The 177,210-nt window shown below is 63.7% G+C and carries 169 protein-coding genes, 4 tRNA genes and 1 pseudogene; 79 read left to right on the top strand and 95 right to left on the bottom strand.

Going from position 1 to position 177,210, the window contains the following annotated elements; all coding sequences use genetic code 11:
* The coding region (locus ATO9_RS15430; RefSeq protein WP_156127885.1) for a tyrosine-type recombinase/integrase at positions 1 to 1,066 on the top strand (1,066 nt) is incomplete at its 5' end.
* 8 nt (positions 1,067 to 1,074) lie between these two features.
* On the opposite strand, the gene ATO9_RS15425 is transcribed toward ATO9_RS15430, so the two are convergent.
* Positions 1,075 to 1,158 (bottom strand) — tRNA-Leu (locus tag ATO9_RS15425).
* Between the two features lie 272 nt (positions 1,159 to 1,430).
* Between ATO9_RS15425 and ATO9_RS15420 the strand changes: the two genes are divergently transcribed.
* On the top strand, positions 1,431 to 1,919 hold the full coding sequence (locus ATO9_RS15420; RefSeq protein ID WP_052418354.1) for a Hint domain-containing protein: 489 nt from the start codon (positions 1,431 to 1,433) through the stop codon (positions 1,917 to 1,919).
* 77 nt (positions 1,920 to 1,996) lie between these two features.
* On the opposite strand, the gene ATO9_RS24740 is transcribed toward ATO9_RS15420, so the two are convergent.
* Together ATO9_RS24740 and ATO9_RS24735 are read right to left on the bottom strand one after the other, a co-directional pair.
* Positions 1,997 to 2,857: an NAD(P)H-hydrate dehydratase gene (locus tag ATO9_RS24740; protein ID WP_081979602.1), complete on the bottom strand. Its 861-nt coding sequence runs from the start codon at positions 2,855 to 2,857 to the stop codon at positions 1,997 to 1,999.
* Complete coding sequence (locus tag ATO9_RS24735; protein ID WP_052418353.1) at positions 2,854 to 3,546, bottom strand: NAD(P)H-hydrate epimerase; 693 nt, start codon at positions 3,544 to 3,546, stop codon at positions 2,854 to 2,856. The genes ATO9_RS24740 and ATO9_RS24735 overlap by 4 nt, the downstream gene beginning before the upstream one ends.
* 161 nt (positions 3,547 to 3,707) lie before the next feature.
* Here ATO9_RS24735 and ATO9_RS15405 point away from each other — a divergent pair, with 161 nt between their 5' ends.
* The 3 genes from ATO9_RS15405 to ATO9_RS15395 all read left to right on the top strand — a co-directional run bounded on the left by ATO9_RS15405 (position 3,708) and on the right by ATO9_RS15395 (position 6,643).
* Entirely contained in the window at positions 3,708 to 4,046 is a 339-nt protein-coding gene (locus ATO9_RS15405; protein ID WP_043751032.1) for a P-II family nitrogen regulator, read from the top strand.
* 31 nt (positions 4,047 to 4,077) lie between these two features.
* Positions 4,078 to 5,484: a type I glutamate--ammonia ligase gene (gene glnA / locus ATO9_RS15400; RefSeq protein WP_043751029.1), complete on the top strand. Its 1,407-nt coding sequence runs from the start codon at positions 4,078 to 4,080 to the stop codon at positions 5,482 to 5,484.
* A gap of 349 nt (positions 5,485 to 5,833) precedes the next feature.
* Positions 5,834 to 6,643 carry a hypothetical protein gene (locus ATO9_RS15395; RefSeq protein ID WP_043751027.1) on the top strand — a complete coding sequence of 270 codons (810 nt, stop codon included), beginning with the start codon at positions 5,834 to 5,836 and terminating at the stop codon, positions 6,641 to 6,643.
* 2 nt (positions 6,644 to 6,645) lie between these two features.
* On the opposite strand, the gene ATO9_RS15390 is transcribed toward ATO9_RS15395, so the two are convergent.
* Positions 6,646 to 7,422, bottom strand: a complete 777-nt coding sequence (locus ATO9_RS15390; RefSeq protein ID WP_238318784.1) for a heme-dependent oxidative N-demethylase family protein — start codon at positions 7,420 to 7,422, stop codon at positions 6,646 to 6,648.
* Between the two features lie 110 nt (positions 7,423 to 7,532).
* Here ATO9_RS15390 and ATO9_RS15385 point away from each other — a divergent pair, with 110 nt between their 5' ends.
* A complete protein-coding gene (locus ATO9_RS15385) occupies positions 7,533 to 8,750 on the top strand; it encodes a bifunctional alpha/beta hydrolase/OsmC family protein (RefSeq protein WP_043751024.1) in 1,218 nt (405 codons plus the stop codon).
* Here ATO9_RS15385 and ATO9_RS15380 read toward each other — a convergent pair.
* On the bottom strand, positions 8,747 to 9,949 hold the full coding sequence (locus ATO9_RS15380) for a DUF2254 domain-containing protein (RefSeq protein WP_043751021.1): 1,203 nt from the start codon (positions 9,947 to 9,949) through the stop codon (positions 8,747 to 8,749). The genes ATO9_RS15385 and ATO9_RS15380 overlap by 4 nt on opposite strands.
* 185 nt (positions 9,950 to 10,134) lie before the next feature.
* Between ATO9_RS15380 and ATO9_RS15375 the strand changes: the two genes are divergently transcribed.
* On the top strand, positions 10,135 to 12,543 hold the full coding sequence (locus ATO9_RS15375; RefSeq protein ID WP_043751016.1) for a GcvT family protein: 2,409 nt from the start codon (positions 10,135 to 10,137) through the stop codon (positions 12,541 to 12,543).
* Positions 12,544 to 12,552: 9 nt separating this feature from the next.
* Positions 12,553 to 13,140 carry a nucleotidyltransferase family protein gene (locus tag ATO9_RS15370; RefSeq protein ID WP_043751013.1) on the top strand — a complete coding sequence of 196 codons (588 nt, stop codon included), beginning with the start codon at positions 12,553 to 12,555 and terminating at the stop codon, positions 13,138 to 13,140.
* 4 nt (positions 13,141 to 13,144) lie between these two features.
* Here the strand turns inward: ATO9_RS15370 and ATO9_RS15365 are convergent, their stop codons facing one another.
* From ATO9_RS15365 to ATO9_RS15355, 3 genes are all read right to left on the bottom strand, one after another.
* Positions 13,145 to 13,414: a DksA/TraR family C4-type zinc finger protein gene (locus ATO9_RS15365; protein ID WP_043751009.1), complete on the bottom strand. Its 270-nt coding sequence runs from the start codon at positions 13,412 to 13,414 to the stop codon at positions 13,145 to 13,147.
* Between the two features lie 333 nt (positions 13,415 to 13,747).
* On the bottom strand, positions 13,748 to 19,729 hold the full coding sequence (locus ATO9_RS23550; RefSeq protein ID WP_052418352.1) for an Ig-like domain-containing protein: 5,982 nt from the start codon (positions 19,727 to 19,729) through the stop codon (positions 13,748 to 13,750).
* Between the two features lie 787 nt (positions 19,730 to 20,516).
* Positions 20,517 to 20,600: transfer RNA gene (locus ATO9_RS15355), tRNA-Leu, on the bottom strand.
* A 141-nt stretch (positions 20,601 to 20,741) separates the two neighbouring features.
* On the opposite strand from ATO9_RS15355, the gene ATO9_RS15350 reads away from it, so the two are divergent.
* The 7 genes from ATO9_RS15350 to ATO9_RS15320 all read left to right on the top strand — a co-directional run bounded on the left by ATO9_RS15350 (position 20,742) and on the right by ATO9_RS15320 (position 28,586).
* Positions 20,742 to 21,320, top strand: coding sequence for a YqaA family protein (locus tag ATO9_RS15350; RefSeq protein ID WP_043751005.1), 579 nt, complete (start codon positions 20,742 to 20,744; stop codon positions 21,318 to 21,320).
* Complete coding sequence (locus ATO9_RS15345; protein ID WP_043751002.1) at positions 21,317 to 21,775, top strand: disulfide bond formation protein B; 459 nt, start codon at positions 21,317 to 21,319, stop codon at positions 21,773 to 21,775. The genes ATO9_RS15350 and ATO9_RS15345 overlap by 4 nt, the downstream gene beginning before the upstream one ends.
* 301 nt (positions 21,776 to 22,076) lie before the next feature.
* Positions 22,077 to 23,267, top strand: a complete 1,191-nt coding sequence (locus ATO9_RS15340; protein WP_043750999.1) for an acyl-CoA dehydrogenase family protein — start codon at positions 22,077 to 22,079, stop codon at positions 23,265 to 23,267.
* Positions 23,268 to 23,277: 10 nt separating this feature from the next.
* Entirely contained in the window at positions 23,278 to 24,402 is a 1,125-nt protein-coding gene (locus ATO9_RS15335; protein ID WP_043750994.1) for an acyl-CoA dehydrogenase family protein, read from the top strand.
* 3 nt (positions 24,403 to 24,405) lie between these two features.
* Entirely contained in the window at positions 24,406 to 25,266 is an 861-nt protein-coding gene (locus ATO9_RS15330; protein ID WP_043750991.1) for a MaoC/PaaZ C-terminal domain-containing protein, read from the top strand.
* Between the two features lie 18 nt (positions 25,267 to 25,284).
* Positions 25,285 to 26,142, top strand: coding sequence for an SDR family NAD(P)-dependent oxidoreductase (locus tag ATO9_RS15325; RefSeq protein WP_043750988.1), 858 nt, complete (start codon positions 25,285 to 25,287; stop codon positions 26,140 to 26,142).
* A gap of 5 nt (positions 26,143 to 26,147) precedes the next feature.
* Positions 26,148 to 28,586, top strand: a complete 2,439-nt coding sequence (locus tag ATO9_RS15320) for a CaiB/BaiF CoA transferase family protein (RefSeq protein WP_052418351.1) — start codon at positions 26,148 to 26,150, stop codon at positions 28,584 to 28,586.
* Here ATO9_RS15320 and ATO9_RS15315 read toward each other — a convergent pair.
* The 18 genes from ATO9_RS15315 to ATO9_RS15230 form a co-directional block, all read right to left on the bottom strand.
* On the bottom strand, positions 28,583 to 29,602 hold the full coding sequence (locus ATO9_RS15315; protein ID WP_043750985.1) for a LacI family DNA-binding transcriptional regulator: 1,020 nt from the start codon (positions 29,600 to 29,602) through the stop codon (positions 28,583 to 28,585). The genes ATO9_RS15320 and ATO9_RS15315 overlap by 4 nt on opposite strands.
* 62 nt (positions 29,603 to 29,664) lie before the next feature.
* Positions 29,665 to 31,071, bottom strand: coding sequence for a CoA transferase (locus ATO9_RS15310; RefSeq protein ID WP_162183076.1), 1,407 nt, complete (start codon positions 31,069 to 31,071; stop codon positions 29,665 to 29,667).
* Between the two features lie 134 nt (positions 31,072 to 31,205).
* Positions 31,206 to 31,295: transfer RNA gene (locus tag ATO9_RS15305), tRNA-Ser, on the bottom strand.
* Positions 31,296 to 31,470: 175 nt separating this feature from the next.
* Positions 31,471 to 32,121, bottom strand: coding sequence for a DUF1236 domain-containing protein (locus ATO9_RS15300; RefSeq protein WP_043750979.1), 651 nt, complete (start codon positions 32,119 to 32,121; stop codon positions 31,471 to 31,473).
* Between the two features lie 166 nt (positions 32,122 to 32,287).
* Positions 32,288 to 33,124, bottom strand: coding sequence for an endonuclease/exonuclease/phosphatase family protein (locus ATO9_RS15295; protein ID WP_043750977.1), 837 nt, complete (start codon positions 33,122 to 33,124; stop codon positions 32,288 to 32,290).
* A gap of 81 nt (positions 33,125 to 33,205) precedes the next feature.
* Complete coding sequence (locus tag ATO9_RS15290) at positions 33,206 to 33,925, bottom strand: alanyl-tRNA editing protein (RefSeq protein ID WP_043750973.1); 720 nt, start codon at positions 33,923 to 33,925, stop codon at positions 33,206 to 33,208.
* A complete protein-coding gene (locus tag ATO9_RS15285; protein WP_043750971.1) occupies positions 33,922 to 36,360 on the bottom strand; it encodes a DUF3772 domain-containing protein in 2,439 nt (812 codons plus the stop codon). The genes ATO9_RS15290 and ATO9_RS15285 overlap by 4 nt, the downstream gene beginning before the upstream one ends.
* Positions 36,357 to 37,388 (bottom strand): cysteine synthase A, encoded by a 1,032-nt coding sequence (locus ATO9_RS15280; RefSeq protein ID WP_043750968.1) that lies wholly within the window; start codon positions 37,386 to 37,388, stop codon positions 36,357 to 36,359. Before ATO9_RS15280 ends, ATO9_RS15285 begins: the two co-directional genes overlap by 4 nt.
* A gap of 55 nt (positions 37,389 to 37,443) precedes the next feature.
* A complete protein-coding gene (locus ATO9_RS15275; RefSeq protein WP_081979601.1) occupies positions 37,444 to 38,580 on the bottom strand; it encodes an NUDIX domain-containing protein in 1,137 nt (378 codons plus the stop codon).
* Positions 38,546 to 38,995 carry a TrgA family protein gene (locus ATO9_RS15270; protein WP_043750962.1) on the bottom strand — a complete coding sequence of 150 codons (450 nt, stop codon included), beginning with the start codon at positions 38,993 to 38,995 and terminating at the stop codon, positions 38,546 to 38,548. Before ATO9_RS15270 ends, ATO9_RS15275 begins: the two co-directional genes overlap by 35 nt.
* A gap of 46 nt (positions 38,996 to 39,041) precedes the next feature.
* Positions 39,042 to 40,250, bottom strand: coding sequence for an SAM-dependent methyltransferase (locus tag ATO9_RS15265; protein WP_043750959.1), 1,209 nt, complete (start codon positions 40,248 to 40,250; stop codon positions 39,042 to 39,044).
* Positions 40,251 to 40,332: 82 nt separating this feature from the next.
* The gene (locus ATO9_RS15260; RefSeq protein ID WP_043750955.1) at positions 40,333 to 41,748 is read right to left on the bottom strand and encodes a cryptochrome/photolyase family protein; all 1,416 of its coding nucleotides are present in this window, start codon (positions 41,746 to 41,748) and stop codon (positions 40,333 to 40,335) included.
* Between the two features lie 117 nt (positions 41,749 to 41,865).
* Positions 41,866 to 43,515, bottom strand: a complete 1,650-nt coding sequence (locus ATO9_RS15255) for a BCCT family transporter (protein ID WP_043750952.1) — start codon at positions 43,513 to 43,515, stop codon at positions 41,866 to 41,868.
* 42 nt (positions 43,516 to 43,557) lie between these two features.
* On the bottom strand, positions 43,558 to 43,977 hold the full coding sequence (locus ATO9_RS15250) for a universal stress protein (protein ID WP_043750949.1): 420 nt from the start codon (positions 43,975 to 43,977) through the stop codon (positions 43,558 to 43,560).
* Positions 43,978 to 44,290: 313 nt separating this feature from the next.
* Complete coding sequence (acuI, locus tag ATO9_RS15245) at positions 44,291 to 45,283, bottom strand: acryloyl-CoA reductase (RefSeq protein ID WP_043750947.1); 993 nt, start codon at positions 45,281 to 45,283, stop codon at positions 44,291 to 44,293.
* 30 nt (positions 45,284 to 45,313) lie between these two features.
* The gene (locus ATO9_RS15240) at positions 45,314 to 45,829 is read right to left on the bottom strand and encodes a DinB family protein (protein ID WP_043750943.1); all 516 of its coding nucleotides are present in this window, start codon (positions 45,827 to 45,829) and stop codon (positions 45,314 to 45,316) included.
* A 77-nt stretch (positions 45,830 to 45,906) separates the two neighbouring features.
* A complete protein-coding gene (aroB, locus tag ATO9_RS15235; protein WP_043750939.1) occupies positions 45,907 to 47,019 on the bottom strand; it encodes a 3-dehydroquinate synthase in 1,113 nt (370 codons plus the stop codon).
* A complete protein-coding gene (locus tag ATO9_RS15230) occupies positions 47,016 to 47,561 on the bottom strand; it encodes a shikimate kinase (protein WP_043750936.1) in 546 nt (181 codons plus the stop codon). The genes aroB and ATO9_RS15230 overlap by 4 nt, the downstream gene beginning before the upstream one ends.
* A 123-nt stretch (positions 47,562 to 47,684) precedes the next feature.
* On the opposite strand from ATO9_RS15230, the gene ATO9_RS24590 reads away from it, so the two are divergent.
* From ATO9_RS24590 to ATO9_RS15215, 4 genes are read left to right on the top strand one after another with little or no spacing between them, the layout of a single operon-like run.
* Positions 47,685 to 47,834: a hypothetical protein gene (locus ATO9_RS24590; RefSeq protein WP_202902146.1), complete on the top strand. Its 150-nt coding sequence runs from the start codon at positions 47,685 to 47,687 to the stop codon at positions 47,832 to 47,834.
* A 22-nt stretch (positions 47,835 to 47,856) separates the two neighbouring features.
* Positions 47,857 to 49,401 (top strand): hypothetical protein, encoded by a 1,545-nt coding sequence (locus ATO9_RS15225; RefSeq protein ID WP_043750933.1) that lies wholly within the window; start codon positions 47,857 to 47,859, stop codon positions 49,399 to 49,401.
* Positions 49,398 to 50,327, top strand: coding sequence for a site-specific tyrosine recombinase XerD (locus tag ATO9_RS15220; RefSeq protein ID WP_043750931.1), 930 nt, complete (start codon positions 49,398 to 49,400; stop codon positions 50,325 to 50,327). The genes ATO9_RS15225 and ATO9_RS15220 overlap by 4 nt, the downstream gene beginning before the upstream one ends.
* Positions 50,328 to 50,385: 58 nt before the next feature.
* Positions 50,386 to 51,720 (top strand): HlyC/CorC family transporter, encoded by a 1,335-nt coding sequence (locus tag ATO9_RS15215; RefSeq protein WP_043750927.1) that lies wholly within the window; start codon positions 50,386 to 50,388, stop codon positions 51,718 to 51,720.
* A gap of 94 nt (positions 51,721 to 51,814) precedes the next feature.
* Here the strand turns inward: ATO9_RS15215 and ATO9_RS15210 are convergent, their stop codons facing one another.
* Complete coding sequence (locus tag ATO9_RS15210; RefSeq protein ID WP_043750924.1) at positions 51,815 to 52,420, bottom strand: biotin transporter BioY; 606 nt, start codon at positions 52,418 to 52,420, stop codon at positions 51,815 to 51,817.
* 145 nt (positions 52,421 to 52,565) lie between these two features.
* Entirely contained in the window at positions 52,566 to 52,994 is a 429-nt protein-coding gene (locus ATO9_RS15205) for a DUF6314 family protein (RefSeq protein ID WP_238318783.1), read from the bottom strand.
* 73 nt (positions 52,995 to 53,067) lie between these two features.
* On the opposite strand from ATO9_RS15205, the gene purB reads away from it, so the two are divergent.
* The 6 genes from purB (at position 53,068) to ATO9_RS15185 (ending at position 58,012) form a co-directional block, all read left to right on the top strand.
* Entirely contained in the window at positions 53,068 to 54,375 is a 1,308-nt protein-coding gene (gene purB, locus ATO9_RS15200; protein ID WP_043750917.1) for an adenylosuccinate lyase, read from the top strand.
* Between the two features lie 87 nt (positions 54,376 to 54,462).
* Entirely contained in the window at positions 54,463 to 54,618 is a 156-nt protein-coding gene (locus ATO9_RS24330; RefSeq protein WP_156127884.1) for a hypothetical protein, read from the top strand.
* Between the two features lie 93 nt (positions 54,619 to 54,711).
* Positions 54,712 to 54,864 (top strand): hypothetical protein, encoded by a 153-nt coding sequence (locus tag ATO9_RS24325; protein ID WP_156127883.1) that lies wholly within the window; start codon positions 54,712 to 54,714, stop codon positions 54,862 to 54,864.
* A gap of 92 nt (positions 54,865 to 54,956) precedes the next feature.
* Positions 54,957 to 56,012 carry a flagellar motor switch protein FliG gene (locus tag ATO9_RS15195; protein ID WP_043750914.1) on the top strand — a complete coding sequence of 352 codons (1,056 nt, stop codon included), beginning with the start codon at positions 54,957 to 54,959 and terminating at the stop codon, positions 56,010 to 56,012.
* Between the two features lie 171 nt (positions 56,013 to 56,183).
* Positions 56,184 to 57,083 (top strand): DMT family transporter, encoded by a 900-nt coding sequence (locus ATO9_RS15190; protein ID WP_043750912.1) that lies wholly within the window; start codon positions 56,184 to 56,186, stop codon positions 57,081 to 57,083.
* A gap of 11 nt (positions 57,084 to 57,094) precedes the next feature.
* Complete coding sequence (locus ATO9_RS15185; protein ID WP_081979600.1) at positions 57,095 to 58,012, top strand: lysophospholipid acyltransferase family protein; 918 nt, start codon at positions 57,095 to 57,097, stop codon at positions 58,010 to 58,012.
* Here ATO9_RS15185 and ATO9_RS15180 read toward each other — a convergent pair.
* On the bottom strand, positions 58,009 to 58,722 hold the full coding sequence (locus ATO9_RS15180) for a DUF1223 domain-containing protein (RefSeq protein ID WP_081979599.1): 714 nt from the start codon (positions 58,720 to 58,722) through the stop codon (positions 58,009 to 58,011). The two genes, ATO9_RS15185 and ATO9_RS15180, sit on opposite strands and share 4 nt — an antisense overlap.
* Before the next feature lie 217 nt (positions 58,723 to 58,939).
* Here ATO9_RS15180 and acnA point away from each other — a divergent pair, with 217 nt between their 5' ends.
* Positions 58,940 to 61,714, top strand: coding sequence for an aconitate hydratase AcnA (gene acnA, locus ATO9_RS15175; protein WP_043750909.1), 2,775 nt, complete (start codon positions 58,940 to 58,942; stop codon positions 61,712 to 61,714).
* A gap of 117 nt (positions 61,715 to 61,831) precedes the next feature.
* Here acnA and ATO9_RS15170 read toward each other — a convergent pair whose 3' ends face one another.
* From ATO9_RS15170 to ccmA, 5 genes are read right to left on the bottom strand one after another with little or no spacing between them, the layout of a single operon-like run.
* On the bottom strand, positions 61,832 to 62,371 hold the full coding sequence (locus tag ATO9_RS15170) for a DsbE family thiol:disulfide interchange protein (protein ID WP_043750908.1): 540 nt from the start codon (positions 62,369 to 62,371) through the stop codon (positions 61,832 to 61,834).
* Positions 62,364 to 62,519, bottom strand: coding sequence for a heme exporter protein CcmD (gene ccmD / locus ATO9_RS15165; RefSeq protein ID WP_043750906.1), 156 nt, complete (start codon positions 62,517 to 62,519; stop codon positions 62,364 to 62,366). Before ccmD ends, ATO9_RS15170 begins: the two co-directional genes overlap by 8 nt.
* Positions 62,516 to 63,247 carry a heme ABC transporter permease gene (locus tag ATO9_RS15160; RefSeq protein ID WP_043750904.1) on the bottom strand — a complete coding sequence of 244 codons (732 nt, stop codon included), beginning with the start codon at positions 63,245 to 63,247 and terminating at the stop codon, positions 62,516 to 62,518. The genes ccmD and ATO9_RS15160 overlap by 4 nt, the downstream gene beginning before the upstream one ends.
* A gap of 41 nt (positions 63,248 to 63,288) precedes the next feature.
* Positions 63,289 to 63,945 (bottom strand): heme exporter protein CcmB, encoded by a 657-nt coding sequence (ccmB, locus tag ATO9_RS15155; RefSeq protein WP_043750901.1) that lies wholly within the window; start codon positions 63,943 to 63,945, stop codon positions 63,289 to 63,291.
* Positions 63,942 to 64,559, bottom strand: a complete 618-nt coding sequence (ccmA, locus tag ATO9_RS15150) for a heme ABC exporter ATP-binding protein CcmA (protein WP_043750900.1) — start codon at positions 64,557 to 64,559, stop codon at positions 63,942 to 63,944. Before ccmA ends, ccmB begins: the two co-directional genes overlap by 4 nt.
* 193 nt (positions 64,560 to 64,752) lie before the next feature.
* Between ccmA and ATO9_RS15145 the strand changes: the two genes are divergently transcribed.
* The 4 genes from ATO9_RS15145 (at position 64,753) to ATO9_RS15130 (ending at position 72,650) form a co-directional block, all read left to right on the top strand.
* Positions 64,753 to 65,715 carry a zinc-binding metallopeptidase family protein gene (locus ATO9_RS15145; protein ID WP_043750898.1) on the top strand — a complete coding sequence of 321 codons (963 nt, stop codon included), beginning with the start codon at positions 64,753 to 64,755 and terminating at the stop codon, positions 65,713 to 65,715.
* Between the two features lie 185 nt (positions 65,716 to 65,900).
* Positions 65,901 to 69,335, top strand: coding sequence for a transglutaminase family protein (locus tag ATO9_RS15140; RefSeq protein WP_043750897.1), 3,435 nt, complete (start codon positions 65,901 to 65,903; stop codon positions 69,333 to 69,335).
* A 17-nt stretch (positions 69,336 to 69,352) separates the two neighbouring features.
* Positions 69,353 to 71,764 carry a circularly permuted type 2 ATP-grasp protein gene (locus ATO9_RS15135; protein ID WP_043750893.1) on the top strand — a complete coding sequence of 804 codons (2,412 nt, stop codon included), beginning with the start codon at positions 69,353 to 69,355 and terminating at the stop codon, positions 71,762 to 71,764.
* A gap of 4 nt (positions 71,765 to 71,768) precedes the next feature.
* Positions 71,769 to 72,650 carry a transglutaminase family protein gene (locus tag ATO9_RS15130; RefSeq protein WP_043751076.1) on the top strand — a complete coding sequence of 294 codons (882 nt, stop codon included), beginning with the start codon at positions 71,769 to 71,771 and terminating at the stop codon, positions 72,648 to 72,650.
* Positions 72,651 to 72,659: 9 nt separating this feature from the next.
* Here ATO9_RS15130 and kynU read toward each other — a convergent pair whose 3' ends face one another.
* The 13 genes from kynU to ATO9_RS15065 all read right to left on the bottom strand — a co-directional run bounded on the left by kynU (position 72,660) and on the right by ATO9_RS15065 (position 83,421).
* The gene (kynU, locus tag ATO9_RS15125; RefSeq protein ID WP_238318785.1) at positions 72,660 to 73,847 is read right to left on the bottom strand and encodes a kynureninase; all 1,188 of its coding nucleotides are present in this window, start codon (positions 73,845 to 73,847) and stop codon (positions 72,660 to 72,662) included.
* Positions 73,848 to 73,852: 5 nt separating this feature from the next.
* On the bottom strand, positions 73,853 to 74,689 hold the full coding sequence (locus ATO9_RS15120; RefSeq protein WP_202902148.1) for a tryptophan 2,3-dioxygenase: 837 nt from the start codon (positions 74,687 to 74,689) through the stop codon (positions 73,853 to 73,855).
* Between the two features lie 21 nt (positions 74,690 to 74,710).
* Positions 74,711 to 74,947: an Lrp/AsnC ligand binding domain-containing protein gene (locus ATO9_RS15115; protein WP_043750888.1), complete on the bottom strand. Its 237-nt coding sequence runs from the start codon at positions 74,945 to 74,947 to the stop codon at positions 74,711 to 74,713.
* A 27-nt stretch (positions 74,948 to 74,974) separates the two neighbouring features.
* Complete coding sequence (locus tag ATO9_RS15110; protein ID WP_043750887.1) at positions 74,975 to 75,373, bottom strand: RidA family protein; 399 nt, start codon at positions 75,371 to 75,373, stop codon at positions 74,975 to 74,977.
* On the bottom strand, positions 75,370 to 75,789 hold the full coding sequence (locus ATO9_RS15105) for an acyl-CoA thioesterase (RefSeq protein ID WP_043750884.1): 420 nt from the start codon (positions 75,787 to 75,789) through the stop codon (positions 75,370 to 75,372). Before ATO9_RS15105 ends, ATO9_RS15110 begins: the two co-directional genes overlap by 4 nt.
* 410 nt (positions 75,790 to 76,199) lie before the next feature.
* Positions 76,200 to 77,447, bottom strand: coding sequence for a flavin-dependent oxidoreductase (locus ATO9_RS15100; RefSeq protein ID WP_043750881.1), 1,248 nt, complete (start codon positions 77,445 to 77,447; stop codon positions 76,200 to 76,202).
* A gap of 4 nt (positions 77,448 to 77,451) precedes the next feature.
* Positions 77,452 to 77,898: a cupin domain-containing protein gene (locus ATO9_RS15095; RefSeq protein WP_043750879.1), complete on the bottom strand. Its 447-nt coding sequence runs from the start codon at positions 77,896 to 77,898 to the stop codon at positions 77,452 to 77,454.
* A gap of 22 nt (positions 77,899 to 77,920) precedes the next feature.
* Positions 77,921 to 78,607, bottom strand: coding sequence for an ABC transporter ATP-binding protein (locus ATO9_RS15090; RefSeq protein WP_043750876.1), 687 nt, complete (start codon positions 78,605 to 78,607; stop codon positions 77,921 to 77,923).
* Complete coding sequence (locus ATO9_RS15085; RefSeq protein WP_043750873.1) at positions 78,607 to 79,356, bottom strand: ABC transporter ATP-binding protein; 750 nt, start codon at positions 79,354 to 79,356, stop codon at positions 78,607 to 78,609. The genes ATO9_RS15090 and ATO9_RS15085 overlap by 1 nt, the downstream gene beginning before the upstream one ends.
* A complete protein-coding gene (locus ATO9_RS15080) occupies positions 79,353 to 80,345 on the bottom strand; it encodes a branched-chain amino acid ABC transporter permease (protein WP_043750870.1) in 993 nt (330 codons plus the stop codon). Before ATO9_RS15080 ends, ATO9_RS15085 begins: the two co-directional genes overlap by 4 nt.
* The gene (locus ATO9_RS15075) at positions 80,342 to 81,259 is read right to left on the bottom strand and encodes a branched-chain amino acid ABC transporter permease (protein WP_043750867.1); all 918 of its coding nucleotides are present in this window, start codon (positions 81,257 to 81,259) and stop codon (positions 80,342 to 80,344) included. Before ATO9_RS15075 ends, ATO9_RS15080 begins: the two co-directional genes overlap by 4 nt.
* Positions 81,260 to 81,288: 29 nt before the next feature.
* Positions 81,289 to 82,476, bottom strand: coding sequence for an ABC transporter substrate-binding protein (locus ATO9_RS15070; protein WP_081979598.1), 1,188 nt, complete (start codon positions 82,474 to 82,476; stop codon positions 81,289 to 81,291).
* 120 nt (positions 82,477 to 82,596) lie between these two features.
* The gene (locus tag ATO9_RS15065; RefSeq protein WP_043750865.1) at positions 82,597 to 83,421 is read right to left on the bottom strand and encodes an alpha/beta hydrolase; all 825 of its coding nucleotides are present in this window, start codon (positions 83,419 to 83,421) and stop codon (positions 82,597 to 82,599) included.
* Between the two features lie 235 nt (positions 83,422 to 83,656).
* Between ATO9_RS15065 and ATO9_RS15060 the strand changes: the two genes are divergently transcribed.
* The 4 genes from ATO9_RS15060 to ATO9_RS15045 all read left to right on the top strand — a co-directional run bounded on the left by ATO9_RS15060 (position 83,657) and on the right by ATO9_RS15045 (position 87,793).
* Positions 83,657 to 84,130, top strand: a complete 474-nt coding sequence (locus tag ATO9_RS15060; RefSeq protein WP_043750863.1) for a MarR family winged helix-turn-helix transcriptional regulator — start codon at positions 83,657 to 83,659, stop codon at positions 84,128 to 84,130.
* On the top strand, positions 84,127 to 84,927 hold the full coding sequence (locus ATO9_RS15055; RefSeq protein ID WP_043750859.1) for an enoyl-CoA hydratase family protein: 801 nt from the start codon (positions 84,127 to 84,129) through the stop codon (positions 84,925 to 84,927). Before ATO9_RS15060 ends, ATO9_RS15055 begins: the two co-directional genes overlap by 4 nt.
* Positions 84,927 to 86,084: an acyl-CoA dehydrogenase family protein gene (locus ATO9_RS15050; protein WP_043750856.1), complete on the top strand. Its 1,158-nt coding sequence runs from the start codon at positions 84,927 to 84,929 to the stop codon at positions 86,082 to 86,084. Before ATO9_RS15055 ends, ATO9_RS15050 begins: the two co-directional genes overlap by 1 nt.
* A gap of 68 nt (positions 86,085 to 86,152) precedes the next feature.
* Positions 86,153 to 87,793 carry an AMP-binding protein gene (locus ATO9_RS15045; RefSeq protein ID WP_043750853.1) on the top strand — a complete coding sequence of 547 codons (1,641 nt, stop codon included), beginning with the start codon at positions 86,153 to 86,155 and terminating at the stop codon, positions 87,791 to 87,793.
* A gap of 163 nt (positions 87,794 to 87,956) precedes the next feature.
* Here ATO9_RS15045 and ATO9_RS15040 read toward each other — a convergent pair whose 3' ends face one another.
* Together ATO9_RS15040 and ATO9_RS15035 are read right to left on the bottom strand one after the other, a co-directional pair.
* Positions 87,957 to 88,847, bottom strand: coding sequence for a cation diffusion facilitator family transporter (locus ATO9_RS15040; protein ID WP_043750851.1), 891 nt, complete (start codon positions 88,845 to 88,847; stop codon positions 87,957 to 87,959).
* Positions 88,848 to 88,982: 135 nt separating this feature from the next.
* Complete coding sequence (locus ATO9_RS15035; protein ID WP_238318782.1) at positions 88,983 to 89,933, bottom strand: AraC family transcriptional regulator; 951 nt, start codon at positions 89,931 to 89,933, stop codon at positions 88,983 to 88,985.
* 196 nt (positions 89,934 to 90,129) lie between these two features.
* Between ATO9_RS15035 and ATO9_RS15030 the strand changes: the two genes are divergently transcribed.
* Positions 90,130 to 90,570: a cupin domain-containing protein gene (locus tag ATO9_RS15030; RefSeq protein WP_043750848.1), complete on the top strand. Its 441-nt coding sequence runs from the start codon at positions 90,130 to 90,132 to the stop codon at positions 90,568 to 90,570.
* 11 nt (positions 90,571 to 90,581) lie between these two features.
* Positions 90,582 to 92,069: a flavin-containing monooxygenase gene (locus ATO9_RS15025; protein ID WP_043750845.1), complete on the top strand. Its 1,488-nt coding sequence runs from the start codon at positions 90,582 to 90,584 to the stop codon at positions 92,067 to 92,069.
* Positions 92,070 to 92,151: 82 nt separating this feature from the next.
* Here the strand turns inward: ATO9_RS15025 and ATO9_RS15020 are convergent, their stop codons facing one another.
* Genes ATO9_RS15020 through ATO9_RS15010 form a run of 3 tightly spaced genes read right to left on the bottom strand, consistent with a single transcriptional unit; the run spans position 92,152 to position 95,043 of the window.
* Positions 92,152 to 93,450, bottom strand: coding sequence for a TRAP transporter large permease (locus tag ATO9_RS15020; protein WP_043750842.1), 1,299 nt, complete (start codon positions 93,448 to 93,450; stop codon positions 92,152 to 92,154).
* A gap of 13 nt (positions 93,451 to 93,463) precedes the next feature.
* Complete coding sequence (locus tag ATO9_RS15015; protein WP_156127882.1) at positions 93,464 to 94,018, bottom strand: TRAP transporter small permease; 555 nt, start codon at positions 94,016 to 94,018, stop codon at positions 93,464 to 93,466.
* Positions 94,015 to 95,043, bottom strand: a complete 1,029-nt coding sequence (locus ATO9_RS15010; protein ID WP_043750839.1) for a TRAP transporter substrate-binding protein — start codon at positions 95,041 to 95,043, stop codon at positions 94,015 to 94,017. The genes ATO9_RS15015 and ATO9_RS15010 overlap by 4 nt, the downstream gene beginning before the upstream one ends.
* A gap of 159 nt (positions 95,044 to 95,202) precedes the next feature.
* Here ATO9_RS15010 and ATO9_RS15005 point away from each other — a divergent pair, with 159 nt between their 5' ends.
* Entirely contained in the window at positions 95,203 to 95,670 is a 468-nt protein-coding gene (locus ATO9_RS15005; protein WP_043751062.1) for a MarR family winged helix-turn-helix transcriptional regulator, read from the top strand.
* Here ATO9_RS15005 and ATO9_RS15000 read toward each other — a convergent pair whose 3' ends face one another.
* The 11 genes from ATO9_RS15000 to yajC all read right to left on the bottom strand — a co-directional run bounded on the left by ATO9_RS15000 (position 95,671) and on the right by yajC (position 103,847).
* Positions 95,671 to 96,168: a flavin reductase family protein gene (locus ATO9_RS15000; RefSeq protein WP_043750836.1), complete on the bottom strand. Its 498-nt coding sequence runs from the start codon at positions 96,166 to 96,168 to the stop codon at positions 95,671 to 95,673. It lies immediately after the preceding gene.
* A 10-nt stretch (positions 96,169 to 96,178) separates the two neighbouring features.
* Positions 96,179 to 96,313 (bottom strand): hypothetical protein, encoded by a 135-nt coding sequence (locus tag ATO9_RS24930; RefSeq protein ID WP_272945760.1) that lies wholly within the window; start codon positions 96,311 to 96,313, stop codon positions 96,179 to 96,181.
* Positions 96,310 to 97,011, bottom strand: coding sequence for a ferredoxin reductase (locus ATO9_RS14995; protein WP_052418349.1), 702 nt, complete (start codon positions 97,009 to 97,011; stop codon positions 96,310 to 96,312). The genes ATO9_RS24930 and ATO9_RS14995 overlap by 4 nt, the downstream gene beginning before the upstream one ends.
* A 27-nt stretch (positions 97,012 to 97,038) precedes the next feature.
* Positions 97,039 to 97,788, bottom strand: a complete 750-nt coding sequence (locus tag ATO9_RS14990) for an SDR family NAD(P)-dependent oxidoreductase (protein WP_043750833.1) — start codon at positions 97,786 to 97,788, stop codon at positions 97,039 to 97,041.
* Between the two features lie 67 nt (positions 97,789 to 97,855).
* Positions 97,856 to 98,212, bottom strand: a complete 357-nt coding sequence (locus ATO9_RS14985; protein ID WP_043750829.1) for a hypothetical protein — start codon at positions 98,210 to 98,212, stop codon at positions 97,856 to 97,858.
* A gap of 110 nt (positions 98,213 to 98,322) precedes the next feature.
* Complete coding sequence (locus ATO9_RS14980; protein WP_043750827.1) at positions 98,323 to 99,483, bottom strand: acyl-CoA dehydrogenase family protein; 1,161 nt, start codon at positions 99,481 to 99,483, stop codon at positions 98,323 to 98,325.
* A 287-nt stretch (positions 99,484 to 99,770) separates the two neighbouring features.
* Positions 99,771 to 100,124, bottom strand: a complete 354-nt coding sequence (locus tag ATO9_RS14975) for an Mth938-like domain-containing protein (RefSeq protein ID WP_043750824.1) — start codon at positions 100,122 to 100,124, stop codon at positions 99,771 to 99,773.
* A 55-nt stretch (positions 100,125 to 100,179) separates the two neighbouring features.
* Complete coding sequence (locus ATO9_RS14970; RefSeq protein ID WP_043750821.1) at positions 100,180 to 100,932, bottom strand: sulfite exporter TauE/SafE family protein; 753 nt, start codon at positions 100,930 to 100,932, stop codon at positions 100,180 to 100,182.
* The gene (gene secF / locus ATO9_RS14965; protein ID WP_043750818.1) at positions 100,925 to 101,893 is read right to left on the bottom strand and encodes a protein translocase subunit SecF; all 969 of its coding nucleotides are present in this window, start codon (positions 101,891 to 101,893) and stop codon (positions 100,925 to 100,927) included. The genes ATO9_RS14970 and secF overlap by 8 nt, the downstream gene beginning before the upstream one ends.
* 1 nt (position 101,894) lies before the next feature.
* A complete protein-coding gene (secD, locus tag ATO9_RS14960) occupies positions 101,895 to 103,526 on the bottom strand; it encodes a protein translocase subunit SecD (RefSeq protein ID WP_043750815.1) in 1,632 nt (543 codons plus the stop codon).
* Between the two features lie 30 nt (positions 103,527 to 103,556).
* A complete protein-coding gene (gene yajC / locus ATO9_RS14955) occupies positions 103,557 to 103,847 on the bottom strand; it encodes a preprotein translocase subunit YajC (protein WP_043750814.1) in 291 nt (96 codons plus the stop codon).
* Between the two features lie 445 nt (positions 103,848 to 104,292).
* Between yajC and ATO9_RS23545 the strand changes: the two genes are divergently transcribed.
* On the top strand, positions 104,293 to 105,918 hold the full coding sequence (locus tag ATO9_RS23545; RefSeq protein WP_052418348.1) for a pentapeptide repeat-containing protein: 1,626 nt from the start codon (positions 104,293 to 104,295) through the stop codon (positions 105,916 to 105,918).
* A 61-nt stretch (positions 105,919 to 105,979) separates the two neighbouring features.
* Here the strand turns inward: ATO9_RS23545 and speB are convergent, their stop codons facing one another.
* Together speB and ATO9_RS14935 are read right to left on the bottom strand one after the other, a co-directional pair.
* Entirely contained in the window at positions 105,980 to 106,942 is a 963-nt protein-coding gene (speB, locus tag ATO9_RS14940) for an agmatinase (RefSeq protein ID WP_043750811.1), read from the bottom strand.
* Between the two features lie 3 nt (positions 106,943 to 106,945).
* Positions 106,946 to 108,103 carry a M20 aminoacylase family protein gene (locus ATO9_RS14935; RefSeq protein ID WP_043750809.1) on the bottom strand — a complete coding sequence of 386 codons (1,158 nt, stop codon included), beginning with the start codon at positions 108,101 to 108,103 and terminating at the stop codon, positions 106,946 to 106,948.
* A gap of 64 nt (positions 108,104 to 108,167) precedes the next feature.
* On the opposite strand from ATO9_RS14935, the gene mazG reads away from it, so the two are divergent.
* Together mazG and ATO9_RS14925 are read left to right on the top strand one after the other, a co-directional pair.
* The gene (mazG, locus tag ATO9_RS14930; protein ID WP_043750806.1) at positions 108,168 to 108,980 is read left to right on the top strand and encodes a nucleoside triphosphate pyrophosphohydrolase; all 813 of its coding nucleotides are present in this window, start codon (positions 108,168 to 108,170) and stop codon (positions 108,978 to 108,980) included.
* A gap of 80 nt (positions 108,981 to 109,060) precedes the next feature.
* On the top strand, positions 109,061 to 110,071 hold the full coding sequence (locus tag ATO9_RS14925) for a Fe(3+) ABC transporter substrate-binding protein (RefSeq protein WP_043750804.1): 1,011 nt from the start codon (positions 109,061 to 109,063) through the stop codon (positions 110,069 to 110,071).
* Between the two features lie 87 nt (positions 110,072 to 110,158).
* On the opposite strand, the gene ATO9_RS14920 is transcribed toward ATO9_RS14925, so the two are convergent.
* From ATO9_RS14920 to ATO9_RS14895, 6 genes are all read right to left on the bottom strand, one after another.
* Positions 110,159 to 111,049 (bottom strand): glycosyltransferase family protein, encoded by an 891-nt coding sequence (locus tag ATO9_RS14920; protein WP_043750800.1) that lies wholly within the window; start codon positions 111,047 to 111,049, stop codon positions 110,159 to 110,161.
* 233 nt (positions 111,050 to 111,282) lie between these two features.
* Positions 111,283 to 111,792 carry a CarD family transcriptional regulator gene (locus ATO9_RS14915; RefSeq protein ID WP_043750798.1) on the bottom strand — a complete coding sequence of 170 codons (510 nt, stop codon included), beginning with the start codon at positions 111,790 to 111,792 and terminating at the stop codon, positions 111,283 to 111,285.
* 261 nt (positions 111,793 to 112,053) lie between these two features.
* Positions 112,054 to 112,392 carry a ferredoxin FdxA gene (gene fdxA / locus ATO9_RS14910; protein WP_043750795.1) on the bottom strand — a complete coding sequence of 113 codons (339 nt, stop codon included), beginning with the start codon at positions 112,390 to 112,392 and terminating at the stop codon, positions 112,054 to 112,056.
* 57 nt (positions 112,393 to 112,449) lie between these two features.
* Complete coding sequence (locus tag ATO9_RS14905; RefSeq protein ID WP_043750792.1) at positions 112,450 to 112,842, bottom strand: RNA-binding S4 domain-containing protein; 393 nt, start codon at positions 112,840 to 112,842, stop codon at positions 112,450 to 112,452.
* A 23-nt stretch (positions 112,843 to 112,865) separates the two neighbouring features.
* Positions 112,866 to 115,787 carry a DEAD/DEAH box helicase gene (locus ATO9_RS14900; RefSeq protein WP_043750788.1) on the bottom strand — a complete coding sequence of 974 codons (2,922 nt, stop codon included), beginning with the start codon at positions 115,785 to 115,787 and terminating at the stop codon, positions 112,866 to 112,868.
* A gap of 35 nt (positions 115,788 to 115,822) precedes the next feature.
* Complete coding sequence (locus ATO9_RS14895; protein ID WP_202902144.1) at positions 115,823 to 116,278, bottom strand: tetratricopeptide repeat protein; 456 nt, start codon at positions 116,276 to 116,278, stop codon at positions 115,823 to 115,825.
* Positions 116,279 to 116,466: 188 nt separating this feature from the next.
* Here ATO9_RS14895 and ATO9_RS14890 point away from each other — a divergent pair, with 188 nt between their 5' ends.
* From ATO9_RS14890 to ATO9_RS14870, 5 genes are all read left to right on the top strand, one after another.
* The gene (locus ATO9_RS14890; protein WP_043750784.1) at positions 116,467 to 116,757 is read left to right on the top strand and encodes an SCP2 sterol-binding domain-containing protein; all 291 of its coding nucleotides are present in this window, start codon (positions 116,467 to 116,469) and stop codon (positions 116,755 to 116,757) included.
* An 18-nt stretch (positions 116,758 to 116,775) separates the two neighbouring features.
* Positions 116,776 to 117,750, top strand: coding sequence for an alpha/beta hydrolase (locus ATO9_RS14885; protein ID WP_043750782.1), 975 nt, complete (start codon positions 116,776 to 116,778; stop codon positions 117,748 to 117,750).
* Positions 117,751 to 118,036: 286 nt separating this feature from the next.
* Complete coding sequence (locus tag ATO9_RS14880) at positions 118,037 to 119,857, top strand: M3 family oligoendopeptidase (RefSeq protein ID WP_043750776.1); 1,821 nt, start codon at positions 118,037 to 118,039, stop codon at positions 119,855 to 119,857.
* Between the two features lies 1 nt (position 119,858).
* The gene (locus ATO9_RS14875) at positions 119,859 to 120,092 is read left to right on the top strand and encodes a hypothetical protein (RefSeq protein WP_043750773.1); all 234 of its coding nucleotides are present in this window, start codon (positions 119,859 to 119,861) and stop codon (positions 120,090 to 120,092) included.
* Positions 120,093 to 120,204: 112 nt separating this feature from the next.
* Complete coding sequence (locus ATO9_RS14870; protein WP_043750770.1) at positions 120,205 to 121,392, top strand: dipeptidase; 1,188 nt, start codon at positions 120,205 to 120,207, stop codon at positions 121,390 to 121,392.
* Positions 121,393 to 121,498: 106 nt separating this feature from the next.
* Here the strand turns inward: ATO9_RS14870 and rpoH are convergent, their stop codons facing one another.
* Positions 121,499 to 122,395 (bottom strand): RNA polymerase sigma factor RpoH, encoded by an 897-nt coding sequence (rpoH, locus tag ATO9_RS14865; protein WP_043750767.1) that lies wholly within the window; start codon positions 122,393 to 122,395, stop codon positions 121,499 to 121,501.
* Positions 122,396 to 122,707: 312 nt separating this feature from the next.
* Here rpoH and ATO9_RS14860 point away from each other — a divergent pair, with 312 nt between their 5' ends.
* A complete protein-coding gene (locus ATO9_RS14860; protein WP_043750765.1) occupies positions 122,708 to 123,322 on the top strand; it encodes a DUF4386 domain-containing protein in 615 nt (204 codons plus the stop codon).
* Positions 123,323 to 123,342: 20 nt separating this feature from the next.
* On the opposite strand, the gene ATO9_RS14855 is transcribed toward ATO9_RS14860, so the two are convergent.
* Complete coding sequence (locus tag ATO9_RS14855; protein ID WP_043751052.1) at positions 123,343 to 124,356, bottom strand: RluA family pseudouridine synthase; 1,014 nt, start codon at positions 124,354 to 124,356, stop codon at positions 123,343 to 123,345.
* Between ATO9_RS14855 and ATO9_RS14850 the strand changes: the two genes are divergently transcribed.
* Positions 124,349 to 124,684 (top strand): DUF6476 family protein, encoded by a 336-nt coding sequence (locus tag ATO9_RS14850; RefSeq protein WP_043750760.1) that lies wholly within the window; start codon positions 124,349 to 124,351, stop codon positions 124,682 to 124,684. The genes ATO9_RS14855 and ATO9_RS14850 overlap by 8 nt on opposite strands.
* 79 nt (positions 124,685 to 124,763) lie before the next feature.
* On the opposite strand, the gene ATO9_RS14845 is transcribed toward ATO9_RS14850, so the two are convergent.
* Positions 124,764 to 124,840: transfer RNA gene (locus ATO9_RS14845), tRNA-His, on the bottom strand.
* An 83-nt stretch (positions 124,841 to 124,923) separates the two neighbouring features.
* On the bottom strand, positions 124,924 to 125,217 hold the full coding sequence (locus ATO9_RS14840) for a hypothetical protein (RefSeq protein WP_043750757.1): 294 nt from the start codon (positions 125,215 to 125,217) through the stop codon (positions 124,924 to 124,926).
* A gap of 214 nt (positions 125,218 to 125,431) precedes the next feature.
* Here ATO9_RS14840 and ATO9_RS14835 point away from each other — a divergent pair, with 214 nt between their 5' ends.
* Entirely contained in the window at positions 125,432 to 125,632 is a 201-nt protein-coding gene (locus ATO9_RS14835; RefSeq protein WP_043750753.1) for a DUF6324 family protein, read from the top strand.
* A gap of 70 nt (positions 125,633 to 125,702) precedes the next feature.
* Here ATO9_RS14835 and ATO9_RS14830 read toward each other — a convergent pair whose 3' ends face one another.
* Positions 125,703 to 126,176: an MmcB family DNA repair protein gene (locus ATO9_RS14830; RefSeq protein WP_043750750.1), complete on the bottom strand. Its 474-nt coding sequence runs from the start codon at positions 126,174 to 126,176 to the stop codon at positions 125,703 to 125,705.
* Between the two features lie 108 nt (positions 126,177 to 126,284).
* Here ATO9_RS14830 and ATO9_RS14825 point away from each other — a divergent pair, with 108 nt between their 5' ends.
* Both ATO9_RS14825 and ATO9_RS14820 read left to right on the top strand, forming a co-directional pair.
* Complete coding sequence (locus ATO9_RS14825) at positions 126,285 to 127,607, top strand: hypothetical protein (protein WP_156127881.1); 1,323 nt, start codon at positions 126,285 to 126,287, stop codon at positions 127,605 to 127,607.
* Entirely contained in the window at positions 127,604 to 128,338 is a 735-nt protein-coding gene (locus ATO9_RS14820; RefSeq protein WP_043750743.1) for a COG3904 family protein, read from the top strand. Before ATO9_RS14825 ends, ATO9_RS14820 begins: the two co-directional genes overlap by 4 nt.
* A 433-nt stretch (positions 128,339 to 128,771) precedes the next feature.
* Here ATO9_RS14820 and ATO9_RS14815 read toward each other — a convergent pair whose 3' ends face one another.
* The 3 genes from ATO9_RS14815 to ATO9_RS14805 all read right to left on the bottom strand — a co-directional run bounded on the left by ATO9_RS14815 (position 128,772) and on the right by ATO9_RS14805 (position 132,244).
* Positions 128,772 to 129,077, bottom strand: a complete 306-nt coding sequence (locus ATO9_RS14815; RefSeq protein WP_043750741.1) for a hypothetical protein — start codon at positions 129,075 to 129,077, stop codon at positions 128,772 to 128,774.
* 100 nt (positions 129,078 to 129,177) lie between these two features.
* Entirely contained in the window at positions 129,178 to 129,453 is a 276-nt protein-coding gene (locus ATO9_RS14810; RefSeq protein ID WP_043750737.1) for a hypothetical protein, read from the bottom strand.
* Positions 129,446 to 132,244 (bottom strand): [protein-PII] uridylyltransferase family protein, encoded by a 2,799-nt coding sequence (locus tag ATO9_RS14805; protein ID WP_043750733.1) that lies wholly within the window; start codon positions 132,242 to 132,244, stop codon positions 129,446 to 129,448. The genes ATO9_RS14810 and ATO9_RS14805 overlap by 8 nt, the downstream gene beginning before the upstream one ends.
* A gap of 74 nt (positions 132,245 to 132,318) precedes the next feature.
* On the opposite strand from ATO9_RS14805, the gene ATO9_RS14800 reads away from it, so the two are divergent.
* The 5 genes from ATO9_RS14800 to ATO9_RS23540 all read left to right on the top strand — a co-directional run bounded on the left by ATO9_RS14800 (position 132,319) and on the right by ATO9_RS23540 (position 135,301).
* A complete protein-coding gene (locus ATO9_RS14800) occupies positions 132,319 to 132,786 on the top strand; it encodes a YbaK/EbsC family protein (protein WP_043750730.1) in 468 nt (155 codons plus the stop codon).
* Positions 132,787 to 132,893: 107 nt separating this feature from the next.
* Positions 132,894 to 133,355 carry a DUF2852 domain-containing protein gene (locus ATO9_RS14795; protein ID WP_043750726.1) on the top strand — a complete coding sequence of 154 codons (462 nt, stop codon included), beginning with the start codon at positions 132,894 to 132,896 and terminating at the stop codon, positions 133,353 to 133,355.
* A 73-nt stretch (positions 133,356 to 133,428) separates the two neighbouring features.
* Positions 133,429 to 133,878, top strand: coding sequence for an RDD family protein (locus ATO9_RS14790; protein ID WP_043750723.1), 450 nt, complete (start codon positions 133,429 to 133,431; stop codon positions 133,876 to 133,878).
* Positions 133,879 to 134,093: 215 nt separating this feature from the next.
* Positions 134,094 to 134,912 carry an arginyltransferase gene (locus ATO9_RS14785; protein ID WP_043750721.1) on the top strand — a complete coding sequence of 273 codons (819 nt, stop codon included), beginning with the start codon at positions 134,094 to 134,096 and terminating at the stop codon, positions 134,910 to 134,912.
* Positions 134,912 to 135,301: a hypothetical protein gene (locus ATO9_RS23540; protein WP_052418346.1), complete on the top strand. Its 390-nt coding sequence runs from the start codon at positions 134,912 to 134,914 to the stop codon at positions 135,299 to 135,301. The genes ATO9_RS14785 and ATO9_RS23540 overlap by 1 nt, the downstream gene beginning before the upstream one ends.
* A gap of 76 nt (positions 135,302 to 135,377) precedes the next feature.
* Here the strand turns inward: ATO9_RS23540 and ATO9_RS14775 are convergent, their stop codons facing one another.
* The 3 genes from ATO9_RS14775 to ATO9_RS14765 all read right to left on the bottom strand — a co-directional run bounded on the left by ATO9_RS14775 (position 135,378) and on the right by ATO9_RS14765 (position 139,801).
* Positions 135,378 to 137,732, bottom strand: coding sequence for a TRAP transporter large permease (locus ATO9_RS14775; RefSeq protein WP_043750718.1), 2,355 nt, complete (start codon positions 137,730 to 137,732; stop codon positions 135,378 to 135,380).
* Positions 137,733 to 137,744: 12 nt separating this feature from the next.
* Positions 137,745 to 138,638: a TRAP transporter small permease subunit gene (locus ATO9_RS14770; protein ID WP_043750715.1), complete on the bottom strand. Its 894-nt coding sequence runs from the start codon at positions 138,636 to 138,638 to the stop codon at positions 137,745 to 137,747.
* Positions 138,639 to 138,715: 77 nt separating this feature from the next.
* On the bottom strand, positions 138,716 to 139,801 hold the full coding sequence (locus tag ATO9_RS14765; RefSeq protein WP_043750712.1) for a TRAP transporter substrate-binding protein: 1,086 nt from the start codon (positions 139,799 to 139,801) through the stop codon (positions 138,716 to 138,718).
* Between the two features lie 606 nt (positions 139,802 to 140,407).
* Here ATO9_RS14765 and ATO9_RS14760 point away from each other — a divergent pair.
* Together ATO9_RS14760 and ilvN are read left to right on the top strand one after the other, a co-directional pair.
* Entirely contained in the window at positions 140,408 to 142,162 is a 1,755-nt protein-coding gene (locus ATO9_RS14760) for an acetolactate synthase 3 large subunit (protein ID WP_043750709.1), read from the top strand.
* A gap of 32 nt (positions 142,163 to 142,194) precedes the next feature.
* The gene (ilvN, locus tag ATO9_RS14755; RefSeq protein ID WP_043750706.1) at positions 142,195 to 142,761 is read left to right on the top strand and encodes an acetolactate synthase small subunit; all 567 of its coding nucleotides are present in this window, start codon (positions 142,195 to 142,197) and stop codon (positions 142,759 to 142,761) included.
* Between the two features lie 23 nt (positions 142,762 to 142,784).
* Here the strand turns inward: ilvN and ATO9_RS23535 are convergent, their stop codons facing one another.
* Positions 142,785 to 143,189, bottom strand: coding sequence for a hypothetical protein (locus ATO9_RS23535; protein ID WP_052418345.1), 405 nt, complete (start codon positions 143,187 to 143,189; stop codon positions 142,785 to 142,787).
* Positions 143,190 to 143,723: 534 nt separating this feature from the next.
* On the opposite strand from ATO9_RS23535, the gene ATO9_RS14745 reads away from it, so the two are divergent.
* On the top strand, positions 143,724 to 144,239 hold the full coding sequence (locus ATO9_RS14745) for an XRE family transcriptional regulator (protein ID WP_337588281.1): 516 nt from the start codon (positions 143,724 to 143,726) through the stop codon (positions 144,237 to 144,239).
* An 18-nt stretch (positions 144,240 to 144,257) separates the two neighbouring features.
* Here the strand turns inward: ATO9_RS14745 and ATO9_RS14740 are convergent, their stop codons facing one another.
* The gene (locus tag ATO9_RS14740) at positions 144,258 to 145,403 is read right to left on the bottom strand and encodes a pyridoxal phosphate-dependent aminotransferase (RefSeq protein ID WP_043750704.1); all 1,146 of its coding nucleotides are present in this window, start codon (positions 145,401 to 145,403) and stop codon (positions 144,258 to 144,260) included.
* A gap of 62 nt (positions 145,404 to 145,465) precedes the next feature.
* Here ATO9_RS14740 and ATO9_RS14735 point away from each other — a divergent pair, with 62 nt between their 5' ends.
* Genes ATO9_RS14735 through ATO9_RS14725 form a run of 3 tightly spaced genes read left to right on the top strand, consistent with a single transcriptional unit; the run spans position 145,466 to position 148,225 of the window.
* On the top strand, positions 145,466 to 146,782 hold the full coding sequence (locus tag ATO9_RS14735; RefSeq protein ID WP_052418344.1) for a M48 family metalloprotease: 1,317 nt from the start codon (positions 145,466 to 145,468) through the stop codon (positions 146,780 to 146,782).
* 19 nt (positions 146,783 to 146,801) lie between these two features.
* Positions 146,802 to 147,551 (top strand): DsbA family protein, encoded by a 750-nt coding sequence (locus ATO9_RS14730; protein WP_043750699.1) that lies wholly within the window; start codon positions 146,802 to 146,804, stop codon positions 147,549 to 147,551.
* Positions 147,551 to 148,225 (top strand): thioredoxin domain-containing protein, encoded by a 675-nt coding sequence (locus tag ATO9_RS14725; protein ID WP_043750697.1) that lies wholly within the window; start codon positions 147,551 to 147,553, stop codon positions 148,223 to 148,225. The genes ATO9_RS14730 and ATO9_RS14725 overlap by 1 nt, the downstream gene beginning before the upstream one ends.
* 3 nt (positions 148,226 to 148,228) lie before the next feature.
* Here ATO9_RS14725 and ispG read toward each other — a convergent pair whose 3' ends face one another.
* The 3 genes from ispG to hemA form a co-directional block, all read right to left on the bottom strand.
* A complete protein-coding gene (gene ispG / locus ATO9_RS14720; RefSeq protein ID WP_043750694.1) occupies positions 148,229 to 149,356 on the bottom strand; it encodes a flavodoxin-dependent (E)-4-hydroxy-3-methylbut-2-enyl-diphosphate synthase in 1,128 nt (375 codons plus the stop codon).
* A 90-nt stretch (positions 149,357 to 149,446) separates the two neighbouring features.
* Entirely contained in the window at positions 149,447 to 150,697 is a 1,251-nt protein-coding gene (locus ATO9_RS14715; RefSeq protein WP_043750692.1) for a helix-turn-helix domain-containing protein, read from the bottom strand.
* A 229-nt stretch (positions 150,698 to 150,926) separates the two neighbouring features.
* On the bottom strand, positions 150,927 to 152,150 hold the full coding sequence (gene hemA / locus ATO9_RS14710) for a 5-aminolevulinate synthase (RefSeq protein WP_043750689.1): 1,224 nt from the start codon (positions 152,148 to 152,150) through the stop codon (positions 150,927 to 150,929).
* Between the two features lie 371 nt (positions 152,151 to 152,521).
* On the opposite strand from hemA, the gene ATO9_RS14705 reads away from it, so the two are divergent.
* From ATO9_RS14705 to ATO9_RS14665, 9 genes are all read left to right on the top strand, one after another.
* Entirely contained in the window at positions 152,522 to 153,412 is an 891-nt protein-coding gene (locus ATO9_RS14705; protein WP_043750686.1) for a DMT family transporter, read from the top strand.
* 51 nt (positions 153,413 to 153,463) lie between these two features.
* Positions 153,464 to 154,384 carry a DMT family transporter gene (locus tag ATO9_RS14700; RefSeq protein WP_043750683.1) on the top strand — a complete coding sequence of 307 codons (921 nt, stop codon included), beginning with the start codon at positions 153,464 to 153,466 and terminating at the stop codon, positions 154,382 to 154,384.
* Between the two features lie 55 nt (positions 154,385 to 154,439).
* Positions 154,440 to 155,297 (top strand): hypothetical protein, encoded by an 858-nt coding sequence (locus ATO9_RS14695; protein ID WP_043750680.1) that lies wholly within the window; start codon positions 154,440 to 154,442, stop codon positions 155,295 to 155,297.
* A gap of 51 nt (positions 155,298 to 155,348) precedes the next feature.
* A complete protein-coding gene (gene metA / locus ATO9_RS14690; protein ID WP_043750676.1) occupies positions 155,349 to 156,272 on the top strand; it encodes a homoserine O-acetyltransferase MetA in 924 nt (307 codons plus the stop codon).
* Positions 156,256 to 157,215: an alpha/beta fold hydrolase gene (locus tag ATO9_RS14685; protein WP_043750673.1), complete on the top strand. Its 960-nt coding sequence runs from the start codon at positions 156,256 to 156,258 to the stop codon at positions 157,213 to 157,215. Before metA ends, ATO9_RS14685 begins: the two co-directional genes overlap by 17 nt.
* Before the next feature lie 69 nt (positions 157,216 to 157,284).
* Positions 157,285 to 158,154 carry a polyphosphate kinase 2 gene (gene ppk2 / locus ATO9_RS14680; RefSeq protein WP_043750671.1) on the top strand — a complete coding sequence of 290 codons (870 nt, stop codon included), beginning with the start codon at positions 157,285 to 157,287 and terminating at the stop codon, positions 158,152 to 158,154.
* Entirely contained in the window at positions 158,147 to 158,776 is a 630-nt protein-coding gene (locus ATO9_RS14675) for a TetR/AcrR family transcriptional regulator (RefSeq protein ID WP_043750669.1), read from the top strand. Before ppk2 ends, ATO9_RS14675 begins: the two co-directional genes overlap by 8 nt.
* A 133-nt stretch (positions 158,777 to 158,909) precedes the next feature.
* Positions 158,910 to 159,224: a hypothetical protein gene (locus ATO9_RS14670; protein ID WP_043750665.1), complete on the top strand. Its 315-nt coding sequence runs from the start codon at positions 158,910 to 158,912 to the stop codon at positions 159,222 to 159,224.
* The gene (locus tag ATO9_RS14665) at positions 159,208 to 160,986 is read left to right on the top strand and encodes a methyl-accepting chemotaxis protein (RefSeq protein WP_052418343.1); all 1,779 of its coding nucleotides are present in this window, start codon (positions 159,208 to 159,210) and stop codon (positions 160,984 to 160,986) included. The genes ATO9_RS14670 and ATO9_RS14665 overlap by 17 nt, the downstream gene beginning before the upstream one ends.
* A 248-nt stretch (positions 160,987 to 161,234) precedes the next feature.
* Here ATO9_RS14665 and rpsI read toward each other — a convergent pair whose 3' ends face one another.
* Entirely contained in the window at positions 161,235 to 161,735 is a 501-nt protein-coding gene (rpsI, locus tag ATO9_RS14660; protein ID WP_043750663.1) for a 30S ribosomal protein S9, read from the bottom strand.
* Between the two features lie 3 nt (positions 161,736 to 161,738).
* On the bottom strand, positions 161,739 to 162,200 hold the full coding sequence (gene rplM / locus ATO9_RS14655; protein WP_043750659.1) for a 50S ribosomal protein L13: 462 nt from the start codon (positions 162,198 to 162,200) through the stop codon (positions 161,739 to 161,741).
* Between the two features lie 332 nt (positions 162,201 to 162,532).
* Here rplM and speD point away from each other — a divergent pair, with 332 nt between their 5' ends.
* Both speD and speE read left to right on the top strand, forming a co-directional pair.
* Complete coding sequence (speD, locus tag ATO9_RS14650) at positions 162,533 to 163,051, top strand: adenosylmethionine decarboxylase (RefSeq protein WP_043750656.1); 519 nt, start codon at positions 162,533 to 162,535, stop codon at positions 163,049 to 163,051.
* Positions 163,048 to 163,893 (top strand): polyamine aminopropyltransferase, encoded by an 846-nt coding sequence (gene speE, locus ATO9_RS14645; RefSeq protein WP_043750653.1) that lies wholly within the window; start codon positions 163,048 to 163,050, stop codon positions 163,891 to 163,893. Before speD ends, speE begins: the two co-directional genes overlap by 4 nt.
* Here speE and ATO9_RS14640 read toward each other — a convergent pair.
* Positions 163,890 to 164,300, bottom strand: a complete 411-nt coding sequence (locus tag ATO9_RS14640; protein ID WP_202902143.1) for a PaaI family thioesterase — start codon at positions 164,298 to 164,300, stop codon at positions 163,890 to 163,892. The two genes, speE and ATO9_RS14640, sit on opposite strands and share 4 nt — an antisense overlap.
* 68 nt (positions 164,301 to 164,368) lie before the next feature.
* Between ATO9_RS14640 and ATO9_RS14635 the strand changes: the two genes are divergently transcribed.
* The 5 genes from ATO9_RS14635 to gluQRS all read left to right on the top strand — a co-directional run bounded on the left by ATO9_RS14635 (position 164,369) and on the right by gluQRS (position 169,648).
* The gene (locus ATO9_RS14635; protein ID WP_043750647.1) at positions 164,369 to 165,154 is read left to right on the top strand and encodes an enoyl-CoA hydratase; all 786 of its coding nucleotides are present in this window, start codon (positions 164,369 to 164,371) and stop codon (positions 165,152 to 165,154) included.
* A gap of 172 nt (positions 165,155 to 165,326) precedes the next feature.
* The gene (locus ATO9_RS14630; protein ID WP_043750643.1) at positions 165,327 to 166,640 is read left to right on the top strand and encodes a cytochrome-c peroxidase; all 1,314 of its coding nucleotides are present in this window, start codon (positions 165,327 to 165,329) and stop codon (positions 166,638 to 166,640) included.
* Between the two features lie 69 nt (positions 166,641 to 166,709).
* Positions 166,710 to 168,080 (top strand): methylenetetrahydrofolate--tRNA-(uracil(54)-C(5))-methyltransferase (FADH(2)-oxidizing) TrmFO, encoded by a 1,371-nt coding sequence (trmFO, locus tag ATO9_RS14625; RefSeq protein WP_043751037.1) that lies wholly within the window; start codon positions 166,710 to 166,712, stop codon positions 168,078 to 168,080.
* Between the two features lie 12 nt (positions 168,081 to 168,092).
* Positions 168,093 to 168,710 (top strand): class I SAM-dependent DNA methyltransferase, encoded by a 618-nt coding sequence (locus ATO9_RS14620; protein ID WP_043750641.1) that lies wholly within the window; start codon positions 168,093 to 168,095, stop codon positions 168,708 to 168,710.
* A gap of 41 nt (positions 168,711 to 168,751) precedes the next feature.
* Positions 168,752 to 169,648, top strand: coding sequence for a tRNA glutamyl-Q(34) synthetase GluQRS (gene gluQRS / locus ATO9_RS14615; protein ID WP_052418356.1), 897 nt, complete (start codon positions 168,752 to 168,754; stop codon positions 169,646 to 169,648).
* Here gluQRS and hisI read toward each other — a convergent pair.
* Positions 169,645 to 170,001 carry a phosphoribosyl-AMP cyclohydrolase gene (hisI, locus tag ATO9_RS14610; RefSeq protein WP_043750635.1) on the bottom strand — a complete coding sequence of 119 codons (357 nt, stop codon included), beginning with the start codon at positions 169,999 to 170,001 and terminating at the stop codon, positions 169,645 to 169,647. The two genes, gluQRS and hisI, sit on opposite strands and share 4 nt — an antisense overlap.
* Before the next feature lie 78 nt (positions 170,002 to 170,079).
* On the opposite strand from hisI, the gene ATO9_RS14605 reads away from it, so the two are divergent.
* Both ATO9_RS14605 and ATO9_RS14600 read left to right on the top strand, forming a co-directional pair.
* Positions 170,080 to 170,532: an iron-sulfur cluster assembly scaffold protein gene (locus ATO9_RS14605; protein ID WP_043750631.1), complete on the top strand. Its 453-nt coding sequence runs from the start codon at positions 170,080 to 170,082 to the stop codon at positions 170,530 to 170,532.
* A gap of 55 nt (positions 170,533 to 170,587) precedes the next feature.
* A complete protein-coding gene (locus ATO9_RS14600; protein WP_043750629.1) occupies positions 170,588 to 171,994 on the top strand; it encodes a methyl-accepting chemotaxis protein in 1,407 nt (468 codons plus the stop codon).
* Between the two features lie 202 nt (positions 171,995 to 172,196).
* On the opposite strand, the gene ATO9_RS24925 is transcribed toward ATO9_RS14600, so the two are convergent.
* The 4 genes and pseudogenes from ATO9_RS24925 to ATO9_RS14585 form a co-directional block, all read right to left on the bottom strand.
* Positions 172,197 to 172,319, bottom strand: a complete 123-nt coding sequence (locus tag ATO9_RS24925) for a hypothetical protein (protein ID WP_272945759.1) — start codon at positions 172,317 to 172,319, stop codon at positions 172,197 to 172,199.
* Positions 172,320 to 172,420: 101 nt separating this feature from the next.
* The gene (recG, locus tag ATO9_RS14595; RefSeq protein ID WP_043750627.1) at positions 172,421 to 174,505 is read right to left on the bottom strand and encodes an ATP-dependent DNA helicase RecG; all 2,085 of its coding nucleotides are present in this window, start codon (positions 174,503 to 174,505) and stop codon (positions 172,421 to 172,423) included.
* A 1-nt stretch (position 174,506) separates the two neighbouring features.
* Positions 174,507 to 176,783 (bottom strand): NAD-dependent DNA ligase LigA, encoded by a 2,277-nt coding sequence (ligA, locus tag ATO9_RS14590; RefSeq protein ID WP_043750625.1) that lies wholly within the window; start codon positions 176,781 to 176,783, stop codon positions 174,507 to 174,509.
* 127 nt (positions 176,784 to 176,910) lie between these two features.
* Positions 176,911 to 177,162, bottom strand: a pseudogene (locus ATO9_RS14585) (winged helix-turn-helix domain-containing protein); the annotation flags it as partial.
* Positions 177,163 to 177,210: the final 48 nt, after the last annotated feature.

Below are 177,210 nucleotides of genomic sequence, written 5' to 3'. Positions count from 1 at the left end.
CAACCTGCAGACTCTCATTATGAACGAGGGACCAACAGGGGGCAGGTCACCACACGACCCTGACACACCTGAGTTCATGGATGCGTATTGGCAAGCCCGCCGAGGGAAGGGAAAGCGAAAGAATGAGCTGGATCGGACATGGGAAGCCTTGATCGTCGAGTATTACAGAAGCCCTGAATTTAAACAGACGAGGGACGGCACCCGAAAGAACTACAAGCGGCAGTGCGAAGATATCCGCAAGAAGAACGGTAAGCTCGATATTCGCAGTTTCAAGCGTTCGGACGCGATTAGGGTCCGCAATGCCCTTCAAGACACCTGGTCCAAGGCCAACGAGCGTATCGCAGTGCTGTCAATACTCCTCAATTTTGCGGTGGACCTCGACTGGATCGCAACAAATCCAGTGGTCAACATCCCGAAGCTGAAGGGGGGCGAATATCGCCATTGGCCGGACAGCAAGCTCACCGAGTTTGAAGTCTTCTGCGATCAGAATGACCGTCAGCTTGCACGCACCGCCTATGAGCTGGCGATAGGAACGGGTCAGAGGCTAGGGGACTGCATCAAGATGCGCTGGTCAGACCTCGACGATGATTACGAATTTATGTCGGTTGTACAGGAGAAGACGGGCAGAAAGATCGAGGTCTACTGCCCCCAGCGGCTACGTACCTACCTGAGATCGCTGAGGAAGAGCGGGCAGCACATCATGGCGAAGTCACCCGCGCAGCCAATCGGCATCCGCCAGGTTCAAAAGGCCATCGAAGATGTACGGAAAGCAATTGGAGTGTTCCAGGGCGAGCATCGCCTTGTGCCTCATGGGTGGCGCTACACTGCGGTCAAAGAGCTAGCCGACGCGGGCGTCGACATTTCTGACATCAAAGCTGTCACCGGGCACCAGACACTTGAAATGGCACAAAAATATGCCTCGGGCGCAGATCAGAAGAAGGCATCCAAGCGGGCCCAGCAGAAGCGGGAACGAAGCAAGGACAAATCGGGAAAGTGCGAAACAATCTGCGAAACCACTCCTGGATCGCAGCGTCTCGAAAAGGAGAACATAAATAATGCTCAATGATTTCAAAGTGGTGCGGGTGAAGGGACTCGAACCCCCACGCCAAAGGCGCCAGAACCTAAATCTGGTGCGTCTACCAATTCCGCCACACCCGCAGTGAGGCGCTGGATAGCAAAAGCCCACGAGCGATGCGAGAGGGAAAAAATCCCGGTCACGCAACTTTTTCCCCGCGTCTTAACGGTTTCTTCGGACCCTCGATGCGAAACCTTGACCCAACGGTCACAGATCCAGCGATCCGCTTTGGGGCGAATTGTGGCGAAAACCGGACACGTAAGGCCTCAATGCCGCAGAGAAATCTGGAATGGTGCATAGTTTTGCCCTATTCTGATGAAAAAACATAGAGGCAGTCAGAAAGGGGAGCAGTCCCATGAACACGAATGAAAACGCTTTTGCCGAAGAAAATAAGGCTCAGCACAATGTTGCACGCGGTATCGCCGCTGGCACCAAGGTGATGACCCTCGACGGTGAAATGCCGGTTGAGTTCCTGACCGAGGGTGATCGCGTCATCACCCGAGACACCGGGATGGCGGTTCTCAAGGCCGTCCGGTCCCGCAAAGTGGCTTGCGACGTGGTGCACATCACCGCCGGCTCGCTGGGTCACAACCGTCCTGACGCAGACATCGCAATTCCCGCCCAGCAGGAAATCCTGGTTCGCGACTGGCGTGCCGAGGCCCTGTTCGGCAAGAAGCAAGCCCTGGTGCCCGCCGCACGTCTCGTCGATGGCGAGTATGTCCGCGCCATGGGCAAAGGCGTCATGACCGTCTACGAACTGGTCTTCGACACCGATCACATCGTTTACGCTGGCGGCCTCGAAGTTGCCGCGAAAGCTGAAGTTGAGCTGGCAACCGCCTGCTAAGACTGACTTTCCTGACTGAATGACAAACGGGGTTCACCATTGGTGGGCCCCGTTTTCAATTGACCGTCCCTGTTAGATCAGAGTCCGATTTCGGCAAATATGGCGGGCAGCGCCTCTGGCAGATCTTCGGCGATCAACCCTGCCCCGATCCGACGTCCGGCTTCTGCATGGAGCCAGGCCGCAGTTTCGGCCGCAGCGACCGGCACGAAGCCACGGGCCAGCAAGCCGCAGATCATACCCGCCAGCACATCACCGGAACCGGCCGTTGCCAAATATGGCGCGGCGCGCTTTCCATCCGGATTGTGAACGCCAAGACCTCCGTCTGCATCCGCAACAGATGTCTCAGATCCCTTGAGCAATATCGTGCATCCCGCGCGCATGGCCGCCTTGCGACAAGCCACACGAGGATCGGCGCCGGCAAGGTCCGGAAAAAGCCGTCGGAACTCCCCCTTATGTGGCGTCATCACCACCGGACGGTTCCACACCAGCGCAAACAGCGCCTCGGGATCGTCCGAAAACGACGTCAAGACATCGGCGTCGAGGACAACCGACCTGTTCGCCCCGCAAATCAGGGCGACGCAAGCGCGGCACCGCTCGCCGACACCAAATCCCGGTCCGATGCAGAACGCGTTGAGCCGATCATCCGCAAGGAGGCTTTCCAAGGCCAACGGATCATCGACCCGACGCAACATAATGGCCGTTTCCTGGCAGGCGACCTCCATTTGAGCCGATCCGGGAACGCCGAGCGTGACCAGCCCCGTTCCGATCCTCAATGCGGCGCGCCCTGCCAGCCGCGCGGCACCTGTCCGGCCTGCCCCTCCGCTAAGAACAACGGCATGCCCGTGATCGTATTTGTGCTGATCCGCTCGCTTGCGAAGCGCCTCGACCCGCTCTGCGGTCAGGGTAATCTCATGCCAATTTTGGGCGTCGTCCATCATAGGCCGATATCAACCACGGCACGTTCGGCGTCTGCAAGGTGGGGCATCAGGTGAACCGGCTTCAGGGCGTGAAACGTCACGACCAATTGCGGTATGATCGGCTGCCGACACAGAAACGCCCCCGAATCCGTGTCCAACCCGGTCGGGATGTCGACGGCGACGGTCCAGGGCTGAATGCCTACCTCTTTCATCTCCCTGAAGACGTCCTGCACCACCTCGGTCACGTCATCCAATGGCGCGCGCTGCCCGATCCCGAACAGCGCATCCACGATCGGCAGGTGCTTTTGGCCGGATATTGCAGCCGCTTTTGCCGCGCCGAGCATCGACGACGTTGAAAACTCCGCCACGCCGTCATGCCAGCGTTGCCAATTGGTTCTTGCATCCCCCTTCAGCCGTTCCGGGTCCCCGAAAGCTGCCACATGCACCATGCAGCCCATGTCCCGTAGAAGACGTGCCACCACATAACCGTCGCCGCCATTATTGCCGGGGCCACACAGAACCAGCACGTGCCGCCCACCTGTTGCGGTCGTAGGGTTTGAAATCCCCGGCTTTTCCGCCGGCCAGTGGCGGATCATTTCCTCCACCACACCCGCGCCCGCCCGCTCCATCAGGTCCAGACCCGATGTGCCAGCGGCCATTGCGGCGGCTTCGACCTCCCTCATCTGCGATCCGGTCACCATTCCTGCCATAGTTTTTTCATTTCGCTTATTTTTTGATCACATCGCACAAATTTCAGCACCGACCGGTGCTGGCGACTTGCGCAATGTGCCGAGATTGAGCTTGGTCAATTGTGAGCCATAAGTGAACATGGTCTGACACCGACGGAGGATTACGTGAGGAGTTCCATGACATGAAAAAGATCGAGGCAATCATCAAGCCGTTCAAGCTTGATGAGGTCAAGGAAGCTCTGCAAGAGGTCGGGGTACAGGGTCTTTCGGTTATCGAGGTCAAGGGCTTCGGACGGCAGAAGGGTCATACCGAACTCTATCGCGGTGCAGAATACGTGGTGGATTTTCTGCCCAAGGTAAAAATCGAAGTTGTGCTGGACGACGATCAAGTCGATGGCGCAATCGAGGCGATCGTTGACGCCGCCAAGACCGAGAAGATCGGTGACGGCAAGATTTTCGTTTCCACGATCGAACAGGCGATCCGTATCCGTACCGGCGAGGCCGGCTCGGACGCCCTGTGAACACGAACATTCCAACAGAAGGGAAAAGGGAATGACGAACAAAGACGTTCTCAAACTCATCAAGGACGAGGAAGCGGTCTACGTTGACATCCGCTTCACCGACCCGCGCGGCAAACTTCAGCACGTCACGGTCATGGAAGACCAGGTCGATGAGGACTTCCTCGAGGAAGGCTTCATGTTCGACGGCTCGTCCATCGCAGGCTGGAAGTCCATCGAAGCATCCGACATGAAGCTGATGCCCGATCCGAACTCTGTCTATGTCGACCCCTTCTACGCCGAGAAGACCATCGCGATCCATTGCTCGGTCGTCGAACCCGACACGGGCGAAGCCTACGAGCGTGACCCGCGCGGCACGGCCGAAAAAGCAGAGGCCTACCTGAAGTCCTCCGGCATCGGTGACAGCGCATTCATGGGTCCGGAAGCCGAATTCTTCCTGTTCGACGACGTGAAATACTCCGTCTCCATGAACAAGGTCGGCTACGAAGTGGACGCGCTGGACGCAGCCTGGAACACCGACACCGACTACGAGATGGGCAACACCGGCCACCGTCCGGGCGTCAAGGGCGGCTACTTCCCGGTCAACCCGATCGACGACGGCCAGGACATCCGCTCCGAAATGCTGTCGACGATGAAGCGCATCGGCATGAAGGTCGACAAGCACCACCACGAAGTGGCGTCCTGCCAGCATGAACTTGGCCTGATCTTCGGCACCGTCACCAAGCAGGCGGACGAGCTGCAGAAGTACAAGTACATCATTCACAACGTGGCGCAGGCTTACGGCAAGTCGGCAACCTTCATGCCCAAGCCGATCGCAGGCGACAACGGCACCGGCATGCACGTGAACATGTCCATCTGGAAAGACGGCAAGCCGCTTTTCGCAGGTGACCAATACGCCGACCTGTCCCAGGAAGCCCTGTGGTACATCGGCGGCATCCTGAAGCACGCGAAAGCGCTGAACGCCTTCACCAACCCGTCCACCAACTCTTACAAGCGTCTGATCCCCGGCTTCGAAGCCCCGGTTCTGCGCGCGTATTCGGCACGCAACCGCTCTGGCTGTGTCCGTATTCCGTGGTCGGAATCGCCCAAGGCAAAGCGTGTCGAGGCTCGTTTCCCCGACCCGTCCGCGAACCCCTACCTGTGCTTCGCAGCGCTGCTGATGGCTGGCCTCGACGGGATCAAGAACAAGATCGATCCGGGCCCTGCCATGGACAAGAACCTGTACGACCTGCCCCCCGAGGAGCTGGCCGACATCCCGACCGTCTGTGGTTCGCTGCGCGAAGCGCTGTCCGAACTGGAGGCCGACATGGACTTCCTGCTGGCCGGCGACGTGTTCACCAAGGACCAGATCGATGGCTATATCGCCCTCAAGATGGAAGAACTGGAAGAGTACGAGCACACGCCGCACCCGGTCGAGTTCAAGCTCTACTACTCCTGCTAAGCAGTGCCACAATTCGACGGAAAGGGCGCCTTCGGGCGCCCTTTTTGCATCCGCAGGGCGGCCGAAACGGCAGGGTTGTTAACAGCTCAAGCGCGAATCATTAAGGTTTGCAGCATTTTCGTGCACGGATCGCCCCGTCAATCAGCGCGAAATCCCTGTACACAAGTGGCGAAAACACGTCGAAACAGCTAGTTACGTAGCGTCACCGCCACAATTCAGCCCAATTGAGGCAGATTCTGGGCGCTCCGCCCCAAAGACACCTCAAAGTTGTAAATACCCGTTTTTCCCGGCCAAAAAATTCCTCATTTCCCTTCCACACTCGAAGGTGAAAAGAAATCGAGGGAATAAAATGACCTTCACCGCACAGCAAGAAGCTACCCAAGCCGGCCTCATCTTCAACGATGACTGTCTTTTTGACATCCAGCCCCTGCGCGATCACGCAATCGAAGCGATGACCGCCTATGGCCTGCGTCCCGTATCGAACCCGGCGACGACGTTCGACTCGGTCCGGATCGATGCCGGGGCTCTTGCGGTGAAAATCGATATTCTCGACGGTCTGACCGACGAAGAAACCTCTCGTATCCAGGTCAGCGTCGAACAGGCTCGAACCAGCGAAGCCCTGCATCCCGAAACGCGCGTTGCCCTGCTGGCCGAAATCCTGTCCCTGCTGATCGAACAGACCGGTGGCCAGACCGTGGATTGGCAGCCCTCGAACGTCTGCATCGCAGCGGCGAAGTTCCAGTCGGCCTTCACCCCGATCCGCTATCGCAAGCCCGAAGACGTGACGCAGCCTGAACGGATCATGCCCCGTCGTGTGCGCCCCGGCCACAAGACCACCGGTCCGATGACGCAGAAGACGCTCATCGCCTCGATGCCGAAGGACGTGCCCCTGGGCATCCGCCCTCAGCCCGAAGAGCTGACCGAGATTTTCCGCGACGATTGCCCCGCCGACAAGACCGAAGAGACGATCGACCTGCCGGCCCGTCTTGCCACCTGGACCGTCACCGCATCCGTTGGCGTGATGAACCCGGCCATCGGAATTCCCCTAGCTGCCTACAATGCTCTGAAGGGTGAAGATGTCCGCGTCTCGGCCCACGCCCTGACCCTGACCGCCGCCTTCTTCGGATCGTCCACCCTCGGCTTCCTGCCTTTCTTCTGAAGCTAGGACGCGTCAGTCTTCCGGATGACAAAAGTGTGTATGCCGAAGACGACCGCGCGCGTATCCGGCAACCGTGAGAGGGTCTGACGTTCCGAACGCATGAAGCGGCGTTCGACAGGATCACCGTATTTCTGAACGCCTTCCTTGCGCGGCTGGAACAGCGACGGATCCTGGTAGTCCAATGCGTTGAACCGCCATAAAGGCCGACCGACCTGAACCCCGTCGAACAGACGCTGCACCCGCTTGGCGATGTTCGGATCGTAGGACGCCACGGGTTTGTGGATGCGGATCAGCGGTCGCCCGATCTTTTCCGCCAGCGTCCATCCCGCAGGGAAACACAGGATTGCCGCGGTCAGGATATGTTCCTCAGCCCCGTCTGGCTTTTCCAGAATGCAGAAATCCTCCTGCACCAGCCGCCCAAGCATCCTGAGCGGGTCCGCCGGATCCAATACGACGGTAATCCCGTCCGGCCGCGTGACATGGCCCTGCCCGACCGAATAGCCGGGCCGTTCCCTCAGAACATCGAGAACCGCGTTCAGCAGCTCGTGACAGGCCGGTTCCGCCCCCTGCTCCATCGCCATGACAAGACCGGGCCGATCCGCGACCAGATGATCACGCAGGGCCATCTGCCGCGTGAATGCATCGTCTTGGATCAGCCACTGCTCCGGATCAAGCGGTGCAATGCCCGGCAGCGGTTTTTCGACAGGATCATATGGCAGGGTATCTTGAACGATCGGTTCCATAACGGCAGATAACGCCAGCGTTTCGGAAATGGCCATAGCTGGATCGCGCTACGCTCTCTGTCTGTCACCTTGTCGTCAAATGCTGCACACAGACTTGCCGTTCGAAGGTTCAACGGCCACAACCGTCCTGCAATCAGGAGGCGCCCATGACCAGCCGCAAAGTCACCTTCACCGGCCATGACGGTCAAACACTCGCGGCGCGTCTGGATGAACCGCAGGGCGAGACGCGGAGCTATGCCCTGTTCGCGCATTGCTTCACCTGCGGCAAGGATATCGCGGCCGCTCGGCGCATCTCGCAAAGGTTGGCCATTCTCGGGATTGGCGTCCTGAGGTTCGACTTCACCGGTCTGGGTCATTCGGAAGGCGAATTCGCGAACACGACTTTCAGCTCGAATGTCGAGGACCTGCGCCGCGCCGCCGCCTGGATGGCCGATCAGGGCATGGCCCCGCAATTGCTGATCGGTCATTCGCTCGGCGGTGCCGCGATCCTGAAGGCCGCCGGTGACATCGCCTCTGCGCGCGCGGTCGTCACGATCGGCGCGCCTTTCGATCCGGGCCATGTCACGCAGAATTTTGCCGGTGCTCTGGACCGGATCGAGGCAGATGGCGCGGCCGAGGTCCAGCTGGGCGCGCAGAAGATCCGCATCGGCCAGGCCTTCGTGGAAGACGTGGCCGCGTCCCAGCTGGAAAAGGCGATCCACGACCTGAAGAAACCGCTCATGGTGCTTCACGCGCCCCGCGACACGGTCGTCGGCATCGACAACGCCACGCAGATTTTCCGGGCCGCGCTGCACCCGAAAAGCTTCGTTTCGCTGGACAAATCGGATCACCTGGTGACCGAACCCGAAGATGCGGAATACGCCGCCAGCGTGATTTCCGCCTGGGCGCAGCATTATCTGAATATCGCACCACCGCCTCCGCCGCCCGGCGTGCCCGAAGGTGTGACTCGCGTCAGCGAGGCCGACCCAAAGGGTTTCCTGCAGGACATCTCAATCGGCGACGCCCACAACCTGACTGCGGACGAACCCGAATCCTATGGGGGAACGAACCGCGGCCCCTCCCCCTACGGATTGCTTGCCGCCGGTCTTGGCGCCTGCACCTCGATGACGATCCGGATGTATGCGCGACGGAAGGAATGGCCGCTGGAACATGTCGAGGTGGACGTGACCCATGACAAGGTCCACGCTCAGGACGCGGCCCCGGGCGCCGGAGACCGCGCGGACCGCTTTACCCGCCATATCCGTCTTGAGGGCGATCTGAATGCCGATCAACGCCAACGGTTGCTGGAAATCGCGGACAAGTGCCCCGTGCACAAGACGCTGGAACACAGTTCGACCATCGTGACAGAGCTGATCGGGGCCTAACCGCCCGCGAAAACGTCCGGCTCGCGCTGCTGCTGCAGCTTTTCGGTCATGCGCGCGGCTTCGAGAGCCAGTGTCGCGTCACCATGCCCCTGCATTGCCTTCAGCGATTGAAGACCCGCATTGACGACCTCCGGCTGGTCCAGGCCGCAGCGCAGCACCGCGCCGATCGAGTCCCGCAACATGACGGAAGTGTCGAAGTCCTGAACCCAAAGCCGGTCGTACAAAAGCTCCTGCTCGTCGGCCGGGCATTTCCTGTTTGCCACCAGCACCCGTGCAATGCGCCGGATCATGTCGACGGCTGTACCGGGGTCGTTCACACCGGGCGACAGCGCGCGCTGACCGATCTCGGTGAGGTTCAGAAGTCCGAATTCCGGGTCCTGCACGTAGTTGCGCAGAGTTCCGATGGACACGTTGCGATGGATTGAATCTTCGATCTGATCGGCATCGCCTTCGACCCAGGCCAGCACCTCACCTGCATGGATGAAGGACCCGACGGGCTGCGCGATATGGATTTTCACGTCCTCGCTTTCGGCCGCGTCCTGCAAGACGTCCTGGTATATCTGCTGGATGTAACCCGTATTCCGCGCAAGGATTTCAGTGACATCGCCGGATGGCTTACCCTTTGCAGCATTCGCGCCAAGTGCAGGATATTCGCAGCGCATGGCATAGGCCGTAGCTGCCTTGTCCTCTATCCTTTGGGCGGTTTCGATCAGGCTGCCCAGCAATTCCAGGTGCGAAATCCACCGCAGGATCGCGAAAACGATCAGCGCGACCACGGCAAGCGTGACGAAGAACAGCACGACCAGCTCCTCGCCTTCGAAGACCTGGGTTTCGCGCAGGATGATGACAATGACGGAGTAGATATACGCGCCCACGAACGTCGCCAGAACAGTATGTGTGGTCGTGTCCTGCAGGAGAACCTGGTGCGCCCGCGGCGTCCAGAGCGAGGACACCGCGCGATGCGAGGCCACCATGACGGTCAGGGAAAAGGTGGTGACCGTCAGCATGGAGTTGGCGATGATGGACAGGATGTGATCGACCGCGTCTGCACCGATCCTGTCGCCCATCCCGAACGGGATGAAACCGCCGAACAGCTTGGCCAATCCGATGGCAAGAACGGACAGAAACGCCACCAGCCCCACGCGAACGATCAGACGTCTCGAAAAATCATGCGCGCGGCGCAATAAAGTCGGTAGCATTCAATGTCCCTTTCCACGGCAAACGCCGCATTTGCCCGATCTGTTCCCCGAACCTTCCGCCATGGACGCCATGCAAACCTGCAACTGCACCGAGGCAAGGTCGGAAACGACACTTTCTGTCGCAAATGCACTTGCCGGTCTGCTGCACGGGTCCGAGGATCGGTTAAAACCGACGGGAGAATGACATGAAAACCACCACGCGCGTAGTCGTTATCGGAGGCGGCGTCGTTGGCTGTTCGGTCCTCTACCACCTGACAAAGCTCGGCTGGACCGACGTGATGCTGCTGGAACGGTCCGAACTGACAGCCGGGTCCACGTGGCACGCGGCGGGCGGGTTTCACACCATCAACGGCGACACCAACATGGCGGCGCTGCAGGGCTATACGATCAAGCTTTACAAGGAGTTGGAAGAGATCACGGGCCAATCCTGCGGTCTGCACCATTCCGGCGGCATCACGATGGCCGACAGCCAGGACCGGTTCGACCAATTGCTCGCGGAACGGGCCAAGCACCGGCATATGGGCCTCGATACCCACATCGTCACACCGGAAGAGATCAAGAAGATCGCTCCGATCACCAATATCGAGGGCATCATCGGCGGGCTCTACGATCCGCTTGATGGCCACCTCGACCCGTCCGGCACGACTTACGCCTATGCCAAGGCCGCCCGCCTTGCAGGCGCGACCATCGAAACCCATTGCATGGTTAAGGAAACCAATCCCCGGCCAGATGGCACCTGGGACGTGGTGACCGACAAGGGCACGATCCACGCCGAACACGTGGTCAATGCCGGCGGGCTCTGGGCCCGTGAGGTCGCGCAGATGGCGGGTTACTACGCGCCGCTCCACCCGATGGAGCATCATTACCTCGTCACCGACGACATCCCGGAGATCTACGAACGCGATACGGAACATCCGCATGTTGTCGACCCCGCAGGGGAATCTTACCTTCGACAGGAAGGACGGGGCATATGTATCGGGTTTTACGAAAGAAAACCGAAGCCATGGGCGGTCGATGGAACGCCCTGGGACTTCGCGATGGAGCTGTTGCCGGATGACCTGGACAAGATCGGGGATTCCATCGAATTCGCCTATCGCCGCTTCCCCGTTCTGGCGGAGGCCGGGGTCAAACGCGTCATCCACGGCCCCTTCACCTTCGCGCCCGACGGCAATCCGCTTGTCGGCCCCGTGCCCGGCCTGCGCAATTACTGGTCGGCCTGCGGGGTGATGGCCGGGTTCAGCCAGGGTGGCGGCGTCGGCCTGATGCTGGCGCAATGGATGATCGAGGGGGAATGCGAGCGCGACACGTCTTCCTTCGACGTGGCCCGCTATGGCAACTGGATCAACTCAGGCTATACCCGCCCGAAGGTCATTGAGAATTATATGACCCGCTTTTCAGTGGCTTACCCGAACGAGGAGAAACCCGCCGCGCGTCCCGGGCGCCGCACGCCGATGTGGGACACGTTCGACAAGATGGGGGCTGTCTGGGGCCATTACTACGGGTTGGAAGTGCCGAATTACTTCGCCCAGGGGGACGAGCCTCGCTATGAAACGCCGACCTTCCGCCGCTCGAACGCATTCGGCCCGACCGGGCGCGAGGTCGCGGGTGTCCGAAACGGCGTCGGCATCAATGAAATCCACAATTTCGGGAAATACCTGGTCACCGGACCGAAGGCCAGGGAATGGCTGGATTGGATCATGGCCGGTCGCGTGCCGCAGCAGGGTCGGATCAGCCTGACACCGATGCTGGCCCCTTCGGGCCGGATCATCGGCGATTTCACGATTTCCTGCCTTGGCGAAGAGGAATTCCGCCTCACCGCGTCCTATGGGGCGCAGGCCTATCATCTGCGCTGGTTCATAGACCATCTGAATGATGGGGTGCAAGTCACTAATATATCGGACAAATCCAACGGATTCCAGATTGCCGGCCCCAAGGCAAGGGACGTGCTGGCCGCATGCACCCGAAGCGATGTGAGCGACATGAAGTTCCTCGATGTGCGCCGGATGATCATCGGTCAGGCCGACTGCATCGTCCAGCGGGTCAGCTATACCGGCGATCTGGGCTACGAGATTTATTGCGATCCGCTGGATCAGCGAACCCTGTGGGACGTCTTGTGGGGTGCCGGGCAGCCGCATGGCATGGTGCCCTTCGGCATGCGGGCGATGATGTCGCTGCGACTGGATCGGCATTTCGGCTCATGGCTCAACGAATTCTCACCGGATTACACGCCTGCCGAGACCGGGCTCGACAAGTTCATCTCGTTCAAGAAGTCCGCCGATTTCATTGGTCGCGCCGCCGCCGAAAAAGCCCGGGACGAAGGCCCCGCCCGTCAGCTCTGCATGTTCGAGATCGACACCGAAAAGGCCGATGTGCGCGGCTATGAACCGCTTTGGATCGGCGGTGAGGTCGTGGGTTACTGCACGTCCGGCGGCTATTCCCATCATCTAGGCAAGTCCATGGCCCATGCCTTCGTCCCGACCGAGTTGATCGCGCCCGGCCTGACGGCTGAGATCGAAATCCTTGGTGACATGTGCCCCGCCAGGATCATCGAGACGCCGCTTTTCGACACTGACGGCGCACGTATGCGGGGCTGAGCGACGGCTATGGACCTGGCGATCCTTCTTCTCGCCGCGGGGCAATCCAGTCGGATGCGCGGCGCCGACAAGCTTCTTGAGTCTGTCGAGGGCAAGCCTCTCATCGAGGTGATGGCAGGGCGGGCCCTTGAGGTGTCGGATGCCGTCTACGTGACATTGCCATCGCTGGATCATCCCCGATCCGAAGCCCTGAAAGGCATGACCATAACGCCTGTACCGGTTCCTGAGGCGCAGGAAGGCATGGGCGCTTCGATCCGCGCCGGGATCAAGGCGCTGAAGGGTACGCCCAAGGGCGTGATGATCCTGCCCGGCGATATGCCGGACCTGAGCGTGAGCGATCTGCATCATGTCGCGGCGCAATGGCAAACCTCGCCGCAATCGATCCTGCGCGGGGCAAGCCGGGATGACCTGCCCGGCCATCCGGTCATATTCCCGCAGCGTGTGTTTTCGCGGTTGGCAGAGTTGCGCGGCGATCGCGGGGCGCGGGACATCCTGGCGGGCGAGATGATCACGCGCGTGCCCCTGCCCGGCCGGAATGCATTGACCGATCTGGACACGCCAGAGGCCTGGGCGGCCTGGCGCGCTCGCAACGGCTAGCGCGTCACTTCAGCTGGCTGTCCTTGGAGCCGCGTCGATTGATGCCGCCGCGCTGCTTGGCCTGGCCGTCGCGCTCCTGCTGGCAATCAATGCAAAGCTTTACACCCGGCAAGGCCACCCGACGTTTCTCGGGGATCGGCTCTTCGCATTCGGCACAGTGGGTCAGGCTCTCGCCCACAGGCGACTTGCGCGCCTTCATGCGCGCCAGTTCGTCCGAAATGGAGGCTTCGATCTGTTCGCTTACTGCGCCGTCGCGCGACCAACCACCGGCCATGGCATCCTCTCAACCCAAGTTGTCTTCAGGGCTTCACAATAGCATCACAAGTGGTGGGAAGGTCAAACCTGACGGCGGCACACCAGACACGCTTGACGGCCCTTCAGACTGCAACCGGCACATGGGCTATCGTGACAGGCATCGCGCTGCGACGCTCCGCGGAAATTCAGACCGGAACAGCGCCGCTGACAAACCGTCCTGAGGCGCGTCACCAAAATAAAAACCACCCCGGTTCACCCTGCGGGTCACGCAGAATGTACCGGGGTGGCCGTTAGACCAGCGCCCCCGCCTGGTCGGGGTTGTGCCGGGCCCCGTCGGGCCCGACGCGCTGCATTACTTGGTCAGAAGCTTCGCTTCGTGCTTCTTCAGGGTCCGGCGAGCGGCATGGTAGTCTTCGCGGCCCGCTTCGGTCTTGAGTTCCGGGAACAGCTCCAGGATCTCGTTGCGCTGCGAGTTGCCAAGACCATCCAGGGTCTGATGACCCGGCTGGAAGCTCTCGGTCCAGGACCCGTCGGACAGGACGACCTCGTGCTGGTCGAACATGAAGTGGATGTAGCTCGTGCGGTGCGTTTCCACACGGTCCACCCCGGCCAGACCGGTCAGGTGCTTGGCTGCGACCAGGACCTCGCGCTCTTCGAAGTAGAGCGCGGTCTTGTCGTTATTCACCAGAACGCGGTGGTTCGGGGAAACAAGCATGTCGCGTTCCGGCAGACCGTACCCGAGGGAGCCCTTCTGGATCAGAACCGGCTGCAGGTGCTCTTTCGTGAGCAGCTCGCGACCGGCCAAGTCCTTCTGGCCCATCCAGCGGATTTCCTGGATGCCGTTGTCGCGGGTGATGACCCGGTCGCCGACCTTCAGGGTTTCCACCGCAACCTCACCACGCGGCGTCGCGATCAGCGTACCGGGGGTAAAGCAGGGGATGATGTTCTCGATCTCTTCGAACTGCGCAGTGCCGACCGGGTTCAGGTCGTCGCTGGCATCGTAGAACTCGATATAGCCATCTTCCTTGTCCGCACTGGTGTAGTGCACCTCGAAACGACCGCCTGCTGGCGCCGACCCGCGAAGGTCGAGCGTATCGTAGTCGACACCACCGGAGCCGCCGTCGATCGTGTCGCCGGCCGTGGCACCGAGGAACAGGTCCTCGTCATTGGCACCGAACATCTTGTCGGCCCCTGCGCCACCGGTGATGGTGTCGTTCTCGCCGCCACCGTCGATGCTGTCATCGCCCGACCCGCCGAAGAGTTCGTCATCGTTGCGGTTGCCCCGCAACGTGTCGTTCCCTTCGGAGCCGTAGATCGTATCGGCCTTGCCGGTACCGGTCAGGCTGTCATCGCCGGAGTTGCCGTCGATCCAGTCTTCGCCTTCGCCACCGGTGATGGTGTCGTGGCCTTGGCCGCCGAGCAGGGTGTCGTCACCGCTGCCGCCGTCGATGGAGTCATCGCCCAGCCCACCTTCGATGGAGTCGGCAGCCTGACCGCCAAGCAGCGTGTCGTCGCCACTGTCGCCGAAGATCTCGTCTTCGTCGATACCGCCGTCGATGCTGTCATGGCCCGACCCGCCGATGAGCGTGTCATCATCGTCCTGGCCCAGGATGGTGTCGTTGCCGGCACCCCCTTCGACATAGTCACGACCGTTCTCCGGCACCGGATCGGGATCGAGCGGATCATCATCCGGGGACTGACCATAAAGCAGCGCACTGTCGCCTGCATTGATCAAGTCGTCACCGGAATTGCCGTAGATCGTGTCCGACCCGTGGCCACCCGTGATCTCGTCCGCACCGGCACCACCTTCGACGTAGTCGTCGTCGATGCCAGCATGAATGGTGTCTTCGCCGGACCCGCCAAAGATCGTGTCAGCGTCGTCACCGGTCATGATCGAGTCGTTGCCCGTACCACCATCGACATAGTCACGCCCATCGTCCGTGTTGGGATCACTCAGGATGCCCGGGAACAGCGGGTTCGGCAGGTTCGGATCGTCACCTTCGTAATCGGAGAACGTGTCGATCCCGGCAAGGATCGTGTCGTCGCCCGAGTCGCCGAAGATCGTGTCGGCGCCCTGGATGTCGTCGATCAGGTCGTCACCTTTGCCGCCGTAGACTTCGTCGTTGTCGATGCCGGAATAGATTTCGTCATCGCCCGAGTCGCCGGAGACCAGGTCACGGTCATCGCCGGTATAGATCGTGTCGTTGCCGGTGCCGCCGCTGACCACGTCGAGGTCATTGTTCGGGTCCGCATCGACAGGCGTACCCGGGAAGATTTCCTCGTCCAGGGCCGGCGGGACAGCGGTGTCGTCGTCGTCGCTGGCATAGATCAGGTCATCGCCGGACATACCGTCGATCGTGTCGTCGCCTTCGCCGCCATAGACGGTGTCGTCGCCCGACCCGGCCTCGACGATATCGTCGCCGCTATAGGCATAAATGATGTCGTCATCACCGCTGAAGGGCGGCAGGGCGTCATCATTGTCGACGAAGTCACCGTTCGGGTCGCCATCATAGGCATCGTCGATCGTGTCGTCGCCGTCGGTGCCTTCCACGATCCCATCCGGCTGGATGGTGTCGTTCACGGTCACGGTCACCGTGGACGTATCCGTCAGATCGCCATCGGTGATCTTGTAGGTGATCGTGTCGGTGCCCGTGAAGTTGCCGTTCGGCGAGTAGTTCAGCGTGCCGTCACCATTGATGGTCACGGAGCCGTTCGCCGCCGAGGCTTCGGTCACGGTCAGCGGGTCGCCATCGATATCCGTCAGCGTGCCGTCACCATTGATGGTCACGGAGCCGTTCGCCGCCGAGGCTTCGGTCACGGTCAGCGGGTCGCCATCGATATCCGTGTCGTTGCCCAGGACGTTGATGTTGTTGACCGGCGTGTCCTCATCCGTGGACGCGGTATCCGGGTTCGCAACAGGCGCGTCGTTCACCGGGTTCACGGTCACGGTCACGGTGGCGGTGTCCGTCAGGTCACCATCGGTGATCTTGTAGGTGATCGTGTCGGTGCCGTTGAAGTTCAGGTCCGGCGTGTAGTCCAGCGTGCCGTCACCGTTGATGGTCACGGAGCCGTTCGTCGCCGAGGCTTCGGTCACGGTCAGCGGATCGCCATCAGGATCGGAGTCGTTACCCAGAACGTTGATGTTGGTCGCGGTGACGTCCTCGTCGGTCGTCGCCGTATCGTTCGCGGCCACCGGCGCATCGTTCACCGCACCCACGGTCACGGTCACGGTGGACGTGTCCGTCAGATCGCCATCGGTGATCTTGTAGGTGATCGTGTCGGTGCCCGTGAAGTTGCCGTTCGGCGTGTAGTTCAGCGTGCCGTCACCATTGATGGTCACGGAGCCGTTCGCCGCCGAGGCTTCTGTCACTGTCAGCGGGTCGCCATCGACATCCGAGTCGTTGCCCAGGACGTTGATGTTGTTGACCGGCGTGTCCTCATCCGTGGACGCGGTATCCGGGTTCGCAACAGGCGCGTCGTTCACCGGGTTCACGGTCACGGTCACGGTGGCGGTGTCCGTCAGGTCACCATCGGTGATCTTGTAGGTGATCGTGTCGGTGCCGTTGAAGTTCAGGTCCGGCGTGTAGTCCAGCGTGCCGTCACCGTTGATGGTCACGGAGCCGTTCGTCGCCGAGGCTTCGGTCACGGTCAGCGGATCGCCATCCGGATCGGAGTCGTTGCCCAGAACGTTGATGTTGGTCGCCGTGACGTCCTCGTCGGTCGTCGCCGTATCGTTCGCGGCCACCGGCGCATCGTTCACGGCACCCACGGTCACGGTCACGGTGGACGTGTCCGTCAGGTCACCATCGGTGATCTTGTAGGTGATCGTGTCGGTGCCGTTGAAGTTGAGGTCCGGCGTGTAGTCCAGCGTGCCGTCACCGTTGATGGTCACGGAGCCGTTCGTCGCCGAGGCTTCGGTCACGGTCAGCGGATCGCCATCCGGATCGGAGTCGTTGCCCAGAACGTTGATGTTGGTCGCCGTGACGTCCTCGTCGGTCGTCGCGGTGTCCGGGTTCGCAATCGGGGCGTCGTTCTGCGGATCGGTCAGGATCGTTTCGATCTGGCTGAAGCTCAGCGACTTGCCGTCCTCGAAGGTCACGGTGCCTTTGGTGGCGCCCGCATCGGTGTCGTCTGCGGTTTCGGTGATGGTCACCTTGCCGGCGCCACGCAGGTCGAGCACGTCGTTGTCGGCGTTTTCGTCCGGACCGTTGCCGCCGGTGACCACGTCACCATTGCCTTCGGTGCTGGAGCTGACAACGAAGGTGTCGTCCCCTGCTTCGCCGAACATGGTGTCGTCACCAGAGCCGCCAATCAGCGTGTCATTGCCCGCCGGGCCGTCACCGGCCGGAGGCACGGAGCCACCGGTCGCGTCGAAGTAGATGTCGGTGATGTTGATCTCGGACACGTCATGGCCATTCTGCGAATGCTCCACGACCAGGCGCGAAATCGGGCCGGAAATGTTCACCAGGACAGAGTGATCGGGATCGGTATCGGGACCGGTATCGTCCTTGTAGTGGTTGATCACCTCGTTGCCGCCGATACCGTCTTCGTCGGACAGGGTCAGGTGCGTGCCGCTTTCGGTCGAAACGTTCACCGGCAGCTTCTCGTTCGAGAAGTTGTAGGCGTAGATCTTGACCTGAGAGTCGGCGTCGATGTCGTTGATCCGGAAGGAAACATTCTCGACTTCGGACGAGAAGGCCCACTGGTACTTGCCGAAATCACCGTTGTCTTCAGTGCGCGACGCCATGGAGGAGTTCTTGTCCGCCGCAGTGCCATCGGTGGTGATCGAGTGCACTTTCTGGTCGTCGGTTTCGAACACCGTCGTGGTGTCGTGGCTTGCCGAGGTCACGGTGAAGGCCACGTTGACCGACCCGGTGTTCAGATTGCCGCCATTGGCGGTCAGGTCGTCCTGGTTGTCGATGGGGCCGGTGCCGTTCGGATCGTTCAGCTTGTCCCATTCAAAGACTTCGCGCCCGCCGGAGCCGGTCGACGTGCCCTCGGGGCCATTGTCGCCGTACATCAGGTCGGACCCTTTGCCGCCTTCCAGGCTGTCGTCACCGGCATTGCCGTACATGGTGTCGTCGCCGGAGCCGCCAACAAGCGTGTCGTTGCCAACGGGGCCGTCTTCGCCCGCACCGGTGTCTTCCAGAGCGTCGAAATAGATGTCGGTGACGTTCACGCCCGACGCGTCATGGCCTTCCTGCTCATGCGCGATGACCATCTTGGAGATCGGGCCGGCGATATTGACCAGAACGGAGTGATCGGGATCGGTATCCGGGTCGTAATCGTTGCCGTAGTGGTTGATCACTTCCTTGCCGGAAACGCCGTCCTCGTCGGTCAGCGTCAGGTGGGTGCCGCTTTCCGTCCGGACGTCGATCGACACCAGGTTGTTGTTCGCGTCATAGGCTTTGATCGTCACCTTCGAGTCGGCGTCGATGTCATTGATACGGAAAGAAACATTCCCGACCTCGGACGAGAACGCCCACTGGTAGGCAACCGCCTCGTCATCCGAGTCCAGGCGGGATTCGAAGGACGAATACTTGTCCGCTTCGGGCCCGTCGGTCGTGATCGAGTGGACCTTCTGCTGTTCGGTCTGGAACTTGGTCTCGGTGTGGCCGGCCGAGCCGACGATCGAGAAGCTGACATCCACGGAACCGGTGTTCTGCGTGAAGCCGCCGGACAGATCGTCGCCGTTGTCGATGGCGCCGGAGCTATCGGGATCGGGCGCCTTGTCCCATTCGAAGCTTTCGCGCTGGCCGGACCCGCCGGTGGACCCGTTCAGGTCACCGTTGTCGCCGAACATCAGGTCGTTGCCTTCGCCGCCTTCCAGGCTGTCGTCGCCGGAATTGCCGTACAGGGTGTCGTTGCCCTGCTGACCTTTCAGAGTGTCATCTTCGCCATTGCCGAAGATCTTGTCGTTGCCGAGGCCGCCTTCGATCAGGTCCTTGCCGGCCGGGCCGCCTTCGATGCTGGTATTGTAATCGGACGAGCTGGAGACGGAACCCGCGGGCGCGCTAGCACGAGTCGCATCACCAAAGACCACGTCGTCGCCGGTGCCGGCGTTGATCGTGTCGTTGTCACCGCCGCCGTAGACTTCGTCGTCGCCGCTGCCGGAATGAATGATGTCATCGCCGGCACCGCCGATCACGATGTCCTGGTCGCCCGTCTCGCCAGGCAGGATGGCGTCGTTGCCGTCCATCTTGTCGTTGTCGGCATCGACGTAGTTGACGCCCATGGTGTCATTGCCAGACGTCCCTTCGACATAGCCATCGCGGCTATCGGTCGTGGTCGTCTTGTCTTTGCTCCACCAGTCCCAAAAAAAGATACCAGTCATAAATTCTCACCCTCTATGTCCGTCAGGACCATCGGGTGGTCCATCCGGTGTTGCGGCCCGGTGCGCGCGCCGCGACACCGTCTCCAATCCATCGCCATGTATCGTGATCTCTGTGCAGGCCCGCAGGCGTAGGGAATAATGGTCCCACGCAGCATTTGTCAGCCAAACCAAGGACATACCTCTCCCGGCCCCGACAAACGCAGGCTACACATCCTTCCGGATGCATGACATTTCAGTGGCCGCCCCATGGCCAGCAGTCTTGCGCCCCCCAGTCGGGCACGTTCGGTTTTAAACTCGGGCATCGCGTCGAACAAAGGGAAAAACATCGGTAAATTCATGTTAACCCTTCGCCAAATTGACACATTTTCGGCCGGATCAGGCCAAATCTGACGCCCAGAACCGCCGATTGTTTCCGGCTTTCACATCGGCCAGAACCCCTGTTCACACAGGAAATTAACGCACTTTTAACCTCTCGGCGGGGTCCGAATGACCGCTCGGTTGGCGATGTCACGTTTCCGAACCGGAAACGAACAGGCCGTCTTAAAGCTGCCCAATTTTCCTCACATTCGCGGCAAAGACGCCCCAAAGTTGTCTGAAATCAGGAACCAATGGGCAGGTTGGCGAGAAGATTGGTTCCGCGAATATGGCGCGTACCCGATTCCCTGTCCCGAATCGTAAACGGAATCCGACCGAATTTGGGCGCGCTACGAATCTCCGCCAGGCACGCGAAAACCTGCCGGCCGGTCGCTTGGCCTACGCTACTGATTGATCCGGTTGAATGAGGAGCTGGTACCCAAGGCCGGACTCGAACCGGCACGCCCGAAGGCGGGGGATTTTGAATCCCCTGCGTCTACCATTCCGCCACTTGGGCTCCTGCTGACACCGACAGGACTCTGTGGTGTCTTGCCCGTTTTCCTATCTTTCCAGTCGGGCCACGTCCAGTGCCAAAGCTGCAACGCTTGACCAATCCCCTACCGCGTGTTTCTAGCAACCGGGCAAAGGCAGGATGGCAATGATACGCAGGCTCTACGACTGGACGCTCCGCATGGCGGATCACCACAATGCCCTATGGGTGCTGGCGCTGATCTCCTTCGCCGAAGCATCCGTCTTTCCGATCCCGCCAGACCTGCTGATGATCCCGATGATCATCGCGCGGCCCTCGCGCGCCTGGCTGATTGCCGGCATCGCGATGCTAAGTTCGGTTCTGGGCGGGCTTCTGGGCTATGCAATCGGGGCACTGGCCTTCGACGGCTTGGGCGAACCGATCCTGGCGGCCTTCGGCAAAGCCGATGCCATGGCCGAGTTCAACGCCCGCTTCGTGGATGCCGGGTTCTGGGCGGTCCTGGGCGCGGGTGTGACCCCCTTCCCCTTCAAGGTCATCACGATCATGGCCGGCTGGACGGGCATGCCCATCGTCACTTTCCTCGTGACATCCATACTCGCGCGTGGGTTGCGGTTCTTCATCGTGGCCGGGCTTCTTTGGTATTTCGGCGCGCCGATCCGGACCTTCATCGAGAAACGGCTTGGCCTGGTCTTCACGATCTTTTTTGTTGTCCTCCTCGGGGGCTTCCTTCTTGTACGGTATCTATGACACGCTTTCGCATCTCCGTTCTGATCGCCGCCGGTGGCTCGCTCGCACTGCTTCTCGGGGCATTTGCATTTCAGCACCTTGGCGGTCTGGCGCCGTGCAAGCTGTGCATCTGGCAACGTTGGCCGCATGTGGCCGCAATCGCCATCGGCGCCGCGGCCCTCGTCCTTGGAAACCGGGCGCTTGCCTGGTTGGGCGCGCTCGCGGCGGCGGTGACTGGCGGCATCGGCCTTTATCACACGGGCGTCGAACGTGGCTTCTGGCAAGGTCCGACAACCTGCACGTCATCGAACCCCGGCACGATGTCTGCCGATGACTTCTTCGACAAGGTCATCAACGCCCCGCTGATCCGCTGTGACGAGGTCGCCTGGTCCATGCTTGGCTTGTCGATGGCATCCTGGAACGCGATCCTCGCGGCTGTCTGCATCATTTTCTGGGTCCGCGCCGCCCGGTCCTAGGCGCGTTCAGGCCGCAGGCGATACGAATCGTCATGCCCGGACAGACAGTATTCAGCGCCGAGGCACGCGCTTAGGCGCGCGAAATGCGCGGTCAGGCATGCGGCCTCTTTCCGCACGCAAACCGGCTCAACCCTCTCTGAAATCGTCATTTTCCAAGCCCAGTGTCGGCAAGCACCTTCGCGCATGCAGCGAAATTCGCTGCGGCACAAGCCTTGATGGAAACGTTTCACTGTCGCATGCTCACCAGTATGGCATTTGTCCCGTCGGTAGAATCCGGCAGGCGCCGTAGGGAGGACATGACATGAATATCCAGGACGCACCCGCGCTGTCCGGGTTCCGCGCGACCGTGCGATCGTGGCTGGCGTACAACTTTCCCCCCAGCCTCGCCGGACGGTCGGAGGAAATGGCCCTGATCCAGCCCCTCTATCCCGAGGGAGAGGACTGGGCCGCCTGGAAAACCGCCATGGCCGACAAGGGCTGGGGCGTGCCGACATGGCCGAAGGAATTGGGCGGCGGCGGCCTGACCAAAGCAGAGGCCCGGGTCCTGGCCGAGGAAATGGCCCAAATAGGCGCCTACTCTCCGATCGGCGGCATGGCCCAGAACATGTTCGGGCCCACCCTTCTCGAATTCGGCACCGAAGAGCAGAAGAAACGCCATATCCCCCCCGTTGCCCGTGGCGAAATCCGCTGGTGCCAGGGCTATTCCGAACCCGGTGCGGGGTCCGACCTCGCCTCGCTTCAGACGCGGGCCGAAGACAAGGGCGACCATTACCTGGTGAACGGCCAGAAGATCTGGACCTCCGGATCGGTGCACGCCCACTGGTGTTTCTGCCTGGTTCGCACCGACCGCAGCAAGAAGCACGAAGGCATATCGTTCCTGCTGATCGACATGGCATCGCCCGGAATCGAGGTGCGACCCCTTCTGCTGATGTCCGGCAATTCAACCTTCGGCGAAGTTTTCTTCACCGATGTCAAAGTGCCCAAGGAGAACCTTGTCGGCGGGCTGACCGAGGGCTGGACAATCGCGAAACGGCTAATGCAGCACGAACGCTCCGGGATCGGCGCGCGCAAACAGACCCATGGTGAAATGCGCCCCGTCGATGTCGTCGCCAAGGAATACGTTGGAAGGGACAGCGAGGGACGGATCGCCGATTACGATCTCCGTTCGCGGATCACACGTCACAAGATGTGGGAACGGGCGCATCGCCTGACCGTCGAACGCGTCGCCGAGGAAAGCAAGGCAGGCCCCTCGACCGCGACCTCCGTTCTCAAGAATGCCGGATCGATCATGCTGCAAACCCGCGGCGAATTGCTGCTCGAGATCATGGGCATGAAGGGGCTGGGCTGGTACGGAGAAGGCTATTCCGAAACCGAACTGGAGACGCTGAGGGTCACCCTTCAGAACAAGGCCCATTCGATCTACGGCGGCACTTACGAAATCCAGAACAACATCATCGCCAAACGCATCCTCGGGATGCAGGACCACCAGTAGGGAGGCTTTCATGGCCGTGTTGTCCGCCGAACAGACCATGCTGAAGGACGCAGCCGATGGCTGGGTCCGCGAATACGCCCCCGTATCGGCCTTTCGCAAGATGCGGGACGCGGGCCAGGCTCAGAACCCCGCCTGTTATCAGGACATGGCCGACATGGGGTGGACCGGCATCCTGATACCTGAGGAATATGGAGGGTCGGATTTCGGCCTGACCGCCATGACGCTGGTGATGGAGGAACTGGGCCGGCAGCTTGTCGTCTCGCCCCTTTTCTCCACCGCGCTGTTGGGCGCGACAATCATCGCGAACATGGCCGATGCAAGGCAGAAGATGGCTTGGCTGCCCGCGATCGCCGACGGGTCGTTGCGCGTGTGCCTCGCGGTGGATGAGGGCGCGCATCACGACATCCGGCACACCGCGCTGACCGCGACGCAGACAGACGATGGCTTTGTCCTGAACGGGACCAAGACCCATGTCGTCGACGGAATGCAGGCCGAACTGATCCTGGTTCTCGCGCGCAGCGATGGCACCCCTGGGACGGCCGACGGCCTGAGTCTCTTCGCCGTTCAGGGAAAGCATATTCAGCGTAAGCCTCTTGGTGTGCTGGACCGTCGTGACTACGCAGAAATGACGTTTGATGGTGTGAAGGTTGCCCCTGACGCCCTCATCGGCCCTTTGAATCAGGCGGGGCCACGGTTGGAGCAAGCCCTTGATATCGCACGTATTGGACTGGCCGCTGAAATGCTGGGGCTTAGCCAGCAAGCCTTTGATACTACGCTGGAATACCTCAAATCACGCAAGCAATTCGACACCGTTCTCGCACAATTCCAGGCCATTCAGCACCGTATGGCCGACCTCTTCTGCCAGATCGAACTGGTCCGATCCGTCGTCGAACATGCCGCCCGCAGCGTGGATGGTGACGCGCCGGACAGGACAGAGGTGGCGATCATGGCCAAGAGCATGGCCAATGACCTCGCCAACCTGATGACGCGCCAGATGGTCCAGCTTCACGGCGGGATCGGCATGACGGATCTGCATGATGCCGGGCTCTACCTCAAACGCGCCCGCGCGCTTGAGGCGCTCTTCGGAAACACCGCGTGGCAGAACGAACGCTTTGCCAATCTGCACGGGTATTGATCCATGAGCATTCCCGAGAACCTGACCGACCTGAAGACTTTGAACGCCGAATGTCGGTGGGATGATCGCGATGTCATGCTCTACGCACTGGGCATCGGCATGGGCGAAGATCCCCTGGACGAGGACGAACTGGCCTTCGTGAACGAAGGATGGCTGACACCGCGCGTACCGGCGGTAAAGGTCGTGCCGACCTTTGCCTCCGTCGCCTTCTACGCGGCACGTCCGCCGGACATCGACATCAATCGCGTTCTCGTCGTGGACGCCCAGCGGGACATCACCTTTCACAAACCCTTCCCCGCCGAAGGCACCGCATTTGCCGACAGCACCTACCTTGGCGCCTGGGACAAAGGCGACAAAGGCGCGATCATCCTGCGCCAGACCGAGGTGCGGGATAGCGCCGGGGATGCGCTTTGCACCATTCAATCGACAGGGTTTGCCCGTGGGGACGGTAACTTCGGGGGGCCGACCAAGGGCCAGCCGGAAACGCCAGCGCCGCCGGACCGCGCGCCGGATCAAAGCCTCGACATCCCGACACGGCCTGGACAGGCCCTGCTCTACCGGCTTTGCGGGGATCGCAATCCGCTGCATTCCGACCCGGAATTCGGACGCAAGGCGGGGTTCGAACGGCCTATCCTGCATGGCATGTGCACCTACGGCCTCACCTGCCGCGCCGTGCTGGCCAGCTATGCCGATTGGGATCCGTCGGCCATCCGCCGCCACGCAGCCCGGTTCTCGGCCCCCGTCTATCCCGGCGAAACGGTCACGGTGGACCTGTGGAAGGAACGCTCGACGATCCACTTTCAGGCCCGGATCAAGGCGCGCGGCATCACCTGCGTCAAGAACGGCATCAGCGAATTAAGGTAAGAAATAGGGAGGGCGAAGATGGGTCTGCTCGATAACAAGGTGGCCATTATCACGGGCGCGGGCAATGGGCTGGGTGCGGCCTACGCCCGGCTCTTCAGCGCCGAGGGCGCGAAGGTGCTGGTCAATGACCTGGGCGGCGCACGAGACGGGACCGGCAGTGATATCGGCCCCGCGCAGCAGGTGGTGAACGACATCGTTGCGGCCGGTGGCGAGGCGGTCGCCAATGGCGACGACGTGTCGACGATGGCCGGTGGCCAGGCAATCTTCGACCAGGCGATGGCGGAATGGGGCCGCGTCGATATCCTGGTGAACAATGCCGGCATCCTGCGCGACGAAACCTTTCACAAGGGGTCCGAAGCGAACTGGGACCTGGTCATCAAGGTCCACCTCAAGGGCACCTATTGCGTGACCAAGCCGGTCTATCAGTGGATGCGCGACAATGGCGGCGGGGTCATCGTGAATACGACCTCAACCTCCGGCCTGCTGGGCAATTTCGGTCAATCAAACTACGGGGCGGCAAAGGCCGGGATCGCCGGGCTGACACGCGTGCTGGCCATCGAAGGTCGGAAATACGGGATCCGGGTCATGGGGATGTCGCCCGGTGCACTGACCCGAATGACCGAGGACCTGCCGCATTACGACCAGGACAAGAACCCCTCGCCGCCCAACCACATGCCGGAAACCGTGGCGCAGGCGATGCTCTACATGTGCTCGGACCTCTGCGACATGTCGAAATCCGGGCGCTTCATCCACGCGGCCAAGAATGGCTTGGCGGAACTGAAGGTGATGCGCTCCGAAGGATGGGACCCGGCCGAAGGCTACACCGCGCAAGGCATCGCAGAGCGTGCGGACCAGATTTTCTTTTCGGATGACTGATTGAGATGACGACGAAGACCCACGGCCCCCTCGCCGCTTACCGTATCCTCGAAATCGGCGGGGGAGATACCCTGGCCTATTGCGGCAAACTCTTTGCCGATTTCGGGGCCGAGGTCATCAAGTGCGAACCCGAAGGTGGCGACCCGCGACGGCGCGAAGGCGTTCAGGTGACGACCGGATCGGGCAGCGAAAGCGCTTATTTTGCGTGGTTGAACAGCAACAAGCTGTCCATCACCGCCGACCCGGCCACGGCAGAAGGGGCCGCGACGATCCGCAGCCTGCTGCCCTCCTGCGATCTGCTTCTGGACGGTCGCAGCCCGGCCGAGGTGGAGGCCTCCACCCTGCGTCACAAGGATCTTCAGGCGCTCGACCCCGGCCTGTCGATCGTCGGGATCACCTGGTTCGGGCCGACGGGTCCCTACCGGGATTACCAGGCCACCGATGCCGTCGCCCGGTCCCTGGCCGGCGTCGTCTACGAAGCCGGGCCGCCCGAAGGCCCCCCCATGCTGGCCCGTGAAGGCCAGGCTGCGGTGGTCGGTGCGCTGACAGCCTTCCTGCCGGCCGCCGCATCCCTGATCGACGCCGAAAATGGCGGACGCCGGTTCGTGGCCTCGACCCACGGCGCGCTGTCCCAGATCGCCGAATACGATATCGGCCTGCAGATGGACCTGGGCAAACGCCCCCGTCAGGACGTCAACGTCTTCGGCCGTACCTATCCCGCCGCCCCCTACCCGACCAAGGATGGATGGCTGGGCGTGACGATCATGTCACCTGCGCAATGGACCGCGCTCTGCGACATTATGGGACGACCAGAGCTGGGTGACGACGACCGCTACAACACCTCGCCAAAACGTCAGCAGCGCCGCCACGAAGTCGATGACATCCTGCGTCCTCTGCTCTTGCAGAAAACGGCCGAGGAATGGTTCGAGCTTGGATTGAAGCACAAGGTGCCTCTGGCCATTGTGCCCGGCGTCGCGGACCTCAAGGGGCTGAAATTCCACAAGGAACGCGAAAGCTTTGGCTCGGTTCGCATTGGCGAGGCCCGCTTCGACGTGCCGATCCTGCCCAACCAGCTGACAGGCACGCCGCCCATCCGGGACGGGATCGCACCGCTGGCTGGCTCAACCGACGCAACCGCCCTGCCCGATCATCAGCGCAAGGCGCCGGCGCGGGTCGCGGACGGGTTGCCATTGCGGAACCTGCGGATACTCGACCTGTCAATGGGCTGGGCCGGGCCGCTTGCCGTGCGGCAGCTGGCCGATCTTGGCGCGGACGTGGTGAAGGTCGAAAGCTGCGAACATCCCGACTGGTTCCGCGGCATCGATACGCGCTTCCCCTATTACGAGGAGAAGATGTTCGAGAAACACTATACGTGGCAGTTCATGAACCGGAACAAGCGGGGCATCACGCTCGACATCTCGTCCCCGCGTGGGCGGGAGCTTGTGCTGGAACTGGCAAAGACCGCGGATGTGGCCATCGACAGCTATGCCGCTGATGTCATGCCGAAATACGGGCTGACCGCCGACATACTGCGCGAGGTCAATCCCAGGCTCGTGGTCCTGACGATGCCCGCCTTCGGCATGCAGACCTCGTGGCGGAACGGTCGCGCTTATGGCTCCACCCTCGAACACGCCTCGGGCCTGCCTTCGGTCAACGGCAGACCGACCGACCCGCCGGCGATGAGCCACGCGGTGATGGGCGATCCGATCGGGGGCATGACGGCGGCGGCTTCCATACTGCTGGGCGTTCTGGCCCAGAAAGCCAATGGCGCGGGGCAGCATATCGACATCGCTCAGGCCCAGTGCCTATTGCCGCTCTTCGGTGAGGCGATCATCGAACATGCGGTCACCGGTCAGGTGTCCGAGCGACTGGGCAATCGGCATCCCAGATATGCGCCGCATGGATGCTATCGGATGGCCGGCGACGATTGCTGGATCACCATTGCCGTTCGGTCCGACACCGAATGGCAAGCGCTCTGTCGGGTGATGCAACGCGATGACCTGGCCGCCGATCCAGCGCTCGCCACGGACAAAGGACGTCGGGAACAGGCTGACCGCCTGGACAAGGAAATCGGCGACTGGACGATCCTTGGCCGCGGCTTCAGCATCATGGCAGAGCTCCAAGCCGCCGGCGTGCCCGCGGGCATCGTACGCTCCCCGGCCGAGTTGGGCTTCGACCAGCATTTCATGGCGACAGGCCGCTGGCAGATCATGGAACGTACTTATATCGGCGGCCATGTTCAACCGGTGCCGGTTTATGTCGAAGGCGACGCCACGACCGGATATCAGAACCGCAGGCCCTCGCCGACGGTCGGCCAGCACAACCGCGAGGTTCTGCAGGGAGAGCTGGGTCTGAGCGATGCGGACTTCGACGCATTGTTGACCGAAGGCGTTATCGGGTTCGAAGCGAGACCAATGAAACCCAAAGCAAAAGCAAAGGGTTAACCGGCATCTCCTCGCGCACCGCATGAGGCACGAACGACCAGTTCATAGCGCAGGGTCGGTGCAATCCTGTCGCAGATCGCGGGGTTTCGGATACGGTCGAGGATCCGATTGGCAACCACATCGACCAACGCATCGCGATCCATGCGCAAGGCCGTGATCGGCGGCACGTGGTCCACCGTCAACGCGCTGTCCCCGATTGCAATCAGCGAAATGTCATCGGGAAAGCTCAGCCGCAGATGCGCCAGCGCGTTCAGCGTCGAGGACAGCACCTGTGTGCCCTGCACGATCATTGCCGTCGGTCGGTCGCCGCCAGACAAAACCTCTGTAACTTCTTGGAAAACAGGTGAATTCGGTGTCGCCGGTTCGATCTTGATCGGGGCCGATGCGCCCAGATCCGCCAGCGCCGCGTCGAAGGCCTTGTGCCGCAGAACACCGGGACGGGCCTGACCGTGCGAAAAGACCGGCAGGATCCTCCGGTGCCCCAGGCCGACAAGATAATCGACCGCGTCACGCAACGCCGCCTCGTGATCGAACAACAGCCTGTCCGCCTCGATGGGCAGGTCACGATCCAGAACGAAGACCGGACCTTCGAAGGCCTCCAGCATGCGTAGCAGTTCCGGATCCCGCTCGTGACCCGGTGCGACCACGATCGCATCAAGCCCACGTTCCGCGAAGGTTTCCAGCGTGCGCCGTTCCCGTTCGACCTTGCCGGAGGTTCCCGAGAGAAGCGTGACAAAGCCCTCCTCGGCCCACCTGTCCTGCAAGGAATTGAAAAGCCGCGCGAAAAGCGGGTTTTCCAGGTCCGAAAACAGGCATCCGATCAGCCGTGAGGACCGCGACCGCAAGGCTCGCGCAGCGGCATTCGGCTGGTAGCCCAACTCCTTCGCCGCCTCACGAACCGCCTCGCGGGTCTTGGCCATGACACCGGGGGCCGAATTCATCGCGCGGCTGGCGGTTCCCACGGACACGCCCGCCCGACGGGCCACATCTCGGATCGTGATATTTTTCTGGCTCACTGACGACCTTCCCTGATCTAGGAAGACGCTAACAGATTGCCATCACGCCATAAATCCCAAACTCATAGCCATTCCGGCTGATGCTGCCCCAGAACCGGGCTCGGCCTTTCGTAACGCGGTGGAGTGCCGGACATCTGCAGGACCGGGCCGACAAACCTGAGATGCCCGCGCTCCCCCCGGCTTTCGGTGAGATAGGGGGCAATATCTTCCAATTTCGGGAATTGGCCGGGTTCATCGGCGAGGCCCTGATCCTGAAGGAACATCGCAGTGCGACAGAGCGAAACCTCGACGTGCCAGCTCCCGCCTTCAGTGGCGCGCCGTTGCAATGCGATCAGGGTGCCGAGTGTGCCCAGGTAGCCGGTCAGGAAATCACAGACCGGAACGGGCACCAGCGTTGGCGCCGCGTCACCGCCCTGCCCCGCGCACATCCCGGTGACGGCTTGGGCCACCTGCTCCCAGCCCGCCCTGTCCGACATGGCGCCATCAGTCCCGAAACAGCTGACTGACAGGGCGACGATCCCGGGACGCAACGTTGCCAGGTCCCGCGGGCCCAGGCCCAGCTTCTCCATCGCACCGGGGCGATAACCTTGCGAGAACACGTCGGCCCCGGACACCAGTTCGACCAATCGGTCCAGCCCATTTCCGGACTTCGGGTCCAGGAAGCAAGACCGTTTGCCATGGCTGGTTTCCCGCACAAATTCCGGCACTTGCGGCAGATCGCGTCCGGCCACCATCAGCACGTCGGCCCCATGTTCAGCGAGGCTACGTGCGGCGACGGGACCGGCCAGGATGCGCGTCAGGTCCAGAACTCGCAATCCCGATAGCGGACGCAATCCTCCCGGTATCGGTTCCGGCGGCGCCTCGCCGATCTTTTCAATGCTGATCACGGGTCGGGTGGCGAGCGCCGCACCGTGAGGATGGCGCATCCATTCCTCGCGACGGCGCACCATGCCGCCACAGGCCCGCGCGTCTGCAATCGCCTCTTCCAGGTCCAGGGCATCCCAGCCGGCGATGGCTGCCGACACGTCCTCCTCGATCAAGTCGCAATCCAACACGTCCAGCACCCGCCGTTGCAGATGCGGCAACCCGAAATGCGGCAGGAAATATCTCCCGTCCCGGGTTGCAAACGGCTTTGTCAGGTCGCGCCCCTTCTGCGCGGATGGATCGGGCTCCGGGGTCGTCCAGTCTCCGCTATCGTCCTTTTCCTGCCCGATGCGGAAGGCGATCAGCGATGCGACGGCTGCCGCCGACGAACAACTGACGCTTTGCGCGGGTCCGCCCCTGGCCTGAACGATGTCGGCCACCACCGAGCCGATCGCCTCCAGGACAGAGGCCACACTTGACCCCACCTGGTACCGCGTCGGCGCATTGGGCGCCGAAATGCCGCGCTGAAGGTTTGACGCGAACGGATAGTCCAATTCAGCCTGCAGCGTGGCCAGCACCCGGTTCTCTTCGATCACCTGATCCATGGTTCCTCCCCCCGGAATGGTTGGGAGAGTGTCCATGGGTCCGGGCAGGCACGCAAGTGTCTCGCCACCTTCTTTTTGCGACAGGAAGGAATAGACCCCGACAGGGACCCCGTCTCGGGAAACTGAAGGGGGTATGGCGGAGAGGAAGGGATTCGAACCCTCGAGACGGTTTCCCGCCTACACACTTTCCAGGCGTGCGCCTTCGACCACTCGGCCACCTCTCCGCCGACCCGTCTACACAAAACTGATACCGAGGTTCAAGCGCAATTCGGCACAAAATTGCAGGCTTTCCGCTGGGTCGCGCCAAGCCCCTGATCTGAAATGACAAAGCCGCCCATCCGGGCACAAAAAAGGCCCGCCCCGGCAGGCGGGACGGGCCTCGAACGGTCGCAACGAAGGTTACCGCACGACGTTCACGATGACGCGGTCCTCATCGACCAGCACGGGCGTGCCGTTCAGGTAGACGTAGCGGTAGTCGCTCTCGGGGATGGTCACCAGTTCGACTTCCTGCGGGATGCCGGCGCCGACGACGACCTCACCGTTCACGTAGACGGGATCGAGCGGGTTGGACTGCACGTAGGTCACGGTCTGCTCCGGAACGGATTCAGCACCCGCGATCGTGCCGAGCGCCACGGCGCCGGCAATCGCGGCGGGGCCACCCGCAGCAGCAACGGCCAGCGCACCACCCGTCAGGCCACCCGCGGCAGCAGCGGCGGCGCGGTCATCGTCGTTCAGGTCGACGGATTCGACCTCGAACCGTTCGACGTTCTCGTAGATGACGACCGGTTCCTCATCCAACGACGCGGTCAGATAGGGGCTGTAGGCCCAGCCTTCGGTGCCGTCGTAATTGACCTTGCACCAGGTGGTGTCGGTCGTGCATTGCTCGATCTGGACCATCGCCTCACCGGGGATGACATCCAGGATCTCGCCGCGCGGATCCGGCAGGGAGCGCAGGTTGAGGTCGGTGGTCGCCGTTGCGTCGGTGGTGGCCATCGCGCTGGTGGCGGTCAGGACGGCAACGGTGCTCAGACCGAGAATCTTGGCATACATGATGTGAACTCCTTTACTTTGACGACACGCTCTTGCGTCGCGTCGCGGCACATTGCGGTGCCTGTCATGTGGCGGGACAACAGACCAAATCGGACTTCTGTTCCAAGCGCACCGGCACTCGGCAGAAGACCGCCACATGGAGAGGTCGGAGATAAAAACCAAGCATTCAGAAGAGCTTGAAGGAGGCAACGAACGGCAGGTGGTCCGAAACCTCCTCGCGGAACTTCGCGCGGCCCATCTTGAGCGTCCAGTGCATCGGGAACAGGCGCAGGCTGCCCGTGATATAGCGGGTGGAGTAATTCCGGCTGACGGCGAAACCATCCAGAAGGTTCGCGCGACCGCTGCTGAGGATATGCGAATAGCGGTCCTGCAAATCCCAGCAGGAGACGAAGTCCATCGTGTCATCGCCGCCCAGGTAATGAAAATTCGACACGTCCTGGCCGGGGATCATGTTGAAATCGCCCATCAGAAGGATCGCGTGGTGTTTGTAGCCCGGCGTGTCATGCAGGGTTTCGATCCAGTCACCGATCACCTTGCATTGCGTGTCGCGAAGAACCTGTTCGGCCTTGCCCCGCCCGGATTTCAGATGCACGCCGATGACGACGGCCTTGAACCGGGCACCGATGCGGACATCCACGGCAAAAGCCTGACGCCCGCCCTGGTAATCGCCTTCGGAGCCGGGAATGAACCGCGGGTTTTCGACCTCGATCCCGGTCTTGTGCAGGAACCCGATGCCCAGATGGCTGTCGGGCTGGGGCAGATGGGTGATCTGGTAATCCAGGCCCTTCAGCGCCAGCAACTCGCGCAGGCGTTCGGCATGGCTCTCGGGGAAGATCTCGACCAGGGTGACGAACTCGGCGTCCAGCAGGGCGAGGCCAAGCGCCTGGTGCAGAGCCTTTTTGCTGTCGGGGGCAATCCCGGTACCGGCCCCGCCGGGGAACCTGTCATTGCCTGCGAGGTTCCAGACGGCGAAACGGGCAATCGAGTGATTGAAGGCGACCATGGCAGAACCTCGCGAGAGCAGACATGGGGTCATGCTATCACGGGTTGTGTGACGCGGGTGTGGCGGAAATCCTGACTTGCGCTAGCCGGCCAGAGAGATATTTACGCGCCGGTTCTGCTTGCCCTTGTTTTCGATCTTGCCGATGGCGACCTGCCCAATTTCGCCCGTGCGGGCGACATGGGTGCCGCCGCAGGGTTGCAGGTCGACCGTTGCCGGCCCCTCGCCGATCCGCACCAGACGGATGCGCCCTGCCCCGCGTGGCGGCTGAACCGACATCGTCTTGACGAGGTCAGGCTGTGCGTCAAGCTCGGCCTCGGTGATCCATTCCTGCGTGACCGGCAGGTCCTGAGCGATCAGGTCGTTCAGGGCGGTTTCGACGGCGGCCTTGTCCTCGGGCGGTTCGGGCATCACGAAATCGAGGCGGCTCTTGCTGGCCCCGATCTGGCCGCCGGTCACCGGCAACGGAATGGCGACCGTCAGCAGGTGAAGCGCCGTGTGCATCCGCATGTGCAGGTAGCGCTGATCCCAATCGAGCAGCTGCGTCACCTCGGTCCCGATTTCGGGAAGGATCACGCCCTCCGTCGGGACCAGGACGACGCTGTCATCCTCGCCCTTGACCGCTGTCGCAATCGCGCATTCGCCTCCTGGCCAGGTCAGCCGTCCGGCATCGCCGGGCTGGCCACCGCCGGTGGGATAGAAAATGGTCCGGTCGAGGATCACACATCCGCGGTCGTTGATGTCGACCACGCGTGCGGGAGCGTCACGCAGATAGGCGTCCTCGCGAAAAAGGGGCTCGGTCATCTGTCTCCTCCTCCTTCTCCGCCGCTGTCACCGTCAGTGTCGGAGCCCGGCATGTCGTCCACATCCAGCTGGGCGGCCGCCGCGCGGCGTTCGGACGGGGTGACATCGGCGACGGGTGTCTGCGGCCGGGCCGGTTCGCCCCGCAGGGCTTCGGGGTTGCGCAACCAGATATCCCGCTGGGCGAAGGGGATCTCGATCCCTTCGGCATGGAAGCGTTCGGCGATCTGGTGGTTCATTTCGGTCTGGACGACGAGGATCGCGGTCACGTCCCGCAGGATGGCGCGGATCTCGAAGTCCAGGCTGTCGGCACCAAAGCCCTTGAACAGGATGAAGGGCGGCGGGTTCAGAACGACCATCGGGTGGGCTTCGGCCACCTCTTGCAGGATGCCCTCGACCTTCCGGGTATCGGTGCCATAGGCGACGCCGACGGGCACGATCAGTCGCCCGACCAGGTTGCCCCGGGTCCAGTTCGTCACCTTGCCCGATACGAGATCGGCATTGGGCACGATCACATCGGTGCGGTCGAAGGTTTCGATCCGCGTCGACCGGACAGAGATATCGCGGACAAAGCCCATTTCACCGCCGACCTCGATCCAGTCGCCGATGGCAATGGGCCGTTCGATCAGCAGGATGATGCCCGACACGAAATTGGACACGATGTTCTGAAGGCCGAAACCGATCCCGACCGACAGCGCACCGGCGACGATGGCCAGCGACGACAGGTCGAGCCCGGCGGAGGTGATGGCGACGATGCCGGCAATGAAAATACCAACATAGCCCAGCCCCGAGGTCACCGCATTCTGGCCACCGGCATCAAGCTTCGTCTTGGGCAGGACCGAGGTCCGGAGTGCGCTTTGCACCAGCCGCGTCAGCAGGTAACCAAGCGCGAAGACGATGGCGAAGGTCAGGAAATCGGTCGGGCTGATCCGTGTGTCACCGATCTGGAACCCGGTCAGGAAGCGGCCCCACAATTCGGTCAGGTCGGTCACCCGCGCGCCCCAGATCAGGGCCAGGATCGGCAGGGCCCCGACGGCCAGCGCAAAGCCCGCCAGCACCGGGGTCAGCGCCTCGCCGACGCCCTCGCGGTTGCGGGTGAAGAGGATGTAGACCTCGTTCACCAGTCGTTGCAGCACCACGATCAGCGATAGCAGCATCATCGTGTAGATCGTCGGGAAGACCAACGCTTCGCCCGCGTTGAAATAACCGATCCCGGCAAGGACCGGCCCGGCGAATGCGAGGATCATCATGGCCCGCGCCAGCAGCGACAGCAGGCGGTAGCGGAATTCCGGTTCGTCTATGGCCGAGATCTGGGTCCTGGCATGCACCAGCAGCAGCCGCCCCATGCGGAACAGCGACAGGCCCGCGACGATCAGGACCGGAAAGCTGAGGACGTTATAGACCTCGGGCGACCATCCGGCGAAATCCCGCACCGCCCGCAGGGGGATCAGGATTAGCAGGACAAGGCCCAGGAACAGCGAATGCAGACGCCCCTCGATCCGTTCGTTCGACGACAGTTCAAGGGGGGGCTCGAAGGTGTCCGAGCGTGGGAACATCCGCCCGCCCAGCCACCGCGCCGCGAAGAAGGCAAAGCCCGCCGCCGGCAGCGATTGCATGAGCACCATGCCGCGCGGGCCGAGGATGCCCGTCAGTTGCCCGGCAACCGCCAGAAGCAGCAGGCCGAGCACCGGCAGGACGATCTGGCCCAGCGACATGATCAGACCGGCCAGCCAGCGTTCGGCGGTGCGGCTGCGATCCTGAACCGATGTCACCAGCAATTCGACCCAGTGGCGCCCGCGCAGCGTCAGGATGGCCGCAAGGCTGAGAAGCAGCAGCGTGGCCGGCAAGTTCTGGCGAAACACCGTGCGGCTGGACTCGTTCTGCCAGTTGGTCTGGATATCGAGCGCCGTGCGGTAGAAGAATTCGACGAAGTTTTCGATCGCGGGCGGCCAACTGACCGGGTTGACCGGCGTGGGCCCAAGTTCCAGCAGCTGGTTGGTCTGCCGGTCCCTGAGGATGCGGTCGATCTGGGCGATCATCGCGTCGGCCCGGCTAAAGGCGACCTCGGCCCGTTGCGCGGGAGATCGAAGTTCGTTGAGCCGGGTGTTCAGCCTGTCGCGCTGTTCCCGCGTTTCAGGCGCTTCCTGCCCTTCCTCCGGCGCGGGACCCAGGGCGGACAATTGCGCCTCGACCGCCGCGATCGGTGCTGCGTTCACCGCTTCGGCGGCCAGGAAGACCTGACGCCAATCCGTCAGCTCACTGCGCAGGCTTTCAAACGCGTTGTCAGAGGCTTCGGCATTGCCGATGGCTTCTTCCGCGCGCGTGGCGACGGATTCCCACGCCTCGTAATCGGGTGTTTCGACCTGGGCAAGAACGGCAAAGCCCAGCCCGATCAGAACGATCAGGCTGAGCAGAAAAGTTCGCGATATCCGGATCACTCAGAGAACACACCGGGGATTGACCGCGGTGCCTCGGTCAGCCAACCGGGAAGGGGCAGACCTTTTTCCCGAAGGAAATCAGGGTTGAACAGCTTGGACTGGTAGCGCGTGCCGTAATCGCAAAGGATGGTCACGATCGTGTGGCCCGGACCAAGTTCCTTTGCGAGGCGAACGGCACCCGCGATGTTGATGCCCGACGACCCACCCAGGCACAGGCCCTCTTCCGAGAGCAGATCGAATACGTAGGGCAACGCCTCTTCGTCGGAGATCTGGTAGCTCATGTCAGGCGTGAAGCCTTCGAGGTTGGCGGTGATGCGTCCCTGGCCGATGCCTTCGGTGATGGACGAACCTTCGGGTTTGGCCTCGCCCTCGCGATACAGCGAATAGACCCCCGACCCCATCGGATCGGCCAGCGCGACCTTCACGCCCTTGGGCTGCAGCGCCATGCCGACACCGGCCAGCGTGCCGCCCGACCCGACCGATGCGACGAAGCCGTCGACCTTGCCCTGAGTCTGTTCCCAGATCTCGGGACCGGTGCTTTCGATATGAGCCTGGCGGTTCGCGACGTTGTCGAACTGGTTGGCCCAGATGGCCCCATGTTGTTCGGTTTTGGCAAGTTCCGCAGCCAATCTCTCAGAATACCGAACATAATTGTTCGGATTCTTATAGGGAACGGCCGGCACTTGGACCAGCTCCGCCCCGGCGAGGCGGATCATTTCCTTCTTTTCCTGGCTCTGGGTTTCGGGGATCACGATGACGGTCTTGAACCCCATCGACGCCCCGACCAGCGCCAGGCCGATGCCGGTATTGCCGGCCGTGCCTTCGACGATCGTCCCGCCCGGCTCGAGCTTGCCCTTGGCGATGGCGTCGCGGATGATCCACAGCGCCGCACGGTCCTTGACGGATTGGCCCGGATTGAGGAACTCGGCCTTGCCCAGGATGGTGCAGCCTGTTTCTTCACTCACACGGCGCAATTTGATCAACGGCGTCTGGCCGACCGCCTGTGCCAGATCTTCGGCAATACGCATGGCGCTATCCTTTCTCGAACCTGCCCAGCAGATGTAAACGGGCCGTGGCGGCAACTCAACCCAAGGCGCGCAATCTGGACCGTTCGCGTGAAAGCCAGACCAGAGCGAGGATAAGAGGCACGTTATCCGCTTCGCCCCGGGTCAAAAGGTCTTCGGCCTGCGCCCAGTCAAGGATATGGGTCCGGATGTCTTCGGCTTCGTCCTCGACGCCGTAATGACCTTCGGTCCCGTCCGGCAGGTCGCACAGGCCGACATAGATGTAGAAGTATTCGCTGACGCATCCCGGGCTGGGATAGCCCGAGCCGACCTGGATCAGGTCCCTGAGTTTCAACCCCGCCTCCTCTTCGGCCTCGCGACGGGCGCAATCCTCGGGGCTTTCGCCGGGATCGACCCGCCCCGCGACCGGTTCCAGCTGCCACGGATAGATCGCCCCACGCGCCCAGGGCCCCATCCGGAACTGATCGACCAAGAGGACGCGGTCGCGGACGGGATCATAGGGAAGCACAATCGCCGCATCCGCTCCATGGAACACTTCCCGCACGAGTGGTTCCGACATGCCGCCGTCAAAGGTGGGGTGCGACAGGCGGTCCGTCGTCGTCACGAAATAGCCCGCGTGGTCGGCACGTGTTTCATGAAGCATGACTTGGTCGCGGGTCCGATCCGATCCGACCTTTGGCCGCTGCATCTGCTCCGCCCGCGCCCGCGATTCAATCTGGCCGAACCGAAATTGCAATGCTTCCCCAGAAAACCGCCCTTGGTAAGACATGATCTCGGCCGCCGCGATCAAAGCACGTTCTGCATTGGTTTCGGTCCATACGTCGAGACTCCACGCCCCATCCTGCACTCCTGGTGCTTTTTTAGGCCGATAGAGCTCCGCCTGGACCTCGCCATCAGCGGTGGCGATTGCTTCCGATACCGGGACATAGCCGAAAGCATCTTCATAGTGATGAATTCGCGCCCGCGCCTCGTCCGAAGGATCAATCAGGAAACCCTCGGCCATGGCGTCCGCGTCCGGCACAAGCATGGGAAAGGCTTTGCCCTTGACCGCGGCAATTCGCCAGCCGGGCAACCGGGCGGGTGTCAGGGCCAGTTCCTCTCCGGATACGCGCTTCAGAAGAGGCTCGTAACGCAATGTTCCAAATAGAAAAATCACCGGATCAGCGCCACATCTTCCCGGCCATGTGCGCGGCAAGTCCGGCCACGACGCTGCCGCCGATCAACCAGGTCAGCGATTCCTGGTTCAGGATGTAGAGCCCGTATTCGCCCATGATCGGGAACATGGCGTAGATCGCTTCCATCGGACCATCGAACCGACGGGCCAGGGACAGGCGCAGCGCCTCATTCGCGGCCAGGAGCAGGATCACCCAGAAGACGGTCATGCCGACCGCGCTGATCCCGATTCCGATCGCATTGGCAAACCCCATGCGACCTCCATCGGCACGCCGTCCGAGGATCGTCCAGCCACATATCAGCCCGATTATCAGCGACACCTGCACCATCCGGCCGGGATCCATGCCCTCGGGCAATTGCGCACGGGCCTGCCCGGCAACGACAAAGGCGATGAAACCGACGATCAGAGCAGCGACAACGCGTGCGGCCGTGGGCATGTTCGATGCTCCGAAATGTTAGGCCAGCCGGGACTTTACCGGAAAATCAGGCCGGGCGGGAAATCGTGATTTGCGTGACGTCACAATTACCGCCCTCGAACGCCGCGGCGCAAGAGGTCAGGTAGAAATTCCACATCCGCCGGAACCGGTCATCGAAGCCAAGATCGGCGACGGCATCCCACTTGTCGTTGAACGTCTCGTGCCAGCGGCGCAAGGTCTGGCTGTAGCTGGGACCGAATTCGATGCTCTTGCGCACGACGAGACCCGCCTTCTCCACTTCGGCCTTCAGCGCGGTCGGGCTGGGCAACATACCGCCGGGGAAGATGTATTTCTGAATGAAATCAACGCCCTTCCGGTAGGTCTCCCAGCGTTTGTCCTGCAGCGTGATGATCTGGAGCGTCGCATTGCGGCCGGGCCGCAGCCTGTCGCGCACCGTGTCGAAATAGGTTGGCCAGTATTTCTCGCCGACCGCTTCGAACATCTCGATCGAGGCGATACCGTCGTAGGAGCCGGTCTCGTCCCGGTAATCCTGAAGCTTCAGTTCGACCTTGTCCGACAGGCCCGCCTTGGCGATCCGTTCCTGGGCATAGGCCAGCTGTTCCTTGCTGATCGTCAGGCCGGTCACGCGCAACCCGCGTTCCTTAGCGGCATATTCGGCGAAACCGCCCCAGCCGCAGCCGATTTCCAGCACGTGGTCGCCGGGCTGCACGCCCATCTGGTCGACCATGGACTTGTACTTGGCGGTCTGTGCGGCCTCCAGGCTTTCCTGGCCGGTCTGAAACAGCGCCGAGGAATAGGTCATCGTATCGTCGAGCCACAGGCCATAGAATTGGTTCCCGAGGTCGTAGTGATACGAGATGTTCTTCTTCGCCTGGCTCTTGGTGTTGCGGTTCATCCAGTGGCGCATGCGCTCGTAGGCGCGGAGCAGGCCCATGCCGGGGAAGCCGTCGTAGAGCTCGTCATTGCCCGCATGCAGAAGGTCCAGAAACGCCTGAAGATCCGGCGAGGTCCACCAGCCGTCGATATAGGCGTCGCAAAACCCAAGGTCCCCTTCCCGCACGAGACGGGCGAAGGTATCGGGGTTGTGGACATGCAATTCGGCGACCGGACCGGGCCGCGCGCCTTCGGCGCGAAAGATGCGACCGTCGGGCAAGTGAAAATCCAGGCGCCCGACCGGCATGCGCGACGCCATGTCGTAGACCTGCGGGAAATAGCGCGGAAGGTTCTTTTCGCCTTTGGTATCGGTCAGGACCATGACCAATCCTCCTTTTTGACTGGCAAAAGTCTAACCCGTCCGGTCGAACGGGCAAGAGCTTCTTTTAACGAAATATTTACAATCAATCGTCTTTGAGCGCTTCATACGCAGCCAGCGCCCGTTTTCTGCCCGTATCGAGGGCCACGACGGGGTCCGGATAGGCATCGCTCGCCGACAGGTTCCAGCTTTTGGGGATGGCGTCGAAATAGCTTTTCGCGGTTTCAGAAGGATTGCGTTCGGTTTCGGCCAGCCAGGCCGTCTTGTAGCGGCCGTCCGGATCGAATTTCTCGAGTTGGGTGTCAGGATTGAAGACCCGGAAATACGGCGCCGCATCGGGGCCGCAGCCCGCGACCCATTGCCAGCCCATGCTGTTGGAGGCAGGATCCCAGTCCGTCAGGCAATCCGCGAACCATTTCATCCCGATCTTCCAATGCGTTAGCATGTGTTTTGTCAGGTAGGAGGCCACCACCATCCGGGCCCGGTTGTGCATCCGTCCGGTCACGTACATCTCGCGCATCGCGGCATCCACAAAGGGGATGCCGGTGCGCCCCTGCTGCCATCTTTGCACCTCCTCCGTGATCTCTTCGTTCCAGTCGAAGGCGTCCCATTCCTCGCGCCAGTTGCGGGTCATGATCTGGGGTGTGTGATAGAGAAGATGGTAGGCAAACTCGCGCCAGACGACTTCCTTGCGGAAATGTTCTGCCCCGCTTTTCCCCGCCTCTTCGCCTCGCAAGGCGGTGTGCCAGCACTGGCGGGCAGAGATCTCTCCGTAGGTCAGGTATTCCGACATGCCTGACGTTGCGTCCTCTCCGGGGAAATCGCGGCGGGCCTTGTAATCCTCCAGGCCGTTGGCGGCAAAAGCGCCAAGGCGGGATTGCGCGGCGCCCTCGCCCGGCTGGCAATGGCGCGCCAGCACGGCGGCCCCCCGACGCATGGCGGCCCCCATCTGCCAATCGTCCAGTGCGTCGCTGTCCGGCCAGGACCCGGGCGCCCGAATGTCCGACGGCGCGGCCAGCGGCGTGTCGATCTGCCAATCCTTCACGGCGCGCCAGAACGGAGAATAGACCTTGTAAGGCCCGCCCTGCTTGGTCTCGACCTGCCAGGGTTCGAAGATCAGGTGACCGGCAAAGCTCTGTGCGTCAATGTCGTTGTCCTTCAGCGCGGACTTGATCCGGCTGTCCCGCTCGATCGCGTCGGGATCGTAGAGGCGGGTCCAGTAGACCGCATCGGCCCCGGTTTCGTCGATCAGCGCCTCGACCACTTCCCGCGCCGGGCCGCGCCGCAGGATCAGCTTGGAGCCCTTCTCGCTCAGGGTCTCGCCGAAGACACGCAGCGCCTCGCCCATCCGCCATTTCGGGGCGGCGCCCAGATCGGCCACGCTGTCGTCATGGATAAAGACCGGGATCACCGGCCCGCCGCGTTCGACCGCAGCGGTCAGGGCGGGATGATCACCGAGCCGCAGATCGCGGCGCAGCCAGAGCAATGTGGGGGCGGTCATGAGATCTCCTCGTCTTTCAAGAAGATACGCATGGGTTCGGGGATCGGTTCAACGGCCCCCAAAGAAAAACGGGCCGCCCTGTCAGGCGGCCCGTCCAATGCACGTTGCGCAGCGCGATCAGAGTTCGCGGCGTTCCGCCACGAGCCCGCGATAGATCGCGAAACACATGATGAGCAGCACGATCGTGAACGGCAGACCGGTGGAAATCACCATGGATTGCAGTGATGACAACCCTCCGGCCGACAGCAGCAGCACGATGGCCACCGCGCCTTCGAAGATGCACCAGAACACACGCTGCGGGACCGGTGCGTCGACCTTGCCGCCCGCAGTGATGGTGTCGATGACCAGCGAACCGGAATCCGAGGAGGTCACGAAGAACACGATCACCAGGACGATACCGATGAACGAGGTGATCCCCGTCAGCGGCAGCATGTCGAGCATCTTGAACAGCTTGAGCTCAAGCGGCGCTTCCTGGGCGGCAGTGTAGCCGTCCTGGACAACCTGCTGGATCGCCACACCACCGAAGACCGACATCCACAGGACGCAGACCAGCGACGGGATCAGCAGCACGCAGATCACGAATTCGCGGACAGAACGGCCACGCGACACGCGCGCGATGAACATGCCGACGAACGGTGACCAGGAGATCCACCAGGCCCAGTAGAAAGAGGTCCAGCCCTGGCTGAAGTTCACGTCCTCACGGCCGACCGGGTTGGACAGCGCCGGCAGGTATTGCAGGTACGCGCCCAGGTAGTCGACGAAGCCGGTCAGGATGGCGATGGTCGGTCCTGCGAAGAGAACGAAGAGCAGCAGCAGAGCCGCCAGGCCCATGTTGATCTCGGACAGGACCTTCACACCGCCGTCCAGGCCCCGCACGACCGAGATCAGGGCGACCGCGGTGATGGCGGAGATCAGGATGACCTCGGTGGTGGGTCCGACCGGGACGCCGAACAATTCGTTGAGGCCCGCATTTGCCTGCGTCGCACCGAAGCCGAGCGACGTCGCCAGGCCGAAGAGCGTCGCGAAGACCGCCAGGGTGTCGATGATGTGACCCCACCAGCCCCAGACGCGATCGCCGAGGATCGGGTAGAAGGCAGAGCGGATCGTCAGCGGCAGGCCCTTGTTGTAGCTAAACAGTGCCAGTGCCAGTGCCACCACGGCGTAGATCGCCCAGGGATGCAGACCCCAGTGGAAGATCGTCGCGGCCATGCCCAGGCGGATCGATTCCGCCTCGTTCCCGGCTGCAGCGCCAAGCGGGGCCCAGTCGGTCCGCACGCCACCTTCGGCCGAGGTGCCCCCCATCGAGGTGGAGAAGTGGCTCATCGGTTCCGACACACCGTAGAACATCAGGCCGATGCCCATGCCCGCGGCAAAGAGCATCGCGAACCAGCCGACATAGGTGTAATCCGGCGTCGCTTCCGCACCGCCCAGCCGGACGGAGCCGAGCGGCGTCACGATCAGGAAGAGGCAGAAGATCACGAAGAGGTTCGCGGCCCCGAGGAAGAACCAGTCAAACCCCTTGGTCACGGCGGAGAAAAGCCACGAGAACGCGGCACCCGCCTGTTCCGGAAGCGCGAGCGTGTAGAACACGAAGGCCACGATCGCCAGGCCGGAGATCAGGAAGACGGGATTGTGGATGTCGAACCCGAACGGGCCGACAGAGCCGTCGATATTGTCCTGGCCGATCTCGTAATCGGTGTCGATCACATCCGAGACACCTTCCGGTGCCGGAATGCCCTGATCGGCATCATCTGTTGCATCAGTCATGGATACTGTTCCCTATTGTTTTGTGACGACGTCCATGCGTCGTTACTTGTCCCGAACGACCAGCACGGATGCCTTGGCGTGACCGGCAATGGTGCCCCCATTGGACGGCCAGACGTAATCCGTGATGTTCGGGATATGGCTCGCCATGATGACCAGGTCCGCGCCAACCTCGTCCACTGCCTTTAGCAGGGTCGGATCGAGATCGGTGGTCGGGTCATGGCTGGTGATCGCATGGGCCGAGGCCTTGATCCCGTAGGTTTCGCCCTGGGAAGACGCGAAGGTCTTCAGTTTCTCGGCGAATTCCTCGGGGGTGTGAGCGATCGAACTGGGCGTGGCCGCCGTAACGCCCACGTAGACAATTTCGGCGTCGAATTGCTTGCCCATGTTTCCGGCACATTTGAGCGCCTTGTCCAGGCGATCGGCATGAGCCAGATCCACCGGGACCATTATCTTTTGAAACATCAACTTCCCTCCTTTCAATGCGCCCCCGGCCCGCTTCTGCGGCAGGTCCGTCGACCGGGACGAAATATGTTGGGCGTCAATTTTTCACGCACAACCAATCCGTGAAAGGTAAACAAGAAATTACCGATCGGAAAGGCGGCAGCGCCCATAAATGCACAAAAAGCGACATCCAAAAGTCGCTTTCGACCCACCGGGGCGCCCCTGACGGTCGCATGACGACAGCGCCGCCGGAGGAACGCCTCCGGCGGCTGCATCTTTCACGCAAGACTCGATTTCGAGGCATCGGGCCGGGCCGAAGCCCGGCCTTGCCGGATCAGGCGTTCACGTCGGCGACGACCCGGCCCTTGACCTGACCTTTGAGGATGTCCTCGCAAAGGCCCGGAAGATCGGACATTTTCGCCTCGACCATCATCTCTTCGAGCTTGTCCATGGGCAGGTCCTTGGCCACGCGTTCCCATGCCCGCAGACGGTTCTCGTAGGGCTGCATGACGGAATCGATGCCCAGCAGGTTCACGCCGCGCAGCAGGAAAGGTACCACCGTCGCGGGCAGCTTGGCCCCGCCTGCAAGACCCACGGCCGAGACGGAGGCGCCGTATTTCATCTGGCCCAGCACCCGCGCCAGCATGTCGCCGCCAACCGCATCGACACAGCCCGCCCAGGTTTCGCTTTCCAGCGGGCGCTTGACGGTTTCATTGATCTCTTCGCGCGGCACGATCGTCGTGGCGCCCAAGTCCTTGAGATAGCTCTCGGTTTCCGGACGCCCGGTCACGGCGGCCACCTCGTAGCCGAGATTGGACAGGATCGCGGTCGCGACAGAGCCGACACCGCCGGCCGCGCCGGTCACAAGGACCGGGCCGTGACCCGGTTTCAGACCGTGATCTTCCAACGCCATCACCGCCAGCATCGCGGTGAAGCCGGCCGTGCCGACCGCCATCGCCTGGCGCGGCGTAAGACCGTCGGGCAGCGGCACCAGCCAGTCGGCCTTGACCCGCGCCTTTTGCGCATAGCCGCCCCAATGCGCCTCGCCGACGCGCCAGCCGGTCAGAACGACCTTGTCGCCCGCCTTGTAACGGTCATCGGAAGAAGCTTCGACAGTCCCCGCGAAGTCGATACCGGGCACATGCGGATACTTGCGGACAAGGCCACCGCCATTGGGCGACATGCAAAGACCGTCCTTGTAGTTCACCGTCGTGTAATCGACGGCGACAAGCACCTCGGCCTCGGGCAGATCGTCTTCGGAAATCTCGCGGATCGCAGACGTTGCCGGGCCGTCCCCGTCCCGTTCGACCATCAAAGCTTTGAACATGTTGTTCCTCCTAGTGATACGCTGTTCCGACTAAAGGAAACCAGGCATAAGGAAAAGGTCCGTATCGCTGGTTTTTGCCCCTGCCTGCGTCAACATAGCGTGGATCTGGCCCCTGTGATGGGTCTGGTGGTTGAAAACATGGGTCACGATCAACGACAGCGGGGCCCGTTTCTCCATGCCCGCGGCGCCGGAATACCAGGACAGGTCCCCGGTCAGCGAGACCGTCTTCAATTCCTTGGCCCACAGGACGAAGCGGCCATCGGTGCGGAACCGCTCTGCCTCCCATGCGCCGAGGGTTGGGGCCAGGTCGGCCGAGTCTTTCAGCCCGACGGTGGGCGCCGTCGCGCCGGGCGACAGGCGCGACAGCCACATCTGGTCCCCCCAGAGCAGGTGGTTCGCCGTCCCCAGGATCGAGCCCCAGAAGGCACCGCGATCCTTGCGCAGGTCGGCGTCGCTCAGGCTCTCCATCGCCTCCAGCATGCATTCGTTCTGCCAGCGATTGTAGCTGGCCATCATCTGAACCCATTCCGGCGTGATGGCGGGCATGGCTGTCTCCTTGTTGCAGCCTTCATGCTGCCCAAGGACGCCACGATCAAGCAAGGATTTTTCGCGGCCCTCGGGGCTTAGCGCCCCCTGAGCGCATCCGACAGCAGGTCGATCACCACGTCGCGCGGCACATCCGAGGTCACGAAGGCCTCGCCGATGCCGCGGGCCATGATGAACCGGATCTGGCCGTCCACGACCTTCTTGTCCTGCCCCATCAGCGCATAGAGCGCGTCTGCATCCGGCAGATCGCCGGGGATGTCGGCCAGGTCGACTTTCATCCCCATCTCTTTCAGATGCGCGCGCAGGCGCGACGGGTCTTCCTGGGCACACAGGCCCAGCCGCGCGGATGTCTCGAAGGCCAGGGCGGAACCGATGGCGACGCCTTCGCCATGCAGCAGGCGGTCGGAATATCCCGTCGCGGCCTCAAGCGCATGACAGAAGGTGTGCCCGAGGTTCAGCAGCGCGCGATCCCCCTGTTCCGTCTCGTCCCGCGCGACGATGTCGGCCTTCATCTGGCATGACCGTTTCACGGCCTGGATCCGGGCGGCCATGTCACCATCGGCCATGGCCGGGGCGTTGGCCTCGAGCCAGTCGAAGAAGGCCGCATCGCCCAGCAGACCATATTTCACCACCTCGCCGTAGCCGGCCAGGAAATCACGCCGGGGCAGCGTCGACAGCACGCCGGTATCCGCCAGCACCAGCGAGGGCTGGTGAAAGGCGCCGATCAGGTTCTTGCCATGCGGCGCGTTGATCCCGGTCTTGCCGCCGACGGAACTGTCGACCTGCGCCAGAAGCGATGTCGGCACCTGCACGAAACGCACCCCGCGCCGCAACACGGCGGCGGCGAACCCGACAAGGTCACCGATGACGCCACCGCCGAGCGCCACGACGACGTCGCGGCGTTCGATCTTTTCGGTCAGCAGCCATTCGACCACCCGTTCGAAATGCGGCCAGGACTTTGTCGCCTCGCCCGCCGGCAGGCTGAGAGCACTCATCGTGATGCCCTGCGCCTCGAGCCCCGAGCGCAAGGCCTCAAGATGCGCGGCGCCGACATTGTCGTCCGTTACCACAGCCACACGGGGACGCGCCAGCAAGGGGCCGATATGTTGGCCCGCCGTCTCTATCAGGCCTTCGCCGATCAGGATGTCATAGCTGCGTTCTGCCAGTTCCACGCGGACGGTTTCAGTCATGTCGCCTCCAGGATGTCGGGTCGTTCCGCGATTGCCGCGACCACTTTTTGCGCCATGTCCTGCACCGAATATTCAGGGCGGGAGCGCACCATGATGTCCGCCTGCGCATAGAGCGGCACGCGCGCCTCGTAGAGGCCCTTGAGCGTCTGGAACGGATCGGCGGTCTTCAGCAATGGGCGGCTGTCGCGGTGTTTCACCCGCGACCAGAGCAGGTCGAGATCGGCATTCAGCCAGACCGCGACGCCGCGTTCGGAAATCACCTTGCGGTTCGGTTCTGCCAGGAAGGCCCCGCCGCCCGTGGACAGGATGCAGGGCTTGCCATCCAGCAGGCGCGCGATGACCTGGGCCTCTTTCGCGCGGAAGAACGCCTCTCCGTCGCGGGCAAAAATCTCGGCGATGGTCATGTTGGCGGCGGATTCGATCTCGTGGTCACTGTCGAGGAAAGGCACGCCAAGTTCCGCCGCCAGCGCCTTGCCGACGGCCGTCTTGCCCGCACCCATCATGCCCACCATCACGATGGTTTTCTTGACCTGCCACGCCATGGTGCCCGCCTGTCCCCGGCCTGTTTCCACCAAATTCAAAAGTTCACCGCTGAATGACGTGATCTTGGGCAAAAGGCCAGCTATATTCCCCGAAAAAGGCAGGGCGAAAGAGGCAATCCAAATATGTTCCGACTCATCAAATGGTTGATCTTCTTGATTGTTCTCGCGGCGATCGGGGTCACCGGCTACGCCTATGTCGGTCCGTATTTCGGCGTGGACTTCACCCCCCCGACAGTAGAGATTCGCCAGCCCGTGGTGCTTGATGCGGATTAGATCGGCGGCATTCCTCCGATCCATGCTCGTCTTTTCAGCGGGGCTTGGCGCATCGGCGGCCATCGCGCAGGAGCCGATTTCCGCCATCGACTGGTTGGACACACGCGGTGGTCTGGCGGCGCTGCCCGGCGCGCAGCCGACCGGACTGCCGGCACCGGGGGTCAACGAACCGCCTGTCGCGCAATCCATTCAGACGCCTGAAATCACGACACAATCCCTGGATGCGCCGCAGGTTGGCGCGGTCGGGTTGCTGCCCCGATCGGTGACCGGCCTGCCTGCCGATATCTGGCAAGCCTCGAGCGCACGTAGCCTGGGCCGACGACTGGCGCAGCTGGATGTGGACCGCCTACCGGCGATGCAATCGCTGCTCTATACCCTGCTGCTGGCCGAGGCCGAACCGCCGCAGGACAGCGCCGGCGAAACGCCGTTCCTTCTGGCGCGGATCGACAAGTTGCAGGAATTCGGTGCGGTCGAACCGGCGCTCGCGCTGATCGAACGCGCCGGGCCCACCACCTCGGCCGAGCTGTTTTCGCGCTGGTTCGACCTGTCGCTGCTGGCCGGTGAAGAGCACACGACCTGCACCAGCATGCGCGACAACCCGACCCTGGCCCCGTCGCAATCGGCCCTGATCTTCTGCCGCGCCCGGCAGGGAGATTACGAAACCGCGCTGCTGACCTTCCAGAACGCCACCGCGCTCGGCCTGCTGCCCGCGGCCGAGGAAACGCTTCTGCGGCTCTACCTCGACGAGGAACTGGCAGAGGATACACCGCCCCTGCCGCCGCCCTCGCAAATCACGCCGCTGGCCTTCCGGCTGACCGAATCCATCGGCTTGCCGTTGCCGTCGTCGGGTCTGCCCAATGCCTATGCGATGGCCGACCTGCGCGGGATTTCGGGCTGGCGGTCCGAAATCGAGGCCGCGGAGCGCCTGGCACGCACCGGAGCGCTGCCGGAAAATCGCCTGCTGGGCATCTATACCGCACGCCGGCCCGCCGCATCGGGTGGCTTGTGGGACCGGGTGAGCGCGGTTCAGCGTCTGGACCGCGCCCTGACAGAGGCGGATGCCGACGCCGTGTCGGATGCCCTGCCCCCGGCCTGGGCCGCGATCCGGCAGGCCGAGCTGGAGCTGCCCTTCGCGCGGCTATGGGGGGCGCAACTTGCGGAAATGGACCTGTCCGGCCCGGCCGCCAACGCCGCCTTTGAAATGGCCCTGCTGGGGCCCGATTATGAAACGCTGGCGCGGGAAATGTCCCCGCAGACGGCGCGCGACAAGTTTGTCGTCGCCATTGCCAGCGGAACCCCGGACGAAGCCCGCGCGCCCACTGCCACGGCAGAGGCGGTGCGACGCGGCTTTGCCTCGGATACCGAGGTTCCGGCCACCCTGCGCCTGCGCGTCGCCCAGGGCCAATTGGGCGAGGCGATCCTGGAAGCGATGAGCTATTACGCCCGTGGGGCCGAAGGTGCGACCAAGGAAATTGCCCCTGCCCTGAGCACCTTGCGGGCTGTCGGGCTGGAGGATACCGCCCGCCGCGCCGCGATCCAGCTGCTGCTGCTGGAGCGTCGGCTGTGACCGCGCATCGCTGGATTTCGACCTTCCTTGAAGCGCAGGCCGCCGAAAGCGGTGCGGCCGAAAACACGCTGCTGGGCTATGGGCGCGACCTGAAAGCCTTTGCCGACTGGCTGGAGAGATCGGGCCACGACATCGCGACCGCGGATCGCAATGCAGTCGAAGCCTACCTGACCGATTGCGACCTTCAGGGCCTGTCACAGGCCACGCGGGCGCGGCGCCTGTCGGCCATCCGCCAGATCTATCGCTTCGCTTTCGAGGAAGGCTGGCGCAGCGACAATCCGGCGATCGAGATCCGGGGCCCGGGTCGCGCGAAGCGCCTGCCCAAGACGCTGTCGATGGACGAGGTCTCGGCGCTGCTGACCGCCGCCCGCACCCATGGACGGGCCGAAACCGACCGGGTACGCAATACCTGCCTGATGGAACTGCTCTACGCCACCGGCATGCGGGTGAGCGAGCTTGTCTCTCTTCCCCTCGCCGCGGCGAAAGGCGATCCGCGGATGCTGATGGTGCGCGGCAAGGGCGGCAAGGAACGCATGGTCCCGCTATCGGCCCCGGCGCGCGAAGCCATGGCCGTCTGGCTGAAAATCCGCGAGGATCAGGAAGACGCGCGCCCCCGCGGCACACAACCGTCGCGGCAGCTCTTCCCGTCACGGTCGGCGCAGGGGCATCTGACACGACACAGGTTCTACATCCTTATCAAGGAGATAGCGGTCGAAGCTGGGGTATCACCCGAAAAGGTCACACCACATACGTTGCGCCACGCCTTTGCCACCCACCTGCTGGAAAACGGCGCCGATCTGCGCGCGATCCAGACATTGCTGGGCCATGCGGACCTGGCCACGACCGAGATCTACACCCATGTCCTGGAGCATCGCTTGCGCGAATTGGTGGAAACCCACCATCCCCTGAACCGCCCCGTCGACTGACACGGACTTGAACCGAGCGGGGCGCGGCCCCATAACCCTTGAGAACTTCGAGGGTACAATGGAAGAAACACTGACATCGCAATTCGATACGGCGTTCTGGCTGACCTGTGCGGGCATCATGGGCCTTCTGGTCCTGTCCGCCTTCTTCTCGGGCTCGGAAACCGCGCTGACCGCGGCGTCGCGCGGAAAACTGCGCGCGCAGGCCGACAAGGGGTCCAAGGCTGCGCAACGTGCGCTCGGCATCACAGAGGACAGCGAAAAGCTGATCGGCTCCGTCCTTCTGGGCAACAACCTGGTCAACATCCTCGCCACCTCGCTGGCGACGGCCCTGTTCACGCGGGTTTTCGGCGATAGCGGTGTTGCGCTGGCGACCCTCGTCATGACCGCGCTCGTGCTGATCTTTGCCGAGGTGCTGCCCAAGACCTACGCGATCACGAATTCCGAAAAGGCGGCGGCGCTGGTTTCGGCCCCGATCCAGGCTGTCGTGATGGTGCTGGCGCCTCTTGTCGGTGCGATCCGGGTGCTGGTGCGGGCCGTCCTTCGGGTCTTCGGCGTTCAGGCTGATCCCGACAGCCGTATCCTTGCGGTTCGCGAGGAAATCGCCGGCGCGCTTCAGCTTGGCCATTCCGAAGGTGTCGTCGAAAAGGAAGATCGGGACCGTATCCTGGGTGCGCTGGACCTGTCCGACCGGGCGGTCGAAGAGATCATGCTCCACCGCTCGCGGATCGAGATGGTCAATGCCGAAGACCCGATCGAGGACATCCTGGCCCAGTGCCTGGAAAGCAACCACACCCGCCTGCCCGTCTATCGTGGCGATCCCGAGAACATCATCGGCATCGTACATGCGAAGGACCTGCTGCGAGCGTTGCACAAGATGATGACCGAGAACGGCAAGTCGATGACCGAAGCGCTGTCCGATTTCGCCATCACCGACGTGGCGATGAAGCCCTATTTCGTGCCCGAGACGACGACGCTGGACGAACAGATGCGCCAGTTCCTCAGCCTGCGCACGCATTTTGCGCTGGTCGTCGACGAATATGGTGCCCTGCGCGGCCTGCTGACCCTAGAGGACATCCTGGAAGAGATCGTCGGCGAGATCACGGACGAATTCGACCCCGATGCCGAACATGTCGTGCGTCATACCGAGGACGGCCAATTCATCGTCGACGGGGCCATGACGATCCGCGATCTTAACCGCGCCATGGACTGGTCCCTCCCTGACGAGGAGGCCAACACCATCGCAGGCCTCGTCATCCACGAGGCACAGATGATCCCGCAGGCGGGCCAGGTGTTTTCCTTTCACGGCTACCGGTTCGAGGTGCTGACGCGGAAGGATAACCGTCTGACGCGGCTGAAAATTCGTCCGCTCGCCTCCTCCGCCTTCCAGGTCTGAGCGCGGCACGGAGAAACGAAGAAGGCGCGCCCCGATCCCCGGAGCGCGCCTTTCCTTTTGTGTGGCTTGACCTGGCCTTGTCTGGCCGGGCTGGTCAGCCGCGCGCCTTGCCCACCAGTTTCCAAGCAAGCGGCAGGATCAAGGCCGCAAGTGCCAGCTTCAGCAGGTCGCCGACGATGAACGGTGTCAGGCCCCAGGCCAGGATCGGCTTGTCCCAGCCATAGAGGGTACCCAGCCAGGCCAGACCCGGAATGTAGAGCAGGATGTTGCCGAGCAGCATCGCCAGCGCCATCCACAGCACCGACCGGTCCCAACCGCGCTGTGCCAGCACGCCCAGCAGGACGGTCGCCATCACGTAGCCCAGCAGGTAGCCGCCGGTGCCGCCCATCATATACTCCACACCGTTCAGATCGGCTGTAGAGGATTGAAAAATGTCGAAGCCCAGCATGCCGATCAGCATGTAACCCATGATGGTCACCAGGCCGAGCCGCGCACCGTAGGCCGCGCCGATGCCAAGCACGGCAAAGGTCCCCATGCCGACAGCGACGGGAGAGCCGGGAACCGGCACCTTGATCTTGGCGCAGATTGCCAGAACCGCGATCCCGGCGATCACCAGGGCCGCTTGTTTCAGGCGCAGCGCGGCACCTTCGGTCGGACCGAAGGCATCACTCAGGACGCCGTGACGAGATGCATGGGACATTTCACTCCTCCAATTTCCACTATGCAGTTTGCAACTTGATGCCGAACGACCGATCACGACGCAAGCGTTGCAAGGCCTCTCTGCGTGTGGAACTTGCAAATCCAGATTTTGCAAATCCGGCTAATTTGCAAAAGTGCAAAGCAGATCACGCCCGGGTGTAGCGCGATGTCATCAGGTAATCCTTGCGCGGGCCGACCACCTGCCAACGCGCCGTCCAGACCGGCCAAGCCGTGAAATCATAGGCCACCTGGTAGACGTCGGGCGCGCAATCGTGGCCGGCCTCTGGCGTGCCGTCGGGGTGGAACCGGTGGAAGAACCGGCCGTCATCGAACAGGACCACGATATCCGCGCCCTCCTGCCGCCACAGGTATTGCCGCACCCCTTGCATCGGCACCTGCCCCTCGATCGTCATCCGGCCTTCTTCGGTCAGGATCAGACCTTCCTCGTCCTGAACGAAACGCGCATGTCCGGCAAACACCGCATCGGGACCGATCGCATTGCTGACCTGACGCTCCAGCGCCCAGATTCCCTCGAAATCGTTCAGATTCATCGCCTGCTCCCTGCTGCGCGTCATCCTACCGCCCCTCACGGCCCTTGTCGCCTCTGCCTGCCGACGCTAAGAGGCCCGCAAAGCCTAGGAGAGCCCGATGATCCCCCGCTATTCCCGTCCCGACATGGTCGCCATCTGGTCGCCCGAAACCAAGTTCCGCATCTGGTACGAAATCGAGGCCCATGCCTGCGATGCCATGGCAGATCTCGGCGTGATCCCCAAGGAAAATGCCGAAGCAGTCTGGAAAGCGAAAGATGTCGAATTCGACGTCGACCGGATCAACGAGATCGAGGCCGTCACCAAGCATGACGTGATCGCCTTCCTCACCCACCTGGCCGAACATGTGGGCAGCGACGAGGCGCGCTTCGTCCACCAGGGCATGACCTCGTCCGACGTGCTGGACACCTGTTTCAACGTGCAGCTGACCCGCGCCGCCGACCTGCTGATCGCGGATCTGGAAAGGCTGCTGGCCGCGCTGAAGAAACGCGCCTACGAGCACAAGGACACGGTCCGCATCGGCCGGAGCCATGGTATCCACGCCGAACCCACCACGATGGGCCTGACCTTTGCCCGCTTCTACGCCGAGATGGACCGCAACCTGTCCCGCATGCGCGATGCCCGGGCCGAGATCGCGACCGGCGCTATTTCCGGCGCGGTCGGCACCTTTGCCAATATCGACCCCGCGGTCGAGGAACATGTCTGCGACAAGCTGGGCCTGGTGCCCGAACCGATTTCGACCCAGGTGATCCCGCGCGACCGCCACGCCGCGTTCTTTGCCACGCTGGGCGTCATCGCATCGTCGGTGGAAAACATCGCGACCGAGATTCGCCATATGCAGCGCACCGAGGTCCTGGAAGCCGAGGAGTTCTTCTCCAAGGGCCAGAAGGGGTCGTCGGCGATGCCGCACAAGCGCAACCCCGTCCTGACCGAGAACCTGACCGGCCTAGCGCGCCTGGTGCGGTCGATGGCCATCCCGGCGATGGAGAATGTCGCCCTGTGGCACGAGCGCGATATCTCGCATTCCTCGGTCGAGCGGAATATCGGCCCCGACGCCACCGTCACGCTTGATTTCGCGCTGGCGCGTCTGACCGGCGTGATCGAGAACCTGGTCGTCTATCCCGACAACATGCTGGCCAACATGCACAAGTTCCGCGGCCTGGTGATGTCGCAACGGGTTCTGCTGGCCCTGACCCAGGCCGGCGTGTCGCGCGAGGACAGCTACAAGCTGGTGCAGCGCAACGCGATGAAGGTCTGGGAAGAAGGCAAGGACTTCAAGGAAGAACTGCTGAAGGACGAAGACGTGCTGAAGGCGCTGACACCGGCGCAGATCGAGGAGAAGTTCGACCTCGGCTACCACACCAAGCATGTGGGCACGATTTTTGCGCGGGTTTTCGGCGAGGAATGACAAGATCGTGGGCCAGGTGCGGCTCACCGTTCGGAAAATCGCAGGGTCATGGTAGGCTTCCCCAAGGTTAAGAGAGGGAGGTCCGCCATGACCCGCTTTATTCTTGCATCCGCCTTGATGGTTCTGCCGACATTTTCGCTGGCACAGAGCAGCTGTGCCGAAAAACATGCGGCCGAATCCTGCATCGAAGGCACGCAGTGGAATTCCGCCACGAAGACCTGCGAACAGGTCGTGTCCAGCTGACGGAAACACATTGTCCTGATTTCAGGAACAATGATCCGTGTGCGGAATGGATTGGTCATGCTAGCGTAACTGCATTTCAACAGGAGCGCTTCTATGTCCCTACGTATCACCCTGACCGCCGCCCTTATTGCCCTGCCCGTCCTGGCGGAGGCCAAAATCTGCCGCCAGATGCAATGGCCCCCGGAAAAAGAGGTCTGCCCCGCCGGGTCCAAGCACGACCCGGTCAACAACCTCTGCATCGGCTGATAAGCCGCAGAACCTGTCCGCGTTAAAGCCTTTGTTCATTCCTCTTTGGTTATCTGTCTCCAAACGGAAACAGGCAATTTATCGGGAAGAGCATGGGCAATCTCACCCCATTGGCGCAAAACGCGCCTTTTTCACGGGGCGGCGTTCGGCTGACACGCAGGCAGAAAGCGGCAATCATCATTCGTCTGGCCCTGTCGCATGGGGCAGACGTGCCGCTACAGGAATTGCCGGACGATCTGCAGGCCGACCTGACCCGCATCCTGGGCGACATGCGTCCCATCACCCGCGATACGCTGTCCGAGGTGGTGGAGGAATTCGCCCATGAACTGGAATCGCTTGGCCTGACCTTCCCGCGTGGCATCGGCGGCGCGCTCTCCGTGCTCGATGGCCGGATCAGCCCGCACACAGCCGCCCGCCTGCGGAAAGAGGCCGGGGTGCGCCAGGCCGGTGATCCGTGGGAACGGCTGAAGGCGCAGGATGCCAAGAAGTTGGCCAAGATCATCGAGGGCGAAAGCATCGAAGTTGCGGCGATCATCCTGTCCAAGCTGGATATTTCCAAGGCGGCCGAACTGCTCGGCCTGCTGCCCGGCGATCGTGCGCGTCGCATAACTTACGCCGTAAATCAGACCTCCAGCGTGACACCCGACGCGCTGGACCGGATCGGCCTGTCGCTGGCCGCCCAGATCGATGCGGAACCCGCCAGCGTCTTCGACAAGGGCCCGGTCGAACGGGTCGGCGCGATCCTCAACTACTCAACGGCCGCCACACGGGACGACGTGCTGAACGGCCTCGATGAAACCGACCGGCTGTTTGCCGACGAGGTGCGCAAGGCAATCTTCACCTTCGTCAACATCCCCGACCGCATCGCCCCGCGCGACATTCCAAAGGTGGTCCGCGAGCTGGATCAACTGGAACTGGTCACCGCGCTGGCCGCGGCTGCCGCAACCCCGGAAACCAACCGCTCTGCCGAATACATCCTCTCCAACATGTCCGGCCGCCTGGCCGATCAGCTGCGCGAAGAGGTGCAGGAGGCCGGCAAGGTCAAGGCCAAGGATGGCGAGGCCGCGATGACCAGCATCGTCACGACGATCCGCGGGATGGAAACCGCCGGCGAACTCCTTCTCATCGCCGAAGAGGAAGAAGACTGATCACGGGCCCAAACTGATCACGGGCCCCTACTGATCACGGGCCCAATCACGGGCCCATGTCGCGCCCTGCATCTGGACACTCAACCGACACGCGCCTAAAGCTGGCGCCATGTTCGACGTGACCCATTCCGCCCTGACCGGGGCCAATCCCAGGGCGGCGGAGGTCTAGCCATGTGGGCCCGCCTCAGCCAGCAAAACCGCGCCATCCTGATGATGATGGGCGCCATCTTCTTCTTCGCGACGATGGATGCCACGGCCAAGGCCGTGTCGATGCAATCCTCGCCGCTCATGGCGCTCTGGGCGCGGTATTTCGGCCAGGCGATGCTGGTGCTGATCCTGATCGCCCCGCGGCTGAAGAGCGTGGCGAAGACCAACTTCCCCAAGCTGCAATTCCTGCGCTCGATCTTCCTGCTCTGCGCCACCTCGTCCTTCTTCACCGGGCTCAGCTTTCTCGGCCTGGCCGAATCCACCGCGATCATGGATGTGAACCCGGTGCTGATCACCCTGGGCGCGGCGATCTTCCTGGGCGAAAAGCTGGGGCCTCGCCGGCTCTTCGGGATCGCGGCCGCGCTGATCGGCGCGCTGATCATCATCCGCCCGGGCAGCGGCGTGTTTTCCTGGGCGGCGATCTTTCCGCTGTCGGCCGCCGTCTTCTACTCCGCCTTCTCGCTGGTGACCCGCCATGTCGGAAATCGCGAGGATCCGTGGACTTCGCTTTTCTACGGTGCCCTGCTGGGGTCGATCATCCTGTCGATCCTCGTCATCTTCCGCTGGGAAACGCCCGACCTGCCCACCATCGGGCTGATGCTGCTGATGGGGGTCTTCGGCACCTGTGCGCAATTGCTGATGATCCGCGCGCTCAGCGCCGGCGAAGCGGCGATGCTTGCGCCTTTTGCATATGTCGGCCTGCTGGTCGCGACCTTCTGGGGAGTGCTGGTCTTCGGAGAGTTCCCGGATGTCTGGACCATCATCGGGGCCGTTGTGATCGTGGCGGCGGGCATCTATGTCTGGCACCGAGAAACCCGCGCCGCCCCCAAACTGGCCGAAGTCAAAGCCGACGACCGCCGCTGAGCTGACAGGACATGGACCCGAAATCCCTTCCACCGCTGAAACGGATCAGCCAATACACCGCGAACCTCGCGCTTGGCGGGGTGATCCGGCTGGCCATGTCCCTGCCCTATCGCTGGCGCATCCCGGCGGTTGGCTGGTTCGTGTCACGCGTGGTCGCGCCGCTGGCCGGCTGGCGCAAACGCATCCGCAAGAACCTGGCCCATGCCTGGCCGGAGTTGCCAGAGGCAGAGGTCGAACGCATCGCCCGCGAGGTGCCCGACAATGCCGGACGCACGCTGATCGAAACCTATTCCGGCGCCGAACTGAAGAAACGACTGGCCAGCGTCACGCCCGAAGGCCCCGGCTGGAAGGTGATCGAAGACGCCCGCGCCGCCGGCCGCTCGGTCTTCATCATCTCGGGCCATTTCGGCAATTACGATGCGGTCCGCTCCTTCGTGGCAATGAAGTTCGGCGATGTCGGCGGGCTCTACCGGCCGCTCAACAACGTCTATTTCAATCGCCATTACGAAAAGGCCCTGTCGCAGCCGTCGACCCCGCTCTTTGAACGCGGGCGGCGCGGTCTGGCGCAGATGATGAAATTCGTACGCGAAGGCAACGTGATGGCCATGCTGACCGATCAGCATTTCGATCATGGCGCGCCTCTGACCTTTTTCGGCAAACGCGCCTACACGGCCCTTTCGGTGCCCGAGATCGCGTTGAAATACGACGTGCCGATCGTGCCCTGTTACGGGATTCGTCAGCCTGACGGGCTAAGCTTCCGGCTGGTGTTCGAGGATCCGATCCCGCATTCCACGCCGGAAGAGATGGGCCAGGCGCTCAATGACTCGCTGGAGGCGCGGGTGCGCGACCATCCGGAGCTGTGGTTCTGGATCCACCGTCGCTGGAAGGACCGGGCCCATCAGCCCGATCCGGCAGACGGAACCGCTTAACGCAGGCGTGCCGCGGCCTCGATCGCGCCCGGGCCTTTCTGCTGGACCAGCACGACGACAGGCGCATCGCCCTTGATCGGCACATCGGCCTTGAAGGGCTGGCGCGCATCCCATTCCGCCAGGATCGACCAGTCGGTCACGATGTTGGAATAGACCAGCTTGTGACCGGCATTCTCGCCTCGGGTGATCTCGACCTTGGCCTCGGGCAGGTAGCGGATAAGCTGAATCAGCAGAGGATGCGGAAACGGCGTGAGCGCCTCTGCATCCACGGTGATCACGCCACCCGGCCCGCGGGTCAGGTCCAGGTCGATCCGCGTCGGGCGGTCGCGATGTTCGTCGATCAGTTCGGTCACATCCATCGGGTGATTGCCGATCACGTCCTTGGTGCCGCTGATGATCATCTGGGGCGTGTAGACCGACCGGCGACCGGCCGCCTTGGCATAGGCTCTCTGCCGTTCCGAGAAATGGCGCGAGGCGAAGACGTCCTTCCAGCCGATGTAATCCCAGTAGTCGACATGGAAGCCGAGGGCGATGACGTCATCACGCGGCGCCAGAACGCTCAAAAAAGCGTCAGCGGGCGGGCAGGACGAACATCCCTGAGAGGTGAAAAGTTCGACCACCACGGGTCTGTCCTCTTCCGCCAGGGCGGGAATCCCACCCAAAACCAGACCAAGGCCCAGTGCTGCGACCTTTCCGATGCGTGCAAACATGCTCGCCCCTTTGTTGCTCTCCTGCTCCTTTCCTAGTCAAAGCGATCCGAAACGGCCAATCAAGGTTTTGAGAACGCCTGCAACACTTGTCGTGAGCGGGTCGGGGTTTATGTATACAATAGTACACATTTACAGCTGCGCCCTCTTGATCCATTCTTCGCAATGGGGCATTAGCGGGCCAGCTATACCCCGCTTTCCATATTGAAAGGGAGCCACCATGCCCATCACAGTCGGTCAGGACACCTCCAAGACGCGCAAGACGCTCTCGGTCGGGTCTTCCAGCATTGCCTATTATTCCATCCCTGCCGCGGAAGCCGCGGGCCTGGGTGAATTCTCCAAGCTTCCTGCCGCTCTCAAGGTGGTCCTGGAAAACATGCTTCGCTTCGAAGACGGCAAGACCGTGTCGGTCGACGACATCAAGGCCTTCTCGGACTGGGGCAAGAGCGGCGGCAAGAACCCCGTCGAAATCGCCTACCGCCCGGCCCGCGTGCTGATGCAGGACTTCACCGGCGTTCCCGCCGTGGTCGACCTTGCCGCCATGCGTGACGGCATCAAGGGTCTGGGCGGCGACGTCCAGAAGATCAACCCGCTGAACCCCGTCGACCTGGTGATCGACCATTCGGTCATGATCGACGAATTCGGCAACCCGCGCGCCTTCCAGATGAACGTGGACCGCGAATACGAGCGCAACATGGAGCGCTACCAGTTCCTGAAATGGGGCCAGGGCGCGTTTGAAAACTTCCGCGTCGTTCCCCCGGGGACCGGCATCTGCCACCAGGTGAACCTGGAATACCTGGCCAAGGCCGTCTGGACCGACAAGGACCAGAACGGTGAACTGGTCGCCTACCCCGACACGCTGGTCGGCACCGACAGCCACACCACCATGGTCAACGGCCTGGCCGTTCTGGGCTGGGGCGTCGGCGGGATCGAGGCCGAAGCCGCCATGCTGGGTCAGCCGATCTCCATGCTGATCCCCGAAGTCGTCGGCTTCAAACTGACCGGCAAGATGGTCGAAGGCACCACCGGCACCGACCTCGTCCTGAAGGTCGTGGAAATGCTCCGTGAAAAGGGCGTTGTCGGCAAATTCGTCGAATTCTACGGCGAAGGCCTGGACAGCCTGCCGCTGGCCGACCGCGCGACGATCGCCAACATGGCCCCGGAATACGGCGCCACCTGCGGCTTCTTCCCGATCGACGACGAAACCCTGCGCTACCTGCGCAACACCGGCCGTGACGACGACACCGTCGCCCTGGTCGAAGCCTATGCCAAGGAAAACGGGTTCTGGCGCAGCGCGGATTACGATCCGATCTACACCGACACCCTGTCGCTGGACATGGGCACCATCGTGCCCGCCATCTCCGGCCCGAAACGTCCGCAGGACTATATCGCGCTGGACAAGGCATCGACCGAATTCGCCAAGTTCATCAAAGGCCTGCGCGACGGCAAGGATGCAACCCCGGCCGCCGAAGGCCGCTGGGAAGCCGAGGGCGGTGCCCCCGAACCCCGCGACATCCCGGGCGACGAAGGCAACCACAAGAAGGGTTGGTACAAGGACAAGGATGCCGCGCATCAGCTGCATGACGGCTCCATCGTGATCGCCTCGATCACCTCCTGCACCAACACGTCGAACCCCTACGTGATGATCGGCGCGGGCCTCGTTGCTCGCAAGGCACGTGAACTGGGCCTTAACCGCAAGCCCTGGGTGAAAACCTCGCTGGCGCCCGGTTCGCAGGTCGTGTCGCACTACCTGGAAGCTGCAGGCCTGCAGGAAGACCTCGACGCGGTTGGGTTCAACCTGGTCGGCTATGGCTGCACCACCTGTATCGGCAACTCCGGCCCGCTGGCCGAGCCGATCTCGAAGGCGATCAACGATTACGACCTGGTGGCAACCTCGGTCCTGTCGGGCAACCGGAACTTCGAAGGCCGGATCAGCCCCGATGTCCGCGCCAACTACTTGGCCTCCCCGCCGCTGGTCGTGGCCTACGCGCTGGTCGGCGACATGAACGTCGACATCGCCAACGATCCGATCGGTCAGGACAAGAACGGCAACGACGTCTACCTGAAAGACATCTGGCCGTCGCAGGCCGAGATCGCCGAACTGGTGGAAAAGACCGTCACCAAGGAAGCCTTCCAGTCCAAGTATGCCGACGTCTTCAAGGGCGACGAGAAATGGCAGGAGGTCGACACGACCGACAGCGAAACCTACGACTGGCCGGCCGCGTCGACCTATGTCCAGAACCCGCCCTACTTCCAGGGCATGTCCAAGACCCCCGGCACGATCTCGAACATCGAGGGAGCCAAGGTCCTGGCCATCCTGGGTGACATGGTCACCACCGACCACATCTCTCCGGCCGGGTCCTTCAAGGACACCACCCCGGCGGGCAAGTACCTGACCGATCACCAGGTTCCGGTGCGCGAGTTCAACTCCTACGGCTCGCGTCGCGGCAACCACGAGGTCATGATGCGCGGCACCTTCGCCAACATCCGCATCAAGAACGAGATGCTGGACGGCGTCGAGGGCGGCTATACCAAGGGCCCCGATGGCGAACAGACCTCGATCTACGACGCCGCCATGGCCTACCAGGAGGCCGGCACCCCGCTGGTCATCTTCGGTGGTGAACAATACGGCGCCGGCTCCTCGCGTGACTGGGCAGCAAAGGGCACGGCCCTGCTGGGCGTCAAGGCGGTCATCGCCGAGAACTTCGAACGTATCCACCGTTCCAACCTGGTTGGCATGGGCGTGATCCCGTTCGAATTCACCGGCGGCGACACCCGCAAGACCCTGGGTCTGAAGGGAGATGAAACCGTCGCGATCTCGGGCCTCGACACGATCAAGCCGCTGCAGGAAGTGCCCTGCACGATCACCTATGGTGACGGCTCCTCGAAAGAGATCATGATCAAGTGCCGGATCGATACCGCGATCGAGATCGAGTACATCGAACACGGCGGCGTGCTGCATTACGTGCTGCGCGACCTGGCGAAAGCCTCCTGATCCAGCCGGATCGACGAACAGGAAAGGCCGGTGCATCGCACCGGCCTTTTTCTTTGGGATCAACAGCTTGAAGAAAAGACGGCACCTTTTGCGACAAGCGGCGCGGTCAGACCCGGATCACTCGCCGCGCGCCTCGGCCAGGGCGGGTCCCAGCGTGTTCTCGATCACCCGCTGGGTCACCGGCCCGGCAAAGCGCAGCACGATATTGCCGTCGCCGTCGATCACGTAGGTTTCCGGCACGCCGTAAAGCCCCCAGTTCAACGCCATCCGCCCCTGTGGGTCGGCCCCGACGGCGGCGTAGGGGTTGCCCAGTTCCTCGAGGAAACCAAGCGCCTTGTCCGGCGCGTCCTTGTAGTTCACGCCGTAGACGGCCAGGCCATCCTCGGCCAGCGCTTCGAGATTGGGGTGTTCGACCCGGCAGGGCGCACACCAGGACGCCCAGAAGTTCACCAGCTTCACCTCGCCATCGCGCAGCGTCGCGTCGTCGAAGCCCGGCAGATCGCCAAGCGCCGACAACTCGACCGCCGGGGCCTCCTTGCCCGCCAGGGCCGAGGGCAACTGGTCCGGATCGTCCCGTTGCAGCCCGATATAGAAGGCTGCGGCCAGACCGGCGAAAATCGCCGGCGGCAGGATCATCAGCGGAGACACCTTAGCCATTCTTCACCCTATCCTCGACGTCCTTCAGGGATTTCGCAACGCGGCGCGAGCGCCACAGGCTGTACCAGATCAGCGCGATCAGCAGGGCCAGGGACAATCCGTAGGAGCTCAGCACCGCGCCGGCATATTTTCCAAGTTCCGGCATCATGACATTCTCTCCCGGATCAGCAGCGCCCGCATCCGGCGCGCCCGGATTTCCGTCCGGGTGCGCAGCAGAACCAGCGCCAGGAACAGCAGGATGAACCCGCCAATGGACACCAGCAGCGGGAAATAGAACACGTCCGCGACGTTTTCTTCCTTGTCGAGGCTCAGCGATGCGCCCTGGTGCAGACCCTGGTTCCAGAAATTCACCGCATAGCGCGACAGCACCGCGAAGACCGATCCGACGATGCACAGCACGCTGGTCAGGTCGGCGGCGGTGTCGTCATTCTCGATCGCGGACCATAGCGCGATATAGCCCAGGTAGAACAGGAACAGGATCAGGAACGAGGTCAGCCGCGGGTCCCAGGCCCACCAGGTGCCCCACATCGGCTGCCCCCAGATCGCGCCCGTCAGCAACGCGATGATCGTCATGACCGCGCCCACCGGGGCCGCCGCCCGCGCCGCCAGAGCCGATACATGGTGCCGCCGGATCAGCCAGACCAGCGAGGCCACCAGCATCATCAGCCAGGCATTGATCGCCATCAGCGCGCTTGGCACGTGCAGGTAGATGATCTTGACCGTCGATCCCTGGCGGTAATCGTCCGGGGTGAAGAAGAACCCCCAGATCAGCCCGGCGACCAGCCCGATTGCGGCCAGCACCGACACGAACGGCAGAACCTTGTCCACCGTCTCGATGAATTTCTTCGGATTGGCATATTCCCAGATCGAGCTCATGTGCCCTCTCTATCCCCCCTGATCCACACGGACCATTCACATTACCGCAGGTTCATTCTCAATACCGCGGCACTTGCAAAGGGCAAGAGTGCCACGGAAAACAGTGTGATCGCGCCCAGCAGGAACAGTGGCGTGTCGACCTCCAGCCCCTCTGCCCCGCGCCGCGCGACCTCAGCGCCGAAAATCAGCGTCGGCACGTAAAGCGGCAGCACCAGCAAGGACAGCAACAGGCCGCCCCGCTTGATCCCGACCGTCAACGCAGCGCCGAACGTCCCGATGACCGACAGCGCCGGCGTGCCGATCAGCAGCGACAGGACCAGCCAGAGGAACCCGGCCTCCGGCAGCGACAGCAGCACGGCGAGGACCGGCGCCGCCACGACCAGCGGCAGACCGGTCGTGATCCAGTGGGCCAGCGCCTTGACGGTCACGATGCCTTCCATCGGCAGCGGCGCGCTGGCCAGCAGGTCCAGCGACCCGTCCTCGCGGTCGAGCGCAAAGATACGGTCCAGCGACAGCAAACAGGCCAGCAGCGCGCCGATCCACAGGATGCCCGGGGCAATCCGCGACAGCAGTGTGGTCTCCGGCCCGACGGCAAAGGGCACCAGAACGACGACGATCAGGAAGAATGCCAGGCCCAACCCGAAGCCGCCACCGGCGCGCACGGCCAGCCGGATATCCCGGATCAGCAGCGCGATCACAGGAAGGCCTCGTCGAAGGTCCGCGTCACCTGCGCCCTTGCACGGAAGGGCGTGACATCCACCACGCGCACGTCCAGTCCCATGTCGATATGCGAGGCCATGACGGCGATGCCCCCGCCCTCGAGATGTCGGCGCACGGCGCCCGCGAACAACTCGACCGAGGCCTTGTCGAGCGACACGGTCGGTTCGTCCAGCAGCCAGATGGGGCGGCCCGTGACCATCAGGCGCGCCAGTCCAAGCCGCCGTTTCTGGCCCGCCGAGAGGCTGCCCGCAGGCCGGTCCGCAAGCGCCTGCAGGTCGAAGCCGTCCAGCGCCGGGGCAATATCCTTGCCGCCATGCACGCGGGCCCAGAAATCCAGGTTTTCGCGCACGCTCAGCACCGCCTTTATGCCGTCCGCATGTCCCGCATAGGTGATGGCCTCGCTGTCGGGGACGACGATCTTGCCGCCATGGGGCGGCTGCAACCCGGCCAGCGTGCGCAAGAGCGTCGTCTTGCCCGACCCGTTCGGCCCGGTCAGCACCAAGGCCTCCCCCGCCTCCACGGAGAAGTTCACCCCTTCCAGCACCGGCACGCCCCCGCGGGACACGCCCAGATCCACCACCATCAATCTCATGGCGTCGGGCTACCCGATTTCGACTGCCACGAAAAGCGCCATGAGACCGCACCCCTGCATTGCCCGACCGCGCCCTTTCGCGCCACCGCAGCACCGGGAAGAGTTGACAAAACCCGACGACGATGGGAACCCCGACCCAACCGCCCGAGTTCGCCACGACACGACCGGACAGGACGGGACAAAGGATCACGACATGCAAATCTTCCAATGCCCGGCCTGCGCCGCCCCGGTCTATTTCCACAACCTCGCCTGCGGTTGCGGCACCGCTGTCGCCTTCGATCCCGAAGCGCAGCGGATGCAATCGGGGGGGCAATTCTGCGCCAACCGGGACGAGATCGGCTGCAACTGGCTGGCTGAAACGGACGGTCTGTGCCGGTCCTGCGCGATGACGGAAACCGTTCCGGATCTGGCAGAGCCGGACAATCACCCTCTCTGGACCCGGAGCGAGCTGGCGAAACGCTGGGTGATCGCCAACCTGGGCCGCTGGGGCTGGTTCAATCACGCCGATACGGGCGCGCGCCCCGTTTTCCGGATGTTGTCGGAACAGACCCTGACCGGCGAAACCAACGTCACGATGGGCCATGCGGATGGCCTGATCACCATTAACGTGTCAGAGGCCAGCGATCCCGTCCTCGCCAAGCGGCAGGAAGAGCTGGGAGAGCTCTATCGCACCATGACCGGCCATATGCGCCACGAGATCGCGCATTTCCTGTTCCTGCGCCTTGCCGAGTCCGTTGGGTTCACGAACGAGTTCCGCGCCCTTTTCGGTGACGAACGGGCGGATTACGGCGCCGCGTTGGATGCGCATTACAAGGCACCGCGCCCGGCGGGCCATGACCACATCACCAGCTATGCCACCGCCCACCCGCATGAGGACTGGGCCGAAACCATCGCGCACCTGCTGCACCTTGTGGACCTGGCCGACAGCGCCGATGCGGCCGGGCTGAGCCTGCACGGCGACAGGCCACAAGGCTACGACGCCTATGCCGACACGAAGACGGGCGACCTCGTGACCCGGGCCGTCGCGATCTCGATCTCGGTCAACCACGTGAACCGGGCGCTTGATCTGCCGGATGTCTACCCGTTCATCCTGCCCGACGGCGTGCGGCGCAAGTTCGCCTTCGCCCATGCCCACCTGATGCTGAACCGGCCTTAGTCGGCCCCGTAGCGCGGCATTGCTGAAAATCGCGGCAAGGTGACGCCCAAACGAAAAGGTTGCTTCGCAGCGATGGCGACGTCCATTAACTCTGTTATGGGTATGGGTACTCTTATCACGGACCCGCAGGCCGACGCGTCCACCCTCACGCATCCGCGGCCAAATCCGAAGGACCGAGCACAGACATGGCGATCCACGCAAGCATCTATCACCTGACGCATTACAAGTACGACCGGCCGGTGACGCTGAGCCCGCAGATTATCCGCCTCAGGCCCGCACCGCACAGCCGCACCCGCGTGATATCGCATTCGCTCAAGGTCAGCCCTGGCGGGCATTTCGTGAATCACCAGCAGGACCCCTACGGCAACTGGCTGGCCCGCTTCGTTTTTCCCGAACCCGTGCGCGAATTCAAGATCGAGGTCGACCTCGTCGCGGACATGACCGTGTACAACCCGTTCGACTTCTTCGTCGATGAAACCGCGGAGACCTGGCCCTTCGACTACCCGGCGGAACTGACCGAAGATCTGTCGATCTACCGCAAGCCCGAACATCCGACGCCCAAGCTGGCTGCTCTGCTGGACACGATAGAGCGCAGCGAGGCACGCACCGTCGATTTCCTGGTGGAGCTCAACCGCAAGGTCTCGGACATCGTGGAATACACGATCCGGATGGAACCGGGCGTGCAGACGCCGGAGGAAACGCTGACCATCGGCTCCGGCTCCTGCCGCGACAGTTCATGGCTGCTGGTGCAATTGCTGCGCAACCTCGGCTTTGCCGCGCGCTTCGTGTCGGGCTACCTGATCCAGCTGAAGCCGGATCTTGAGGCGCTGGACGGCCCCTCGGGCACCGATCACGACTTCACCGACCTGCATGCCTGGTGCGAGGTCTACCTGCCGGGCGCCGGCTGGATCGGCTTCGACCCGACCTCGGGGCTGATGACCGGCGAAAGCCATATCCCGCTGGCCGCAACGCCGCATTACCAGAATGCCGCGCCGATTGCCGGGGGCTTCACCGCCGCGGGCGCGCCCAAGGTCGATTTCGAATTTGACATGCAGATCAAGCGGGTGGCCGAACACCCCCGGATCACGAAGCCCTTCTCGGACGAGGCCTGGGACCGGCTGAACGCGCTTGGCCGCCATGTAGACGAACGGCTGGAAAAGGGCGATGTGCGCCTGACCATGGGCGGCGAGCCGACCTTCGTCTCGATCGACGACTTCGAGTCGGGCGAATGGAACACCGATGCCGTCGGCCCGCAGAAACGTGGCCTGGCCGATACGCTGATCCGACGGCTTCAGCAGCGTTTCGCGCCCGGCGGGTTCCTGCATTACGGCCAGGGCAAATGGTATCCGGGCGAAAGCCTGCCGCGCTGGACCTTCTCGCTGTACTGGCGCAACGACCAGCAGCCGGTCTGGAAGAACCCCGACCTGATTGCCCGCGAAACCGATGACAGCAAGGCCACCGCCGAACAGGCCGGTGAGTTCATGGGCCGCTTCGCAGAGGCGCTTGGCCTCGACGCGGACTATGCCCAGCCGGCCTTCGAGGATCCGGCCGAGTGGATCCTGAAGGAAGCAAACCTTCCCACCAACGTCACGCCCGAGAACTCCAAGCTGAAGAACCCCGAGGACCGCGCCCGCTATGCCCGCGTCTTCAACCGTGGGCTGGACGAGGCCGCGGGCTACGTGCTGCCGATCCAGCGCTGGCAGGGCAAGGCGTCGAAATGGCAATCGGAGCTGTGGAAACCCCGGCGCGGCAAGCTGTTCCTGGTGCCCGGCGACAGCCCCGTCGGCTTCCGCCTTCCGCTTGGGTCGCTGCCGCATATCCCGCCGGCGCATTACCCCTATTCCTACCCCGCCGACACGTCCGAGGTGCGCGGCCCCCTGCCCGATTTCCATGCCGAGGTCGCCGAACGCCGCCGCCTCGTCCAGGAGGAACTGGACCGCATCGCCGCGGAGGAAGAGGCAGAGCGCAAGCGCCTGATGCCCGAGGAAACCGAGGGCCACAAGCAACCCTCACGCGCGGTCGGGCAGGATGACACCGAACGCCAGACCATCGTGCCGCAGGACGGGTCCGGCGAAGGCACCGATCCGTCCATCGGCGCGGTCCGCACGGCCATCGCGATGGAACCGCGCGACGGACGCCTGTGCCTGTTCATGCCGCCCTGCGACCGGCTGGAGGACTACCTCGAATTGATCGCCGCCGCCGAGGAAACCGCAGAGGCGCTTGGCCTGCCGATCCACATCGAAGGCTATTCGCCGCCATCCGATCCGCGTCTCAACGTGATCCGCGTGGCCCCCGATCCCGGCGTGATCGAGGTTAACATCCACCCCGCCCACAGCTGGGAGGATTGCGTCGCCACGACCGAGGCAATCTACGAGGAAGCCCGTCAGTCGCGCCTTGGGGCGGACAAGTTCATGATCGACGGCCGCCACACCGGCACGGGCGGCGGCAACCACGTCGTCGTCGGCGGGGCCACCACGAACGACAGCCCCTTCCTGCGCCGTCCGGACCTGCTGAAATCGCTGATCCTGATCTGGCAGCGGCATCCCTGCCTGTCCTACCTGTTCTCCGGCCTCTTCATCGGCCCGACCAGCCAGGCCCCCCGGATCGACGAGGCCCGTCACGACACGCTCTACGAGCTGGAAATCGCGCTCAGCCAGATCAACGCGCCGGATGCGGGCAATGTACCGCCGCCCTGGCTGGTCGACCGGCTGTTGCGCAACATGCTGACCGATGTCACCGGCAACACGCATCGCGCCGAGATCTGCATCGACAAGCTTTTCTCGCCCGACGGGCCCACGGGCCGCCTGGGCCTGGTGGAATTCCGCGGTTTCGAGATGCCCCCCGATCCGCGCATGTCCCTGGCGCAGCAGGTGTTGCTGCGCGCCATCATCGCCCGCTGCTGGGAAGCCCCGGTGACGGGCAAGCCGGTCCGCTGGGGCACCGTCCTGCATGACCGCTTCATGCTGCCCCATTACCTGTGGGAAGACCTGCTGGACCTGCTGCGCGACCTGCGCGATCACGGCTATGACCTCGATCCCGTCTGGTTCGAGGCGCAGTCGGAATTCCGCTTCCCCTTCTGCGGCCAGATCGAGGCCGAGGGCGTCCACCTCGAGGTTCGCCAGGCGCTGGAACCCTGGCACGTGCTGGGCGAGATGGGCGCAATCGGCGGCACCGTCCGCTACACCGACAGTTCCGTGGAACGGATGCAGATCAAGCTGACAACGCTGCACCAGGACCGTTACCGCGTCATGTGCAACCGTCGCCCCGTGCCGATGACCCGCACCCAGGCCTCGGGCGTGTCCGTGGCCGGTGTGCGGTTCAAGGCATGGCAACCGGCCGAGGCACTGCACCCGACGCTTCCGGTCAATGCGCCCCTGGTCTTCGACATCTACGATGACTGGACCGGCCGGGCGCTGGCAGGCTGTACCTACCACGTGGCCCATCCCGGCGGGCGCAACTACGACACCTTCCCGGTCAACGGCTACGAGGCCGAGGCCCGCCGCCTCGCCCGTTTCGAACCGCATGGTCATACCACGGCCGCTTACCGGCCCGAACCCGAAACCCCACATCCCGAATTCCCGATGACGCTTGACCTGCGCCGCCCGACAGGGCTGGGATGACCCGCAAAGGGGAGGTTATGGACCAACGGACAGATTCCGGCGCGGCAAGCCCTATCCTGAAGGGCTATGAGCCGACGCAAGGCGTCGCGGACGAACTATTCGACCGCGATGGCAGCTTGCGGCCGGTCTGGCGGCCCTTCATCGACACGCTGTCTCGCCTGTCGGTCGACGACCTGACCGACAAGTTCGAGCGCGGCAAGCAATACCTGCGCGACGCGGGCGTCTATTACCGGCAATATTCCGAGGACCCGTTGGAGGAACGCGAATGGCCGCTCAGCCCCATTCCGGTCCTGCTGCACGAAAAGGAATGGGCGCAGATCTGCGACGGTCTCAGCCAGCGGGCCGACCTGCTAGAGGCCGTGATGGCGGATCTGTACGGTCTCGCACGGTTGCTGGGCGAAGGCCACCTCCCCGCCTCGCTGATCGCCGAGAACCCCGGCTGGGCGCGGCAGATGGTGGGCGTTCCGCCCCGTGGCGGCCAGTACCTGCATTTCCTGTCCTTCGAGATCGGGCGCTCTCCGGATGGCAGCTGGCTGGTCCTGGGCGACCGGACGCAGGCGCCCTCGGGTGCCGGCTTCGCGCTGGAAAACCGGATGGCGATGCGCCGCATCTTCCCCGAGGATTTTCCCCGCGCCTATACGCACCGCATGGCCGGTTTCTTCGAAAACTTCCGTGACGCGTTGGAGGGGCTGTCCTCCTTCGGGCGTGACCGGCCACACCAGATCGGCCTGCTGACGCCAGGCCGGGCAAACGACACCTTCTACGAACACCTCTTCATCGCCCGCTACCTCGGCATGCTACTACTGGAGGGCGAGGATATCATCGTCCAGAACGGCGAGGCGATGGTCCGCACGATCGAAGGCCCGGTCCCGCTGGGCCTGCTGTGGCGGCGCATCGACACCAGCTTTGCCGACCCGCTGGAATTCGATCCCGACAGCCAGATCGGCGTGCCCGGGCTGATGGATGCGGTCCGCATGGGCAACCTGGCGATGGTCAACGCTCTCGGCTCCGGCGTGCTGGAGGCGCGGGCGATGATGGCCTTCCTGCCCAAGATCAGCCGCGTCATCACCGGCGAACCGCTGAAGCTGCCCAATATCGCGACCTGGTGGTGCGGCGATGACAGCGCCCGCAGCTACGTTTCGGACAATGCCGACCGGATGATGGTCGCCCCGGCCCTGTCGCGCGACCTGCCCTTCGACAGCAATTCTGAAACCGTGCGCGGTGCGGAGCCGGAACTGGCGCACCTGCTTGCGGATCCCGCCCCCGACCTCGTCGGGCAGGAGGCGGTGACCCTCTCGACCACGCCCAACTGGCGCGAAACACCTGACGGGCCGCGCCTCGTGCCCTGCCCGATGACCGTGCGCGTCTTTGCCGCCCGCACCCCGCGGGGCTGGACCTTCATGCAGGGCGGATATGCCCGCATCGGTCCCGAGGGTGATCCGACCGCGCTTGGCATGCAACGTGGGGGCTCTGTCGCGGATGTGCTGATCGTGTCGGACAAACGCGTGCCCGAACCTGCCGGCCCGCCGCCGACCACCGGCCCCGGCGATGGTCGCCGCGTCCGGACCGAGGCCGGCGCCCTGCCCTCGCGCGCCGCCGACAACCTCTATTGGCTGGGCCGCTACATCGTCCGCTTCGAAGACGCCGCGCGGCTGCTGCGCGCCTATCACCTGCGTCTGGCCACAACCGACACGCCAGAGGATCCGATCCTCGCGCTGATCAGCAACTTCCTGGATCCCGTCGGGATCGACACCGGTCAGCCGATCCCGGACGGCCTGATCCAGCGCCTGCTCTGGGCCCATGGCTGCGCCGCGAAGATCCGCGACCGGTTCTCCACCGATGGCTGGTTCGCCCTGAACGACCTGGTGAAGACGGCGCGCCAGATGACCCAAACCGCGCGCCCCGGCGACGATGCGGCCCGCGCGATGAGCGTGCTGCTGCGCAAGACCGCCGGGTTCTCGGGGGTGGTGACAGAAAACATGTACCGCTTCTCCGGCTGGCGCTTCCTGTCACTTGGGCGCGGGCTGGAACGCGCCGACACGCTGGCCGCCGTGCTGGAAACCTTCGCCGATGCCAAGGCCCCCGAAAGCGCGCTCGACGTCGCGCTCGAGGTCGCCGACAGCGCCATGGCGCATCGCCGCCGCTACGCGTTGGAGGCGACGCGCGAAACCGTGGTCGACCTGCTGGCCCATGATGCGGGCAACCCGCGCTCCCTGCTGTTCCAGGTCCGCGAGGCCGAAATGCTGGCCGAAGGTCTGCCCAATGCCCGCACTGCCGACCGGCCCAATGCGATCATCCGCGAATTGCTGCCCTTGCGCACCCAGCTGGAAATCGGCACACCCGCAGACCTCACGACCAAGGCGCTGGAGGAGGTCCGCGCGACGATTGCCAATGCCTCCAACCGGCTGGCCAACGCGCACCTGCGATAAGATCATGCTTTACGACGTCACCCTGCGGATCGACTACACCTACTCCCACCCGAGGGATCAGACCCGCAACCTGTTGCGTCTTCTGCCGATCGACATCCCGAACTTACAGCGTATACCTGAATGGAAGCTGGCGCTGACGCCCCTGCCCTCGGAACGCTACGGCTTCGTCGATTTCTTCGGAAACAACGTCACTTCCGCCGCCTGGCACAGCCCCATCGAAGAGGTGAAGATCAGCCTCAGCTTCCGCGCCGAACGTCTGACCGAACCCGCCCGCTTCATGATGTCCCCGGATATCGACCAACTGGGCCACGTGCTGGCCAGCCTGCGGGACGCGACGCCCCTGTCGCCACTGCATTTCACCACGCCGACGCGCCGCGCGCCCATCGAAACGGTGATGACCAACTTCGCCCACGATCACTTGGCGCCCGGCCTGTCGGCCCTGGACGCCGTGCAGGCCATCGGCCGCGCGATCTATACCGAAATGACCTATTCCTCGGACGCGACCGACGTGGATACCGAGGCGCTGGATGCCTTCGAGAAACGCGCAGGCGTCTGCCAGGACTTCGCACATATCATGATCGCCTGCCTCCGCGGCGTCGGTATTCCCGCTGGCTATGTCTCGGGCTTCCTGCGCACCTTCCCGCCGCCCGGCAAGGAAAAACTCGTCGGTGTCGATGCCATGCACGCCTGGGTCCGCGCCTGGGTCGGGCCCGAGGTCGGCTGGGTCGAGTTCGACCCCACCAACAACCAGTTCGCGGGCACGGATTACATCACGATCGGCTACGGACGTGATTACGACGACATCGCCCCGGTACGCGGGACGATGCGGGGTGTCGGCCGGCAATCCAGCCGTCAAAGCGTGGATGTCCAGCCGGTCGAGGCCTGAACCGCGCGCTCAGGTCACTCGGCTGCGGGTCTGGTATTCCTCGCGGTCCCAGGCCTTGGTGTTCAGGATATCGGCAAGGATATCAACAGCCTGCACTACGTCACCCTCGTCGATGTAAAGCGGTGTGAAACCAAAGCGCATGATGTTGGGCGCCCGGAAATCCCCGATCACGCCGCGCGCGATCAGCGCCTGCATCGCCGCGTAGCCATGTTCGAAGGCGAACGACACCTGGCTGCCCCGCTGCGCCGCGTCCCGCGGACTGGCCAGGGTCAACTCCGGGCACTTGGCCTCGACCTCGGCGATGAACAGATCGCAGAGCCTCACGGACGCGGCCCGCAGGTCGCCCATGTCGACGCCGTCCCAGGCCTCCAGCGCCATTTCCAGCGCCGACATCTGCAACACCGGCGGCGTGCCGACGCGCATCCGTTCGATCCCGCCCGCCGGGCGGTAGGATTGCTCGAAGGCAAAGGGCGCATCATGGCCCATCCACCCGGCCAGCGCCGGGGCGATGCCATCGGTCAGATCGGGCCGCACATAGATAAAGGCCGGCGCGCCCGGTCCGCCATTGAGGTACTTGTAGGTACAGCCCACGGCGAATTCGCAATTCGACCCTTCCAGGTCCAACTCGACCGCGCCGGCGCTATGGGCCAGGTCCCAGATCATCACGGCGCCGACCGAATGTGCCTTGGCGGTGATCGCCGCCATGTCATGCATCCGCCCGGATCGGTAATCCACCTGGGTGATCATCACCGCCGCGACCTCTTCGGTGATGGCATCCGCCACCTCTTCGGGCGCCACGACGCGCAGTTCGTGCCGCTTGTCGAGGTGCCGGATCAGCCCCTCTGCCATGTAGAGGTCGGTGGGGAAGTTGCCGTTATCAGAAAGCACGACCTTGCGGTCGGGCCGCATCTCCAGTGCCGCGGACACCGCCTGGTAGACTTTCAGCGACAGCGTGTCGCCCATCACGACCGACCCTTCGGGCGCACCGATCAGCCTGGCCACGCGGTTGCCGACGCGGGTCGGCTGCTCCATCCAGCGATCGACATTCCAGCCCTTGATCAGGTTCTGGCCCCACTGGTCCTCGACCACGCCCTGAAGGCCCGACTTGACCGACAGGGGCAGCGGCCCCAGCGAGTTGCCGTCCAGGTAAATCACGCCCTCCGGCAGATCGAACCGGTCCTTCACCGGCAGGCTCACCTTGCTCACAATTGCCCCCGCATTTTCCAGAGTTCGGGAAAAAGTTCGACTTCCAGCATCTTGCGCAGATAGGCGACACCGCTGGTGCCGCCGGTGCCGCGCTTGAACCCGATGATCCGTTCGACCGTGGTGACATGGTTGAACCGCCACCGGCGGAAGTAATCCTCGAGGTCCACCAGCTTTTCCGCCAGTTCGTATAGCGACCAATGCCCTTCCGGGTCCTGGTAGATCCGCGCCCAGGCATCCATCACCTGCTGATCCGCCTGGTGCGGCGCATCCAGCCTGTAGATGGCCGGGTCGAAGGTCTCGCCCAGCTCTGCCGCCAACGCATCCAGCGCCACGTGATACAGCGATTTCTGCGACAATTCCCGCTCCAGCATAGCGTAGAGCTCTGGCCGGTGCTCGTGTACCCGCATCATCGCCTTGTTGCGGTTGCCCAGGACATATTCGATCAGCCGGTACTGGTGCGACTGAAACCCCGAGGACGCCCCCAGATCATCGCGGAACCGCGTGTATTCGCTGGGCGTCATCGTGCGCAGCACGTCCCAGGCGCTGTTCAGCTGGTCATAGATCCGCGCCACCCGCGTCAGCATCTTGAACGTGGACGAAAAATTGCCCGCCGCCAGGTTGCGCCGCGCCGCGTCCAGTTCGAACAGCGCCAGCCGCATCCAAAGCTCGGATGTCTGGTGCTGGATGATGAACAGCATCTCGTCATGGGCGTCGCTCAGGCGTTTCTGCGATCCCAGGATCGGGTCGAGCGACAGGTAGTCGATATAGCTCATATCGTCCGAAAAAGAGGTCTTGGCCCCTTCCTGGGACGGATCATAGGCGGACATGGGCAGGCCTCCGGCCGAACGGGTGGATCAGAACGCGTTGAAGGTCATCGTCGTCAGGGTCCGGGTGATGCCCGGCACCTTGAAGATCGAGTCGCTGAGAAAGAAACCGATATCCTTGTCCGAGGGGATGTACAGCTTCACCAGCAGGTCGAATTCGCCACTGGTGGAATACAGCTCGGAATGAAGCTCCATCAGCGCGATCTCGTCGGCAACCTCGTAGGTCTTGCCGGGATGGCACTGAATCTGAACGAAAACGCATTTCATGACATGCTCCTGATCTCTTGCCGGCGATTACGCGGGCAGCACCGCGGTCGCCTCGATTTCCACCTTGGCCTCGTCCTCGACCAACTCGCTGACCACGACCATGGTCATGGCCGGGAAATGGTAGCCCAGAACGCTCCGGTAGGCGCGCCCGACCTCGGCCTGGTGTGCCACGTATTCCTTCTTCGAGGTCACGTACCACGTCAACCGTGTGATATCTTCGGCCTTGCCCCCGGCAGCGGTGACCACGTCCAGGATATTCTGCAACGCCTGGGTCATTTGCCCAATGAAATCATGCGCTTCAAAGACCTGATCCGCATTCCAGCCGATCTGGCCGCCCACGAAAAGAACACGCCCCTCCGCCAGGACGCCGTTGGCATAGCCCTTGGCGGGTTTCCAGCCTTCGGGGTGAATGATCATCGTGCTCATGAATGGACCTCCAGGAATGTCTCTAGTTTTTGTCGGATTGCTTCGGGCCAGCGGCGCGACGTCATCCGGTCGAGATCGACCATGACAAGCGTCCCCCTTGCCGTCAGCCTTGCTTCGTCGCCGCAATAGGCACGAAGGACGTAAGCCGCGCTCGCCCCGCCGATCTTCTCGAAGACCAGGACCCAGTCCAGGTCGTCACCAAGACGCGAAGGCGCGTGGAACTCCGCTTCGATCTTGCCGGTGGGAATGCCGACCCGGTCAACGGAATGCATCTGGTGGAAACTCCACCCGATCGCCGTGTCGAAGAACGTCTCGACCACCGCGTTGATCATCTCGAAATACCGGGGATAGAAGACGATACCGGCCGGGTCGCAATGCTGAAACATGACCGGCGATCGATGCGAAAATCCTGCCATCTCCGGTCCTTTCCCCTGCCTGCCTCACCGCGATGATCCACGGCTGGCCATGATGAAAATCGCTCCGGATCAGTCCGGTACGCAAGGTCAGTTTCCGGGACAGCCCCGACAACTTCAAGTCTAAAATTTCACACTTGAAGCTTTTGCAGGTCGTGTCCGATCCTGTTCGCACGCCCCTCTTTCATCTGGCCGAAAAATATCCCGGGGGTGCGGGGGCAGAGCCCCCGCCCTGGCGACGCCAAAGGCGGCGCAAGGCCTGCCCTGTCTTCACATCCCAACGGGTGTTTGGGGGCGCTGCCCCCGCCGCCCTGCGGGCGACTCCCCCGGAGTATTTCCGGCAAGATGAAGAGGATCAGGTCCCAAAGGCCCGTTGTGTCCCGCGCCACTCCGGGCGGCGCGGGACAACAGGGTCAGGAAGCGCGGCGCGCCACCGTGACCTTGGAAAAGCCAGCCATGTTGGCATAGCCGCCGACGATGGCCTTGCGGTCGTCGTGGCTCAGGACCTGATCGATGGACTTGAAGCCGGCGGGCGCCAGTTTCTCGACCTCGTCGATGACCCGTTCCGGCCCGCCGACGCGGTTGGTGCGCACGACCTCTGCCGTCTTGGGCAGGCGGTCCTTCTCGTAGGTCCAGAGCGCGGCGCGCGGATGTTCGGATTTCTGCAGCGCATCGGCCAGGCTGCGCGCATCCAGGATCGCCTGGGACGCGCCGTTCGACCCGACCGGGTACATCGGATGCGCCGCATCGCCCAGCAGCGTCACGCGCCCGAAGGTCCAGCGGGGCAGCGGATCGCGGTCGGCCATGGGATATTCGAAGATCGTCTGGGTCTTCTTGACCAGACCGCCGATATCCATGCCCGGCACGTGGAAGCGCAACGCATGCGGCAGCACGTCTGCCAGCGCCACCTGGCGCGACCAGTTATCCGGCGGCGGGGTCGAAATCTCGGGATCCTTGATGCGGATGTTCACCACCCAGTTCATCAGCTGCTTGCCCTTGTGGGCCGGCGCGATCGGATAGAGCACGAACTTGCCCCCCAGTCCGCCACCAATCGCCATGCTTTCCCCGTCTTCCCAGACCGACCATTCCGCGGCGCCGCGCCACATTACGACGCCCTGCCAGGAGGGCGGGCCCTCGTTCGGGTAGAAGACGCGGCGCCCGGCGGAATGGATCCCGTCGGCGCAAATCAGCACCTCGCCCCGGTCGCTCTGACCGGCACCGCCTTCGATGGCATCGGTGAAATGCGCCGTCACCCCGGCCTCGTCCTGCACGAAGCCTGCCAGCCGGCGGCCCGTGCGGATCGCATCCGCTCCCAGGCGGTCGACCACCGCGTCGTAGATGACCTTTTGCAACCGTCCGCGATGGATCGAGAATTGCGGCACGTCATGGCCTGCATGCATGCCGCGCAACTCGGTCCAGACCTCCTGCCCCTGCTTGGTCAGGTAGGACAGTTTCCGGGTGCGCACGCCGACCTTGTCCAGCGCCTCCAGCAGGCCCAGATCGGCCAGTTCCCGGATCGCATGGGGCAGCACGTTGATGCCTACACCGACCTCGCGCACCTCGCGTGCCGCTTCATAGATCTGCACCGGGATGCCCCGGGCATGCAGCATCAAAGCCGTGGTCAGCCCGCCGATCCCCGCGCCTGCTATCAGGACCTTCATCGGATCACTCCTCCTCGGGCGGCAGGAAATCCACCTCGTGCTTGGCCGAGATCGCGACGACATCCGCCGGGTTCGGTTCGGGGCCGAGGTTGTGCAGCGCCCAGAACAGATCATAGAGCCGGCGGGTCGGCGCGACCCAGAACAGGCACTTGATCGTGGTGTCGGTCTTGTTGAAGATCCCGTGCGGGATGCCCATCGGCAGGCGGATCGTGTCGCCCGGCTCCGCATAGGTTTCCACGCCGTTCAGCAGCAGGTCGAACCGGCCCTCAAGGACATAGATGAACTCGTCCTGGGTGGGGTGGATATGCGGCGGCACGAAGGTCCCCTTGGGCAGGGTGGCGTGCCAGGCCATGGAGTTTTCCGATTTCAGCTTGGGCACATAGGTCTGACCCAGAATGTTCCAGCTGATCTCTTCCATCCCGGAATTGGATTTCGTGACACCAGGTATCATGCGGCGGCTCCTTGTTGATGGCTCAGACATGCAGGAAACGGTCCTTCACATCCGGTGTGGCCAGAATTTGTTCGGTCGTGCCGGTCCAGACGACACGGCCCTTTTCGATGACGACGTGACGGTCGGCGAACTTGGTCAGCGCATCGACGTTCTTGTCGATGACAAGGATTGCCTCGCCTTCGGATTTCAGGCGTTCCAGGCAGGCCCAGATATCGGCGCGGATCAGCGGCGCGAGGCCTTCCGTCGCCTCGTCCAGAACGACCAGCTTGGGGTTGGTCATCAGCGCCCGACCGATGGCCAGCATCTGCTGTTCGCCGCCCGACAGCTGGTTGCCCATGTTGCGGCGGCGTTCCTCGAGACGCGGGAACAGCTCGTAGATGCGCTGCAGCGTCCATTTGCCGGGCCGGGCGGTGGCGCGCAGGTTTTCCTCGACGTTGAGCGTGGGAAAGACCTGTCGGCCTTCGGGCACGTAGCCCAGCCCCGCCAGCGCGATCCGGTGCGGATCGGCGCCGGTCAGGTTCTGACCGTTGATCTTGACGCTGCCCGCCCGCGGTTTCACCAGGCCGAAGATCGACTTGACCGTCGTCGTCTTGCCCATGCCGTTGCGCCCCAGCAGGGTGACGACCTCGCCCTCTTTCACGCGGAAATCGATCCCGAAGAGGATCTGGCTGTCGCCATAGGCGCTTTCCAATCCGGCAACATCCAGCATCAGGCCACCTCCTCTTCGCCCAGATAGGCGGCGCGCACGGCCGGGTCGGAGCGGACATCCTCGGGTTTGCCGGTCGCGATCAGCTTGCCGTAGACCAGCACCGACACCCGGTCGGCCAGGGCAAAGACCGCGTCCATGTCATGTTCGATCAGGACCATGGTGAACCGGCCCTTGAAGGTCTGGAGGCGGGACACGAAGGCCTCTGCATCCTCGCCGCCGACCCCGGCCAGCGGTTCGTCCAGCAACAGCACCTTGGGATCGGTCGCCAACGCGATGGCCAGTTCCAGCCGGCGATGTTCGCCGTGGCTCAACGACTTGGCCAGCACCTCGGCGCGGTCGTCCAGCCCGGCTTCGGCCAGGGCCGACATCGCGGCCTCGTTCAGCTCGGCCTCGCCGGCGACATTGCCGAAGAAGCGAAAGCTCGACCCGCGGCGCGCCTGAACGGCCAGCGCCACGTTTTCCAGCGCTGTGAAGCCCGGCAGGATCGAGGTGATCTGGAAGGACCGCGCCAGGCCCAGCTTGACCCGTTCGGGCATCGACAGGTGGGTGATGTCCCGGTCGCCGATGCTGACACTGCCCGCATCCGATGCCAGCTGGCCCGACAATTGCGAGATCAGCGTTGTCTTCCCGGCGCCGTTCGGCCCGATGATCGCGTGCACCTCTCCGGGTTCGACCCGCAGCGACACGTCATCCGTGACCTTCAGCGCGCCGAAGCTCTTGCTCAGGTTCTTGACGTCCAGGCCGGTCATTGGCGTGTCCTCACGATGCCCATACGTTCCAGTACCCCGGTGATCCCGCGCGGCGAGAACAGCACCATCAGCACCAGGAAGATGCCGAACCACAGGCGCCAATGTTCCGACAGCGCGCCCAGCCATTCCTCCAGCAGCAGCGCGGCCACCGCCCCGCCGATGGGGCCGGTCAGCGTGCCCACGCCGCCCAGAACGACCATCACGATCAGTTCGCCCGACCGGTGCCAGGACATGAAGGCCGGCGACACGAACTGCGCCTGGTTGGCCAGCAGGACCCCGGCGACCGACGTGATGCAGCCCGAGATGATGAAGGCCGTCAGCTGGTAGCGGAAGGGCGAATAGCCGATCGCCTCCATCCGGGTCGGGTTCTCGCGGATGCCGGTCAGCACCCGGCCAAAACGCGACATGACGATCCGGTGGCACAGCACGAACATCGCGATCAGCAGTGCCAGCGTGACGTAGTAGAGGCCGAAATCGCTTTGCAGGATGTCGATGCCCATCAGGGTCGACCGTTCGGACAGGCCATACCCGTCATCCCCGCCATAGGCCGACAGCGAAATGAAGAAGAAGAACGCCATCTGACCGAAGGCCAGCGTGATCATGATGAAGTAGACGCCCTGCGTGCGTAGCGAAATCGCCCCGGTAATCAGCGCGAAGACCGCCGACAGGGTGATCCCGAACAGCAATTGCAGGCCCAGATCGTTGATCCCGTAGCTCGACAGGATCGCCACCGCGTAGGAGCCGAAGCCCAGATAGGCCGCATGCCCGAAGGACACCATCGCGCCGTAGCCCAGGATCAGGTCCAGCGCCAAAGCGGCAATCGCATATGCCAGGATCCGGGTGCCGATCAGCACGTAGAACGGGTCGTCCAGCGCCGAGGCCAGCGGCGGCATCAGCGCGAACAGGATGAAAAGGATGATCGCGGCCTTGACCCGGCCCGCCATTCTCGGCGCGGCCCGGCCCGGCGCGGTTGCGGTCAGATCGCTCATGCGCGCCTCCCGAACAGACCTGCGGGTTTTGCAAACAGGATGACGGCCATCAGGATGTAGACCAGCATCGGCCCCAGCACGCGACCCACCTGCCCCGCCGCAGCCGGGTCCAGGATTTGCCGCAGCCAGATCGGCCCGAAGACGCCACCGACCGTGTCGACGATGGCGACCAGCAGGGCGCCCAGGAAGGCCCCCTTGATCGATCCGATGCCGCCGATGACGACGACCACGAAGGTCAGGATCAGAACGCTCTCGCCCATGCCTGTATCCACCGACAGGATCGGCGCGACCAGCGCACCGGCCAGGCAGGCCAGCACGGCGCCCAGGGTAAAGACGACGGAAAACAGCCGGTTGATATCGACGCCGAGCGCGGAAACGGTCGACCGGTTGGTCGCCCCGGCGCGCAGCAGCATACCGACACGGGTGTAGTTGACCAGAACGAACAGCCCCACGGCCACGGCCAGCCCCGCCACGATCACCGCGATCCGGTAGACCGGGTATTTCAGCGGGCCCATCAATGGCACGGCACCGGACAGGATCTCGGGCATCGGCACCGAAAGCGGCGAGGTGCCCCAGATCATCTTGACCGCTTCACTGGCTATCATCACCAGCCCGAAGGTGGCCAGCACCTGGTCGAGGTGAGAGCGCGCATATAATCGTCGCATCACCACGAATTCCAACACCATCCCCACCAGGACGGCGGCTGGCAGCATCAGCAGGAGGCCCCACCAGAAATTGCCGGTCGCCGCCGCAAAGGTGGCGATCAGGTAGGCGCCCACCATGTAGAGGACGCCATGGGCGAGGTTGATCACGTCCATGATCCCGAACACCAGGGTCAAGCCCGCCGCGATCAGGAACAACAGCACCCCGAGCTGCACTCCGTTGAGTAGTTGGAGCACGAAGAGGTTCATCATGGCCGCAATCTCCCTCGCCTAGTCCGCGATTACATTTCGCACTGATCGGCGTAGTTATCGGCGTAATCGTCGAAGATCTTCTCGACGATCGAGGTGCCGAAATAGCCGTCTTCGCGCTTCACCGCCTCGACCAGGTAGAAGTCCTGGATCGGGAAGTTGTTCGGCCCGAACGAGAAATCGCCGCGCGGGCTGTCGAAATCGGCTTCCTTGATCGCGGCCATCAGGGCGGCGCGGTCGGTCAGGTCGCCGCCGACCTTGCGCACGGCGCTGTCGATCAGCTGGGCCGCGTCATAGGCCTGCATCGCGTAGGTGCCGGGCACGTGCTCGTACTTGGCGATGTATTCGGTCACGAAGGTCTCGTTGGCCTCGTTCTCCATGTCCGGGGCCCAGTTCGCACCGCCCAGCAGGCCAAGCGCCGCGTCCTGCGTTGCCGGCAGCGTGGTTTCGTCCACGGTGAAGGCCGACAGGAACGGGATCGAGGTCAGGCCGGCCTGGCTGTATTGCTTCACCAGGTTCACGCCCATGCCGCCCGGCATGAAGGTAAAGACCGCATCGGGCTGGAAGGCCGCGATCTGCGCCAGCTCGGACGAGAAGTCCAGCTGCCCCAGCTCGGTGTAGATCTCACCGGCGGTGCCGCCCGTGTAGGAATGCTTGAAGCCCGCCTGGCTGTCCTTGCCCGCCTGGTAGTTCGGCGTCATCAGGAACACGTTCTGGTAGCCCTGGTTCTCGGCATAGGCGCCCATGACCTCGTGGATCTGGTCGTTCTGGTAGGACGTCACGAAGAAGTTCGGCGTGCAGCCTTCGCCCGCCAGGGTCGAGGTCCCCGCATTGGTCGAGATCAGGACCGTCCCGGTCGAGGTGACCGGCTGGTGGATCGCCATCAGGATGTTGGAGAAGATCGGGCCGACGACGAAATCAACCTCGTCACGCTGCACCAGTTCGCGCGCCTTGTCGGCGGCCAGGTCGGGGCGGCCTTCGTCATCGACGACGATGATCTCGGTTTCCATGCCGCCGATTTCGCCGATCTTCTCGGCAAACAGCATGAAGCCGTCACGCGCCTGTTCACCCAGGGCGGCCGGCGGGCCGGAAAGGGTGTAGACGAGGCCGATCTTCAGCACGTCGTCGCTGGCACCGGCAGGCACGTCCTGTGCCATGGCGGACCCGGCCAGGCCCATGGCCAGCACGGTCGAGGTAAGCAGTTTGGTCTTGTGGGTCATTGGAAACTCCCTTGTTGAGGTCTTTCGCGGCTTCGCCGTCTTTTTGTTTGGCTGTATCGCACCGCGGACCCGATCATTGAGCGGCGTAACGCGGTAGGAATGCAAGTTTTTTCCCCGATGTCAGGTGACCGGATCCAGGGCAGCCCGGACCAGGTTGGACCCCGGATCGCCCAGCCCGTCGATCACGTTAAAATGGTGGCGGTCCGGTTCGACCACCTCCAGCGTCGTGGCCCCCAGACCATGCCAGATATTCGCCAAGAGCGCGTTCTGGCGCAGGAATTCCTGACGTTCGGTGCCACCGACCCACGCCGTCAGGCGCACACCCGGCAGCGGGCGCTTCAGCGCCGGGCTGTTGGCCTCCGCGCTCTTTATGTCCAGCTTCAGCAACTCGTTGCGGGTGGTTTTCAGCATCGGACGCAGATCGTGCAGCCCGGAAATCGACACGACATGCGCCAGTCGTCCCCGCACGGCTTCGGGCAACGGGCTGTCTTCGCACATCATCGCGGTGACAAGGTGGCCGCCCGCGGAATGGCCCGACAGCACGATCGGCCCGTCGACCTCTCCGGCGGCATGGGTGATCGCCTGCCCGACCTGCGCCGTGATCTCGGCGATGCTGACAGCCGGGCACAGATCGTAGGACGGCATGGCCACCGCCCAGCCCCTGGCCAGTGGTCCCGCCGCCAGGTGCGACCAATAGGACTTGTCCAGCCCAACCCAGTATCCGCCATGCACGAAGACGAACAATCCGCGCGGCGTTCCCTCGGGCATGAACAGGTCATAGGCGTGCCGGTCACCCTTTCCGTAAGAGATGTCGAGACGGGCCTTCGCAGCGGCGCGAAAAGAGGCAGACGGCTCCACCCAGGCGGCCGGATAATTGCCACCACCCGGAATGTTGCGCCCATTCTCATAGGCATCATCCCAATCGGTCACGTCGTGGGTGATCACGTCAGACTCCCTTGTTTTATTACGTCTCGGGACAATATTCCGCCCCGGATCGCTGTTTCTTGCCCTCATCGTTAGCCGTGAAAAATTATATTTCAAGCTCAAACTTTTTTTGCTTGAAATAAAATTTGGACCTGCCTAGCCTTCGATCAACTCCACCGCAGGACAGGAGACCAGCGTGGCGCAGCCAGGGCCAGATGCCAATAGCCAGATACCGACGCCCGACATGGATGGTTCCATGGATGGCTCCGTCGATGGCGCTGCGGACATGGCCGCGAAACAGCGGCTGCGCATGTGGCTTCGCATGCTGAAAAGCACCCGACGCGTCGAATCCGCCCTGCGCGATCGCCTGCGCCGCGACTTCAGCTCCACCCTGCCCCGGTTCGATGTGCTGGCCGCGCTCGACCGCTTCGAGGACGGGTTGAAGATGAGCGCGCTTTCGGGCGTGCTCCGCGTCTCCAACGGCAATGTCACCGGCATTGTCGACCGGCTGGCCGAAGAAGGCCTGGTCGTGCGCGTCCAGGTGCCCGGCGACCGCCGCGCCTCGCTCGTGCGGCTCACCCAAAAGGGCAAGGAGGTCTTTGCAAAGCAGGCTCTCGCCCACGAAACATGGATCAACGAATTGCTAGAGGACTTCACGCCCGAGGAGGCGCGGATGTTCTCGGACCGCTTTGACGCGGTCACCCACAAGGACGAGGAGGACCCGGCATGAGAGCCGACACCAAGCATTTTCTCTGCAGCATCGAAGACGGCATCGCCACCGTGCGGCTCGACCGTCCGGACCGCAAGAACCCCCTGACCTTCGACAGCTACGCAGAACTGCGCGACTGGTTCCGCGACCTGCATTACGATGACGAGGTCAAGGCGGTGGTCTTTGCCTCCAATGGCGGCAACTTCTCTTCCGGTGGAGACGTGCACGACATCATCGGCCCGCTCACCAAGATGACCATGAAGGAACTGCTGCAGTTCACCCGGATGACCGGCGACCTGGTCAAGTCGATGATCAATTGCGGCAAGCCGATCATCACCGCCGCCGATGGCGTCTGCGTCGGCGCCGGTGCGATCATCGCCATGGCCTCCGACCTGCGGATCGCCACGCCAGAGGCGAAATGCGCCTTCCTCTTCACCCGCGTCGGCCTGGCCGGTTGCGACATGGGCGCCTGCGCCATGCTGCCCCGGATCATCGGCCAGGGCCGTGCGAACGAACTGCTCTATACCGGCCGCGCCATGAACGCGGACGAAGGCGAACGCTGGGGCTTCTGGAACCGTCTCGTCGCCGCCGACGATCTCGAAGCCGAGGCCGTCGCCTGGGCCAAGAAGATCGCCGAAGGCCCGAATTTCGGTCACATGATGACCAAGACCATGCTGCAGCAGGAATGGAACATGTCGCTCGACCAGGCGATCGAGGCCGAGGCCCAGGCCCAGGCGATCTGCATGCAGACCGAGGACTTCACCCGCGCCTACAACGCCTTCGTCGCGAAGGAAAAACCTGTCTTCGAGGGCAACTGATGGCCGATCAAAGCTTTCTCGACTGGCCCTTCCTGACGCCTGCCCACAAGGATCACGCCCTCGGGCTGGATCAATGGGCCGGCGGGCTGGGTCCCATCGACCACCACGACACCGACAATGCCTGCCGTTCGCTGGTCGCCAAAATGGGCGCCGATGGCTGGCTGAAACCGTCGGCCGTGGACCCGGCCGATCCGAAACCTCTCGACGTGCGGACCCTGTGCCTCACCCGGGAAACGCTGGCCCGCCATGACGGACTGGCCGATTTTGCCTTCGCCATGCAGGGGCTTGGGACCGGGGCCATTTCGCTCTTCGGATCGCCCGCGCAACAGGGCGAATGGCTTCCCCAGACCCGCTCGGGTCAGGCGATTTCCGCGTTCGCACTCACGGAACCCCAGTCTGGGTCGGATGTCGCCAATTCCACCATGACCGCCCGCGATGACGGCGATGCATGGGTTCTGGATGGGGAAAAAACCTGGATCTCCAATGGCGGAATCGCCGATGTCTACACGCTTTTCGCCCGCACCGGAGGCGAAGGCGCACGTGGACTGTCGGCCTTCATCGTCCCTGCGGATACGCCGGGGTTCGAAATCGCCGAACGCCTCGACACGATCGCGCCGCATCCGCTGGCCACGCTGCGCTTCGACGGCGCGCGCCTGCCGAAATCGGCCCTGATCGGCGAGGTTGGCCAGGGTTTCAAGATCGCGATGTCCGTGCTCGACGTGTTCCGCACCACCGTGGCCGCCGCCGCGCTTGGCTTTGCCCGCCGGGCCCTCGACGAGGCCACGACCCGCGTGATGTCGCGCAAGGTGCAGGGCAAACCGCTGGCCGATCTGCAGATGGTGCAGGCCCATATCGCGGAAATGGCGCTGCGCGTCGATGCCGCCGCCCTGCTCGTCTACCGTGCCGCCTGGACCAAGGACAGCGGCGCACCGCGGGTCAGCCGCGAGGCCGCGATGGCGAAACTCTTTGCCACCGACGAGGCGCAGAAGGTCATCGACAGCGCCGTGCAGCTGCATGGCGGCGACGGGGTGAAATCCGGCGAAACGGTCGAACGGCTCTACCGCGAGATCCGGGCGCTGCGCATCTACGAAGGCGCCTCCGACGTGCAGAAAGTGATCATTGCCCGCCAGACGCTCGACGCAGCGGTGGCGGGATAGTCCAACCGAACAAAAACGACCGGCCTCAAAAACACTGACATGGACCGGCAACAGGGAGTTCGAAAACCATGAGTGCAGCACAGACCCTCAACCTCGGCCCCTCGGCCCATGTCGACACCTACACGCGCGACCACCTGCCGCCCGCGGATCAGTGGCCCGACCTTCTGCTCGACGGGTTCGACTACCCGGATTACCTGAACGTCGGCGTGGAACTCACTGATGCGATGGTGGAAAAGGGCTTTGGTGACCACACCGCGCTGATCGGGAATGGCCGCCGCCGCACCTACAAGGAACTGGCCGACTGGACCAACCGCCTGGCCCACGCCATGGTCGAGGATCTGGGCGTACAGCCCGGCAACCGGGTGCTGATCCGCTCGGCCAACAACCCCGCCATGGTCGCCGTCTGGCTGGCCGCGACCAAGGCCGGCGCGGTCGTCGTCAACACCATGCCCCTGCTGCGCGCGGGCGAGCTGACCGCCATCGTGGACAAGGCGAAGATCCAGTTCGCGCTCTGCGACACGCGCCTGATGGACGAAATGGCCACCTGCGCCAAGACCTCGGAATACCTGGAAAAGGTGGTGGGCTTCGACGGCACCTCGAACCACGATGCCGAGCTTGACCGCCTCGCCCTGGAGAAACCCGTGACCTTCGAGGCGGTGAAGACCGGCCGCGACGACGTGGCCCTGCTGGGCTTCACCTCCGGCACGACCGGCGCACCCAAGGCGACGATGCATTTCCACCGCGATATCCTGATTATCGCCGACGGCTACGCCAAGGAAGTGCTGGGCGTCACGCCCGAGGATGTCTTCGTCGGCTCCCCGCCCCTGGCCTTCACCTTTGGGCTGGGTGGCCTCGCTGTCTTCCCGCTCCGCTTCGGCGCGGCGGCGACGCTGCTGGAAAATGCCAGCCCGCCCAATATGATCGAGATCATCCAGAAATATAAGGCGACCGTCAGCTTCACCGCCCCGACCGCCTACCGCGCCATGCTGCGCGCGATGGAGGAAGGCGCGGACCTGTCGACCCTGCGTGCCGCCGTTTCGGCCGGGGAGACCCTGCCCGCGCCGGTCTACGAGGAATGGATCGAAAAGACCGGCAAGCCCATGCTCGACGGCATCGGCGCGACCGAGATGCTGCACATCTTCATCACCAACCGCTTCGACGACCACAAGCCCGCCTGCACCGGCAAGCCCGTGAACGGCTACGAGGCGAAGGTGATCGACGAGGACGGCAAAGAGGTCGAACGCGGCACTGTCGGCCGCCTTGCCGTGCGCGGCCCGATCGGCTGCCGCTACATGGCCGATGACCGCCAGTTGAAATACGTGCTGGACGGCTGGAACATCACCGGCGACGCCTTCTGGATGGACGAGGACGGCTACCTGCATTTCGCCGCCCGCAACGACGACATGATCGTGTCCTCGGGCTACAACATCGCCGGCCCGGAGGTCGAGGCCGCCCTGCTCTCGCACCCTGCCGTGGCAGAATGCGCCGTGGTCGGACAGCCCGACGAGGATCGCGGCTCCATCGTGGAGGCCCATGTCGTCCTGGCCCCCGACCACATCCCCGGCGAAAAGACAGTCAAGGCGTTGCAGGAGCACGTGAAGGCCACGATCGCCCCCTACAAATACCCCCGCTCGGTCAAGTTCGTGGAGGCGCTGCCCAAGACGGAATCGGGCAAAATCCAGCGCTTCCGACTGAAGAATGACGGCTGACCGCTTGGGCTAAGGCCCGGTTCAAAACTCAAAGGCGCCATCCCAAAGGAATGGCGCTTTTTTGTGCCCGCTCGAACGACGGAACAAGGGAAGCGCCGCAGGGCGGGAGATTTGAACAAGGTCGGGACAGCGCCCTGCCATGGGCCTTACCGCGCCGCGGGGATCAATCCAGCACGACGATCCCGGAATGCTTGGACTTGTGTTCCGGCTCCACGTGGATCGTCACGCGGCATTCCGGCACGGCCCGCCCGATCGCGGCCTCAACGTGGTCGCAGATCTCATGCGCCTCGTAGACGCTCATCTCTGCCGGCACGACCAGGTGGAACTCCACGAAGGTCGCGCTGCCCGCAAGCCGCGTGCGCAGGTCATGCGCCTCGACCGCGCCTCCGGCCTCGGATGCGATGATCTCGCGGATGCGGGCCAGGGTCTCTTCCGGCACGGCCTCGTCCATCAGCCCGCTCAGCGATTGCGACACGACTTTCCAGCCCGACCAGAGGATGTTCACCGCCACCAGCGCCGCCATGATCGGGTCGAGGATCCACCACCCCGTCGCCACCGCCGCAAGCACGCCGACCACCACCCCGACCGAGGTCACGACATCGGTCCACAAATGCTTGCCATCGGCCACCAGCGCGGGGGATTTCAACCGCTGCCCCTGGCGCACCAGCACGAAGGCCCAGACCCCGTTGACCGCCGTGGCCACGCCGTTGATGACTAGCCCGGTCACCGGCGCATCCAGCGCCCGCGGCGCCATCAGCCCGTCAAAGGCCTCGCGCAGGATGAACATCGCCGCGACGATGATCATCACGCCCTCCAGCACGGCGCTGAAATATTCCGCCTTGTGATGCCCGTAGGGGTGGTTCTGGTCGGCCGGACGCGCCGCCACCTGGATCGCCACCAGCGCGGCAAAGGCCGTGGCCAGGTTCACCGTGCTCTCCAGCGCATCCGACAAAAGCGCCACCGATCCGGTCAGCCACCAGGCCAGGGCCTTCAGGCCCAGCACGGCGCACCCGATCAGCAGGCTGCCTATGGCGAGTTTCACGGTGGTCGACATGGCGCGCCCCTTTGATGAGCCCTGCCCTTACCCCTCGGGACACCATCGCTCAACCCCTTGATTCTGCGAATGATAACCACTCGCAACTGGGCCTTCGACGCAACACCGGCCCAATCCCCGAAAGGGTCAAATAGATCAGGAGGTTGCGCTCGGGCTGACGCCGAACCGCTCGCGGTAATCGCGCGAAAACCGGCCGAGATGGGAAAAGCCGACCGAATAGGCAACCTCGGTCACGCTTTCGCGGTTGGTCCGCCGGCTCAGCCGGTACCGGGCCGCATCCAGCCGCAGATCGCGCAGGTAGCGCATGGGCGAACGGTCAAAGGCCGCCTTGAACCCGATCTGGAGCGAGCGGACATTCAAACCCGCCTCCAGCGCGATATCGTCGATGCAGATCGGTTCGGCCATGTTGGCCTGCAGGTAATCCAGCGCCCGCCGCATCTCCCGCGAGAGGGGCGCGCGGGCCTCGCGCCACAGCATGTGGCTGACATTGCTCGGCTGCAGCATCAGCAACTCCGCGGCCAGTTCCCGCTCGGCCCAGGCCTCCTGCAGGCCGGGCCGCCCGGCCCACAGCTCTCCGCGCGTGGCGGCGGTGGCGGCGGACATGACCCGACGCATCAGGCGCAGCCCATCGGGCCGGGTAAGGTCGACCCGCGGATCGAACCGGATCGGGCCGGGCATCTCGCCGCCCAGCAGCCCGGTGGCCACCTGTTCCAGATGATGCCGATCCATCTGCAACAACAGCTTTCGGCACCCTTCGCCCCAGATCATCCGCGTGTCGCGGTCGGGGTTCAGGATCGTCGCGGCGCGGGTCGAGGCATCGACCTCCTCGCCGCGGTGCCAGACACGCGCGGCCCCGGCCACGGGAAATTGCAGCAGGTAGAAATGGCCCAGCTGTCCGGGATCGATCTCGACCTCGGCGCCATAGCTCAGCGCGTTCAGCGACAGGCCCTGCCCGCTCACGTGGTCATGGGACACCGACAGGTCCGTGCCCTGCCGTATATCCAGCCGATGGTCGCAGAAGGCGCGGCCCACGACCTCGCGCGCCTCGGACAGGTCGCGGGTCCGCAGGATCGGGAACCCGGCCAAGAGGCCCGGATCCACCGCTCCCGAATGCAAACCCGCATCTGTCATGCAGAAAGACTGGGCGATCGTCACATTTATTTCAAGCTTCAAGGACCAACCGGCATTTCGGATTCGCAATCTGGATAACGCGCTGCGGCAAGTTCGTGCATTCTGGTGGCGACGGGACAGACAGGTCCCGCATCAACAGGAGAGACCCCTCATGGAACCAGGCATCACCGCATCCGACGGCAGCGTCGAAGGCCAGCAGTGGAACGTCGTCGGCCACACCTACACGCCGAAACTGCACAGCGAAAACGCCATGATCTGGCACGCGATCATCCCCGACGGCACCTTTGTGCCGCCGCATATCCATCCCACGCAGGATGAATGGATCGTCATGCTGACCGGCAATCTCGAGGTCGAGTTTGGCGCCGACGTGCACAAGGCCGGCCCCGGCGACACGATCAAGATGCCCATGGGCGTGGCCCACGGCATCTTCAACCGCTCCGGCGCCGAGGCGACCTGCGTCTTCGGCGTGGCCCCCTCGCGCAAGCTGTTCGACCTGTTCGGCAAGCTCGACGGCGTCACCGATCCCGAAGAACTTGTCCGCATCTCGGCCGAGCACGAGGTCGACTTCCTGCCGCCCCCGGACGCGGAATAAGGAGCCGGATCATGGTCAATCGCAAGAAAGTGGCCGTGATCGGCGGCGGGGTCTCTGGCCTCGCCGCCGCCAAGGCCTTCGACGAAAAGGGCCACCGGGTCTGCGGCTTCGAACGCAGTCACGATTTCGGCGGGGTCTGGGAATTGTCGCGCTCCTACCCGGACGTGCAGACGCAATCGCCCAAGGACCTCTACAGCTATACCGACCTGCCGATGCCGGACGAGTATCCGGAATGGCCCAAGGGCCCGCAGGTCCACGCCTACCTGCATTCCTACGCCGCCAAGCATCGCCTGGCCCGTCTGTTCAAGCTCAACACCGATGTCCTGTCCATGGACCGCCGCGCCGACGGCGCCCCGGGCTGGACGCTGACATTGCGCTCTGGCGCCCATGAATGGACCGAGGATTTCGACTTCGTCGCCATCGCCACGGGCCAGTTCTCCGACAAGAACATCCTCACCCATCCCGGTCAGGACACCTTCGAGGAGGCGGGCGGCCAGGTCATGCATTCTTCGGATTACACCGATCCCACGATCTGCGAGGGCAAGCATGTCCTCGTTCTGGGCGCGTCCAAATCCGGCACCGACATCGCGGTGAACGCGGCCAGGAACGGCGCCAAGTCGGTGCACCTCGTCTACCGCGAAAACGTCTGGCGGGTGCCCTATTTCGTGGGCGGCATCAACTTCAAGCGGCTGCTCTACATGCGGGCGCAGGAAATGCAGTTCAACGGCTGGGGCCGCAACCCGCTGAAACGCGCCGTCGCCGCCATTACCAAGCCGCTGGTCTGGGCCAATTTCCGCGGGCTGGAAACCCTGCTGAAACTGCAACTGGGCCTGAAGAAGCACAACATGGTCCCGACCTCCCCGATCGAGAAGGAGGCGTCGTGCTCCCTTCCCATCGTCACGCCGGGGCTTTTCGAGGCGCTGAACGAGGGAAAGATCACTCCCGTCATCGGCACGATCGAGTCCTACGGCCCGAACGAGGTCACGCTGTCCACCGGCCAGACCCTGCCCTGCAACCTGTCGATCCTCGCGGTCGGCTGGAAACTGGGCGTGCCCTACCTGGCGCAGGAATACCGCGACAAGCTGATCGAGGCGGACGGCCAGTACCGCACCTATCGCCTGTCGGTGAATCCCGACCTGCCGGATATGGGCTTTGTCGGCTTCAACTCGTCCTTCTGCACCGTGCTCTCGGCGGAACTCATCGCCAACTGGCTGGTGCGCTACATGGACGGGCAACTCGCCCGCCAGCCCAGCGAGGCCGAGATGAACCAGAACATCGAACTCATGCTGAACTGGCGGCGCAAGGAACGTCCGGCGGCGCAGGTCTATGGCGGCCTCTGCTCGGCCCCGTTCCACTTCCAGCATTTCGATGAATTGATGCAGGATATGGGCGCAACCCGTTGGAAACGCTCCAATCCCCTGGTCGAGACCTTCAGCTATCCCGATGCGAAGGCCTATGGCGATTTCCTCGCCACCACCCCGGAATACCGCGCGGCGTGAGCCTCTGCGCCAGGCGGTGCACCAAACCGGCCGGGCCAGCGCCCGGCCGGTTCTTTTTCGGCCCGCCTATTTTTCGGCCTGCCTACATGCGGCCCGGCAGGAACAGCACCAGCGACGGGATGCCGATCAGCAGCGCGATCCGCACCACGTCCATCGCCACGAAGGGCACCAGCCCGCGAAAGATCGTGCCCAGCTTCACATCCTTGACCACCGCATGCAGCACGAAGGCGTTCATGCCCACGGGCGGGGTGATATAGCTGATCTCGGTCACCACGACGACGAAGATGCCGAACCAGATCAGGTCGAACCCCTGCGCGGCCACGACCGGGTAGAAGATCGGCACCGTCAGCATGATCATAGACAGCCCCTCCAGCATGCAGCCCAGCAGCAGGTAGATCACCAGGATCGTGAGGATCACCGCCAGCGGGTTGTCCCCGAAGACGGTCAGCAGGTCCTGCATGTCGCGGGTCATGCCCGACAGGTTGACGTAATTGGTGAAGGTCAGCGCGCCGAACAGGATGAAGAACATCATCGCCGTCGTCTTGGCCGCGTCGAACAGCGGCCCAAGTGCACCTTTCAGGCTGAACCGGCCCGACAGCATCGACAGCAGCAACGCACCGGCGGCCCCCATCCCTGCGCTTTCCGTCGGCGTGAAGACACCCAGGTAGATGCCGCCCATCACGAAGACGAACAGCACCAACGCACCCAGCGTGCCCTTCAGCGCCCGCAGGCGCTCGGCCAGCGGCAGCTTGGGCTCGGATGGCAGGCTCGCCCCGTCCAGCCGGACGGAAATCGACACCGCGATGGCGTAGCCCAGCACGCCCATCAGCCCCGGCACGATGCCCGCCAGGAACAGCTTGCCGATATCCTGCTGGGTCATGATCCCGTAGAAGACCAGGATGACCGAGGGCGGGATCAGGATGCCCAGCGTGCCACCGGCGGCAATTGACGCCGTGGCCAGGTGATCGGGATAACCGAAGCGCCGCATCGAGGGCAGCGCGATCCGCGTCATCGTCGCCGCGGTCGCCATCGACGACCCGCAAACCGACGAAAAGCCGCCGCAGGCCACCACCGTCGCCAGCGCCAGCCCGCCGCGGCGGTGCCGCAGCCAGGCATGGGCTGCGGAATAGAGGTTTTCGGCGATGCCCGATTGCACCACGAAATTGCCCATCATCAGGAACAGCGGCAGGATCGACAGGGAATAGTTCCGCCCCTGGTCGAAAAAGGTCGTGCCCAGCAGCGACAGCGCCGGGGTCCAGCCGATGATCGACACGGTGCCCAGAACCCCGATCAGGGTCAGGGCAAAGGCGATCGGCAGGCCCACGATCAGCAGCGCGAACAGGCAGACTGCGCCGATGGGCCAGGAGGCAAGGAAATCCATGTCAGGGGTCTTTCTATGTCGTCTGCGGGCGCAGGGCCCGGATCTCGCGCCAGACCTGCCACAGGGTCACCAGCATCGCCGCCGCCGTGCAGAAGGCCGCGAACCACGCGACCGGCGCCACCGGCAGGCGCAGCGAATTGGTCACGCCGCCATATCCCGATATCTGGTCGCCCTGCACCCAGAGCCGCCAGGCCACCATGGCCAGCACACCCGAGGAGACAAGCGCGACAAAGATCCGCCGGAACGGCTGGATCCAGACGGGCATCTTGCTGACGAACAGGTCGACCGAAACGTGGCCGTCATCCATGCTGACCGCCGGCAGGCCGATGAAGACCACTGAGACCAGCAACAGCTCTGTCAGTTCAGTCGCGCCGATCAGCGGGGCGTTGAACCCGTAGCGGCCGATCACGTCGATGACGGTCAGCGCCATCATCACGATCAGGATCACGCCGCAGATCACCGCCAGCGCCATGCGCGGCGCAGATTGCGGACGCGTCCCGCCCGCAGCTTCGGCAGAGGCGGCCTGCGCCGCCCCTGCCCCGTCATCCCGGTTCGGGCTGTCGGTCATTCAGCGGCGCCCGCTTCGATTTCCGACATGAACATCTCCAGCGCGGCGGCCGAATCGACACCTGCCTCGTCGATCTCCGCCAGGGAGGCGTCGATCACCGGGGCCAGTGCCTCTTTCCAGGCCGCGACCTGTTCGTCCGAAGCTGCGGCGACGTTGATCTTGCCGTCCATGGCCTCGAGGCCCGCAGCGTCGACCTTGTCCCACATCTGGCCGGCCATGCGCGACAGCGGTTCACCGGTGACGCTGTCGATGGCGGCTTGCTGTTCGGGCGTCAGGCTGTCCCACTTGCCCTTGTTCATCACGATGAAGAACGAGGTGTTGTAAAGACCGCCAGGCACCGACAGGCCCTCGGACAATTGCGGGATCAGGCCGAAGAACGACACCGATTCATAAGGGAACAGGATCCCGTCCGCGACGCCCTGGCTCAGCAATTCGTAGGCCTTGGAGGACGGGCCTTCCACCGGCACGGCGCCCAGCGTGGTCGCGACCTTCTGCACGATGCCGCCACCGACGCGCATCTTCTTGCCGTCCAGCGCATCGGGGCCGGACAGGTCGCCCTCCTTGACGAAGATCTCGCCGGGGCCGTGGGTGAAGACCGCCAGGACCTTCACGTCGTCATATTCGCCCGCATCCTTCAGCATCGCTTCCCAGGTGCGCCAGTAGGCGACCGACACGACCTCGGCGCTGTCCCCCAGGAAGGGCAGTTCGGCCAGGTTGGTGGTCTTGAAACGGCCCGCGGAATAGCCCTGCACGCCGAAGGTGATGTCGGCCACGCCGTTCACCGCGAAATCGAAATGCGCCGGCGGCGGCCCGAGCGGCGCGGGCAGGATGTTGGCCACGACCTCGCCGTCGGTGGCCTCCGCGATCTGTTCCGTCATCGGCACGATCACGTCCGACACCAGCGGATGCGACGGCGGCAGCCAGTTCGCCACGGTCAAGGTCGTCTGCGACAGGGCCGGGCCCGCGGCCAGCGTCCCGGCCACGGCCAGGGCTGCACTCAGTGGGGCAAAGCGTATCATGGTCATATTGTCATTTCCCTGTTGGTTGGTATTGAAAGGGCGAATAGGGACCCGCCCCCGGATTACGTGATTATTATTGTTTTAGACCTATACCATATCTTACAGGGTCTGGCGCAACTTTGATCGCACCCTGACCGGAAAAATGTGGATCGGAACACGGACGACATGGACCAGCCTGCACAAAACAGCGCCGTAGACGCCCCGGAATTCCGCCGCCGGGACTGGCCGTTCTACTGGATCACCCAGGCCTCGGCCCGATACCACCAGGTGATGGAGCCGCGACTCAAGGCCAAGGGGCTAGATATCCCGCGCTGGCGGGTGCTGATGTCGCTTTACGAGGATGACTGGCTGTCGGTCAGCAGCATTGCCGATGCCTGTATCATCAAGCTCAACACCGCCACCAAGATCATACAGCGCATGGTCGCGGACGGGCTGGTCGTCACCCGCCCCAGCCAGACCGACAAGCGCGCGACCGAAGTGTCGCTGACCGCCGAAGGCATCCGCCAGCGCGGCATCGCCCTGGCCATCGCGGAAGAGGTGCGCGCCACCGCGCTCGCTGACCTCACCCCCGAGGATCACAAGGCGCTCAACACCCTGCTGGAGCGGATCTTCGACCGGATGGGGCAGCTCTGATCACTCTTCCTGCGGCTCCAGGTGGTGGAAGTCGCGGCCGAACCAGATCAGCCCGTCCGCCTGCCGGTCATGCTGGCGGATCGCCAGGACCTCGCAGAAGAACACGGTGTGCGACCCGACGCTGCTCTGTTCGCTGATCCGGCAGTCGAAGGTCACGCTGGCATCGTCCAGCACCGGCGCGCCGGTTTCCAGCACGCTCCAGTGCCCGCCCGCAAAGCGGTCCTCTTCCAACTTGCTGGCAAAGGCCTTGGAGAGATGGCGATGCCGCCCGCCCAGCACGTTGACCGCGACGACCCCGTTCTCGTCGATCACGTCATGGCTGCGCGCCGACCGGTTCACGCAGATCAGCAGGGTCGGCGGCGTATCCGTCACCGCGCAGACGGCCGAGGCCGTCATGCCATGCTTGCCCGCCGGGCCGTCCGTCGTCAGCACCGTGATCGCCGCGCCCAGCCGGGACATCGCCTCGCGGAACGCCTGTTGATCTACACCCTGTGCCATGGCCACTCCTTCAGATGTCCAGTTTCAGCCGGACGATACCGCCCGCAAGCGGCAGAGCCGCGCGGCACCGATTGCCGCCCTCGCCCTGCCCGTAATGATAAGTCCCGAAACGCGCGCGGCCACCGGGAAGGTCACGCAGCTTCATTCGACCACGGCCGAGAAATATTCCTGGTGAATGTTCGCGGCCGCATGGCCCTGTGCCCTGACTGCCGCGATCACCCAATCCATGAAGCCCTCCGGCCCGCAGATGTAAAGATGCGTGCCCGCCTCCGGCGCCGGCAGCATCGACGGGTCAAAGGCGCTGTCGGTGCCGTCATGATGCAGATGCGTGCGCCCGGCAAAGGGCGCCGCTCCCAGCACATCGCCAAAGGCCGCGCGGTCCGGCCCGCGCGTGCAGTAATGCAGCGACCAGTCCGCGCCCTGCCCGGCCAGCTCATAGCCCATCGACAGAAGCGGCGTGATCCCCACGCCTCCACCGATCAGCACCGACCGTCTTGCCCCGCGCACCAGCGCGAAGTGATTGCGCGGCCCGTCGGTGGCCAGCACCGCCCCGCCCTGCGCCGTCTGCACCAGGGTCCGCGATCCGCCGCGCCCCTCGGCCTCGTTCAGGATGCCCAGATGCCAGGCCGACCGGTCGCCCGGATCGCCTGCCAGCGAATAGCTCCGCCAGACCAGGGCGTCGCCCACGGGGATCCGCACGTCGATATGCGCGCCCGCCGTGACCTCGGGCAGGTCGGCCCCGCCCGGCGCCACCAGCACCAGCCGGACGATATCGCCGCGATCGTCGATCCGCGACTGCACGGTCAGGTCCCGCGTGTCGCTGGGGATGATCATGTGTTTCATCGCGCGTCCCTCGCCTGCCCTGCGGCCTTACCGCATGAAAAGGCCACCATTCACGTCCCAGCACGCCCCGGTGACGAAACGCGCCTCGTCTCCCGCCAGCAACACGACCAGCTGCGCCACGAAGGCCGGGTCGCCCAGCTGACCGACAGGGATATTGCCCAGGAAGGCCTCCATCCGGTCCGGCGGCACGATCCCGTGCACCATCGGACTGTCCAGCGGCCCCGGCGCGATGGCATTCACCGTCACGCCATGAGAGGCCAGATCACGGGCGAAGACCTTGGTCAATGTCATGATCGCCCCCTTGGACGCGGCGTAATGCGCGCCGGTGGCCGTGCCACCGTTCTGCCCGGCCAGCGAGGCCAGGTTGACGATCCGTCCATAGCCGCGATCACGGAAATGCCGGCCGAAGACCTGGCTGCCCGCGAAACACCCGCCCGCATTGGTCGCCATGACCGCGTTGAACTCGGCCGGGTCGATCTCGAGCACCGGCTGCGCCACAGTGACGGCGGCATTGTTCACCAGCACCTCGACCGATCCCCAGCGTTCGACCGACCGGTCCAGCACCGCCTGGAACGCGTCGGCCTGGCCGACATCCAGCGCGGCAGCCATCGCGGTGTCGCCCGTCGGGTCGATCTCCTGCGCCAAGGCCTCGGCGCGGGCGCCGTCGATATCGGTCACGACCACGCGGAACCCGGCCGCATGCAGCGCCCTTACGATGTAAGTTCCCAGGCCGGAGCCCGCCCCGGTCACCACCGCTGTCTGCATCGCATCACTCATCTGCACCCTCCGGACCGGGCCGCCCGGTGATGGACGGCCGCTGTTTCAAACACGTGACGAGAGCGGCTCAGAGATCGGGAATCTCGAGCGCCCGGCCCATCCGCGCCTCGACCGTCATGTATTTCCACAACCGGTCATTGCCTTCGCCCACCACGATGGTGCGCAGCAGGTTGCAGGCCGCCTGCACCGCGTCGCGATCCGGGAAATCGGCCAGGATGTACCAGGTGAAGGGGAAACCCTGCGACGCGCCGACCATGGTCTGGTCATCGTCGAAGGTGCCGACGATGGTCACGCCCTCCATCTTGTTGATCTCGGACATGAGCTCCTGCGTGGCTTTCCAGACCGGACCGATCTGGTCGAAGGGCAGGCTGAAGAAGGTGCCGTGGTTGTTGAAGCAGAGAAGCGTGCGGAGGGGCTGGGTCATCGGGGTCTCCTGTTGGTTTTATGTGGGGCTGTCCGGGTCGGTCGGGGTGCGTTGCCCCCCTTGGCCTGCGGCCAATTCCCCCCAGAGTATTTATGGCAAGATGAAAGGGATCAGGGATATCCCGGCGGCGTCTGTTGGTCGAAGAGCCCGGCGCCCGCGGCGGTCCAGGTGCCGGAATTGAGGAAGGCATGCTGCGCGACGCAGGCCGCATCGATCATGCAACGGCCCAGCGGGTGCCCCGCCATCATGCCACCCGATCCGCCCAGCGTGAAGGCCAGACGCGCGGCCTCGGCCCCGTCATGGGCGGCCTTGGTGGCGGCCATTCGCAGGGCGATCTTCGTGTCGCCCGAGACCTCGCCCTGGGTCAGCAGCTCGTCCCAGCCGGCCTCGATCGTGTCGTAGAAGTAATGCCGGGCGCCGGCGAGGATACCCTCGGCGCGGGCCAGGTCGGCCTGCACATAGGGGCGCGCGCCGGGATTGGGCGCGCCGGTGATCGAGGCGCGCTGCGCTGCGTCCGAGCGGATCCAGTCCAGCGCCTCGCGCGCCGTGCCAAGCGCAACGACGGCCAGCACCTGCGCGGCCAGCGCCATGGCCGGGTAGCGGAATTGCGGGTCGTCCATCTGCGGCGCCGATCCGCGGATGAAGGTCCAGTCCTCGCTCACCAGCTTGTCGGTCACGACAACCTCGTGGCTGCCGGTGCCGCGCAACCCGATCGTGTCCCAAGTCTCGTCGATCTCGACCTCCGACCGGGGCAGCACGGCGGAGCGTGGCAGTGGCGTCGCTTCGCCCTCCAGCTTGATGCCGACACCGATGTAATCGGCCCCCATGGAGCCCGAACACCAGGGCCAGCGCCCGTTCACCCGCAGCTTGTCGCCCTCGGGCGTGGCGGCCTGCGGCGGGAACATCGCGCCGGCGAACACCGTGTCGGGATCGGCGTAGATCCTGGCAAAGGTTTCCGGCGGCAGCGCCGAGAGGTAGGTCGAGGATACGCCGAAACTGGCCACCCATCCTGTCGACGCATCGGCCGCGGAGATCGTTTCGATCAGCCGGCAGAACGCGGCGGGGCTGAGCGCATCGCCGCCGAACCGTTCCGGCACGAAGGCGCGGTAGCAGCCGATGGCGCGCAGCCGGTCGACCATGTCGCGCGGCACATGGGCCTTCTGTTCGAACTCCGCGCGGCGGGTGCGGATCTCGTCCAGCACCTCGCTCAGCAGGTCGGCGGTGTCGCCGCCCCGATCGGGCCGCGCCTGGGCCTTGGCTTGCATGTTCATTCCGTCGCCTCCTCGCTCCATCGGGTGGGGGCCGAGGTCTCTGACCTCTTTGGCCCGCGCCCGATCCATCCGGGTCGTGGTCAGGGACAAGTACCAGGTCCGGTATCGGGCCCACCACAATTAACGTGATTATTACCGTAAATTCGAAAACCCCGTTCTGGCAAGCCTTCTGTTGACCCTGGGGCAGAAAAAGCGGCGATCCGGCCGGACCCACGCCCGATATTCCGGCAGGAACGCAAAAAGGCCGCCCCGGATGGGACGGCCAGGCCAGGCGCATCGAACAAGGATCAGACCGGGAAAAGCGCGGCGGCCACCCGCCGCCCCTCGCTCAACAGCACGTTATAGGTCCGGCACGCCGCCGGAGAGGCCATGGGTTCCACGCCGATCCCCGCCTCGTCCAGACGGGCGCGGAAGGCGGGCGGGATATAGCTCATCTCGGCGCCGGTGCCGACGAACAGCACGTCCACCTGGCCCGCAAAGGCCAGCGCGCCTTCCACGTCGTCATAGCCGCCCCAGCTGCGCACCGCATCGGCGGTCACCAGGATCGGCCCCTCAATCGCCTCGCCGGCCACGCGGAAAAAGCCGGGGCCATAGCCGTCGATGGGGCGTGCCTTGCCGTAATCGATCTCATTCAGCTGCATCTCGGGGCTCCTTCCGGGTCTCGTGGCGGTGTCAGTCGAAAACTCAGTCGAATACTCAATCGAACAGGGGCAGGCCTATCACGATGGCCACCGCGATCAACAGGTAGGCCGCGCCGCGGTAAAGTCGCTCGGCCTCGGGGCGGAACATGCGGCGGCCGATCCAGGTGCCGAACCCGTAGGGCACCAGCATCACCAGGCCCAGCGGGATTGCCGCGATCCCCAGGATGCCCTGCAACGCCATCAGCGGCAGCAACAGGACGCTGGTCGTGGTCAGGAAGACCAGGCTGGTGGCCCGGTTGCGTGCGGCTCCGTCCCGGCCCGCCAGCTGGAACAGCACCATGACCGGGCCCAGCAGCCCGGTCGCGCCGCCGACGAAGCCGGTCGAGAGGCCGATGGCACCCCGGCTGCGATCCGTCGGCACCGTGCGGTAGCGCCAGCCCGAGATCAGGGCCAGCAGCGTCAGCGTCGTCACCGACACCACCGCCCAGCGTAGCCAGATCAGATCGGTCACCTTCAGGACGTAAAGCCCGACAAAGGCCCCGACGGTGGCCGTGCCGATCATGATCGTCGTGCCGCGCCGGTCGATATCGGAGATCGCCTGCGGCACCACCGTCACCAAGGAGGCCAGCGCCGAGACGGCAAAGGCCGCGATGGCCAGGTCGATGGGCACGATCCGTGCCGCCACGGGCATGTAGATCAGCGCCGCGCCGAACCCGGCAAAGCCATAGACGATCCCGGCCACCAGCACCGTGGCCAGCAGGATCGCCAATTCGACCCCGCCAACCCCGGCCGGCAGCCAATCAGGCATCGATATTGGCGAATTGGTTGCCGGTGGTGTCCGTGGGCTTGGACCAGTCACGCTTGACGCCCAGGCGGCGCAGGATCTCGCCGGCGATGAAGACCGACGAATAGGTCCCGACGATCACGCCCCAGGTCATGGCGAAGACGAAGCCGCGGATCACGTCGCCCCCCAGGACGATCAGCGCGATCAGCGCGATCAGGGTCGTGCCAGAGGTCATGACCGTCCGGCTCAGGGTTTCGTTGATCGACAGGTTCAGCAGCTCTTTCAGCTCCATCTTCTTGTACTTGCGCAGGTTTTCCCGCACCCGGTCAAAGACGACCACGGTGTCGTTCAGCGAATAGCCCACGATGGTCAGAAGCGCCGCGATGATCGCCAGGTCGAACCGGATCTGGAAGACCGAGAAGACGCCGACCGTCAGGATCACGTCATGCACCAGCGCGGCCACCGCCCCGACGGCGAACTGCCATTCGAACCGCAGCCAGATGTAGACGAGCACCGCGAAGATCGCCAGAAGCACCGCGATCACGGCGGTCTGGATCAATTCGCCCGACACTTTCGGCCCGACGGATTCGACCGACACGAACTGGATATCCGGCACCACGCTCTGCAAGGCGCCCTCCACATCCGCGATCATCTGCGCCGACACCGATTCCTCGCCGTCCTGCGCCTGGATGCGGACCATGGCCACGTTGCGCTCCGGCCCGAAGGTCGGGTCGAAGACCTCGGTGATGGTCACGTCGCCCAGGCCCAGCTCGGAAATGCTGTCCCGGTAGACGCCGATATCCACCGGCTCGGTGCTTTCCGTCCGGATCGTCGTGCCGCCGCGGAAATCGATGCCGAAGTTCAGCCCGATGATGCCTTCCGCTGCCAGCGAGGCAACGATCATGAAGGCGGACAGGATCAGCGCCAGCCGGCCGCTCTTGAAGAAGTCGATCTTCGTCTCCTGGGGAACCAGTCTCAGGCGCATGTCAAAGCTCCAGTGTCTTGGGGCGGCGGCGGTCGAACCACAGCACCACCAGCAGGCGGGTGACGAAGAAGGCGGTGAAGACCGAGGTCAGGATACCCAGCCCCAGCGTGATGGCGAACCCCCGCACCGGGCCGGAGCCCATGACATAGAGGATCACGGCCGTGATGAAGGTGGTGATGTTCGCGTCCAGGATCGCCGACAAAGCCTTTTCATAGCCCTGTTCGATGGCACGGGCCGGGCCTCGGCCACTTTTGATCTCTTCGCGGATACGCTCGAAGATCAGCACGTTGGCGTCCACCGCCATACCGATGGTCAGCACGATCCCCGCGATGCCCGGCAGGGTCAGTGTGCCGCCGATCATCGACAGCAGGCCGAAGACCAGCGCGACGTTCACAAGCAGCGCCACGTTGGCGAAGATGCCGAACAGGCCATAGCTCAGGAACATGAAGGCCAGCACCGCGACCATGGCCACGATCGACGCGATCTTGCCGGCCTCGATGGAATCCGCGCCCAGTTCCGGCCCGATGGTCCGTTCTTCCAGGAAATCCAGCCCCGCCGGCAGCGCACCGGCACGCAGCAGAACCGCCAGGTTGGTGGATTCGTCGACGGTGAAATTGCCGGTGATGATGCCCGATCCGCCGGGAATATGGCTCTGGATCACCGGGGCCGAGATCACCTCGTTATCCAGCACGATGGCGAAGGGGTTGCCGATATTGTTCGCGGTGTAATCGCCGAACTTCCGTGCGCCGGCCGGATTGAACCGGAAGGACACGGCGGGCCGGTTGTTCTGGTCGAAGGACGGCTGGGCATCGACCAGCTCGTCCCCGGAGACGACCGGCGCGTCCTCCAGCACGTAATAGGTGCCCTCCTCGTCCAGCGACGGCAGCAGCTCGTTGCCCGGACCGGGGATCGCCTCGCTGTCGCTGGTGCGACGCACCACGGGCTGGAAGGTCAGCTGCGCGGTGGTGCCGATGATCTCCTTCAGCTCGGCCGCGCTGCCAACGCCCGGCACCTGGATCAGGATCCGGTCCGCGCCCTGGCGCTGGATCGTGGGTTCACGGGTGCCGACCTCGTCGATCCGGCGTCGGATGATCTCCAGCGATTGCCGCACCGTGCGGTCGTCCGTCGCCAGCCGCTCGGCCTCCGACAGGCGCACCACGACGTCGGACCCATCGGCGGACACCACGATGTCGTTCTGCCCCGCGCCGGTCAGGCTGGTCACGGGACGCGCCAGCTCACGCACGACCTGCAGCGCGCGGTCCATACCCTCGGGCCGGGAAATCCGCACGCGAAGCTCGTCCGGCGCGCTGTCCTGCAAGCGGATCGTGCCGATCGTGTCGCGCTCGTCCCGCAGCTGGTTGCGGATCTCGGGCCACAGCCCGTTCATCCGCGCCTCGTAGACGTCGCCGACCTGCACTTCGGCCAGCAGATGCGCCCCGCCCCGCAGGTCGAGGCCCAGGTTCACCAGCCCCGAGGGCAGCCAGTCGACCCAGCCCTCTGCCGGTTCGCCCACGGCGACCGCGTCATTGTAGCTCTCGACCTTCGAGTAGAAGGCGTTCGGCAGGGCCAGCAGCAGGCCACAGGCCACCACCGCCCAGATCAGGATACGTTTCCACAGATCGATCTGCAGCATGGGGCCAGCCCTTTGTCCGAGGTCTCGGGATTACTTGGTTTCGGCGGGTTCGGTCTTGGACTTCACGTCGGCCAGCGTGGACTGGATGACCCGAACCTTGACGCCTTCGGAGATCTCGATCTCCACTTCGCCGTCGTCGCGGACCTTGATGACCTTGCCGATGATGCCGCCCTGGGTCACCACCATGTCGCCCCGGCGCACCGCATTGACCATCGCCTGATGCTCTTTCAGCTTTTTCTGCTGCGGCCGGATCAGCAGGAAATACATGATCACGAAGATCAGGATGAACGGGAGAATCTGGGCGATTGCGCCACCTTCCATGGGGTCTGTCCTTCTTGTCTGGCGGGCGTCCCGCGAAGTTTGGCGGAACCTATGAGCGCGCGGGGGGGATTGCAAGACGGTGCAGGTGCGGCGGAAGACACGTCAGCCCCCTTTTTCCCCTCCCTTGCGGGATTGTGAGCGGGATGGGTGCGATGAGGGGGCGATGCCGCGCCTTCGGTTCCCGCTTTCACCAAAGGGCCGCAGAGACCCGGGGGCCGCCCCGCCTACGCTTCACGAACTGGGGAAGCGAAAAACACAAACGGCTCACCCAACCCCTGCGCCCAACAGAGGGACGCACCCGACCGCGGGTGGGCGCGTCTTCGCGCCCGCCCATGGGGGCGGTCGGGCGCGGCCCGTGCCGCTGCGCGTCACGAGCGAGGCAAAGACCCTCCGCAACCATTAAGAATTCGTTGCTCACCAGCGTCACCCCGATAAAGTAAAAGCCATGGGGACTGTCACGATCACGATTTCCGAAACAACGTTCTGGAGCGTCCTGGCCGCGATCTTTCTCATGGCCTGGTGCGGTGTCCTTGCATGGCAACACCTGCACGACACCCGGAAACCGCAATCGGAGCGCTGGCAAATACAGGCTCTCGGCTCGGTCGCGGGCGTCCTTGCCCCGATCTGGCTCGCCCTGTTCCTTTTCGTCCTCTACCTGCTCGGTCGCCTTGTCACGTCGATCCCGGAAGCCTCGGATTTCGAGGCCGAAACCCTGTCAGACGGCCAGACGATCCAATCGCTTCTCAGCTTCGCACTGCGCTGGCACGTCCTCTCCTTCGTGGGCCTTCTCACCGCTCTCGGCGGCCTGATCACCCTTCCCCTCGCCCTGTTGCGGGTGCTCACCACGGAAAGACAAGTCACCGCGACCGAAGAAGGCCTGATCACGGATCGCATCAACCAGGCCGTCGAGGGGCTCGGTGCCGAAAAGACCGTGAAACACGTGATCGAGTCCCCGCTTTACGAGAAAGATGCCAAGGGCGACTGGAAGCGCGACGAAACAGGGAAACTCATTCCTGCGCGACGGCCGGACGGAACGGCATTCGTCGACCGGGAAACGGTGGAAACCACCGAACCCAACCTCGAGGTCCGCATCGGCGCCATCTACGCGCTGGAGCGTATCGCCCAGGACAGCGACCGCGACCACATCCAGATCATGGAGATCCTCTGCGCCTATATCCGCCAGAACGCCCCGGCGAGCGAGGCGCAGGAGACGCTGGTGCAGAAATGGCGACGGGAGAATGAGGCTTTCGCCGAAGAAGACCGCGCTCCGTTTCCTGATCAGGACGACATTCGGGCAGTGGCTGCAGGTCTCATGCGTCCCCGCGCTGACATTCGCGTCGCACTCGACGTGCTCAAACGCCGCCATCCTGCCCAGATCACCCTCGAGAGCCAGGACCGCCGACCGGCCGACAAACAAGGCTACCGTCTCGACCTGCGGCAAACCAACCTGCAATCCGCAGACCTGGAATCCGGACAATTGAATAAAGCGCGCCTAGAAGGCGCGCACTTGGAGGGGGCGATGCTCGACCGGGCGCATCTAAAGGGAGCGGACCTCAGATGGGCGCATTTGGAAGGCGCGTACATCCAAGGGGCGCATCTGGAAGGGGCAGACCTCCACTGGTCGCACCTGGAAGCATCGATGATGGACCAATCAAATCTGAGCCGAGCCACAGTCGACTTTGCACACTTGGAGCATGCTGATCTGTACTTCGCACAATTTAACGATGCTAGCCTACGATGGGCACACCTTTCGATGACTGGCCTGCACGGCGCAATATTCAATGGTGCGAAGCTCGACCGAGCTCATCTGAATGAGGCTTGGGTTTCCGGAGCCAAGTTCGATGCCGGCACATCTCTCGAAGCGGCAAATCTGCGTGGTGCCGCATTTAGAGAGGTTGACCTTTCCATGCTTCACCTAACGCAAGATCAGGTCAATTCACTCTTTGGCGATGACACAACGAACCTGCCGCGGTATGTGGCGGCGCCAGACTGGCACAGCCGTACCTATGCAAGCGAAGACGATTTCCTCAAAGCTTGGTATGACCACAAAAAAGCCCACAACATCCCCTGACCCGCACCGCCATTCGCACCGACGCGATACCGACAGAATACCGACGTGATACCGACGTGGCCTAGGATCGGCGGGTCCAGGCCCAGAGACACATGATCTCGGTCGCCACGTGGGCCCCCGCCACCGCCGTCATATCGGCGTGATCGAAGGGGGGCGAGACCTCGACGACGTCGCCTCCGGTCAGGGTGACACCCGCCAGCCCGCGCAGCAAAGCCGCCGCCTGGGCCGAGGACAATCCGCCCCAGACCGGCGTGCCTGTTCCGGGGGCAAAGGCGGGGTCCAGGCAGTCGATGTCGAAGGTCAGGTAGGCCGGCCCCTCCCCCACGATTCCACGAACCTTTTCAGCGACTTGAATAGGTCCGTACCGATGTACCTCGGCCGCGTCGATGACGTGGATACCCAGGTGGTCGTCGCAATGGGTGCGGATGCCGATCTGGACCGAGCGGTCCACGTCCAGCAGCCCCTCCTTCACCGCCTTGTAGACGAAGGTGCCATGGTCGATCCGCTCCGCATCGTCATCCACCCAGGTGTCGCCATGGGCGTCGAACTGGATCAGCGCCAGCGGCCCGTGTTTCGCCACATGCGCCCGCAGGATCGGCAGGGTGATGAAATGGTCGCCCCCCAGCACCAGCGACCCGCAGCCCGCCTGCAGGATGCCGTCGATATGTGACTGTAAAGCCTTGGGAAATTCCCACACCTTCGCATAGTCGAAGGCCAGGTCCCCGTAATCTGCGATGGCAAATTCGCTCAGCGGATCGAAGCCCCAGCCATAGGGCGGATCGCAGGGCTGCAGCAGCGACGCCTCGCGGATCGCCCGCGGCCCCAGCCGTGTACCGGTGCGGTTGGTCACCGCCTGGTCAAAGGCCACCCCGGTCACGGCCAGGTCGAACCCCTTCAGATCCTTGGTATATTTCCGCCGCAGAAAGGACGGCGCCCCGGCAAAGACGTTCTCGTAGGACAGCCCCTTGGGGTCGTCGCGGGTAAAGGCGTGGTCGATCTGGGTCTTGGCATCTTCTAGGGCCATGGCTCACTCCACCGGTTGGGCGCGCTCGACGAGTCGCACGAAATACGAGGCCCCGATCGGCGCGACCTCGTCGTTGAAATCGTAATCGGGCTGGTGCAGGCCCGGTCCCTCGCCCTGGCCCAGCATCATGAACGCACCCGGACGTGCCTGAAGCATATAGGAAAAATCCTCCGCCCCCATTTCCCGCGCCTCCTGGTAGATCACCTGGTCGGACACGTCGCGGGCCACTTCGGCGGCAAATTCGGACTTGGCGACATCGTTGACGGTGGCCGGGTAATGCCGGTCATAAGCCAGCTCCGCAGTGATGCCAAAGGCCGCGGCCTGCCCCGCCACGATCTCTTTCAGGCGCGCCTCAACCTGGTCCTGAACCTTGGGGTCGAAACTGCGCACGGTGCCGTTGATATAGGCCTTGTCGGGCACGATGTTCTCGGCGCTGCCGGTGTGGATCTGGGTCACCGACACGACCACCTCGTCCCTGGCATAGATGTTGCGCGGGATGATCGTGTTGATCGCCTGAACGATGGCGACGGTGCAGGGAATCGGGTCCTTCGTCTCGTGCGGGTTGGCGGCGTGACCGCCCACGCCCTTGACGTGGATGTGGAACGTGTCGACGGCGGCCAGAACCGGCCCCGGCCCGGTCATGAACAGCCCCGCCGGAAAGCCCGGCGCATTGTGGATCGCGTAGACCTGGCCGATGCCGAACCGGTCCATGATGCCCTCCTCGACCATTACGCCGCCACCGCCGCCATCCTCTTCGGCGGGCTGGAAGATCAGCGCGACGGTGCCGCGGAAGTTCCTGGTTTCGCACAGGTATTTCGCAGCTCCCAACAGCATGGTCGTGTGCCCGTCATGGCCGCATGCATGCATCTTGCCCTGGATGGTCGACGCATGTTCCGCCCCTGTCGCTTCGTCGATCGGCAGGGCATCCATGTCGGCGCGCAGCCCGATCGCCGGGCCATCGCCCTGCCCCCGGATCAGCGCGACGATCCCGGTCCTGGCGATGCCCTCATGCACTTCGTCGACACCGAACTCCTTCAGGCGTTCGGCCACGAAAGACGCGGTGTCGAAACAGTCGAAGCCAAGCTCAGGATGCGCATGAAGATGGCGGCGCCAGGCGGTCATCTCTTCGCTGTAGCCGGCAATGCGGTTAATCACGGGCATCTACTGGACTCCTTCGATGCGGCTGGTCACCTTGGCACCAAATCCCAAAGCAACGGAGGCTGCAATGGCCCGCGATGAAATCCACGATCATGACCCTGGGTTAGAGCAGCTCCTCGCGATCATGCGGCGGCTGCGCGACCCGCAGACCGGCTGCCCCTGGGATATCGAACAGACCTACGCCACCATCGCCCCCTATACGATCGAAGAAGCCTACGAGGTCGCCGATGCGATCGAACGCGGCTCCATCGACGAGCTGAAGGGAGAGCTGGGGGACCTCCTGCTTCAGGTTGTCTTCCATTCCCAAATGGCTGAGGAAGAAGGACATTTCAGCTTTGGCGACGTGGCCGCCGGGGTCGCGGACAAGATGATCCACCGCCACCCCCATGTCTTCGGCGAGGAAAGCCGTGACAAGTCCGCCGACCAGCAGACCCGCGACTGGGAGGCCGTGAAGGCCCGCGAACGCGCCGCCAAGGGCGCCTCGGGCGTGCTGGATGACGTGGCCGTGGGTCTTCCGGCCCTATTGCGTGCGGTGAAATTGCAGAAACGCGCCGCGCGGGTCGGGTTCGACTGGCCGCAGACCACCCAGGTCCTGGCCAAACTGACCGAGGAAGCCGGCGAACTGGTCGAGGCCAAGGACCAGCTGGGCCCCGACGAGATCGAGGAGGAGATGGGCGATCTGCTGTTCGTCATGGCCAACCTCGCGCGTCACCTGGGCGTCGATCCCGAGGCTGCCCTGCGTCGCACGAACGCGAAATTCACCCGTCGTTTCAGATCGATAGAGGCCGCACTTGCGGCAAAGGGCAAACGCCCCGAAGACAGCGACCTGGCCGAAATGGATGCCCTGTGGGACGCGGCAAAAGTCGCCGAAAAAAGCTGATCGTTTTATACAGGTATTGACCCGAGCAAAACACTCAGCTTTAAGCGGTTCAATTGCAACCGACCCGACAGGAGTCCCACATGACCATCCGCCCGACCGCCTTTGCCAGCGGCCTAGCCTTGATGATCGCCGCCCCCGCTTTCGCGCAGGAAGTGAACCTCTACTCCTACCGTCAGCCCGAGCTGATGGCCCCGCTGACCGATGCCTTCACCGAAGAAACCGGCATCAAGGTCAATGTCGCGCATCTCGACAAGGGCATGGTGGAACGGCTGACCGCCGAGGGCGACCGCTCCCCGGCCGATCTGGTCTTCACCGTCGACATCTCGCGCCTGGCCGCCGTGGTCGAGGCCGGCCTGACCCAGCCTGTGCAAAGCGAAACGCTCGAAGCCAACGTGCCCGCCGCCTACCATGACCCCGAAGGTCACTGGTGGGGCCTGACGACCCGCGCGCGGATCATCTACGCCTCCAAGGACCGCGTCGCCGAAGGGGACGTGACCACCTACGAGGACCTCGCCGACCCGAAATGGGAAGGCCGCATCTGCACCCGTTCGGGCACCCATGCCTACAACGTCGCGCTGGTGGCCGCCTATCTGCACCACCACGGCGAAGAGGCCACGCTGGAATGGCTGGAAGGTGTGAAATCCAACCTCGCGCGCAAGCCGCAGGGCAACGACCGCGCCCAGGTCAAGGCGATCTGGTCCGGCGAATGCGACATCTCGATCGGCAACACCTATTACATGGGCAAGATGCTGGAAGACGAGGAACAGAAGGAATGGGCCGACAGCGTCCGTATCGTGTTCCCGACCTTCGAGAACGGCGGCGCGCATGTGAACATCTCGGGTGTGGCGATGACCAAATCCGCCCCGAACAAGGAAAACGCCCTCAAGATGATGGAATTCCTGACCTCGCCCAAGGCGCAGGAAATCTATGCCGAGGCGAACTACGAATACCCGATCGCACCGGGCTCGGAACCGGCCGAACTGGTCGCCAGCTGGGGTGAGTTCGAGGCGGACGACGTCAACCTGATGGACCTCGCCGAGCTGCGCCCGCAGGCGCTGCAACTGATCCAGCAGGTCGATTTCGACGGCTGATCCAGCCACATACCGCATAGAAAAGGCCCGGCCGCATCGCGCGACCGGGCCTTTTTCATTGGCGTTCCAACCTAAAGGAACCGGCGCTCAGAACGCGCCGCGCCATTTCTCTGGGATCATCACCTTGCGCGGGTTTTCATTGATGATCTGTGGCTCGACCACCTTCTTGCGACCCTTCTTCTGCACCGCGCCGCGCAGCACCTTCGCGGCCTCTTCGAACCCGTTGGACACGTCCATCTCCGTCGCACGGTCGAAATTGCCGAAATCCTTGTCGCGGATCCGGTCGGGCTTGGACCAGTTGATCCAGTAGCGCGCCGGCATCTCGGCCGGGTTTTCCTGCTTTGCGTTGTAGTCCTTGGATTGCTCCACGATCTCGGCCCGCGCCGCCATGCGTTCGGCATAATCCGGCGTCACGTAATGCAGGTGGAACAGCACGATATTCGGGTCGATCCGGAAATCCCCCCTGAACAGGCCATGCCCCCCGATGGTGAACCCGACCGGCGCATTGACGATACACGGCTTGGTGTACTTGCCATGAACCAGCGCCTGGGGATGGCGTGCCAGAACCGTCTCCCCCTCGCCCGGATCGTCGGGTCGCGGGATCATGTTCAGCCCGACCGGAGAGATCGCCTCGGTCTCCCGGCTGGCCCCCTCGAGGTAGGACAGCAGATCGCCCTCCGCCCCGACATAGACCAGCAATTCGTCGACATCGGTGCAGATCACCATGTCGTAGAAGCCCAGAAGGCCCGTCACCAGCCCGCCTTTCAGGTCCCAGCGGCGGCGCGTCAGGTCCGGCGTCACCTCGTCCCGCGGCAGGTGGATCAGGTTGCAGCCCGCGGCGATGCGGTCGACCTCCGGATCGCCACCGTGGTTGATCACGTAGAGCTGCGACCGCGGCACCGTCTTTTCGTTGTGGGACACCCATTTTTCCAGCAGCCAGTAATCGCGCCAGACCATGGTCACGAAGGCCAGCCTCATCGGGTCGCTCCCGTGCCGATACGGACCGCGCGCGGCGCGGATAGGGAAAATCTGCTCATGTCGATCTCTCTGCATGGCGCATGATGCGCGGGACCTTTGCGCGCAAGGCTACACCGCTTGGTCCAAGCTGCAAACAGGCAATGCAGCCCGCGACAAAAGCGAAACGCCCTCCCGGCGGAACCGGAAGGGCGTTCGTCAATCATGGATCGCCGGGCAGCCCCGGCCGCAACCGATCAGGCGGCGCGAGAGATCAGAACCTCGTCCACCTTGCGGGCGGCGTCGACTTCGTCACCACCGGACACGGCGGCCACTTCGCGGGTCAGACGCTCAAGCGCGGCTTCGTACAGCTGACGCTCGGAATAGCTCTGCTCGCGCTGGTCATCGCTGCGGTGCAGGTCGCGCACGACTTCCGCGATGGAAATCAGGTCGCCGGAATTGATCTTCTGTTCGTATTCCTGGGCGCGGCGCGACCACATGGCGCGCTTCACCTTGGCCTTGCCCTTCAGCGTGGACATGGCCTTGGATACGATGTCCGGGCTGGACAGCGACCGCATCCCGACCTCGGTGGCCTTGTTGGTCGGCACACGCAGGGTCATCTTGTCTTTTTCGAAGGAAATCACGAATAGCTCCAGCGAGATGCCGGCGATTTCCTGGCTTTCGATCGAAACGATCTGGCCGACCCCATGCGCCGGATACACGACGTAGTCATTCGGGCTGAATTCGGCTTTTTTCGCTTTGGTCATGTTTTGGTCCTTCACAAGGCCCCGGTCAGAACAGGCGACACGTCTACGGGCGAGGCCAATCGGTCCCGTCCGAGAGTGAGGTCGCTATCAGGTTTTGGCGTAGCGGGTGGCAGCGTCCGCTACTGGGGGGCAGGCAGTCTTCATCATACGAAGAAAGTGTATAACACGAATCACTGCGAATCGGAAGCACCATGTTGCGGCGCGGCATTTGCCGCCCCGGTCACAGTGTCGATTCGAGCCTCTCGTGGCCCCGGTGCGGCCTCAGCCGCCCTCGCCCGGTGCTTCGGAGAAGTATTTCTCCAGCTTGCCGGTTTCGCCATCGCGTTCTTCCGCCTCGGGCAGAGGATCCTTGCGGGTGATGATAACCGGCCACATCTCGGAATACTTGCGGTTGAACTCGACCCACTTCTCCATGTCCGGTTCGGTGTCGGGCCGGATCGCATCGGCGGGGCATTCCGGTTCGCAGACACCGCAATCGATGCATTCGTCGGGATGAATCACCAGCATGTTCTCACCCTCGTAGAAGCAATCCACGGGGCACACCTCCACACAATCGGTGTATTTGCAGGCGATGCAATTGTCGTTGACGATATAGGTCATTGAAGACTCCGCTCGGGCCTTTGCGGCATTTCGGTTTTGCTACAGCGGCAAAAGGGATCATTCAAGCGCATCATTGGGACCTTTTTCCCGCAACCGGTCCATTTGACGCCTGTCGCGCTTTGTCGGGCGTGCATTGCCCTCGTCCCGTGCTGCAATCTTGGGCGCTTTCGGTTCGGGCGCCGGGCTCATGTCATCGTAGAGCGTCTGCGCCTCGGTGGCCGGCCCGCGCCGCTTGGCAGGCGCGAGGATCCGCACCACCCGGATCCGGTCGCCCTGGGGAAAGGTCAGCACGTCGCCCACCTGCACCCCGTAGGACGCCTTGGAGGCCCGGTCGGAATTCACCCGCACATGGCCACCGGTCACAAGGGCGGCGGCCAGGCTGCGGGACTTCACGAACCGGGCCTGCCACAGCCACTTGTCCAGGCGGAATTTCTCTGCCTTTTCAGACATGAGCACGGCATTCCATGATCGGATCAGTCGGTCTTGAGCCCCTTGAGCGCCGCAGCGAAGGGGTTGTCCGGATCAATGGCCTTTTCCTTCTTGGGCGGACGCGACTGGAAGCTCTTGGGCCCGTCGTCGCGGCGGGGTTTGCCCTTGCCGCGCGGCTTGCCCTTGCCGCCCTTGCCGCCATCCTCGCGCTTGCCCTTGGCCGGGCCGCGGGCCTGGCCCCGGTTCTGGTTGCGGTTCTGACGCTGGGCGCCCCAGGTGAAGGTGTAGAACACCTCCGTTTCGGGCTCACCGGCTTCTTCCGTCGCCTCGGCACCCGTGTCAGCACCCGTCTCGGCCGCCGTCGCCTCGGCAGAGGCTTCGACATTCTCGGGCGCGGCACCGGCCTCGGCCAGGACCTCCTCGGTGGTCTGACCGGCGGTGGTCTGTTCGTCTTCCAGCTTGTCGGGCACCACCTGGGCCGCATCCTCGGCGGCCGGATCCGACGGTGGCGTGCTGTCGACCTTGTCGGACGGTCCGGAGCCACCTTGGGCGGCATCGGCGGCGGGCGCCTCAGCAGCGGGAGCCGGTTTGACCTTCTCTCGCTCGCCCTTCTCGGCCTTGTAGCCAAGGCCCTGCATCAGGTCGGCGAATTGTTCCAGCGTCATGCCGGTGATCGACAGCATGTCGGCCTTGGCCTCGAACCCGCCGCGACTATCCTCGGCGCGCAGCATATCGGCCAGGCGTTCCAGCATGTCGATCCGGATCGACCGTTCGCCGGCGGCGCGATAGCCCGCCATGGTCGCATAGCCATCCGGCGCGTCCTTGTCGGTCGGCACGGTGACCAGGCCCGGCGGCGGCGCCTCGGGGAATTCCTGCAGCCCCTTCGACAGCGACCACAGCACCAGCCGCAGGCGGGTCGGCGCGGGCTTCAGCAGAAGCGGCATGAAGATGGTGAACTGGCCGAACCGCACGCCGTGCTTGCGCAGCGCGCCGCGGGCATCCTGGTCCAGCTGCTTGACCTCGTTGGCGACCTGCGCGCGCGGCAGGATACCCAGCCCCTCGACCATCTGGAAGGCAAAGCCACGCGCCAGCCCGGTCAGGGCCTCGTCCCGGCTCATGCCGATCAGCGGCTCGAACAGAGCGGCGATCTTGCGGTCGATGAAATGCTGCAGGCGACGCTGCACCTTCTGCGCGACATCCGGCCCGGCCTCGTCATCGACAAAGACCTGCACGCCGGGTTTCAGCGGCTCGGGGCCGGCGACCATCTTGCCGACGGCCTGTTCGCCCCACATCAGCCCACCCTGTTCGGTGAAATCGATCTCGGTATCGGGCGCGTTGTAGAACCGATCGGCCCGCAGATGGAAATGCGGGGCCAGCGCGGACAAGGCCGCCCGGTTCAACGTCTTCGCCTCTTCCCCCGATGCCTGCGCATCCTGACGGAAACGGAACCCTTCCAGACGGCCGACGAATTCGCCCTCGACAGTCACTTCCCCGGTATCACTTACTTCGGCCAAAAGGGCCTCCTTCTGCTTGAGCCGCCGCAACAGCACGCTGGTGCGCCGGTCCACAAATCTCTGGGTCAGGCGCTCGTGAAGAGCATCCGACAGGCGGTCTTCTACAGCGCGCGTCTCGTCACGCCAATGACTTTCGTCACCAACCCAGCCGCGCCGCTGCGCCACATAGGTCCATGTGCGGATAAACGCCAACCGTTTCGACAGGGCATCTATATCGCCATCGGTGCGGTCGATGCGCCGGATCTGGCGCGCCAGCCAGTCATCTGGGACGCGGCCGCTCTGGTGAAGATAGGCGTAGATCTGCGACAGCAGCGAGGCATGTTCGGCATGGCTGATACCCCGGAAATCCGGGATCCGGCAGACATCCCACAACAGCCGCACCGCCTCCACGTTCGACGCCCGCGCCCGCACCTCGTCATCCAGCGACAGGCTGCGCAGCGCGGTCAGGTCGTCGGCCTCGCGGGCGCGGACCAGCCCCTGTTCCTGCGGCGGCAATTCAAGCGACGCGATCAGCGCCTCGGGCGTGGCGAAGTTCAGCGACGGGTTGCGCCATTGCAGGTGGCGGATCGGGGTGAAGCGATGTTCCATGATCGCCTCGGCCACGCCTTCGTCCAGCGGCGGCGCCTGCCCCGTCGTGCCGAATGTGCCGTCCGCCATGCCCCGCCCCGCTCGGCCCGCGATCTGGGCCAGCTCGTTGGGCTGAAGCTCTCTCATCCGACGGCCGTCGAACTTGGACAGCGCGGAGAACGCGACATGATTGATGTCGAGGTTCAGGCCCATCCCGATCGCATCGGTGGCCACCAGGTAGTCCACATCGCCGTTCTGGTAGAGCGCGACCTGAGCGTTCCGCGTCCGCGGGCTCAGCGCGCCCATGACGACCGCCGCACCGCCCTTCTGGCGGCGGATCAGCTCCGCGATGGCATATACATTATCAACCGAAAAGCCGACAATTGCACTGCGTGGCGGCATACGACTTATCTTTTTCGAACTGGAATGCATCAAATGAGACATTCTCTCCCGGCGCATGAATTGCGCCTCGGGCACCTGCTCCGCGATCTTGCCGCGCATCGTGTCCGAGCCCAGGAACAGCGTCTCGTTCGTGCCCCGCGACCGCAGCAGACGGTCGGTGAAGACATGGCCGCGTTCGGGATCGGCACAGAGCTGTATCTCGTCGATGGCCAGGAAATCGGTGCCCATGCCCTCGGGCATCGCCTCCACCGTGCAGACCCAGTACTGGGTGCGCGGCGGCACGATCCGTTCCTCGCCAGTAACCAGCGCCACGACCGACGGGCCGCGGATCGCGACGATCTTGTCATAGACCTCGCGCGCCAACAGCCGCAGCGGCAGCCCGATCACACCGGTCCGGTATCCCAGCATACGCTCGATGGCATAATGGGTCTTCCCGGTATTGGTCGGCCCGAGAACGGCCGTGATCCTGGCTTGCCCGGCCATGTATTCCTCTGACGTCGTGCCCTGTCTTGCAGGGGCTACAGGCTGGTCCCCGTGGCCGTGCGGCGCAGCCGGTCGACGGCTTCCTGCGCACGTTCATGGGTCGGATAGACCTCGAGGACACGGGAATAGGCGCCAAAGGCTTCCTCTTCCTGGTCCAGTGTCTCGAGAATCACCGCAAGGCCGAACAAAGCCGCGAAATGATCCGGGTTCAATGTCAGAGTGCGGCCCAGATCGGCCACCGCCAGCCCGTATTCCTGCTGCCGGTAGAACGCCGTGGCGCGGCGATGCCAGCCTTCGGCGAAATCCGGCGCATGATCGACCAGGGCCGAGAAATGACCGATCGCGGTGTCGATTTCCCCGGCCTCCAGCGCATCCTGGCCCCGCGTCAGCAGCAGATCCATCGAGGCGGACCCCGATCGTCGCCACATCAGGGACAGCTCGCGCTCGATCCGTTTTGCGTCGACCGGCTCCGCGTCATGCAGTTCTTGCAATAGCTCGGCACTCCGGTCACTTTGATCCGCATAAGCGGCTGACCCGGACCAGAGAGCCAGGGATGCCGCAACGACAAGTTTGGAAAAATGCATAGAGACGCCCATAACACCTAGGAGTGTAGCGTTCATAATGGGGATTGTTAGCCCCGTTGTAACCCCTCTGGGCCAAATTCGAGGAAAGGTGAACTATGAGTGATGTGATTAACGCCGCTGTGGCGGCGCTTCAGGAAAAGATGAACGGCGAAAGCTTCAGCGGCACGGCCAAGTTCGTGGTCGAGGGCGAAGGCGCCATCATGATCGACGGATCCGAGGTCCGCGCCGGCGATGAAGAGGCCGATGTGACCCTGACCGCCGACCAGGACACCTTTCAGGAAATCCTGTCGGGCGAACTGAACCCGACGTCGGCCTTCATGACCGGCAAGCTGTCGGTCGATGGCGACATGGGCAAGGCCATGGCGCTCGGCTCGGTTCTCAGCTGAGGTCTCAAGGGGAAGATCATGGATCAGGCACCGTTCTTCGACGATGTGGCCGAAGGGCCCTCCGGCGGCCAGGCCGTCTGGGCGAAAACCTCTGACGATCTGCGCATTCGCGTTGGCTGGTGGCGGCCTGCCGACACGGCCAGCGAAAAGGGCACGGTCCTGATCTTCCCCGGCCGCACCGAATATATCGAGAAATACGGTCGCGACGCCCGCGTCCTGACCGAAGCAGGCTATGCCGTGATGGCCATCGACTGGCGCGGCCAGGGGATTGCCGACCGGATCACCGACAATGCGCTGATCGGGCATATCGGCCTGTTCCCCGATTACCAGTACGACGTTGCCGCGGCACTCGATGTCGCGACGCAGGTCGGCCTGCCGCAGCCCTGGCATGTGCTGGGCCATTCCATGGGCGGCTGCATCGCGCTCCGCTCGGTGATGGAGGGGCTGCCGGTGAATTCCGCGATCTTCTCCGCCCCGATGTGGGGCATCCGGCTGGCCGCACCGACGCGCCCCGCCGCCTGGGTCCTCAGCTGGAGCGGCTCGCGACTGGGCCTCGGCCACCTGATGTCGCCGGGCACCAAGGAGGCGCCCTACCCGCTCGATGCGGAGTTCGAGGGCAACAAGCTGACCTCGGACCAGGACATGTACGATTACATGCGCCGCCAGCTGAATACGCATCCCGATCTCAGCCTCGGCGGGCCGTCCCTGCACTGGCTGGGTCAGGCGCTCGCCGAAACCCTGCACCTGGCGCGGCGTCCCTCGCCCGACATGCCCTGCCTGACCTTCCTGGGCACCGAGGAACAGATCGTCGACCCGTCCCGCGTCCATTCCCGCATGGATGCCTGGCCGGGCGGAGAGTTGGTGATGCTTGACGGTGGCCGCCACGAGGTGCTGATGGAAACGCCCCAGCTGCGCGACGAACTTTTCGCACGCCTGCTGGATTTCCTGGCCACCCATGCCGAACCTTCGCCCAGGGCCGCCAAATCGGCCTGAGGTCCGGGGCACAGCCTGAATCCGGCTTACGGCCCGCATCGTCGCTCGGCCCGACGGCACGCGTGACGTTCGCTGAATAAACCCGGCCCCCTGAGCACCGCCCGGCGGCAACGCGGGGCCGCGCCGCCCCGCGCGATGCAGCTTGATCGCATATACCCGACGACCATCGCCCTAAACCGGCTCAGACGGCCCGATCCCCCCGCGACACATCCCCCGCCGCCCCTTTCCGGGGTTGTCGCTGCCTTCGCCCCCGCCTATCTCTGGCCCAAAGAGCGAAGGAGAGACCATGATAGCCCATCCCCGTCCCGTCCATGACGCCAACGCCCCCAAGGGCGGCAAGGATTTCGGCAATCTGCCCGAATGGGACCTCACCGACCTCTATGCTTCGGACGATGCGCCCGAGATCCAGCGCGATCTCGACTGGCTGAAAGAGGAATGCGCCAGCTTTGCCGCCGATTACGAAGGCAAGCTCGCCGATCTCGACGCCCAGGGCATGCTCACCTGCATCCAGCGCGACGAAAGGCTGACCACGGTCTCCGGACGCCTGATGTCCTATGCCGGTCTGCGCTACTACCAGCTGACCACCGATGCCGGCCGGGCCAAGTTCCTGTCCGACATGCAGGACAAGATCACCACCTACACCACGCCGCTGGTCTTCTTCTCGCTCGAACTCAACCGCCTTGCCGACGACCACCTGGCCGGGTTGCTGGCCGAGAATGCCGACCTCGCCCGCTACAAGCCGATCTTCGACCGCATCCGCGCGATGAAGCCCTACCAGCTGTCCGACGAGATGGAGAAATTCCTGCACGACATGGGCGTCGTCGGCGATGCCTGGGAAAAGCTCTTCGATGAAACCATCGCCGGGCTCAGCTTCTACGTGAACGAAGAGGAACTGGGGCTCGAGGCCACGACGACCCTGCTGACCGACCCCGACCGCGACACGCGCGAGGCCGCGGCCCAGGAAATCGCCCGCGTGCTGGGCGACAACATCAAGACCTTCGCCCGCGTCCACAACACCCAGGCGAAAGAGAAAGAGGTCATGGACCGCTGGCGCGGCATGCCGACCGCGCAGACCGGCCGCCACCTGTCCAACCAGGTCGAACCCGAAGTGGTCGAGGCGCTGCGCAATGCCGTGGTCAACGCCTATCCCCGCCTCTCGCACCGCTATTACGAGCTCAAGCGCAAATGGCTCGGCCTCGACCGGATGCAGGTCTGGGACCGCAACGCGCCGCTGCCGATCGAACCGCCCAAGACTGTCGACTGGCCGACCGCGCAGGACATGGTGATGTCCGCCTATGCGGGCTTCGATCCGCGCATGGCCGATATCGCCGAACCGTTCTTCACCAAGGGCTGGATCGACGCCGCCGTGAAACCCGGCAAGGCCCCCGGCGCCTTTGCCCACCCCACCGTGACCGACGCGCACCCCTACGTGATGCTCAACTACCTGGGCAAACCGCGGGACGTGATGACGCTGGCCCACGAACTGGGCCATGGCGTGCACCAGGTGCTGGCCGCCGAACAGGGCGAATTGCTGTCCTCCACCCCGCTGACGCTGGCTGAAACCGCGTCGGTCTTCGGGGAGATGCTGACCTTCCGCAAGCTGCTGGACGAGGCCAAGTCACAGGCCGAACGCAAGACGCTGCTCGCAGGCAAGGTCGAGGACATGATCAACACGGTCGTGCGCCAGATCGCCTTCTACGATTTCGAATGCAAGCTGCACGAGGCGCGCCGCGGCGGGGAACTGACCCCCGACGACATCAACGCGATCTGGATGTCGGTGCAGGCGGAAAGCCTCGGGCCGGCCTTCGACTTCATGGACGGGTACGAGGTCTTCTGGTCCTACATCCCGCATTTCATCCACTCGCCCTTCTACGTCTACGCCTATGCCTTCGGCGACGGGTTGGTGAACGCGCTCTACGCCGCCTACACCGAGGCGCCGGAAGGCTTCCAGGACAAGTATTTCGACATGCTCCGCGCGGGCGGTTCGAAACACCACAAGGAGCTTCTGGCCCCCTTCGGCCTGGATGCCTCGGACCCGACCTTCTGGGACAAGGGCCTGTCGATGATCGAAGGCTTCATCGACGAACTGGAAGCCATGGAGGACTGACATGTCCCGCAAATCGCAACCGGAGACGCCCGATTGGCGCACCCGGCTGCGGCGGGCCATCCGCTGGGTCGAGACACGGGTGCCCCCGGGCCTCCGCTCGCTCCTCGGTCTGCTCCTGATGGTCGGCGGCGTCTTTGGGATGCTGCCGATCCTCGGCTTCTGGATGTTCCCGCTGGGCGTCGCGCTGATCTGGATCGACCTGCGCGCGCTCTGGCGGCATTTCCGCAACGGCTGACGCTACGCAAACATAGCCGCGCCGCCCCGATTGCGCTTACCCTTCCGTCAAACATGCCGGCCCCTTGTGCGCCCTGCGCGCCGAACAGGCCGGACCATAACGGAGGGACCCCATGTATCGCTTTCTCGTCTGGCTGGCCCGGATCGTCCTCGGCCTTGTCGTCCTCGCCATCATCGGCGTCATCGGCTTCTGGACCTTCGCGCCCGCCTATGTCGGCGCGCAGCGCAACAACGTGCTGGATCACGACCCCTTCCCCGTCAGCGAAGAGGCCGCCGCCCTGCATGACACGCTAATCGTCGGCGACTGGCACGCCGATCCGCTGCTGTGGAAACGCGATCTGACCGAACGCGGCGACTGGGGCCAGGTCGACATTCCCCGCCTGGTCGAAGGCAACGTGGCGCTTCAGGTCTTCACCGCCGTCACGAAAAGCCCCGCCGGCCAGAATTACGAGGAAAACTCGGCCGAAACGATGGACAACATCACCCTGCTGGCCTTCGGTCAGCGCTGGCCGATGCGTACCTGGACCAGCCTGATGGAGCGCGCGGTCTATCAGGCCCAGAAGCTGCATGGCTTCGCCGAGGCCGACCCGCGCCTGACCGTGATCGAAAGCGCGGCCGACCTCGATGCCGTGCTTGAGGCCCGCGCCGCCGGCGAAGACGCCATCGGCGGCATCCTCGGGATCGAGGGCGCCCATGCGCTGGAAGGCAATATCGACAATCTCGACCGCCTGATCGCCGAAGGGCATCGCCTGTTCGGCCTGCACCATTTCTTCGACAACGCCCTGGGCGGGTCGCTGCACGGCGAAGGCCAGGCCGGGCTGAGTGATTTTGGACGCGAGGTCGTCACCCGCGTCGCCTCCGGCCCATATATCCTCGACCTGGCGCATTCCAGCCCGCAGGTCGTGCGGGATGTCATTGAAATGACGGACATTCCCCTTGTCGTCAGCCATACCGGCGTCACCACCTTCTGCGAAACGCAGCGCAACCTGCCCGACGACCTGATGCAGGCCGTGGCCCAAACCGGCGGCACGATCGGCATCGGCTACTGGGACGAGGTCGCCTGCGGCCAGATCACCCCCGAGGGCATTGCCTCCATGATCGCCGCCGCGGTGGAGCTGTTGGGCGAGGATCACGTCTCCCTCGGCTCCGATTTCGACGGTTCGGTCGAGACGGCCTTCGACACGTCCGAACTCGCCGCGCTGACGCACGCCCTGCTGGCCCAGGGCATGAATGAGGATCAGATCGCCAAGATCATGGGCGGCAACATGGTCCGCGTCCTGCGCGCCCGGCTGGGCGGCTGATAGACACAACCCCACCGACACGAAAAAACCCGGCGCGCCCTTCGGCGGCCGGGTCTTTTCATGTCTTAGGTCCGGCTTCGGGCGCGTCACAAGCGCCCCGCCCACATCACGCGGCGGGCAGCATGCCCTTTTCCTGCGCCAGCTCGCGCATCCGCAATTGCAGCTTTTCGAAGGCCCGCACCTCGATCTGGCGGATCCGTTCGCGCGACACGTCGTATTGCGCCGACAGGTCCTCCAGAGTGATGGTCTCTTCGCTCAGGCGCCGCTGGGTCAGGATATCGCGCTCGCGTTCGTTCAGGACGTCCATCGCCTCGGCCAGAAGGGCCCGGCGGGTGTCCATCTCGTCACGCTCGGCGTAATCCTCGGCCTGGTCGGCATCCTCGTCCTCCAGCCAGTCCTGCCATTGCATGGTGCTGTCGCCTTCGGTCCCGACGGTCGCGTTGAGGGACGCATCGCCCCCCGACATCCGCCGGTTCATCGAGATCACCTCGTCCTCGGTCACGCCCAGATCGGTCGCGATCTGCTTGACGTTCTCGGGCCGCAGGTCGCCGTCCTCCAGCGCACCGATGCGGGCCTTGGCCTTGCGCAGGTTGAAGAACAGCTTCTTCTGCGCGCTGGTCGTGCCCAGCTTCACCAGGCTCCAGGACCGCAGGATATATTCCTGGATCGAGGCGCGGATCCACCACATCGCATAGGTCGCCAGGCGGAAGCCCTTTTCGGGGTCGAACCGCTTCACGGCCTGCATCAGGCCGACATTGGCCTCGGAGATCACCTCGGCCTGCGGCAGACCGTAGCCGCGATAGCCCATGGCGATCTTCGCGGCCAGCCGCAGGTGCGACGTCACCATCTGGTGCGCCGCTTCGGTGTCCTGTTCCTCGACCCAGCGTTTGGCCAGCATGTATTCCTGCTCGGGCTCCAGAAGGGGGAACTTCCGGATTTCCTGCATATAGCGGTTCAGACCGCCTTCCGGCGTCGGGGCCGGCAGATTGGCATAATTACCCATACCCTGTCCTTCTCACATGCCCTCTTTCATGGGCTTCACAAGCCCAATGTTTAGGGCGTTAACATCCAGATAGGAACGCCACAGACCGTGTTCAAGTCCGTTAGTTCTCATTTATTAACGCACCATGAAGCGATTTCGGTCGCGAGCGCATGCACATTTCGGCCATTTCACGCCGATGTGTCGCCCCGTGCGCCCGGGGTGAGGGGCTGAAACATCTCACATGCGTTTTCGCATGGAATGCCTGCCGATTTGGTGAGTTCCTATGTTTTCCCGCATGGAATACCCCCTAACCAACCCAGTCAGGAGGTCACAATGCCCCGAACACCCCAAATCGCCCGCCTCGCCGGCCTGTCCTATCTCGGCATCATCGCCTTCGGCATCACCGCCGAACTCGCCCTGCGCGGCCCGCTGATCGCCGCAGGCGCGCAGGCCATCACCGAAAACGCCACGCTCTGGCGTCTCTCCATCGGGGCCGACCTTGTCATGGCGACGCTCGACATCACCCTCGCCCTGCTGCTTTTCACCCTGTTCCGCCCGGTGAGCGAGGGCATGGCCCGCGCCGCCCTGGTCCTGCGCCTTGTGCAGATGACCATCGTCGCCGCCCATCTGCCGCTTCTGGCAGAGGCGCTCGGTTCCGCCACACCGATGGCCCTGATCGACCGCCATGCGGCGGGCTATGACCTGGGGCTGTGGTTCTTCGGGCTCAACAGCCTCGTCATGGCCTGGCTGCTGCACAGGGCCACCGCGCCGCGCCTGTTGTCGGGCCTGGTCGGGGCGGCAGGGCTGGTCTACCTCTTCGGCAGCGCCACCCGCTTCATCGCGCCCGAGGTCAACGAAGCTATGCAGCCCGCCTACCTGGTCCCGCTTCTGGCAGAGCTTGGATTTGCGCTGTGGCTGCTGCGCGGCGCCCGCCAACTTACGAAGTAAGTCAGCATGACTCACACGACCTAACGCCTTAAAACCGCAAGCAATTCCGCCATATCGTCGGGCAAGGGCGCTTCGAACCGAAGCGCCCGACCGTCCTCGGGATGGGCGAAACCCAGGACCGCCGCATGCAGCGCCTGACGCGGGAAACCGTTCAGCGCCTCGGCCACCTCCGGCCCCACCGTCTTGCCGGCGCGGCGACGTCCGCCATAGACCGGATCGCCCACCAGCCCGTGCCCGGCATGGGCCATATGCACGCGGATCTGATGGGTTCGTCCCGTCTCCAGCCGGCATTCGACCAGCGCGGCGACCGTGAAATCCTCCAGCAGCCGCGCCCGCGTCACCGCGTGCCGCCCGCCGGTGAAACAGACCGCCTGTTTCTGTCGATCGGTGCGGTGCCGGGCCAGCTGCGTGGTCAGTTTCAGCACGCCGCCCGGTTCGAAACTCGCCCCTTTCACGCCCCGCAGACGCGGGTCCGCCGGGTCGGGCACACCATGACAGACCGCGAGATAGGCCCGCTTTGCCGTATGTTTCTCGAATTGCGCGGCCAGCGCATGATGCGCGCCATCCGACTTCGCCACCACCAGCAGACCGCTGGTTTCCTTGTCGATCCGGTGCACGATCCCGGGGCGCTTTTCGCCGCCGATCCCCGACAGGCTGTCGCCGCAATGGGCCAGCAGCGCGTTGACCAGCGTCCCGTCCGGCGTGCCCGGCGCCGGATGCACCACCATGCCCGCGGGCTTGTTCACCACGATCAGCCAGTCATCTTCATAGACAACGTCCAGCGCGATGTCCTGTGCGACCGTTTCAACCTCCGCCGCCGCCTCCAGCGTGATGTCGAAGACGTCGCCCTCCTCGACCTTGGCCTTGGGGTCCGTCACCGCCGCGCCGCCCGACAGCACCTGCCCCTCGGCGATCAACCGGCCCAGACGGGTGCGCGACAGGGCCGCCGCCTCTGGCACATCCCGCGCCAAGGCCTTATCAAGGCGGTTGGGCGGATTGGCCCCGATACGAACGGAAAGAACCTGCGTGGACACGGATTCATCTGACACGGACACACCTCTCGACGACGACCACCCCGATATTCCGCATCTCCGCTTCCTGCGGGCGCTGGTGACGGTGCTGGCCGGGGTAATGATTGTCGGGCTTCTAGTGCTGATCCTGCTGATTGTCATCCGTTTCCGCGAGGGCGGCACCACCCTGCCCGCCCTGCCCGATGCGATTACCCTGCCCGAAGGCGCCATCGCCCAGGCGATCACCGCCGGCCCCGGTTGGTACATGGTGGTCACGGATGATGGCCGCGCGCTTGTCTACACGGCCGATGGCGAGCTGACCGGCACCACGCAACTGCCCCTGCCCGAATAACGGACCCGGAAAACAAAACAGCCCGCAAAGGCGGGCCAACCGCCTCAATCGGCGCTGTTTTCAAACTGTCAGGGGGGAGTGGTACCGCCTCCCCGGCTTGAACGGGGGACCTCTGGATCCACAATCCAGCGCTCTAACCAACTGAGCTAAGGCGGCACGTGCAGGGGCAATTACAGATGTCCCGCACCGATTGCAAGACGTCTATGACAGGAAATCTCACCGGGGGGAAAAACCGGGCCTCAGCCCGCGACAACCGCCATGATCCGGTCGCTGACCGATCCGGCCGAGGGAACCTCGATCCACTTCGCACCGGAGGTGCCGCCGGGCGCCTTGCCCATGAAGTGCGACGACCCCGTGGGGGCTGCGATCTGACCTTCGAGCGAGCTTTGGAACTTGTTCAGCTTCTTGCCGAGCATTGCGCCCACTTCGTCGGTCGAGCCCATTGTCACCCCCAGGAACACCGGCACGAGCAGTGTCAGTTGCAGGGATGCGGAGCCTTTTTCTTCTGCGACGAAACGTCGAATGAATTTCATTTGGGGGTTTCTTCCCTCGGATGTCTTGGAAATCAGCTTTCAACCGAAAGGTGACGAGATTGTGGCCATGTCATGTCAACATTGTTCAAAAGACTAAAAAATCTCCTTTAGGTTGCACTAGTTCAAATCCCGTCCGTATGGCCCTGTTTTCGTGCCCACTTGAAACTTTTTCCCCGCCGCGATAGCCAAGCCCATCTCGAAAACGGAGGCGCCCATGGGCATCGATACGGAACGCGATATCGAAGCAAATCTTCAAATCGGCCCGACCGACGCCGGTATGGTCCGTCTCTTCATCGAGGCTGGCACGACCGAGATTCCGATGGATTTCGAGCCCGACGAGGCTCGCGAAATCGCCGAGGAAATCCTGGCCGCCGCCAAGGCCGCCGAATCCGTGGGACGCAAGAAAAAGCGCTGATCCGTAACGAAGGGTCTAGTCGCAACCTGCCAACAACAGGTTAACGTTTTCCGAGGGCCCGTCCGTCGCTCTACGCCGTGAACCCCACGCCAGACGGCCCGCCCGGATCGCGATACCCCTGCAGGCGCCGCGCCGTGTCGCGGGCGAATTTCAGCGTCATCGCCTTGCGCCGGGCGCCCGCCAGCTTGGTCTCGCCCGGCATGCGCAGGATCTCTCCGCCCCAGGCATCGGCCAGGATCAGCCCGGTCTCGTCCGGCAGCAACTCAACGGGGAAATCCGGGCCAACCGCCCAGAAGAACCGGTCGCAGAACTCCAGGTAGCCCTGCCATTTGTGATCGGACATGTAATCGGCGCGCGAGGATTTGCATTCCACGCACCACAGCTCTCCCTTGGGGCCCAGCCCCATCACGTCGACCCGCAGGCCACGTCTGGGCACGAACTCCTCCAGGCAGCCGAAATCGTGGCTCGCCAGCAGGCGGCACACGCCCCTGGCGATCACCTGTCCGGGCTGCATCAGAGCCAGATCCGAGGTCACGTCGCTCATGACGCCATGATGAACATTTCGTGAACAAACGCAACCCCACGAGACCCGCACTGGCGTAACGCCCTGTCGCGCCCTATTTTCATCCGAATGCCAGACCGGGGGGACCAAATGACCGACAGAACCGATCGCGGCGCGCGCATGGCGCGCGAGCTAGAGGGCCATCTTGGCTGGCTCGACAGTTTCACCGGTGCCGCCCTGGGCGTTCTGTCCGTGGCCTCGGGCATCTACACCTATCTGGGCGTCTCGACCCTGCTGGACGGCGATGGCGCGATGAAGGCCTTTGCCGCCATCGCCTATTCCGTCGCCGTGTCGACCGGCATCTTCGTCTTCTGGTCCTACATGATGCGGCTCTTCCCGGCGATGCGCACCGCCCGTTCGCGGATGGGCCTGCTGGGGGCCATGGGGCTTGGCTCGCTGGCCATCGTTGCCATGTCGTCCTGGCTGAACGCCGCCGCGCTGGCCGGGGCTGCCGCGGTCGAACAGCACCTCGCCGAAACCGTGCAGGATTACCAGGGATCGCTGGAACGCGCGCACGAAATTGCCCTGTCCGCCCAAGGGCTTGAGCGGGACGTCGCCCGCGTCCGCCAAAGCTTCGAAGACCTGTCGGAGCAGGAGGCCGCCGGCACCCTCTCCGGCCTCGCCGGGCGCGGCGCCGTCTTCCGGGTGCTGCGGCAGAAATCCAACGAACTCGCCGGTCTCGAAGACCAGATCGCCGAACAGGACCCGCTCGTCGCCGCCGCCTTCGCCGAGGGCAATGCGCTGCTGTCCCGCATGCGCGCCCTGACCGTCGAACCCGGCCCGGTCGAGGGGCGCTCGGTCGAATTTTCCGAACAGGCCGTGCGCCTTGCGGGTATCATCACCCGCCTGCGCCAGCTGTCCGTCGCGCCTCTGGTGGAGCGTGCGGCGCAGGACCTCGCCGCCTCCGTCGTGCTGCCGGAACTGGACGGCCGGACGGAATCCAATCGTTCGGATCAGTCGGCCACGATCACCTCCGTGCTCGACGTGCTGGCGCAGCGGGCCGAAACCCTGCAACGCGCCGCCGCCGAGGTCATCGCAATGCCACCCCCGGCGGAATCGACCTACACGCCGATCTCGGCCGCCGATGCGGTCATCCTCTATGCCCGCAACTTCATTCCCTCCTGGGCCGGGGCCATCGCCATCGACCTTTTGCCCGCCGTGCTGGTGCTGATCATCGCGATCACCCAGGGCCTGATCCGCCTGGGCCGCGAGGGCGCCCCGATCGAGGACACGATGACCATCGCCGAGTTGCGCGCCGCCCTTCACGCTGCCCGCGAGGTCGACGCGGCCTTCCTGGCCACCCCGGCGGCAACGGCCCCGCCCCCCGAACCGGCTTCCTCGGAACAGGCATCCGCACCCGAACCGGCAGAGGACACGCCCCCCGCCACCCCGCGCCCCGAGGACAAGGCATGATCTCCGACCAGGAAAAGCTGCGCCCCGTCCGCCGCATGCTCACCGGCGTGCTGGCCTTTCAGCTGGTCCTCGCCGCCTTCCTGTTCCTCAGCGATATCGGACGGGATTTCTCGCTGCCGACGACCGGCCCCCGGGCGCCCGGCTTCGAACAGCCGACCCGGCCCGGCGACCAGACCCGGCGCTATGACCCGACCATGCCTGCCGGGCCCGGCGTCGAAACCGGGCCGATGCCCGACCGGCTGATCCTCGATCCTGTCGATGGCTCCGTCGCGCTGCTGACCGGCCGGATCGAGGCGGGCGATGGCGAACGCATCGCCACGCAGATCGCGGCCTCCCCCGCGCCCACCATCGCGATCCATTCCCCCGGCGGGTCGGTCCGCGACGCGCTCGAGATCGGCCGCGCCATCCGCCAGGCCGGCAAGGCGACGATCATCCGCGACGCAGAGGTCTGTCTGTCGGCCTGCCCCTACATCTTCGCCGCCGGCACCACCCGCACCGCGGCCGAGGACGCCCGCATCGGCGTGCACCAGCATTACTACGGCGAAAACACCCTGCTGCCCGCCTTCCTCGCCGTGCAGGACATCCAGCGCGGCCAGGGCGAGGTCATGCGCCATCTCGACCAGATGGGCGTGGACCCGATGCTGCTGACCCACGGCCTGTCGACCCCGCCGCAAAGCATCTACATCCTCACCCGCGAGGAACTGGAAAGCTACGATCTGGTGACTGAGTAAGCCTCGCGATCACGGACGTTCAACTGGTCCCGCCGGCGAAAGGGCTCTGCGCCCGCGCCTGCCCCATGCCGATCCCGCACCGATGCAATACCGATGCGATACCGACGTAATACCGACGTCCCGTTCGGTGCCTTAACGCGGTTTCTGAGGATACGGAAAATCGCCCCCTTGTCGGACCGGGATGCATGGCCTATCTGGGCTGGAGGCGGGTGCTGCCCTTCTCGTGAACGGTAACATTCCGGTGGCCTTAAGCAAATCCGAGGGAGCTGGCTCTGTCCGGACCGTGGTTCGGTTACCCGGCGCCCACCTGTATGAACAGGTCCTCGGGAATGCGTCTACCAAACGGTCGCGTGCGGGCCCGCCGCTTTCACGCAAAACCCAATGCGATCAGGGGCTTGCCGCCCCCGACCCTCGCCCGAATTTCACTGGGATTTCACTGGCGCGGCTTCGCCACCGCCCGCACCATGGCCGGGATCCGCGTGGCAACCGGCACCTTGCGGCCGCCTTTCGGGCCGCCATCGTCCTTCATCTGCATCACGGCAATGCCGAACTGCACCCCGGCAAAGACGATGCCGTTGAAGAACCACATCAGGAACAGCGCCATGTAGCCATCGCTGGACCCGGTCACGAGGTGGCGTAACCCACCGATATCAAAGGCAATAAGGGCACCGACAAAGATTGCGGCAATGACGAAACCGATGGCCACGTTGACGATGTAGAGACGGATGAGCTTGGGCATGGCAGCCTCCTGACTTTGCCCCATCATATCACAAGTTCGGAATACATCAAAGCGCGGGTTGTCGCAGGGCGTCACCCTTTGCAATCAAGGGCTTGGCCCCTCAATGCGACATGCGCCCGGCCCGTCCGCCGCGCCGGCCAGAGATCGGCATGGCCTGCACGCCCTCCTGCATCAGCGCGGTCATCGGATGATCAGGCGCGCCCTCGCCATATTCCGCGATCAGCGCGGCCAGCGCATCCCGCGCCGTGACGCCTTCGGGCAGGCTCAGCGCCCAATCCACCAGGATCGAGCGGCATTCGGCCTCCCCGATCCCGTCGATCCGATAGCTCTCTCGGATCAAGCCCTTGGGGTCGTTGGGGTTTTTCGCGTTACTCATCGGAAGGTTCCTCCTCGTCCAATGCGCCGTCCAGGATCGTGCCGGCCCGGTCTCGCAATGTTTCTATCCGGTCCTGAAGGGCTGCGGCACCCTCTGCGCCCGTATCCCGCATCAGCATCTCGCAGCCCCCCTGGCCCAGCGTCTCGGGGTCCAGCGGCTGATCGGTCAGCAACTTGGCCGTCAGGTTGACGACCCAGAAAAGCGTCCAGATCTCAGTCAGTTCGGTGGCCTCGCCCTCGCTCAGCCATCCGGCAGAGGTCGCCGCCGCCAACCCCTCGCCGACCGCCGCGACGGGTCGGCCCGCTGCCAGCGCCCCAGCCTGGGCCATCAACTCGATCTCCTGCATCCGTCCCCGGCCGATCTTCATCTCCCACGGGCCGACCCGACCCTTCGCCGCCTCGATCCGGGAGCGCATCTTGCCGACATCACGGCGCAGGTCCGCGACCGCGCGCGATCGGGACAACACCTTGATCCGACAGTCATTTACATCCTCGCACAGAGCCTCCGGCCCGGCCACGGGACGGGCCAGGGTCAGCGCCATATGCTCCCAGGTCCAGGCCTCGTTCTGCTGGTAGCTGCGGAAGGCCTGCAACGACGTGGCCACCGGCCCCTGGTTGCCCGAAGGCCGCAGCCGCATATCCACCTCGTAAAGCCGCCCGGCAGCGGTCGGCGCGGACAGCGCCGTGATCAACGCCTGGGTGAGCTTTGCGTAGTAAGTCCTTGCGGGCAAAGGTCGTTTCCCCTCGGACGCCTCGACCCCGTCGGCATCGTATATCACGATCAGGTCCAGGTCCGAACGGGCATTCAACCGCCGTGCGCCGAACGATCCCATGCCCAGAACCATCGCCCCGCGGCCCGGGCATTGGCCATGACGGCGGGCAAAATTCTGCTGCACCACGGGCCAGAGCGCCGACAGAACCGCATCCGCCAGATCGGCATATTGTGCCGCGGCCTCCTGCGGGGCGATCAACCCGCGCAGGTGGTGCACGCCGATGCGGAAATGCCAGTCCTTCTGCCAGCGCCGCGCGGCGTCCAGCCGGTTCTCGTAATCGTCCTCCGCTGCCAGGACGCGGGTCAGGTCCTCGGTCAGCGCCACCGCCCCCGGCCATTCGGCAAAGAACCCGCCGCCGATCACCGCATCGAAGACCGACGAATTCCGCGACAGGTAGCGTGCCAGGTCCGGCGCAGTGCCGGTGATATCCCCAAGCAGATCAATCAGTTGCGGATTGGCCTCGAAAAGGGAGAAGAGCTGCACCCCGGCGGGCAACCCGGCCAGGAACCCGTCGAAGGCCGTCAGCGCCTCCTCCGGCCGGGCGGCACGGCCAAGAGCGGACAGCAGGCGCGGACGCAGGCGCTGGAATATCTCCTGCGCGCGGGTCGACCGCAGGGCCGGATAGCCCCGCCACCGCGCCACCAGCTCTGCGTCGATTTCGAAATCGGGCTCCGGTTCGGCGGCGTCCGGGCGGCCCGGCGCCTCGCGGGCAAAGAAGGCCTCGCAGGTGTCGTGCACGTCCTGCAAACGCTCCTTCAGGTCGCGACGGAAGGCGCCCGGGTCCATGTCCGACAGGGCCGCGATCCGGTCCAGCCCGTCCTCGTTGGCCGGCAGGGCGTGGGTCTGAGCGTCGTTGACCATCTGGATCCGATGCTCGACCTCGCGCAACACCCGGTAATGATCGGCCAACCTGTCCGCCAGGTCCCGGTCGATCCAGTTGCGGTCGGCCAGCCGCGACAGGCTCTCCACCGTGCCACGCAGGCGCAGCGAGGGGTCGCGCCCGCCGGCGATGATCTGGTGGAACTGGGTGAAGAACTCGATCTCGCGGATGCCCCCGCGCCCCAGTTTCATGTCATGCCCCGGCAGGGTGATCGCGCCGTGATGGCCCTTGTGATCGCGGATCGCGCGGCGCATGTCATGGGCGTCCTGAATGGCCGCGAAATCCAGGTGACGCCGCCAGACAAAGGGCCGTAACGCCTCGATAAATCGCGCGCCGGCCTCAAGATCGCCAGCCGAGGGGCGCGCCTTGATATAGGCGGCGCGTTCCCAGGTCCGGCCCAGGCTTTCGTAATACCGCTCTGCCGCCTCCATGGACACGCAGACGGGCGTGACCGACGGGTCGGGCCGCAGCCGCAGATCGGTGCGGAACACGTATCCCTCCCCGGTGATATCGCTGAGCATCGCGGCCATGTTGCGGGTCGCGCGGATATAGGCCGGGCGCGCCTCCTGAAAGGCGTCATCGTCGAACCGGGCATCGTCGAAGAGCGCGATCAGGTCGATATCGGAAGAATAATTTAACTCCCCCGCCCCCATCTTGCCCATGGCGAGCGTGACCATCCCGGCGCCGGTTTCCAGGTCGTCCTCGCTCATGCCGGGGATCTTGCCGCGCAGCACGAGCGGGCGCAAAGAGGCCTTGAGCGCCAGGTCGCTGGCCAGATCGGCAAAACGCGTCAGACGTCCGGTCACCTCGTGCAGGGGCCAGACACCGCCCAGATCGGCCAGGGCGATCAGCAACGCGATCCGCCGCTTGCCCTGGCGCAGCGCCGATTTCAGCCCATCGGGAGGGACCTCGCGCAGGCGGTCGAACTCGGCCTCCATCGCCGCTTCGGGATCGTCCAGCGCGGGGGCGATCCAGTCGGTCTCCTTCTGGAGAAGGCCCAGCAGGTAAGGGCTGGACCCGCCGGTACCGGCAATCAGGTCGCCCACAGGGCCAGACAGGTCGAGCACGGCGCGCGCATCGGCGGCACGGTCCGGGTCTTGAGGGCGGGGGCAGCGGGTCAGGCGGTCGAGGAAATTCATGGCTGGACATTCCACCCAAGGGACAGGACCGTCAATGCCGCATTCGACGCCAATTGAAGAGGATACGAACCGGGATGAGCAAGAGCATGAAGCGTGTGAAACGCGCCCTGGAAGAGGCCGGGATCGAAACGGAAATCCGCGAACTGGGTCAGGCCAAGACCGCGCAGCAGGCCGCCGATGGCGTCGGATGCGAGCTGGACCAGATCGCCAAGTCGATCATCTTAGCCGGGGTCGAAACCGGCCAGGCGCTTCTGTTTCTCACCGCGGGCGGCAACCAGGTGGATGCCGACAAGGCCTCGGCCATTGCGGGGGAGCCGCTGACCAAGGCCGATGCCGCGCTGATCCGGGCGCAGACGGGCTTTGCCATCGGCGGCGTCGCGCCGGTCGGTCATATCAACCCGATCCGTGCCTGGATCGATCCAAGGCTGCTGGAATTCGAGGAAATCTGGGCCGCAGCGGGCACACCGCACCATGTTTTCGCATTGAAATCGGCGGTCCTACCGGAAATTTCCGGTGCGCAAACAGCTGATTTTACGACATAAGTCCAGAAATGTAAAAAACCTTCACATCACCCCTTGCGAAAGGCGGGTGGGGTTCCGATCTAGGTAATGTGAAAGCAATTCACATCACAACCAAAACGGAGACCTCAATGACCCCCGCCAACGCAACTGCCTATTCCGGACATCAGACTGCCCCCATGGGCTGGCTGGCGAAATCCGAAGCCTGGCTCGACAGCAAGGGCAAAGGTGCCTGGATCGCTGCGATGGTCCTGGGCTTTGTCTTCTTCTGGCCGGTCGGCCTCGCCCTTCTCTTCTACATGATCTGGAGCAAAAACATGTTTCGCAAATCCTGCAACCGTTCCTCCCGCAGCTATGAAATGCGCCGGTCCGGTCACGCGGCGATGAAAACCAGCGGAAACACGGCCTTCGACGCCTACAAGACCGAAACCCTGCGCCGCCTGGAAGAGGAACAGGAACAGTTCGAAAGCTTCCTGGAGCGCCTGCGCGACGCGAAGGACAAGGCAGAGTTCGACCAGTTCATGGATGAACGGGCCCGCAAGACCCGTGAAGAAAGCCAGGACGAAACCCGTCGCGAAGACGAAACCGCCTGACCCCGGGTTGAACCTGACCCGAAGAGACACGACAAGGGGGCCCTCGGGCCCCTTCCATCCACCGGAGACCATCATGCAAGCCGAACCCTGGGCGATCCCCGACCCTGATTACCAACCCGAGTTTTACGCCGACATCCCGGTCAAACGCCTGTTGGCCTGGATCGTGGACAGCGTCCTCATCATGGGCGCGGTGCTGCTGATCCTCCCCTTCACCGCCTTCGTGGGCCTGTTCTTCCTGCCGCTGATGTTCCTGCTGATCGGCTTTGCCTATCGCTGGATGACCCTGTCGGGCGGATCGGCGACACTGGGCATGCGGCTGATGGCGGTCGAGATGCGCGACGGCTACGGTCAGCGTTTCGACACGGCGACTGCCTTCCTGCACACGCTGGGCTATACCGTGTCGCTGGCCTTTCCGATCCTGCAGATCATCTCGATCGTGATGATGCTGATGGGGCCGCGGGCCCAGGGCCTGACCGACAATGTCCTTGGCACCGTTGCGATCAATCGCCGCGCCGGAATGTGACAAAGCGATATCTCGCCTACATCTACACGCACGTCCGGAACCTCTCCGGGCGTGATTTCGTTGGCCGGGACACCCTGGCAGGAGAGGATCGAAATGACGCCCGGACTTCGCACATTTCTGTCACCACCGACGCGCATTGCGCGAACCCTTTGACAATGTGACGCGCATATGTATCGTTCGAAACAACACGCTCTTGATCCTCAAACACCTTTTCTATGCGCCACACTCTTCCGTTAACGCCGCAGTTTTACGTGACGGCCCCACAGCCCTGCCCTTATCTAGAGGGTCGGATGGAACGGAAGCTGTTCACATCGCTCAGTGGCGACAATGCGGATCGCCTGAATAACAGCCTTTCAAAACAAGGGTTTCGCCGATCCCAGAACGTACTTTACCGCCCGTCCTGCGCCGATTGCGCGGCCTGTCTGTCCGCCCGGATCGACGTGGAGGCCTTTGCCCCGTCGAAAAGCCAGCGGCGCGCGATGAACCGCAACAAGGAGCTGAAACGTCTCGCGACCTCGCCCTGGGCGACGGAAGAACAATACGAATTGTTCCGCGATTACCTGGATGCGCGTCACGCCGATGGCGGCATGGCCGATATGGACGTGTTCGAATTCGCCGCGATGATCGAGGAAACTCCGATCCGGTCGCGCGTCGTTGAATATTCCCATCCCGAACGCGGATTGACCGGCGTGTCGCTGACCGACGTCTTGGATGACGGGTTGTCGATGGTCTATTCCTTCTACGACCCCGACCGCGCCAATGACAGCCTGGGCACTTACATGATCCTCGATCATATCGAGATCGCCCGCGATGCCGGCCTGCCCTATGTCTACCTGGGCTACTGGGTCCCCGGATCGCCCAAGATGGGCTACAAGGCCAAGTTCAAGGGCGTGGAGCTTTATGTCGGCGGCAAGTGGCAGAAGATGCGCGACCCGGCCGATTACGACGCGGAACGCCACCCGCTGAAGACCGACCCGATTGCGGAACAGGTCGCCAATATCTCTCTGCCAGACCTGCGGACCCCCTTCGGGTGATGAATGCCGGGAGCGATGGCTCCGGCCAGATCGAATTCCGCCGCTGGGAAACCCCGGTCGAAACGCTTCGTTTCGATATTCTGAATGTCACGCAAGCCGTGGACAATTCCGTCACCGTCCGGGTCGAAACGGCCGAGGGCGGCGTCACCACCTTTGCCTTCTCCGACGTGCTGGGCCTGCGGGTGCAGGACGAAGGCGGGCTGACCCAACTTTGGGTCGCGCGGTCAGAGGCCGTTCAGGGATGTGCCACCTTCATGGTGCGCAATCACGCCTGGGCCCGCGAAAGCCCCCTGACCTTCCTTGCGACCGATGGCTGGTGCTTCGTGCTGACGACCGACGACACCTGCGTCGAGGTTGTGTGCGGCACCGCCCCGACGATCAGCACCTGACATTTCCACCCTGACGCACAAACGAAAAACCCCGGGCGCCCGGCCCGGGGTTTTCTTTGTTTCCAACAGGTCCCGATCAGTTGCTGATCAGGTCCGGCACGATGGCGACGATGCCCGGTGCGAACCACAGCAGCGCCAGACCGACCACCTGGATCAACACGAAGGGGATGATCCCGCGGTAGATATGGCCCGTCGTCACAGACGGCGGCGCGACCCCGCGCAGGTAGAACAGCGCAAAGCCGAAGGGAGGCGTAAGGAACGAAGTCTGAAGGTTCACCGCGATCATGATCGTCACCCATTTCGGATCGAAGGAGCCGCCGTAGATGACGGGGCCGACGATGGGCACGACGATGTAGATGATCTCGAGGAAGTCGAGCACGAAGCCCAGCACGAACAGCACCAGCATCACGATCAGGAACACTTTGAATTCACTGTCGAAGCTGCGCAGGAATTGCTGGATGTAATGCTCGCCCCCGAAGGAGATCACCACCAGGTTCAGCAGCTGCGACCCGATCAGGATGGTGAAGACCATGGAGGTCACCTTGGCCGTTTCCCGCACGATCGGCTGCAGCACTCCGTTCCGGTACAGCACGATACAGCCGTAGATCAGACCGATGCCCGCGACCATGTAGGCGAGATAGGCAAACAGGAACCCGATGCTGTTCTCGACGGTCACGACTTCCTGGTTCATCCGCAGGTCGAAGTTGATCCCGATCAGCAGCAGCGCGGCCAGGGCCAGGGTCGCCCAGATGATCATCTGGCCGGAATTCCCTTCGTCCTTCAGCTTGCGATAGGCGGCCAGCATGATCGCACCGGCGGCGCCAAGGGCTGCAGCCGGGGTCGGGTTGGTGATCCCGCCCAGGATGGAGCCCAGCACCGCGATGATCAGGACCAGCGGCGGAAAGACGACGCGGATCAGGTCATTCTCGGCCAGTCGCGCCGCGGCGTGCCTGAGCGACCAGAAACAGATGGCCAGCGGGATCAGCAGGATCACGACGCGCGTGCCCCCGGAGGTGTTCGGCCCGATGGCCACGAAATCCAGCGCGAAGGCCAGCGCGACGCCCAGCATCCCGATGGCCAGCGGCGTGCTGGAGGCCGAGGGCTTGATCCCGCGGGCAACCGCGAGGGTCAGCAGGATCATCCCGAAGAGCGTCGCAACGCCGGACCCGATGGGCGCGGCATTGGCGGTGGCGGCGGCGCGCGCCTCGACCAGCTCTTCCTCGGTCAGTTCGCGGCTTTCCTCGGTCCCGCCGCTGGCGGCCAGCGCCTCGCGGGCGGACACGGATTCGTCCCAGCGGTCCTGGCCGTGCAGCTCGATCATCGCGTCGCGGCATTCATCGCTGACATTGGTGCGCAACGCGTCCAGCCTGTCGACCTGGGTGTAGTTCGACACGGTTACGTCCTGCGACCCGACAAGGCCAATCTGCCCGGCCCCGATCAGGCCGAAGATGATCAGCACCGGCACGGCGAGGAACCAGGTCAGGCCTTCGCTGCGGGTGATGACCTCACCGTCCGTTTCTTCAATATGGACGGCCGGGGCCTTGGACGGATTGAACATCGCATAGCCGAAGGCATAGAGCGCATAGAGCCCGGCCAGCAGAATCCCCGGCAGCAGCGCCGCCTGGAACAACGTCCCGACCGACACGACCGCGGGGCGGCCAAGATAGGTCAGCGCGTCGGAACAGCCAAAGCTCTGCGCCCGGGTTTCCTGCGCAGCCGAATAGAGGTCACCGGCCAGCGTGCCCAACAGAACGATCACGATCGAGGGCGGAATGATCTGCCCCAGCGTGCCCGACGCGGCGATGACGCCGGTCGACAATTCAGGCGAATAGCCGTTCCGCAGCATTGTGGGCAGCGACAGCAGCCCCATCGTCACGACCGTTGCGCCGACGATCCCGGTGGAGGCGGCGAGGAAAGCACCGACGACGACAACCGACACGGCCAGGCCGCCCGGCAGCGGCCCGAAGACGCGCGCCATGGTGGTCAGCAGGTCGTTGGCGATTTTCGAACGTTCCAGCGTGATGCCCATCAGGACGAACATCAGCACGGCCAGCAGCGTCTCGATCGACTGACCGGCAAAGACGCGCTCGTTCATCCGGTTGACGATAAAGGAAATATTCCGGTCCATCGCGGTTTCCCAACCCCGATCGAAGATCGGCTGGGCCACGCGCGGCAGGTCCGGATATCGGAAGATTGACACCGCGTCGGGTTTGACCCCCGAATTGATCAGGTCCCGATAGGCCGTGGACCCGGCATCAATCGCCTGGTGGATCAACAGCCCCTGGCTGTCGAGCCACGCGATCACCGCGAAGGAGATGAGACCCGCACCGGGAATGGCGAAGGCCACAGGAAAACCTGACAGGATCCCGCCGAACAGGCTGAGGAAAACGATAATCAGGCCAATTTCGACGCCGTCTAATCCGAATAGCATGCCCGGGGTCCCTTAATGCGTGCCTTCATAGGCTTCTTCGCCCTCGCCCAGCGTGTCGCGGTCGAGGTATTTGTCTTGGCTCTCTTCGCCTTCCATGAACTCGAGGAACGAGCGATAGAAGAAGGCCATGGCCTGCAGGAAGACCAGCGCCACGAAGGCCAGGATGAGGATCTTGAACAGGAAATAGGCGTTGAACCCGTCCGGGCTGAACCCCGTACGTTCGACGTTCCATTTCACGATCCGCGCCTTGCGCAGCATCAGGTCAAGCTGGTCAGACGCCGAAACCTTGGGGGTGATCAGGTGCCGCCACAGGAAGTACCAGGAATACATCCAGGTCAGCACCGCCACCGGCATCATGAAGAAGAGCGATCCGAACATGTCGATCACCTTCTTCGCGCGGTGCGAGACGCCCGCGTAGATCAGGTCGACCCGCACATGGGCCCCCTGCACGAAGGCGTAGCTGACGCAGAGCGCGACAACCGCCGCGTTCCAGATCTTCAGCCCCTCGGTGTACCAGGTCAGCGAGTAGGTGAACCCGATGCCCAGCGGGCTGAGGGTGATCTCGCCCAGGCGGAAGATCGATTGCAGGAAGATGATGATGACCTGCTGACCCACCATGATGAGACCGGCCCACGCGGCGAGGCGGCCAATGAAATTGGCAAAGCCTTCCAGCCCGCGGACCATGGCCCACATGAATTTTCGAAAGATGATACCCAGCACCGTCAGAACGATGAAGATATCGAGAACCGCGAAGAAGAACTCCTGCGACCCGCCATAATAAATGAAGCGGATCAGGCTTTCCTTGTTCGACCAGTCCAGCCACAGCCCCGGATGGGTCAGCGCATAGAAGATATTGTAGAAACCAAGGCCCATCTCGGTGACGAGCCAGATCAATCCGTTCAGCATGAGCCATCCCCCCGGAACGTAAGGTGCGCGCGAATTACCGCGCGCACCCGAAGTTTTCAATGGGCTTTAAGAAGCCATTACATCCCGTTCACGCGGGACCGCTGGGCCACGTAGGTGGAGTCGGACACGGAGGTCCAGCCGGCGGTCGCGTTCATCGATGCTTCTGCGGATTCACGGATCTTGGCGAAGATTTCGTCATCCATGAAGCCGTCCAGAACGGTCTTGGAGGCCGCGCCGAATGCATCCCACACGTCGGGGGTGAATTCGTGCACCTGGGTGCCGCCGTCCTTCAGACGCTGCAGCGCCGGGCCGTTATTGGCGATGAACAGCGAGTAGTTGTGCTGGTGCGCTTCGGCGGCAGCAACCTCGATGATCTTCTGATGCTCGGGCGACAGGCCTTCGAACACGGACAGGTTGGCCGCGACGGACAGGGCCGCGCCCGGCTCGTGGAAACCGGCGGGGTAGTAGTGGTCGCAGACTTCCTGCAGGCCCAGCTTTTCGTCCGACCAGGGGCCGATCCATTCGGTCCCGTCCAGCGCGCCGGTGGACAGCGCCTGGTAGATTTCGCCGCCCGGCAGAACCTGCACGGAAGCGCCCAGTTCGGCCAGTGCCTTGCCGCCGAGGCCGGGCATACGGAACTTGAGGCCCTTGAAGTCGTCGGCAGAGGTGATTTCCTTGCGGAACCAGCCGCCACCCTGCGCCGCGGTCTGACCGGCGAGGAAAGATTTCAGGCCGAAGATTTCGCCCAGCTCGTGGTGCAGTGCCATGCCGCCATCGGCATAGTACCAGGTCATGATTTCCGGGCCGGTCATGCCGAAGGGCACGGCGGTGAAGTAGGCAAAGGCCGGGTGCTGACCGACGAAGTAGTAGTCTGCACCGTGGTACAGGTCCGCCTGGCCTGCGGTCACGGCATCGAACACTTCCAGCGCGCCGACGAGTTCGCCTGCACCTTTCGGGTCGATGATCAGCGAACCACCGGACATTTCGTTAACGTTATTGGTGAAACGCTCAACCGAGTCCCACACGCCGGCAAGTCCGCGCGGCCAGGTGGTGACCATGGTCAGCGTCGTCGCACCCTGTGCAATCGCCGGTGCGGCCAGCGAAGTCGCGGCAACGGCGGAGCCACCAAGGGCAGACGTCTTCAAGAAAGAACGACGATCCATCTTTTTCCTCCCAACAGATCAAAACCGGACATCAAAGTCCCCGTCCGGCCATTCGAGTGCGGCCAAACTACATATGCCGGGGGCTAGCGCAAACACTTTCTTTGTCAATTGACGCAAGGATTTACATGCCATTTGCACGCGTTGCGGCACTGCAGCGAAAGGCATTTTGCGGATGCATAATAGCTGCCCCCAAAGCTGACCGCTGTCAGCCCGGCGGGGGACGCGTTCCCCTGCCACTCTGCCCTTCACGGAGGGCCCGGAAAATCGCTGAGTCTCTGCTTGGCAGCACCTCAAGAGCACCCTTTATCGCGGAATCGCAAAGATTTTGCGTCTTGCGCGCAACTTTTGGAAAGATTTTTTGCCTTTCGGGACATTTTTGCGTCCGAATTGCGGTTGACCTCGGGGCCGCGACTCCATAAGCATCCCCTATCAATTCGAAGGAGCCCTCTGGCATGACCAAACTGGTCGTAATCGTAGGAATAAGGCGCATGGGCCGGTAACACCGGGAACCAGATCAGACCCATGCGCCCCCGGACACCAGACCGGGGGCTTTTTTGTTGGCGAGACCTGCCACCCAGGATGGGCGGCGCGAGACGGAGAAAATCGATGGCACGTCAGATGAGCGGTGCAAAAATGGTGGTTCAGGCCCTGAAGGATCAGGGTGTGGACACGGTATTCGGCTATCCCGGCGGTGCTGTCCTGCCGATCTATGACGAGATTTTCCAGCAGAACGACATTCGTCATGTCCTGGTCCGCCATGAACAGGGCGCGGTGCATGCCGCAGAGGGGTACGCACGGTCCACCGGCAAGCCCGGCGTCGTCCTTGTGACCTCCGGCCCCGGCGCGACCAACGCGGTGACCGGCCTGGCCGATGCACTGCTCGACTCGATCCCGCTGATCGTCATGTCGGGCCAGGTGCCGACCTTCATGATCGGCTCGGACGGATTCCAGGAGGCCGACACCGTCGGCATCACCCGCCCCTGCACCAAGCATAACTGGCTGGTGAAGGACACCGACGCGCTGGCCAAGACCCTGCACGAGGCGTTTCATGTCGCAACCCATGGCCGTCCCGGCCCGGTTCTGGTCGACATTCCCAAGGACGTGCAATTCGCCACGGGCACCTACAACCCGCCCGCAAAACCCGGCACCCTGCGCTACCAGCCGCAGGTGAAGGGCGACATGGAGGCGATCACGGAACTGGTCGAAGCGCTTGAAAACGCCAAGAAACCGATCTTCTACACCGGCGGCGGCGTGATCAATTCCGGCAATGCGGCGAGCCAGCTGCTGCGCGAGCTGGTGGATGCCACCGGCGCGCCGATCACCTCGACCCTGATGGGGCTGGGCGCCTATCCCGGTTCGGGCAAGAACTGGCTGGGGATGCTGGGGATGCACGGTCTCTACGAGGCCAACATGGCGATGCATGATTGCGATCTGATGATCAATATCGGCGCCCGTTTCGACGACCGGATCACCGGCCGCATCGACGCGTTCAGCCCGCGGTCGACCAAGGCGCATATCGATATCGACCCGTCCTCGATCAACAAGGTGATCCGTGTCGACATCCCGATCGTCGGCGACGTGGCCCACGTGCTCGAGGACCTGCTGAAAGTCTGGAAATCCCGCGGCCGCAAGATGAACCGCGAGGCGATCGAGGCCTGGTGGAAACAGATCAACGAATGGCGCGCGGTGAATTGCCTGACCTACAAGAATTCCGACAAGGTCATCAAACCGCAATACGCGCTGCAGCGCCTGGAAGAGCTGACCAAGGGCCACGACCGCTACATCACCACCGAGGTGGGCCAGCACCAGATGTGGGCCGCGCAGTTCCTGACCTTCGACGATCCGAACCGCTGGATGACCTCGGGTGGCCTCGGCACGATGGGCTATGGCTTCCCGGCCTCCATCGGCGTGCAGATGGCGCACCATGATGCACTGGTCATCAACGTCGCCGGTGAGGCATCCTGGCTGATGAACATGCAGGAAATGGGCACCGCCGTGCAGTATCGCCTGCCGGTCAAGCAGTTCATCCTGAACAACGAGCGTCTGGGCATGGTCCGCCAGTGGCAGGAATTGCTGCACGGTGAGCGCTATTCCTCCAGCTGGTCCGAGGCCCTGCCCGATTTCGTCAAGCTGGCCGAGGCGTTCGGCGCGAAGGGCATCCAATGCTCGGACCCTGCCGACCTGGACGATGCGATCATGGAGATGCTGAACTATGACGGCCCCGTGATCTTCGACTGCCTGGTGGAAAAGCACGAGAACTGCTTCCCGATGATCCCGTCGGGCGAGCCGCATAACAAGATGCTGCTCGGCGAAGCCAAGACCAAGGACGCGATCAAGGAAGGCGGCGCGGTTCTCGTCTGAGACCGCCCTGCCCCAGATATCCGGAGACAGACATGAACGCTCTGCACATCAAGAAAGGGTCGACCAAGCATTCGGCCTACAACCTGCGTCCGAACTTTTCCGACGTGATCGAAACCCATACCCTGGCTGTCCTCGTCGACAACGAGGCGGGGGTTCTAGCCCGCGTGATCGGCCTGTTCTCGGGGCGTGGTTACAACATCGAAAGCCTGACCGTGGCAGAGGTCGACCATAACGGTCACCTGTCGCGCATCACCATCGTCACCCGCGGCACGCCGCAGGTGATCGAACAGATCAAGGCCCAGCTGGGTCGCATCGTTCCCGTGCACGAGGTTCACGACCTGACGGTCGAGGGCCCCTCGGTCGAGCGTGAACTGGCACTGATCAAGGTGCATGGCGACGGTGACAAGCGGGTCGAGGCGCTGCGTCTTGCGGATATCTTCCGCGCCAACGTGGTGGACAGCACGCTCGACAGCTTCGTGTTCGAAATCACCGGCGCGCCGGAAAAGATCGACGCTTTCGCCGATCTCATGCGTCCGCTTGGATTGTCGGAAATGGCGCGGACGGGCGTCGCCGCGCTTGCACGCGGGACGGCCGCCTAAAAATTAATCTAGTTAACGTCACGTTATGACCGGGTTCCGGTCAGACGTGGCGCAGGGTCCTGACGGCCATTTCGGCGGCGCATCGCCCCGCTGGCCCGGAACGGAATAATCTGCGCCGTCGCGTCCCGCGGCGGCGCCATCATTTGTGGCTCAGCCATGCTCGGGCCTGTCGGCTCCGCCGCTGCGACCGTATCGAGTGCCGACGCCAATGTCGGGTATTCCTGCTCGGCCACAACGCTTGGGTTTATGGCCTTGCGGATCTGGCTATCTATTTGAAGTTCAAAACAAACCAGATCGCCGGGCGCCAGCCCAGGACAATCGTCCATATCGCGTCCGCCTTTATCGACAAAAGCCAGATCGCCATGGTCCTCACACCAGATAACCGCCTGACGGTCATCTGCATCACTCCACAATACGACACCGTACATTTCGCACCTCGTCGGATCCCGTTCCCTACAGTTCCAGTGTGTGGAAAGCGTTGGCGTCCGCACATTACCAATCATGTGCCTATCTTTGAAATTTTGTGTCGCGTCAAAAAGCAAATGTCGCTATAACGCAAATTGTTGACGCCAAATAACGTCAACACGCGTAAATATTGTTGCTGGTTAGCGTCACAGCAGGAAGAAACACTACAATAAGAAGCGGAGCACGGACATTTGTCGCGATCTGCCAACAATGGGAGTCAGACCCCAACTGACCCGGTCGAAATACGGAACATCTTTGGCGCGAATCTGCGTCTTCTGAGCTCCGAATATCCTTCAATTGCGGGGCTTTGCCGTGAACTCGGCATCAACCGGACGCAATTCAACCGGTATCTCTCAGGGGAAAGCTTTCCCCGACCCGATGTGCTGCATCGGATATGCACTTTCTTTGGAAAGGACGCCCGAATCCTCCTGGAGCCGGTCGAAGCCGTACCAGATTCGGGTAGCGAGCTGCTGAACCATCCCGCTATCCGGGATTTCATGGGGCGCAACTCCACCCAGGTGCCAGAGGACATGGTGCCTTCGGGGCTCTATCGCTTCTCCCGGCGCTCCTTCGTGGATGACAGCCTGGCGATGCTGGGGATGCTCCTGGTCTTCCGCGAGGACGGGTACACCTTCCTGCGCGGCTACGAGGCCAAGGACGCCATGGCGCAACAGGGCCTGCCGACGACGGGGCCTGCCCGGGAATTCCGTGGGATCTTCCTTCAACAGGAGGAAGGCGTGGCCAACATCGCTGCGCGGCGCGGGTCCATCACCTGCTCCTACCAGTTCCTGTCGCGGTATCCGTCCATGGATGGACACTTCCTGGAAGGCTATTCCGCGCGGTCGGTGCGCGAAACCGTGCGGTCACGCCGCGTGGAGCGGACCGTCTACGAGCATATCGGCACCAACAAGAAGCTGATCCGTGAAACGGCGGAACAGGGCGGGCTGATCCCTCACGATCAGCTCCCCCGGTTCCACCAACGTCTTCTCAGGATCGACGAACCCTTCCGCTGAAGGGCGCACCGCGCGGCGTCAGTTGCGTCGCGCGGTGAACTTGGCCAGGCGTTCCATGCCGTCGGCGATATCACTGGTATCGGCGGCGTAGGACAGGCGCCACATGGTGGCCCCCCGCTCAGGATCGAAATCGATGCCGGGCGTGACGGCGACGCCCTCCTCTGCCAGGAAATCCTTGGCAAGGCGCAGCGAATTGTCGCCGAGATGGCTGATATCGGCATAGACGTAGAACCCGCCATCCGGCGGCGCGAAGCGCTTGATCCCGGCTGCTTCCAGACCGTTCAGCACGATCGCGCGGTTGCGCTCATAGGTCTGAACGTTCTCTTCCAGCTCGTCCCGGGCGCTGAGCGCCCCAAGGGCCGCGATCTGGCTGGCATGGGGGGCGCAGATGAACAGGTGCTGCGCCAGTTTCTCAACCGGGCGCACCATCTCTTCGGGCAGGACCATCCAGCCGACCCGCCAGCCTGTCATAGAGAAGTATTTCGAGAAGGAGTTGATGACGATCGCATCATCCCCGATCTCAAGCGCCGATACGGCCCGCTCGCCGTAATGCAGCCCGTGATAGATCTCGTCCGAGATAAAGGTCGTGCCGGCCTCACGGGCGGCATCCATCAGGCCTTCCATCCGATCGCGGTTCAGCATCGTCCCCGTCGGATTGGCCGGAGAGGCGACCATCACCCCGTCGAGCCCCGCATCGGTGATCTGATCCGGGCGCAGCTGGTAGCCATCCTGCGGTTCGGTCTGGATCAGCTCAGGCTGCAATCCCTGCGCCTTGAGGATCTGGCGGTAGGACGGATAGCCCGGGCTGGCGATGCCGATCCGCTGGCCGGTATCGAACAATGCCGAAAAGCACAGAACGAAGGCGCCGGATGACCCGGGCGTGATCAGGATCCGGTCAGGATCCAGATCGACCCCGTACCAATCCTTGTGAAGGTTGGCGATTCCCTCGCGCAGTTCGGGCAGCCCCGGGGTCAGCGTGTAGCCCAATGCGTCTTCGTCCAACGCCTTGGCCAGCGCCTTGCGCGCGGTGGACGGGGCGGGTGTGCCGGGTTGTCCGACTTCCATATGGATCACATGGCGGCCTTCGGCCTCAGCTTCGGCGGCCATGTGCATGATGTCCATCACAATGAAGGGATCAACGTCCCCTCGTCTTGAAACCTGCATATGCATCTCCGAAAGTATCGTCACCAATTCAACGGAGACGCGTCTTGAGGTCAATTGCACGAGTGGTGGTTATTCTGTTTGCGACACTATTCGTCGCAGAACCGCGTAATGCCTCAGCAGCCACCCTGATCCGGGACGCCGATATCGAGCATTCGTTGCAGCAACTGGCCGCCCCCATCCTGCGGGCTGCGGGGCTAAGTCCTTCGCGTGTCGGGATTTATGTCGTGCAAGATCGTAATCTCAACGCGTTCGTGCTGGATAACAGCGGGATCTACATCCATTCCGGCATGATCCTGCGGCTGACCCGGGCTGCGGAATTGCAGGCCGTGATCGCGCACGAGGCCGCCCATATCGCCAACGGCCATATCGTCCGCCGTGGTGTCAACGCGCAAAGCGCGCGCAACGTCGCGCTGCTGGGCATGGCGCTGTCTGCCGCCGCAGGTGCCGCCACCGGCCAGGGCGCTGCCGCCGCTGGCGTCGCGCTCGGTGTCGCGTCATCATCGCAACGTGTCTTCTTCGGCCATACGCGGGCCGAGGAAAGTGCCGCCGACCAGTCGGGCATCCGCTACATGGCCGCCGCCGGGGCCGATACCAGCGGCGCCGTATCCGTGATGGAGCTGTTCTCCGGTCAGGAGGCGCTGCCGGAACGTCGCCAGGACATCTACGCTCGGTCCCACCCCCTGTCCCGGGACCGCCTGCGCACGCTCAAGGGGCTGGCCGCCAGCTACAAGAAGGCCACGAAACCGGATCCGGCGATGGAATATTGGTTCGATCGCGCCAAGGGCAAGCTATCCGCCTTTACGCGCAATCCGAAATGGACCTTCCAGCGCAGCAAGGAAAGCCCCGCCGCCGATGTCCGGGCCATGCGCGAAGCTGTGGCCTTTCACCGCCTAAACCAGACCGGCAAGGCCCTGGCCTCGCTGGACCGGGCTCGTGCCGCGCGACCGGGCGACCCCTATTACGATGAACTCCGCGGGCAGATCCTGATGGAAAGCCGCAATTGGGGCGCAGCCGCCAACGCTTATGCCGCCGCCGCGCAGAGGGCACCGCGCAATTCGTTGATCCTGGCAGGCTATGGCCGCGCCCTTGTCGCCCTGGGCGGACAGCAGCGCTACCAGCAGGCCGTCGGCTACCTGGAACGCGCCACATCCAGCGACTGGCGCAACGACCTGGCCCTGCGCGACCTGGGCACCGCCTATGCCAAGCTGGGCAATCGCGGGATGGCGGCCTTGGTCACAGCCGAGGGCCACGCCCTGCGCGGACGCACCAAGGAGGCCCGGATCCTCGCCCAGAGAGCCGCCGATATGCTGCCGCGCGGATCTGCCGGTTGGCGGCGCGCGCAAGATGTGTTGAATGCAGTCAAGAATGCCAAGAACTGACCCTTTACCGGAGAACGCCATGACCCGTCTCGCCCCTCTCGCTCTTGCTGCGGGACTGACCCTCGCCCTGCCCGCTCAGGCCTTCGACGTCACGCAGATGAACGACGACGAACGCGCCGCCTTTCGCGCAGAGGTTCGCAGCTACCTGATGGAAAACCCCGAGGTCATCCTCGAAGCCGTCAACGCGCTGGAGGAACGCAACCAGCAGGCTCAGGCCCAGGCCGATGTGGACTTGGTCAAGGACAATGCCGACGCGATCTTCAATGACGGGTTTTCCTGGGTCGGCGGCAATCCCGATGGCGATATCACGGTCGTCGAATTTCTCGATTATCGTTGTGGCTATTGCCGGAAAGCCTTCGAAGAGGTCAATGAGCTGATCGCCGATGACGGCAATATCCGCTTTGTCGTCAAGGAGTTCCCGATCCTCGGCCAGGCATCGCTGGACAGTTCGCGTTTTGCCGTGGCGACCAAGATGGTGGCAGGCGACGAGGCCTACGAGATGATGCATGACGCGCTGATGGGCTATAACGGCGCCACGGACGAGGCCGCCCTGTCGCGCATTGCAGAAGGTCTGGGCCTGGATGCCGAAGCCATCGTCGCCAAGCTGGATGATCCCGCCGTGGCCGATGAAATCGCCGAAACCCGGCGCCTTGCCAATATCCTGAAGGTCAGCGGAACGCCGACCTTCGTGTTCCAGGACCAGATGGTGCGCGGCTACGTGCCCCTGAACGCGATGGAACAGATCGTCGAAGACCAGCGGGGCGGCTGATGCGCTGGCCGGCCATTCTGGCGGTGGCGGCCTTTCCGGCCGCTGCCGAGCCTGCCGGCCTCGACATGACACGCGAGGAACGGGCGGCGTTCGGGAAAGAGGTCCGCGCCGCCGTCCTGTCCGATCTCACCCCGATCGACCGCGCCCTGAACCCGCCGCCCATCGACCTGTATGGTCAGAACAGGGAGGCCGACCTGAAGCGGCTGGAAGACAGCGAGGCGGTCTTTGCCCCGACCCCGCGTGGCATTGGCGCCGACGACCCGCGCCTGACGATTCTCTTCTTCGAAAGCTTCCCCTGCGCCGAATGCAGCGCCGCCTGGGCCGATCTAGAGACACTGGTCGCTGGCCATCCCGATATCCGGGTCGAGCCGCGCTTTGCCGACGCAGGCGGCCCAGCACAATTGCTGCTGTCGCTGCTCGATCACCAGGGGCCTACGGCCTACCACGCGGCACGGCTGGCACTTCATGCCCTGCCCGACGCAACGCCCGATAGCCTGGCCGCGCTATCCCGCGACAAAGGATGGGTCCAGGACCGCATGCTGCGCCTCGCCCCAAGACGGGAGGCAGAGGCATTTGCCCGGCTCGATCTGGACACGACCCCCAGCTATGTCTTTCCCGACATGATGCTGCGCGGGTCCATCCCGTTGGTCGTGCTGGAAAAATACGTGAAGTAGGGATTATTCAGCGGCGTCGGGTGTCGCCTCGGCCTCGATCTCGGCCGCGCGTTTCTCGACCAGTTCGACGATGTGATCGACCATCTGGTCGTTGGACATCTTGTGGCTTTGCGCACCCGCCATGTAAACCATGCCGGACCCTGCCCCGCCGCCGGTGAACCCGACATCGGTCAGCAGCGCCTCACCCGGACCGTTCACGACGCAGCCGATGATCGACAGGGACATCGGGGTCTTGATGTGCTCCAGCCGCTCTTCCAACACCTCGACGGTCTTGATGACGTCAAAGCCTTGCCGCGCGCAGGACGGGCAGGAGATGATGTTGACCCCGCGATGGCGCAGGCCCAGCGACTTGAGGATCTCGAACCCGACCTTGACCTCTTCGACCGGATCGGCAGACAGCGACACGCGCAGCGTGTCCCCGATCCCCATCCACAGCAGGTTGCCTAGGCCGATCGCGGATTTGATCGTACCGGACATCAGGCCGCCCGCCTCGGTGATCCCGAGGTGAATGGGCGCATCGGTGGCCTCTGCCAGCTGCTGATAGGCCGCAGCGGCCATGAAGACATCGGAAGCCTTCACGCTGATCTTGAATTCGTGGAAATCGTGGTCCTGCAAGATACGGATATGGTCGAGACCGGACTCCAGCATCGCGTCGGGGCACGGTTCGCCGTATTTCTCAAGCAGGTGCTTTTCCAGCGACCCGGCATTCACGCCGATCCGGATGGAACAGCCGTGATCCTTGGCAGCCTGCACCACTTCGGCCACGCGCTTGCTGTCACCGATATTGCCCGGGTTGATCCGCAGGCAGGCCGCACCGGCCTCTGCCGCCTCGATGGCGCGCTTGTAGTGGAAATGGATATCCGCAACGATCGGCACCGGGCTTTCGCGCACGATTTCTTTCAGGGCCTTGGTCGCCGCTTGATCGGGCGTGGAAACCCGGACGATGTCCGCCCCCACATCCGCCGCGCGCTGGATCTGGGCCACGGTCGCCGCGACATCCGACGTGTCGGTGTTCGTCATCGTCTGAACCGATATCGGGGCACCCCCACCTACCGGAACATTGCCGACCATGATCTGGCGGCTTTCGCGGCGGTCGATATTGCGCCAGGGGCGCACGGGATTGTGGGACATGTCTGCCTCCTGCCGGTGACACGCTTCAGATAACGTGACAAAGGCCCCGGGACAACGGGGCCTTGTGCAAATTCCCGTGCTCGGGCGGGATCAGTCCTGCGGGACCTCAAGCTGCTGCGCCTTGGCCAGCATCACCTCCTCGGCAACCGGGTCGGCCGACAGGTCGGCGACCGCGTAGCTTTGCGTCATCGCGTCTGCGGACAGTGCCAGATTGCGGATGGTCGAGGTGCCGGGGCCCAGCGGACCGCGCAATTCGCCATCGACGGAGGCATAGAGCGAACCGGACATGCCGGCGCGCAGGGTCGGCGGCTCTTCGGTCAGCGGAACGGTGTATTCTTCGCCCGCATCGAGGATTTTTTCGAAAACGACGGTGCCATCGGCGGCGCTGACACGGACCCAGGCGGGACGTACGGCGACAAGGGTGACACCCGGCCCCATGGCTTCGGTCACCTGTGGCGTGGTCGAGGTTTCGGCCTCTTCCTCGTCCAACCCGAGACCGGCAAGCGCGGCTGCCACGGCGCGGTCTTCGGCGGAGCCGACCTGGGCGGGCTCTTCCTCGGTGCCTTCGACAAGCGTGCCAACCTGGCGCGGGTCGAGGGTCGAGATCGGGGCATCACGTGCCACCAGCACCGGCACGTCCAGTGCTTCGGGGCGATAGAGACGGTCCAGGCCTTCGGCGGGTTTCTCGACCGACATCGCCACCTGCGGCCCCTGGTCGGAGCCGGAGACGGTCGGCGCGGCCTGGATCGGGTCCAGATCGCTGAGGACATCCGGGGCCTGTTCAACGGGGGCGAACTGCACGCGCTGCACTTCGGTCAGGATCGACCAACCGCCATAGCCAAGCGCACCGATCAGCGCGATCAGAACCGCGACGGAGCCCAGGGCACCGGGTTCGATCCGCGACAGCACACTTTCACTGACGGGCACAAAAGGCGTGGCAGACCCGGTCAGGGGATCGGCGCCAAGGCCCTTCTTTACGATCGGCTCTTCCTTCTTGCGGTTGCCGGAGGCCTCCTGAGACATGCCATGGGCCGTCTGGAAACCGCTTTCCGCACAGAATTGAGCGAAGGCCGCGTCGGGATCGAGATTCAGGTAACGGGCATAGGACCGCACATAGCCGGCAATGAAGCCCGGCGTTTCGAATGCGTCGGGATCGCAATTCTCAATGGCGGAGATATAGGAGGCCTTGATACGGAGTTCACGCTGCACATCGAGAAGCGATTTGCCCAGCGTCGCGCGCTCGCCGCGCATCATGTCGCCGAGCCTCACTTCGAAATCATCAAATCCCTTGGGCTGGGCCTCATCCTGCTCCAGCTTAGGTTTCGATTTGCGCCACATCATCTCGCTGCCCCGTCGTGCGATTGTGCCGACCCGTTATCACCCCGATTCGAGTCCTGCCCTTTGTTTACATGACCCTAACACGATTCAAGTTGTTTTCCACAAAAACGCTTAACATTGGGGGTCATCAGCGCCGAGACGCCGAATGTTGTGTCGCAATTAACGAAATAAGGGATTTTCGAGCGGCGCATTGAGATTGCAAAAATCGCCGCCCGAAAAATCATCCACAGGCTCAGCCAGCGAGCTCCTGCCGATTCAGGGCGCAATGGGACCAGAGCGAATCCATTGCCTTGACCAGTTTGTCGATCTCATCCGGGCCGTGAACCGGCGACGGAGTGAAGCGCAGACGCTCCGTTCCGCGGGGCACGGTGGGGAAGTTGATCGGCTGAACGTAGATACCGTGGTCGTCCAGCAGCATGTCGGACAGCATCTTGGTATGGACCGGGTTGCCGACGATGACCGGCACGATGTGGCTGCCGTGATCGATCAGCGGCATGCCCAGCCCTTTCAGGCGGGTCTTGAGGATCTTCGCCTGGGTCTGGTGCTGGTCGCGCAGCGCCTGGTCGGATTTCAGATGCTTCACGGATGCGGCGGCCCCGGCGGCAACGGCCGGCGGCAGCGAGGTGGTGAAGATGAAGCCCGGAGCGTAAGAGCGGATCGCGTCGCACATCTTGTCGGAGGCCGCGATATAGCCACCCATCACGCCATAGGCCTTGGCCAGCGTGCCGTTGATGATGTCGATCCGGTGCGCCAGTCGGTCGCGTTCGGTAACGCCGCCACCGCGCGGGCCGTACATGCCGACCGCGTGAACCTCGTCGATATAGGTCAGGGCGTTGAATTCGTCCGCCAGGTCGCAGATTGCCTCGATCGGGCCGAAATCACCGTCCATGGAGTAGACGGATTCGAAGGCGATCAGCTTGGGCGCCGCCGGATCGTCGGCCTGCAGCAATTCGCGCAGGTGTTCGACGTCGTTGTGCCGGAAGACGCGCTTGGCCCCGCCATTGCGGCGCACACCTTCGATCATGGAGGCGTGGTTCAGCTCGTCCGAATAGATAATCAGGCCAGGGAACAGCTTGGGCAGCGTCGACAATGTCGCGTCGTTGGCGATGTAGGCAGAGGTGAACAGCAGCGCCGATTCCTTGCCATGCAGGTCTGCCAGTTCGGCCTCCAGCGCCTTGTGATAAAGCGTCGTGCCGGAAATGTTGCGCGTCCCGCCGGACCCTGCGCCGACCGTGTCGATCGCGTCATGCATCGCTTCCAGCACAACCGGGTGCTGGCCCATGCCAAGGTAGTCGTTGCCGCACCACACCGTCACCGGCTGTTCCGACCCGTCCGGGCGGCGCCAGGTGGCGTGGGGAAACTGACCTTTATGACGCACGATATCGATGAAGGTCCGGTAACGGCCTTCCTCATGCAAGCGGCCAATGGCCTGATCCAGCTGAGCCTCGTAGGTCACGGGCAGTACTCCTTCGTCTTCACTTGCGCCCCTGCGGGCGGCGAGCGGCTCGGTGCTAACACCGAACGGTCCTGATTGGAATGGTTTTAAGTCGCGCTTCCATTCTAGGCCAAGTTACAAATTGCCGCCCCCCCGACTTTGATCTGGGTCAAAAGGTGACTTTCCCATTTAAATATTTCGACTTACCCGACGTCCGCACCCCCCGACCCGATGGCAGGCTTTATCACGTCGATTTGACTGGCTTTTTCCCTATCGGGCCTGGCTCAGCGCCGCAGGCCCCGGATTTCCGCAGCCCCGCCCCCGACGGATATCGCATATGGACAGCGGCGGACCGGCTGGTAGTGTCGCGCGGCTCCCGAATTGGACCTGTCATGACAAATCCCGCCTTGCCCGACCTGCCGACCCCAGCCCCCACCCTGCGCGCGGCGATGTGGATGGCCGGTGCGATCATGTCCTTCCTGTCCATGGCGGTGGCGGGCCGTGCCCTCGCATCCGAGCTCGATACATTCGAGATCATGACCTATCGCAGCCTGACCGGCGTCATCATCATGTTCGTCGTGATCACCCTGACGGGCAAGTGGCACCGCATCACGACGCACCGGCTCGGCCTGCACGTGCTGCGCAACGTCGCGCATTTCACCGGGCAGAACCTGTGGTTCTTCGCGATCACGATGATTCCCCTGGCCCAAGTCTTTGCGTTGGAATTCACCTCGCCGATCTGGGTGCTGGTGCTGTCTCCGATTTTCCTGGCGGAAAAGATGACCCGCCGCCGTGCACTGGCCGCGCTGATCGGGTTTTCGGGCATCCTTCTGATCACCCGACCCGGAGCGCAGACCCTGTCGCCCGGACTGATCGCCGCGGCGCTCTGCGCGATCTGCTTTGCCGGCACGATCATCTCGACCAAGCGGCTGACCCGCGACGTGCCGACGATCTGCATTCTCTTCTGGCTGACGGTGATGCAGGCAGTTCTGGGGCTGGTGACCGGCGGGCTGGACATGGATTTCGCCGTGCCGTCGCTGGAACTGTTGCCCTGGGCGGTGCTGGTGGGGCTGGCCGGGCTGTTCGCCCATTTCTGCGTGACAACAGCGCTGTCCATCGCGCCTGCAACCCTTGTCGCCCCGATGGACTTCGTGCGCCTGCCCTCGGCCGCGATCCTGGGCCTGCTCGTCTATAACGAAGCGCTCGATCCCTTCGTGCTGATCGGGGCCGCCATCATCTTCGGCGCCAACTACGCCAATATCCGCGGAGAGCAACGTGCCTGATCGCGCAGGAAACGGATTGCCCTGCCCGCACCCGACGGGGTCAATACGGCCATGACCGCCATCGAACAGAAATCCGTCTCGACCGCCGCCTGGGCCCAGCTGATCCTGCTGGGGCTGATCTGGGGCGCCTCCTTCCTGTCCATCCGCATTGCCCTGGACGAGGTCGGCGCCTTCACCTCTGTCATGCATCGCTGCCTCTGGGCGATGATCCTGCTCTGGGGCGTCGTCATCTTTACCGGGCAGACATTGCCGCGGGATGCCCGTACCTGGGCCGCGTTGCTGTTCATGGGGGTGCTGAACAACGTTCTACCGTTTTCGCTGATGGCCTGGGGCCAGTTGCACATCGAAAGCGGCCTGACGGCGATCTTCAACTCCTTCACCGCCGTCTTCGGCGTCGTGGTCGCCGCCATCGTCTTTGCCGACGAAAAGCTGACGGCGCGCAAATCCGTTGGCGTGGCCTTCGGCGTGGCGGGCGTCATCGCGGCCAAGGGGCTGGACAACCTAGCCCATATCGATCTGCGCTCGCTCGGGCAGCTGGCCGTGCTGGCCGGAACGCTCTGCTATGCGATGGCCGGCAGCTTTGCCCGGGCCAACCTGTCGGGCCTGTCGCCGCTGGTCGCCTCTGCGGGGATGCTGACCGGGTCGACCCTGGTGATGATCCCATTGGCCTGGGGCGTGGACGGCATGCCCAGCCTCGCGCTCGAGCCGCGGACCTGGATGGCGATCGGCTATTACTCCCTGATCGGGACCGCCGGCGCCTACCTGCTTTATTACTCTATCCTGGCCAAGGCGGGCAGCGGCAACCTGATGCTGGTGACCCTCATGCTGGTGCCGGTGGCGATCCTTCTGGGGCACCTCGTCCTGGGCGAAGTTCTTCTGCCGCGGCATTTTATCGGCTTTGGATTCATCGCCACCGGGCTGATCGTCATCGACGGGCGGTTGATCCGGGCGATCCGGCGAATTGGGGTTTGACCCCTCGCCACCCAGCCCCTAGCACGAAACCGAAGACACTTCCGGAGACCGGTACATGATTTATGAAACCGCCGAGGATTGGAGAAACGCCCCGCATCGTCGCGTGGTCCTTTTCGGCATGTCCGGGCTGGGCAAGACCCATATCTCCAACATGCTGCGCGATTCCGGCAGCTGGTTTCACTACTCGATCGATTACCGCATCGGCACGCGTTACATGGGCGAATACATCGCCGACAACGCCAAGGCCCATGCGATGCAGGTGCCGTTCCTGCGCAACCTGCTGATGACGGATTCGATTTTCATCGGCTCCAACATCACCTTCAACAACCTCACGCCGCTGTCGACCTATCTCGGCAAGCCGGGCGATCCGGACAAGGGCGGCTTGCCCTTCGACGAATACCGCAAGCGCCAGGCGCAGCACGAAGCCGCAGAGATCGAGGCGTTGCTGGATACCGAGCATTTCGCGCAGCGCGCCACCTCACTTTATGGTTACGCCAATTTTGTGTGCGACAGCGGCGGGTCGATCTGCGAAGTCGTCGACCCCTGGAACGAAAATGACCCGGTCCTGAACGCGCTGACCGATACTGCGCTGCTGGTCTGGATCAAGGGTGGCGAAGAACATGCGCAAGAGCTGATCCGCCGCTTCGACCGCGCTCCCAAGCCCATGTATTACCAAGGAAAATTCCTGGAAAACGCCTGGGCCGCCTATCGCGAGGAAACCGGCGAGGCCGAGGACGAGGTCGATCCCGACGCCTTCGTTCGCTACACCTATGCCCGCGCCCTTGCCCATCGTCAGCCCCGCTACGCGCAGATGGCCAAACGGGGCGTCACGGTCACCGCAGACGAGGTCTCTCGACTGGCGGATGAGGAGGGCTTTGTCGCATTGATCGCGAAAGCCCTTGAGGCGCGCTGACCACGCGCCTACTTTTGATCGCTTACCCGCAATAACCGAAAGGCCTGAATCATGCCTATCAAGATCCCGTCCGACCTTCCCGCCTACGACGTGCTGACGCGCGAAGGGGTCATGGTCATGGATGAGGATCAGGCCGCACGGCAGGACATCCGTCCGCTGCGCATCGCGCTGCTCAACCTGATGCCGAAGAAGATTCAGACCGAAACTCAGTTTGCCCGGCTGATCGGGGCGACACCGCTCCAGATCGAGCTGTCGCTGATCCGGATGAGCGAACACCGCACCCGCAACACCGCAGCCGAGCATATGGAAAGCTTCTATCGCCCCTTCAGCGAGGTGAAGGAGAGCGGCGAGAAATTCGACGGGCTGATCATCACCGGCGCACCGATCGAGCACCTGGCCTTCGAAGACGTCACCTATTGGGACGAGATGGTCGAGGTCATGGACTGGACCCAGACCCATGTGCATTCCACCTTCGGCGTCTGCTGGGGCGGCATGGCGATGATCCATTACTTCCACGGCGTGCCCAAGCATATCCTCGACCGCAAGCTTTTCGGCTGCTTCCCGCAGCGCAACCTGGAACGCCCGTCGCCTTATCTGCGCGGGTTTTCAGACAGTTGCCTCGTGCCTGTCAGCCGCTGGACCGAAGTGCGACAGGCCGACCTGGACAAGCATGAGGGGCTGACCACCCTGCTGGACAATGACGAAACCGGCCCTTGCCTGGTCGAGGATCCGGAACATCGCGCGCTCTATGTCTTCAACCATTTCGAATATGACAGCGACACGCTGAAACAGGAATACGATCGGGACGTGTCTGAAGGGACGCCCATCGACATCCCGACGAATTACTACCCCAACGACGACCCCTCGCAACGCCCGACGAACCGGTGGCGCAGCCATGCCCACCTGCTCTACGGCAACTGGATCAACGAGATTTACCAGACGGTTCCCTTCAGCTTCCATGATGCTCCTGCTTAGACTGCTCGTCGCCCTCGCCCTTCTCGTCGCCATCGTGGCGGCGATCACCATGGTACGCGTGTCAAAACGCGTCGCCACGGCGGAAGAGGCCTATCCCCCCGAGGGCCAGTTCGTCGAGGTGGACGGCCATCCCATCCACTATGTCCAGACGGGCAGCGGACCGGACCTCGTCCTGCTGCATGGCGCATCGGGCAACACGCGGGACATGACGTTTTCGCTGGTCGATCAGCTGTCCGACCGCTTCCGTGTCACTGTCTTCGACCGTCCTGGCCTGGGGCACACCCCGCGCCTCGCCGCCTCCGGTGTCACGCTTGAGGATCAGGCCGACCTGCTGGTCGCCGCATCGCAACAGCTGGGCCTGGCCAGACCCGTCGTCGCCGGGCAGAGCTTTGGCGGCGCCGTCACCATGGCCTGGGCCGTGCATCACCCCGACACGCTGTCCGCCGCCGTCTCCATCGCCGGGGCCACCTATCCCTGGCCCGGAGACCTTGATGCCTTCTACGCCACCTTGGCGCGGCCCGTGATCGGCCCCGTCATGTCGCGCCTCCTGGGCGCCTTCGTGACCGAGGATTACGTGCGCAACGCGATTGAAGGCGTCTTCGCTCCCAACACGCAACCCGACGGCTACGCCGATTACATCGGCGTGCCGCTGGTCCTGCGCCCCCGCTCCCTGCTGGCCAATGCCCAGCAACGGACCGAGCTGCGCGAACACCTCCGCGCCCTGTCCCCGCGCTATCCCGAACTGACCCTGCCCATCGAGGTCATCCACGGCGATGCCGACGACACCGTCGCGATCTCGATCCATTCGGAGGAGTTGGCGCGCAATGTCGAAAGCGCCCAGCTGACGCGCCTGCCGGGTATCGGCCACATGCCCCACCACGCCGCCGAGGCTGCGGTGGTCGAGGCCATCGACCGCGCCGCCGACAGGGCCGGGATCCGCTGATCCGACGACCAAGGCCCGTTGCGTTAATCCCCTTAACATCCCATATTCGGTGAAAAGGAGCCGAATTCCATGGACTTGCCCTTCGACGGTGCGATCAGCGCATTCCACGAAAACGATGCGCCCAAGGCGATCCGCAACGCTATCGCCCGCGCCGACAAGAACGAGATGATCAATCCCGATTATCCCTATGACGAACGCATGCCGCGCAAGGCCTACGAAAAAGACCTCGAGGCGCTGCAGACCGAACTGGTCAAGATGCAGGCCTGGGCCAAGGAAAGCGGCGCCCGTATCGTCTGCGTCTTCGAAGGCCGGGATGCGGCAGGAAAAGGCGGCACAATCAAGAGGTTCCGGGAATATCTTAATCCACGCGGCGCGCGTGTCGTGGCGCTGTCCAAGCCGTCCGAGACGGAACAGGGCCAGTGGTATTTCCAGCGCTACATCGACCATCTGCCCGCCGCCGGCGAGATCGTGTTCTACGATCGCTCCTGGTACAATCGCGGGGTCGTGGAAAAGGTCTTCGGCTTCTGCACCGATGACCAGCGCGAACACTTCTTCGCCCAGGTCCCGGACTTCGAACGCATGCTCGTCGATGAGGGCATTCACCTCTTCAAGTTCTGGCTCAATGTCGGACGCGCGGAACAGCTGCGCCGCTTCCTCAAGCGCGAGAACGATCCGCTCAAGCAATGGAAGCTCAGCTGGATCGACGTCGAGGGCCTGAAGAAGTGGGACGACTATTCCCAAGCCATTCAGGAAACGCTCGACCGCAGCCACACCGACGTCGCCCCCTGGACGATCATCCGATCCGACGACAAGCGTCGCGCCCGGCTGGAAGCGATCCGCCACGTGCTGCAAAACGTTGATTACAAGCGGAAATCCGAAAAGGCGATCGGCAAGGCCGATGACAAGGTCTGCGGTGGCCCGGATATCTGGGATGCCTAAGAAGCGCGGCTATCATCACGGCAATCTGCGCCAGGCGCTTGTCGATGCCGCGCTCGAGCTGATCGAGGCCAAGGGCCCAACCGGTTTCACCCTGTCGGAAGCGGCCAAGCAGGCGGGCGTCACCCCCGCCGCCGTCTACCGCCATTTCGAGGGCCGCGAAGACCTGATCGCCGAAGCCGCCCGGCAGGGCTACGAGATCTTCGCCGACGTCATGCAATACGCCTATGACAAGGGCCAGCCCTCGGCCCTCGCCGCGTTCGAGGCGACGGGCCGCGCTTACCTGGCCTTTGCCCGCAAGTACCCGGGTCATTACATCGCGATGTTCGAAAGCGGCATCTCGGTCAATCGCAACCCCGACCTCGCCGCCGTGTCGAACCGCGCCCGTGCCGTTCTGGAAAAGGCCGCCGGCGATCTGTCGCAGCATATCCCGCCCGACAAACGCCCCCCCGCCGCGATGTTCTCGGCCCATATCTGGGCGCTCAGCCACGGGGTTGTCGAATTGTTCGCCCGGAACTCTCCGGGCACCCAATCCCCCTTCCCGCCCGAGGACCTTCTGGAAACCGGGATCGGGGTCTATCTGCGTGGTCTGGGCCTGATCCCGCCGGATGACGACAAACGCTAAAGCATTGGCCCGGCGGAGCAATCTCAGCCCCCGCACGACCTTTCGATATCGAAACGCATTTTAGCGAATAGCGGTGCCGTCCGGACTGCGGAATTAAGCAGCCGGTAGGAAAAAGCTGCGATTTCTGGGGCAAATGAACACGCATCTTGCCATCACGGCCGTCCTGGCCCTGGTTTCCCTTCTGCTGGCCCCTGCCGCGCTGATCGGCGGGCCTGCCCCCTCCGGTGGGCTGGTGCTTGTCCTGCATGCGCCTTGGCAGCAGGCACAGGACATCGTCGACCGGGCTGGCGGCAGGATCATCGGCCCGGCCCTCGCGCCCATGGCAGCCTTTGCCGAAGGGGGCCAGGATTTCACCCGCGCCCTACGCGACGCCGGGGCCTGGGCCGTCACCGATGCAACCCGCTTGGCCATCCTCTGCAATGTGACACCTTATGACGAACGCACCTGACCTCCCTGCCGTCGCGCAGCCCGACGAATTCGAAGCCTCGCAGGCCCGCGCAACCCGCCTGCTGGCCCATCTCAGCGCCGCCGCGGGCCTGCCCGTCGCTGTGATCGGCTGGCTGGTCGGGTCCAACGTCACGCTCAGCCTTGTCGGCGCGACGTTGTTCGGCCTTGTCGCCCTCGCCGCCCTGCGGATGGAGGGACGGACCTCCCGCATGATCGTCGCGCAGGCCCTGACCGGGCAGTGCATCACGCTGAACGCCGCGCTGATGGGCCACCCGCTGCAGATCGATATGCACATGGTCTACTTCGCCGCGCTGGCCGCGATGGTGATGATGTCGGGGCTGCGCGCGCTTTTCGTCGCCGCGGGCACCATCGCAGTGCATCACCTCGTCCTGTCCTTCGCCATGCCGGCGCTGGTCTATCCCTCCTCCGACATGCTCTTCAACGTGGAACGGACGGCCATTCACGCCGTGATCGTCATCATGGAAACCGCCGCGCTCAGCTTTGCAATCGCGACACGCCTGCGCCTCAACCGGCAGGCCCAGGCGCAGCGCAGCGAACTGGCCCGCGCGATGTCGGAAACCGAGGACGCCCTGAACCGGGCAGAGGCGGAAAAGACCCGCGCCGAAACCGCACTGGCAGAGGCGCAAGCAGCCAGGAATGCCGCCGACACAGCCCGGAAAGACGCGGAAACCGCACTGGCAGAGGCACGGCGCCAGTCCGAAATCGCCCGCGAGGCCGAGGAAAAGGACCGCGCCCTGCGCGACAGTCACGCCCAGGAACTGGTGCTGCTGACGGACATCTTCCGCGACAGATTGCAACAACTTGCCGCCGGTGAACTCGGCGTTCGGATCGGCGATGACCTGCCCTCGGATTACGACGATCTGCGCAGCTACTTCAACAATGCCGCCACCCGGCTGGAGGACGCGATCACCGATGTGCGTGGCCAGTCCGATGCGATCCGCAACCTGGCCAGCGACCTGACCGAAGCCGGCGGAAAGCTGGCCGATCGGTCGGAACGCCAAGCCACGACCCTCGCCCAGATCACCGAGGCGCTGACCCAGCTGGACCGCGCCACCCAGGATGTGGCCACCGACACGGGCGACGCACAACGCCTGATGAACGACGCCAGCAGCGAAGCCGAATCCGGCGCCACGGTCATGGCCCGCGCGGTCGAGGCGATGGACGCTCTCGAAGTGCGGTCCAACGAGGTCAGCAAGATTATCGGCGTGATCGAGGATATCGCGTTCCAGACCAACCTTCTTGCCCTAAACGCAGGGGTCGAGGCCGCCCGCGCCGGCGATGCCGGCCGCGGTTTCGCCGTCGTCGCAACAGAGGTCCGCGCCCTGGCGCAACGCTCCTCCGAGGCCGCGAAGGAGATTGACACGCTGATCAAGACCAGCACGACCCAGGTCGGCGAATGCGTCGCGCTGGTGCGGGAAACCGGCCAGGCGCTGGACGGGATACAGGGCGGTGTGAACTCGATCACGCAACGGTTCGACAAGATCGTGACATCGACGCGCGCACAGTCCAAGGGGCTCAGCAATGTGACCTCGGCGATCACCGACCTAGAAAGCCTGACGCAGAAGAACCTCAGCATCTTTCAGGAAACCCAGGCCGCCAACACCGTCCTCGATCGCCACGCCGGCGAGTTGGACGCGCTGGTGCGCCGGTTCCAGGTCGGCGCCAGCCGCTCGGGCCTGTCGGCCTCGACCCGCTCCCAGTGGGAGATGGACATGCCGACCGCACCGCGGATCGCATCCTGACGATCTCCATGCAGACCGCGCCCCTTGCCACAACGGCGAGGGATGCGGCCGCGACAACGCTGCCCGGACCTCAGCACGTCGCGGACCGCTACCCGTCACGACACCAGGCCTATTGCGGCCCGTCCGCCTAACGCTCTCGACGCACCGCGAACCATGCGCACCACGACCTCCGCACCAGATGCCCAACGAAAAAGGGCCGCCCAACCGGGCGGCCCTTTCCGTATATCCAGCGGCACAGGCCGCGGAAATCAACGCTTGGAGAACTGGAAGCTCCGGCGGGCCTTGCGGCGGCCGTACTTCTTACGTTCAACAACGCGGCTGTCGCGGGTCAGGAAGCCAGCGGCTTTCAGCGCGCCACGCAGCGACGGATCGTAGAGTTGCAGTGCCTTGGAGATACCGTGCTTCACGGCACCCGCCTGGCCCGACAGACCGCCGCCCTTGACGGTGGCGTAGACGTCGAACTCACCTTCAACACCGGCAACGGTGAAGGGCTGGCGCAGGATCATCTGCAGAACCGGACGGGCGAAATAGGTGTTCATTTCCTTGCCGTTCACGGTGACCTTGCCGGAGCCCGGCTTGATCCAGACACGAGCGGTCGCGTCCTTCCGCTTGCCGGTCGCGTAGGAACGGCCCAGTTCGTCACGAACGGGTTCGCGGGGCGCGTCCAGTTCGGCCGCGGCGGCGACACCACCGATATCGTCGGTGACGGCGTCTTTCAGCTCTTCGAGCGAATTGATCTGATCAGCCATTTATCAGCTCCGCGTGTTCTTGGAGTTCATGGATTTGACATCCAGCACTTCCGGCGATTGCGCATCGTGCGGATGTTCGGACCCGGCATAGACGCGCAGGTTGGTCATGATCTTGCGCGACAGGCGGTTGCCCGGCAGCATGCGCTTGACCGCTGCGGTCACGACACGCTCGGGATACTTGCCTTCCAGCAGTTCACCCGCGGTGCGGTGCTTGATGCCGCCCGGGTGGCCGGTGTGCCAGTAGTATTTCTTGTCCGTGCGCTTCTTGCCGGTCATCTGCACCTTGTCGGCGTTGATGACGATGACATTGTCGCCCATGTCCATGTTGGGGGTGAAGGACGGCTTGTGCTTACCGCGCAGCCGCATGGCAACGATCGAGGCGAGACGGCCCAGCACGACGCCCTCGGCGTCGATGATGATCCATTTCTTGTCGATGTCTGCCGGAGTAGCAGAGAAGGTTTTCATTTCGGGTGCCCTTTGGAAGATGGCAGCCCGGACGGGTGTTACACCGACCGGGCGATTTGATGGGCGGGTTATACAGCGCGGATCGCACCAGTCAAGCGGACAAATACCAAATTTCACAAGCAAAATCAGATGCTTGAAATTATGGTATTAATATACCCCACACAAATGAGCCCCCTTTGGCAAAAAATCTCTGCCACGGGCAGAAAAGTCTTGCACGACTCGCACTCAGTTCATAGGTGGGGCGCACTTTCGGGACCGATCCCAACCCGTGTCTTCATGGGGGGCGCTAAGGAACCGACTGGAACGCACTACTGGATTAGAAGGGGAGCGCCATGAAAGACGCCAACCTCTTCCAACTGGGGTACGGTCTGGATACAGGCGCCCATGAGGAAGACACCACCATCGGGGGTTTCGTCCCCGCGAACGATTCTCCACGCGACGTGTTCGACGAAGACCGCGATGATCACTTCATCCGGCGCGACGGGGTCGTGTTTGCCGGCACGCATCTGATCATCGAGGTCGTCAACGGCCACGGGCTGGACGACGAGGGCCGCATTCAGCAGGCCTTCCGCGATTGCGTGGACACGTGCGGGGCCACCCTGCTGCACATCCACACGCACAAGTTCTCGCCCCAGGGCGTGAGCGGCGTGGCCGTGCTGGCGGAAAGCCACATCTCCGTGCACACTTGGCCGGAAATCGGCTACGGCGCCTTCGACGTGTTCATGTGCGGCGATGCAAAGCCCTGGCTGGCCGTCGACGTGCTGTCGCGCGCCTTCGGCACCGCCGATGTCCGCGTGAAGGAACTGAAGCGGGGCGAAGGCCTTGTCGAGGAGTCCGGGGTCGCGGCATGAGCGACTGGATCCGCGAAAAGCTCCACGCCGATTACGGGCAATCGCTGCGCATCTCCGAGATGCTGTATGACAGCGAGACCGAGCATCAGCGTCTGAAGGTCTTTCAGAATGGAACCTTCGGCCGGGTCCTGACGCTCGACGACGTGGTGCAGACCACCGAAGGCGACAACTTCGTCTACCACGAAATGCTGACCCATGTGCCGATCCTGGCGCATGGGGCGGCCCGTCACGTCTGCATAATCGGCGGCGGTGACGGCGGCATGGCCCGCGAGGTGCTGCGCCATCAGAGCGTCGAAAACGTCACCATGGTCGAAATCGACGGCGGCGTGGTCGAGTTTTCCAAGCAATACCTGCCGACCCTGTCGCAGGGGGCTTTCGACGATCCGCGCCTGAACCTCGTCATCGCCGACGGGGCGGATTTCATCCGCACCACCGAGGGCGGGTTCGACGTCATCATCGTCGACAGCACCGACCCGATCGGTCCCGGCGAGGTCCTGTTCTCGGACACGTTCTACGGCCATGCCAAGCGGGCCCTGACCCCCGGCGGCATCATCGTCACCCAGAACGGCGTGCCGTTCATGCAGGGCGACGAGCTGACCAACACGATGCGGGCCTTCCAGGCGCTCTTTGCCGATGCGTCCTGCTATCTGGCCACCGTGCCCACCTATGCCGGTGGGCCGATGGCCTTTGGCTGGGGCACAGATGGCGACGCGCGGCAGACCCCGCTCGCCACCTTGAAGGACCGGTTCACGGCCTCGGGCCTGACCCCGGACTATTACACGCCCGAGGTGCACCAGGCGGCCTTCGCCTTGCCCGGCTACGTGCTGAAGCTGATGCCTTAACGCTCCGGGGGGATGGAATAGGTCAGCGTGGCCCGGGCCACCGGCTGTTCCATCCCCTCGGAAAACAGCAGCGCATCACTCACCGCCAGGACCTTGCCCAGCTTCAGCAACCGGCATTCGGCGATCAGGTCGGCATGATTGACCGGCTTGCGCATGAAATCGATCGAGCAATTGGTGGTGACCGCCAGCGCCTTGGGCCCGATCATCGCCATGATCGCCAGGTAGGCCGACACATCCGCCAAGCTGAACATGGCCGGTCCCGAAACCGTGCCGCCCGGGCGCAGGTGCCGCTCTCCGACCTTCAGGCGGATGCGGACGAACATGTCCTGCACCTCTTCCACGCCGAAATCCGCATGGACCTGGGGGAACACTTCCACGAGAAATTGTTCCAGATCCTCTTTCGTCATCACAGGCAATCGCTTTCCTCCCTCGATATTGCGGCATAGAGTTCCGACAAACCAAGGGGAGGTACAAGATGGCAATTCTGGAACGTCGCGACACCGGGTCTATCGCCCATCTTCACATGAACCATCCGGAAAAGCTGAACGCGCTGTCCGACGCCATGCTGGCAGAGCTCGCTTCGGCCCTTGCAGCCCTGCGCGAGGATCGCGACATCCGCGTCGTCATCCTGTCGGGCGAAGGCAAGGCCTTCTGCGCTGGCCACGACCTGAAAGAGATGCAGGCCGGTCGCCAGGCCGAAGATGGTGGCGCCGCCTATTTCGGGGATCTCTTCACCCGCTGCGCATCGGTGATGAACGCGATCCGCACCCTGCCCCAGCCGGTCATCGCCCGCCCCCACGGCATCGCCACAGCTGCCGGTTGCCAGCTGGTCGCGACCTGTGACCTTGCCATCGCGGCAGAGGGCACGCGCTTTGGCGTGAACGGCGTCAATATCGGCCTCTTCTGCTCCACCCCCATGGTCGCCCTGTCTCGCAACATCCCGCGCAAACAGGCGTTCGAGATGCTGACCACCGGCGAATTCATCGACACCGACCGCGCGATCGACCTCGGCCTGATCAACCGCGCCGTCCCAGAGGACCAGCTAGAAAGCGCGACGATGGAATTGGCCGAGACCCTGGCCTCCAAGCTGTCCTCGGCCGTGCGCATCGGCAAAGAGGCCTTCTATACCCAAATCGAAATGCCCATCGAACAGGCCTACACCTATACCGGGCAAGTCATGGTCGAGAACATGATGCTGCGCGATACCGATGAGGGGATTCGCGCCTTCATCGAAAAGCGGCGCCCCGACTGGGCTGAGTAAAGCCCCTCACGGCAAATTTGATTGACAGGTTTCGCCCGGAATTTCGCCTTGGCCCCAGTCGGTTAAGGCGTTGTTTCCATTTCAGGGTCAATTTATTGCCCAGTTCGGCATTTTTTCGCCGTACGTTATCAGCATAGCATGAAAAATATTTATTTATTTTAGGACGAATGCGATGCGAATTTGGGTCACCGCCAGCTTTCTGTCTCTCCAGGCCTCGCTCTCTCTGGCCAGCGATCTGCCGATTGCGGTGACCCAGGCAGATTTTCCGCAGACAGACGAATTCCTCGTCGATCTGGGACGCGACCTGTTCTTCGATCCGATCCTGTCGGGCAACCAGAACATTGCCTGCGCCACCTGCCACCACCCGACGCTGGCCTCTTCCGATGGCATGTCGCTGGGCCTTGGCGAGGGCGCGACGAAACTGGGCCCCGCCCGCGTCGTCGATCCGGACAACCCGCCGCATAACCGCATTCCCCGCAACGCCCCGGCGCTTTTCAATGTCGGGGCCTATGAATTCACCACCATGTTCCATGACGGCCGGGTCCAGGCCGATCCCAAATCCCAATTCGGCATCAAGATGCCCCCCAATGCGACGCTGGAACGCCCCCTGCCCACGGTTCTGGCCGCTCAGGCGCTGATGCCGCCGACCAGCCATGATGAAATGGCCGGCCAGGATCAGGAAAACCCGATCTCCCTTGCCGCGATGGACGGCAAGCTGCGCGGCGAAGGCGGCGTCTGGGACCTGCTCTGCAAACGGATCGAGGCCGTGCCCTCCTATGCCGAGCGCTTCAAGAAGGTGATCGGCGACCGCCCGCTGCATTTCACCGACGTCGCCCGCGCCCTGGCCGAGTTCGAAACCTTCGAATTCCAGTCGATCAATTCGCCCTTCGACCAGTATCTGCGCGGCCAGCAGAACGCGCTCAGCGCCGATCAGAAAGCCGGAATGGACATCTTCTATGGCAAGGGCAATTGCGCCTCATGCCATTCCGGTCCGTTCCAGACCGACCACCAGTTCCACGCCATCGGCCTGCCCCAGCTTGGCCCCGGCAAGGAAGTCGGCTCCTACGCCGATAAGGGCCGCATAGCGGTCACCGGCGATGTCGAGGACCGCTACCGATTCCGCACGCCCTCGCTGAGAAACGTCACGATCACGGGACCTTACGGGCATAACGGCGCCTACAAGGACCTCGAGATGATGGTGCGTCACCACCTCGATCCGATCCGGTCCCTCGGGCGTTACGATTTCAGCCAGGCGGTGCTGCACGACATCAAGCTCGAGGCCGACGATTGGGGCGCGATGAAGGATTTCGATGAGGTCATGCGCATCGCCGAAGCCGCCGAGATCATCCCGGTGGACCTGACCGAGGCGGAGATTGCTCGGCTGATGACCTTCCTCGAGGCGCTCACCGACCCCGAGGCCGGCAAGGGCCGCCTTGGCGCGCCCGACAGCGTGCCCTCCGGCCTGCCGATGGACACGTTCAACTAGGGCCCCACGACCCGGCAACAGGCACCGATCCCCCTTCCCAAACGCGCCGCGATGGCCTACATCGCGCGCATGGCTGATACACCCGAACTCCACATCGTCGGCGGCGGCATGGCCGGCTCCGAAGCTGCCTGGCAGGCAGCGAACCAGGGCGTGCGCGTCGTGATCCACGAAATGCGCCCCCATGTCGGCACCTTCGCCCACAAGACCGGCGACCTGGCCGAGATGGTCTGTTCCAATTCCTTCCGCTCGGACGATGACGAACAGAACGCCGTCGGGCTGCTGCATTGGGAAATGCGCCAGGCCGGTGGCCTGATCATGGAAATGGCCGATAGCAACGCCCTGCCCGCCGGTGGCGCGCTGGCCGTCGACCGCGACGGGTTCTCGGCGGCCGTGACCGAACGGCTGCGCGCCCATCCCAATGTGCGCGTCGAGGCCGGAGAGATCAGCGAATTGCCCACCGACGGCCATTGGATCATCGCCACCGGCCCGCTGACCTCCGAAGGGCTGGGCCAGGCGATCGCCCGCGAAACCGGGGCCGAGGCGCTGGCCTTCTTCGATGCCATTGCGCCCATCGTCTATGCCGACAGCCTCGACATGGACGTGATCTGGGCACAGTCCCGCTACGACAAGGGCGAGACCGAGGAGGAGCAGAAGGCCTACCTCAACTGCCCTATGACCAAGGACCAGTACGAGGCGTTCATCGACGCGTTGCTGGCCGCCGACAAGACCGAGTTCCACGAGGGCGAGACCGCCGGCTATTTCGACGGCTGCCTGCCGATCGAGGTCATGGCCGAACGCGGCCGCGAGACCCTGCGCCACGGCCCGATGAAACCCGTTGGCCTGACCAATGCGCACAAGCCCGACGAAAAGGCCTATGCCGTCGTGCAGCTGCGCCGCGACAATGCGCTTGGCACGCTCTACAACCTGGTCGGCTTCCAGACCAAGATGAAGTACGGCGCGCAAGCCGATGTTTTCAAAACGATTCCCGGACTTGAGAACGCGCGCTTTGCCCGCCTCGGCGGCATCCACCGGAACACCTTCCTGAACTCGCCCACGCTGCTGGACAACCAGATGCGGCTGCGGTCCCGTCCGCATATCCGCTTTGCCGGCCAGATCACCGGGGTCGAGGGCTATGTCGAAAGCTCCGCCATGGGGCTGCTGGCCGGTCGCATGGCCGCTGCGGAACTGGCGGGCCGCGACCTGCCCCCGCCGCCGCCGGAAACCGCCATGGGCGCGCTGATCCACCACATCACCGGCGGGGCCGAGGCCAAGACCTTCCAGCCGATGAACGTGAATTTCGGGCTCTTCCCGCCACTGGATGGCGTAAAGGGCGGGCGCCGGAACCGCAAGGATCGCTACAAGGGGTACACGGATCGGGCAAAACTGCTCTGGTCCGACTGGCTCCGCTCTGCGGAACTGGACCTCGCCCGGACGGCGTGATTTGTTGCCGCCATGGCACAATCACATCTCGACAAGATCTACGACGTGGAGGGCCCCAAGGCCCTCAGGGAATTCTACGACAACTGGGCCGACAGCTATGACGGCGACCTGGAAGACCAGGAATACGTGACACCTTCGCGTGTCGCCGCCGCCCTCGCCGATTTCGTCCCCGAGGCCGACCGCGACCAGCCCGTGCTGGATTTCGGCTGCGGCACCGGCCTGTCAGGCGAGGCTCTGTCCAAGGCCGGGTTCACCCAGCTGCACGGCGCCGATGTCTCCGAAGGCATGCTGGAAAAGGCCAGGGAAAAAGGCGTCTACGCCCAGCTTCTGCGCCTGCCCGGCGGCGCGCTCGATCCCGAAATCATCGGTCGGTACAGGCTGGTGACTGCCGCCGGCGCGATCTCGGCCGGGGCGGCGCCTGCCGAAACCCTGCCCCAGATCGTCGACGCCCTGCCCGCCGGCGGGCTGCTGGTCGTCTCCTATAACGGCCACACGCTGGAGGACGAGGCCTACATGGCCGCGCTCACCCGCGTCCTGACCGATGGCGCAACGCTGGAATCCGCGCAGGACGGCGATCACCTGCCCGGCATCGGGCTGAAATCGCGCGTCATGGTGCTGCGCAAGACGTGATTCAAGCATGAGCCATCAGGAATGAGCCGCCCAACATGACCATGGTCACCCGCTTCGCCCCGTCCCCGACAGGGCCGTTGCACCTGGGCCATGCCTATTCCGCGCTGCTGGCCCATGACCGGGCACGGGCGGCGGGCGGCAGCTTTCTGCTGCGCATAGACGACCTGGACCAAAGCCGCGCCCGCCCCGAATGGGAAGCGCAGATCTACGATGATCTTCAATGGCTTGGTCTTTCCTGGCCCGAACCCTGCCGGCGCGAATCCGACTGTACCGCCGACTACGAGGCCGCGCTGGACCACCTCTGGTCGCGCGGCCTTCTCTACCGTTGTACCTGCACACGCCGCGACATCGCCGAGGCGCTGTCGGCCCCGCAGGAAGGCGCCCCCGTGCATGGCCCCGACGGGTTGATCTACCCGGGCACCTGCCGCTGGCGGCACCCCGGGGAACGCAACGCCCCCCAGGACCACCCCCGCCCGCGCGGCGTGACCCTGCGGCTCGATATGGAAATGGCCACCGCGCAGATCGGCCCCGACACCCCGCAAGACGCGCCGATAGCCAGCTTCGAGGAAACCGGCGCGGGTCCCGACGGGCAGACCGGACGCATCGACATCACTGCGCAGGACATGATCGACGGTGTCGGTGACGTGGTTCTGGCGCGGCGCGACATGGCGGCCTCCTACCACCTGGCGGTCGTGGTGGATGACGCCGCCCAACAAGTGACCGAGGTCACGCGCGGCGCCGACCTGTTCGACGCCACCCGAATTCACGTGGTATTACAAAAGCTTCTGCGCCTTCAGACGCCCGGCTATCACCACCACCGCCTGATCCGCGACGACAATGGCAAACGCCTGGCCAAGCGCGACGATGCCCGCGCGATTGCCAAGTATCGCGACGACGGCGCCACCCCCGCCGATATCCGGCGGATGGTCGGCCTTTAGACCATCGGCGCCATCAGCTCGACCTCTTCGCCATCGCGAATGGCGGTGTAGAAACAGGACCGCCGGTTCGTGTGACAGGCCGGCCCTTCCTGGCGCACGATCATCAGCAGGCAATCGCTGTCGCAATCGACCCGCATGTCGATCAGTTCCTGCACGTGCCCGCTGGTCTCGCCCTTGATCCAGAAGCTTTGCCGCGAGCGGGACCAATAGGTCACCCGCCCGGTCTCGAGCGTCTTCGCGACGGCCTCCGCGTTCATCCAGGCCATCATCAGCACGGCACCGCCCTCGTCCTGGGCAATGGCCGGGATCAGTCCCTTGTCATCATATTTGAGAGAGCCGGGATCAAAGCGCATCGGGGCATCCTTTCCAAATCGGGTCGGCAGCGCTATCTAAGGGAAATCGAAGCCGCACGCCACCACCGAGAGGACGCCATGAGCGGAGAGACCGACCTCGTCAAGCTCTATTCCAACCGTATCCTGGCGCTCGCGACGGATATTCCCTACCAGGAACGGCTGTCAAACCCATCTGCCAGCGTGAAAAAACGCGCACCGCTCTGCGGGTCGACGGTGACGGTCGATGTCGGCGTCAAGGACGGGCGCATCGCCGAATTCGGGCAGGACGTGAAGGCCTGTGCGCTTGGCCAGGCCTCGGCCTCCATCGTCGGGCGCGCGGTGATCGGCTGCGACCGCGACCAGATCCATGCCGCGCGCGACGCGCTCAAGGCGATGCTGAAACAGGACGGCCCGACACCCCCGGCCCCGTTCGAAGAGCTTGAGGTGCTGCGCCCCGCGCAGGAGTACAAGAACCGCCATGCCTCCATCCTGCTGACGCTGGACGCGCTGTCCGATGCGATGGACGAAGTCGCGCAATCGGATTGCGCTTAACGGGTTGTTCGGTTTTGGGCTTTAGGGCTGATCCCGTCATGATGGACGGGACGCAATGCATATTGATCAAACCGGTTTCGACGATGCGCGACGCAATGCAATCCTGAACCAGGTTGCACAGAACGCCTCCGCCCTGGGTGCGGAAGTGGTGGATATCGACGGCTTCCTCGATGCCATCGCCGCGCAAACCACCGAACAGCAACAGACCCTGCGCCAGTTGCGCGAAGGGGCGGGCCACGTCGTGCAGGTCAACGCCTCCGTCATGGAAACGCTCGCGGCCATGTCGCAGACGATCACCCAGACCCTGGCCAAGCTGACCACTGCCAGCGAAAAGCTCACCGTGACCGAGGAAAAGGCCAACCACCTCGTCTCCTGGGTGCAGACGATCGACCAACGCGCCCAGAACGTGCAGGGCACGCTGGATGCGGTGCAGAACTCGAACAACCAGATCGCCGTGATTGCCGCGCAGGTCAACATGCTGGCCATCAACGCGAAGATCGAAGCCGCCCGTGCCGGCGAAACCGGGAAGGGCTTTGCCGTCGTCGCCGATGCAATCAACGAATTGTCGCAACGCACCGGTCAGGCGGCGGAAGATATCACCGGCAACGTCAACGCGCTGATCGACTGGATTTCCGGCCTGCAATCGGAATCCGGCTCCGTCAGCCGCCGCGCGCAGGAAATGCATGAACACGGAGCGGAAAGCGGCGCGGCCCTGACCGAGGCATTGCAGGACATGGAGGCGATCAGCAACCGCAACACCCTGATCGCGCGCGACGCCGAAGACGCGGACAAGGCGCTGCGTGAATTCCTCCCCAATATCGCCGCGATCGACCGATCCGTTACCGCCGGGATCGCCGGCGTGCAGGACGCGCACAAGCGGATCACGCGCCTTGTCGATACGTCCGAAAGCCTGGTCCAGGGCAGTGTCGCCCTCGGCGGCAGCCAGGGCGATGCGCTCTTCATCGACGCCGTGAAGGCCCGCTGTGGCGAGATCCGCGCCGCCTTCGAAACCGCCCTGCGCGAAGGGTCAGTCTCCATCGACGAACTCTTCGATACAGAATACCGCCCCGTGCCCGGATCGAACCCCGAACAGGTGGTCACCCGCTTCACCCGGTTCACCGACCGCGTTCTGCCGGGCATCATAGAACCCGCGCTTGACCTCGATCCGCGTGTCGTCTTCTGCGCCGCCGTGGATCGTAACGGCTACCTGCCGACGCATAACCGCAAATTCTCGCAGCCGCAGGGCACGGACCCGGTCTGGAACACGGCCCATTGCCGCAATCGCCGCATCTTTGACGACCGTGTCGGGCTCAAGGCCGGACGCAATGCCGAACCCTTCCTGCTGCAGGTCTATCGCCGCGACATGGGCGGCGGGGAATTCGTCCTGATGAAGGACGTCTCTGCCCCGATCTTCGTCGACGGCCGCCATTGGGGTGGCCTGCGCCTCGCCTACCGGTTCTGACACCCGGCGTTCCGAACAAAAAAACCGCCGCACATCCATGCGGATGGCGGCGGAAAGGATACGGTCTCGCGTGGGACACCGACCTGCCGGAACCGGGGGAATGAGGCAAAACCGGCATTCTGGGACAGGCAATCTCAGGCACCGCATGGGGGAATGCGGGACAGGTCGGACGCGAAACCGCGGGCAGAAAACAGATACGGCCTCAGGTCAGGCCAGGCAGGTGAAGCGCTCCGAAAAGCAGGACCATCAGGGCCGCAACCCCAAGCGCATCCTCGATCAGTGTGCCACGGGACTGGCGGGCCAGGGTGGTGATCTGTCGGATCATGGCGATGTCCTTTCGAATTGCTCAACCTCTGTTGCTACTTTGTTCTCATATCCGGATTCGCAAGTAAAGAACTTTTTAAGAACATTTGAGAACAAAATGAGTTATCCCACGGAAATCAACCGGATAGCCTCGTCCTGCCCCATCAGCCACAACAGCATGCGCGCCGCCCTGCCCCGGTCGGTTTCCAGCGTCGGGTCCTTGACCAGCAGCGCCCGCGCATCCGCCTGGGCCGACGCCATCAAGCCCGCATCCCGTTCCAGGTCCGCCACCTTGAACCGCGGCAAACCCGATTGCGCCGTGCCGATCACGTCGCCCGCGCCCCGCATCTCCAGGTCGACCTGAGCGATGCGGAAGCCGTCCTCCGTCTCGCGCACCAGGGTCAGCCGTTTCTCCGCCGTCTCCGACAGGGGCGCGCGATACATCAGCAGGCAGGTCGCCTGCTGGTCCCCGCGCCCGACCCGGCCGCGCAGCTGGTGCAATTGCGCCAGGCCAAAGGTTTCCGCGCGTTCGATCACCATGATCGACGCGTTTGGCACGTTCACACCGACCTCGATCACCGTCGTTGCCACCAGCACCTGCCGGCGACCCGCGACGAAATCCGCCATCGCCGCGTCCTTGTCGGCGGGTGGCATCTGCCCGTGGACCAGCGCCACCACGTCGTCGCCAAGGGCCGCGCGCAAATGCTTGAACCGGTCTTCCGCCGCGGTCAGGTCGATCAACTCGCTTTCCTCGACCAGCGGGCAGACCCAATAGGCCTGCCGCCCCTCGGCCACGGCCTTCCGCAGGTGATCCACCACCTCGTCCATCCGCTGCGTCGACACCAGGGCCGTCCTTATCGGTTTCCGACCCGGCGGTTTCTCGTCGAGGATCGAGATATCCATGTCGCCATATTGCGCCAGAGACAGCGACCGCGGGATCGGCGTCGCCGTCATCACCAGCACATCCGCCTGCGCGCCCTTGCGGCCCAGCTCCAGCCGTTGGCGGACGCCGAACCGATGCTGTTCATCGACGATCGCCAAGCGCAGGTCATGAAACGCCACATCCGCCTGGAACACAGCATGGGTGCCCACCAGGATGTCGATCCGGCCCTCCGCCAGGTCGGCCAGCTTGGCCGCGCGGTCCCTTCCCTTGTCTCGCCCGGTCAGGATCTCCAACCGCACGCCGGCCGCCTCGGCCATCGGGGCCAGCCCCTCCATATGCTGGCGAGCCAGGATTTCGGTCGGCGCCATCATCACGCCCTGCCCCCCGGCCTCCACCGCGATCAGCAGCGCCAGGAAGGCAACCAGCGTCTTGCCGGCGCCCACATCGCCCTGCAACAGGCGCGACATCTTCAGATCTCCGGCCATATCCGCCGCGATCTCCGCGACCGCGCGGGTCTGTGCGCCGGTCGGCTTGTACGGCAACGCGGCCAGAACCTTACGCTGTAAGTTACCATCCCCGACCGTGGCCCGCCCCCGCGATTTCCGCGTCCGGTCCCGTGCCAGCGCCAGCGTCAATTGATGCGCCATCAACTCGTCATAGGCCAGGCGCTGATGCACCGGATCATAGGGTCCGCTTTCGGTCGTCGGCGCATGGGCCGCGCGCACCGCTTCGGCCCAGCCGGGCCAGCCCTTGGCCTCTTTCAACGACCGGTCGATCCATTCCGGCAGGTCGGGCATCCGCTCCAATGCCGCCGCCGCGCCCTTTGCCATGACCCGCTGAGTCACGCCTTGCGTCAGCGGGTAGACCGGTTCGAATTCCGGCAACTCCCCGGCGTCTTCGGGCGGCAGAACGTGATCCGGATGCACCATCTGGATCATCCCGTCGAACAGTTCCAGCTTGCCCGATACGATCCGCCGCGACCCTTCGGGCAAAAGCCGTTTCAGGTAATCGCCGCGGGCATGGAAGAAGACGAGCGGGAAATCCTCCTGGCTGTCCTGCACCATGATCCGGTAGGCCCCGCCCTTGCGCGCCGCCGGGCGATGGCCGCCAACCGTGACCTCGACCGTCGCGATCCCGGGCACCGGCGCGCCCTTGACCGTGTCGCGACGCCGCCGGTCGATCACCCCGTGAGGCAGCAGGAATAAAAGGTCGCGCGGGGTTTCCACGCCGAGCTGCGTCAGGCTCTTGGCAATCTTCGGCCCGATCCCCGGAAGCGTCGTGATATCCGCGAAGAGCGGGAAAAGGAGTTCCGGCCGCCTCGCCATCTCAGCCTCCGATCAGCTCCAGCCAGCCATCCTCGTCCAGTGTCTCGATGCCCAGATCCGCAGCCTTTTTGGCTTTCGATCCCGCCCCGGGCCCCGCCACCAGCAGGTCGGTCTTGGCCGAGACCGAGCCCGACACCTTGGCCCCCAATGCCTCTGCCCGCGCCTTGGCCTCGGCCCTTGTCATCTTTTCCAGCGTGCCGGTGAAGACGACCGTCTTGCCCGCCACGGGGCTGTCCGCCGCGACCACGCGCTTGGCCTCCTGGATGTTCAGATGCGCCACCAACCGGTCGATGGAGGCGCGCTCTGCCGGGTTTGCAAATGTCGTCACCAGCGAGTTTGCCATCACCTCGCCGACGCCGTCGATCCCGATCAGATGCTCCCAGGCCGGGCCGCGTTCCTCGGCCTCGACGATGCCTGTCTCCAGCGCCTCCCAGGTCCCGTAATGGTTCGCGATCAGGGCAGAGGCGCTTTCGCCCACATGCCGGATACCAAGCGCGAACAGCAACCGCGACAGAGGGATTTTCCGCTTGTCCTCAATGGCTTGATACAGGTTCTCGGCGCTTTTCGCGCCCCAGCCCTTCACCTTGTCCAGCGGGCGTTCGGCCAGGTGGCGGATCGCCTGGATCAGGTGGTCGGTATCCGTGTCATCCACCGGCACACCGGCGCCGCGCAGCATCTCGGCCAAGGTTTGCAGGTACTCGGCCCGCCGGTCGTCAGGCAGGTTCATCGCGTAGTCGATCACCTCGCGCGGGTCGCGAACCAGCCGCTCCTCCGCCCCCCGCGTCGCAAGGGTAAAGATGTCCGCAGGCTGCGCAATCCAGCACATGGAATAGAGGAATTCGACCTGTTTCGCGCCCAGCCCCTCGATGTCGAAGGCGGCGCGCGACACGAAATGCTTCAGCTTTTCGACGGCTTGCGCCGGGCAGATCACGCCACCGGTACAGCGCCGCACGGAATCGCCCGGCTCCCGCACTGCCTCGGACCCGCATTCCGGGCAGGTTTCGGGGAAGACGTACGGCTCCGCCCCGCTGTCCCGCTTGGACAGGTCCACATCGGCAACTTTCGGGATCACGTCCCCGGCGCGGTAGACCTGCACCCAATCCCCGACGCGGATGTCCTTGCCCTCGCGGATCTCGCCGCCCTTGCTGTCGCGCCCGGCAATGTAATCCTCGTTGTGCAGGGTGGCGTTCGACACGACCACGCCGCCCACCGTCACCGGCGTCAGCCGCGCCACGGGCGACAACGCGCCGGTCCGGCCAACCTGGATGTCGATCGCCTCCAGCCGGGTCCAGGCCAGTTCGGCAGGGAATTTATGCGCCAGGGCCCAGCGAGGCGTCGTCGACCGGTATCCCAGCCGGCCCTGCAGCGACAGATCGTCGACCTTGTAGACCACGCCGTCGATGTCATAGCCCAGCGTCGCGCGCTGTTCCTCGATCGCGTGGTAGTGCTCCAGCATCTCGGCCACGCTGGTGCAGCGGCGGGTCAGCGGATTGGTCTGGAATCCCAGTTTGGACAGCCGTTCGATTGCACCCCATTGCGTGTCGGCCAGCGGCTCCGACAGCTCCCCCCAGGCATAGGCGAAGAATTTCAATGGCCTGTCCCGGGTGATCGTCGCATCCAGCTGGCGCAGCGATCCGGCAGCGGCGTTGCGCGGGTTGGCAAAGGTCTTGCCCCCCTTTTCTGCCTGGCGCTCGTTCAGGGCCGCGAAATCCGCGTGGCTCATATAGACCTCGCCGCGCACTTCCAGCACGGCGGGGGCGCCCGTCAGGGTTTCGGGAATATCGTCGATCGTGCGGGCATTGGCGGTGACGTTTTCGCCGACACTGCCATCGCCGCGCGTCGCCGCCTGCACCAGTTGGCCGTCCTCATAACGCAGCGACAGGCTCAGCCCGTCGATCTTGGGTTCGGCGGTGAAGGCCAACGCCGCGTCCTCGCCCAGCCCCAGGTAAGAGCGCACGCGGCCGTCAAAATCCTGCAGATCCTCGTCGTCGAAGGCATTGGCCAGCGACATCATCCGCACCGCGTGGGTGATCTTGGAGAACCCGTCCGACGGGGCCGCACCCACCTGGTCCGAGGGACTGTCCGCGCGCTTCAATTCGGGAAAACGCGCCTCGATGGCCATGTTGCGCTGTTTCGCGCTGTCGTAATCCGCATCGGAAATTTCCGGTGCATCTTCCGTATGATAGGCCGTATTCGCCTGGGCCAGCAGATCGGCCAGGCGGGCGAGTTCTTCTTTCGCCTCGGCTTTGGAAAGGTCCTCGACAGGCCGATCAGACATGGCAGCGCCCCCTATCGCGTTTCGATGCCGGAGATCCGGCTGCGAAAGTGATAGGGGGCGCGCAGGTCAGGGTCCAGAGGGGAGTGGCGTCGCCGGGGCAACACCGCCGAGACTTACAACGTAAGCCTCAGGCGCCCATGGCGATCCGCTGGTCGTCCATCTCCACCGGTTCGGGATCGCGCAGCACGTAGCCACGGCCCCAGACGGTTTCGATGTAATTGTCGCCGCCCGTCGCCGTCGACAGTTTCTTCCGCAGCTTGCAGATGAAGACGTCGATGATCTTCAGCTCCGGCTCGTCCATGCCGCCATAGAGATGGTTCAGGAACATCTCCTTGGTCAGGGTCGTGCCCTTGCGCAGGCTCAACAGTTCCAGCATCTGACCTGCCCCCCGCGAAATCCCTCACCTTAATGTAGAGTCTGCGCCAAC

The sequence above is a fragment of the Pseudooceanicola atlanticus genome (assembly GCF_000768315.1).
Classification (GTDB): Bacteria; Pseudomonadota; Alphaproteobacteria; order Rhodobacterales; family Rhodobacteraceae; genus Pseudooceanicola; species Pseudooceanicola atlanticus.
This window is presented reverse-complemented; position numbering and strand designations above follow the sequence as displayed.

Excerpts from the sequence above, each read along its gene's own strand:
- ATO9_RS14640 (WP_202902143.1), bottom strand. The coding sequence starts at position 164,300 with ATGACGAAAGAGGATCTGGAACAATTTCTCGTGGAAGTGTTCCCCCAG.
- ATO9_RS14980 (WP_043750827.1), bottom strand. The coding sequence starts at position 99,483 with ATGAACATGCAAGCCAAGGCCCAGGCGCGGCCCGATCGGGGCGGCGAC.
- ATO9_RS14835 (WP_043750753.1), top strand. The coding sequence starts at position 125,432 with ATGGGCATCGATACGGAACGCGATATCGAAGCAAATCTTCAAATCGGC.
- ATO9_RS15420 (WP_052418354.1), top strand. The coding sequence starts at position 1,431 with ATGAACACGAATGAAAACGCTTTTGCCGAAGAAAATAAGGCTCAGCAC.
- ATO9_RS14970 (WP_043750821.1), bottom strand. The coding sequence starts at position 100,932 with ATGCCTGATTGGCTGCCGGCCGGGGTTGGCGGGGTCGAATTGGCGATC.
- rplM (WP_043750659.1), bottom strand. The coding sequence starts at position 162,200 with ATGAAAACCTTCTCTGCTACTCCGGCAGACATCGACAAGAAATGGATC.
- ATO9_RS14825 (WP_156127881.1), top strand. The coding sequence starts at position 126,285 with ATGACCGACAGAACCGATCGCGGCGCGCGCATGGCGCGCGAGCTAGAG.
- ATO9_RS15240 (WP_043750943.1), bottom strand. The coding sequence starts at position 45,829 with ATGCCCGCCATCACGCCGGAATGGGTTCAGATGATGGCCAGCTACAAT.
- ATO9_RS15115 (WP_043750888.1), bottom strand. The coding sequence starts at position 74,947 with ATGAAATGCGTTTTCGTTCAGATTCAGTGCCATCCCGGCAAGACCTAC.
- ATO9_RS14685 (WP_043750673.1), top strand. The coding sequence starts at position 156,256 with ATGATGCTCCTGCTTAGACTGCTCGTCGCCCTCGCCCTTCTCGTCGCC.
- ATO9_RS15250 (WP_043750949.1), bottom strand. The coding sequence starts at position 43,977 with ATGTTTCAAAAGATAATGGTCCCGGTGGATCTGGCTCATGCCGATCGC.
- secF (WP_043750818.1), bottom strand. The coding sequence starts at position 101,893 with ATGCGCCTGAGACTGGTTCCCCAGGAGACGAAGATCGACTTCTTCAAG.
- ccmA (WP_043750900.1), bottom strand. The coding sequence starts at position 64,559 with ATGAGATTGATGGTGGTGGATCTGGGCGTGTCCCGCGGGGGCGTGCCG.
- ATO9_RS14695 (WP_043750680.1), top strand. The coding sequence starts at position 154,440 with ATGATTTATGAAACCGCCGAGGATTGGAGAAACGCCCCGCATCGTCGC.
- ATO9_RS24325 (WP_156127883.1), top strand. The coding sequence starts at position 54,712 with ATGTCCCTACGTATCACCCTGACCGCCGCCCTTATTGCCCTGCCCGTC.
- ATO9_RS15085 (WP_043750873.1), bottom strand. The coding sequence starts at position 79,356 with ATGACCGGCCTGGACGTCAAGAACCTGAGCAAGAGCTTCGGCGCGCTG.
- glnA (WP_043751029.1), top strand. The coding sequence starts at position 4,078 with ATGACGAACAAAGACGTTCTCAAACTCATCAAGGACGAGGAAGCGGTC.
- speE (WP_043750653.1), top strand. The coding sequence starts at position 163,048 with ATGAGCGACTGGATCCGCGAAAAGCTCCACGCCGATTACGGGCAATCG.
- ATO9_RS15095 (WP_043750879.1), bottom strand. The coding sequence starts at position 77,898 with ATGATACCTGGTGTCACGAAATCCAATTCCGGGATGGAAGAGATCAGC.
- ATO9_RS15385 (WP_043751024.1), top strand. The coding sequence starts at position 7,533 with ATGACCAGCCGCAAAGTCACCTTCACCGGCCATGACGGTCAAACACTC.
- ATO9_RS15005 (WP_043751062.1), top strand. The coding sequence starts at position 95,203 with ATGGACCAGCCTGCACAAAACAGCGCCGTAGACGCCCCGGAATTCCGC.
- ATO9_RS14870 (WP_043750770.1), top strand. The coding sequence starts at position 120,205 with ATGTATCGCTTTCTCGTCTGGCTGGCCCGGATCGTCCTCGGCCTTGTC.
- ATO9_RS14795 (WP_043750726.1), top strand. The coding sequence starts at position 132,894 with ATGACCCCCGCCAACGCAACTGCCTATTCCGGACATCAGACTGCCCCC.
- ATO9_RS15000 (WP_043750836.1), bottom strand. The coding sequence starts at position 96,168 with ATGGCACAGGGTGTAGATCAACAGGCGTTCCGCGAGGCGATGTCCCGG.
- ATO9_RS14620 (WP_043750641.1), top strand. The coding sequence starts at position 168,093 with ATGGCACAATCACATCTCGACAAGATCTACGACGTGGAGGGCCCCAAG.
- speB (WP_043750811.1), bottom strand. The coding sequence starts at position 106,942 with ATGGCCCTAGAAGATGCCAAGACCCAGATCGACCACGCCTTTACCCGC.
- ATO9_RS15210 (WP_043750924.1), bottom strand. The coding sequence starts at position 52,420 with ATGTCCCATGCATCTCGTCACGGCGTCCTGAGTGATGCCTTCGGTCCG.
- aroB (WP_043750939.1), bottom strand. The coding sequence starts at position 47,019 with ATGACTGAAACCGTCCGCGTGGAACTGGCAGAACGCAGCTATGACATC.
- secD (WP_043750815.1), bottom strand. The coding sequence starts at position 103,526 with ATGCTGCAGATCGATCTGTGGAAACGTATCCTGATCTGGGCGGTGGTG.
- mazG (WP_043750806.1), top strand. The coding sequence starts at position 108,168 with ATGGCCCGCGATGAAATCCACGATCATGACCCTGGGTTAGAGCAGCTC.
- ATO9_RS23535 (WP_052418345.1), bottom strand. The coding sequence starts at position 143,189 with ATGTACGGTGTCGTATTGTGGAGTGATGCAGATGACCGTCAGGCGGTT.
- ATO9_RS15100 (WP_043750881.1), bottom strand. The coding sequence starts at position 77,447 with ATGAAGGTCCTGATAGCAGGCGCGGGGATCGGCGGGCTGACCACGGCT.
- ATO9_RS15060 (WP_043750863.1), top strand. The coding sequence starts at position 83,657 with ATGGATGGCTCCGTCGATGGCGCTGCGGACATGGCCGCGAAACAGCGG.
- ATO9_RS14925 (WP_043750804.1), top strand. The coding sequence starts at position 109,061 with ATGACCATCCGCCCGACCGCCTTTGCCAGCGGCCTAGCCTTGATGATC.
- ATO9_RS15080 (WP_043750870.1), bottom strand. The coding sequence starts at position 80,345 with ATGAGCGATCTGACCGCAACCGCGCCGGGCCGGGCCGCGCCGAGAATG.
- ATO9_RS14740 (WP_043750704.1), bottom strand. The coding sequence starts at position 145,403 with ATGCAGGTTTCAAGACGAGGGGACGTTGATCCCTTCATTGTGATGGAC.
- ATO9_RS15160 (WP_043750904.1), bottom strand. The coding sequence starts at position 63,247 with ATGAGCTCGATCTGGGAATATGCCAATCCGAAGAAATTCATCGAGACG.
- fdxA (WP_043750795.1), bottom strand. The coding sequence starts at position 112,392 with ATGACCTATATCGTCAACGACAATTGCATCGCCTGCAAATACACCGAT.
- ATO9_RS14665 (WP_052418343.1), top strand. The coding sequence starts at position 159,208 with ATGACGAACGCACCTGACCTCCCTGCCGTCGCGCAGCCCGACGAATTC.
- ATO9_RS24930 (WP_272945760.1), bottom strand. The coding sequence starts at position 96,313 with ATGAAGCTGCGTGACCTTCCCGGTGGCCGCGCGCGTTTCGGGACTTAT.
- ATO9_RS23545 (WP_052418348.1), top strand. The coding sequence starts at position 104,293 with ATGGGGACTGTCACGATCACGATTTCCGAAACAACGTTCTGGAGCGTC.
- ATO9_RS14730 (WP_043750699.1), top strand. The coding sequence starts at position 146,802 with ATGACCCGTCTCGCCCCTCTCGCTCTTGCTGCGGGACTGACCCTCGCC.
- ATO9_RS14885 (WP_043750782.1), top strand. The coding sequence starts at position 116,776 with ATGGATCAGGCACCGTTCTTCGACGATGTGGCCGAAGGGCCCTCCGGC.
- ATO9_RS14725 (WP_043750697.1), top strand. The coding sequence starts at position 147,551 with ATGCGCTGGCCGGCCATTCTGGCGGTGGCGGCCTTTCCGGCCGCTGCC.
- ATO9_RS14605 (WP_043750631.1), top strand. The coding sequence starts at position 170,080 with ATGAGCGGAGAGACCGACCTCGTCAAGCTCTATTCCAACCGTATCCTG.
- ATO9_RS24740 (WP_081979602.1), bottom strand. The coding sequence starts at position 2,857 with ATGATGGACGACGCCCAAAATTGGCATGAGATTACCCTGACCGCAGAG.
- ATO9_RS15015 (WP_156127882.1), bottom strand. The coding sequence starts at position 94,018 with ATGACCGACAGCCCGAACCGGGATGACGGGGCAGGGGCGGCGCAGGCC.
- ATO9_RS14815 (WP_043750741.1), bottom strand. The coding sequence starts at position 129,077 with ATGCCCAAGCTCATCCGTCTCTACATCGTCAACGTGGCCATCGGTTTC.
- ATO9_RS15320 (WP_052418351.1), top strand. The coding sequence starts at position 26,148 with ATGACGACGAAGACCCACGGCCCCCTCGCCGCTTACCGTATCCTCGAA.
- ATO9_RS14890 (WP_043750784.1), top strand. The coding sequence starts at position 116,467 with ATGAGTGATGTGATTAACGCCGCTGTGGCGGCGCTTCAGGAAAAGATG.
- ATO9_RS14860 (WP_043750765.1), top strand. The coding sequence starts at position 122,708 with ATGCCCCGAACACCCCAAATCGCCCGCCTCGCCGGCCTGTCCTATCTC.
- ATO9_RS14630 (WP_043750643.1), top strand. The coding sequence starts at position 165,327 with ATGCGAATTTGGGTCACCGCCAGCTTTCTGTCTCTCCAGGCCTCGCTC.
- ATO9_RS24330 (WP_156127884.1), top strand. The coding sequence starts at position 54,463 with ATGACCCGCTTTATTCTTGCATCCGCCTTGATGGTTCTGCCGACATTT.
- ATO9_RS15140 (WP_043750897.1), top strand. The coding sequence starts at position 65,901 with ATGGCGATCCACGCAAGCATCTATCACCTGACGCATTACAAGTACGAC.
- yajC (WP_043750814.1), bottom strand. The coding sequence starts at position 103,847 with ATGGAAGGTGGCGCAATCGCCCAGATTCTCCCGTTCATCCTGATCTTC.
- ATO9_RS14765 (WP_043750712.1), bottom strand. The coding sequence starts at position 139,801 with ATGGATCGTCGTTCTTTCTTGAAGACGTCTGCCCTTGGTGGCTCCGCC.
- ilvN (WP_043750706.1), top strand. The coding sequence starts at position 142,195 with ATGAACGCTCTGCACATCAAGAAAGGGTCGACCAAGCATTCGGCCTAC.
- ATO9_RS15045 (WP_043750853.1), top strand. The coding sequence starts at position 86,153 with ATGAGTGCAGCACAGACCCTCAACCTCGGCCCCTCGGCCCATGTCGAC.
- ATO9_RS23540 (WP_052418346.1), top strand. The coding sequence starts at position 134,912 with ATGAATGCCGGGAGCGATGGCTCCGGCCAGATCGAATTCCGCCGCTGG.
- ATO9_RS15370 (WP_043751013.1), top strand. The coding sequence starts at position 12,553 with ATGGACCTGGCGATCCTTCTTCTCGCCGCGGGGCAATCCAGTCGGATG.
- acnA (WP_043750909.1), top strand. The coding sequence starts at position 58,940 with ATGCCCATCACAGTCGGTCAGGACACCTCCAAGACGCGCAAGACGCTC.
- ATO9_RS15090 (WP_043750876.1), bottom strand. The coding sequence starts at position 78,607 with ATGCTGGATGTTGCCGGATTGGAAAGCGCCTATGGCGACAGCCAGATC.
- ATO9_RS15055 (WP_043750859.1), top strand. The coding sequence starts at position 84,127 with ATGAGAGCCGACACCAAGCATTTTCTCTGCAGCATCGAAGACGGCATC.
- ATO9_RS14775 (WP_043750718.1), bottom strand. The coding sequence starts at position 137,732 with ATGCTATTCGGATTAGACGGCGTCGAAATTGGCCTGATTATCGTTTTC.
- ATO9_RS15010 (WP_043750839.1), bottom strand. The coding sequence starts at position 95,043 with ATGACCATGATACGCTTTGCCCCACTGAGTGCAGCCCTGGCCGTGGCC.
- ATO9_RS15340 (WP_043750999.1), top strand. The coding sequence starts at position 22,077 with ATGAATATCCAGGACGCACCCGCGCTGTCCGGGTTCCGCGCGACCGTG.
- ATO9_RS14990 (WP_043750833.1), bottom strand. The coding sequence starts at position 97,788 with ATGAGTGATGCGATGCAGACAGCGGTGGTGACCGGGGCGGGCTCCGGC.
- ligA (WP_043750625.1), bottom strand. The coding sequence starts at position 176,783 with ATGTCTGATCGGCCTGTCGAGGACCTTTCCAAAGCCGAGGCGAAAGAA.
- ATO9_RS14670 (WP_043750665.1), top strand. The coding sequence starts at position 158,910 with ATGAACACGCATCTTGCCATCACGGCCGTCCTGGCCCTGGTTTCCCTT.
- speD (WP_043750656.1), top strand. The coding sequence starts at position 162,533 with ATGAAAGACGCCAACCTCTTCCAACTGGGGTACGGTCTGGATACAGGC.
- ATO9_RS14600 (WP_043750629.1), top strand. The coding sequence starts at position 170,588 with ATGCATATTGATCAAACCGGTTTCGACGATGCGCGACGCAATGCAATC.
- ATO9_RS15230 (WP_043750936.1), bottom strand. The coding sequence starts at position 47,561 with ATGGCGTGGCAGGTCAAGAAAACCATCGTGATGGTGGGCATGATGGGT.
- ATO9_RS14770 (WP_043750715.1), bottom strand. The coding sequence starts at position 138,638 with ATGCTGAACGGATTGATCTGGCTCGTCACCGAGATGGGCCTTGGTTTC.
- ATO9_RS15350 (WP_043751005.1), top strand. The coding sequence starts at position 20,742 with ATGATACGCAGGCTCTACGACTGGACGCTCCGCATGGCGGATCACCAC.
- ATO9_RS15135 (WP_043750893.1), top strand. The coding sequence starts at position 69,353 with ATGGACCAACGGACAGATTCCGGCGCGGCAAGCCCTATCCTGAAGGGC.
- ATO9_RS14935 (WP_043750809.1), bottom strand. The coding sequence starts at position 108,103 with ATGCCCGTGATTAACCGCATTGCCGGCTACAGCGAAGAGATGACCGCC.
- ATO9_RS15170 (WP_043750908.1), bottom strand. The coding sequence starts at position 62,371 with ATGGCTAAGGTGTCTCCGCTGATGATCCTGCCGCCGGCGATTTTCGCC.
- ATO9_RS15295 (WP_043750977.1), bottom strand. The coding sequence starts at position 33,124 with ATGGTCGCCTTCAATCACTCGATTGCCCGTTTCGCCGTCTGGAACCTC.
- rpoH (WP_043750767.1), bottom strand. The coding sequence starts at position 122,395 with ATGGGTAATTATGCCAATCTGCCGGCCCCGACGCCGGAAGGCGGTCTG.
- ATO9_RS15405 (WP_043751032.1), top strand. The coding sequence starts at position 3,708 with ATGAAAAAGATCGAGGCAATCATCAAGCCGTTCAAGCTTGATGAGGTC.
- ATO9_RS15330 (WP_043750991.1), top strand. The coding sequence starts at position 24,406 with ATGAGCATTCCCGAGAACCTGACCGACCTGAAGACTTTGAACGCCGAA.
- ATO9_RS15335 (WP_043750994.1), top strand. The coding sequence starts at position 23,278 with ATGGCCGTGTTGTCCGCCGAACAGACCATGCTGAAGGACGCAGCCGAT.
- ATO9_RS14675 (WP_043750669.1), top strand. The coding sequence starts at position 158,147 with ATGCCTAAGAAGCGCGGCTATCATCACGGCAATCTGCGCCAGGCGCTT.
- ATO9_RS15025 (WP_043750845.1), top strand. The coding sequence starts at position 90,582 with ATGGTCAATCGCAAGAAAGTGGCCGTGATCGGCGGCGGGGTCTCTGGC.
- ATO9_RS15395 (WP_043751027.1), top strand. The coding sequence starts at position 5,834 with ATGACCTTCACCGCACAGCAAGAAGCTACCCAAGCCGGCCTCATCTTC.
- ATO9_RS14875 (WP_043750773.1), top strand. The coding sequence starts at position 119,859 with ATGTCCCGCAAATCGCAACCGGAGACGCCCGATTGGCGCACCCGGCTG.
- ATO9_RS15110 (WP_043750887.1), bottom strand. The coding sequence starts at position 75,373 with ATGAGCACGATGATCATTCACCCCGAAGGCTGGAAACCCGCCAAGGGC.
- rpsI (WP_043750663.1), bottom strand. The coding sequence starts at position 161,735 with ATGGCTGATCAGATCAATTCGCTCGAAGAGCTGAAAGACGCCGTCACC.
- ispG (WP_043750694.1), bottom strand. The coding sequence starts at position 149,356 with ATGTCCCACAATCCCGTGCGCCCCTGGCGCAATATCGACCGCCGCGAA.
- ATO9_RS14635 (WP_043750647.1), top strand. The coding sequence starts at position 164,369 with ATGGCAATTCTGGAACGTCGCGACACCGGGTCTATCGCCCATCTTCAC.
- ATO9_RS15180 (WP_081979599.1), bottom strand. The coding sequence starts at position 58,722 with ATGTTTGCACGCATCGGAAAGGTCGCAGCACTGGGCCTTGGTCTGGTT.
- ATO9_RS15375 (WP_043751016.1), top strand. The coding sequence starts at position 10,135 with ATGAAAACCACCACGCGCGTAGTCGTTATCGGAGGCGGCGTCGTTGGC.
- recG (WP_043750627.1), bottom strand. The coding sequence starts at position 174,505 with ATGGCGAGGCGGCCGGAACTCCTTTTCCCGCTCTTCGCGGATATCACG.
- ATO9_RS15070 (WP_081979598.1), bottom strand. The coding sequence starts at position 82,476 with ATGACCCACAAGACCAAACTGCTTACCTCGACCGTGCTGGCCATGGGC.
- gluQRS (WP_052418356.1), top strand. The coding sequence starts at position 168,752 with ATGGTCACCCGCTTCGCCCCGTCCCCGACAGGGCCGTTGCACCTGGGC.
- ATO9_RS14805 (WP_043750733.1), bottom strand. The coding sequence starts at position 132,244 with ATGAATTTCCTCGACCGCCTGACCCGCTGCCCCCGCCCTCAAGACCCG.
- ATO9_RS15130 (WP_043751076.1), top strand. The coding sequence starts at position 71,769 with ATGCTTTACGACGTCACCCTGCGGATCGACTACACCTACTCCCACCCG.
- ATO9_RS14995 (WP_052418349.1), bottom strand. The coding sequence starts at position 97,011 with ATGAAACACATGATCATCCCCAGCGACACGCGGGACCTGACCGTGCAG.
- ATO9_RS15105 (WP_043750884.1), bottom strand. The coding sequence starts at position 75,789 with ATGGCAGGATTTTCGCATCGATCGCCGGTCATGTTTCAGCATTGCGAC.
- ATO9_RS15300 (WP_043750979.1), bottom strand. The coding sequence starts at position 32,121 with ATGTATGCCAAGATTCTCGGTCTGAGCACCGTTGCCGTCCTGACCGCC.
- ATO9_RS15290 (WP_043750973.1), bottom strand. The coding sequence starts at position 33,925 with ATGACCGAGCCCCTTTTTCGCGAGGACGCCTATCTGCGTGACGCTCCC.
- ATO9_RS14880 (WP_043750776.1), top strand. The coding sequence starts at position 118,037 with ATGATAGCCCATCCCCGTCCCGTCCATGACGCCAACGCCCCCAAGGGC.
- ATO9_RS15215 (WP_043750927.1), top strand. The coding sequence starts at position 50,386 with ATGGAAGAAACACTGACATCGCAATTCGATACGGCGTTCTGGCTGACC.
- ATO9_RS15345 (WP_043751002.1), top strand. The coding sequence starts at position 21,317 with ATGACACGCTTTCGCATCTCCGTTCTGATCGCCGCCGGTGGCTCGCTC.
- ATO9_RS14785 (WP_043750721.1), top strand. The coding sequence starts at position 134,094 with ATGCGCCACACTCTTCCGTTAACGCCGCAGTTTTACGTGACGGCCCCA.
- ATO9_RS15255 (WP_043750952.1), bottom strand. The coding sequence starts at position 43,515 with ATGACTGATGCAACAGATGATGCCGATCAGGGCATTCCGGCACCGGAA.
- ATO9_RS14800 (WP_043750730.1), top strand. The coding sequence starts at position 132,319 with ATGAGCAAGAGCATGAAGCGTGTGAAACGCGCCCTGGAAGAGGCCGGG.
- ATO9_RS14985 (WP_043750829.1), bottom strand. The coding sequence starts at position 98,212 with ATGACCCAGCCCCTCCGCACGCTTCTCTGCTTCAACAACCACGGCACC.
- ATO9_RS14700 (WP_043750683.1), top strand. The coding sequence starts at position 153,464 with ATGACCGCCATCGAACAGAAATCCGTCTCGACCGCCGCCTGGGCCCAG.
- ATO9_RS15195 (WP_043750914.1), top strand. The coding sequence starts at position 54,957 with ATGGGCAATCTCACCCCATTGGCGCAAAACGCGCCTTTTTCACGGGGC.
- hisI (WP_043750635.1), bottom strand. The coding sequence starts at position 170,001 with ATGCGCTTTGATCCCGGCTCTCTCAAATATGATGACAAGGGACTGATC.
- ATO9_RS24590 (WP_202902146.1), top strand. The coding sequence starts at position 47,685 with ATGTTCCGACTCATCAAATGGTTGATCTTCTTGATTGTTCTCGCGGCG.
- trmFO (WP_043751037.1), top strand. The coding sequence starts at position 166,710 with ATGGCTGATACACCCGAACTCCACATCGTCGGCGGCGGCATGGCCGGC.
- ATO9_RS14900 (WP_043750788.1), bottom strand. The coding sequence starts at position 115,787 with ATGGCCGGGCAAGCCAGGATCACGGCCGTTCTCGGGCCGACCAATACC.
- acuI (WP_043750947.1), bottom strand. The coding sequence starts at position 45,283 with ATGTTCAAAGCTTTGATGGTCGAACGGGACGGGGACGGCCCGGCAACG.
- ATO9_RS15310 (WP_162183076.1), bottom strand. The coding sequence starts at position 31,071 with ATGGATCAGGTGATCGAAGAGAACCGGGTGCTGGCCACGCTGCAGGCT.
- ATO9_RS15030 (WP_043750848.1), top strand. The coding sequence starts at position 90,130 with ATGGAACCAGGCATCACCGCATCCGACGGCAGCGTCGAAGGCCAGCAG.
- ATO9_RS24925 (WP_272945759.1), bottom strand. The coding sequence starts at position 172,319 with ATGATCCGACAGATCACCACCCTGGCCCGCCAGTCCCGTGGCACACTG.
- ATO9_RS14915 (WP_043750798.1), bottom strand. The coding sequence starts at position 111,792 with ATGACCAAAGCGAAAAAAGCCGAATTCAGCCCGAATGACTACGTCGTG.
- ATO9_RS15020 (WP_043750842.1), bottom strand. The coding sequence starts at position 93,450 with ATGGATTTCCTTGCCTCCTGGCCCATCGGCGCAGTCTGCCTGTTCGCG.
- ATO9_RS24735 (WP_052418353.1), bottom strand. The coding sequence starts at position 3,546 with ATGGCAGGAATGGTGACCGGATCGCAGATGAGGGAGGTCGAAGCCGCC.
- ATO9_RS15075 (WP_043750867.1), bottom strand. The coding sequence starts at position 81,259 with ATGATGAACCTCTTCGTGCTCCAACTACTCAACGGAGTGCAGCTCGGG.
- ATO9_RS15190 (WP_043750912.1), top strand. The coding sequence starts at position 56,184 with ATGTGGGCCCGCCTCAGCCAGCAAAACCGCGCCATCCTGATGATGATG.
- ATO9_RS15280 (WP_043750968.1), bottom strand. The coding sequence starts at position 37,388 with ATGCGTATTGCCGAAGATCTGGCACAGGCGGTCGGCCAGACGCCGTTG.
- ATO9_RS15380 (WP_043751021.1), bottom strand. The coding sequence starts at position 9,949 with ATGCTACCGACTTTATTGCGCCGCGCGCATGATTTTTCGAGACGTCTG.
- ATO9_RS15390 (WP_238318784.1), bottom strand. The coding sequence starts at position 7,422 with ATGGCCATTTCCGAAACGCTGGCGTTATCTGCCGTTATGGAACCGATC.
- ATO9_RS15270 (WP_043750962.1), bottom strand. The coding sequence starts at position 38,995 with ATGCCCACGGCCGCACGCGTTGTCGCTGCTCTGATCGTCGGTTTCATC.
- ATO9_RS14790 (WP_043750723.1), top strand. The coding sequence starts at position 133,429 with ATGCAAGCCGAACCCTGGGCGATCCCCGACCCTGATTACCAACCCGAG.
- ATO9_RS14905 (WP_043750792.1), bottom strand. The coding sequence starts at position 112,842 with ATGTCTGAAAAGGCAGAGAAATTCCGCCTGGACAAGTGGCTGTGGCAG.
- ATO9_RS14760 (WP_043750709.1), top strand. The coding sequence starts at position 140,408 with ATGGCACGTCAGATGAGCGGTGCAAAAATGGTGGTTCAGGCCCTGAAG.
- ATO9_RS15225 (WP_043750933.1), top strand. The coding sequence starts at position 47,857 with ATGCTCGTCTTTTCAGCGGGGCTTGGCGCATCGGCGGCCATCGCGCAG.
- ATO9_RS14830 (WP_043750750.1), bottom strand. The coding sequence starts at position 126,176 with ATGAGCGACGTGACCTCGGATCTGGCTCTGATGCAGCCCGGACAGGTG.
- purB (WP_043750917.1), top strand. The coding sequence starts at position 53,068 with ATGATCCCCCGCTATTCCCGTCCCGACATGGTCGCCATCTGGTCGCCC.
- ATO9_RS15325 (WP_043750988.1), top strand. The coding sequence starts at position 25,285 with ATGGGTCTGCTCGATAACAAGGTGGCCATTATCACGGGCGCGGGCAAT.
- ATO9_RS14920 (WP_043750800.1), bottom strand. The coding sequence starts at position 111,049 with ATGAGGCTGGCCTTCGTGACCATGGTCTGGCGCGATTACTGGCTGCTG.
- ATO9_RS14820 (WP_043750743.1), top strand. The coding sequence starts at position 127,604 with ATGATCTCCGACCAGGAAAAGCTGCGCCCCGTCCGCCGCATGCTCACC.
- ATO9_RS14840 (WP_043750757.1), bottom strand. The coding sequence starts at position 125,217 with ATGAAATTCATTCGACGTTTCGTCGCAGAAGAAAAAGGCTCCGCATCC.
- ATO9_RS14975 (WP_043750824.1), bottom strand. The coding sequence starts at position 100,124 with ATGCAGCTGAATGAGATCGATTACGGCAAGGCACGCCCCATCGACGGC.
- ATO9_RS15260 (WP_043750955.1), bottom strand. The coding sequence starts at position 41,748 with ATGACCGCCCCCACATTGCTCTGGCTGCGCCGCGATCTGCGGCTCGGT.
- ppk2 (WP_043750671.1), top strand. The coding sequence starts at position 157,285 with ATGGACTTGCCCTTCGACGGTGCGATCAGCGCATTCCACGAAAACGAT.
- ATO9_RS15145 (WP_043750898.1), top strand. The coding sequence starts at position 64,753 with ATGCAAATCTTCCAATGCCCGGCCTGCGCCGCCCCGGTCTATTTCCAC.
- metA (WP_043750676.1), top strand. The coding sequence starts at position 155,349 with ATGCCTATCAAGATCCCGTCCGACCTTCCCGCCTACGACGTGCTGACG.
- ATO9_RS15205 (WP_238318783.1), bottom strand. The coding sequence starts at position 52,994 with ATGACGCGCAGCAGGGAGCAGGCGATGAATCTGAACGATTTCGAGGGA.
- ATO9_RS15185 (WP_081979600.1), top strand. The coding sequence starts at position 57,095 with ATGGACCCGAAATCCCTTCCACCGCTGAAACGGATCAGCCAATACACC.
- ATO9_RS15040 (WP_043750851.1), bottom strand. The coding sequence starts at position 88,847 with ATGTCGACCACCGTGAAACTCGCCATAGGCAGCCTGCTGATCGGGTGC.
- ATO9_RS14705 (WP_043750686.1), top strand. The coding sequence starts at position 152,522 with ATGACAAATCCCGCCTTGCCCGACCTGCCGACCCCAGCCCCCACCCTG.
- ATO9_RS15050 (WP_043750856.1), top strand. The coding sequence starts at position 84,927 with ATGGCCGATCAAAGCTTTCTCGACTGGCCCTTCCTGACGCCTGCCCAC.
- ATO9_RS15265 (WP_043750959.1), bottom strand. The coding sequence starts at position 40,250 with ATGGTCCTGACCGATACCAAAGGCGAAAAGAACCTTCCGCGCTATTTC.
- ATO9_RS23550 (WP_052418352.1), bottom strand. The coding sequence starts at position 19,729 with ATGACTGGTATCTTTTTTTGGGACTGGTGGAGCAAAGACAAGACGACC.
- ccmD (WP_043750906.1), bottom strand. The coding sequence starts at position 62,519 with ATGATGCCGGAACTTGGAAAATATGCCGGCGCGGTGCTGAGCTCCTAC.
- ATO9_RS14810 (WP_043750737.1), bottom strand. The coding sequence starts at position 129,453 with ATGAGTAACGCGAAAAACCCCAACGACCCCAAGGGCTTGATCCGAGAG.
- ATO9_RS15365 (WP_043751009.1), bottom strand. The coding sequence starts at position 13,414 with ATGGCCGGTGGTTGGTCGCGCGACGGCGCAGTAAGCGAACAGATCGAA.
- ATO9_RS14715 (WP_043750692.1), bottom strand. The coding sequence starts at position 150,697 with ATGATGTGGCGCAAATCGAAACCTAAGCTGGAGCAGGATGAGGCCCAG.
- ATO9_RS14745 (WP_337588281.1), top strand. The coding sequence starts at position 143,724 with ATGGGGCGCAACTCCACCCAGGTGCCAGAGGACATGGTGCCTTCGGGG.